Raw genomic sequence first — 223,126 nt, forward strand, 5'->3', positions numbered from 1 at the left:
TAGGCTTGCCTTAGCTTAGGCTTCCTGTTCGAGTCGATCCATCGCCGCTCGAAGGGAACCTGATCATGCCCCGCCCCCTGCGGGTAGCCATCGTCGGAGCCGGCCCCGCCGGGATCTACGCCGCCGACGCCCTGCTCAAGTCCGACGTCGCCGCCGAGCCCGGCGTCTCCATCGACCTCTTCGAGCGCATGCCGGCGCCGTTCGGACTGATCCGTTACGGCGTCGCCCCCGACCACCCCCGCATCAAGGGCATCATCACGGCCCTGCACCAGGTGCTCGACAAGCCGCAGATCCGGCTCTTCGGCAACGTCGACTACCCGACCGACATCAGCCTCGACGACCTGCGCGCCTTCTACGACGCCGTGATCTTCTCGACCGGCGCCACCGCCGACCGCGAACTGCCCATACCCGGCATCGACCTGGACGGCTCCTACGGCGCCGCCGACTTCGTGTCCTGGTACGACGGCCACCCGGACGTGCCGCGCACCTGGCCGCTGGAGGCGGAGAAGGTCGCCGTGCTGGGCGTCGGCAACGTCGCCCTGGACGTGGCGCGCATCCTCGCCAAGACGGCGGACGAGCTGCTGCCGACGGAGATCCCGCCGAACGTCTACGACGGCCTGAAGGCCAACAAGGCGCTGGAGGTCCACGTCTTCGGCCGCCGGGGCCCGGCACAGGCGAAGTTCTCCCCGATGGAGCTGCGCGAGCTGGACCACTCCCCCACCATCGAGGTCATCGTCGACCCCGAGGACATCGACTACGACGAGGGCTCGATCGAGACCCGGCGCGGCAACAAGCAGGCGGACATGGTCGCCAAGACCCTGGAGAACTGGGCGATCCGCGACGTCGGCGACCGGCCGCACAAGCTGTTTCTGCACTTCTTCGAGTCGCCCGCCGAGATCCTCGGCGAGGACGGCAAGGTCGTCGGCCTGCGCACCGAGCGCACCGCCCTGGACGGCACCGGCAACGTCAAGGGCACCGGCGCGTTCAAGGACTGGGACGTCACCGCCGTCTACCGCGCGGTCGGCTACCTCTCCGACAAGCTGCCCAAGCTGCCCTGGGACATCGAGACGGGCACGGTCCCGGACGAGGGCGGCCGGGTGATCCAGGAGACCGGCGAGCACCTGCAGTCGACGTACGTCACGGGCTGGATCCGGCGCGGTCCCGTCGGTCTGATCGGTCACACCAAGGGTGACGCCAACGAGACGGTCGCCAACCTGCTGGACGACTTCGCCAACGGCCGGCTGCACACGCCCGCCGCGCCCGAGCCGGAGTCCGTGGACGCCTTCCTGACCGATCGGAACGTCCGCTTCACCACCTGGGAGGGCTGGTACAAGCTGGACGCGGCCGAGAAGGCGCTGGGCGAGCCGCAGGGCCGTGAGCGCGTGAAGATCGTGGAGCGGGAGGACATGCTGCGGGAGAGCGGCGCGTAGGAACTCCCCCTGCGGCGGGCCCGGGAGCGGTGCTTCCGGGCCCGCCGTCGTTCAGCCGCCGTGCCGCCGCAGCAGGACGCGTCCGCTCGCACCCGCGAAGAGCAGACCGGCCACCATGCAGACCAGGCTCAGCGCGGGACCGGAGTCCCAGTCGACGCCGGTGGCGCGGAAGACCAGGACGACGGTGAGGGCGGCCCCGGTGGCGGGCAGCGAGAGCAGGGCCGGGCGGGTGCGGTGCAGGTCGTCCTCCGCGAGGGCGCCCAGGACGCCGACGCCGAGCGCGAGCGCCCACACGCCGAGGGCCTGGGCGTCGAGGCGGTTGAGCTCCCACGGCACCAGGTCGCCCCAGAAGCCGGGGCGGACCAGCAGTCCGGTGCCGATGCCGAGCCAGGAGGAGCCGAGCACGGCCAGTCCCGGTTTCGCCCAGCCGGGCAGCGGTGCTGTGCGCGGGGCGGGCGGTCCGGCGGGCGTCAGATGCTGGAAGGCGAGCAGGATCAGCGCGGCCACGGTCAGCAGGCCGAGGGTGAGCAGCCAGCCGAGGCTGAACAGGACGGCGACGATGGTGCCGCCCTTGGCGAGGCAGAGGTGGCCGGCATCCAGCAGGCTCACCGCGAACAGGCCGGTCAGGACGATCGCCATCGGGTGGACCAGCGTACGCACCTCGTGCCAGCGCTCCGCCGCGCTCACCTTGAACAGGGCCGGGGACGTGCCGAGCATGGCGGCACCGACCAGGCCCTGGCTGAGCGGCTCGGGCGAGGGCCAGGCGCCGAAGACGTGCCCGGTCAGGGCGACGGCGGTCAGCAGCCCGCCGGCGAGGAGGCTGATCAGGGCGACGACCGTGGCCAGCATCGCCACCCCGGCCGTCAGCGGACGGCCGTACCCCGTGGCAGGGGCGGGAGTCGAGGGGTTCGGCAGGGCGGTTTCCGGCCGCGCGTGGGCCGGCGGGTCGGTCTCGCTGTCCTCGTGGATCTGCATGGCGGCTTCCGTTCCTCGGGGGCCGGTACGGCGGTCAGGCGACGGGCGACGACACGCCGACCGGCGGGACGCGGTCGGCGGCCGAGGCCCGCTTGAGCAGTTCGCGGGCGTACAGGACGCGCAGGCTGACCACGGCCGTCGCGGCGAAGGCGAGCAGGCCGCAGCCGACCGCGGCGCCCGCCGACAACGCCGTGTACCGGGTGAGGCCGAGGCCCCGTTCCAGCACCGGCACCGCGCCCGCCGACACCGCCGGCGCCAGGCACAGGGCCGTCAGGTGCAGCCGCCACTCCTCGCGGGCCCAGCCGCGCCCCGCCCGCCCGGCGCGGTGGGCGCAGACGGCCATCACGGCGTACGCGGCGGCGTACGGCAGCAGGTAGGCGACCAGCAGACGGCGGCCCGCGGCGCCGAAGTGCAGGTAGGACACGGTGATCCAGGCCAGCCCGGCGGCGCCCGCGAGGTGCGCGGCGGCGGTGACCGGCAACGGCGTCCACGAGCCGCGCACCCCGGGGACCTGTGCCCGCCGGTCGAGCGCGCGGGAGGCGATCAGCGCGCCGAAGACGACCAGCGAGCCGAGATGCTGGATCGCCACGCGGTTGATCTCCGTCATGGGCAGCCCCGGCATGATCCAGGGCAGGGCGCCCCACTCCAGGCGCAGCAGCGGCGCGGTCATCAGGTAGCCGTAGCACAGCAGCATCCACCGCTGGTGCAGGTCGCGGTGGCCGCCGACGGCGGTGAGGACGCCGAAGGTCACGCTGAGCACCGTGCCGACGAGGATGGCGGCGAGCACGATCCAGAAGGCGGCTCCGCTGAAGGCGTCCTCGGGCGCGGTGCGGGCCAGGTAGACGGCGGCGCCCGCCATGGAGGCGTACACCGTCGCCGCGAACAGCACCCCCAGCAGGCGGTGCAGCCGGGTGCGCCGGCGTGCGGCGGTCAGCAGCTGCGCCGGCCCGAGCAGCATCAGGACGCCGCCGAGGACGGAGTGCAGGATCATCGGCGCGAGGCTGTGCCGGTAGGGCCCGATCCGGGTGGCCAGGGCGTCGGCGACGTAGCGCGGCGAGACGGTGCGGGCGAGCAGCCACTCGCCGAACGCGGGCGCGCCGGGGCGGGCGTAGGGCCACAGTTCCGTCATCGCCACCGGCGCGTACGCCACGCACACGGCCGTCACGGCGACGGCGGCGATCCGGCGCCAGGTGCCCCTCGTTGGACGACGCACGACGACTCCCTGCCCGTGGCCGCGACCCGGCCCCCGATAGTCTCGTCTGGACTATCGAGACGGTAGGGCGGGTCCGCCGCCGGGGTCAACGGTCTCGATAGTCTTTATTGGACTATCCGTCGACGGGGAGCGGCTCAGGCGTCCGGAGTGCGGTCGTCCCGGTGTTCCACCCAGCGCCAGAAGTCGACCATCATCCGCTCGTACCGGATCCCGAACTCCAGCGCCTCACGCTGGCCGGGGGTGAGCAACTCGCCCACGCCGTCGGCGAGTTCCTCGTACTCGCGCAGGGTGCGAAGATGCTCGCCGACCTGGGTCGGCGCGAGGACCTCGGGCCGGCCGCCGAACCAGAGCTTGAGGATGCCGCGCTCACGGGCCTCGACCGGCACGAACTCCGGGTCGGCGAGCCACCCTTGGAGGGCGGCCCGGCCGGTGTCGGTCAGCGCGAGCACCCTGCGGCCCCGGCCGCTCTCCCGGCGTACCTGCGTCAGCAGGCCCGCCTGGAGCAGACGGTCGCACTGCGCGTACACCTGCGCGTGGGGCACGGACCAGAAGGGCGCCACCGTGCGGGCCGCCTCCACCTTCACGTCGTACGCGCTCGCCTCGCCCAGCTTGTCGATGATGCCGAGCACGAGATACGAGGAGGTGGTCAACCGGGTGTCGGACATGGGGCGACCGTATCGTCCGGGCAGGTCGGCGTGCGCACGCGAACAGGACCCGCCCCGAAGCGGATGGTGGGCGGGTCCTGTTCGAGGCGCCATTGTGACGGCGGTGACCGGCCGGGAGGCACGAGTGAACCACCGTGACCGCAGGTGCCCTCCGCGCACCCCGAGTGCGCGGCGCACATCCTGTGCGCGCCACCCCGGGTGATCCACGGCCGCGGCGGACATCCATACTGGTGTACGCACGTGCCCCCGCCACCAGATGGACTCATGCTCTCCTCTCCGACCGTCCGTCCCCCGATTCCGCCCACGGTGTGGCTCGCCCGCGGCCGCCACGCCGGAGCCGACGCACCGGACGTCGTCCGGCGCACACTGCGGCGGCACAAACAGAACGCGGTCATCGACGACCACATGGAGCCGGACGTCCCGGACGACGCGCCGTACGTCTTCGAGGCGCGGTGGAAGGCCGCCGGGACGGTGACCGTGCGGGCCCGCCTCACGCTCGCCCGCGAGGGCGACGACGGCCGGGAGTGGCGGCTGATGGCGGAGGCGGAGCGCGCCTGGGACCAGGACTGGCCCTCGCCGGCCACCCTGTTCTGGCCCGACGACCCGGACGTCGAGTGGGACCACGAGCCGACGACGGGGCTGCGCCTGCGGGACGTCAACCGGCTGCCCACGGAGGACAAGGAGATACGGCGTCTGCTGCGCGCCTGCGTCGGCGACGGCTGGCGGCTCAACGTCGTCGTCCACGAGGCGATGACCCCCGACGAGCGCGGCCGGCGTCCGCTCGGCCCGCTGCTGCCGCCGAGCCTGCGGCACCGGGTGCTGGAGCACCGCGCCGCCCCCGACCAGCTGCGGGTGGTGAACTGGGCGCTGCGCGAGTTCGACGTGGAGGTGCCGCGCGGCGGTGCCGTCCTGCTGCCGCCGCCCGAGCTGCCGTCCGGCTTCGACGCGGGCGACTTCGCCGTCCGCACCGTCTTCCTGGACGGCTCACGGCCCGCCGAGCTCGTCGACGCCCTGACGCGTTTCGCCGCGCTGCCGCCGCCGCTGCCGGACGGCGCCGAGGAGGTCCTGACGGCGCTGCGGGAGGACTGGCACCTGACCACGCTGGAGGAGGAACTCGCCCGCCAGCGCAGCCTGGTGGCCATGTACGCCGAGGCGCTGGAGGCGATGACGAAGTCCCGGGACCTGTACCGGGAGGCCGCCGAGCGCGCGCACGAGGCGCTGGCCGTCTACCGCGAGTCCGCCGCCGAGCTGCCCGCCCCGCGCGAGGCGCCCGCGGCCGCCGAGCCCGCGCCCTCCCCGTTGCAGGCCCTGACCCGCACCTTCGAACGCCTCAGGCTCCCCGGGAAGGGCCGCCGCGACCACGAGGGATCCGGCGGGTAGCCACGGCGGGCGTGTCGGGCCGCGCAGGATGGATACGCGGGACGGACACGACGTCCCGTCCGGAAGGCATCGACGCCATGGACCACAAGAGCACACGGTGCGAGACGACGCTCAGGGTCAACGGCAAGCCCCACACGCTCACCGTCGACACCCGGCGCGTCCTGCTGGACCTGCTGCGCGAGGATCTCGGCCTGTGGGGCGCGAAGAAGGGGTGTGACCACGGCCAGTGCGGCGCCTGCACGGTCCTGGTGGACGGGCGGCGGATGAACAGCTGCCTGCTGCTGGCGGTGACGCTGGACGGCTGCGAGATCACCACCGTCGAGGGCCTGGGCGGCGACGGGGAGGGACCGCACCCGCTGCAGCGGGCCTTCCTGGAACGCGACGCCTTCCAGTGCGGCTACTGCACCCCCGGCCAGCTCTGCTCCGCGGTCGGCGCGCTCGCCGAGGCGGCGGCAGGGCACCCCTCGCACGTGACCGACCCGGCCACGCCGTCCGGCCGGCCGGTGCCGCTGGGCCGGGAGGAGATCCGCGAGCGGCTCAGCGGCAACCTGTGCCGCTGCGGCGCCTACCCGCGCATCGTCGACGCCGTCGAGGACGTGATCCGGTGAAGACCTTCGACTACGTACGCCCCGCGAGCGTCGAGGAGGCCGCCGAGGTCTGCGCCGCCCACCCCGGCGCCCGCTACCTGGGCGGCGGCACCAACCTCGTCGACCTGATGAAGCTCGGCGTCGAACGGCCCACGGTGCTCGTCGACGTCGGCCGGCTGCCCCTGGACGCGGTGCGGGAGCTGCCCGACGGCGGACTGCGCGTGGGCGCCATGGTCCGCAACAGCGACCTGGCCGCCCACCCGGCCGTCCGGGACCGGTACCCGGCCGTGTCCCAGGCCCTGCTGGCCGGCGCCTCGGGACAGCTGCGCAACGCCGCCACCACCGGCGGCAACCTGCTCCAGCGCACCCGCTGCCCGTACTTCCAGGACCTGTCCAAGCCGTGCAACAAGCGCGAGCCCGGCAGCGGCTGCGGCGCCCGCGACGGCGTGCACCGCGACCACGCCGTGCTCGGGCACTCCCCGCACTGCATCGCCACCCATCCCTCGGACCTGGCCGTGGCGCTGGCCGCCGTCGACGCGGCGGTCGAGCTGTACGGCACCGAGGGCGCCCGGAGCGTGCCGGCGGCCGACTTCCACCGGCTGCCCGGGGACCGTCCGGAGTTGGACACCGTGATCCGGCCGGGCGAGCTGATCACCGGCGTGCTGCTGCCCGCGCGCACGGCCGGGGCGCCCTCCGCCTACCGCAAGGCACGTGACCGGGCCTCGTACGCCTTCGCACTGGCATCCGTCGCCGTCGTCGTGCGGGTGCGGGACGGCGTCGTCGATCTCGCCGGGATCGCGTTCGGCGGGCTCGCGCACCGGCCCTGGCGGGCCCGGCGGGCCGAGGAGGCGCTCCTCGGGGCGGCCCCGACGCGCGCCGCGTTCGAGCACGCCGTCGACCTCGAACTCGCCGAGGCCCGCCCGCTGCGGGACAACGCCTACAAGGTGCCCCTCGCGCGGGGTCTCGCCCTCGACGTCCTGACCCGGCTCACCGCGTCCGAGAGGAGCTGACATGGCCGGCACCAGCACCTCCCTGGGCGCTCCCGCCGAGCGCCGCGAGGGACGCGAGAAGGTCACCGGCACCGCCCGCTACGCCGCCGAGCACCCCTTCTCCGGCCGCGTCCACGCCTGGCCGGTGCCCGCCGCGATCGCCCGCGGCCGGGTCACCGGTGTCGACACCGCCGCCGCCCTGGCGCTGCCCGGCGTGCTGACGGTGCTCACCCACGACAACGCGCCCCGCCTGGCCGAACCGGACGACGCCACCCTGGCGGTGCTGCAGAACCCGCGTGTGCCGCACCGCGGCTGGTTCGTCGCGCTGGTCGTGGCCGAGACCCTGGAGGACGCCCGCGCCGGGGCCGGAGCCGTCCGCGTGGGCTACGCGGCGGAGGAACCCGACGTGACCCTGACCGCCGCGCATCCGGGGGCGTACGTCCCCGAGACGGCCAACGGCGGCTACCCGGGCAGCACCGAGCACGGCGACCCCGAGGGCGCCTTCGGCTCGGCGGCCGTCCGCGTCGACGTCGCCTACCGGGTGCCCCCGCTGCACAACCACCCGATGGAGCCGCACACCAGCACGGCCCGCTGGGAGGGCGACCGGCTCATCGTGCACACCTCCAGTCAGGGCACCACCTTCGTCCGCGACACGCTGGCCGCGCTGTTCGGGCTGGAGCGGGAGCAGGTCACCGTGGCCGCCGAGCACGTGGGCGGCGGCTTCGGCTCCAAGGGGACGCCCCGTGCCGACGTGGTCCTCGCCGCGATGGCCGCCCGGCACACCGGGCGGCCGGTGACCGTGGCCCTGCCCCGGCGCCACCTGGCGGCCGTGGTCGGCCACCGCGCGCCCACCCTGCACCGGCTGCGGCTGGGCGCCGGCGCCGACGGCCGTCTGACGTCCCTGATCCACGAGGTCACCACCCACACCTCCCGCGTCAAGGAGTTCGTGGAGCAGGCCGCCGTGCCGGCCCGCATCATGTACGCGGCGCCGCACAGCCGTACCGTGCACCGCGTCGCGGCCCTGGACGTGCCCACCCCGTCCTGGATGCGCGCACCCGGCGAGGCACCGGGCATGTACGCGCTGGAGTCCGCCATGGACGAGCTGGCGGGCGAACTGGGCATGGACCCGGTCGAGTTGCGGATCGTCAACGAACCGGACGCCGAGCCCGACAGCGGCAAGCCCTTCAGCAGCCGGCACCTGGTGGAGTGCCTGCGCGAGGGCGCCCGCCGCTTCGAGTGGTCCCGCCGCGATCCGCGCCCCCGCTCCCGCACCGCCGGACCCCTGCTCCTCGGGACGGGCGTGGCCGCGGCCATGTACCCCGTGCTGGTCCGGCCGTCCACCGCTACGGCGCGGGCCCTGCCCGACGGCACGTTCGTGGTCCGGATCAACGCCGCCGACATCGGCACCGGTGCCCGTACGGTGCTCGCGCAGGTCGCCGCCGACGCGCTCGGCGTCCCCCTGGACCGGGTGCGCACCGAGGTCGGCTCCAGCGACCTGCCGGCGGCCTCGCTGGCGGGCGGCTCCTCCGGTACGGCGTCCTGGGGCTGGGCCGTCCACGAGGCGTGCGCCCGGCTGGCGGCACGGCTCGCCGAAGACACGGACCCGCTGCCCGGTGAGGGCGTCGAGGTGCGCGCCGACACGGCGGGGCGGGCCGACGCCGACAGCCCCTGGTCGCGCCAGGCCTACGGGGCGCACTTCGCCGAGGTGGGCGTCGACACGGTGACCGGCGAGACGCGGGTACGGCGTCTGCTGGGCGTCTTCGCCGCCGGGCACATCCTCAACGCCCGTACGGCGCGCTCCCAGTTCGTCGGCGGCATGACCATGGGGCTGGGCATGGCGCTGACCGAGGGCAGCACCATGGACGCGGCGTTCGGCGACTTCACCGAGTCGGACCTGGCGTCCTACCACGTGCCGGCCCACGCCGACGTGCCCGACATCGAGGCGCACTGGATCGACGAGGAGGACGGCGAGCTCAACCCGATGGGCAGCAAGGGCATCGGCGAGATCGGCATCGTGGGCACGGCGGCCGCGATCGGCAACGCCGTGCACCACGCCACCGGCGTCCGGCTGCGCGAACTGCCGCTCACCCCGGACCGGGTGCTGGCCGCGCTCACCGGGTCGTAGGCTCAGCCGCGGCCCCGGCGGGGCACCGCGAGCGGCCGGGCCGGCACCTGCGCCCGCGCCGCCCGGGTCAGCGGCGGCTGGGTGGCGAGGCGGACCAGCAGGGCCGTCAGCGCCGCCAGCGAGGCGCATACCGCGGCCAGGCCGGCGGCCCAGGCCGGGGCGAGCGTCAGGTCCAGGGCCTGCGACACCCGCGCCGAGTGGAACCGGCCCTCGTACAACTGGCCGGCCGCGAGCAGCGCCGGCACCACCACCGCGACGGCGAGCACCGGCAGGGCCGGCCGCCGGGTCAGCAGCACCGCCAGCACCGCGCACAGGACGGACACGCCGAGCAGGGCGCCGTAGGCCGCCGCCGGCGCGCCGTCGCGGCGCAGCGGGAACCAGAGCATCGCGCACAGCAGCAGCGCCCCGGCCGCGATCAGCGAGGGCCACGACAGGCGTCGGGGGGCGGGCCGCTCCGGCGGCCGGGCCAGGCGCCGCGGCGCGCGGCTGTCCTCGTCGACGGGGTCGACGTGCTCCGGCTCGGTGAAGGTGGTCATGGGATCGGCTTCCGGCGGGGGGAGGGGATCGTCGTGCACCTGAGCGTCCCGTTCCTCGCTCAGCCGTCCGATCAGTTCCACCAGTTCCTCGACGGGCCGTGCGGTGGCCGCCGCACGCGCCGCCTCCTGTCCGCAGTGGGGTTCCACCGACGACTGGTGCAGGAGCCCCATCAGCCGGGTCACCTCCTCCACGGGGCGGAACTCGGCCGCGGCGCGAATCGCCTCGTCCGCGCTGTCGGCATCCCGCGGCGGCCGGGTCAGCAGGGCCACCAGCCGGGTGACGTCCTCGACCGACCGGTCCACGCCGACCGCCCGCAGGGCGTCGACGGTGGCCCGCGCGTACTGCGGGGACTCCTCCAGCAACGTGATCAGACGGGCGACCTCCTCCAGAGGCCGGTCGGCCACGGCGGCGTGCACCAGGGCGCTGACCGGATCGCCTTGAACATCGGATATGGACGGTTCGTTCTCATACAGTGGCGAATCGGGTGATGAAGAGCGCATGCTCATCCTCGGCTCCATGGAAGAAGTGCGACAGCTCGCGCGGCCCCCGACGTCCTTACGCGACGTTACGTGGACCATTACTAAGCGCAGTCACCGCGCCCTGCCACTCGGCTTGGGCCACGCGTATGAAGTCCACGCACGGCCTCCTCACAGGTCCGCCGGGTACGTATGACAGCCGGATGCGGGCATCCGAGAAGGGGGCGGGCCGCTCGGCGCGCCGGACGGAGGTGGACCCGTGGATACGACCACAACGGTGATCGCCGTCGCCGCGGTGCTCGCCGCGGCCGTGCTGGCGGTCGCCGTCGTCGTGTGCGTACGCCTGGTGCGCACCCGGCGTCACCTGCTGCGGGCGGGACTTCCGGCCGGTCCGCGCTGGGTCTTCTGGGGTGCCGTCCTGTATTTCGTGCTGCCGACCGACCTGTTGCCCGACCCGGTCTACCTGGACGACATCGCCGTACTCCTTCTCGCGCTGCGCACCCTGCGCAGCAACGTCGTCAGCCCCAAAGGGGACGAATTCCCCCTTGATTACGGAGAGTAAGGAAACCAATCACTCGTTCGATTCGTATAAGTGACTGGAAGGGCAAGGCAGTCGGCGGACCGGGCGGCACACGAGGGTGAGCACCGCCTGGTCGGCGCAGCACCGACGAGGGAGAGACCATGCAACCGTTCGCGCTCAACTACGCACGTCCGGCGGTGGAGTTGGAAGCCACGACTCCATACGTCTACGACGCCGGGCGGCAGTTGAACGTGCTGCGGGACGGCCGGGTGGCCGCCTGCGACCTGGCTCTGCTCAGAGAACTGGGCACCACGACCTCCACGGCGGGTTCCAAGACGCACTTCGACGACTGAACGCGGAACCGCCGACGATGACCGTACTGATCCTGACCTCCGAAGAGGACGTCACCGCCGACATGGTGGTCGTACACCTGAACGCCACGGGCGTCCCCGTGGTCCGGCTCGACCCGGCCGACCTGACCGGCGGCGTCGCGCTGTCCGCGGAGTACGTGCACGGATCCTTCCGCGGCCATCTGCAGTCCGCCGGCCGCCTGGTGAGCATCTCGGGACTGCGCTCGGTGTGGGTGCGCAGGCCCGGCCGGGCGGCCGCACACGCTCCCGAGCCCTCCGCATGGCTGACGGAGGAGTCCTCGCAGGCGCTCTACGGCATGCTGCGCGGCTCGGACGCGCGCTGGATGAACCATCCCGACGCGGCCCGCCGGGCCCGTCACAAGCCCTGGCAGCTGCGCCACGCCCAGCGCTGCGGGCTGCCCGTGCCGGCCACCCTGATCACGACCTTCCCGCAGGCGGCGCGGGACTTCGCGGAGCGCTTCCCGGACCTGGTGGTCAAGCCGGTCTCCGGGGCGCATCCGCAGGATCCGCCGCGCGCGGTGCCGACCAGCAGGGTCGCGCCGGACACGGACTTCTCCGCCGTCGCCTTCGGCCCGACGCTGCTGCAGCGGCGCGTCGCCAAGCGCGCCGACGTCCGCCTGACCGTGGTGGGCGACACCCTGCTGGCGGCCCGCAAGGCGACGGCCGCGGACGAGGACGAGGTGGACGTGCGGTTCACCTCGTCCGACGTGCCCTGGCGGGCCGCCGACGTCCCGCCGCGGGTGGCCGACGCGGTCCGCGCCTACGTCCGGCAGGCCGAACTCTCCTACGGCGCCTTCGACTTCGCCGAGGACGCCGACGGCACGTGGTGGTTTCTGGAGTGCAACCAGTCGGGGCAGTTCGGTTTCGTGGAGGTGGAGACCGGTCAGCCGATCGCGCGGACCATCGCCGAGTGGCTGGCCCGTCCCGGCCCCGAACCGACGACGGAGGTCAGCGGCACGAGTGCGACGGTGGGGTGAGACCGGTCAGTGCGGAAGCGAGCCGGGCAGCAGGGCCGTACGCTGCCAGCCCGCGCCTGGGGAGGCGGGGCGGTCGGCGGGCGGCAGATGGCCGGGGGACTGCAGCGGTCGCATGACGTACTCCAGTTCCCGGCTCACGCGCTCGGCCTCCCTGCGGGTCTGAGCGGGGACGTCGCCGCGCTCGGCGACGAGTCGGTCGTAGATGGGGGAATCCTGGAACACCCGTCAACGCGCCTTTCGTGTCGCGGCCCCGTGCCAGGGCCCGGCTGACGAGTGTATGCGCCGCGGCAGACCCGGGTGTGGATTCCGCCAGAGGGCTTGACGTCCGTGCGGGGCCTGTGTCCGGCCTGTGCGCGGGGTGGTGCGGTGGGGTCAGGCTCCGGTGGTGGAGCCGGGACGGACGATCATCAGGATGGTGACCGTGGCCCACAGCAGATTGAACAGGCCGGTGAACATGGCGAGTTGGACGGTGTGGGCACGCTCGACGGCCTGGTGGGCGCCGAGTTGGTCCAGCAGCTCGTCCTGCCGGGGCAGTACGAAGGCGATCAGGATGCCGGCGGCGACGGCGGTCAGGGTGATGGAGGTCACCAGCCACGCGCTGCCCATGACGCCCATCGCCCCGGCGGTGGCGAAACCGAAGAGGGGCACGGCGAGGCCCACGGCGGAGTAGATCCGGCAGATGCGGTGCAGGAGGCCGACCGTGCTCAACGCGGTCGCGTCGCCGGCGGCGGCCCGGCGCGCGGCCGGCGGGAACATGCTCGCCGCGACGGTGACGGGGCCGACGGCCACGATGGCCGCGAGGACGTGCAGGGCGAGCAGGAACTTGGTCATCGGGCGCCTTTCCGCGGTGCGATCAGCCGTGCGCGGCTCACGCTAGGGATCTTCGAAGGGGCCGCACAGCGGCTGAAACGACAGGTTCCGACGGATTCCCGCCAGGCCCAATCCCTGCCTGCCCGGATGCCGGACCAGGTCAGGGGACTGGCGCGATCCCGCCTAGGGTGGCCTCATGCACACGGTGGCGATTCTGGTCCTCGACCATGTGGTGCCGTTCGACATGGCGACGCCGCTGGAGGTGTTCGGCCGCACACGGCTGCCCGACGGGCGGCGCCCCTACCGCGTCCGGGTGTGCGCCGAGACGCCCGAGGTCCGCACGGACGGTTTCACCCTGCGGGTGGATCACGGCCTCGACGCGCTGGAGCACGCCGACACCGTCATCGTCCCGGGCTGCTCGGAGCAGGCCGGCCCGCCCTCGGCCGCGGCCCTCGCGGCCCTGCGCCGGGCGGCCGCGTCCGGCACGCGCGTCGCGTCACTGTGCGCGGGCGCCTTCGTGCTGGCGGAGGCCGGACTGCTGGACGGGCTGCGCGCCACCACCCACTGGGTGGCAGCCGGCGAACTGGCCCGCCGCTACCCGCGCGTGCGCGTGGAGCCGGACGTGCTGTACGTCGACAACGGGCAGATCCTCAGCTCCGCCGGCGCCGCCGCGGCCCTCGACATGTGCCTGCACCTCGTCCGCCGGGACCTGGGCTCGGCGGTCGCCGCGGACACCGCGCGGCTGTCGGTGATGCCTCTGGAACGCGAGGGCGGGCAGGCGCAGTTCATCGTGTCCGAGCACCCGCCCGTGCCTCGCGGCTCCACGCTCGAACCGGTCCTGGAGTGGATCGAGGACAACCTCGCCGACGAGATCACTCTCGCGGCGATGGCGGCGCGTTCGGGGATGAGCGAGCGGACCTTCAGCCGCCGCTTCCGCGAACAGACCGGCACCACTCCCCTGCAGTGGCTGCTGCGGGCGCGGGTGCGGCGGGCGCAGTACCTGCTGGAACACGGCGACCACCCGATCGAGCGGATCGCCCGGCAGGCCGGCTTCGGCTCCCCCACGGCGTTTCGCGAACGCTTCCGCCGGGTGGTGGGCACCTCGCCGCAGGCGTACCGGACCGCGTTCCACGGCAAGGCCGTCGCGCCGGCGTCAGACCGCCAGTGACAGCCGTCCGCCCGGGCACGGTGTGCGTCGTGCACGGGCGGCGAGCAGGAGGGCGTCGGCCCTGGCGATGGCGTCCTCGATACCGGTGGCCCCCGTGATCGCGCACAGCCGCTCGCAGACGTCCGCCAACTCGCGCTCTGCCTCCGGGCGGTGCTTCTCCGCCTGGGCTATGCGCAGGGTGGCGTACCTGGTGAGCAGGATTCTGACGGCCTTCGGGTCGGGCACGAGCACGTGGGGCCCCTTTCTCGGGTTTGCGCCTCGCCTTCCCGGACAGACCCGACCCATGCGCCGCGTCCGCATGTCGTACCGCAATTGACGCGATATCACCGCCCGCCCGATTCCCTTGGGGCCGTGGAGCGTTGTACACAGAGCAACGATCCATGCACGAACGGTGACCGTATGAACCGCTCCTGCCGTCTCCTCGGCTCCCTGTATCTCGCCACCAGCGCCGGACTCGCCTGGACCACGATCGTCGAGTTCCGGCACGGCCCTGCGTGGGCCGGATTCCTGTTCGCGGCCGCCAGCGTCGTTCCGGTGATCGCCGTCGTGCGCGAGACGCTCATCGACGATCTGCTGCGGGCTGCGGCCGAACCGCCCCGGTCCGGCGGCAGGGCCGCCGACACGATCGTCCGCGAGCAGCTGGACGCCGCCTGCTGCGAACGCTGGTGGACCAGCCTGGGCACCGACCACGACACGACCTGCCGCCACCAGGCCCCCCGCAGCAGCGCCGCCTAGCGGGCGGACCGGGACTAGTAGGACTGCAGCTCGATCAGGCGCCCCTCGGGATCGCGGAGGTGGGCGCCGCGCAGGTTCGGACCCCACTCGGGCCGGTCGGCCGGCGCGGCGACACAGGCGCCGCCGCGCTCCCGGCACAGGGCGAAGCCCCGGTCCACGTCGTCGACGCGCAGGACCAGCATGCCGGTGTCCTGCGCGGGACCGGCGGGATGGCCCGGGAGGTCCGCGGTGCCGAGAGCGGCGGCCATGGCACCGCGGTCGAACAGGGACAGGACGGCCTCGTCGCCGCGGTCCCAGGTCGCGTACGGCCCCTCGGGCCCGCCCTTGACGAGGTGTGCGCCGGCCAGGGACGGCAGTACGGCGTCGTAGAAGCGGAAGCAGGCGGCGAAGTCGGCCACGAGCAGCCGGGGATACAGGGCGTCCACGAAGACCTCCGGAGCGTCGGCATGCACCTCCAAAAATAGTGGGTGCGCACCCACTATAGGCTCGCACCCTAGAATTCCGGCATGGATTCCGCCCCCGCCCCGGACCCCGGCCCCGCCGCGCATCCCGCGCCGCACGCCGCCCCGCCGAGCCTGCTGCGGCTCAGCACCTACCTCCTGTCCCGGGTCGGCAAGACCGCCCGCGGCCGGTTCGCCGAGCGACTGGCCCGGCATGACCTGCGGCTGTGGCACATGGCGGTGCTCGCCGCGCTCGCCGACTTCGGGCCGCACACCCAGCGCGACCTGGTGGCACGGCTCGGCGTCGACCCCAGCGACATGGCGAAGGTCGTCGAACAGCTCGCCGTGGCCGGATACGTGGAACGGGCGCGCGAGCCGCGGGACCGCCGCCGCGTCTCGGTGTCCCTCACCCCGGCCGGCCGGACCGCCCTGGCCGGACTGGACGCCGAGGCCCGCGCCCTCCAGGACGAGATCCTCGCCCCGCTCACCCCACAGGAGCGCGAGCAGCTCCACGACCTGCTGCTGCGCGTCCAGCGGGGACTGACGGACCGGCAGCCCTAGGAGCGCCGGCGGGCAGGGCCGTCAGGCGACCTGGCCGCTGTGCAGGGCGGTGTACGCCCCGTCGCGGCGCAGGAGTTCCTCGTGGGTGCCCGTCTCCAGGATCGCGCCGTCGCCCATGACCACGATCCGGTCGGCTCCGCGCACGGTGGACAGCCGGTGCGCGACGACGAACGTGGTCCGCCCGCGCAGCAGCCGGGCCAGCGCCTGCTGCACCAGGGCTTCGGAGCGCGTGTCCAGGGCGGAGGTCGCCTCGTCCAGGACCAGCACCTTCGGGTCGCGGATCAGCGCGCGGGCGATGGCCAGGCGCTGACGCTGCCCGCCGGACAGGCGTGCCCCGCGCTCGCCGACGAGGGTGTCCAGGCCCTGCGGGAGCCGGTCGACGAACTCCAGCGCGTTGGCGTCCCGCAGCGCCGCGCGCACCGTCTCCTCGTCGGCGTCGTCCATGCCGTAGGCGACGTTCTCCCGGACGGTGCCGTCGAAGAGGATCGACTCCTGCGGGACCACCGACACGAACCGCCGGTAGGTGCGCAGGTCGAGGGTGTTCATGTCGGTGCCGTCGAGCAGCAGCCGGCCCGAGGTCGGGCGGATGAAGCCGATGACGAGGTTGAGCACGGTGGACTTGCCCGCGCCGGACGCGCCGACCAGCGCGATGGTCTGCCCCGGGGCGACGGCGAGGCTGAAGTCCCGTACCGCGGGCCGCTCCTGATCGTCGTAGGCGTACCCCACCTGCTCGAAGGTGACCGCGCCGCGCAGGGCGGTGAGGTGCGTCTTGCCCTCGTTGTCCTCCAGTTCGGGTGCCTGCAGCACCTCGCCGACCGAACGGACCGACTCCAGCCCCTTGGTGATGACCGGCGCCAGCATCGCCAGCGTGGTGGTGGAGTTGGTGAGGGTGGTCAGGAACGCGCTGAGCATGACGACGTCGCCGGGGGTCACGCCCCAGACGCCGTAGTACGACACGAGCGCGGCGCCGGCCAGGACCAGCACGCCGACCACGTTCAGCACCACCCAGGCCAGCGACCCGAAGCGGCCGTTGACGAGGTCGAGGCGCATGCCCGAGGTCAGCAGCCGGCGCAGGGTGCCGTCCATGCGGCGCAGCGCCTTGCCCTCCAGGCCGTGGGCGCGGGTGACCGGGATCAGGCGGGTCATCTCCGTCACGCGCGAGGAGAGGGTCTCCACCTCGTGCCGGAAGTGTTCGTTGTGGGTGCGCAGCCGGGCCCGCAGCCGGGCCACGACGAGGGCCGCGGCGGGGACGACGACCAGGAAGACCGGCACGAACTCCGGGGTGCGCACGGCGATGATGACGAGGCCGCCGGTCAGTACGGTGAGCGCGCCCAGGCCGGTCTCGGCGGTCTGCTGCACCATCTGCTCGACCGTCTCGACGTCGCGGACCACCTTGGCCTGCAGCACACCGGCGCTCACGCGTGCGTGGTAGCCGATGGACAGCTGCTGCATGCGGGTGCACAGCGCGGAGCGCAGCGTCGTGCCCATGCGGCGCACACTGCCGTACAGCAGGCGGACGTAGAGCACGTGCAGCGGGTAGTTGACCAGCAGGATGAACAGGATGACGCCGGTGCTCAGCCAGAGCCGGGAGACCGGCGCGTGCTGCACGACGGTGTCGATGATGGACGCGGTGATCAGCGGCAGCAGCCAGACGGGGCTGTGCTTGACGGTGAAGACGCCGACCGCCGCGATCAGGCGGCGGCGGTCGGCGCGCAGCAGGTAGGCGAGGGTGCGTATCGGGTGTTCGTCCCGGTAGCGATGGTCGAGCGGTCTCTCCAACGACGACGCCATCGGCGGTGTCCTCCCAGTGACCAGGTGTCGAGCAAGCGCTTTCTCCCCAAGTCGGCGGGAAGTACACCCTCGTAGGGGGACGGTTTGCGTCAGACCGCGTCGAGCTGTGCGAGCTCCTCGGCGTCGAGTTCGAGGTCGGCCGCGGCCAGCGAGTCGAGGATCGTCTCGGGGCGGCTCGCGCCCGGAATGGGCACGACCACGGGCGACTTGGCGAGCATCCAGGCCAGGCACACGCGCTGCGGGCTCACCCCGTGGGCCGCCGCGACGCGGGCGAACGGGGCGTAGGCGGAGCCCAGTTCGCCGGCGCGGGAGATGCCGCCGAGCGGGCTCCAGGGCAGGAAGGCCAGGCCGAGTTCGTCGCACAGGTCGAGCTCGGGCTCGCTGGAACGGAAGGCCGGCGAGAACTGGTTCTGCACGGAGACCAGCCGGCCGCCGAGGATCTCGTTGGCCTCCCTGATCTGCTCGGGGTTCGCGTTGGAGATGCCCGCCATGCGGATCTTGCCCTCGTCGAGCAGGTCGCGCACCGCGCCGACGGACTCCGCGTAGGGCACCCTCGGGTCGGGGCGGTGGAACTGGTACAGCCCGATGGCCTCCACGCCGAGCCGGCGCAGGGACGCCTCGCAGGCCTCCTTGAGGTGGCGGGGGCTGCCGTCGAGGGTCCAACTGCCGTCGCCGGGACGCAGATGGCCGCCCTTGGTGGCCACCAGGACGTCCTTGCCGCGGTCGTGGGCGGCGAGCGCCTTGGCGATCAGCGTCTCGTTGTGGCCGACCTCGTGCGCGTCGCGGTGGTAGGCGTCCGCGGTGTCGATCAGCGTCACCCCGGCGTCGAGGGCGGCGTGGATCGTGGCCAGGGAGCGCGCCTCGTCCGGGCGTCCCTCGATCGACATGGGCATCGCGCCCAGGCCGATCGCGCTGACTTCGACGTCACCGATGCGGCGGGTGTGCATGGGGGTGTGACCTCTTTCGGCTGCGGGACCGGTGGCCTCCGGCACGGTCGCGGCGGGCCGCGGCGGCACGGATCGCGTTCCAGCCTGGACCGGCGGGGGGCCACAGGTCCAATAGAGGAAAGAGAACGCATTCAGCAGCCACGCAACTGAATGGACGGCACGCCGAAAGGGCTTGCGCGCACGGCGGGTCGGTGTGCGAGGCTCGGCCCCGACCGGACGTGGAGAGGTGGCGGCATGCGGACAGGACTGCTCGGTACCGGCCCGTGGGCGCGGATGGCGCACGCGCCCGCGCTCGCCGAACACGACGGGGTGGAGTTCGCCGGCGTGTGGGGGCGCCGCCCGGAGGCCGCGAAGGACCTCGCGGACCGGTACGGCGCCCGGGCCTACGACGATGTCGACGAGCTCCTCGCCGACGTGGACGCGGTCGCCGTCGCCCTGCCGCCGGCCGTGCAGGCGGAGCTCGCGGTGCGGGCCGCGCGGGCGGGCTGCCATCTGCTGCTGGACAAGCCCGTCGCGACGACGGTCGACCAGGCGCGGGCGGTGGCCGACGCCGCCGCCGAGGCAGACATCGCCTCGGTCGTCTTCTTCACCACCCGCTTCCTGGCCGAGACCGACGCCTGGATCACCCGGCAGGCCGACGCCGGGGGCTGGTTCACGGCGCGCGCCGAGTGGCTGGGGGCGGTCTTCACCTCCGACAGTCCGTTCGCCGACTCCCCGTGGCGGCGTGAGAAGGGCGCGCTGTGGGACGTCGGCCCGCACGCGCTGTCCGTGCTGCTGCCGGTGCTCGGCGACGCCCGGCGCGTGACGGCCGCGGCGCACGGGCCCGGGGACACCGCCCATCTGGTGCTCGACCACGCCGGCGGCGCGTCGAGCACCCTCACCCTGAGCCTGACGGCACCGCCCGCGGCGGCGGGGGCGACCGTCGAGCTCCGCGGCGAGTCGGGCGTGACGGTCCTGCCGGAGAGCTCCGACGGCGCGGTCACCGCCCTCGTCCGCGCCGCCGACGCCCTGCTCACCGCGGCCCGCACCGGACGCCCGCATCCGTGCGACGCGGCGTTCGGCGCGCGGGTGACGGAGATCCTGGCCGAGGGCGAGAGGCTGCTCGCCGGCGCGTGAAGCGGCGTGCGGGCCCCTTCTCGCGGAAGGCCGGGGTCAGCCGGCGGTGAAGTAGTGGCCCGCGTCGAGGTCGGCGAGCAGGCCCGGGTGGGTCGGCTCCCAGCCCAGCAGCTCCCGCGTCCCGGAGTCGGGCAGGGTGACGCCGAGGGTGATGAAGGGGAAGGACGCGAAGTGCCGCGCGGCCTCCTCGGCGGGAAGGCTCTTCGCCGGTAGGCCCAGGTGGCGGCCGATCGTCTCGGCGATCTCGCGGACCGCGATGCCCGGTTCGGCCGCGGCGTACAGCTGTGACCCGGCCGGAGCCTTCTCCAGGGCCAGCGCGAAGAGCCGGGCGAGGTCCAGGGTGTGCACGGCGGGCCAGCGGTTGGCGCCGTCGCCGACGTAGGCCGACACGCCCGTCTGGCGGGCGATGCGGATCAGCTGCGGGACGAAGCCGGACCGGTCGCGCGTGCTGTGGGTGACCGGCGGGACGGCCACCGGGACGGCGCGGATGCCGCGTTCGACGAGCCCGGCGATCTCGCGGGAGACCACGGAACGCGGGTTGGCGTTGATGACCGCGTCCCGCTCCGGGTCGCCGGTGGGGGTCTGGCCCGGCGCGAGGAAGGCCTTGCCGGTGCCGGCCAGCGCGTCCCCGAAGGCGCGTACGACGTCCAGGTCCGCGGCCGCCGCCTCGGCGAACCGTCCGGCGGGGATCGCGGCGTGGTCGAAGGCGAGGTGCACGACCGCGTCCGCGTCGGCCGCTGCCTCGCGCAGTCCGTCGAGGTCGGCCAGGTCGCCGCGGCGCACCTCGGCGCCGAGGTCCTTCACCACGGCGGCCGAGGCGTCGGAGCGGGCCAGGCCGACGACCTGGTGGCCGGCCTGGAGGAGTTCCGGAACGACGGCCGAGGCGATGTGGCCGCTGGCACCGGTGACGAAAACACGCATGTCGGCTCCTGCTGAGAAGGGGTCCGCTCGGGCGGAACCCAGTGATGTGACTCGGTAACATCACCGTAGCAGAGTGACGGTACCGAGTCACATCACTAAGCTGTACGGCATGGCCAGATGGGAACCCCACGCACGGGAGCGGCTGGTGCGCGCCGCGATCGACCTGTTCGCCGAACAGGGCTACGACAACACCGCGGTCGCCCAGATCGCCGACCGGGCGGGGCTGACCAAGACCACCTTCTTCCGGCACTTCCGCGACAAGCGCGAGGTGCTCTTCGCCGGCCAGGACGTCCACGGCCGCCTCCTCGCGGACGGGATCGCCGAGGCGCCGGAGGGTGCCACGCCGCTGGCCGCCGTCGCCGCCGGCCTCGACGCGCTGACCGCCTCCTTCACCCCCGAGCAGCGGGAGTTCGGGCCCCGCCTGCAGGAAGTGATCGCGGCCAACGCCGAGTTGCGGGAACGCGCGGTGTTCAAGCGGGCGAGCCTCGCGGAGGCGGCGAGCGAGGCGCTGCGCAAGCGCGCGGTGCCGGAGCCGGTGGCCGGCATCGCCGCCGAACTCGGCGTCCTCGCCTTCCACTTGGCCTTCACCCGCTGGTGCGAGCCGGCCTGTGAGCGCACCCTCACCGACCTCGCCCGCACGGAACTGGACCGGTTGCACGCGGCGACGGCCGCGCTCGACCGCTGACGTCCGGCTGTTCGTCGGACCTGTCACACTCGTCCGGTGATCGGCGCCGACGACATCGACCGCCGCGGACTGCTGCGCCGCGGCCTCATCCTGGAGTACGTCACCCTCGGCTGGAACGTGGCCGGGATCGTGGTCCTCGCCGGCGCGGCGGTCGCCGCGCGGTCGGTCGCGCTCGCCGGCTTCGGCCTGGACTCCCTGATCGAGATCGGCGCCTCCACGGTGGTGGTGTGGGAGCTGTCGGGCACCGGCGCAGACCGCCGCCGCACCGCTATGCGGCTGATCGGCATCGGTTTCGCACTGCTCGCCGGCTACCTGCTGGCGCAGTCCGTGTGGGTGCTCGTCACCGCCTTCCACGCCCGGCACTCGCCCCTGGGCATCGCCTGGACCGCGGTCACCGCGGCGGTGATGTTCGCCCTGGCCTACGGCAAGGCCCGCACCGGAGCGGCGCTGGGCAACCCGGTGCTGGTCACCGAGGGGCGGGTCACCCTGATCGACGGCCTGCTGGCGGCGGCCGTCCTGCTCGGGCTGGTCCTCGACTCCGCGCTCGGCTGGTGGTGGGCCGACCCCGCGGCAGGGTGCGTGCTCGTCTACTACGCCGTACGCGAGGCGAGGGAGATCCTCCTCGGCGGCCACTGAACGCGGCGCCCGGGACCGTCGGCGCGGCTCGCCCGCGCCCTCACGCCCGGGTGACCGGACGCGACGCGGTCCGCGCCCGCGCCGCCTGCTCGGCGTCCCCCTCGGCGTCGATGTGCGGCAGCAGCCGGTCGAGCAGCCGCGGCGTCCACCAGGCGTGCCGGCCCAGCAGCGTCATCACGGCGGGCACCATCAGCAGCCGTACGACGGTCGCGTCGATCAGCACGCTCACGGCGAGGCCCAGCCCGAGCATCTTGACCACGATGTTGTCGCTGACGATGAAGGCCGCGAAGACGCTCACCATGATCAGCGCGGCGCAGGTGATCACCCGCGCGGTGACCTCCAGGGCGTGGGCGACGGAGGCCCTGGCGTCGCCGGTGCGCACCCAGTTCTCGTGGACGCGCGAGAGCAGGAAGATCTCGTAGTCCATGCTCAGCCCGAAGATGATCGCGAACATCATCATCGGCACATAGCTCTCGATGGGCACGGTGCCGGAGACACCGAGCGCGGGCCCGCCCCAGCCCCACTGGAAGACGGCCACCACGACGCCGTACGACGCCGCGATCGACAGCACGTTGAGCACCGCCGCCTTCAGCGCGACGAGCAGGCCCCGGAAGACGGCGAGGATGATCAGGAAGGCCAGGGCGACGACGACGCCGATGATCAGGGGCAGCCGGCCGGCCACGATGTCGCGGAAGTCGACCTGCGCTGCGGTGGTGCCGGTGACGTAGCCCTTGGCCGGGGTGCCGGAGACCGCGGCCGGGAGCGTGTGGTCGACCAGGCGGTTGGTCAGGTCCGTGGTGGTCGCGCTCTGCGGGGACTGCTTCGAGTACACCGTGGCGATGAGCACGTCACCGTCCTGGGTGGGCGTCGGCGGTGTGACGGCCGCGGCCCCGGACACGCCGCTCAGGGTCTTCTGGGCCTGGGAGGCGAGGGCGGAGCGCTGCGCGGAGGGGACGGTGCTCTGGTCGATGACGACGGTCAGCGGGCCGTTGGAGCCGGGTCCGAAGGCGTCGGTCATCAGGTCGTACGCCCGTCGGTCGGTGAAGGAGGTGGGATCGGCGCCGTCTCCGATGTGACCGAGCTGGAGCGAGAAGACGGGGATGGCCAGCACGACGACGGTGACGACCCCCGCGGCCAGGAAGTGCCAGGGCCGGCGCTCCACGCGCTGGGCGTAGCGGTGCCAGGTGCCCTGGGGTGCGCTGCCCGGCGCGGCGTCGGTCTCGGCGACCGGGCGGCGCACCCGGTAGCGGTCGATGCGCGGGCCGAGCAGGCCCAGCAGGGCCGGCACCAGGGTCAGGGCGCCCGCCACCGCCGAGACCACGGTCACCGCGGCGGCGAGGCCGAGCTTGCCGATGAAGGACACGCCCGAGGCGGACAGCCCGGCCAGGGCGATGATCACCGTGCAGCCGGAGACCAGGACCGCCCGTCCGCTGGTCGCGGTGGCGTGGCCGGCGGCGGACACCGGATCGGCGCCGTTCATGAGGTTCTGGCGGTGGCGCGTGATGAGGAACAGGGCGTAGTCGATGCCCACACCCAGGCCGATCATCGTGGCCAGGGTGGGCGAGACGGTCGCGAAGGTGAACGCGGCGGCCAGCAGTCCGAGCAGGGCGAGGCCGCCGATCACACTGATCAGGGCGGTCAGCAGCGGGATCCCGGCGGCGATCACACTGCCGAAGCCGATCAGCAGGACGACGATCGCCACCCCGAAGCCGATCAGTTCGCTCACCCGGTCGTCGGGCGCGGGCCGTGCCAGTTCGCCGAGCGGGCCGCCGTACTCGACCTGTGCCCCGGCCGCCCGCAGCGGCTGCACGGCCTGGTCGACGCCGTGCAGGTAGCCGTCGCCGAGGGTCGAGGGCTGCTTGTCGAAGCGGACGGTGAGGTAGGCCGTGTGGCCGTCGGAGGAGAGCGGACCGACGTTCGGCTGCGACGAGGAGGGCGCCGGCGCGGTCAGCGGGTTCTGCACCGACAGGACGTGCGGCAGCTTCTGCAGGTCGCCCACCGCCCCGGACATCTGGGAGCTCAGCGAGGTCAGCGACCTGGTGCCGTCGTGCAGGACGATCTGGCTGCCGTAGCCGCCCGCGGCCGGATCGTGCCGCTTGAGGACGTCCAGGCCCTGCTGGGACTGCACGCCGGGCAGCGAGAAGTTGTCGGAGAAGTCCCCGCCGTAAAAGCGGTTCAGGGCCTGCAGGGCGACCAGGGCCACCAGCCAGGCGACGACGACGATCACGAAGTGACGGGCGCACCACTCCCCCAGCCGCCGCAGCATCCCCTTGGCGGCCGCCCGGCCTCCCCCTGGTGCCGTGCTGCGGGTGGGTGACATGGCCTTGGCCTTCTCTGCCGGCCGGAGTCCGATATCCCCATTAGACGCCTGCCCGGCCCCTCGGGCACCTCGGGTCACAGCCGCTCCGGATGCGGGGGGCGCGATGGCGTTCAATGGTGATAGCGGACCCGGTGACCGCGCCGGGCCCGAGGAAGCGATCCGGACCCGAGGAGCATCATCATGCCGACGTCACCGTCCGACGTGTCCGGGCCGTCCGAGGAGCGTGCCACCCCGGACGACCTGCTTCACACCCGTACCGGCACCGATGTGTCGGCAGAGGACCTCGTCCTTGCCTCCGGCAGGGACCTCACCCCGCGCAACCTCGAATGGGCCCGGCGCAAACTGGAGTCGGAGGGCCCGTCCGCCATGGAGAAGCTGCTGCCGTAACCGTCGGCCGGCCCGGTGCGGGGGCGTCGGGCCGGCCGTACGCGGCCGCGCGCTCAGACCGCGCCGTCGGACTCCACGCACAGCACCGGCACCCGCTGGATCAGGTTGTTGGCGAAGCCGCCCCGGTTCCAGGGCTGTTCGAGCGGCTGGGAGCGGCCGTCGGCGTCGGTGGCCCGCGCGCTCAGCACGTGCTCGCCGGGCGTGGCCGTCCAGGTGTGGCGCCAGCGGCGCCAGGCCCACGGGTGCCCCCGGTCGGGCTCCAGCTCGGCCTCCCGCCAGCCGCGTCCGTCATCCGTGCTCACCTCGACGCGCGCCACCGGCGCCCGCCCGGACCAGGCGCGCCCCTCCAGCGCCACCGTGCCCGGCCGCACCACGCGCGTGCGGGACATGAAGTCGGGGAACCCCGGCGGGATCAGCAGGGCGCGCGGGACGATCCGGTCGACCGGCTCGCCCTCCTCCCCCGCCTCCTGGCGCAGCCGGTAGGCCACCGCCTGCTGGAATCCCGTGAACGGCGTGTCGGCGACCGTGATCTCGCGCAGCCACTTCACGTGCGCCATCCCGTACCAGCCCGGCACCACCAGGCGCAGCGGACGGCCGTGCTGCGGGGGGCAGCGGGGAGCCGTTCATCGCGTACGCGACCAGCACCTCGGGCTCGGTGCCGGTGGCCACGTCGACGGGGAGGGAGCGCTGGTAGTCCTGCTCGACGCCGCGTTCGACGCCGTGGTCGGCGCCGGTGAAGACGACGTCGACGGCGTCGGCCGCGACGCCCGCCTCGGCCAGCAGCAGGCGCAGCGGTACGCCCGTCCACTCGGCGGTGCCGACGGCCTCGACGAGCCAGGGCTGGCTCACCGGGCGGGGCGTCAGCAGGGCGCGGCCGTTGCCCGCGCACTCCAGCGTGACCCGGGTGGTGACCTGGGGCAGGGCGCGCAGGTCGGCCGGCTCCAGCCGCAGCGGGCGGCGTACCCGGCCGCCGACGGACAGCGTCCAGGGCTCGTCGTCGGGGGCGTAGGGGATGTCGTAGTGCGTCAGGACGTAGTGCAGGCCCGGCGGGGTGACGTCGTAGCGCAGCGCCTCCAGCGGCAGGCCGTGGTTGCGGGTGGCGAGCGCGAGTTCGTCACGGCCGATGCCCTCGCCGGGGGCGGCCAGCCGGGCGGGTGCGCTCGCGTCACCGAGTCGATGGCCCATGCCCGCATTATCACGCCGTACGGCGCCGCGGCGCAGCCGGTGCGGAGATCGGCGGCAACTCGCGGGATCTTTCCGCCAGTTCGCGCGGGCGTTGCCTGTTCACCCTTCCGAAGGCCGCCTCCGGCCTGACACACTCCGGAGGGTGCGCGACTTCGACATGCTCGTCATCGGATCCGGCCCCGGTGGTCAGAAGGCCGCCATCGCCGCGGCCAAGCTCGGCCGCCGGGTGGCCGTCGTCGACCGCCCCGACATGGTCGGCGGGGTCTCCATCCACACCGGCACCATCCCCTCCAAGACCCTGCGGGAGGCGGTGCTGTACCTGACCGGCCTCACCCAGCGGGATCTGTACGGGCAGAGTTACCGGCTGAAAGAGGACATCACCGTCGCCGACCTGACCGCGCGCACCCAGCACGTGGTCAGCCGCGAGGTCGACGTCATCCGCAGCCAGCTCTCCCGCAACCACGTCGCCCTCTACTCCGGCACCGGCCGCTTCGTCGACCCGCACACCGTCGCGCTGCGCGAGGTGACCGGCGACGAGCGGCTGATCAGCGCCGATCACATCGTCATCGCCACCGGCACCCGCCCGGCGCGGCCGGACAGCGTCGAGTTCGACGGCCGTACGATCATGGACTCCGACAACGTCCTCACCCTGGAAGGCGTGCCGCGCTCCATGGTGATCGTCGGCGCCGGTGTCATCGGCATGGAGTACGCCTCCATGTTCGCCGCGCTCGGCAGCAAGGTGACGGTCGTCGAGAAGCGCGCCGGGATGCTCGACATGTGCGACGTCGAGGTCATCGAGTCGCTCAAGTACCACCTGCGGGACCTCGCCGTGACCTTCCGTTTCGGGGAGACGGTCGCCGCGGTCGAGCGGCACGCACGGGGCACGCTCACCGTCCTGGAGAGCGGCAAGAAGATCCCGGCCGACGCCGTGATGTACTCGGCCGGGCGGCAGGGCCTGACCGACGAACTCGACCTGGACAAGGCCGGGTTGACGGCCGACCCGCGCGGCCGGATCAAGGTCGACGAGCACTACCGCACCGAGGTCGAGCACATCTACGCCGTCGGCGACGTGATCGGCTTCCCGGCCCTGGCCGCGACCTCGATGGAGCAGGGCCGGGCGGCGGCCTACCACGCCTGCGGGGAGCCGACCGGGCAGATGCACAACCTGCAGCCCATCGGCATCTACACCATCCCCGAGATCAGCTTCGTGGGCCGCACCGAGGACCAGCTCACCGAGGACAGCGTGCCGTTCGAGGTCGGCATCTCCCGCTACCGCGAGCTGGCCCGCGGGCAGATCATCGGCGACTCCCACGGCATGCTGAAGCTGCTGGTCTCACCCGAGGACCGCCGGCTGCTGGGGGTGCACTGCTTCGGCTCGGGCGCCACCGAGCTGATCCACATCGGGCAGACCGTGATGGGCTGCGGCGGCACCGTCGACTACCTGGTGGACGCGGTGTTCAACTACCCGACGCTGGCAGAGTCGTACAAGGTCGCCGCCCTGGACGCCACCAACAAGCTGCGGCAGCTCGACCACATCGGGGACTGACCGGCCGCCCGTCAGCGCTCGGGCAGCTCGGTGTCGTCCTCGACGACGTGGACGGCGGCCTCCTCGGCTCCGGCGGCCCCGGCGTCGATGCCCACGTCGGAGGCCACCTCCTCCTTCGTGGTGTCCGGGTGGGCGCCCTCGTCCGGGGCGACCAGCCGCCCTGCGCGCTCGCCGCCCGCCTCGGGGTCGGTCGGCTCGCCCTCGCCGCCGGGCAGGTCGCCGATCTCGTCACCGGCCGGCGGTGCCGGGTCGGGGACCTCCTGGGCCAGCCGCTGGTCGAGGCTCTCGCCGTCGTGCTGCTCGGCGGCCGTGGTGCCGTGCTTGGTGACGCCGAGCGGCTTCTCCGGCGGCGAGTAGCCCTCGTCGAGGACGTCGTCGTAAGTGCGTTCGTCGAGGGCGTCCTGCAGGTCCAGCGGTGCCGCGTCCTCCTGCTCCTCGCTGGTTCCGGTCGGCTGGTAGGCGTCGTCGCCCATCACGCCGTCGTCCACGCCCGCGTCGCGGATGTCCTCGCCGCTCATGGTCGCCTCCTTGCGTGCGGTGCACCGGATCGCTCCGGTCTGTTTCCCGCTTCCGCGTTTCCCGCCTGGCGCGATCCAACCCCCGCCCCGTCCGTCCCGGGCGGCCCGCGAGGTTACCCCCTGGTCATCTTGAAAGCTCAAAAGGTGGGGCTATCATCACTCGCACACACGCAGTGACCGCCCGGCGACGCATCGGCCGGGCGGGGTCCACCACGCCTTCCCCCGCCCCCTGACACGAGGCCAACCCTCTGCTGCCCGGGGCCGGTTCACACCCCCCACCCCTCCTTTACGCCGTCGGGGCCCCCGGTCGACCTCGCGTCGTGCACAACGGAAAGCAGCGCAACCATGAGCAACAACAGGGGCAGAGGGCTGCAGGCCAACGCCCTCAGCACGTTCGACACCGTGGTCATGGCCGTCGCGGGCAGCGCTCCGGCGTACTCGATCGCCGCCACCACCGCCGTCCTCGTCGGCGCCGTGGGCCTGGCCAGCCCGGCGGCCCTGCTGTACTGCGCGATACCCATGCTGGGCATCGCCCTCGCCTTCAGCCAGCTCAGCCGCATCGACGTCAACGCCGGCGCCAGCTACTCCTGGGTGGGCCGCACGCTCCACCCCTTCCTCGGCTTCATCAGCGGCTGGGCCCTGGTGATCTCGGCGACCATCTTCATGGTGGCCGGTTCCCTGCCCGCCGGCTCGATGACCCTCGCCCTCTTCGACCAGGACCTGGCCGACGACACCGCGCTGTCCACGGGGATCGGCGCGGCCTGGTTCCTCGTCATGCTGCTGGTCGTGCTCGGCGGCGCCCGGCTCACGGCCCGCGCCCAACTCGTCATGTCCGGCGTGGAGCTGGCCATCCTGGCGCTGTTCGCGGTGCTGGCCCTCGCCCACACCGGCAACGCCCGCTCCTTCGAGTGGTCCTGGCTCGGCTTCGGCCACTTCGACGGCACGGCCGGCTTCGCCTCGGGCGCTCTCGTCGCCGCGTTCTACTACTGGGGCTGGGACGTCACCAGCAACCTCAGCGAGGAGACCCGCGACAGCCGCCGCACCACGGGCCTGGCCGGTCTGATCGGCGTCGGCGTCGTCTTCCTGCTCTTCGAGGTGTTCACCATCGCGGTGAACGTGGTGCTGACGTCCCGGCAGGTCGAGGACAACGGCGCCAACGTGCTGGCCGTGCTCGGCGAGGAGGTCTGGCCGGGCTGGGGCGGCAAGCTGCTGATCGTGGCGGTGATGCTGTCCACCATCGCCACCCTGGAGACCACGCTCATCCAGATCACGCGCTCCCTGTTCGCGATGGGCCGCGACCGCACGATGCCCTCCGCCCTGGGCCGGGTGCACCGCACCTGGAACACGCCGTGGGTGGCCGTCACGGTGGTCGGCGTGGTCGCCCTGACGATGATCATCGCCTCCAACGCGCTGGGCACCGTGGGCGACATCCTCTCCGACGCCATCTCGGCGATCGGCCTGCAGATCGCCGTGTACTACGGCCTCGCCGGTCTCGCCGCGGTCGTCGCCTACCGCAAGATGCTGCTGAAGTCGCCGGCCGGCTTCCTGCTGGGCGGCCTGTGGCCGCTGCTCGGCTCGGTGTTCATGTTCTGGATCTTCGTCGAGTCGCTCGGCGACCTGAGCACCGCGGCGATCTCGATCGGCGTCGGCGGCCTGGCCGTCGGCCTGGTGCCGATGCTGTGGTACTGGCGCCGGGGCAGCGACTACTACCGGCCCGCCCGGCTGGACGCCACCCGTACCGTCGAGGCGGACTACGTCGTCCCCGACCCGTACGCGGCCGCCGGATCCCGCTTCCACGAAGGTCTCCCCACCGACTTCTGAGGAGACCCGCGATGGCACGAGAGCGTTTCGCACCCGACTACGACCCCGACTGCGGGGACACGGCCCTCACCTCGGCCCGGCAGGACATCGTCATCGGCCGCTGGCAGGGCCTGCGGGACCTGCTGCGGGTCACCGGCCCGGACTGGCTGGCCCGGGGCCACCGGGTCCGGCTGCTGGCGCAGGCCTGCGCCGGGAGTTCCACGGTGGAGTCGTGGCTGGCCGCCGAACCGCACAGCGCCAACGCGCTGGTGCTGCGGGCGGCGACGGAGACGGCCCGGGCGTTCAACGTGGCCATCGCCGCGGGCCGGGGCGTGCCGATCGACCAGCACCGCGTGGACACCGCCGTGATGGCCTGCCTGCAGGCCGCGGAGGCCTACCTGGACGACCCGACGCCGTGGATCTCCCTGATCTCGGTGGCCCGGCTGTACCCGCAGGGCGTACGGCGGCGGGAGATGTCGCGCTGGTGGGACGAACTGCACCAGCGCGACCCCTACAGCGTGGAGGGCCATCTGCAGGTCCTGCACTACTACTCGGCGCGCTGGCACGGCTCGCACGGCCTCATGTACGACTTCGCCCGCGACGCGGCGGGCGTGGCCCCGGCGGGCTCGGCGCTGCCGGTGCTCGTGCAGTACGCGCGGGTCGAGGAGTACCGGCACGCCCTGGACGCGGACGGGCGCAGCGCCTCCTCGGTCGTGCTGGCACAGCACTGGAACAGCGACGGTGCCGTCAGCGACGTGCGCCGCACCTGGCAGCGCTGGTTCGCGGGCCGCCCCGGCGCCGGGGTGGCACCCGGGGAGCTGCGCGACCTCAACCACCTGGCGCACGCGGCCTGCCACGGGGGCGTGCGGGACGTGGCGGCCGAGGCGCTGCGCCTGATGGGCCGCCGGGCCACGCGCGCGCCGTGGTCGTACACGGGCGACCCGGACCAGCAACTGGCCAGGTACCGCAGGGAGATGAAGCTGCGCGCGTGAACCGGGACCCGGAGGACCTCGCGCACCGGCCGGGACAGGGGCGGCCCGGGCGCTACGGCGTGGCGTTCGGGCCGTCCGGTCGGGTGCGGCGCTGGGCCACCATCTCCCGGCTGAGCTCCTCCGTCTCGGACTCCGGCAGCCGCTCGAAGCCGTCCTCGGTGATGACCGACACCAGGGGGAAGATCCGCCGGCTGATGTCCGGGCCGCCGGTCGCGGAGTCGTCGTCGGCCGCGTCGTACAGCGCCTGAAGCGCGGCGAGCGCCGCCTCGCGCCGGTCCATGCCGGGCCTGAAGAGCTTCTTCAACGCGCCCCGGGCGTACGGCGATCCGGAGCCGTCGGCGTGGAAGTGCGACTTCTCGTACAGGCCGCCGGCGACGTCGAAGCCGAAGATGCGGCCCCGGCGCTCCCGCGGGGCGTCGGGGTCGTAGCCGGCCAGGAGCGGCACCACGGCGAGGCCCTGCATGGCCTGGCCGAGGTTCTGCCGGATCATGCCGGCCAGGCGGTTGGCCTTCGCGCCGAGGGTCATGGGGATGCCCTCGATCTTCTCGAAGTGCGCGAGCTCGACCTGGTACAGCTTGATCATGTCCAGCGCCAGGCCGACCGAGCCGGCGAAGGCGACCGCGGTGTGGTCGTCCGCCGGGTGCACCTTCTCCAGGTCGCGCTGGGCGATGAGGTTGCCGGCGGTGGCCCGGCGGTCACCGGCGATCAGGACGCCGTCGCGGTAGGCGAGGGCCAGCACGGTGGTGCCGTGCGGGAAGCGGCCTGCCTCGGCCCGCACGCCGTCCGGGAAGGGCCGCCGGGTGGGCAGCAGCTCCGGCCGGTGCGCCGCGAGGAACTCGGTGAAGGACGCGCTGCCGGGAGTGAAGAACTCCTCCCCCAGCCGGCCCGTGTCCCAGTCGTTCGCCGCCATGCCACTCCCCCTCCGACTCGCCCGGACACCCCACTCCTACCTGCCCGCGGCGCAACGGAAACACCGGCGTCGCGCGGCACGCCACGCCCGGCGCACGCCTCGGACGGCGTCCTGCCCGATGGCAGCGGCACCGGCGGCCGCCGGGCAGGGCGCTCAGCGGACGGTCGGTTCCCGGTGCGGGGGCTGGGCGGGGGCGGGGCGGTCGGGGGTGACCGGGAGGGAACGGACCGCGGGGCCGTCGCCGTTGAGGGCGACCGGCGAACCGTGGTGGCGGATCGTCAGGGGCGGACCGGACAGCAGCGCGTAGACGGCCTTGTCGGGGCCGATCTCGACCCGCAGCCGGCTGCCCAGGAACTGGACGTGGAAGGCGAGACGGCTCAGCCGCTCGGGCAGCCGGGGCGCGAAGCGCAGGGTGTCGCCGTCGTGCCGCAGTCCGCCGAAGCCGGCGACCAGCGCCGTCCAGGTGCCGGCGAGCGAGGCGATGTGCAGACCGTCGCGGGTGTTGTGCTCCAGGTCCTCCAGATCCATCAGCGCGGCCTCGCCCGTGTAGGAGAAGGCGAGGTCCAGATGGCCGGCCTGCGCGGCGATGACGGCCTGGACGCACGCCGACAGCGAGGAGTCCCGGACCGTGAGGGGTTCGTAGTAGGCGAAGTTGCGGGCGACCTGGTCGTCGTCGAAGTGGGCGGCGCAGGTGTACATCGCCAGCACCAGGTCCGCCTGTTTGACGACCTGCTTGCGGTAGAGGTCGAAGTAGGGGAAGTGCAGCATCAGCGGGTACTGCTCGGGGCTCGTGCCCGCGAAGTCCCAGTGCTGGTACCGGGTGAAGCCGGCGTGCTGCTCGTGCACCCCGAGGGCGTCGTTGTAGGGCAGGTGCACGGCGTCGGCGGCGTCCCGCCAGGCCGCGCTCTCCTCCTCGTCCACGCCGAGATCGGCGGCGATGTCGGGGTGGCGTTCGACGGCGTCGGCGGCGGCCAGCAGGTTCGCGCGGGCCATGAGGTTGGTGTACGTGTTGTCGTCGGCGACGGCGCTGTACTCGTCGGGGCCGGTGACGCCGTCGATGTGGAAGACGCCGTGCGCGTCGTGGTGGCCCAGCGAACGCCACAGCCGGGCCGTCTCCACCAGCAGCTCCACGCCCGCCTCCCGCTCGAACTCGCCGTCCCCGGTGGCCTGGACGTAGCGCACCACGGCGTCGGCGATGTCGGCGTTGACGTGGAAGGCGGCGGTGCCGGCCGGCCAGTACGCCGACCCTTCCGAGCCGTCGATCGTGCGCCAGGGGAACGCGGCGCCCTCCAGGCCCAGCTGGGCGGCGCGGTCCCGGGCGGCGGGCAGCGTGCTGTGCCGCCAGCGCAGCGCCTCCCCCACCGCCTCGGGCGCGGTGTAGGTCAGCAGGGGCAGCACGAAGGTCTCGGTGTCCCAGAAGGCGTGGCCGTCGTAGCCGGACCCGGTCAGCCCCTTGGCGGGTATGGCGCGCTGTTCGGCGCGGGCGCCGGCCTGCAGGACGTGGAAGAGGGCGAAGCGGACGGCCTGCTGGATCTCCTCGTCGCCCTCCACCTCCACGTCGGCGCGCGCCCAGAAGTCGTCGAGGAACGCCCGCTGTTCGGCCAGCAGACCGTCCCAGCCGCTGTGCGCCGCCGCCGCGAGGGCCGCCTCCACCTGGTCGCTCATCGCGGGCCGGGAGCGCACGGCGGACCAGCCGTGCGCCACGAGCTTCTCCACGCGCAGCCGCTCGCCGGGCTCCAGCACGGAGGTGACGGTCAGCCGGGCCACGTCCACGTTGCTCTCGCTGCGGGTCGTGGTCCGCTCCGGCCCGGTGACGGTGTGGTCGGCGGCCACGGCCACCCGCAGACCGCTGCGCCGGGTGCGGTGCACCAGCCGCAGCCGGTGGCCGACGGCGACGTCCTCCTCGGGCTCCAGCGGGGACTTCAGCGCCTTCGCCGCCCGCGGGTCGTCCTGCGTCTCGGGCAGGCTCTCGTTGGCCACGAGCTCGGACTGGATGACCACCCGGGAGCGGTCGCCGACCGCCTCCACCTCGTAGGCGACGGCGGCGATGGCCCGCTGGGCCAGCGAGACCAGGCGGGTCGAGCGCACCCGGACGGTGGAGCCGGCCGGCGAGGTCCACTCGCACGTCCGCTCCAGCACGCCCCGGCGCAGGTCCAGCACCCGCTCGTGGGAGACGAGGCGGCCGTAGCGCAGGTCGAAGGGCTCGTCGTCGACCAGGAGCCGGAGGACCTTGCCGTTGGTGACGTTGATGACGGTCTGGCCGGACTCGGGGTAGCCGTAGCCGGCCTCCGCGTACGGCAGCGGGTGCACCTCGTGGACGCCGCCCAGGTAGCTGCCGGGCAGGCCGTGCGGCTCGCCCTCGTCGAGGTTGCCGCGCCAGCCGACATGGCCGTTGGCCAGGGCGAACACCGACTCGCTCTGGGCGAGCACGTCGAGGTTGAGCTCGGTCTCGCGCACGCACCACGGATCGACGGCGTAGGAGCGATGGGTGATCACCGGGCGCCTCCGAGCTCGTCGAGGTCCCGCACGACGATGTCCGCGCCGTGCGCGTACAGCGCCTTCTCCTGCCCCACCCGGTCCACGCCCACGACGTATCCGAAGTGGCCGGAGCGGCCCGCGTCCATGCCGGCGAGGGCGTCCTCGAAGACCGCGGCCCGTTTCGGTTCGACGCCGAGGTCGCGGGCGGCGGCCAGGAAGGTGTCGGGGTGCGGTTTGCCCGGCAGGTGCCGTTCGGCGGCCACCACACCGTCGATGCGGACGTCGAAGAGGTGCTCGGCCTTGATCGAGCGCAGCACGTCGAGGGTGTTGGCGCTGGAGGAGACGATCGCGGTGGCCAGGCCCTGCGCGCGGGCGGCCTCGATGTAGCGCAGCGTGCCGTCGTAGGCCTCGACGCCCTGGGTGCGGATGCGTTCCAGCAGCAGGACGTTCTTGCGGTTGCCGACGCCGTGGACGGTGGGCGCGTCCGGCGGGTCGTCGGGGGAGCCTTCGGGCAGTTCGATGCCGCGGGAGGCGAGGAAGGTGCGCACCCCGTCCGCGCGGGGGCGGCCGTCCACGTACTCGTCGTAGTCGGCGGCCGCGTCGAAGGGCCGGAAGTTCTCGCCCTCGCGTTCGCGCAGGTAGGCGTCGAACGTCTCCTTCCAGGCGGCCGCGTGCACCACGGCCGTCCTGGTCACCACCCCGTCGAGGTCGAAGAGACAGGCCTGGATGTCTTGGGGAAGACCGAGCTGCGTCATACCCGTCCGGTTCCCCGTCCGCAGGGCATCCACTGCCCCTTTGTGGCGCACGCCACACCATAGGGAGGGTGACACACTCTGCACTGTGCCGCTGACTTTCGACGACCTGCTCCACCGTGCCCGCGCCCTGCCCCGGGACGGCCGGCGCGCGCTGCTCGGCATCGCCGGCAGCCCCGGCGCGGGCAAGACCACCCTCGCCGAGCACCTGGTGCGGGAGCTGAACGGCGACGGCGAGCCCTGGGTCGCGCACGTCCCGATGGACGGCTTCCACCTGGCCGACGTCGAGCTGGACCGGCTCGGGCGCCGCGACCGCAAGGGCGCGCCGGACACCTTCGACGCGGCCGGGTACGCGGCGCTGCTGCGGCGGCTGCGCGAGGAGGCGGACGACGACGTCGTGTACGCCCCCGGTTTCGAGCGGGTGCTGGAGCAGCCGCTCGCGGGCGCCATTCCGGTGCCGACGGCGGTCCGGCTCGTGGTCACCGAGGGCAACTACCTGCTGCTCCAGACGGGCGCCTGGGCGCGGGTGCGGGCGCAGCTGGACGAGGTGTGGTTCTGCGAACTGGACGAGCCCGAGCGGCTGGCGCGGCTGATCGCGCGGCACGAGGAGTTCGGCAAGGGGCACGAGGAGGCGGTGGCGTGGGTGATGCGCAGCGACCAGCCCAACGCCGAGCTGGTCGCCGCCACCCGGGACCGGGCCGACCTCGTCGTGCCCGCCGGCCTCACGCCGGGCGCAGGGTCAGCTCCGGCTCCCCGTGGGCGTCGCCCGCAGCAGGTCCGATCACCGCGGTGAAGGCCTCCGTGCGCACGGTCAGCGCCGGTCCGTCCCCTTCGAAGGCGGGCGTGAAGTCGCCCCGGGAGCCGTAGCGCACGGCGAAGACGTGCAGGTCCTCGGGCGCGCCGGGCGCGGGCTGCGCTTCCAGGGCGGTGGAGGCGACCAGGTGGCGCCAGCCCTCGTCGGGGTTGCCGTAGCCGCGGGGGTCGGCGGCCAGCGCGAAGGCCGCCTGCTCCTGTGTGGTCTCGGAGCGGGCGTCGAAGTGGTCGTCGGCCGTGGAGGCGGGATGCGTCAGCCGCAGTTCGCCGGCCGCCGACACCTGCGCCTCGGCGGTCCTGCGCACCCGGTCGCCGTCGTCGGCGGCGTACGGCATCCCGGCGAGCAGGTGCGGCGTGCCGGGCAGGCGTTCGACGGCGACCGTGGTCCACAGCAGGGTGCCGTCGGTGACGTACAGGGACCGGACGTGGCGCAGGACGTGGTCGCGGCCGACGACGGGCTTGGTGACGAGCTTGGCGGCGAGGCGGCCGGCCCGGAGGTCGTGGACGCGGACCTCCCCCATGGGCCGGCACAGCAGGAAGCCGTCGAGCACCGGGCCGAAGCCGTGCTGGCGGTTGACGGCGGCGGGCAGGTAGTAGGTGCCGGCGGCCTCGACCAGGGACGGTGTCATCCGGTCGTCGAAGGCCACCGAGACCGTGCCGGCGCGCAGTTGGTGGCGGGCGGGCGCGGTGGAGGGGGTGCGGTGCCAGGGCGTGGTGTCCTGGATCTGCCAGACCAGCATCCAGGCGAAGTGGCCGTCGACGCCGCCGTCCGCCTTGGCCGCGTGCCGGGCCCAGCGGCTGTCGCCGCGGTAGCGGCCGAGGTCGGCGCCGATCCGGGCGCCGAAGTAGCGCAGGCCCAGCACCGACTCGAACGCGGAGTGCTGCTCGCTGTAGCGGGGGCCGCCGGTGTCGAAGCCGCCGCCGGTGAGACGGGCGTCGATGTAGCGGGCGAGCGCCTCGCCGTCCTCGGCGAACACGGGCTCCCCGCTGACCCGGTGGGCCTGGGCGAGGAAGGACAGGGAGATCGGGCCGTAGTTGTTGTCGTACGCTCCCCCGTGTTCCGGCGGCAGCAGGGCGCCGCGGTCGCGGACCCGGTGGGCGCGGATCTCGTCGGTGTACAGCGCGAGGGCCCGTGCGCGCACCGCTTCCCCTTCGCCGGCGGGCAGCCGGCGGGCCAGCATCAGTCCGCCGACCACGCATCCGATGGCCTGGTTGCCGGCCTCCTGCGGGTTGAAGAAGGTCGCCTCGGTCAGCCAGCGCCAGTATCCGCGCGCCACGTCCAGCAGCCGCGCGCGCTGGTCGTCGGCGATCAGGCCGTCGGCGGTGTCGAGGACGTTGACCGCCTGGAGCAGCGCCCACACCGTGCTGGGCCAGTCACCGATCGGGTGCGCGCCCGCCTGGAGCACGTAACGGGCGTACGGCAGGCCGGAGTTGCGGATTCTCAGGTTCGGATATCCGGGGTTGTCCTCGACGAAGACCCGCTCGCGCAGGTGGAAGGCGAGGCTGCGGTGCACCGCCTCCGGCAGCCGCGGGTCCTTGGTGCGCTGCCAGGCCAGCGCCAGCAGGGAGGTGACGCCGAGGGAGGTGTCTCCGACGTCGTCGACGCAGTCGGGGTGTTCGAGGTTGCCGTCCGGGGTGATCCGGGCGAGGGCCTGCTCGACGACGTCGGCGAGGACCGCGTCGTACGCCTCGGGGGTGTCGGGGAGGTCGTGCAGCGGGCCGCGCTGGTGGAGGAGGTGCACGGGGAGGTCAGCCCTTCGTACCGGAGGTGTCGGGTGCGGGCCGGCGGGCGCGCAGGGCGACGGTCAGGGTGTGCGGGCCGTGTCCGCCGAGGTAGACGCGGTTCCCGGTCGTCGCGTCGGTGCCGCCGACCACGGTGTAGTCCTGCCCCGGGTCGTAGCGCAGTACGTCGCCCCGGTCCGGTCCGGCGAGCGGTTCGCCCGCCTCGACGCGGGCCTCGACCCGGATCGCGTCGGCACCGGCCCGGTAGGTCACCGGTCCGGCCGTCAGGCACCAGCGTCCGTCGCCGAGGGGTGCGGCGCCCTCCAGGACCCCGCCCGGCCGGAAGGTCAGTTCGAGGGCCCAGGGCACCCGCGGTCCGCTGATGTCGATGCGCAGGTCGGCGCCGTCCTCCGTCAGGTCCACCTCGACGCGGGTCGTGTGGGAGACGTCGTCCCGGGGCCGGTCCGCGAAGGCCATCGCGGCCGAGAAGCGGCCCTCGTCCGCGATCCGGTAGGCGCTGTCGTCGCGCCGCCGGTCCGCCGGGAGCGGCTGGTAGTAGGCGGCCGTGAGGGTTTCGGTGAGCCGGTAGCGGGTGGGGGCGAGCCGGTGCGTGTCGGCGGCGCGGAAGGGGCCCAGGTCGAAGAAGCCCCGCGACAGCCGGACCGCGTCGAGGACGGCGTCGCCGGCGAACAGGCGCAGGAAGGTGGGGTTGCAGGCGAGGCCGGAGCGGATGCGCCGGTGTCCGGGCACGTCGGAGCCGCCGTACACCACCGTGTGCGCGGTGCCCGAGACGCGGGCGGCGAGGCGTGCGCCGGCGAGGTAGCGGTCGCGCGGAAGCGGCGGCGAATCCGCGACCGGCGGGGTGCGGCACAGGTCCGGGGTGAGGAGGGTCTGGGCGAGCAGGTCGGGGTCGTCGATGCCGCCGGCGGCCGCCAGCCGCGCCGCCCGGCTGAAGTCGCCGCGGCCGGTGCGGATCGCCAGCAGCCGGTAGTGCGGCAGGTAGGGCGCCAGCGGGAACGGGTGGTGCTGGTCCTGGCGTCGCGAGTGGACGGTCTCCACCGTGCCGTCCGGTCTGATGAGGTCGAGGGTGGTGGTGAGGTTGCGTTCGACGGCGGCCAGCAGGTCGGCGCGGCCGAGCACGTCGGCGAGCAGCAGCAGCGACGGGTTGGAGACGTGGGCCGCGTAGAGGGCGCTGCGTTCCGAGTACAGGCCGTCCGCGTCGATGTCGACGCCCTCGGCGAGCCATTCCCGTACGCGGTCCAGCAGCCGGTCGTCCGGGAAGGAGCGGTGCAGCCGGGCCAGGGCCGCGGACAGCTCCCAGCGGTGGTTGGGGGTGTGCACCCCGCCGGTCAGCAGGCTGCCGGTGGCGGCGCCGGCGATGTCGGCGAGCGCGGCGGCGACGTCGCGCAGCTCCGGCCCGGCACCGGTGGCGAGGACGTGCGCGTCGCACACGTCGTTGACGGTGAACGCGGAGTCCGGCGGTGACTGCACGTTGTCGCCGCCGGCGAACAGGCCGGTGGCGGTCTGTGCGGCCTGGAGCGCGCGCAGGTGGGTGAGCGCGGCGGCGACGGCGCGCCCGCTGCCGTGCAGCGCCGAGTCGGCGCAGCGGTAGGCCGCGACCAGGGTCTTCACCCGGCGGGCCAGGGCGCGGTGGGTCACCCCGGCGGGGTGCTCGTCCGGGGCGGCCGCCAGGGGGGCGGCCAGCCGGTCGGCGGCGCGGGCCGCCGACCGGACGAACTCGTGGTCGAGCGCGGTGGGCACGGTCGGTCCTTCAGTCCTTCAGTCCGGCGTTGATGTCGGCGCCCATGACGTAGCGCTGGAAGACCAGGAAGATGACGATCAGCGGGATCATGGAGATGACCGACGCGCCCAGCAGGACCGACCAGTTGATGTTCTGCGCGCCGACGATGCTCTGGATGCCGATCTGCACGGTGAACTTGGTGGGATCGTTGAGCATCAGCAGCGGCCAGATGTAGTCGTTCCACCGCCACTGGAAGGACAGGATGGCCAGGGTCAGCATGATGGGCCGGGACAGCGGCACCATGATCCGCAGGAAGATCGACAGTTCGCGGGCGCCGTCGATGCGCGCGGCTTCCACCAGTTCGTCGGGGACCGTCAGGAAGAACTGGCGGAACATGAAGCAGCCGGTCGCGGTGAGCACGGCCGGCAGGATGATGCCCGCGAAGGAGTTGTAGAGGCCGAGGTTGCGCACGACCAGGAACTCCGGGGCGAGCATGACCTCGGAGGGCAGCATCGTGGTGGCCAGGATGCAGAGGAAGAACGCCTTGAGCCACTTGTTGTCGTACTTGGCCAGCGCGTAGCCGGTGCAGCAGCTGACGCCCACCGTCAGGATCGTCGTGATCACGCACACGATGGTCGTGTTGACGAAGTACTGGGAGAAGTTGGCGCTGCGCCAGGCGGTCAGGTAACCCGACAGGGTGGGGTGGTGCGGGACCAGCGTCAGCGGATACGAGAACAGGTCCGAGGCCGGTTTGAGGGAGCTGAGGATGAACCACAGCACCGGCAGCCCGTAGAGGCAGGCGAGGAGCCACAGCAGGGTCGTCGCGGACACCGCCCGCCTGAGCCCGCCGCTGCCGGCTCTGCGGGGTCGCTGCTTGGAGACGGCCCGTCCGGGACCGGCGTCGACCTTGCGAGGCATGTCTGTGGTTGTCATCGGTTCTCCACCCGCCGGTTGACGATCAGCTGGATGACCGCGACGGCCATCAGGATGAGCATGAGCACGAACGACGCGGCGCTCGCGTAGCCGATCTGCCCCCGTTTGAAGCCGGTTTCGTAGATGTACTGGACGAGCAGGTTGTTGGACGTGCCGGGTCCGCCGTTGTTGAGGGCGACGAACACCGGGTACTCCTTCATCGCGTTGATCGTGTTGAGCAGGATGACGATGAACGACGTCGGCGCGATGCTCGGCAGGGTGATGCTCACGAACTGCCGCCAGGGGCCCGCTCCGTCGAGAGCGGCCGCCTCGTAGTACGAGGTGGGCACGTTCTTGATCGCCGCTATGAACAGCAGCATCGAGAAACCGGTCCAGGCCCAGGAGGCGGCCATCACGACCACCAGCAGGGACAGGTCCGCGTTCGACTGCCAGGGCACGGCACTGCCGCCGAGCTTCTCGATGACGTAGTTGACCAGTCCGAAGTTCTCGCCGAACAGCCACCGCCACAGCACGCCCACGACGATGGGCGACAGCAGCCACGGGATGAAGAAGATGACGCGGGCGACCGACGTGCCCTTGGCGTGCTTGCTGACCACCAGGTTGGCGGCGGCCAGCGCGAGCGCGAAGTTCAGCGGCACGAACAGCACGGCGTACAGCAGCGTCCGCGTCAGCGCGTCGTAGAACGTGGAGTCCCCGAACAGGTTGTGGTAGTTGTCCAGTCCGATGAACCGGAACGCCCCCACGCCCGTGTAGTCGGTGAAGGAGTAGACGAGCCCGATCACCGCCGGCCAGACGAAGAACAGCGCGAAGAGCACGACATTGGCCGCGATGAGGACGAGCGGCGCGAGAACGTACTTGCTGCGTCTCCTGGGCGGGCTCGCGGACAGGGCCGAGGCGCGTTGTGTCATCTTCCTGACTCCGTGCTGGTGGAATGGTTGCTGTGGGCTCGGGCCGAGGGCCCGGCATCACGCGGGCGCCCGGGGGCCGGGCGGCGGGGTGTCGGCCCGCCGCCCGGCCCTGTGGCCTACGACGCGCCGCCGACCTGCTGGTTGTAGCCGGACACGATGTTCTCCAGGGCCTTGTCGGCCGACTGCTGGCCGTTGATCGCCTTGCCGAGCTCCGTCTTGGTCGGGTCCTCGGTGAGGCTCTTGCCCTTCAGCACCCAGTTCGTCTGCGCGCTGTTGAAGTAGCCGGAGATCGGGGCGTAGAGCGGGATCTCCTCGTTGTACAGCTTGAACGCCGCCTGCGCCGCGTCGGACGTGAAGGGGTACTTCGGGCTCAGGCCGCTCTCGACGGGCAGGAACCCGGAGGCCGCGCACAGCTGGGTGTAGTGGGCCGGCTCGTACAGCCAGGACATGAACTTCTTCGCGGCGGTGGCCGCGGCGCCGTTGTTGTTGAACCCGACCATCATGCCGCCGCTGTTGACGTCACTGGCCTGCACCGGCTCGGCGGGGGTCGGCACGCTCGCCCAGTCGAACTTCTTGATGCTCTCGGAGAAGGCGGCGACCTGCCACACGCCGGACCAGTAGGCGACCACGTCACCGCTCTGGAACATCGCCGACGGGTCGGCGCCGCTGGTCCACACCGACTTCGGCATGGTCTTGTCGTCGTTCCAGCCGACGAAGGTGTTCACGGCCTTCTTGGTCGCGGCGTCCACCGAGAACGTGCCGGAGGAGTCCGCGTGGACGTACTTGCCGCCCATCTCGTACACCATGGCGCGAAGGCGCGAGGGCGACTGGTCGAACGTCAGGGAGTACTTGGCGCCGGTCTTCTCGCGGACCTTGTTCGCCGCCTTGATGAACTCCGTCCAGGTCCAGGTCTTCTGCGGCGAGGTCGGGAAGGAGACCCCGGCCTTCTCGAACAGCGACTTGTTGATGAACAGACCGGAGGCGGTGATGTCCGAGGGGATCGACAGCACCTTCCCGGACGAGTCCTTGGCGAGGAAGTTGGCGTTGATGTTGTTGCTCTTGGTGTTGGCGATGGAGCTGAGGTCGATCAGCTTGCTCGACCAGATGGGGTCCAGCGCCGGCACGGCGGCCACGTCGGGCAGGGAGTTCGCCTGCGCGGCGTTGTGCAGCTTCGTCGTGTAGCCGTCGTAGGGGATGTTGACGAGCTTGACCTTGACGCCGGTCTCCTTCTTGTACTGCGCCACCATCTTCTTCCAGCCCGCGTCCTGCCCCGGAACCGTGGAGATCCAGAACGTCAGCGACTTGGAGGTCCCGCCCGCGCTGGACCCCGACCCGCAGGCGGTCAGCAGCAGGCCACCTGCCGTGGCAACGGCAGCGAGGGGAACAAGGCGACGTATGCCGCCGCGGCCGAGTCGGCGGGAGCGCCGCACACCCACACTGGTCATCTTCGATCCCTTTTCGTCAGAGGGGGTCATAGGGGACGGAGCACGGCGCCGACGAAGGCGGCACGGGTGCATTTTGCAGGAAATTTCGCTTTCCGGGGGTGGCGGCCTCGCCCGGCCGCATCGCTCCTCGACGGGTGGGATCCCCGGCCCTGAGGGCCGTCGTCGCACAAGCACGCCCTCGTGCGGCTGCCGTACGTCGCGTACGGCCGGGACGCCCACCCAAGCCGGCGTCCCGGCCGACTTAGAAAGCGCTTGTCCGGACATTGGCAGACCGAGTCGGAACCCGTCAATCCTTCGCCCGCGCGGCCTGGGTCACGGTTTGGACTCCACGGGCGACCGCGAGCCGCGCGGCGCCCACGACGGTGCCGAGATCCCCGACGGTGCTGCTGACGACCTCGGTGGGCCAGCTCAGCCGCCCTAGCTCGGCCCGCACACCGGGCAGGAGCTGCGGATCCGCGCCGGTGCTGCCGCCCAGCACGATCAGCCCGGGATCCAGTACGGCGGCCACGGCGGCGGCCAGCCGGCCCACGTCGGCGGCGTGCCGGCCGACGACCTCGCGGGCCGCGGCCCGGCCCTGCCCGGCGAGGGCGAAGAGCTGCTCCGCGGTGACCGGGCAGGGTCCGTCGGCCTCCCGCCAGGCCCGGGCGGCCCGGCGCAGCAGGGAGCGCGAGCCGACGTACTCCTCCAGCGCCTCCCGGCGCGGCTCGCGGCCCTCGTCCCACGGGTAGGGCAGCCGGGCGAGCTCACCGGCGGCGCCGTTCGCCCCGCGCAGCACGTGGCCGCCGATGACGACGCCCAGGCCGACGCCCACGCCGACGCGCAGGTAGGCGAAGGTGTCGCGGCCACGGGCGGCGCCCTCGTGCAGCTCGGCCAGGGCGGCGCAGTTGACGTTGTTCTCCAGGTGGACGGGCACGCCCGGGGGCAGTGCGACGGCCATCGCGTCGAAGACGGGCCCGCCCTTCGCGGTGGCCGGGCGCACCCCCGTGCCTTCCCTGGTGACGTCACCGACGGCCACCACGATGGTGCGCAGCGGCAGGCTCGCCGGCAGCGCGCGAAGGGCCTCCCGCACCACGTCCGCGGCCTGCGGACGCGAGCCGGTGGCCTCGGCGAGCAGTGTGCCGTCGAGGGCGCAGCCCCGCACCCGGGTGAGGGCGGGGCCGAGGTCGACGGCGAGCACGGCGCCGGCGGCCGGCCCGAGGCCGTAGACGGCGGCGGAGCGGCCCGTGCCGCTGGAGGCGGTGCCGGAGTGGGTGGCCAGCCGGGCGCTCTCCAGTTCCGCGACGGCGGAGGACACCGTCGGCTTGGACAGGCCCGCGAGGCTCGCGAGCTGGGGCCGGGTCGCGCTGCCGGCCCGCGCCAGCACGGCGAACACGGCGCTCGCGCTCTCCGTGAGGCGGGGGGCTTCCGCCACGTCGTATTCCACAGATTCCCCCATGGGTCAGAGGCTGCGCTTCCGCGCGGAGGTGCCTCGCGGAAGGCGGCGATGGGATGCCCTGGCGTCCTGCGCGCCCATCCGGTGCGCGCCGACTCTTGACGCACTGTACTTCGTTAGTTAACTTCCTAACGAAGTACACGGTACTCGCCTGCCGTGCTCCGCCCAGAGGTCCGTCCCGGGGCCTCCCGAGTCCCGCAACACACCCTTCCACCAGCCCGGTTCGCCCGCCGTCGCAGCCCTCGCGCAACGACGAAAGAGGATCCGTGCAGCACCCCGCGCCCCTTTGGGTCGGCATCGACGTGGGCGGCACCAAGACCCATCTGCGTGCCCTCGCGGGCGACACCCTGGTCGCCGACCACGTCCGCAGCAGTGCCGGCTGGCGGCCGCACGACCCCGTGGCCGCCGCCGGCTGGCTGGCCGCGCTGGTCGCCGAAGCCCTGCCCGCGAGCACGCGCCCGTCGGCCCTGGCCGTGGGCGGGCACGCGTGCGAGACCCCGCGCCAGTGCACGCAGATACGCACCGCCCTGCACCTCCACTTCGACGCGCCCGCGCTCGTGGTCGGCGACGCCGAACTCCTCGTGCCCGCCGCCGGGTTGGCCAAGGGCGTCGGGCTCGTCGCCGGCACCGGATCGGTCGCGGTGGGCCGGCTGCCCGACGGCTCCCCCCTCCAGGTCGGCGGCTGGGGCGCGGTCCTCGGCGACGAGGGCGGAGCGGCCGGTCTGGTCCGCGAGGCGGCGCGGGCCGCCTGGACTGCGCACGACCGCGGCGAGGCTCCCGACCAGCTGGCGCTGGGCCTGCTCGACTCCTTCGGCGTCTCCGAAGTACCCGCCCTGGGCGCCGCGTTGGAGGGCGCCACGGACGTCTCCGCCGAGTGGGGCCGGCACGCGCCCGTCGTCTTCGTCGCCGCCGAGGCCGGCTCCGCCCTCGCCCGCACGGTGATCGCCGAGGCCGGCCGCTCGCTGACCGCGCTCGTCGAACGGCTCGCCGCCCGCGGGGCCGCCGTGGACGACGTCGTCGTCGCCGGCGGCACGATCCTCGCCCAGCCCTCGCTGTACGAGGCGTTCACCTCCGCGCTCGCCGCCTCGCTGCCCGGCGCGCGGGCCCGGCCCCTGCGCGTGCCGCCGGTCAACGGCGCGGTGGCGCTGGCCCGTTCGATCCTGTGAACCGCCGGCTGCGCGTTCACCCGCGCGCCATGCGCGGGTCGCCGACCCCTCGCCGACGGGTCAGGCCCCGGCCGTAGATCTTCGCTCGAACACCACGGGACGCACCGGACACGCACCGTCCCGCACGCCCGTCGAACCCCCGCCACCCGCCGCCCGGCCACAGGGCCGCGCGAACCGAAGAGAGGCACACGCATGCCGTCAGCAGCGGACGCCCGTCCCGCCGTCAACCGACGCGGCTTCCTCAAGACCTCCCTGGGCGCCTCGGCCGGTGTGCTGGCCGCGCCGACCCTCGCCTCCTGGCTGGGCGCCGCGGACGCCAAGGCCGCCTCGGCGCCGGCCGCGTTCGTCGACGACTACAAGACCAACGTCACGGCGAACCTCACGCCCGAGACCAACGCGGTGGTGCGCGTCCTCGGCGGCTTCGCCGAGGTGTGGAAGACCGGCGGCGCCTGGAACACCGGCACACCGCTCAAGCCCGACGTACTGCGCGCCAACATGCGCTACTGCGCCCGGATCACCGCCGCGCGCACGGCCGCCCAGGCGAAGGAGGCGTTCCTCTACGACCGCCAGCACCAGAGCTACGCCATGATCGCGGGCCTCGGCCCGCTGGCCGGCCTCTACAAGGCGGGCGCCCAGGCGGTCACCTCCATCACCAGCGCCCCCGACGGCACGCCCGCCACCACCATCAGCGACGCCGTGCCCGCCGACGCCCCGGCCGGCTCCGCGCTCGGCGCCGGCTCCCACGACTCCGCGCTGGGCAAGGTCGCCGAGCTCGTCGACACCGTGCGCGGCCCGTACGCCTCCGGCAACCCGGCCAAGTACGCCTACCAGTACCCGCGCCCGTGGCGCATGAACGAGGACAGCCAGGTCGTCGACACCGGCCGCACGGACGCGCTCGGCTACCCCGTCTACGACTCCCAGGTGGTCGTCGCGCCCCAGCTGCTGCGTCAGCGCAGCACCTCCCCCACGGACGACGGCGGCTTCCCCAGCGGCCACACCAACGCCTTCCACCTGGCGTGCCTGGCGTTCGCCTACGCCGTGCCCGAGCGGTTCCAGGAGCTGGTGACCCGCGCCTTCGAGCTCAGCCACACCCGGATCGTGGCCGGCATGCACTCCACCGTCGACGTGATCGGCGGCCGGGTCATGGCCACCGCCCTGGCCGCCGCCACCCTCGCCGACCCGGCCAACGCCGGCCTCAAGGCCGCCGCCCGCGCCCAGGCACTGGCCTACTTCACGCAGCAGACCGGCACCACCGCCGACACCCTGTTCGGCTACGCCCACCCGGCCACCGGGGACGCCTACGCCGACCGGGACGCCAACGCCCGTCTGGTGGCGCCCAAGCTGACATACGTGCTCACCCGGCACGGCCGCAGCGTGCCGCTGACCGTGCCCAAGGGCGCCGAGGTGCTGCTGGAGACCCGGCAGCCGTACCTGAGCGCCGAGCAGCGGCGCGAGGTGCTGCGCACGACGGCGCTGCCCTCGGGATACGTGCTGCTGGACGGGTTCGAGCAGTGGGGCCGCCTCGACCTGTTCACCGCGGCGGACGGCTACGGCGCCTTCGACTCCGACGTGACCGTGACGCTGGACGCCGCGGCGGGCAGCTTCGGCGCGGCCGACAGCTGGCGCAACGACATCGACGGCGCCGGCGGCCTGACCAAGCGGGGCACCGGCACGCTGACCCTGACCGGCCACAACACGTACACGGGCGGCACCGTGGTGCAGGACGGCACGCTGGTCGCCGCCTCCTCGCACGCGCTGGGCCACGGCGCGGTGCGGGTCGCCGGCGGCACGCTGGCGGTGCGCCGCCCGGTGCAGGTGCACGGCGGGTACGCCCAGGAGTCGGCGACGCTGGCGGTGACGCTGCGCTCCGGCCACGAGCCCGCGATCGAGGTGACCCGGCAGGCGCTGCTGGGCATGGGCAGCGTGCTGACGCTGGATCTCGACGCCGAGAAGCCGCCGGCCGCGGGCAGCACGGTGCGGGTGCTGTCGGCCCGGGTGCTGCGGGGCCGGTTCGACCGGGTGGAGCTGAACTCCGACCGGCTGCGCGCCGTACCCGTCTACACGACGGAAGGTCTGTCGGTACGACTCGTGAAGCGGTGACACCCCCGGCGGCGGGAGCCGGTGCGACAGTGGGGCCATGAGGAGGCTCACGCTCGCTCCCGCCGCCGCGCGGCCGGCGTCACCGCGGGGCGGATGATGGCGCACGAACAGCACGCGGTCCTCGAACCGGCCGCACCCCGCGACCACGCCCGGGACCCGGCCGCCGGGCCGGTGCGCAGGCGATGGCTCGTGCCGCTCCTCGTCGTGCTGCTGCTCGGCCAGATGGCCGCGGCGATGGTCACCACCGCCGTGCAGCAGACACCGACGATCGACGAGCCGGTCTACGTCGCCACCGCCGCGGACTACCTGCACGAGCACCGCGTGCGCTACAACCCCGAGCACCCGCCGCTCGGCAAACTGGTCATCGCCGTCGGCGTGGCCGTCGCCCACCCGCACGTCGACACCTCCTTCCAGGGCGACCAGGGCGGGTTCGGCCGGCATCTGCTGTACGAGTCGGGCAACGACCCCTGGCGGGTGATGTTCTGGGCCCGGCTGCCGATGATCGTGCTGACGCTGCTGTTCGGGCTCGTGGTGTTCGCCTTCGCCCGCGAACTCGCCGGTGGCCCCGCCGCGTTCGTGGCCCTGGCTCTGTACGCCTTCTCCCCCGACGTGATCGCGCAGGGCTCGCTGGCCACCCTCGACGTGCCGTCCGCGGGGTTCGTGCTGACGTCGGCGTGGCTGCTGTGGCGGGCACGCCGGCGCCCTCGCCGCTATGTGCCGCCGGCCGGACTGGCGCTCGGGGCCGCGCTGGCCACCAAGATGAGCATGCTGGCGGGTGTGCCGGTGCTGGTGGCGCTGGCCGCGTGGTCGGTGTGGCGGGCCGACGCGGGCGGGAACGGGAGCCGGCGCAGGGCGCTGGTGCGGGCGGCCGGGGGTGCGGCCGTCCTGGCGGGCGTTGCCGTCGCCGTCGTATGGGCCTCGTATCTCGTGGTCGATCCGCGGCTGCGGTGGTCGCCCGGGCAGCAGGTGCCTGCGGTGCACGGGCTGAAGGGGCTGCTGGTGCGGCTGCTGCCGTTCCCCGCCTCCTACCGGGACGGGATGCGGGTGCAGTTCGGCCTGGAGAACTACCCGTGGCAGGGCTTCCTGTTCGGCCATCTCTACACCGGCTCGCGGTGGTACTACCTGCCGGCCGCGCTGCTGGTGAAGACCCCGCTCGGCATGCTCGCCCTGTGGGCGGCCGGCGCCGTCGCCGTGGTGGCGGTGCGGCGGCTGCGCCCGGCGGCGCCGTACGTGCTCCTGCCGCCGGCCGTCCTGCTGGCGGCGGCGATGACCGGCGCACGGGACTTCGGGACCCGTTACGTCGTCTTCGTGCCCATGTTCCTGGCGGTGGCCGCGGGTTGTGTGCTGGTGGCGCGGTGGCGGTGGGTGCCGTGGGCGACGGGCGCGCTGGCGCTGTTCGTCGCGGTCAGCTCGGTGCGGACGTTCCCCTACTATCTGCCGTACTCCAACGAGGCGTTCGGCGGCCCGGCCCGGACCCATCTGCGGCTGCACGACTCCAACGTGGACTGGGGGCAGGACCTCGGCCGCCTCGCCGGCCGGCTGCGCGAGCGGTATCCGGGCGAGCGGGTCTGGCTGGTGTACAAGGGCAGCGGCGTGCCGTCGTACTACGGCATCCACGCCGCCGACCCGCGCGAGGTGGCCCCCCGTCAGGTGCGCGGGCTGCTGGTGGTGTCGGACTCCTCGGTGGCCAAGGCGCGAGGACGGCTGGCCGCGCTGATCCGCGGCAGCCGCCCGATCGACGAGGTCGGCCACTCGATCACGATCTACCGCCGGTGACGCAAGGAGCCGGTGCTCAGGCCGTGTTTCCGTCGCCCGCCCGGGGCGGGCCGCCCTACAAGCCCTGGTCACGACAGTGCGTGAGCTATGTTGAAGCACTGTGGGAGACAAAGGAGGCGCACCCGCGCCATCGCCGCAGCAGGCACGCGCCCAGGCGTCCGCGATCACCTCGGGCAAGACCGATCCCCAGGCCGAGGCGGCGCCGGCCTCCCAGCTCCGCACCCTGTTCGACCGGCCCCGGCTCTCCCCGGGGCAGCGGCGCATCGCGCAGTACCTGATCGAGCACATCACCGAGGCGGCGTTCCTGTCCATCACCGACCTCGCCGAACGGGTCGGCGTGAGCCAGCCGTCGGTGACGCGGTTCGCCGCCGCGGTCGGCTTCAGCGGCTACCCGGCGCTGCGCGAGAAGCTCCAGTCGATCGCCCTGGGCACGCTGGCCGGCGGGCCGGGCGCCGCCGAGGAGAACGGCAGCAACGAACTCCAGGCGGCGGTCGACGCCGAGATCGAGAACCTGGAGAACCTGCGGCGCGACTTCGCCGACCCCGACCAGGTCATCGACGTCGGCCGCAAGCTGTCGGCGTCGACGCCGCTGACCATCCTGGGACTGCGCATCTCCGCCTCGCTGGCGGAGTACTTCGCCTACGCCGCACGCCGTATCCATCCGGACGTGCGGCTGGTGACGCGGGGCGGCAGCGTCGCCTACGACGCGCTGCTGCAGTCGCGCGAGGCGGGCGGCACCTGGGTGCTGGCGTTCTCGATGCCGCGGCACGCGCAGGAGACGCTCACGGCGGTGCGGGTCGCGCGCAGCGCGGGGCTCAAGGTCGCCCTCGTCACCGATCTGGCGCTCGGGCCGGTGGCCGACGAGGCCGACGTCACCTTCGCCACCGGCACCGGCTCCCGCCTGGTCTTCGACTCCTACGCCGCGCCCGGGGTGATGGCCGCGGCGCTGCTTCAGGCGATGACCGACGCCGACCCGGAGCGCACGCAGGCCCGGCTGGAGGAGTACGAGCAGATCTCCGACCAGCACCAGTTCTTTCTCCGGGACTAGTCACCCACTCCGCCAAACCTGTTCACAACCGGACCTTCCGCCCCAAATCGCGCATGAATGTTTTCATGCTTCTTGCAAACCAGACGGCATATATAAATACTTCTCACGGATCGCACCCGGCACCCCCGGGACACGGTCCGCACCCCCGTCCCTGCCCCGCATCCGCCCGCAGAAAGCCGACGGTCCGCCCATGCGCTCCCCGCACCACCCGCCGCACGGACGCCGCTCGCCTTCCCGGGCCCCTGCACGGACACCCGAAGCCGCCGTCACCTACCCGCGTCGGCGCCCAGGGTGTTCGCTCGGGTCTCGCCTCGGCGAGCGCCCGTGGCGGCCCCGGTCATCCCCTAGGCCGGGGCCGCCCGACCCCGTCGGACCACCCCTCACGACGCCGCACCCCCGGAAGCGATGATCATGCCCCTGACGACGACGCGCATCAGCCCGGACTGGCCGTGCCAGGTCAAGACGCCAGGCTCCTTCGACTGGGAGCGGTCCGCGGCCAAGTGGCTGCGCGAGCTGGTGCCGGCGCGCTACGCCAGCTACCCGGCCCTCATCCGCCACCCCGTGCTGCTCGCCCGCCACGCCCAGATCCAGGTCCAGCAGGAGATCCGGGTCGCCCGCACGGCCCTGCAGACCGCCCGCGCCGACCTGCCCCGGCTGGGACTGCCGGAGTCGGTCATCGAGCACACCATCAAGCTGTACGCGGCCGAGGTGCTCCAGCTCCAGCACATCGCGCGCAGCGTCCGCGCCGTCACCGACGCCCTGGTCGACTCCGCCCGCTGACCCGGCGCACCCCACGGCCCGCCGTCCGCGCGGCCGCATGATCCGTGCCTGGCGTGGGACCCGTGGTGACCATGAGCACCCCGCAGCTGCGCAAGGCCGAGCCGGTCACCACGGTCCTCACCTGGCAGGTGCGTCCCGGCCGGGAGCAGGAGTTCGAGGAGTGGACGCGCGGGATCACCCGCTGCGCCAGACGGTTCCCGGGCAACGAGGGCGTCTCCTGGCTGCGCCCCGAGGACGGCCACCGCTACCACGCGGTGCTGCGCTGGTCCGATCCGCACCGCCTCACCTCGTGGCTGGAGTCCGACGAGCGGGCCGCCTGGCACGACCGCATCGACGGCGTCGCCGCCGAGGTCGGCAGCGAACGGCAGTCCACGACCGGGATGGAGACCTGGTTCAGCCTCCCGGGCACCACGGTGCAGTCGCCGCCCCGGTGGAAGATGGCGCTCACCACCTTCCTCGGCGCCTATCCGTTCACCCTGCTCATCCAGTGGCTCGTCACCCCGCACACCACCGCCTGGCCACTGCCGCTGCGCGCGGCCGTCTTCCCGCTGGTGCTGCTGCCCGTCCTGACCTTCCTGGTCATGCCGCTGCTCAGCCGCCTGCTGCGGTTGTGGCTGTACCCCCCGCCCGACCGCTGACGGTCGCGCGGCACCGGACGCACGGCGCGTGACCCTCCCGTACCCCTTTCGGGTGGAAACCGTGCAGGCAACCGGGCGATCAAACCGCGATCCGTGTGCCATGCTCGTCGCGTGACGAGCGAGCCCGCCCGCCCAGCTCAGTCCCGTGCCCCCGACACGGCTGCGCTGGCCAAGGTCGTGGCCAGGCAACGCGCCGAACTGGACCGGCTGCGGGACCTGGCAGCGACATCGGCCGTGCTCGAACGGGCCAAGGGCGCCCTGATGGCCCTCACCGGCTGCTCCCCCGACGGCGCCGGCGAGCTGCTGCAACGACGGGCCGGGGCCGCCCACCGCACCGTGCTGGAGGAGTGCTGGATCACCCTCGCCGACCTGGCACCGCCCCTGCGGAGCGCACCGGCGCCCGGCCCCGGCGAGCCCGCCGACGCGGCGGCCTCCCCCTACCGCGACCCCGCCGACGGCGACGGCACCCCGGCTCTCGGACCGCTCGCCAAGGAACTGCTGCACGTCGCCACCCCGCAGGACCTCGCCCGGTGCCTGCTGGAGCAGCTCCCCGAGGAGCTGGACGCCGACGCGGTGATGATCTTCGCCTGGCTGCCCGCCGGGGGCCTGGAACTGGTCGGGCACGCCGGCATCGACGACACGCTGGCCGGACAGTGGCACCAGGTGCCCCCGCTCAGCGGCATCGCCGCGCTGGACGCGCTGCGCTCGGGCGACCCGCGCTGGCTGGAGGACACCGAGGCGGACCGGCGCCGGTTCCTGCTGATCGGTGACCCGCCCACGCGGTGGCGCTCCCGGGCCTGGCTGCCGGTGCCGCTCGGCGGTGCCGGTGACGTGTGCATCGGCATCCTGCGCGCCCGGGCCGAGCCGTTCGACGAGACCGCGCGGGCCCGGCTGCTGACCGTCGCCCGGATGTGCGGGGGCCGGCTGCGTGACGTGGCGGGCCGGCCGCGGCGCACCGGCACCGACCCCGTCCTGGACGCCGTACAGGCCGTGTTCCAGGCTCTGCCCGTGGCGTCGGTGCTGCTCACCCCGCTGCGCGCGGAGTCCGGTGAGGTCGAGGACTACCGGATCGACGCGGCGACCGCACAGGCCGTGGAGGTGATCGGCCGGGACGGCGCCGATCCGGTCGGCCGCTGGCTGCGCGAGTGCTGCCCGGCCCTGACGGGCGAGCCGCTGCGGCAGGGGTTCGAGCAGACGCTCGCCCACGGACAGCCGTACCGCAGCGAGCCGTTCGCGCACCAGGAGGTCGCGGACGGCGTCGCCGGGCTGTCCACCTACGTGGTGCGGGCGGCCCGGCTGGGCGACGGCCTGATCGTCACCTGGCTGCGGCAGAGCCCCTCCGACCTCCAGGAGCAGCGGCTGGCGGACGTCCAGCGGCTGGGCAATGTGGGCTGGGCGACCTGGAACCTCCGTACACACGAGGCCAGTTGGTCCTCCCACGTCTTCGCCCTGGTCGGCCGGGACCCCGAGGACGGCCCGGTGGATCTCGTACGGCTCCCCGACCTCGCCCTGCCCGAGGACATGCCCGCGCTGACCCGGGCCATCGGGCATCTGGTGGGCGAGGGCAAGCCGTTCGACGTCCCCTTCCGCGTGCGCACCCCGCGGGGAGTGCGGCATCTGCGGATCGTCGCCGAGACCGTGCCGGACTCCCACGGCATCGCCGTCGAGGTCCACGGGGTCGTCCAGGACCTGACCGCACAGCGCAGCGCCGAACTCGCCCTGGTCGAGAGCGAGCGGGCCGCCCTCACCCAGCACGACGTCCTGACCGCCGAACGCACCCTGGCCGGACGGCTGCAACACGCCCTGCTGCCCCTGCCGACCCGGCCCGTCACCCTCGCCGGACTGCGCGTCGAAGTCGCCTACCTGCCCGCCCAGTCGGGCATCCACGTCGGCGGCGACTGGTTCAGCGCCATCGAACTGCCCGACGGAGACGCCCTGTTCGTGGTCGGCGACGTCGCCGGGCACGGCATCGACGCCGTCGCCACGATGGCCCAGCTGCGCTTCACCGCCAAGGGCATGGTCATCACGGGCTCCTCCCTGACCGGCGCCCTCGCCCGGCTCAACGCCCTGCTGCTGCACTCCCGCGACCTGCACCGCACGGCGACCCTCGTCCTCGCCCGGTACAGCCCCGCCGAGCGGCGGCTGGTGTGGGCCCAGGCCGGGCATCCGCCGCCGCTGCTCCTGCGCGCCGGCGAGGTCCGCTACCTCGACCGCCCCGGCGGCATGCTCCTGGGGGCGAGCCCCACGCCCGTCTTCCAGGAGGCGGAGTGCCGTCTGGAGCCGGGCGACCGTCTCATGCTGTACACGGACGGCCTGGTCGAGCGGCCGACCGAGGGGGTCGACCGGGGGCTGACGCGCCTGGCCGAGGCGGTCGTCACCCACCACACCGACGGCCCCGGATCCCTGGGACGGCTGCTGTCCGCGGTGCTGGACGAGGAGAACCGCGACGACGTCTGCGTGGTGGACATCCGGGTGCCGCCCGCCGCCGGGTGAGCCGCCGTCCCTCGTCGCCGCGATGGCGCCGGCACCCAGGGTCGTCACGGGCGGAATCCGTCGTACGGCGGCCCCGATCCCACCTCAGCCGGTGCCGGACGTGGTGCGCGACTCCAGTGCCTGGCGCGTGTCGTTGCCGTAGACGCCGGTCTCGTCGCCGCGGATGCCGTACCAGAGCTGGAAGCGGGCCACCGCCTCCTTGAGGGTGGCGTCGTAATGGCCGTCGGTGGATCCGTTCTGATAGACGTCGGGGATCTGGAGCAGACGCTGCTGCATGGCGCTCACCTCGGGTCCGCTGTCGCCCTCGCGCAGGGTGCCGGCGCCGTCGGGGTCTGCGGGGCCGGCCGCCGCGGTGGTCGGGGCCGGCGCGGCGGAGGCGGTCGCGCTCGCGGCGGGAGTGCGGGCCGTCGTGCCGTCGTGCCGGGCGGCGATCAGGAGGGCGCAGACGAAACCGACCAGGGCCGCCGCGGCCACGGCGACGACCACCGCGGCACGGCGCAGTCCCGGGCCGAAGCCGAAGGCGCCCTGTGCGGGCGGCGGATTCGGGTCGTCGGCGCGCACGGGCGGGAGTTCCTGGGTCTCGCCCTCGTCCCAGGACCACGGGTCGGCGACGGCGACGGGCTCGAACTCGGCGGTGCCCTGCTCCATCTCCCGGAACAGCTCCGCCAGCGCGTCGGTGCGGCGCGGGCGCAGGACGCGGATGGGCTCCAGCGGCAGCCGGTCGTGCGGTGACCCGGAATCGGGCGGTGTGGGCACAGTGCTCTCCTTCCGCCCCGTGACGGGGCCGTCCGCCATCCCCCGGTGAGTGATACGGGCACCCGCGTCCGGGAGTTCAGCCGACCCGGCCCCCGGCGGACGATCGACGGGGAGGGAACCGAGTTCCCCGCAGGACCAGCACCGAGTGCCATCGACGCCCTCCGGATGCTACGTTCCGGTCCATGAAGACGGAGCCGGCGGCCGCGCGGCCTGCCATGCGCGACGCCCTGGTGGCGGCGGCCTTCCAGCTGTTCCTGGAGCGGGGCTACGAGCAGACGACGGTGGACGACATCGTGGCGCTCGCCGGCGTCGGACGGCGCTCGTTCTTCCGCTACTTCCCCTCCAAGGAGGACGTGGTCTTCCCCGACCACGAGCGGTGCCTGGCCGAGATGACGGCCTACCTCGCCGAGAGCACCGACGCGGACGAGCCGCTGCAGCGGGTGTGCGACGCGGTCCGGATCGTGCTGCGCATGTACACCGAGAACCCGACCTTCTCCGTCCAGCGCTACCGCCTGACCAAGAAGGTGCCGGGGCTGCGCGCCTACGAGCTGTCGGTGGTGTGGCGCTACGAGCGCGCCTTCGCCGAGTACCTGCGCGGCCGGCTCGCGGGCCGCCCCGACGGCACCCTGCACGCGGACGTGATCGCGGCGGCGGTGGCGGCGGCGCACAACAACGCCCTGCGCTCCTGGCTGCGCTCGGACGGACAGGGCGACGCGAGTGCCGCCCTGGACCACGCGCTGGGCTATGTCCAGTCGGCGTTCGGGACGTCCTCGGCGCCGCCCGCCGGCGAGGAGGAGGACGACGTGGTGGTGGTCGTCTCCCGGCGCGGGGCACCGCTGTGGCGGGTGGTCCAGCGGATCGAGAACGCCCTGGAGACGGACTGACCCGCGTCGGCCGAAATTGAGGGTACGCAGTGCCTTTACGCGTGACACTCAGTGCCATACATTGAGGGCGTGCACGGTGGCACGGCGCACCGCGCATGCGTGCCCGGTCCTCCGCGCACGCGGGATTCCGGCCGAGCGCAGGGAGTTGAGCAGCGTGTACCAGCACTCAGGAAACGTGGCCCGTCCGGCAGCCGGCTCGGCGACGGGCGTGCTCGATCCGGCGACCAGGGACTCGGAGGCCATCCTCTTCCAGCGCTGCACCTGGTGCGGCACGGCCATGTACCACCGGCTGCTGTGTCCGGTCTGCCAGGGCAGCGACCTGCGCACGGAGCGCAGCGAGGGCGTGGGCACGGTCCGCCACTCCACGGTGGTGCACCGCAACACCCCCGCCGCGCGCAACGTGTCGCTGGTGGAGATGGCCGAGGGGTTCGTCGTCCGCGGCCGGGTCATGGGCCCGCCGATCGGCATCCACAGCGGCGACCGCGTACGGCTGTCCACCGCCAAGGACCCGGTCCGCGGCGAGCCCGTCTTCCAGCTTATCGACGAGCCCTTCCGCGCCTGGACCTGATCCTCACTCCCCCGCACCCCGCCCGGTGCCGTCCGTGCGCAGGGTCCGGCTGCGTCCGCGGAACTCGGCGACGACCTCGCCGTCCCGCCGTACCGTCACGTCGTAGATCCCGCTTCGCCCGGCCAGGACCCGCTCCTCGGCCACGGCCGTCAGGACGTCCCCCTCGCGGGCGGGCGCCACGAAGTGGACGTCGGCGCCGGCCGCGACGGTCACCGGGCCGTGGCTGTTGCAGGCGCACGCGAACGCCGTGTCGGCGAGCAGGAACACGCATCCGCCGTGAGCGATGCCGTGCCCGTTGAGCATGTCGGCCCGCACCGTCATCCGCACCACGGCCCGGCCCGTGCCGTACTCCAGGAGTTCCACACCCAGGCGCGCCGCCGCCCGGTCGGCGTCGAACATCCGCCGCACGGCGTCCGGCGCCCCGCCGTCCTCGTGTGTCATGCCCTCCATGCTCCGGGCACCACCTCCCGCACGCCCACCGGCCGCCTGGTCTCGAAGCACCGGTTGGCCGCGAGCCCGACGGCCAGGGCGAGCGCGCCGTCGCGTTCGGTCGCCGTGGGATGCCCCGCCCCCTCGGCGGCCGCCGGCCGGCTGTCGTCGACGGGGCCGAACAGGGCGTCCAGCATGCGCGGGTCTCCCCCGCCGTGGGCTTCGTGGGCCGTGGCGAGCGGGATGTCCCGGGGCGGCTGCCACAGCGGGCGCAGCGTGAGCCGGGTGCCGCCCGCGTGCTCCGCGGCCGTGTCCCCGTGCACCGCGCCGCTGTCCGAGGCGGCCCGGGTGCGCGGCGGGGCCCAGGTGCTCTCCTCGACCTCCAGTTCCAGCCGGCCGGCGCTGCCGTTGAACGCGATCCGGTAGCCCTCCCACGGGGAGTAGGCGGTGAGGTGGTACGTCATCGTCGCCCCGCGCGCATACCGCACGAGGACCGCCATGTCGTCCTCGATGGTGATCGCGTCGCCGAAGACGTTGCGGTCGCGCTGGTACCCGTCGTCCGGCTCGGCGTCCAGGTAGAGGGCGCGCAGGGTGTCGTTGGCCGCGAGGTCGAGGGCGAAGGGGTCGTCGGCGGCCGCTCCGGCGCCGTGGGCGCGCTCGTACTCCCGGCGCAGCCCGTGGCGTTCGCCCGCCGCACGGCCGTAGAAGCCGAGCCGTCCGTAGCCGAACACCTCCTCGGGTTCGTCGGCGAGCCACCAGTTGACCAGGTCGAAGTGGTGGCTCGACTTGTGCACCATCAGGCCGCCGCTGTTGTGCTTCTCCCGGTGCCAGCGGCGGAAGTAGTCGGCGCCGTGCCGGGTGTCGAGCAGCCACTCGAAGTGGACGGAGAGGATCTCGCCGATCGCGCCGTCGGCCAGCAGCGCGCGCACCTTCTCGTGCACCGGGTTGAAGCGGTAGTTGAAGGCCACGGTCAGGGAGTTGCCGGTCTCGCGGACCGTGTCGAGGATGCGGGCGCAGCGGGCCGCGTCGACGGTCATCGGCTTCTCGGTGACGACCCGGCACCCGGCGTGCAGCGCCGGGACGATGTAGCGGTCGTGCTCGACGTCGACGGTGGTGACGACGACCTCGTCGATGTCCTCCTTGGCGAGCAGGTCGGCGAAGCGGTCGGGCTCCCACTGGCTCGCGGGTGGCTCACCGGCGGCGGCCAGCAGGCGGTTGTGGAAGGCCATCCGGGTCGGGCTCACGTCGCACAGGGCGGCGACGCGGTGGCCGGGGCGTTCGGCGAGGCCGCGGACGAAGGTCTGGGCGCGGTGGCCGGTGCCGACGACGGCGGCGCGCAACGGGGTTCGGCTCATTCGGGTGACCTTTCCCGCGCTGCGGGCGCCCATGCCGGACCCGGACGTGACCTGATCGCCACGCACCCGTCCACCGGCACAGGCAACCCACAGACTCCGCATTCCGTCCTGTGAGACGCGAGGGGCCCTGCTGACCAACGGGGCCCGAGTGTCCGGAACTTGAGGAGGGCAACCTTGAACCGTGCCCGGCGAATAGGGGTGACCGCCGCGGTGCTGCTCGCGGTGGCGGGGGGATCGCCAGGGCTGGCGCAGGCGGCACAGCCGCCCGGCGCCAGAGCGTCCGCGGCGGCCGACGGTCACGGCGGTCTGCCGCCGGGCTGGCGGATCGCCGGCGACGGCGACACCCGGCAGTTGGTGTGGCGCTCGACCGCACCGGTGCCGATGGGCGACGCGCGCGTGGACTTCTACGCGGGCGGCCGGCTGCTCGGCCACCCGCTCCCGGGGAAGGACGGCCGGACGTTCCGGCTGGAACTCCCGCAGAACGTACATCAGTTGACGGAGCTTCAGGTACGCGCCGGCGGGCGGCAGTTGGACGCCGCGGGCCGCCCGGAGATCTCGCGGTCCCGGGTGGGCGCGTCGGTGGCCCAGCCGCCCGCCCCGCTCCCGGCGAACTCCGTCGACCCGGGCACGCCCGGCCGCTACTCCACCACCACCGGCGAGTACGACCTCGACCCGGTGAAGCTGCCCGACTTCCCCGAACCGGTCGAGATGCGTGCCGTGGTCGTCGCCCCCAAGGGCGCCACCGGTCACCGCCCGCTCGCCCTGTTCCTGCACGGCCGTCACTCCACCTGCTACAAGGGCGACGACGTCACCGGCGACTGGCCCTGCCCGCCGGGCACGAAGCCGATCCCGAGCTACCGCGGCTACCTGCGCGACCAGCGGCTCCTGGCCTCCCAGGGCTATGTGACCGTGTCGATCTCCGCCAACGGCGTCAACGGCCAGGACTGGGCCGCCGAGGACGGCGGCGCGCAGGCCCGCTCCTCCCTCATCCGGCAGCACCTGGCCCACTGGGCCGACTGGGCCGCCCACCCCGCCTCGGCCCCCGCGGCCGTACGGAACGCGCCGCCGGCCGACCTCTCCCGCGTCCTGCTCGTCGGACACTCCCGCGGCGGCGAGGGCGTCAACCGGGCCGCGCTGGACAGTCTCTACCCGCCGCCCGCCGCCAGGGACGGCTACCACGGCGCGGTGCGCTGGCACATCCGCGGCACCGTCCTGATCGGCCCGACGATCTTCGGCCAGAACCCGGTCGCGGACGTGCCGTCGGCGACGATCCTGCCGGGCTGCGACGGCGACGTCTCCGACCTCCAGGGCGAGGTGTACGTCGACGGCACCCGCGCGGTCAGCCGCAGCGCCGCCCTGCACAGCGCCGTGTACGTCGTCGGTGCCGACCACAACTTCTTCAACACCGAGTGGACCCCGGGGCAGTCCCAGGCGCCGTCCGACGACGACTTCTACGACGACCCCGAGCAGCGCGACCCGGTCTGCTCCCCGGGCACGGCGACCCGGCTGACCGCGGACCAGCAGCACAAGGCCGGCAGCACCTACATCGCCGCCGCGGCCCGGCTGTTCGTCACCGGGGACGACCGGGTACGCCCGCTGCTCGACGGCTCGGGCCGGCGGGCACCCTCGGCCGACCCCGCGCGCGTGCTCACGCACGCCGTCGGCGCCCGGCGCACCGGCGGCTTCCTGCCGGACGGCAAGGTCACGGTGACCGGCGCGCGGCTGTGCGCGGCGGTGGACCCCGACCCGCACGCGGCCTGCCTGGACTCCGGCGCGAAGGGCGCCTCACCGCACTTCGCGCAGTGGGAGACCGACCGTGAGGTGGGCCGCCGCGCGGTGGCCCTGTCGTGGTCGTCGGCCGGACACGCCGCGACGCTGCGGCCCGCCGCGCCCGTCTCCCTCGGCACCTCCACCCACCTCGCGCTGCGCGTGTTCGTGCCGCCGAACTCGACCGGCACCCGGTTCGACGTGGCGCTGACCGACGCCCACGGGAAGCGGGCCGCACTCGGCCGGATCACCGTCGACGGGCTGCCGGGCACCGAACGGACGGCCTCGTACTGGGCGCGCGAGCTGCGCGTCCCGCTCACGGCCGCGGCCCGGGCCGGGGTGGATCTCAGGCATGTCGAGTCCCTTGAGCTGACCCCCCGTTCAGGCACCGGACAGGCCTGGCTGATGGATGCCTGGGGCTGGCGGGCCGGCACTCCGGCGGTCCGGGAGGCCGCGCTGCCGCGGGTCGACGTCGGCCGGATGACGGTCAAGGAGGGCGACTCGGGTGTACGCACCTACCACGTGCCGGTGACGGTGTCCGGGCACGGCAGCGGGCAGGTGCGGGTCTACGTGCTCGACCCGGACACCGGGAAGGCGACGGAACGCCTGGTCACGGTGCATCCGGGCGGCCATGACATCGACGTGGCGGTGGATGTGAAGGGCAACACGCGCTTCGCCTACGACGTGGACGACGCCGTCGTCGTCAAGGCCGTGCGCGGCGCCGTCGTCGGCTCCTACCGGGGCGGGATCACCGTGCAGAACGACGATCCGATGCCCGCGGTGACCGTGACGCCGGTCGCCGGGCGGGTCACCGAAGGACAGGCCCTGCAGTGGAAGGTGTCCCTGTCCGAGGCGGCGGACGTGGACCTCGGACTGATCTTCGCCGTCGTGCCGGTGACCGACGGGCCGGAGCTGTCCACCAAGGACGTCGACCCCGACTGGCTGGACTACTCCTCGGGCGGGAAGCCGGACCCCGAGCGCCCGTTGTCCCAGGTCAAGTACCTCACCCAGTGGGCGTATGTGCCCGTCGGGCAGCTGAGCGCGGAGGTGAGTCTGCCGACGGTCACCGACCAGGTGACGGAGCCGGCCGAGTCCGTGCGGTTCCAGCTGGCCGACGACTTCGGCACCCCGGTGCCGGGCGGGGCGGTGCTCGACGGCACGGTGCTGGACGCGTCCTAGGGCTGCCGGAGTACCAGGCGTGCGTCCGGCGGTGACGCTCCGGCTCATTCGGGCCGGAGCGTCACCCGGATGCCCACGGTGCCCTTCAGGCCCCGGCGCAGACGGCTGCCGAGGAGTGTGAGGCGGCCGAGAACGCCGTACTTGCGGGCGATCAGCCGGCGGTAGCGGGCGGCCGTCTCCTCGTCGGCGATCTCCGCGAGGGCGGGCACCTGGTGGCCGGTGGGGTTGCCGCGCAGGTCGCAGGGGCCGACCAGGACCTCGCCGCGGGCCCGGATCCGCTTCACCTTCCAGGAGTCGGCGGCGGTCCACACGCCGAGCGTGTCGCCGTCGCGGACCACCCACACCGGTGTGGCGACCGGAGTGCCGTTCTTTCGGTAGCTCGTGACCAGCAGGTACTTGCCCTCGCCGAGCCGCTCCAGCGACGTGTCGTCCATGCCGGAAGTCTAGGCACCCCCGGCGTCCCGCAGAAGATCAAGGAAGCGCCGGGCGAACAGGTACGCGTCGCCCGGCCAGCGCGCCGACACGTACCGGCCGTCCTGGACGACGAAGGCGTGCGTGTCGTCGGCGGCCGTGCCGCGCCGGGTGAGCACCCGGGGGCCGCGCTCGAACCGCGTGTCCGGGGCGGCCAGGGCGGCGCGCACCTCGTCCTCGACGTAGGCGGGGTAGGTGCGGTAGTAGCGGCCGAGGCGCCAGGCGGTGGCCAGGTAGGCCGTGCGTTCCATGTACTTGGGCAGACAGGTCGTACGGCGGTCCGCGAGGACGCTGCGGCCGGTGGCCGGGTCCCGGGCGCGGGCGAGGACCAGGACGCCGTGGCAGATGGCGCCGACCGGACGGTCCAGCGCCCAGAACCGCGCGACCTGCCGGTGCAGTGCGGCGGAGCCGAGGTACTGCCGCATGCCGGGCGCGTGCCCGCCGGGCAGCAGCAGGCCGTCGTACGCCGTCACGTCCACGTCGGCCCAGGCGACGGTGGCGGTGAACTCCGGCGCCGCCGTGAGCTCGGCGTAGAACCGCTTGGGCTCGTCCTCGGCACCGAGTCGTCCGAACAGGACGCCGGTCAGCAGCCGCGGGTCGGCGGCGGGCCGGGTGCCGGCGCGCTCGGTGGCGAACACGACCTCGTGACCGGCGTCGGTGAGCAGCCGCCAGGGCACGGCGACCTCGGTGACGTCGAAGTCGCGATCGGGGAGCGGCATCAGCACACGCATACCGCCATCCTGCCGGAGCACCACGCACCCACGACATCCCACCACCCACCCCACCCGACCCCGACACCCCTTGAGCCAGCCCACCTCGGCGCGCGTCATCCCCGGCCCACCCGCCCCGACCCCGCTAGCCCTGCCGCTCAACCACCTCACTCGCCTCACCCCAAGCCAAGCCACCTCGGCGCGCGTCGCCCCCACTCCACCCGCCAGCCCGTCTCGACTCACCTCGGCTCGGGTCGCCCAGTCCCGGCCCGTGCCGTCGCGGTCGACCCGCCTCGGCTCGTGGGGTCCCCTCATTCAAGCCGTCGCGGCTTGCGTCACCCCTCGGCTGACCCACCCCGCTCCCGTCACCGTCGGCCTGCTCACCACGGCTCACGGCACCCCCGCCCGTCAGCCCGCCGCGTGCTCGCCTCAGTCCAGTGCGGTTGCCATGCGTCGTACCGCCTCGGTGAGCACCTCGGGTGAGGTCGCGAGGTTCAGGCGGGTGTGGCCCGCCCCGCCGGTGCCGAAGGGGAGCCCGGAGTTCAGCGCCACCCGGCCGCGTTCCAGGAAGGCGTGCGCCGGATCGTCGCCGAGGCCGAGCGCGCGGCAGTCGAGCCAGGCGAGGTAGGTGGCCTCGCCGGGCCGGTGGCCGACGGCGGGGAGGTGCTCGGCGAGCAGGTCGCTCAGCAGGCGCCGGTTGTCGTCGAGACCGGCGAGCAGCGCGTCGAGCCAGGCGGTGCCGTCGCGCAGGGCGGCGGTGTGGGCGATCACGCCGACGTGGCTGGGCCCGTGCCCGACCTCCTCGGGCAGCCGGTCGAGGTCGGCCGCGGCCGCGGGGCCCGCGACGGCGACGGCGGCCTTGAGCCCCGCGAGGTTCCACGCCTTGGACGCGGACATCAGCGACAGACCGCTCTCGGCGCCGGGCACGCTGAGGTAGGGCACGAAGCCGACGCCGGGAGCGGTGAGCGGGGCGTGGATCTCGTCGGCCACCACACGCACGCCGTACCGGTCGGCAAGCGCGGCCACGGCGGCCAGCTCCGCCGCGGTGTGGACCGTACCGGTGGGGTTGTGCGGGCTGCACAGCAGGTAGGCCGCCCGGCGCCCGCCCGCCACGGCCCGCGCGAACGCGTCCTCCAGCGTGCCGAGGTCCAGGCGCAGGTCGGCGCCGAGCGGGGCCTCGACCACCTGCCGGTCCATGTGCTCGACGAACTGGAAGAACGGCGGATACACCGGCGGATTCACGATCACCGCCTCGCCGGGCCCGGTGACCAGTCTGATCATCTCGACCACGCCGAGCATCACGTCGGGCACGATCGCCGTGCGCTCCACCGCCAGGCCGTCCCAGCCCCAGCGTTTGTCGGCGAAGGCGGCGAGGGCCTCGGCGTAGGCGGTGCCGGCGGGGTAGCCGGTGTCCCCGAGCGCGAGGGCCTCGGTGACGGCGCGGACGACGGGTTCGGCGAGGGGGACGTCCATCTCCGCCACCCACAGCGGCAGTACGTCGGCCGGGTAGGTGCGCCATTTCATGCTCGTACGACATCGCAGGCGGTCCAGGGTCAGGACGCGCAGCGGGTTCGGTTCTCCGGACGGGTCGCGCGGGATGCTGGTCATGGGGCACAAGATAAGGGAGCGGCGGCGTGACCTGGAACGACGCGGACCCGCGGGGGCCGGCGGAGATCACTCGCGCCGGGCTCTCGGCAGAGGTCAACTCGGCCGTTTACATTGCCGGTTGTCGCCGTAACCAGTTACCTCTTCCTGGAGCCACCCCGTGACGGAGCACCCGGCAGCCACCGAAGATCCCGCCGCCACGCTGCGCAGACGCATCAACACGGTGCGGCCGCACACGGCCCGGATCTGGAACTACTGGCTGGGCGGCGGTGACTACTACGAGGTGGACCGGGTGGCCGGCGACCGCATCCGCGAACTCCACCCGGACATCGACGAGTACGCCCGGGCCGACCGCCGGTTCCTGTGCCGTGCCGTACGCCATCTCGTCACCGAGGCGGGCGTCCGGCAGTTCCTCGACATCGGCACCGGGCTGCCCACGGCCGACAACACGCACGAGGTCGCCCAGCGGCACGCGCCGGAGGCCCGCGTGGTCTACGTCGACAACGACCCGCTCGTCCTGGCCCACGCCCGCGCCCTGCTCACCAGCACCCCCGAGGGCCGTACCGACCATCTCGACGAGGACCTGCGCAACGTGGACGCGATCCTCGAACGGGCCGCGGCCACCCTGGACTTCACGCGCCCCGTCGCCCTGATGCTGCTCGGCGTGGTCATCTTCGTCGGCGACGACGAGGACCCCTACGGCATCGTGCGGCGGCTGATGGACGCGCTGCCGACCGGCAGTCACCTGGTGCTCTCGCACACGGTCACCGATCCGGAGATGCCGGAGGTGGACGCGGCGGTGCGGTTCTGGAACGAGCACGGCACACCGCGGCTGACCCAGCGCTCCCCCGCGGCCGTCGCCCGGTTCTTCGACGGTCTGGAGCTGCTGGAGCCGGGTGTGGTGTCCTGCTCGCGCTGGCGGGCCGAGCGCACGGGCGGGGCCGAGCCGCGGCCGGTGGCGATCCACGGCGGGGTGGGCCGCAAGCGGTGAGGCGATCACGCGTGCGGTGAACACGAGGGTGCCCGGCCACGTATGGACAGAGGGCGCTCGACGACCGGAGCGCTCCGCGGTGTCGACGCCACCGCGCTGCTCGGGGTTCGGGAGCCACGGATGAGGCACGCACGACGACGGATCGTCCGGCGAGTGACACGGCTGGCGGCCGTCGGCGGCCTTCTGCTGGGCGGCGGCATGGTCACGCAGGCCGCCATGGCCAGTGAGCCGGGCGGCACGTCCGCGGTGCCGTTCAGCACGGCGCGCTCGGCGTCCGAGACCGGCGCCGCGCTCGTCTCCGAACTCGGCACGTCCCGTACGGCGGGCACCTGGATCGGCGGTGACGGCCGCCCGGTGGTCGCGGTGACCGACCGGGCGGCGGCCGACCGGGTGGAGAGCGCCGGGGCCGAGGCGAAGATGGTGTCGCACAGCATGAACGAGCTGAAGTCGGCCACGGCGACGCTGCGTTCGGCGCCCCGGGTGGCGGGCACGGCGTGGGTCGTCGACTACAAGACCAACCAGGTCGTGGTGCAGGCCGACAGCACGGTGTCGGCCACCGACTGGTCCCGGATGACTCAAGTGGCCTCCGGCATCGGCGGTTTCGTGCACATGCAGCGCACCCAGGGCACCTTCACCACGCGCCTCAACGGCGCCCAGCCGATCCTGTCGACCGGCGGGCGCTGCTCGGCCGGGTTCAACGTCACCAACGGGCAGAGCGACTTCATCCTCACCGCCGGGCACTGCGGACCCGTGGGCTCGACCTGGTTCGCGGACAACCAGGGCCGGCAGCAGCTGGGGCAGACGGTCCAGCAGGACTTCCCCGGCAGCGACTTCTCGCTGGTGCAGTACGAGAGCGGCACGGCGGGCGACGGCGCGGACGTGGTCGCCATCGGCAACGGCAACGGGGTGCGGATCACCGGCGTGGGCGATCCGGCCGTCGGGGAGCGGGTGTTCCGCAGCGGCAGCACCAGCGGGCTGCACGACGGCGAGGTCAAGGGCCTCGACGCGACGGTCAACTACCCGGAGGGCACGGTCACCGGCCTGATCGAGACGAACGTGTGCGCCGAACCGGGCGACAGCGGCGGCCCGTTGTTCTCCGAGGGGATCGCGCTGGGGGTGACCTCGGGCGGCAGCGGCGACTGTACGACGGGGGGCACGACGTTCTTCCAGCCGGTGACCAAGGCCATGCAGGCGCTGGGCGTCCAGCTGATCGTGTCCAAGCAGGCGGCGGCCGCGCAGACCGCCTCCCCCTCGGCCACGCCGTCCGCCGCGGCGACGCACAGCGCGATCGCGCCCGGTTCCACCTCGCCCGGCTCCTCGGCGCCGGTGACGGGCATCGTCGACGGCACCTCGCTGCTGGCCCGGTTGACGGATCCGCGCAACATCGGGCCGGGGCTGCTGGTCATCGGGGGCAGTCTGATCGCGCTGGTGGCGACGCGGTACTTCCGCACGGAGCAGGACCGCAAGGCGTACCAGCGCTACTACTCGGCCACGTGGGGATAGGCCCTGGGCCGGCGGGCCGCTTGCCCGCTCGGCTCGGTCAGCCCACGGTCAGCAGGACGGTGGCCGTCGCCGCGCCGATCAGGCCCGCCGTCTGCCGTCCGCTGAGCCGCTCGTGCAGGAGCGCCACGCCGAGCAGGACCGGCAGGGCGGGGTAGAGCGAGGCGAGGACGACGGCGACCGCCAGCAACTGCCGTCGGGTGGCGAGGAGATACAGGATCAGGGCGAGGGCGGCACCGGCGCCGACGAGGACCACCTGGACGCCCGCCCGCGGCGGCAGCCGCAGGCCCCGGGCGTGCGGTACGGCACCGGGCAGCAGCGCGGCCACGGCGGCGGCACGTCCCGCGGCCACCGGCCACAGGCCGCTTTCCGCGCCGGCCTGGGCGAGGGCGAGGTACTGCGCGGCGACGCCGACGCTGGCCAGGAGTCCGTCCGCGACGCCGCGTCCCGTGTCGTCGCCCCCACCGCCGGAGACGTACCAGAGCGCGGGGACGGTGACCACGATGCCGATCCAGGCCAGGGGGCCGGGACGGTCGCCGAGGAGCAGCACTCCGCACAGCACGGACAGGGCGACGCCGGTCACGGCGCTGACGGGGACGACCACGCTCATCGCGCCGCGGCTCAGTCCGCGGTTGAGGCAGTGCATGGCGGTGCCGCTGCCGACGCCGGACAGCGCGCCCCACAGCAGGTCGGCGGGGTGCGCGGAAGGGGCCGGCACGAGGAGCGCGGCGGTGGCGGCGAGCAGCAGCCCGCCGAGCTGGCCGAGGAAGGTGACGGCGACGAAGTCGGCGCGCCGGGACAGCAGGCCGCCGGTGAAGTCGACGATGCCGTAGCAGACGGCCGAGGTCAGTGCGAGGAGGGCGCCCATCGGGACAGTAGTGCCCCGTCAGGGCGCTCCGATGCTCGGGGCTTCAGGCGGCCTTGACGGCGGCCCACTCCAGGACGAGCCGCTGGTACTCCTCGCGCTGCTCGACGCTCAGTGTCCCGCCCGACCGGAGCCACAGGGCCCGGATCTCCTCGTTGACCTCGTCCGCCGTGCGCTCGGTAACGGGTTCAACAGTGGTGGACATGGTGTGAAGCATACGGCCGCGGGAGTGAAGGCGGTGTGAGTAATCGCGAAGGAAACGGACAATTCGGACCGTGTTGCTGATCACGTCCGCGAATCCCCATGTCCTGGGACACGTGGCGGAGTTCACGTCTGCGCGCCGCCCAGCACCAGCACCTGGATCGCCAGCACGGCGGCGCCGCGCGCCCAGTCGTGGAAGTCGGACACCTTGGTCTCCAGGTCGACCGGGGCGGCGAGCGGATGCCGGTGGGCGCGGATCGTCCGGGCGACCACGTCCCCGGCCACGTCCATCAGCCCGACCCCCTCCCCCGCGAGCAGGATCTTCTGCGGCATCGCGAAGTTCGCGATCTGGGCGACCAGCATGCCGAGGGCGCGCGCCGCCTCCCCGACGACGCGGGCGGGCATGGGGGCGCCGGCCCGGGCGAGGGCGAGGATCTCCTCGTACGTGTGGTCGCGGCCGGTGGCGGCGCGGATCTGGTAGCGGATGCTGGGGATGGCGAGCAGAGACACGGCGCTGCCGCGCTCCCCCTCGGGTGTCAGCGGGCCGTGGGAGTCGAGGATCCAGTGCCGGCCGAAGCCGCGGTCCTCCTCGGCGCAGGGCACCCGCTTGCCGCCCAGGACCAGCCCGTAGCCGATGCCCGCCCCGATGGTCAGGACGACGAAGCGGTCCAGGCCCCGGCCCGCGCCGAACCAGGTCTCGGCCTCGACGAGTGCGGCGACGTCGTTCTCCACCACCACGGGCAGCCCCGTGCGCTCCTCGACGAGGGCGGCCAGCGCAACGTCGCGCCAGTCCAGGAACGGCGACTCCGCCACCACCGCGCGGTCCTCGACCAGCCCGCCGACGCCGATGCCGATGCCTGCCAGGCGCGGGTGGGCGGTCTTGAGCTCGTCGGTCATCCGGGCCAGCACGTCGGCGACCTCGGCGGGGTCGTGGCTGGTCAGGGGAGTGTCGTAGCGGGCGACGATGGCGCTGCGGAGGGTGGTGACGACGCCGTACACCATGTCCTCGGTGATCTTGAAGCCGATGAAGGAGCGGGACTCGGCGACGACGTCGAGCGGCTGCGAGGGGCGGCCCTGACGGACCTCCGCCGGGGTTCCGGCCTCGGCGACCTCGACCAGCAGTCCCGACTCGATGAGGGGTTTCGTCAGCCGGGTGAGGCTGCCGGCGGACAGGTCGAGGCGCCGGGCGAGCTCGGTGCGCGACAGCGGGCCGTTGACGAGCACCTCGATCGCCACGGAGCGTTCGCCCGGACTCAGCGGAAGCCAGCTGGCGGCGACTGCGGTCATGGAGCTCAGACTCCCCCTACATTTTTTCGCTGTGAAAACAACGAGGCCACTCTAGAGCGGACATCGATCGCCCGAAAAGGTGTGTGCAGGGCTCTTGACGGCTCAATTCTTTCACGACAAAAGTAAGTGACCGAGGACGAGCCGCCGAGGACGAGGGAGTCTCCCGATGACCATCGCCTCCAGCAGCCCACCCTCGCGTCTGCCGCTCGGCGGCGCGCGGGAGGACGGGACGAAGCAGAGCATCCGGCGGGCCCCGGCCAACCTGCTCACGCCCGCGCGGTGGGTGGGGCTGGCCAACTACGACCGGATGGTCCACGACCCGATCTTCCGGGACTCGCTCAAGGTCACCGTCTACGCCGGGTTCAAGGGCCGCGAGATGCGCACCGCGCTCATCCCCGGCGGCCCGACCGGCAAGCGGGCCACGATGATGAACGGCCTCGTGGGTGCGCTAGCTCGCGTCGGACGAGTGCCAGAAGACCGTCGGCCGGTACGGCGTGGTCTTCCCCGCCACGCCGGACGGGACGCGGGCGGCCGTCGCCGCCTACGACAAGAAGGGCATCGACGTCACCGCGTTCACGAAACCGGTCGCCGACAAGAAGGACTTCACCACCTTCTCCTACCCGATCACCCACTACGCGGCCGACGCGTACGCGTGATGCACCCGGCCATGCAGGACATCTACGGCAACGGCACGCCCGTGTCGGGCCTCGACCGGACCAACCGCCAGACCAACCTGATCCTCTCCCAGTGAAGGGCACGCCTTACATGACGTTCTCCCTCGGCATCGTCGGCGCCGGGCAGTTCTCGGGCCAGTTCGCCACCCTCTTCCAGGCCCACCCCGGCGTCCGCGACGTCTACGTCACCGACCTGCTGCCCGAGCGGGCCGAACAGCTCGCCTCCGCCCAGGGGTTGGCCGGCACCTTCCCCTCCTACGAGGCCATGCTGGAGTCCCCGGCGGTCGACGCGGTCGCGATCTTCACGCAGCGCTGGACGCACGGCCCGCTCGTCCTGCAGGGGCTGAACGCGGGCAAGCACGTCTACTCCGCGGTCCCGATGGCGGTCACCACCGAGGAGACAGCCGCGATCATCGACGCGGTCAAGGCCACCGGGCTGACGTACATGATGGGCGAGACCAGCCAGTACAACCCGGCCACCGTGCACGCCCGCAACCAGATTGCCGAGGGTGCCTTCGGACGGCTCTTCTACGCCGAGGGCGACTACGTCCACGACATGGACCTGGGGTTCTACGAGGCCTATCGGTACAGCGGCGGCGAGAACTGGAAGGCCACCGCCAGCTATCCCCCGCTGCTGTACCCGACGCACTCGGTGGGCGGGGTGCTGGGCGCCTGGCAGACGCACGCGGTGAGCGTGTCGGCGATCGGTGTGGTCGACGACCGCGGGGACGGCGTGTTCGACAAGGAGGTCAGCCAGTTCGGCAACGACTTCTCCAACGCCACCGCGCTGTTCGAGGTCGCGGGCGGCGGATCGTTCCGTACGAACGAGTTCCGGCGGGTGGGCTATCCCTCCCACATCCGGGAGTCCCGTTTCCGCTTCTTCGGCACCGAGGCGAGCATGGAGCAGCTCGCCACGGTGGCGCTGTGGCAGGACAAGAAGGGCGTGAAGGACATCAGCGAACTGCTGGAGCCCAAGCCCAGCCTGTCTCCTGACGACCCGTCACTCCAGCACATCGCCCCGGAGCTGCGGGCCGCCTTCACCTCCGGCTCGGCACCGGTGCACGACCGCTCCCGGCTGCCACGGGAGTTCGACCACCTGCACAACGGCCACGAGGGCAGCCACCACTTCCTCGTCGACGACTTCGTCACCGCCGTGAACACACGGTCACTGCCGTCGGTCAACGCCTGGGTGGCCGCCCGCTACACCCTGCCGGGCATCATCGCCCACGACTCGGCGCGGCAGGGCGGGGTACGCCTGGAGATCCCGGACTTCGGGGACGCCCCGCGGTGACCCGCGCGGTCCGCCGGGCCGGGTGCCCGCTCAGGTGCCCGGCTTGCGGCCGTACACGAAGACGTCGTCGCCCTTCTTCAGCAGCGACCAGTACTTCTTGGCGTCCTTCGTGGTCATGTTGACGCAGCCGTGCGAGCCGGGCGGGTTCCACATGCTGAGGTTGACCGAGTGGAAGGCCTGGCCGCCGTCGAAGAACTGGCTGTAGGGCATCGGCACGTTGTAGATGTTCGAGACGTGGTCGATGTCCCGCCAGTAGATCTTCTTCAGACCGGTGCGGGTGACGTACCCCTTGCGGCCGGTGCGCACGGGCACCGGCCCGTACACCAGCTTGTTGCCGTCCTGGATCCAGCTGAGCTGCAGGGTGAGGTTCACGCAGGCGATACGGCCCTTGTTCACCGGGCACTTGCCGTCCTTGTTGGGATTGTTCCCGACGGCCTTCTGCTTGTTCATCAGGTCCATCACGCCCCAGGTGACGGATCCGGCGTAGCCGATGTTGGGCGTGATTCCGTGCTTGGTCTGGAAGGCCTTGATGGCTTTGCAGTCGGTGGCGGACTGCTTGCCGTCGACGGGCAGACCGAGGAACTTCTCGACCTGCTTCTGGTAGGGCCCGGTCTTCGTGGTACAGCTCGTGGCCGCCTGCGCGGGCGCGCTGCCCAGCGTGAGCGCGAGCGGTGCCACCAGTCCGGTGATCCCGAGCGCGACGGCTCCCCGTCTGCGGATGTCCCCCATGGTTGCGATCCCTTCGCGTGTCCTGCGATCTCCCTGTGCTAGACCACCGCCCGGGGGTTTCGGTTGTGGGGCGGGGGACGTCGCGACGAAACGGTTACGAAGACTCCTCGGGCCCGGGTTCCGGCGACTGCGCGCCGCCGTCACCGGGCACTCACCCTCGGTCCGGGCGCCGTACATCCATATCGGCCCTTGAGATCGTGCGGCGGGTCGGGGGACCGGCTCAGGGGACGAGCGTGAAGCTCGCCCGGTAGACGTATCCCGGCATGACGGGGGTCCACACGAAGCCGTGGCCCATGGTGAGGGTGCCTGTCGCCCCGTCGGGGTGGTCGCGGTCGTTCATGACGTAGCTGATGGAGTAGTCGACCGTGGCCGGAGTCGATCCGGACCACTCGTAGCAGGTGAGGGTCACCGGGTGCTCGTCGAAGTCCTGGACGCCCGTGGGGTTGTCCGGACTGAGGTAGATGTGGCGGATGTGCTGCGGATCGTAGGACCAGTCCTGGCAGAGGACTTCGGTCGTCTGGGTGTCGGCCGAGGCGGTGGCGGCCGGTGCCGTGGTCAGGACGCCTAAGACGGCGGCGACGGCCAGCAGTACGGCGGGTCTGCGCATGGTCGGCTCCGTGGCTAGGTGGACGGGCCACTCATTGTGACAACGGCCGCCCTTTTGCACAGGGCGGATTCGAGCCCCCTGTCCGGACGATCCGTCAGTGCCGCGACGGCGGATCCTTCCGTACGGTCGCCTGGAACCCCGTGTGGACCGCGGTGACGCCGCCGTCCACCACCAGCGAGGTGCCGGTGATCCAGGCCGCGTCCCGGGAGGCGAGGAAGGCGACCGCGGCGGCGACGTCCTCCGGTTCGCCGACCCGGCCCAGGGGGTACAGCGGGCGCAGCGCCTCCAGTTCGTCCTCCCGGCCCTCCCAGGCGGAGGTGCGCACGGTGCCCGGTACGACGAGGTTGACGCGCACGCCGCGCGGTCCGGCGTGCCCGGCGAGGGTGCGGGTGAGGGAGGCGAGGCCGGCCTTGGCGGCGCTGTAGGCGTGGTTGCCGAAGTCCTGCAGGCCGTTGACGGAGCCGACGGAGACGATGGCGCCGCGGCCGGAAGCGGCCAGGTGCGGCAGGGCGGCGCGGCAGCAGCGGTAGGCACCGGTCAGGGTGATGTCGAGGTCCCGGTCCCACGCGTCGTCCGGGCCGTCCTCGGCGAGCGGGGTGTCGGGGGTGCACGAGGCCGCGCAGTTGACCAGCACGTCCAGCGATCCGAAGGCCGCGACGGCGTGCGAGACGGCTCCCTCAACGGCCTCGCGGTCGGCGACGTCACACGGCAACGCCTCGACGGCCAGGTCCAGTTCGCGCAGGGCGGCGGCGGTCTTCTCCACCTCGGCGGGGTCGGCGTCGGTGAGCAGGACACGCGCCCCCTCGTCGGCCAGCCGCCGGGCGACCGCGGCGCCGATGCCGCGCGCGGCGCCGGTGACGACCACCCCGTACCCCTCGAAGCGCTTGATGTCAGCCATGGGCCGAACCTACTCCCGAAACGATCAACGAGGCAGATACCGTGCGGACATGTCCGCGTTCATACAGCAACTGCCCGCCCTCATCGGTGTCGTCATCGGCGCGCTCGGTTCGTATCTGGCGGTGACGCACGGGGAGCGGGTCCGCTTCCGCCGCGAGCGGGCGGCCCGGTGGGAGGAGCGGCGGCTGGCCGTGTACGCCGACTACGCGCGGGTGCTGAAGCAGACGGTCACGCTGGCCTACCGGGTGGCCTCCCACCTCGGCAACGATCCGCACCCGCATCCGCTGTCGCCGCAGGAGGCCGCCGCGCAGTTCGCGGAGTCGGCGCTCGCCCGGGATCCGGCCGGGGAGAGCCTGCTCCTGCTGGGCAGCCCGGAGGTGGTGGAGAAGGCGCGGGTGTGGGTGACCGCCGTGATGGAGATGGAACGGTTCCTGCGCGAGGGCACGCGGGACCCCGAGGCGTGGCAGGGGCTGTTGGAGCGGCAGCGGGCCGGGCGCGCCGCCTACTACGCCTCCGTACGGGAAGATCTGGCGCTGCCGCCCGGCCACTCGGCGCAGTGGCCGGTGCCGCCCGCGCACCCGGCCGCCTGATCGGGACGGCGCCTGCGGCCACCGGCCACGGCGCGTTGCCGGGGCAGGCTCGGCGAGTGGCGGCGCGGGCTGCGCGGTCCTGCGGGAGATACCGCGGGCGTTCGGGCAGCAGCGGGACGACGGTGACGAAGACGTGCTGGGCTACCACGGCACTTCGGTCCGGGACATCGCGGGCCGGGTCGGTGTCACCGTGCCCGCGCTGTACTACCACTGCGAGAACGAGCAGGCGCTTCCGGCCACGCTCCTGGAGACGTCCCTGAACGAAGGACGTCCTGGACCGCTGCCGGGCGGCGGCCGCGGAGGCCGGCAGCGCGCAGGGCACGTTCGCCACGCCGATCCCGGCCGACGCGGTCCGCGCGGTGCTCATCATGTGCCGGGGCATCGCCAACCGGTACGGACGGGCCGCTCAGCGCCGGGGAGGTCGCCGAGCGGCCCGTGCTGCGGAGCCTCGGCACGGTCGGTCACCCGGGCGCGCTCTCCGCTGGGGCGGCCGTGCAGGTGCCGCGGCGGGGGACGCGCCGGGTCCGCCCGGCGTCCCGGTCGGTCGGCCCGTGACGTGCCGGGACGTGTCCTGCGCGGGTGCCGGCCCGGTTCAGTGACCGCGCGCGATCCACTCCTGCAGGTGCGGGGCCTCCGCGCCGATGGTGGTCGGGTCGCCGTGGCCGGTGAGGACCCTCGTCTCGGGCGGGAGGGTGAGCAGGCGGTCGCGGATGGAGTCGATGATGGTCGGGAAGTGGGAGTAGGAGCGGCCGGTCGCGCCCGGACCGCCCTGGAAGAGGGTGTCGCCGGTGAACACCGCGCCCAGGCCCGGGTCGTGCAGGCAGACCGCGCCCGGGGCGTGCCCGGGGGTGTGCAGGACGGTCAGGTCGGCGCCGGCGGCCTCGATGACCTGCCCGTCGCGCAGATGAGCGTCGGGGTCGCGGTCGGGGTGGGTCAGCTTCCACAGGGGCAGGTCGTCGGGGTGCAGCCAGATGGTGGCGCCGGTGCGGTCGGCGAGGGCGGGGGCCGCGTCGATGTGGTCGTTATGGGCGTGGGTGCACACGATGGCGGTCAGCCGGCGGTCGCCGACGGCCTCGGCGATGGCGTCGGCGTCGTGGGCGGCGTCGATCACGATCACCTCGTGGTCGTCGCCGACGATCCAGACGTTGTTGTCGACGTCCCAGGTGCCGCCGTCCAGGCTGAACGTCCCGGACGTGACGAGGCGTTCGATGCGGGCGGCCATCACAGCACCACCACCGAGCGCAGGACGTCACCGTGGTGCATCCGCTCGAAGGCCTTCTCGACGTCGGTGAGTTGGATGGTCTCGGTGACGAACTTGTCCAGGGGCAGGCGGCCTTGCAGGTGGAGGTCGACGAGCATCGGGAAGTCGCGGCTCGGCAGGCAGTCGCCGTACCAGGAGGACTTCAAAGCGCCGCCGCGGCCGAAGAAGTCCAGCAGCGGCAGTTCCAGCCTCATCTCCGGGGTGGGGACGCCGACCAGGACGACCGTGCCGGCCAGATCACGGGCGTAGAAGGCCTGCCGGTACGTCTCCGGGCGGCCGACCGCCTCGATGACGACGTCGGCACCGAACCCACCGGTCAGCTCCCGGATCGCCTCGACCGCGTCGGTCTCCTTGGAGTTGACCGTGTGCGTGGCGCCCATCGACCGGGCGGTGGCCAGCTTCCGGTCGTCGATGTCCACCGCGATGATCTTCGCCGCGCCCGCCAGGTTCGACCCGGCGATCGCGGCATCGCCCACGCCACCGCACCCGATGACGGCGACCGAGTCGCCGCGGCCGACGCCGCCCGTGTTGATGGCCGCACCGATGCCCGCCATGACCCCGCAGCCCAGCAGACCGGCCACCTGCGGGGACACCGCGGGGTCGACCTTGGTGCACTGCCCCGCGGCGACCAGCGTCTTCTCCGCGAACGCCCCGATCCCCAGGGCCGGCGACAGCTCCGTGCCGTCGGTCAGCGTCATCCTCTGCCCGGCGTTGTGGGTGTCGAAGCAGTACCAGGGCCGCCCGCGCAGACAGGCACGGCACTGCCCGCACACCGCACGCCAGTTGAGGATGACGAAGTCACCCGGCGCCACGTCGGCGACGCCGTCACCGACCGACTCCACGACCCCTGCGGCCTCGTGGCCGAGCAGGAAGGGGAAGTCGTCGTTGATGCCGCCCTGCTTGTAGTGCAGGTCCGTGTGGCACACCCCGCAGGCCTGTACCCGGACGACGGCCTCGCCCGGGCCGGGGTCCGGCACGACGATCGTCTCGATGCGCACCGGCTCGTTCTTTCCCGGTGCGATCACGCCGCGTACTTCCTGGGCCATCGCGTTGAACCTTTCGTCGGCCGTTGTCCGTCCCGACGACCCTACGCGCGACTGATCGGTAACGGCACTGCAGCGCGGGGGTCCGGGCCGGCTCCGGCCGTGACTTCCCGGAAACCGGCGTGTCGACGCTCCGCCGAATACCCCTGCGGAAATTCGGGTCTTTTCTTACCCGGCCTTTTCTTACTCAACCCATGTGCAAATCCGGTTCTTGATCATCGCGGCCGACCGTACGTTGACACGCGTACGCCTTGCTGTGCGCATCCCAGGGGAAGCCTCATGCCCGAAGTGCACCCGCACGTCCACCTCATCGCCGGACCCACCGGTGCCGCGACCGGCTCCGCAACGGATTCGAGGCCGTTCTCGAATGCCGCGCACAATATGGCCGCTCCGATCGCCGAACGGCATGCGGAGCACGGTATCGAAGTGCTGGAGCGTGCGGCATGAATGCCACCGACGTCACCCTGCCCGTCCAGGACGAGGACATGGCCCGCGCCTCGACGGATTTCGGCCACATCGTCTCCTCGCGGCCGCTGGGCGTCCTCAGGGCACGTTCGGTCGCCGCCGTCCGCGAGCTCGTCGCCTTCGCCGCGCCGCGGGGCCTGGCGGTGGCCGCGCGCGGCGGCGGACAGGCCGTGTACGGGCAGGGCCAGGCGGACGGCGGCTACGTGGTCGACATGGCCGAGCTGAACGAGGTGCGCTGCGTGCCCGGGGAGCGGACGCTGGTGGCGGGGGCGGGCGCGCTGTGGCGTGACGTCGTCCGGGCGGCGCTCGCCGAGGGGCTGGCGCCGCCGGTGCTGCCGGACCATCTGGGCGCCAGCGTGGGCGGGGTGCTGAGCACCGGGGGGTTCGGCGGGTCCAGTCATCGGTTCGGCCTGGTGGCGGACTGGGTGCGGGAGCTGGAGGTCGTCACCGGCGCCGGCGAGTGGCTGGTGTGCTCGCCGGAGCGCCATGCGGACCTGTTCCACTGCGTCCTCGCCGGCCTCGGCCAGTGCGCGCTGATCGTCCGCGCCACGCTCCGTCTGGTCCCCGCCCCGGAACGCGTGCGCCGTTACCGCCTCTACCATCACGCGCCCGCCACCTACTTCGCCGACCAGCGGCGGCTGGCCCGCGACGCCCGCTTCAGCCACGTCGCCGGCCAGGCACGGCCCGCGACCGGCGGCGGCTGGCTGTACATGATCGACGCGGTGGCCCCGCACACCGGGCAACTCGCCTGTGACGACCCGCTGTTCATCGGCGACCTGGACCACGACCCGGACACCGCGGAGATCGAGGACCTGTCCTACGCCGAGTACCTGCACCGCCTGGACCGCGACGAACGCCTGCTGCGCGCCACCGGCGAGTGGGAGCGGCCCCACCCGTGGCTCACGCTCCTGCTCCCCGAGGAGGCCGCGGTGTCCTTCGTGCCGTCGGTGCTCGCCGACCGTGCGCAGCAGGGCCTGCGGTGCTGCGGGACGGTCCAGCTGCGGCCGCTGACGAACAGCGCGCTGCACGCCCCGCTGCTGTGCCGCCCGTCCGGTGAACTCCTGTGCCTGCTCTCCCTGATGCGCACCGCGCCGCCCGATCGTCCCGACGCCGTAAGGGAGTCGGTGGCCGCCAACCGCGCGGTGTACGAACGGGCCCGGGCCGTCGGCGGGGTGCTCCACCCGCTGGGCGCCGTCCCCATGACGCCCGAGGACTGGCGGGCACACTTCGGCCCCGCCTGGGACGAACTCGTCCGCGTCAAGGCCGTCCACGACACGCACCGCGTCCTCACCAGGGGGTACGGGCTGTGGCCGTGACGACGGTGACGGTCCTGTGCGGGGCCTTCGCCGGCCGGCGCCCCGCTCATCTGCGCGCCGCGTCCGAACTGGGCCGCGCCCTCGCCGAGTCGGGACTGCGGGTCGTCTACGGCGGTGCCCGCACCGGTCTGACGGGCGCGGTCGCGGACGCCGCGCTGGCCGCCGGCGGCGCGGTGACCGGAGTGGTGCCGGAGTGCCTGCTGCCGTACGAGACCACGCACACCGCGCTCACCGAGCTCCAGGTCGTGCCCGACCTGCACGCGCGCAAGGCACGGATGGCCGAACTCGGCGACGCCTACGTGGTGTTGCCGGGCGGGCCGGGCACCGGCGAGGAGCTGCTGGAGGAGCTGGCCTGGGCGCGGCGGGACCTGCGTCGCAAGCCCTGCGTGCTGCTGGACCCGGACGGCTGCCACCGGCCGCTGCCGGCCTTCCCGCGGCACGTCCGCGACGAGGGGTTCCTCCGCCCCGGCGCCCTGGAGCGGATCGTGGTGTGCACCTCGGCCGAGGAGGTGACGGCACGGCTGACGGCCGCGCGGCCGGCCGCGCCCGTGCCGCGAGCGGGGGTGCCGGCCGGGCGTACCGCGTTCCTGTTCTCCGGCGGCGGTCCGCGACAGCCCGGCCGGGGCCGTGAACTCCACGCCCGTTTCCCGGTGTTCGCCGAGGCGCTGGACGAGGTGTGCGCGCGCCTCGATCCGTATCTCGGCCTGCCGCTGCGCGACGTGATGTTCGCGCCGGAGGGCACGCGCACGGCCGCCCTGCTCGGCCGGGCCGCCTTCGCCGACCCGGCGGTGTTCGCCCTGCAGGTGGCGCAGCTGCGGCTGCTGGAGAGCTGGGAGGTGCGGCCGGACGTGCTGTTCGGGTGCTCGGCGGGGCGGCCGGCCGCCGCCCACGCGGCGGGGGTGTTCTCGCTGCCGGAGGCCTGCCATGCCGTGGGCATGCTGTCCCGGCTCAGGGGCAGGCTGCCGGAGCCCGGCGGCTCGGCGGCGCTGGATGCGGTCGAGGGCGAACTGCCGCTGCCGGAGGGCATGTTGGTCGCCGTGGCCGACGGGCCGCGGTCCTTCATGGTGCCGGGCGAGCGGCGGTCGGTGCGGGACCTGGTCGCGCGCTCGTCCCCGCTGGACCCGCTGCTAAGCGCGTTCGGCGCGACCATGGCGCCCCTGGGCCCGCGCGATCCGGCGCGCCCCGCGGACGCCGTCGGCCTGCTGCATCAGGAGGGCATCACGGCCTGGCTCGAACTCGGTCCGTCGGACGACCTGGCGCGAAGGGTCCGGGAGTGTCTGCCGGACGCCTTCGCGCTGTCGGCCGTCCGGGACTGGCCGCTGCTGGGACCGGGACGGTGAGACGTCGGGGCCTGTCCTGAGCTACCGGTCCTCGTGCGCCCCGGTCCGTGCGGCGGCCTCGGCCCTGACCGTCTCGCTCAACTCGTCCGGAGTGAAGCCGAGATCGCGCAGTATCCGCGCGGCCAGGCCCTCCTCGACGCGCATCAGGGCCAGCAGCATGTGCTCCGTGCCGACCCAGTCGTGGCCGAGGTCGGCCGCCGCGCGGGACGCCTGCTCGATGGCCTCCTTGCTCTCCGGCCGGAACGCGATGTGACCGCGCAGCGCCTTCTGCCCGGCCGGCGGCATCGCCTCCTCGACCGCGTCGCGGACGTGCCGTTCCGATCCGGCTTTGGCCACCAGCACCTGGTACGCGAGGCCCCGCGGCTCGCCGAGCAGGCCGAGCAGGAGGTGCTCGGTGCCGATGAAGTCGTGCTTGTGGGTGCGGGCGGCCTCCTGGGCCAGCACGATCCCGTGCCGGTTGAGGTGGGTGAACCGCTCGAAGGCGGCGGGCCTGTGGCGTTGCTGGGCGGCCTGTTTGGACACCCCGATGGCGTCCCCGATCTCGGTCCACGAGGCGCCGGCCAGCTTGGCCTTGCCGACGTAGTGGTCGATGAGCTGGTCACCGAGGTCGGACAGGGTCTGGGCGCGCAGGTGCGCCTCACTGATGCGGGCCAGGTGGTCGGCGTCGGGGAGTTCCTCGTCGAGTCGGGCGATCAGGTCGGCGAGGCTGATGTTGAGTGGCGTCATGCGTCAACCGTAGATTGACGCCCCCTCAATCGTCAATCCCAGATTGACGATTGGCGCGGCCGGCGTGCCCTCCGAGAACCGCTCGCCGACGTAGCCTGAATGCTCCGTCCGCTCGTCGAAGGAGCGCCGTGAGCACCACTGAGACCCAGCCCGCCTGGCGGCTGCTCCTCGCCTACGTCCGGCCCCACCGCTGGTCCCTGCTGGCGGGCGCCCTCCTGTCACTGGTCACCGGGGCCACCGGGCTGTTGCTGCCGTTGGTGGCGAAGGGGCTCATCGACGACCTGGCGCACGACCGCGCCATCACCGGCGCGCTGCTCGCCATGTCGGGGCTGGTGGTCGCCAACGCGGCGCTGGGGGCGCTCGGTTCGTACGTGCTGCGGCGCACCGCGGAGTCGGTGGTGCTCGGCGCGCGGCGCGCCCTGTCGTCGTATCTGCTGCGACTGCGCATCCCGGCGGTCGACCGCAGCGAGCCGGGCGACCTCATGGCCCGTATCACCTCCGACACGACTCTGCTGCGCGAGGTCACCACCGACTCCCTGGTGGGTCTCGGCACCGGCGGGCTCACCCTGGTGGCGACCGTGGTGATGATGGGCCTGGTGGACCCGGTGCTGCTCGGGGTCACCCTGGCGGTCATCCTCGGGGCGGGCACGGTGCTCGGGGTGATCGTGCCGCGGATCAACAAGGCCAGCCGGCAGGCGCAGAACGCGGTGGGCGTGATGGGCGCCTCCCTGGAGCGCATCCTCGGCGCGCTGCGCACGGTGAAGGCTTCCGGCGCCGAGCACCGGGAGGAACGTACGCTGCACGCGGCCGCCGAGGAGTCCTGGCGGCAGAGCGTGCGCGCCGCCAAGTGGTCGGCCGCGGCGGGCAACACGGCCGGACTCGCCATGCAGATCGCCTTCATCACCGTGCTCGCGGTGGGCGGTGCGCGGGTGGCGACCGGGGCGATCGGCGTCGGCACGCTGGTGGCGTTCCTGCTGTACGTCTTCTACCTGATGTCGCCGATCCAGCAGGTGGTCGGCGCGATCACGCAGTACCAGACCGGCGCCGCGGCCCTCGCCCGGATCCAGGAGGCGCTCGCGCTGCCGTCCGAACCGCCGGCCCGGCCCGCGCCCTTGCCGGTCCCCGGCGCCGCACCCGCCGCCGTCGCCTTCACGGACGTCCGCTTCCGGTACGCCGACGACCTGCCCTACGTCCACCACGGGGTGTCGTTCGCCGTGCCGCCCCGGGGCATGACCGCGTTCGTCGGCCCGTCCGGCGCGGGCAAGACCACGGTGTTCTCGCTCATCGAGCGGTTCTACGACCCCGAGTCGGGCACGATCACCGTCGACGGCCGCGATCTGCCGGAGTGGGAGCTGCCCCGGCTGCGCTCGGCGATCGGCTATGTGGAGCAGGACGCGCCGGTGCTGTCGGGGTCGCTGCGGGACAACCTGCTGCTGGGCAACCCCGAGGCGGACGAGGACGCCGTCGCCCGCGTGCTGAAGACGACCCGCCTGGACGGTCTCGTCGCCCGCCTCCCCGACGGCCTGGAGACCCTGGTCGGGCACCGCGGTACCAAGCTCTCCGGCGGGGAGCGGCAACGCGTCGCCATCGCCCGCGCCCTGCTGCGCCGCCCGCGGCTGCTGCTCCTGGACGAGGCCACCTCGCAGCTGGACGCCGTGAACGAGGCGGCGCTGCGCGACACCGTCGCCGACGTCGCGCGCACCACGACCGTGCTGGTCGTCGCGCACCGGCTGTCCACGGTGACCATGGCCGACCGGATCGTGGTCATGGACGCGGGCCGGGTCCGCGCGGTCGGCACCCACCGCGAGCTCGTGGCCGCCGATCCGCTGTACGCCGAGCTCGCGGCGACGCAGTTCCTGGCGACGGCATGACGCGGGCCCGGCCGCCGTTCCCCGGTGGCCGGGCCCGCGTCGGCAGTGTGCCGTGACGCCTAGTGGATCGCGCCGAGCAGTCCGACGACCGGCGCCGCCATGTCCGTGACCTGGTGCAGCTGGTTGAGGTCGTTGAGGTGGTTCAGCTGCTGCAACTGGGCGGACGGCCGCAGGATCTCCGCCTGGTGCTCCTGGGGCAGCTCGCTCATGGCGAGCGAGTCCAGTGTGGCCATCGGGTTGAGTCCGCCGGCGCCCGGGACCGCCGTGCCGGCCGCGCTCGCCACCGGCGCGCCGAGGGCGGTGAGACCCGCGGCGAGACCGACGGCGGCGACGATACGTCGTGTTGAGATCATGCCTGGAGCAACGCCGCCGGCCGCTCTGCGGACACGGGTGGACGCGTCCCCTCACCCGTCAGGCGCAGCGCCCGCCTGCGCTTGCCGAGCCCGCCGGGGCGGAGGAGTCTCGAAGGTGAGGCCTTCGCGGCCCGCCCCTCGCCGGGTCGCGGCCCTCGAAGGAGGTCAACATGGGCACCACGGCCACCCCCGCCTTCAACGCCGACACGCTGCGCCGGGGCGTCGAAGGGCACACGGCGGCAGACCTTCTGTCGCTGTACGCGGACGATGCGGAAGTGCGCATCGTGGACCGCAACACGCAGCCCAGCAAACCGCGGGTGCTGCACGGGCGCGACGAGATCGGCGCGCTGTTCGAGGACATCTACAGCCGTGACATGACACACAGGGTCGACCACTGCGTCGTCGAGGGCGACCACGCCGCCTACAGCCAGTCCTGCCAGTACGCGGACGGCACGCGCGTCCTCGCCGAGTCGATGATCACGCTGCGCGACGGCAAGATCGCCGAGGAGATCCTGATCCAGGCCTGGGACGAGTAGCCGAGAGGAGAAGCGCCCGCGCGGCGCCGCAGCCCGCCCGGGGTCGCCACCACGGGCGGGCGCGCCACGCGGGGCTGGTTCAGCGTCCACTTCTGGTTGTTCCGGCCGTTGCAGTCCCAGACAACGACCTTGGTGCCGTTGGTCGTGCCGAGGCTGTGGGCGTCGAGGCAGGTGCCGTTTGCGCCCGGCAGCGGGCGGACCGGCGTGTTCGAGGAGCCCTTGGCCCGCCATGACGGAGACGGTGCCCTGGGCGGAGCCGGTGGGCGGGAAGGAGACGGCCGTCGAACCCTGGCCGTCCCCCACGGGCCGTTCCGCCGCCGCCCGCCCCGCACCGCCGGGTCCGCGGTGCGCCGCCACGCCCTTCCGGCGGATCCACGCGCCGAGCCGGAATCGTCACGCGAGGCGGCCCGCAGCGCGACGGGCGCGGCGCAGGCTCGTGCGGGTGGTGGCGCCGACGGGAGCGGGGGCCGGTCAGCAGGACGTCCGGCGCTGGAGGCGGCGCACCGGCACGTCCGCTCGGCTCAGGAGGCCGGTCCGTCCCAGCCCGGCGGGCGCAGGATGGCGAGCAGTTGCCGCACCAGTTCGTCCACGACCTCCTCCAGCGTCGCGTCCACCCACCCCGCGCTCCAGTCGTGCAGCAGACCGTTGACGCTGCCGATGAAGGCGGCCGCGGCGATCCGGTAGTCGCGCGGCGCCGCCTCGCCGCGGGCCGCCGCCGCTTCCGCCTCACGGCAGATGAGGTCCACCCAGCGGGCCCGGCGGGCCAGGCGCTGCTCCTCCAGCCGCGGACTGACCCCGATGATCTCGACGAAGGTGATCTTCACCCGGCGCGGATCCCCCGTCACGTGCGCCGCGTAGGCCTGGAACATCGCGGTGACCCGCGCGGCCAGCGGCAACTCCCGCGCGGCGGCGAACGCGGTCAGCACGGCCTCCTCGGCCCAGTCGTTGACCTGGAGGTGGAGCGCGGCCAGTACGTCCTCCAGGGTGTGGAACTCCTCGTAGAACTGCCGGGTCGACAGGCCCGCGGCCTCGCTCAGCGCGGCCACCGTCGTCGCCCGGTAGCCGGGGGCGGCGCCGAACAGTTCGAGGGCGGCGTCCAGGAATCTGCGGCGCCGCTCCGCCTGCCGCTCGGCGGCGGTCTTGCCGCCGTATCGCCCGGTCGGCGCCCTGAGCCTGCCCGCCACTGACCCTCCCTCGTCGCCTGCGGCCCAATTTTGTCGTGTCCGCGGTCTTGTAGAGAAGGCCGACCCTTCCTTACTTTCGAGTAAGAAAACTCTGAACGCCCTTGTTTTCAGATTCACTTCACGCCGATTTGGCATGCTCCGATCACATCCATCCAGTACGTCCATCCATACGTCCATCCAGAGGAGAGAGCAGTCATGCCTGCCTTCAGACCCAGGCACCTTTGCTCCGTGGCCGCCGCCCTCGCCCTGACCGTCTCCGCCCCCGTGACCGCCGCCGGCGCCGCCTCCGGCTCTGCCGCCGCGCTGCGCGAGGTGCTGTTCGTCGGCAACAACTGGGACGGCACCGCCACCGTCCTGAAGTCCTCCGGCGACTTCGCGAAGGTGGGTCAGATCAACGTCGTGCCCGACAAGGCCGAGCGGATCGCGGAGATCAACGCCGACCCGATCAAGTGGATCTACTACACGGCGATCCGCAACGAGGTCGGGCAGGGCCACGACCAGTACGTCGACGACATGTACTCCACCCCGGACGGCCGGTCCGTCGTCGTCTCCCGCCCGAGCTTCGCCGACGTCGTCTCCATTGACCTGGCCACCGACACCGTCAACTGGCGCTTCCCGGTGGCCGGTTACCGCGCCGACCACATGGCCGTCTCCCCCGACGGCACGAAGGTCGCCGTCTCGGCGTCCACCGCGAACAAGGTGCAGGTGCTGGACATCAACACCGGCAAGGAGCTGGGCGAGTTCGCCACCGGCGACAAGCCGCACGAGAACGTCTTCAGCCCCGACGGCAAGTACATCTGGAACATGGCGATCGGCGAGGTCACCACCTCGCTCGACGACCCCGCGTGGGACTGGACCAAGGGCGACCGCCACATCACCGTCGCCGACGCCACCACGTACAAGACCGTCAAGACCATCGACATGCGCGACCGGCTGGACGCGATCGGACTGAAGGACTACTCCGACGCGGTCCGGCCCGCCGCCTTCACGCCCGACTGGTCGAAGATGTACTTCCAGGTGTCGTTCTTCAACGGCTTCCTGGAGTACGACATCGCCGCCGACAAGATCACCCGCGTCAAGACCCTCCCGGCGAACCCGGCGACCAGCACCGACCGCACGACCTGGCTGCTGGACTCGCGCCACCACGGCATCTCGATGAGCCCCGACGGCGGCAAGCTGTGCGTCGCCGGGACGATGGACGACTACGCCACCGTCGTCGACCGCACCACCCTCCAGGAGGGCCCGCTGGTCACGGCGTCCACCCCGTACTGGGCGACCGTGAGCGGGGACGGCAAGGACTGCGTCATCTCCGAGAGCGGCGCCGACCAGGTCACGGCGATCGACTTCGCCACGGGCCGGAAGGTGACGTCCGTGCCGGTCGGCGATCACCCGCAGCGGGTGCGGCTGGGCCATGTGCAGGCCGACTGGACGGGCCCGACCGGCGGCTGATCCCTCGGCGCCGAGCGTCCGCCTCAGCGCTCGCCGGCCTCTTCCAGCCGGGCGGTGGGCGCGCTGGCCGTTCTCGCCGTCGTGCGCGCCTTTGGGCCGACGCCCCACCGGAGAAGCGCTCCGGTGGGGCGTCCGTCCTGGTCGGGCCGGTTCTCAGAAGTGCGCCGCCGCCCACGCGGCCAGTTCCGACCTGGCCGCGGCCAGCAGGCCCGCCGCGGGTGCGGTGGCTCCGTTGGTGACCAGCGCGTAGTGCAGCACGCCCGAGTCGGAGTCGGTGAGCAGCAGCCGGCGGCTGCCCGTGCCGCCCGGTTCGGGGGCCGCCGCGACGGGCGTCGACGCCGTGTAGGCGGGCGGACCGTACACGGTGGCGAGGTCGGAGACGACCGTGGTCGTGGCCGTCGGGAAGGACGCCGGAAGGTGCAGCTCGGTGGGCGCCGAGCCGCTGCCCGAGCGCCACACCAGCACCCCGTACTGGCCGGAGCCGACGAGCTGGGCCACGTTCGGCAGCGAGCTCGGCACCGGGTTCCAGGTCAGGGTCGTGGAGCCGTCACGGGAGCGGTCCTCGTAGGTGAAGGCGGCCGTCGTGCCGGAGGTGGCGCTCGGGTAGAGGCGGTCCAGGAGCCGGGCGTCCTGGCGCAGCGTCACGGTGCCGGAGTCGTCGAGCCTGACCGCGGAGAGGTCCTCGTCGTTCCAGGCGTCGCCGGAGGTCCGCACCTTGTCGGGGTTGTCGTTCATCAGTTCGTGGTGGCGTCCGTTGTAGATGTCCCACTGCCACTGTGTGCCGGAGAGCACCGGCCCCGAGCCGCTGGGGGCGGACCACCAACGCGCGCCCGGCACGCGGGAGTCGAGGGCCTGGTACATGGCCTTGAGCACGGTGGGCGCCTTGCCGGCGACCGTGCCGGACAGCGGGTGGCCGAACTCGCTGACGACGGCGGCCGTGCCCGCGGCCGAGGCGCGGTCGCGGACGGTGCCGAAGTCGCTCGCGTACTGCCCGTCGGAGGCGTTGCCCCACATCAGGATGCCGGAGATGGCCTTCTGGTCGTAGAAGTGGGTGTTGAAGACGTAACGGGGGCCGAGGGTGCCGGCGTCGAGCAGGCCGCCCTCCTGCTTCTGGGAGTCGATGTTGGCGTTCCAGAAGAGGTTCGGTTCGACGAAGGCGGGCTTGTCCTGCCAGCCGGCCGCGTCCATCCGGGCCCGGAACTTCTGGTAGAAGGGCCACAGCAGGCTCTGCTCCCAGGTGCGGCTGGTCTGCCCGGAGTCGTAGCCGCCCGCGTACGGCTCGTTGTAGGGGTCGAAGCCGACGACGCCCGCGAACTCGGCGTCGCTGAGGTGTTGTTCGACGTACGCCATGGTCTTCTGCGCGGTGTCGAGGAAGGAGTCCTGAAGGCCGTAGGTGTTGTGCCAGAAGTCGTACTGGGCTTTGGTCACGGCCTGGTTCTGGGTGATGTTCTGGCCCCAGAACAGGCAGATCCCGCAGGACTCGGTGGGGTAACTCCCGAGAGCCACGGCCCACTTCGGGGCGCCGTCGCCGGTGTACCAGCTGCCCGTGTTGAACAGGTGGCGGGAGTAGAGGTCCTGGTGGAAGTCGGGGTAGACGCGGATGCCGGCGTCCAGGAAGGCGCGCATCTGGTCGGTGGCGGCGGCCAGGTAGGCGGTGTCGACGGTGCCGCGGGTGGGTTCGGCGTGGGCCCAGGACAGCAGGAAGCGGACCGCGTTGCCGCCGCCGAGGGCGCGCAGCGCGGTGGCGGACTTCCTCGCGTCGGCGACCGAGGCGAAGGGCAGGCCGCCGTTCTCCTCCAGCTTGGTCTCGCCGGAGACGTTGTAGCCGCGCAGCACGACCTCGCGGCCGTTGCCGTCGACGAATCCGCCGTTGCGCACGGTGAGCGGCGAGTCGTCGAACGGGAGCGAGTCGGTCAGGGTCGTGGCGGTGGCGGAGGGCGCGCCCGCCACCGTCAGGGATCCGAAGAGGACAACCAGCACAAGGAGCAGACGTGTCCGGATATTCGGCATGTCCACTACAGTCCGGCGATGTCCGGACAGCGTCAATACTTCTGACTGTTGAGTAAGTTTCAGGATTTCCGCCGGCTCACCTCCCCACCCGGCGCGTGACGTTCAACAGGTACTCCTTGCGGTTGAGGGGGTTGTGGTCGGTGCGCGGACGTTCGGGAACCGTTCCGTGGGTGATCGGGGCGTAGTGGTCGAAGGCGCTCTCCAACTCGCCCTCGCCCCGCGTCAGTCCGGGCAGCCGCTGCTCCAGCTCGTGCACCCGGCCGGCCGGGACCGTGCCCGTCAGGACGCAGCCGGCGCCGCGCGTCTCGGTGGTGCTCGGCACCGCCCGCAGCGCGGACAGTACCGGCAGCAGGGCGCCCAGCGTGTCGGCCGGGACGTCGAGGCGGAAGCGGTGCAGGGGCTCGTACACCCGCGTGCCCGCCGCGCGCAGCGCCGCCATCAGGACCAGCGGGGTCAGGCCGCGGAAGTCGTGTCCCGTGCTCGACATGCTCTTGTCGAAGCCCTGGTGGGCGTGGCTCTGGCGGGGCGAGTAGCCGCAGTGGGTCATGGTGACCGTGCAGTCGGTGACCCGCCAGCCGTGCAGGCCCTGGGCGAGGGTCTCCCGGACGGTGTCCTCGACGGCCTTGAAGAAGGCGTACGGCATGGAGCCGAGCTCCACCTCCAGCCGGAAGGCGACCCCGGAGCCGGCCGGGGCGGGGTCGACCCGCAGGCCGACGGTGGCGAGGAAGGGGTTGGCGCCCTTCTTGTTGAACTCGACCGCGGCTCCGGTGCCAACCGGGCGTTCGACGCAGACGGTGGTCGTCTCGCGGAAGGTGACGTCGAGGCCGAACTCGTCGGCCAGCGTCGCCTGGATCACCTCCTTCTGCACCTCGCCGTAGAGCGACACCGAGATCTCCCGGCGCGCCTCGTCGTGGCGCAGGGCGATCAGCGGGTCCTGTTCGGCGAGTTGGGAGAGCGCGGCGTGCAGGCGCCCGCGGTCGGTGTCCGGTCCGGGGACGACGACCGTCTCCAGGGTGGGCGGTGCGAAGAGGTGCCCGCGCGTCTCGCGGGGCCGGCCGATCGCGTCGCCGATCCTGATGCCGGCCAGACCCCACAGCCGGGCGATGCGGCCCGCGCCCACGGCGTCCCGGACGACGTCCGTGCCGTGCTCGAAGACGCTGACGGCGGTCACCTTGCCCTCGGCGCCGTCCCGGCCGAAGGGCACGCGGTCACGGGTGCGCAGGCTCCCGGAGAACAGGCGGGCGTAGGCCACCTTCTCCCCCGCCGGGCCCCGCTCGACCTTGAAGACCGTCCCGGACAGCGGGCCGTCGGCGTCCGCGTCCGCCGGTGGCAGCAACTCCTTGATCCCCGCGACCAGTTCGGGCACCCCCGCGCCCGTGATGGCCGAGCCGAAGAAGACGGGGTGGACCAGGGCCCGGCGGCTCTGGGCGACCAGGGCGGCATGGCGCGCGCCGGGCGGCACGGCGACGCCCTCCACGTAGGCGGCGAGCAGCGCGTCGTCGTGCTCGGCGAGCACGTCGAGCCCGCCCGGCGCGGGCCGGAAGGCGGCGTCGGCCGTCCCCGGCCGCTCGACCGTCCCCATCGGCACGATCGCCGGAGTGAGCCGCTCGCGGATCGCGCGCAGCAGGTCCTCGTACCGGGCCCCGCGCCGGTCGATCTTGTTGACGAACAGCAGGGTCGGGATGCGCAGCCGGCGCAGCGTGCGCATCAGCACGCGGGTCTGCGCCTGGACGCCCTCGACGGCCGAGACGACCAGCACCGCGCCGTCGAGCACGCCGAGCACGCGCTCCACCTCGGCGATGAAGTCCGGGTGGCCGGGGGTGTCGATGAGGTTGACCGTCACGTCGTCCACCACGAAGGAGACGACGGCGGACTTGATCGTGATACCGCGCTGCCGCTCCAGCGCGAGGGTGTCGGTGCGGGTGTTGCCGGCGTCGACGCTGCCGATCTCGTCGGTCACTCCGACCGCGTGCAGCAGGCGCTCGGTGAGGCTGGTCTTACCGGCGTCGACGTGGGCGAGAATTCCGAGGTTGAGCAGATGAGGCACGGAGTGTCATGTCCTTCGGCACGGAGCGGGTTCCTTCCTGGGCGGACATGAACGCAGTGCGCACGACTGCTCCTCGCTGGGTGACGAAACGGGTGACGAAGGACCCGTGCAGTGCAGCAGAAGGGGCCCCGGCGCGGCAATGGATTAACGCTCAACGAAGCCCGTCGCACCACTCGCCCCCTCCCCCACGCGGTCTTAGAGTGACGTACATCACGTTCGGTGGCTGATTTCCCTCACTTCCGCCCGCTCGGTCTCTGGAGGGCACATGACCCGTATCTCGGTGAAGGTGGACGGCACGACGTACCAGGACGAGGTCGAACCCCGTCTGCTGCTGGTCCACTACCTGCGCGACCGCCTGGGGCTGACCGGCACGCCGATCGGCTGCGACACCTCGAACTGCGGCGCCTGCACGGTCGACCTGGACGGCGTCAGCGTCAAGAGCTGCTCCGTGCTCGCCGTCCAGGCGGACGGCGCCGAGGTGACCACCGTGCAGGGGCTGGCCCGCGACGGCGAGATGACCGCGCTGCAGCGGGCCTTCCACGAGAAGCACGCCCTGCAGTGCGGCTACTGCACCCCGGGCATGCTGATGGCCGCCCGCGACCTGCTGCGCGAGAACCCCCACCCGTCCGCGGGCGAGGTGCGCCAGGCCCTGGAGGGCAACCTGTGCCGCTGCACGGGCTACCAGAACATCGTGCGGGCCGTGCTGGCCGCCGCCGACGAGCCCGCGCCCTCCGCGCAGGGGGTGTCGGCATGAGCGAGACGGTGGAACGCGAGGTCGGCCGCGCCCGCCCGCGCAAGGAGGACGCCCGGCTGATCACGGGACAGACCAACTGGACCGACAACATCAGCGTGAACGGACTGCTGCACCTGGCGATCCTGCGCAGCCCCATGGCCCACGCCCGCATCGCACGGGTCGACGTCTCCCCCGCCCTCGAACGCCCCGGCGTCGTCGCCGCGTTCAGCGGCCGCGACCTCGCCGAGGGCCTGGGCTCGCTGCCCTGCGCCTGGCCGGTCACCGAGGACATCGTGCTGCCCGACCACCCGCCGATCGCCGTCGAGGAGGTGCGCCACGCGGGCGACCCGGTGGCGGTCGTGGTGGCCCGCGACCGGTACGCGGCCGCCGACGCGCTGGAGGCGATCGAGGTCGACTACGACCCGCTGCCCCCGGTGCTCGACCTGGAGGACGCGCTCGCCGAGGGCGCCCCGCTGGTCCACGCCGACAAGGGCACCAACCGCTGCTACGTCTGGCCGCTGAAGACCGGCGAGGACTTCGACTCCGTACGCCGGCGGGCCGAGGTGACACTCAAACGGCGCTACCACCACCAGCGGCTGATCCCCAACGCGATGGAGCCGCGCGCGGTGGTCGCCACGCCGCTCGCCGCCTCCGGCGAGTACACGCTCTACTCCTCCACCCAGGTCCCGCACATCGTCCGCGTCATGATGGCCCTGGTCACCGGCATCCCCGAGCACAAACTGCGGGTCATCGCCCCGGACGTGGGCGGCGGCTTCGGCTCCAAGCTCCAGGTGTACGGCGAGGAGGCCATCGCCCTCGCGGTCGCCCGCCGCACCGGCCGCCCGGTGAAGTGGACGGAGTCCCGCTCCGAGGGCTACCTCGCCACCCACCACGGCCGCGGCATGATCCAGGACGTCGAGATCGCCGCGAACCGCGACGGCACCCTGCTCGGCCTCAAGGTCGACCTGCTGGTCGACATGGGCGCCTACCTCATGCTCGTCACCCCGGGCATCCCGATCCTCGGTGCGTTCATGTACCCGGGGATCTACAAGATGGGCGCCTACGACTTCACCTGCACCGGCGTCTTCACGACCCGGACGCCCACCGACGCCTACCGGGGCGCCGGGCGCCCGGAGGCGACGTACGCCATCGAGCGGATCATGGACGAGCTCGCCGCCGAACTCGGCCTGGACCCCGTGGAGTTGCGGCGCCGCAACTGGATCCGGCACGAGGAGTTCCCGTACACCACGATCGCCGGACTGACCTACGACAGCGGCAACTACGAGGCCGCCACCGACAAGGCGCTCGCGCTGTTCGACTACGACAAGCTGCGCGCCGAGCAGGCGGACCGCAACCGCCGGGGCGACACCGTGCGCCTCGGCATCGGGGTGTCGACGTACACCGAGATGTGCGGGCTCGCGCCGAGCCGGGTGCTGCGCGACCTGCGCTACGCGGCCGGCGGCTGGGAGGCGGCGAGCATCCGGATGCTGCCGACCGGCAAGGTCGAGGTGGTCACCGGCACCAGCCCGCACGGGCAGGGCCACGTCACCTGCTGGAGCCAGATCGCCGCCGACGTGCTCGGGGTGCCCTTCGAGGACGTCGAAGTCGTCCACGGCGACACCAGGGCGGCCCCGCAGGGCATGGACACCTACGGCTCGCGCTCGCTCGTCGTGGGCGGCACGGCCGTGCACCACGCGGCCCTCAAGGTCGTCGAGAAGGCCCGGAAGGTGGCCGCGCACCTGCTCGAAGCCAGCGAGCAGGACCTGGAGTTCACCGACGGCGTGTTCTCCGTCAAGGGCTCCCCGGACGCCCGCAGGACGATCCAGGAGGTCGCCTTCGAGACGTTCACCGCGCACGACCTGCCCGACGGCCACGAGCACACCATCAACGCCGAGCACGTCCTCGACCCGGACAACTTCTCCTACCCGCACGGCACCCACCTGTGCGCCGTCGAGGTCGACACCGAGACGGGGCGGACGCGGATCAGGTCCTACGTCTGCGTCGACGACGTCGGCCGGGTCGTGAACCCGACCATCGTGGAGGGGCAGGTGCACGGCGGCCTCGCGCAGGGCATCGCGCAGGCGCTGTACGAGGAGGCCGTGTACGACGAGGAGGGCAACCTCGTCTCCGGCACCCTGGCCGACTACCTCGTGCCGGGCGCACCCGACCTGCCGGAGTTCACCACCGAGCGGACCGAGACGCCGGCCACCTCCAATCCCCTGGGTGTCAAGGGAGTCGGGGAGGCCGGCACCATCGCGTCCACGCCCGCGGTCGTCAACGCGATCGTGGACGCGCTGCGCCCCCTGGGCGTGCACGACATCAGGATGCCCTGCACACCGGAGCGCGTGTGGCGAGCGGTCCGGGCCGGGAAGGAGGCCTCGGCATGATTCCTCCGGCGTTCGAGTACGCCCGCCCCGCAAGCGTCGACGAGGCGGTACGCACCCTCGCCGACGCCGGCGAGGAGGCGAAGGTGCTGGCCGGCGGGCAGAGCCTGCTGCCGCTGCTGAGGCTGCGGCTGGCCTTCCCCGAACTGGTCGTCGACGTCGGCCGTGTCCCCGGCCTGCGCGGAGTGCGCGAGGACGGCGACGCCCTCGTCATCGGCGCGATGACCACCCACCACGACGTGGTCCACGACCCGCTGGTGCGCCGGCACGCGGGCCTGCTGGCCGCCGCCACCGCGACGGTCGCTGACCCCGCGGTACGCCACCGGGGCACCCTCGGCGGCTCGCTCGCGCACGCGGACCCGGCCGGGGACCTGCCCGCGGTGGTGCTGGCGCTGGACGCCGACCTGGTCGCGCAGGGCCCGGGCGGACGCCGGACGATCCCCGCCCGCGAGTTCTTCGTCGACTACCTCCAGACCGCCCTCGCCCCCGACGAACTGCTGGTGGAGGTGCGGCTGCCCGAGGCGGACGGCTGGGGCTTCCACTACGAGAAGTTCCACCGGGTCGCCCAGTCCTGGGCGATGGTCGGCGTGGCCGCGCTGGTGCGCCGCGACGACGGGCACATCGCCGAGGCACGCGTCGGGCTGACCAACATGGGCTCCACACCGCTGCGCGCCACCGCCGCCGAGGAGGCGCTGACCGGTGCCGGTGACGCCGAGGCCGTGGCCCGGGCCGCGCAGGCGGCCGCCGAGGGCACCCACCCCTCGCGGGACCCGTCCGCCTCGCCCGAGTACCGCGCGCATCTGGCCCGGGTGCTCACCCGGCGCGCGGTGCTGGCGGCCACCGGGATGGGGTGACCGGCGATCAGCGGCATGAGCGGCCCCGAGCAGGTGCGGGCCCGCCTGGAGGAGACGGGGTATCTCGTCGACGACGGGCTGGCCGTCGCCTGCTTCCTGGCGCTGCGGCTGCACCGGCCGCTGTTCTGCGAGGGCGACGCGGGCGTCGGCAAGACCGCGCTCGCGTCCGCCCTCGCCGAGGCGCTGGACGCGCCGCTGATCCGGTTGCAGTGCCACGAGGGCATCGACGCCTCGCAGGCCCTGTACGACTGGGACTTCCCGCGCCAGCTGCTGCACCTGCGGGCCTCTGAGGCGGCCGGGGTCACCGACGCGGACCGCCTGGAGAGCGAGCTGTACGACCGGCGCTTCCTGGTCGCCCGGCCGCTGCTGAAGGCCCTGGAGACCCAGCCGTCGGTGCTGCTGGTGGACGAGATCGACCGCGCCGACGACGAGTTCGAGGCGTTCCTGCTGGAGCTGCTGTCGGAGTTCTCGGTGACCATCCCGGAACTCGGCACGCTGCGGGCCGAGGTGCCGCCGGTGGTGGTGCTGACCTCCAACCGCACCCGCGAGGTGCACGACGCGCTCAAGCGGCGGTGCCTCTACCACTGGTTCGACCACCCCTCCTTCGCCCGTGAACTGGCCATCGTGCGGCGCCGGCTGCCGGGCGTCTCGGCGCGGCTCGCGGAGCAGGTGACGGCCCTGGTGCAGGCGCTGCGCGGGCAGGACCTGGTCAAACCGCCCGGGGTGGCCGAGACCATCGACTGGGCCGAGGCCCTGGACGCCCTGGGCGCGACCGAGGTCGACGCGGAACTGGCGGTGGCGACCCTGGGCTCGGCACTGAAGTACCGGGAGGACACGGAACGGGCGCGGGGTGTGGACCTGGCGGCGGTCCTCGCGGGCCGGGGGGCGTGAGCGACGTGGCCGGCGTGAGCGACCCGAGGGGTGCGGGCGGCACGGGAGGCGGCGGCGGGCGGCCGGGGGCCGATGCCGTGCTGCTCGGGTTCGCGCGGGCCCTGCGCGCGGCCGACGTCGACGCGAGTGCCGAGCGCGTGCACGCCTTCCTGTCCGCGGTGGACGTCCTGCGGCCGCGGATGCGGGCGGACGTGTACTGGGCGGGACGGCTGACGCTGTGCGGCGACCGGGACGACCTGGAGCGCTACGAGCGGGTGTTCGCGGCCTACTTCGATTCGCCGGGGCCCGCGCGGGGGGCGCCGGTGCCGTCGTCCGCGCCGCGCCTGCGACTGGTCGTACGAGACGGTCCCGCGCCGTCCTCGACGGGCCGCGACGCGCACGTCGACGCGCCGCCCGTGCCGGCCCTGGCCAGCTCCGCCGAGGTGCTGCGCCACCGCGACGTGGCCGCGCTCGACGCCCGCGAGCGCGAGCAACTGCACCGTCTGCTGGCCGCGTTCGCGCTGCGGGGCGAGGCACGGCGCAGCGCGCGGCGGCGCCCGGCGCGCCGGGGCGGGGTCGACCCGCACCGCACGGTACGGGAGTTGCTGCGCCGCGGCGGGGAACCGGCGCGGCTGCGGCGGCACGCGCGAGCCGAACGCCCGCGCCGGGTGGTGCTGCTGGTGGACGTCAGCGGCTCCATGTCCCCGTACGCCGACGCGCTGCTGCGCTTCGCGCACGCCGCCGCCCGTGGCACCCGCACGGAGGTGTTCACCATCGGCACCCGGCTGACCCGGGTCACTCGCGAACTCTCGCACCGCGACCCGGACCTGGCCATGGCCTCGCTCGCGGCGGCGGTGCCCGACTGGCGCGGGGGTACCCGGCTCGGGGAACTGCTGCGGGAGTTCCTCGACCGCTGGGGGCAGCGGGGCACGGCACGCGGCGCGGTCGTGGTGCTGCTGTCCGACGGCTGGGAGCGCGGCGATCCGGAGCTGCTGGCAGCCCAGATGCGCCGGCTGCACCGGCTGGCGCACCGGGTGATCTGGGCCAACCCCCGCAAGGGGCGCCCCGGTTACGCGCCCCTGGCCGCGGGGATGGCGGCGGCGCTGCCCAGCGTGGACGCGTTCGTCGAGGGGCACAGCCTGGCCGCGCTGGAGCGGCTGGCGGCGGTGGTGAGAGGAGCGGACGATGCGTGAGATCCTTCCGGTGCTCGGCGGCTGGTACGCGGCCGGCGCCCCGTTCGGTCTCGCCACGGTCGTCGCCGTGAGCCGCAGCGCGCCCCGGGGGCCCGGCGCGGCGATGGCGGTGGGACCGGACGACGAGGTCGTGGGCAGCGTCTCCGGCGGCTGCGTCGAGGGGGCGGTGTTCGAGCTCGCCCAGGAGGTGGTGGCGAGCGGCGAGGCACGTCTGGAGACCTTCGGCTACAGCGACGAGGACGCCTTCGCCGTCGGCCTGACCTGCGGCGGCGAGATCACCCTGCTGGTCCGGCCGGTGACCCGGCAGACCGATCCGGCCTTCGCGGCCGTCGCCGACTCGGTCGCCGCCGGACGCCCGGTGACCGTGGCCACCGTCACCGACGGTCCCGCCCCGCTCGGCGCCACGCTCGCCGTGTGGCCCGACGACATCGCCGGCACGCTGGGGTCGACGGGCCTGGACGTGGCCGTCACCGCCGACGCGCGCGGCGAACTCGCCCTCGGCGCCACGGGGTTGCGCCACTACGGCCCGCACGGCGAGCGCCGCGAGGACGCGGTCGCCGTCTTCCTGCACTCCTTCGCCCCACCCCCGCGGATGCTGGTCTTCGGCGCCATCGACTACGCGGCCGCGGTCGCCCGCATCGGCGACTTCCTCGGCTACCGGGTCACCGTGTGCGACGCGCGCCCCGTCTTCGCCACCCCGAAGCGCTTCCCGGCGGCCGTGGAGGTGGTCGTCGACTGGCCCCACCGCTACCTCCGGGGCACGGAGACCGACGAGCGCACGGTGATCTGCGTGCTGACCCACGACCCGAAGTTCGACGTGCCGCTGCTGGAGGAGGCACTGCGCCGGCCGGCCGCGTACATCGGGGCGATGGGCAGCCGCCGCACGCACGACGACCGGATGAAGCGGCTGGCCGAGTCCGGGCTCAGTGACGGCGAACTGTCCCGGCTGCGCTCACCGGTCGGGCTCGACCTCGGAGCCCGTACACCCGAGGAGGTCGCCGTGTCCGTCGCCGCCGAGATCGTCGCACTGCGCTGGGGCGGCAGCGGCGCCCCGCTGACGGCGACCGCCGGGGCGATCCATGCGCGCGGTGCGTGAGGGAGGAAGCGAGGAGACATGGAGCTGCACCACGAGTTCACCGTTCCCGTGCCGGTCGAGGAGGCATGGCGGGCGCTGCTCGACATCGAGCGGGTCGCGCCCTGTATGCCCGGGGCGACGGTGGAGGAGTTCGACGGCAAGACCGTCACCGGCTCGGTGAAGGTCAAGGTCGGCCCGATCACCGTGACGTACAAGGGCACCGCCGTCTTCGAGGAGCAGGACGAGGCGGCGCACCGCGTGGTGCTGATCGCCGGCGGTCGCGAGACGCGCGGTCAGGGCACCGCCCGCGCCACGGTGACCGGCACGCTCGCCGAACGGGACGGCGCCACGGCCGTGTCGGTGCGCACCGACCTGACGGTGACCGGGCGGCCGGCGCAGTTCGGGCGCGGGGTGATGGCGGAGGTGGGCGACCGGCTCGTCGGCCAGTTCGCCGACTGTCTCTCCGAGCGGCTGTCCACGCCGCAGCCCCCGGCCGTGGAGGAGCCGGCGGAGCGGCCCGAGGAGCGGCCCGCCCAGCGGCAGCAGCAGGAGACGGCGCCGCTGGACCTGGTCCGCACGGCCTGGCTGCCGGTGGCCAAGCGGGTGGCCGTGGCGGCTGCGGCGGCCGCGGCGGTCGTCCTGGTGGCGGGAGGCGTACGGCGGTGGCGGCGGAGGTGATCGCCCGAAGACGGAGTCTGCTGTCGTCGGGCGCCGCCTACGCCCTGTCCTGGCGGTAGTCGTCCAGGATCTGCTCCAGATGTCCCACCGCCGCCGTGATCCGCTCCGGATGGTCCCGGAAGAACGGGTCGTCCGGGACCGGGAGGGAACCGGCGAGGGCCCAGCCGCGGCCGCGGGCCCAGGTGGCGTCGTCGGCGCCGACCGCCTCCCGGAACACCTCCCGTGCGTGCGCGGGCAGGAACTTCCAGGCCGGCACGAGGTCCACCGCGGGGTCGGCCACGGCCAGCGTGCCGAAGTCGATGACGGCGCCGATCCTGCCGCCTCGGAGCAGGAAGTTGCCCGCGTCGAGGTCGCCGTGGATCCACACCGGCGGCCGGTCCCAGGCGGGCGCGGCGAGGGCCGCCTCCCCCACCTCGGTCAGCGCGTCGGCATCGACCAGGCCCGTCGTCCTGAGTGCCTCGATCTTGGGCCGCACCCGGCTCTCGACGGCGATGGAGTCGCGCGGATCGCCCAGGGGCACGCCCCGGAAGGCGTTGCTCTGCTCGGGACCGGGCCCGCCCGTGGCGTCGGCGGACTGGAGGGCGGTGAGGAAACCGGCGAGGTCACGGGCGGCGCCGACCGGGTCGTCCACGGCCTCGGGGGTCGCGCTCTCGCCGTCCAGCCACCGGTAGACGGACCAGGGACAGGGGTAGCCCTCGCCGGGTTCCCCCTTGGCCACCGGCTGGGAGACCGGCAGCGGCAGCCGCGGGGCCAGCACCGGCAGCCAGCGGTGTTCGCGCTCGACCTGGCCGGCCCAGTGGGCGTAGCGGGGCAGGCGTACGCAGAGGTCGTCGCCGAGCCGGAAGGTGGCGTTGTCCATGCCGGAACGCGCCACCGGGGCCAGGGGCAGGTGCGCCCACTGCGGGAACTGGGCCGTCAGCAGGCGACGTACGAGCGTGGCGTCGATCAGCACGCCGATCATCTCACCGGAGCGACGGGCGCGAAGCCACCGAATTTCGCGTGTGAGACCGGCCGATTTCCTGTGTGAGACCGGCCGGAAAGGGTAGGCGGCGCACAACGGAGGGCGTTACGCCTCCGGCACTGCACCTCTGTGGGAAGGAGGTCCGTGACAGCGCACACTCGCAGCGTCCGGGCCGCTCGCAGACGGCTGCGGCGGCCCGGCTCCGCAGGGTCACGCCGTTCCGGTCACCTCTCCCCGCCCCCGCCCGGCCGCAGCGTGCCCGGCAGCAGTGCCAGGGCCAGCAGCCCCGCCGCCGCGTACAGGCCGGCCGAGCCCAGCGCCACGGCGTGGAAGCCGCGGACGAACCGGTCCTGGTCGGCGGGCTGACCGGCGACCGCCCCCGCCACCGCGATACCGATGGCGCCGCCCGTCTGACGTGCGGTGTTGTTCACCGCGGAGGCCAGTCCCGAGCGCTCGCCCGGTACCGCGCCGATGGCCGCGGCGACGACGGCCGGGGTGAGCACGCCCATGCCGATGCCCCACAGCAGGAACGCCGGCAGCAGCGCGGCGAAGCCGGTGTGCGCTCCGGCCCGGCCGAGCAGGGCGAGCCCGGCCGCGGCGACGAGCAGTCCCGCGGCGGCCGGCAGGCGGGCCCCGACGCGGCTGGTGATGCGGCCGCCGAAGGGCGCGATGACCGCCAGCGGCGCGAACAGGGGGATCACGACCAGGCCGGCCGTGAGCGCCGATCGCTGCTGGACGGACTGCAGGAACAGCATCAGCACGAACAGCGTGCCCAGGGTGCACAGGTTCATGATCCCGGCGCAGATGTTCGCCGTGTCGAACACGGGCCGCTTCAGCAGCGCCGGCGGCAGCATGGCGTCGTCGCCGCGCCGCAGTTCGGCGACGGCCAGGCCGACCAGGGCGAGGGCGGCGAGGACCGCGGCGACGACCACGTGCGGGGAGCCGGCGCCGTGCCGGCCCGCCTCGATGAAGGCGTACGTCGTCGCGAGCAGCAGCACGCCGCCCGCGAGCATGCCGGGCACGTCCAGGCGCCGGGCCCGCTCCTCCCTGCTCTCCTGGACGACGGCCGCGGACCAGAACCCGGCGACGAGCACGATCGGCACGTTGAGCAGGAAGATCGCACGCCAGCCGAGGCCGTCGGTGAGCGCGCCGCCGAGCAGCGGGCCGGCGGGCAGGGCGAGGCTGCCGACGCCCGCCCACACGCCGATCGCGCGGGCTCGTGCGGCGCTGTCGGGGAAGGCGCGGCTGATGATGGCCAGCGTCCCGGGCAGCAGCAGCGCGGCGCCGACGCCCTGCACCACGCGGGCGGCGACCAGCACGCCCGTGCCGGGGGCCAGTCCGCAGGCCAGGGAGCCGGCGCCGAAGACGGCGAGACCGGTGAGGACGACGCGCTTGTGGCCGTAGAGGTCGCCGGCCGTTCCGCTGGTCAGCATCAGGGAGGCCAGGGCGAGCGCGTAGCCGTCGACGACCCACTGGAGGCCGCCGACGTCAGCGCCGAGTCCCGAACCGATGCGGGGCAGGGCGACGTTGACGATGGTGACGTCGAGCAGCACCAGGAAGTACCCGGCGCACATGACGAGCAGGACGGTGCGCGGTGAGCCCGGATGCCGGGCGGGCCGCACCGCGCGCCGCAACAGCGTTGTCGGTGTAGTGGCCATACTCCCTCGCTACCAGCCGGCACTGACAACGCCCCGGCCGCCGCCCCTCGTACATGTCCGACCATGTGCGGTCCCGGTCGTTCCGGGTGCCCCCGAGCCTGTGCTCCAATCGTCCGACGGCCCCGGGCCGGGCATCATGGTCAGGTGGCCGCCTTCGACTCCTCGCCGCTCGCGGTCGACGACCGGGGCAACGCGCTGGTTTCCTTCGCCCCGGGCCGGGAGGACAGACCGCCCGGCGACGCGCCCCTGCCCCTGGCGCTGGTGGCTCTGTGGCGCGGCGGTCGCGTGCTGATGGCCTTCAACCGGTTCCGGCGGGTTGGGAACTGCCGGGCGGACGGATCGACCCCGGCGAGACCGCTCGCCAGGCGGCCGCGCGCGAGCTGCTGGAGGAGACCGGCCACGTGGCCGAAGGGGAGCTTCGCTTCGTGGGCTTCGCGGGATTCGTCCTCGCGCCCGACCGACGTGCCGAATACGGCGCCCTGTTCACCGGGCGGGCCGGCGGGGGGCGCCCGCCCTTCACGCCCGACGACGAGATCGCCGCCATCCGGTGGTGGGACCTGCGGGAGCCTCTGCCGGGACGGGTCCAGCCGCTGGACGCCCACCTCGCGGACCGCGCCCGCCACAGCTGAGGACGTGCGCCGCAACCCGGCGGCTACCGCGGGGGCAGCCGGTGCAGTACGACGTCGGTGAGCCGGCCGTCGGCGGCCGTGGCCGTCATGTAGGTGCAGTGGGGCTGGCGCCGGCGGTCGGTCGGGGAGCCGGGGTTGAGCAGGCGCAGGCCGGTGGGGGCGGTGGTGTCCCAGGGGATGTGGCTGTGCCCGAACACCAGCACGTCGAGGTCGGGGAAGCGGTCGGCGCAGCGTGCCTCGCGGCCCTGTGCGGGGCCGGTCTCGTGCACGACGCCGAAGCGCAGGCCGCCGATCTCGGCGTACGCCACCTCCGGCAGCCGCGCGCGCAGTTCGGGCCCGTCGTTGTTGCCGTACACCGCGACGAGTCCGCGGCTGTGCTGCTCCAGCAGGTCGAGGGTGGCCGCGTCCACCCAGTCCCCGGCGTGGAACACGACGTCGGCGCGCGGGAGTTCGGCGAGGAGCGGCGCGGGCAGCGCCTTGGCGCGCTTGGGGAGATGGGTGTCGGAGGTCAGCAGCAGACGCACCCCAGCAGCCTAGGCGCTCGGACTCCGGCCGGCCTGCCGGGCACGAACGGCCGCCGGTGGTCTCACGGCTTGCGGCCCACCCCGCACCACATGGGCAGGCGGCCGGGGACGGCGGGGTCGCCGGGGTCGGGGTGCCAGTCGGGGAGTTCGACCACGCCCGGGTCGAGCAGGTGGGTGCCGTCGAAGAAGCGGGTGACGTCCGCGTGGGTGCGCGGGGTGGCGCCGGCGTGTGCGGCGGCCCGTTCGTTGTAGACGCGCATCGAGGCGGCGACCTCCGCGACGCCGATGTCCGCGGCCGGGTGCGACAGGACGAGGTGGCTGCCCGGGGCGAGGCCGTCGAGGAGGCGCCGGGTGACGGCGTGGGGATCGTCGGCATCGGGGACGTACTGCAGGACCGCGACGAGCATGAGGCCGACGGGCTGGGACAGGTCCAGCGTCCGCCGTGCCGCGGCGAGGATGCGGTCCACCTCGCGCAGGTCGGCCTCCAGGTAGTCCGTCGCCCCTTCCGGGGTGCTGACGAGCAGTGCCCGGGCGTGGGCCAGGACGATCGGGTCGTTGTCGACGTAGACCACCCGCGCCCCTGGGTCGACCCGCTGGGCGACCTCGTGCGTGTTGTCGGCGGTGGGGATGCCGGTGCCGATGTCGAGGAACTGGCGGATCCCGGCCCGGCCGGCGAGGTGGCGCACGGCGCGGCCGAGGAAGGCGCGGTTGGCGCGGACGGCGGGCACGATCCGGGGGTTGGCCGCGGCGGCCAGCTCGGCGGCCTCCTGGTCGGCGGGGTAGTGGTCGCGCCCGCCCAGCCAGGCGTTGTAGACGCGCGCGGGATGGGCTTCGGAGGAGTTGACCGGCGCCATGCCGCCCGTCGAGTGCTCGCCCATCCGTGTCCGCTCCCCTCGTCCCGGGCCGCCTGCCGACGCCCACGCTAGCCCAATTTCCTTGGCAGGGAGCACAGTTGGCGATCGACAGGAAAAGCTGTTCAGTTGAAACTGGACAGTTTCAACTGAAGGTTTTACGGTGGGGGCATGGACGCGAAGGTCAGTGCCGAGGGCATCTCCGACTCCGCGGCACGGGCCGCGCGCGATCTGCGGGTCGTGGTCAGCCGGCTGCGCCGGCGGATCCGGGAGGTCGCGGAGGACGACGAGCTCACGCCGTCGCAGGTCTCCGCCCTCACCCTGGTCGCCAAGCACGGCGCCGCCACGGCGAGCGCGCTGGCCACGGCCGAGGGCGTGCGCCCGCAGTCGATGGCCACCACGCTGGCCGCCCTGGACCGGCACGGCCTGATCCGGCGCAGTCCCGACCCCGACGACGGCCGCCGTCAGCTCGTCACCCTCACCGACGCCGGCCGGCAGCGCGTCCAGGGCGACCGCCAGGCCCGCCAGGAGTGGCTCGCCCAGGCTCTGCAGGACCGCTACACGGAGGCCGAACGGCGCACGCTCCTGGAGGGACTCGCGCTGCTGGAACGGCTCACCCGGCCGTGATACCGAAGCTCTCCGGCACCCGGCGCGGGCCCCTCCCCTCCGCCGGCGGATTCGACCGCCGGCTGATCGCGCCGATGCTCGTCGGGTCCGTGCTCAACCCCGTCAACTCCTCGATGATCGCCGTGACCCTGGTGCCGATCGGGACCGCCTTCGGCGCGCCGCCGGCCCGGACGGCGTGGCTGGTCTCGGCCCTGTACCTGGCCACCGCCGTGGGGCAGCCGGTGGTCGGCCGGCTCGTGGACATGTACGGCCCGCGTCGCCTGTACCTCCTCGGCACGGCCCTGGTGGGGGTCGCCGGGCTCCTCGGCGCCTGCGCCCCCTCCCTGGGCGCGCTGATCGGCGCGCGGGTGCTGCTCGGGTTCGGCACGTCGGCCGCGTATCCGGCCGCGATGCGGCTGACCCGCGCCGAGGCCGAGCGCACGGGCCAGGACAGCCCGGCCGGGGTGCTGACCGCGCTCGCCGTGGCCAACCAGACGGTGGCCGTCGTCGGCCCGGCCCTCGGCGGTCTGCTGATCGGGATCGGCGGCTGGCGGGCCGTGTTCACCGTCAACGTGCCGCTGTCCGCGGCCTGTCTGGTCCTGGGCATCCGGCGACTGCCCAGGACGGCCGCGCGCCCGGCGGACCGGGGCCACGGCGTCGACCTGCCCGGGATGACCCTGTTCGCCGTCACCCTGGTCTCGCTGATGCTGTTCCTGATGGACCCGCGCCCCGGGCTCTGGTACCTGCCACTGCTGTCCGCCGCCGGCGCGAGCGGGTTCGCGCTGCGGGAGCTGCGTGTGCCGGACCCCTTCGTCGACCTGCGCGTCCTCGGCGGCAACGTCCCGCTGATCGTCACCTACGCACGCCAGCTCCTCGGCTACACGACCGCGTACGCCTTCATGTACGGCTTCACCCAGTGGCTGGAGGAGGGCCGCGGACTGCACGCCGCGGCCGCCGGGCTGGTCCTGCTGCCGCTGTCGGCCTCCGCGCTCGCCGTCTCCGCCCTCACCGGGCGCCGCGAGGCCGTCCGCGGCAAGCTCGTCGTCGGCGCCCTGGTGCAGATGGCCGCCTGCGCCGCCCTGCTCCTGGCCGGTTCCGCGACCCCGCTGTGGGCGCTCCTCGCCCTGGCCGCGGTGATGGGCGTACCGCAGGGCCTGCTCGGCCTCGCCACCCAGAACGCGCTGTACCGGCAGGCCGACCCCGACCGGATCGCCTCGGCCGCCGGGCTGCTGCGCACCTTCGGCTACCTGGGCGCGCTCGCCGCCTCCGCCGCCACCGCGGCCTTCTTCCCGCACCGCGCCGACACGCCCGGGATGCACCACTTGGCCCTGTTCATGCTCGCCGGATCGACGCTGCTCCTGGCCTGCACCCTGCCCGACCGTTCGCTCGACACGCTCGTACCGTCCCGAAAGGCCCGTCCATGACCGTCACCGCCCTCGACCCGCGCACCGCCCTCGTGGCGATCGACCTCCAGGCCGGCATCGCCGCCCTGCCCACCCGGCCGCACACCGGCGCCGAGGTCGTCACCCGCACGGCCCGGCTCGCCGACGCCTTCCGCGCCCACGACCTGCCCGTGGTCCTGGTCCGGGTCTCCTTCGCCGCCGACCGGGCGGACGCCGTCCCCGGCCGCACCGAAACCGCCTCGGCCGGCGGCGCCTATCCCGAGGGCTGGGACGAGATCGCGGGCGAACTGGCCGGCCATCCCGGCGACATCGTCGTCACCAAGCACAACTGGGGCGCCTTCCACGGCACCGACCTCGACGTCCAGCTGCGCCGCCGCGGCGTCACGCAGATCGTGCTGACGGGCATCGCCACCAGCATCGGCGTGGAGTCCACCGCCCGCGCCGCCTACGAGCACGGCTACCACGTCACCCTCGCCACGGACGCCATGGCCGACCGCGACCCGGAAGCACATCAGGGCAGTATCGAGCGGATCTTCCCGCGACTGGGCGAACGGGGCACCACGTCCGAGATACTGGAGCTGCTGGCGAAGACGCACGGCTGACACGGCCCGCTCGGCGCTCTCACAGCCAGTCGGGAGTGGGCGAGGGGTCCGGCGGCGCTAGCATCGGGCCACTCGCATTCCCCCACACACACGGCGAGCGACCCGAGGGGGCTCGGAAGGCCGATGCCGGTCAAGGTCAGTGTCATCATCCCCGTCTACAACCCGGGGAACTACATCGAGGACTGCATCACCTCACTGCTGAGACAGTCCCTCCCCCCAGACGAGTACGAAGTCGTCTTCGTCGACGACGGCTCCACCGACGACACCCCGGCCCGGCTCGACGCGCTCGCCGCCGAGGAGCCCCGGGTCCGGGTGATCCACCAGGAGAACTCCGGCTGGTCGGGCAAACCGCGCAACGTCGGCATCGCCGCCGCCCGCGGCGAGTACGTCATGTTCGTCGACAACGACGACTACCTGGGCGACGAGGCCCTGGAGCGGATGTACGGCTACGGCGTGGCCAACGGCGCCGACGTCGTCGTGGGCAAGATGGCGGGCCGGGGCCGCGGCGTGCCGGTGGAGCTGTTCCGCCGCAACCGTCCGCGCGCCAGTGTCGCCGACGCCCCGCTGATCGACAGCCTCACCCCGCACAAGATGTTCCGCCGGGCGTTCCTGGACGAGATCGGCCTGCGCTTCCCCGAGGGCCGGCGGCGGCTGGAGGACCACGTCTTCGTGGTCGAGGCGTACCTGCGGGCCGCCAACGTCTCGGTGATCGGCGACTACGTCTGCTACTACCACGTACGCCGCGACGACTCCTCCAACGCCGGCTTCCAGCGCTTCGAGCCCGCCGGGTACTTCAAGAACCTGCGCGAGGCCCTGGACGTGGTGGAGCAGTACACCGAACCGGGCGAGGTCCGCGACAGCCTCTACCGCCGCTGGCTGCGGGTGGAGATGGTGGACCGGCTGCGCGGCCGGCGCTTTCTGCGGATGCCGGACGACTACCGGCGCAAGCTGTTCGAGGAGATCCACCACATCACGGTGGAGCGCTTCGGGCCCGGTGTCGCCGCCAAGGTCCACCCGGCGCAGCGGGTCGTCACCGCGTTCATCGCCGCGGACCGCTACGACGACGTGGTCGCCTTCGCCGAGTGGGAGGCCGGCCTGGGGCTCGCGGCCACGCCGGGGCGTCTGGAGTGGACGGACGGCGTGCTGCGCGCCGACTTCACCGCCGAGATCACCTCGGGCGGCAGACCGATGACGTTTCCCGGCGGTGCCGTGCGCACCCCGCTCGACGGTCCGCCGCCGAACGTCGCCGAGGCGATCGCCTGGGTGTGCGCGGACTCCGTCGCCCGGTTCGGCACCTGCGGCGGGGACCTGCTGCTGCGCGACCGCGCCAGCGGCGCCCAGTACTTCCAGCCGGTCGAGGTCACCCGCGAGATCGTGCCGGTCGAGGACAGCGGGCAGGTCCGGCTGCTGCTGCGGGTGGCGGCCACCGTCGACCCGGGCCGGGCGGCGGGGGGCGTGCCGTTGCACGCGAGCCTGTGGGACACGTACGCGCGGGTCCGGCTCGGCGGCTGGACCAAGGAGTGCCGGATCGGGCCGGGAGCGCGCAGGAGCGGCGCCGCCCTGGCCGCGGGGGTCGTGGCCGGCCGGGTGGTGCTGCCCTACTGGACCGACCGCAACGCCAACCTCTCCCTGGACGTCGACCGCGCCGGCAAGCGGCTGGGCCTGGCGTCGCTCACCCCGCGGGACGTCACCGTCACCGACGGCCTGCTGGTCGCGCCCCTGCCGCTGCACACGCCCGGGGAGACCGGCGTGGTGCTGCGGCTGACCTCGCCGACCGCCTCGGTGGACGCGCCCGGCGTGCTGTCCCCGGACAAGTCCTCCGGCAGCCAGGGGACGGCCCGGCTGGCGGTTTCCCTGCCCGTCGGCGACCTGCCCGGTGCGACCTGGCGGGCCGCGCTGTGCCTGGCTCCCGACGCCCGCACGCCACGCTTCCACCCGCTGCCCCTCGCCCTGCGCGGCGACACCCGGACGGTGCGGGCGGTACGGGCCCCACAGCCCGGCGCCGCACGCCGACTGGCCCGCAGAGCACGCCGCGTACTGGCCGCGGCACTGGCCAGGGCGCGCGGGCAGGCCCGGTAGGACCGGACAGGCGGCATCGAGAGCATGGGTGCGCGGGCCGGTCGGCCCGCGCATCCGCGTCTACCGGGTCTACCGGGTCTTCAGCGGCTGGGGGCGATCTGCTCCAGGGCGGAGCGCAGCGGCTCCCAGCCGCGGGAGCGCTTCAGGCCCCGGTTGCGGGCGCGTACGAGGGGACGCCAGAAGTCGGCTCCCACCAGCGCCTCCGGCTTGACCGCGCGCACCCGCTCCAGGATCGCCTCGGGCACCTTCTGCGGGTCGGGCACGTTGAACTCGGCCATGATCTCGTCGTACTTGTCGTCCAGCACGGTGTTCGAGGGGTCCGCGCCGAAGACGACCAGCTGGCCCGTGGGCTCGGTGTCGACGAGGACCGTCACCAGGTCGGGACGGTAGCGGTTGAGGATCTCGATGACCTTGTAGACGTCGCCCGTCCAGGCGTTGGTGTGGCGGTCGCGGGCCGCCTCGTCCACGCTGCGCGGCAGCATGTCGTCGAAGACGATCACGCTCGACCAGTCCGAGTGCTTCTCGACGTTCATGAAGTCCCGCAGCGCGTACTCGAACAGGTGCATGCCGTCGATGAACGACAGGTCGAGCGTGGTGCGCCGCCAGTGGCCCAGCGGGTCGCGGCCCCGGCGCAGGTTGCGCAGCGGGTGGCGGCCGCCCTTGAGGTGGGCCAGCGGATTCTCGCGGGCGAAGAAGTCGTCACTGGTGGCCTTGACCAGATGGACGTCGCACTTGATCTCCACCACCACCTTGAAGGCGGGGTCGATGGCGATGCTGGGCACACGCGACAGCCGGAGACTGCGGCCGTCGTTGACACCGATTTCCAGGTAGTTCCGGTTTGCGCTGACCTTGTGCAGTTCGCGCAGGAACTCATGGCGATTCACGAAGGGACTCCTTGCGGATGTGAGGCAGTGCTTCGTGCGAAGGCGCTGTAGGCATGCCGGGATCTCGCGGGCCAGGCGGTGGCATGGCAGGCGACGACGTCGACGGTGTCGCGAAGAGTTCGAGATCCGACATGGTGCCCAAGAACCTACGTGTGCGAACCCTGTGGAGCCAAGCGGTTCGCACGATCGTGCCTGTTTCCGTTCACTCTTCCCGCATCGCTCGTTCACCGGCCGGCAGGGACCTCATGCGTGGATCTGCGCCTTGCTGTGGTCGCCGAGGACGAACCGGTGGGCGCTCGGCACGCTCGGCGCCGGGGTCACCTCGACGTGCCGGCCGATCAGCGAGCTCTCGATCCGGCCCACCCCGCGGATGGAGGAGTCGCGCAGCACGATGGAGAACTCCACCTCGCTGTCGGTGATACGGCAGTTCTCCGCGACGGAGGTGAAGGGGCCGACGTAGGAGTCCTCGACGACGGTGCCCGCGCCGATCACCACGGGGCCGACGACGCGCGAGCGGACCACCCGGGCGCCCGCCTCGATCACCACCCGCCCGATCGTCTCGGACGCGTCGTCGACCTCGCCGTCGATGCGGCGCTCCACGCCCTCCAGGACCGTCCGGTTGACCTCCAGCATGTCGACGACGTTCCCGGTGTCCTTCCAGTAGCCCTCGACGCGGGTGCAGCGCACGTCGGCGCGGGTGTCGATGAGGTGCTGGATGGCGTGTGTGATCTCCAGTTCGCCGCGCCGGGACGGCCGGATGGCCCGCACCGCGTCGTGGACGAGGGGCGTGAACAGGTAGACGCCGACCAGGGCGAGGTCGCTCTTGGGGTGCTCCGGTTTCTCCTCCAGGCCCACCACCTGGCCGTCGGCGCCGAGTTCGGCGACACCGAAGGCGCGCGGGTCGGCCACCCGGGTCAACAGGATCTGCGCGTCGGGCCGGTTGGTGCGGAACTCCTCGACGAGGACGCTGATGCCGCCGACGATGAAGTTGTCGCCCAGGTACATCACGAAGTCGTCGTCCCCGAGCCAGTCCCGCGCCACGAGCACCGCGTGGGCCAGGCCCAGGGGCTTGTCCTGGGAGAGGTAGGTGACCTTCAGGCCGAACCGGGAGCCGTCGCCGACGGCCTGCCGGATCTCGTCGGCGGTGTCCCCGACGATCACGCCGACCTCGGTGATGCCCGCCTCGGCGAGGGATTCGAGCCCGTAGAAGAGAACGGGCTTGTTGGCGACGGGGACGAGCTGTTTGGCCGAGGTGTGCGTGATCGGCCTGAGTCGGGTGCCGGCGCCGCCGGAGAGCACGAGTGCCTTCATCCGGCCGACCCTAGTGCCGGTCGCTGTCGGGCGACCGGCCACCGGATGGCCCGGACGTTACGACTGTGCCGCGCCGGCGGTGGCGGAGCGGACAGTCAGTCCTCGCCTCGCACGATGTTGCCCTCCGGGCCCGGCTGGGCCGTCCGGGCGGCTGCCTCGTCGGCCACGGCCGGCAGGCAGGTCCGTACGCCGCCCTTGTCCCGCAGGCGCCGGGCCTTCGACCAACCGGTCTCCGGGCGACGGGTCATGAGCTTCTCACTGGTGTGCGACGTCACGGCGGTTCATCTTCTTCCTTCTGCCTCAGTGCTCGCACAGACGAGTCCCCGTCCGCACGGTCGCCAAACGCCACGCTGACGGCCCACACCAAGGCGTGGCGCCCCACCCGCCCGGTCATGCGGCGGTAGCGTCGCCGCGGCCCGTGGAGGAGGACGATGACACAGCCACCGCCCCTGACGGAGCGTGCCGCCCGGCAGGGCGGCTCCTCCGAGAGCGCGCTCGGCGCCGCGCTGCTGCGCTGGACCTCGACCACCGATCACAAGGTGATCGGCCGTCTGTACATGGTCACGGCGTTCTGCTTCTTCCTGTTCGCGGGGCTGCTGGCGCTCGCCATACGGGCCGAACTGGCGCGCCCGGGGCTTCAGTTCGTCAACGAGCACACCTACAACCAGTTCGTCACGATCCACGGCACGATCATGATGCTGCTGTTCGCGACGCCCATGTTCGCCGGGTTCGCGAACGCGGTGATGCCGTTGCAGATCGGCGCCCCGGACGTGGCGTTCCCGCGGCTGAACGCCCTGTCGTACTGGATGTACCTGTTCGGCGGCCTGATGGTGGTCTCCGGGTTCGTGGTGCCCGGCGGGGCGGCGGCCTTCGGGTGGTTCGCGTACGCGCCGCTCAACAGCGCCTACCACACGCCCGGGGCGGGCGGTGATCTGTGGGTGATGGGGCTGGTGGTGACGGGGGTGTCGACGACGCTGGGCGCCGTCAACTTCATCGCCACCATCATGTGTCTGCGCGCGCCCGGGATGACGATGTTCCGGATGCCGATGTTCACCTGGAACGTGCTGTTCACCTCGATCCTCGTGCTGCCGGCCTTCCCCGTGCTGACGGCGGCGCTGCTGGCGCTGGAGGCGGACCGCAAGTTCGGGGCGCGGGTCTTCGACGCGGCCGACGGCGGCGCGCTGCTGTGGCAGCACCTGTTCTGGTTCTTCGGCCATCCCGAGGTCTACATCGTGGCGTTGCCGTTCTTCGGGATCATCTCGGAGATCATCCCGGTGTTCTCCCGCAAGCCGCTGTGGGGCTATCTGCCGATGATCGGGGCGACGGTCACGATCACCATGCTGTCCGCGGTGGTGTGGGCGCACCACATGTTCGCCACCGGCGCGGTGCTGCTGCCGTTCTTCTCGCTGATGTCGTTCCTGATCGCGGTGCCCACGGGCATCAAGTTCTTCGCGTGGATCGGCACGATGGTGAACGGCTCGGTCTCGTTCGAGACGCCGATGCTGTGGTCGCTGGGCTTCCTGGTGTCGTTCCTGCTGGGCGGTCTGAGCGGGGTGCTGATCGCCTCGCCGCCGCTGGACTTCCATCTGACGGACTCGTACTTCATCGTGGCGCATCTGCACTACGTCCTGTTCGGCACCGTGGTGTTCGCGATGTTCGCCGGCTTCTACTTCTGGTGGCCGAAGTTCACGGGCCGGATGCTCGACGAGCGGCTCGGCAAGGTGCACTTCTGGCTGCTGTTCCCCGCCTTCCAGCTGACGTTCCTGGTGCAGCACTGGCTCGGTGAGGCGGGGATGCCGCGCCGGTACGCCGACTACCTGCCCGGCGACGGCTTCACCCTCCTCAACACCCTCTCGTCCGTGGGGGCGTTCCTGCTGGGCGTCTCCACGCTGCCGTTCCTGTACAACGTGTGGCGCACCGCCCGCCACGGTCGCCGCGTCAGCGTGGACGACCCCTGGGGCTGGGGCCGCGGCCTGGAGTGGGCGACCGCGTGCCCGCCGCCGCGGCACAACTTCACGGCGCTGCCGCGGGTGCGGTCCGAGTCGCCGGCGTTCGACCTGCACCATCCGCAGGCCGTACGGCAGGCGCACGAGGAGGGACTGCGGTGAGGGCCGAGGCGATGCTCTTCGGAGCGGTGGCGCTGTTCTTCGCGGGCGTGTCCGCGCTGTACGGCTGGTGGTCGGGGGAGCCGGCCGGCACGGCGGTGCTGGTGATCGCGTTCCTGATGGCGGCGCTGGTGTCGTTCTTCGCGGCCGTCCAGTACCGGCACCGGGGGCGGCGCCCGCAGGACCGCAAGGACGCCGAAGTGGCCGACGGGGCGGGCCCGGTGGAGTTCTTCCCGCCCGACAGCCGGTGGCCGGTGGTGACGGCGCTGGGGTTCGCCGTCACCGCGCTCGGCGTGGTCTACGGGCTGTGGCTGTTCCTCATCGGCTGCGCGGTGCTGGCTCGTGGGGTTCTGGGGATGGTGTTCCAGTACGCCGGACGGGAGGGCTGAGCGGGGTGCGCGGCGCCCCGGGCCGGAACTCGGTGACCGGGCGGTGGCCGTCGGTGTAGCCGCCGTCGACGCTCTGGCGGACCTCGCCCGTCTCCACGCCCTCGGCGAGCCGCTCCCGCTCCGCCGCCACCAGCGCGTGGCACAGCCGCCGGGTGAGCAGGAACGCGGCGACGGGCGCCAGCACGAGGGCGACGCGCAGCACCCAGGTGAGGGTGTTGACGGAGATGCGGAAGCTCTGCGCGACGACGTCGTTGCCGCCGGCCAGCAGCAGGACGCCGTAGAAGGTGACGCCCGCCGCGCCGAGGGCCGTGCGCACGGGGCGGTCGCGCGGCCGGTCGCACAGGTGCCGTTCCTCGTGCCACTCCCCCGTCAGCCGCTGTTCGGCGAACGGGTACAGGTACAGCCCGAGGAAGAGCAGCGCCGGCAGGACCACCGCGGGCAGCAGCACGTTCCACATCAGGGTGTGTCCGGCCAGGTTCGTCTCCCACGGCGGCACCAGGCGCAGCGCGCCTTCGAGGAAGCCGACGTACCAGTCGGGCTGGGAGCCGGTGGAGGCCTGGTCGGGACGGTAGGGGCCGTAGGTCCACACGGGGTTGATCTGGGCGAGGCCGCCGAGCAGCGCGAGCACGCCGGACACGGCCAGGGAGAGGCCGGCGGAGGAGGCCGCGAACTGGGGGATCATCGGTTTGCCGACGGCGTTGCCGTTGGTGCGGCCGGGTCCGCTCCACTGGGTGTGCTTGAGGTGGAAGACCAGGATCAGGTGGACGGTCACCAGGCCGATCAGCGCTCCGGGCAGCAGCAGGACGTGCAGGGAGTACAGGCGGCCGACGATGTCCTGGCCGGGGTACTGGCCGCCGAAGACGAACAGGGCGAGGTAGGTGCCGACGACGGGGATCGACAGCATGATGCCCTGGGCGATGCGCAGGCCGGTGCCGGAGAGCAGGTCGTCGGGGAGCGAGTAGCCGGCGAAGCCCTCGGCGAGGGCGAGCACGAACAGGGTGAGCCCGATGACCCAGTTGAGTTCGCGGGGCCGGCGGAAGGCGCCGGTGAGGAAGACGCGCAGCAGGTGCGCCCCGATCGCGGCGGCGAAGACGAGCGCGGCCCAGTGGTGCATCTGGCGCATCAGCAGGCCGCCGCGGATGTCGAAGCTGATGTGCAGGGTGGAGTCGAAGGCGGCCGACATGCGCACGCCCCGCAGGGGCACGTACCGGCCGGCGTAGACCACCTCGCGCAGGTCCGGGTGGAAGAAGAACGTCAGCCACACGCCGGTCAGGACCAGCACCAGCAGGCTGTAGAGGGCCAGCTCGCCCAGCAGGAACGACCAGTGGTCGGGGAAGGCCTTGCGCAGCAGTCCCCCGCCTCGTGGACGGGCAGCCGGGCGTCGGCCGCGTCCGCGAGCCGCTCGCCCGGACCCGGTGTCGATCGTCGCACTCCTGACCGCCTCCCTGCTCCGCACCGCCGTGCTGTCCATCCCACGCGCGGGCGGAGCCGAGTACTGGGGAGGCGGGAAACACCCGTTCGGGTGGTCAGGTGTTGGGCCGGGCCACGCTGATGTCGCCCAGGGCGGACTCCGGGTCGCGTTCCATGGCCGCGTCGCCGAGGGAGACGATGCCGACGGGCTGCCCGTGCTCGACGACCGGGATGCGGCGTACGGCGTGTTCACGCATCAGCCGCACCGCGTGGTCCAGGTCGTCCTCGGGGGTGACGGTGACCAGGTCGTCGCTGCAGGCGCCGGCCACGGTGGTCTGCTCGGGGTCGCCGCCCTCGGCGAGGGAGCGCACCACCAGGTCGCGGTCGGTGACCAGGCCGCGCAGCCGGTCGCCGTCGGTCACCAGGACGGCGCCGAGGTCCTGGTCGCGCATGATCCGGGCCACGGCGGTGACCGAGGTCTGCGGCTCGACGGTCACCGGGGCGGCGGTCATGATGTCGCTGACGTGCTGGGTCATGGCGTGCCTCTCTGTGGGTCCGGGCGGCGAGGGACCTCCCCGCCCGGACGCCGGGTACCCCGTCAGGCGGTGCCCAGGGCGGTGCGCAGGACGTCGACGGCCTGGGTGATGGCCGCCTGGGCGGCGTGGGTCTCGCGCAGGGCGTTGAGCATCACGAAGTCGTGGATGATGCCCTGGTAGCGGACGGCGGTGACCGGCACGCCGGCCTCGCGCAGCTTGTTGGCGTACGCCTCGCCCTCGTCGCGCAGCACGTCTGCCTCGCCGGTGACGACCAGGGCCGGCGGCAGGTCCCTGAGCTGCTCGACGGTGGCGCGCAGCGGGGAGGCGGTGATCTGGGCGCGTTCGGCCTCGTCGGTCGTGTACTGGTCCCAGAACCACTGCATGGCGTCCCGGCGCAGGAAGTAGCCCTCGGCGAACTGGTGGTAGGAGGCGGTGTCGAAGTTCGCGTCGGTGACCGGGTAGAAGAGCACCTGCTGCACGAGCGGGACGTCGCCGCGCTGCTTGGCCATGAGGGTCAGGGCGGCGGTCATGTTGCCGCCGACGGAGTCGCCGGCCACCGCGATGCGGGTGGCGTCCAGGCCCTTGCCGGCGCCCTGCTCGACGACCCAGCGGGCGACGGCGTAGTTCTGCTCGATGGCGACGGGGTAGCGGGCCTCGGGCGAGAGGTCGTACTCGGGGAAGACGACGGCGGCCCGGGCGCCGACGGCGAGTTCGCGCACCAGGCGGTCGTGGGTGTGGGCGTTGCCGAAGACCCAGCCGGCGCCGTGGATGTAGACGATCACCGGGAGGGTGCCGGTGGCGCCGGCGGGCCTGACGAGGCGGGCGCGCACGGAGCCGGTCGGGCCGCCGGCGACGGTGATCCACTCCTCGTCGACGGCGGGCTTGTCGATCGCGCCGGACTGCACCTCGTCGACGGCCTTGCGGCCTTCCACGGGGCCGAGGTCGAAGAGGTAGGGCGGGTTGGCGGTGGCCTCGGCGAAGGCCTGGGCGGCGGGTTCGAGGACGGGGCGGGGTGCGGTGGTTCCGGTCATGGCGGACTCCTCGGGATCGGATGCCGCGGGCGGGCTCCGGCGGGATGCCGGGGGCCGGTGGTGCGGCACACCACGGACAATAGCGCGCGACTAAGTCGTGCACAACCAAGTCTCGCTCGATAGAATCGGACAGACCGGAACGATAAGGTGGTGGACGCCGTGATCAGGACCGCACCCGGGAGCCGCACCGTGGGCCCAGCCGCACCCGAGCCGAGCGAGGGATCGCTGCTCCTCGACGACCAGCTCTGCTTCGCCCTGTACGCCGCCTCCCGCGCCGTCACCGCCCGCTACCGGCCGCTGCTGGACGAACTGGGCCTGACCTACCCGCAGTACCTGGTCATGCTCGTGCTGTGGGAGCAGGACTCCATCTCCGTGCGCGACCTGGGCACCGCGCTGCAACTGGAGTCCAGCACGCTGTCGCCGCTGCTCAAGCGCCTGGAGGCCGCGGGGCTGCTGCGCCGGGAGCGGCGCGTGGACGACGAGCGTTCCGTCGCCCTGCGCCTGACCGGGGAGGGCGCCCGCCTGCGCGAGCGGGCCGGCACCGTGCCGCTCGCCATCGGCGACGCCATGGGCCTCACCCCCGAGCAGGACGCGGCGGCCAAACACCTGCTGCGGCTGATCACCGCCAACGTCACGGCCCGCTGAGCGCGACCTCGGCCCACACCTGCTTGCCGCCGCTGACCGGCACGGTCCCCCAGGCCACCGACATGGCCTCCACCAGCAGGATGCCGCGCCCGCCGGTGGCCTCCCAGCCGATGCTGGTCGGCTTGGCCGGGGTGCGCGGCGAGGAGTCGGCGACCGAGACGCGCAGCCGGTGGTTGACGAGGGTCAGGTCGAGCCGGACCCGCCCGTCGGTGTGCACCAGGGCGTTGGTGACCAGCTCGGACACGATGAGCAGCACGGCGTCCAGGTCGTCCCGCGACACGCCCCACGTGCGCAGCACGCGCCGTGTGTAACGGCGGGCGTGGCCGACCGCCTCGGGCACCCGCCACACCGTCCAGCTCTCGCGCAGCGGACGCAGCGCCATGCCGTCGTAGCGCATCAGCAGCAGGGCGACGTCGTCGCCGCGGTGCGCGTTGCCCAGCAGCGCGTCGGCGACCAGGCCGAGGTGGGCCGGGTCGGAGACGGCGAGTTCGCGGGCCAGCCGGTCGATGCCGGTGTCGATGTCGTCCTCGGCGGACTCCACCAGCCCGTCGGTCGTCAGGGCGACGAGGGTGCCGGGCTGCAGCCGCAGCGGGCTCATCGGGAAGTCGGCCTGCGTCAGCACGCCCAGCGGCGGACCGCCGTCCGCCTCCGGCACCTCGGTGCTGCCGTCCGGGTGACGCAGCACCGGCGGCAGGTGCCCGGCGCGGACGTACCAGGCCGAGCCCTCCTCCATGTCGACGTCGACATAGCAGCAGGTGGCGAAGAGATCGGTCTCCATGTCGGTGAGCAGGCGGTTGGCGTGCGAGACGACGACGTCCGGCGGGTGCCCCTCCACGGCGTAGGCGCGCAGCGCGGTGCGCATCTGGCCCATCAGGGTGGCGGCGGCCGTGCTGTGGCCCTGGACGTCGCCGATGACCAGAGCCACGTGGTTGTCGGGCAGCGGGATCACGTCGTACCAGTCGCCGCCCACCTCCAGGCCGGCGGTGGCGGGCAGGTAGCGGGCGACGGCGACCGCGCCGGGCAGCTTGGGCAGCCGGCGCGGCAGCAGCTGGCGCTGGAGCATGCCGACCAGCTCGTGCTCGGCGTCGAAGGCGTGCGCGCGCATCAGGGCCTGCCCGGCCAGGCCCGCGGAGGCGGTGAGCAGGGCGCGTTCGTCGGGGCCGAAGTCGTGCGGGGTGTCCCAGCCGATCAGACAGGCGCCCGCCATGCGGTTGCCGGCGGACAGCGGCAGCACGGCGAGGCCGCCGGGACCGACGTCCGCGAGGGCGGGCTCCAGCGGGGTGCCGGCCGGCCAGATGTGGGCGCGGCCCTCACGCAGGGCGGCGGCGAGGGTCGGCATGGCGCGCACCGGCGCGTCGGGCCACTCCGAGCGCCACTCCAGACGCCACAGCTCCGGCCAGGACTCCGGCTGCGGCGGGTCGAGGACGGTGACGATGAGCCGCTCGCCCTCCAGCTCGGCCAGCGCGATCCGGTCGGCCCGCAGCGGCTTGCGCAGCGCGGCGACCACGGCCTGGCTGACGTCGCGCACGGTGCCGGCGGTGGCCAGGGCGGCCGCCAGCCGCTGCACCCGGGCGACGTCGGTGACGTCGGAGCGCAGCTTGGAGGCGTCGGCGACGGTGCCCACGAGCCGCACCGGCCGGCCCTCGACGCCCGTCAGCAGCCGCCCGCGCAGCCGCAGCCACTTGGGCGGGCCGGCGGGCTGCAGCACCCGGAACTCCAGCTCGCGGTCCCCGATGGACATGTGGTCGGCCTCGACCACCGACATCAGCGAGGGCAGGTCCTCCGGCACGGTCAGCCCGAGCAGCGTCTCGACCTTGCCGTCGAACTCCTCCCGGGTGAGGCCGAACAGCTCCAGGATCTCGTCGCCGACCTCGACCCGCCCGCTGTCCATGGCGAGGCTGAAGGCGCCCGCGGGCAGCTCCTCGCCCTCGGCGGCACGGGCCGGGGCGGGACAGGCGACGGCGTCGGCGACCAGCGCCAGGCACGCGCGGTCCTCGGCGCCGAAGCCGTCCGGCCGCTCGCTCACCGCCAGCAGCACGCCCCCGCCCTCCTGCCCGCGCGCGGGCAGGACCCCGAGCGAGAACCGCCCCGCGGGGGTACGCCGGGACCCCGCGCCCTCGGCGAGCTCCTCGGGACCGAGCCACACCGCGTCGGCGGCGCGGAAGGCGTCGGCCACCGGGGAACGGCCCACCACCGGGTAGCTGTCGCGCAGCCCGAACAGCGTGCGCGGCACGCCCGCCGACTCGCTCAGGCACAGCACCTCGCCGCCCTCGGCGGGCGTGTACACGGCCGCGAACGCCGCACCGGCGAAGACGAGGGCCTGCTCCAGCACACGACGGGTCCGTCCGGGTGCGTCCGGATCGGTCGTGAGCGCTTTCAGGGCATCTTCGGCACGCAGCGTTCTCGTTCTGCGTCCCGCAGCGCCCTCACTGACCACGTCCGTCATTACAGCGCGTATGCGCCGCCCGCGCAGCCCCTGTGAACGTTCCGTGGAGGGCGGACGGGCCGTGTCACTCGAAACGGTCCGAACATGTCTTTACGCATGCGTACCGCACAGGGATGTCGTGACAGCCGTGACTGGCCCGGCCCCCGGCCCGGCTGGAAGTCTCGTGGACGGACCACGGAGGGGAATCCATGGACAAGCGGTACGAGGTGTACGCGCTCGCGGACAGACACTTCTACGACACGCCCGATCGGCTGTCCGCGGCCGGCCAGGGGGCGACTCCCCTGTTCGACACGGCGCGCCGGGAGGTCCCCGCGGGCTGGGACGCGGCGCGGATCGGCGACTGGCTGACGCTGACGCCGCTGCGGGAGGACGGCAGCCCCGTGGCGGGCCCGGCGCAGGGCTGGAAGATCCACGCCTCGGCCACCCGTGAGAACGCCGACCGGATCGCCGCGATCGTGTGGGACTACTGCGTGCCGCGCCGCATCCCCTTCAAGTTCGTGCCGGGACCGCACCTGCTGCACCTGCGCAACACCAAGTACGCGGCGCGCGACGGCAGCGGCAAGTTCGTCACCGTCTACCCGGCCGACGAGGAGCAGCTGCACCGGGTGCTGTGCGAGCTGGGCGAGCTGCTGGCGGGCTTCGAGGGGCCGTACATCCTCACCGACCTGCGCTGGAACGACGGCCCGCTCTACGTCCGCTACGGCGCCTTCGCGCGCACCTTCGTGGTCGACGACCGCGGCTCGCTGGTGCCGGCGGTGCGCGACGGCGAGGGGACGCTGGTGCCGGACCGGCGGGCGCCGTCGTTCCAGGTGCCCGCATGGGTGACGCTGCCCCCGTTCCTCCAGCCGCATCTCGACGCCCGCAACACCACGACCGTGGGCGAGCTGCCCTACCGCATCGAGAAGGCGCTGCACTTCTCCAACGGCGGCGGGGTGTACGCCGGCACCGACACCCGCGACGGACGCAAGGTCGTGCTGAAGGAGGGCCGCCCGCACGCCGGGCTGGCCGCCGACGGGGCGGACGCGATCGCCCGGCTGGAGCGCGAGAAGCGGGCCCTGGAGCAGGTGGCGGGCACGGGGGTGGTGCCCGAGGTGCGGGACTGGTTCACCCTGGGCGACCACCGGTTCCTGGTCATGGACTTCCTCGAAGGACGCCCCCTCAACTCCTACTTCGCCCAGCGCCATCCCCTGCTGCGCCCGGACCCCGACCCGGACGACGTCGCCGCGTACACGGCGTGGGCGGTGCGCATCCACCGGGCGGTGGAGCGCGCGGTGGAGGCCGTGCACGCGCGCGGGATCGTCTTCAACGACCTGCACGTCTTCAACATCATGGTCGCCCCGGACGACGAGTCGGTCTTCCTGCTCGACTTCGAGGCGGCGGCGCCGGTGACGGAGAACGGCCGCCAGGTCGTCGCCCACCCCGGCTTCTTCGCCCCGCCCGACCGCACCGGCGTCGACGTGGACCGCTACGCGCTGGCCTGTCTCCGGCTCGCGCTGTTCCTGCCGGTCACCACCCTGTTCGTGGTCGACCGCAGCAAGGCCGCCCACCTGGCCGAGATCATCGCCGAGCAGTTCCCGGACGTGCCCGGGGACTTCCTGGCCGAGGCGGTCGCCGAGATCACCCGCTCCTCCGCGACCGGCGCCCCCGCCTACGTGCAGCCGCGCGACTGGCCGCACAGCCGGGACTCCATGGTCAAGGCACTCCTCGCCTCGGCCACCCCCGACCGCGAGGACCGGCTCTTCCCGGGCGACGTCGCCCAGTTCTCCGACGGCGGCGGCCTCGGCCTCGCGCACGGCGCGGCCGGAGTGCTCTACGCCCTGGACGCCGCCGGCGCCGAGCGGTACGAGGAGGGCGAGCGCTGGCTGCTGGCCCGCACCGACCCCGTTCCGGCGGGCACCATGCTCGGCCTCTACGACGGCCTCGCGGGCGTCGCCCACGTCCTCGCCCGGCTCGGCCACCGGCAGCGGGCCCTGGACCTGGTCGAGGGCATCCTCGCCGAACGCTGGCAGAACCTCTCCTCCGACCTGCACGGCGGCCTGGCCGGACTCGGCCTGGTCCTGGACGAACTCGCCCGCACCACCGGCGAGCCGGAGCTGGCGGAGCGGGCCGCCGAGGCCGCGGGAATCCTCGTACGACGCCTCGCCGAACCGGCACCCGGGCGACGGCGGGCCGGGCTGCTGCGCGGCGCGAGCGGTGTGGCGCTGTTCCTGCTGCGCCGGTACGAGCACACCGGCGACGCCGCACTGCTGGAGGCGGCCGGCGTGGCGCTGCGCCGCGATCTGGAGCGCTGCGTCGTGCAGAAGAACGGCGGCGGCCTGGAGGTCGACGAGGGCTGGCGGACCCTGCCCTACCTGGGCGACGGCAGCGTGGGCATCGGGATGGTCCTCGACGACTACCTGACGCACGCCGACGACGCCGGGTTCGAGAAGGCACGCGCCGGCATCCTGACCGCCGCCACCTCGCGCTTCTACGCCCAGCCCGGTCTCTTCCAGGGCCGCGCCGGGATGATCCTGCACCTCGGCCGCACCCCGCAGCCGGAGGCCACCGACCGCCGGATGACCGAGCAGATCGACGGTCTCGGCTGGTACGCGATGGCGTACGAGGGCCAACTGGCCTTCCCCGGCCACCAGATGATGCGGCTCTCCATGGACCTCGCCACCGGAACGGCAGGGTGCCTGCTCGCGCTCGCGGCGGCACTCGACGGCGAGTGTGCGGCCCACCTGCCGTTCCTGCCGCCCCTGCGGCGGCCCCCGCACGCGGCTCCGTGACCTGATGGAGTCGTGACACAACCCCGTCCCCAAGGGATGACAACGGAAGGACACGACATGGCACTGCTCGACCTGCAGACGATGGAATCCGACGAGCACACCGACGGCGGCGCGAGCACCGTGAGCCTGCTCTCCTGTGTGAGCGCGGCCAGCGTCATCCTCTGCGTCTGACGCTCCCCGTGTGTCCGCGGCTCCGGGCGGCCCGCTTCCCGCGAGGGAGGGGCCGCCCGGGGTCCGTTACCGAGCCCCAGCGATCCCGGAGCCGTATGAACTCCCGTGCCGACGCTCCCGAGGTGCTGCGCACCGCCACCCGCCACGGCGCGCCCCACGGTGTCGCCCTGTGCCTGGTGAGCGCCGTCGGCACCGGTGCCGGGCTGCTCCTGCCGGCCGCGCTCGGCCGGACCCTGGACCTGCTGCTGGCCCACGCGTCGGCGACCCGCTGGATCCTGTGCTGCGCCGGACTGGTGCTGCTGATCGCCCTCCTCGACGCCGGTCAGACCGTGCTCACCGGCACCCTCGACGCCCGCACCACGGCCTGGCTGCGCCGGCGGCTGACCGGGCATGTGCTGGCCGTGGGAGCGCGGGCCGCCGACCGCTTCGGCCCCGGTGACCTGGTGGCGCGATGCGTCGGCAACGCGGCGCAGGCCGGGACCGCGCCGGCCGCCCGCGCCGCCCTGCTGGCCGCGCTCGCCGGTCCCGTCGGGGGCATGGTCGCGCTCGGCCTCATCGACTTGTGGCTCGCTGCGGTCTTCCTCGCCGGGGCGCCCGTACTGGCCCTGCTGCTGCGCGCGTTCACCCGCGACACCACCCGCTGCGCGGCCGACTACCAGCAGGTGCAGGGACGGATCGCGGCCGCGCTCGCGGAGGCCGTCGCCGGCCACCGCACCGTCCGCGCCGCCGGCACCCAGGACAGGGAGACGGCGCGCATCCTGCGTCCGCTGCCCGAGCTCTCCCGCGCCGGGCACCGCATGTGGCGGGTGCAGGGGCGGGCCGCCGGCCAGGCCGTCGCCGTCGCGCCGCTGCTGCAGCTGGGGGTCCTCGCCGTGGCCGGGGTGCTGCTCGCCCGGCACCGGCTGACGGTCGGCGAGATGCTCGCCGCCTCCCGGTACGCCGTCCTCGCCACCGGCGTCGGCGTGCTGGTCGGCCAGTTCGCCACGCTGGCCCGGGCCCGGGCGGCCGCCGGACGCCTCGACGAGGTGCTGGCCGAGCCCGCCCCCACGCACGGCGCACGCCGGCTGCCGCCCGGCCCGGGCCGGCTGGAGCTGCGCGGCGTGACGGCACGGCGCGGCGGCCACACCGTCCTCGACGGCGTCGACCTCGTCGTCCCCGGCGGCACGGCGCTCGCCGTGGTCGGCCGCTCCGGCGCCGGCAAGTCCCTGCTGGCCGCGCTCGCCGGACGCCTCGCCGACCCGGAGGCGGGCGAGGTCCTCCTCGACGGCGTGCCGCTGCCCGAACTGACCCACGACGAACTGCGCCGCGCCGTCGGCTACGCCTTCGAACGCCCCGCCCTCCTCGGCACGACCGTGGAGGAGGCGATCGGCCTCGGCGTCTCCTCCCCCTCTCCGCAACGCGTGCGCGAGGCGGCCCGCAGCGCCTGCGCCGACGACTTCGTGCGCCGCCTGCCGCACGGCTACGCCACCGCCTGCGCCGACGCCCCGCGCTCCGGCGGCGAGTCCCAACGCCTCGGCCTGGCACGGGCGTTCGCACACGACGGGCGGCTGCTCGTCCTGGACGACGCGCTCTCCAGCCTCGACACGGTGACCGAGGAACAGATCACCCGCGCCCTGCTCGCCCACGACTCGCACCGCACCCGCCTCCTGGTCGCCCACCGCGCCGCGACCGCGGCCCGCGCGGACGCGGTGGCCTGGCTGGACGGAGGACGCGTCCGGGCGGTGGGCCCCCACGCGGAGCTGTGGCGGCTGCCCGGCTACCGGGCGGTCTTCGGAGCGGAGGAAGCGGCGTGAGCGGCACGGACGGACGGCGCGGTGGCCGCGACGGCGAGCGGTGCGCGCGGCCGGGACGCCCCGCGGTGCCACGGGTGCACACCACCGCCGGGGAGGAGGAAACCGGGCGCCGTGAGCTGCGCCGGAACGTGGTGGCGACGGTTGGCCGGGTGCCGCCCCGTGCGGTCCCCCTCAGCGCGCGTCGCTGCGAGGTGCGGCGATGAGGGAGACGCTGTACCGGCGCGGGCTGCGGTTCCTGGGGGACCGGTGGCGGGTCGTGGTGCGGCTCGCCGGCTGGTCGGTGCTGGAGACCGGGCAGACCTTCCTCACCGGGTACGCCCCGGCCCGCGCCCTCGACGAGGGGTTCCTGCGCGGGCGTACGGAGGCCGGGCTCGGGTGGCTCGCGGTCGCCGCCCTGGGTGTCGTCGTCGGCGCGTACGGGACCGCGCGGGTGTACGCGGCCGTCGCCGCCCTCGTCGAACCGCTGCGCGACCGGCTCGTGCACCGGGTCGTCGAGCGCGGCGTGCGCAGGGCCGACGGCGGCGCGCTGTCGGGGCTCACCCAGCAGGTGGAGATCGCCCGGGACACCTTCGCCGGACTGGTCATGGTCTCGCGGGCGTTCCTGTTCACGGCCGTCGGCGCGTTCGTCGGCCTGGTCTCGCTCGACCCGCTCCTGCTGCTGGTCGTCGGGCCCCCGCTGGCCGCCGGTGTGGCCCTGTTCGCGGCGACGCTGCGCCCGCTGGCCCGGCGGCAGGAGGCGTTCCTCGCGGCCGACGAGGCCCTGGCCGACCGGCTGGGCGAGGTCTGCCCGGGCCTCAGGGACATCACCGCGACCGGAGCGGAGGCGCACATCGCCGCCGGCACCGGCGAACGCGTCGACGCCGAACTGCGCGCCGCCCGCCGTCTGGCCCGCTTCTCCGTGCTGCGCGTGGCCTCCCTCGCCGCCGGCGGCCAGCTCCCGATCGTGCTCCTGCTCGCCACCGCCCCCTGGCTGCTGGCGCACGGCGTGAGCACCGGCGCCCTGGTCGGCGCGCTGTCCTACGTCACCCAGTCCCTCCTGCCCGCCCTGCGCAACCTGGTCCACGGCCTGGGCACCAGCGGCTCACGCCTGACGGTGGTCCTGCGCAGGCTGACGGCCGGCGATCTGCCCGAGGCCGGCGAGGGGGCCGACGGCGGCGGCAGCCCCACCGAGGAGAGCGGGCACACCGCCCTCTCCCTCACCTCCGTCACCTTCGCCTACGGCCCCCACGCCGCCCCCGTCATCGAGGACCTCGACCTGGCCCTGCCGGCCGGCGCCCATCTGGCCGTCGTCGGACCGAGCGGCATCGGCAAGTCCACGCTGACCGCGCTGGTCGCGGGGCTGCTGGAGCCCGGCCGGGGCACCATCCGGGTCTTCGGGCAGCCGGTCGGGTCGGCCGCGGCCACCGCCCGGCGCGTGCTCATCCCGCAGGAGGCGTACGTCTTCACCGGAACGCTGGCCGACAACCTCGGCTACCTCCGCCCGGACCCGGTGCCCGAACGGGAGCTGCTGGCGGCGGCCGAGGCGGTCGGGCTGGGTCCGCTGCTCGACACCCTCGGCGGTCCGCACGCCCCGCTCGACCCCGCGGCGCTCTCCGCGGGCGAGCGGCAGCTGATCGCGCTGACCCGGGCCTACCTGTCGCACGCCCCGCTCGCCCTGCTGGACGAGGCGACCTGCCATCTGGACCCGCCGGCCGAGGAGCGGGCGGAGCGCGCCTTCGCCGCGCGGCCCGGCGGCACGCTGGTGGTGGTCGCCCACCGGATCAGCTCGGCCCGCCGCGCGCACCGCGTCCTGGTGCTGGACGGACGGGGCACGGCTTACGGCACCCACGACGAGCTGCTCGTCTCCTCGCCCCTGTACCGCGATCTCGTCGGCAGCTGGACGCCCCGCGGCGCGGGCCGCTCAGAGCCAGCCCTCCCCCTGGGAGATGCGGATCGCGTCGATGCGGTTGCGGGCACCGGTCTTGCGGGTGATGGCCGCCATGTAGTTGCGCACGGTCCCGTTGGACAGGTGCAGGCTCCCGGCGATCTCCGCGACCGAGGCCCCCTTGGCGGCCAGTGACAGGACGCTGAGCTCACGCCGGGTCAGCGGCATCTCGGCGGCCTTGAGGAAGCCGAAGCCCAGCGAGTCGTTGACGAAACGTTCCCCCTGAGCGACCCTCCGGATCGCCCGCACCAGGTGCTCCGGCGAGCCCTCCTTGTCGACGTAGCCGAGCGCGCCCGCCTCGATCGCCCGTTTGAGCAGACCCGGTCTGTCGGCCCGGGCGAGCACCAGCAGCTGCGGCGGCGCCTGGTCCGGGCCCGCACGCAGTTCCCCCAGGGGCGGCAGACCGTGGGAGTCGGCACACTCCAGGTCCGCCGCGCAGACATCGGGCCGTAAGGACCGCACTCGCCCCGGCGCGTTGCGCCATGGCGTGTCCTCCACTCTCAGATCGGGCTCCCTTCGCAGCCACTCCGCCAGGACCGATCGCACCAGACACGCATCGTGCACCAGAAGTACCCGGATCACTGCCCGCCCCTCGGTTTCCCGTCCGCCGGTTCCATGGTGTTGAGCGCGTGCCCCATTGTTGACGTCCGTCACAGTCCCTGGGCGCGAAGAATTGGCCAACAGGGTGCGCGGGGGCGCGCGCCCGGCGCCCGTATGACTTGGCGCGCAACAACTCGGGGGGCATGGTCCGGGCCTTTCGGGGTATCCGTCCGTCCTCGCCACGGGGTGGGTGAGTGCTGCGCTCATCCGGCGCGGCCGGTGCCGCTCGCCGTGCGCGAGCGGCCGTCAGGGGGCAGATTTAGACCTTGGGGCTTGGTCCTTGGGCGCCGTGGCCCGGCGGTGGCGAGGAGGTGGTCGGCGTGTCCGACGCACAGGCGCCGACGGCCGCGCGGACGCGGGTGGGCCGGCCGCTGCTCTCACTGGCGCTGGCATCGATGATGGACGAGGTCCACGCCCACTCCGGCGCGGTCTACCTGCTGGCTGCGGACGCACCGGTGCTGGAGATGGCGGTGATGGCCGGGCTGCCCCGCGCCTTCGCCGCGCCGTGGGAGCGGGTGGGACTGAGCGCGCCGATCCCGGTGGCCGACGCGGCGCGCGAGCGACGGCTGGTGTGGGTGAGCGGCGAGGAGGAGATGGCGCGAAGCTATCCGCGCATCGCCGTGGTGCTGCCGTATCCCTTCGCGCTGGCGGCCATTCCCGTGGCGACGGAGTCGACGGTCTACGGGGCGGTCTTCGTGACGTGGCCCGGCTCCCATCCGCCGGAGCTGTCCGACCGGGAGCGGGACCATCTGACCGCCTCCTGCGAGCGGCTGGCGATCCGGCTGGCACGGGCGCTGGAGGAGAGCGGCCCGCTGCCGCCGGAGCCCGATCTGCTCGCCGCGACGCCGATGGCGGGGGCGGCCGGCACGCTGGGCACGGTGGAGGCGGCGCGGATGGTCGCCCGGCTGCCGTACGGGCTGTGCTCGCTCGATCTGCACGGGCGGGTCTGCTTCGCCAACGCGGCGGCGGCCGAGCTGATGGGCGTCCCCGTCAGCGCCCTGCTCGGCACCCAGCTGTGGGCGTCGGTGCCGTGGCTCAACGACCCGGTGTACGAGGACCGTTACCGGGCGGCGCTGCTCAGTCAGCAGACCACCTCGTTCGTGGCGCTGCGCCCGCCGGGCGACTGGCTGTCCTTCCGGCTGTACCCGAGCACGACCGGGCTCAGTGTCCGGGTCACCCGGGCCCGCGCGGTGGCCGAGATGAACCGGGCCGCGCCGCAGGCCGGGGACGCGCCGGCCCGGCTGGTCACCATCTCGCAGGTGCTGTCGCTGGCCGGCGCGCTCACCGAGGCCGCCGGTGTGCAGGACGTGGTGCAGCTCGTGGCGGACGAGATCGCGCCCGCCGTGGGCAGCCAGGCGCTGGTCGTCCTCGGGTCCCGGGCCGGGCGGCTGCACGTCCTGGGGCACCGCGGCTACCCCGACCCGCACGTCGTGGAACGCTTCGACGGGCTGCCGCTGGCCGAGCAGACACCCGGCACACACGCGCTCAACACCGGAGTGCCCGCCTTCTACGAGTCACGGCAGCAGCTGGAGCGCCTGTATCCGCAGCGGCACGCCACCCCCGACGGCTTCGCGGCCTGGGCGTATCTGCCGCTGATCGCCTCCGGGCGGCCGGTGGGCACCTGTGTGCTGGCCTACGCCGAGCCGCACCCCTTCCCCGCGGACGAGCGGGCGGTGCTCACCAGCCTGGGCGGGCTGATCGCGCAGGCCCTGGAGCGCGCGCAGCTGTACGACGCCAAGCACCAGCTGGCGCACGGTCTGCAGGCCGCGCTGCTGCCGCACTCGCTGCCGCCGCTGCCCGGCGTTCAGGCCGCGGCGCGCTATCTGCCGGCCACCCAGGGCATGGACATCGGCGGCGACTTCTACGACCTGGTGCCGATCGCCGGCGGGGCGGCGGCGGTCATCGGGGACGTGCAGGGGCACAACGTCACCGCGGCGGGGCTGATGGGGCAGATCCGCACCGCCGTGCGCGCGTACACGACCGTCGGGCAGAGTCCCGGGGAGGTCATGCGCAGCACCAACCGGCTGCTGACCGACCTCGGCGCCGACCTGTTCGCGAGCTGTCTGTATCTGCGGCTGGATCCGGCGCACGGCCGGGCCGTGATGGCGCGGGCCGGTCACCCGCCGCCCCTGCTGCTGCGGCCGGACGGCCGGGTGCGGGTGCTGGACCTGGCCGGGGGTCCGCTGCTCGGCATCGACGGCCCGGCCGGCTATCCGACCACGGAGGTCGCCCTCACCCCCGGCTCGGTGCTCGCCCTCTACACCGACGGGCTGATCGAGTCGCCCGGCGTCGACATCGAGGACGCGCTCGCGGACCTGGGAGAGCTGCTCGCCGCCGCCGGTGACCAGCCGCTGGAGCGGCTGGCCGACCATCTGGTGGGGCACAGCGCGGCGGCCCGGGAGCGGCTGGACGACGTGGCGCTGCTGCTGCTCAGGGCGGGCTGAAGCACGCGGTGCGGCCCGGCCCTCCCGCCGGAGGGCCGGGCCGTCCACTGCCGGCCGGAACCGCGGGTGAGGCCGGTCAGTGGGTCCGGGTGGAGGGCGATCAGTGGGTCCGGGTGAGGGACGAGCCGTCGTCCGCGCCGGTACCGGACTCGTCACCGGTGCCCGCGCCGGACTGGTCCTGGGCTCCCGACTGGTCGCCGGCGGCGTCGCTCGCCGTCGCGGACGGGTCGGCCGCGCCGCCGACGCCGTCGCCGCCCGCCTGGTCGCCGGTGCCGTCGCTCGCGGTCGCCGACGGGTCGGCCGTACCGGCCTGGTCGCCCGCGCCCGCCCCGGCACCGCCGTCGCCCAGCGTGGCGCCCGTGGCCTGCAGGGCCGTGGTCACCGGCTGGAAGAAGGTCTCGCCGCCGTTGGTGCAGTCGCCGCTGCCCCCGGAGGTCATGCCGATCGCGCTGCCGTCCTGCGTGAACAGCGAGCCGCCGCTGTCCCCGGCCTCCGCGCAGACGTCGGTCTGGATGAGGCCGGTGACGGTGTCGACGCCGCCCGGGTCGGTCTCGCTCTGGAAGTTGACGGTGGCGTCGAGACCGGTGACCGTGCCGTCGTGCAGGCCGGTCGTGCTGCCCATGCGGAAGACCTGCTCGCCGACGGTGGCCTCGGCGGCCTGGGTGATCTGGACCGTCTGGCCGCCGCCGACGTTGACCTCGCTGGGCGCCTGCGTGGTGGGGTCGTCGTACTTGACCAGGGAGAAGTCGCCGTCGCCAGGGAAGGTGGCCTGGTCGACGGTGGCGATGGGCTGGCCGTCCTGGGAGTCGGACCACTGCTGGGCGGCGACACCGCAGTGACCCGCCGTCAGGAAGGCCGGACTGCCGTCACTGGCGGTGACGTTGAAGCCGAGGGAGCAGCGGACGGTGCCGCCCTCCGCCTGGGCGAAGATGGCGTCGCCGCCGGAGACCAGCGTCTTGAAGGTGCCGGAGGACTTCTTCAACGTCGCCATGCCCGAACCGAGCTTCTGGACCGTCGACTCCAGCCGGTCCCACTGGGACCCGGTGACCGTGCTGTCCGCGGTCACCAGCAGCTTGTTGGTCTTGGGGTCCATCGCCCAGGCGGTGCCCGGGATGCTGGCGTCGGCCTTCAGGGTCTGCGCGCCGGCCTTCAGCGCGGCGAGGCTGTTGGCGACCTCGCGGACCTTCGCACCCGCCTTCTTCGCCTGCACGACCACGTTGTTGTCGCCGGATATGACGTTGACGACGAGCTGCCGGCTGCCGGAGTCGTAGTAGGAACCGGCGAAGGCGTCGCCGAGCTGGTCCTGCAGCTGCGAGGCGAGGTCCGAGGCGTCCGTCGCCTTCAGGGTCTTGGGCGCGGCGTTGTTCGAAGCACCGTCCTGGGACGCGTTGGCGTTGGGGAGCAGGATGGCGGCCGCGCCGAGCGCCACGACGCCGCCTGCCGCGATCGCGGCCTTGCGCTTCGGAATTCGCTTGTGACTCAAACTTCTCGACCTCCTGAGGGACCGGAGTCTCGTGCCGCCGGTCGGCAGCTGTTCGGGGCGCCTGGATGGCTGTAGGTACGCAGGGGTCGGGTGGGGCGTTCAATTCCGTTTGCGAACTCCCGCGCCGCAGCGCCGAATCGGCCATGACCGGCGTCGGGGGCAGCGGCGCCGGGAACAATCCGCCATATGACGATGAGCACCGCCGAAGCCGACAAGATCCTCGCCGACAACTTCGCCCCCTGGGTGCTCGACCTGGGACTGCGCGTCGAGGCGGTGGGAGCCGACCGGGCGACCTTGCGGCTGCCCTGGTCACCGCGGTTGTCCAGGGAGGGCGGCGGGCTGTCGGGGCAGGCGTTGATGGCCGCCGCGGACACGGCCACGGTGATCGCGGTGTCGGCGGCCCGCGGGTCCTACGGACCGATGACGACGGTGCAGCAGTCGACGTCGTTCCAGCGCGCGGTGACCGGTTCGGATGTCCTGATCGAGGCGGTGCTCACCAAGCTGGGCCGCCGCATGGCGTTCGCCGACATCACCATGACCGCCAAGACCTCGGGTGAACTCGCGGCACGCGCGAGCACGGTCTACGCACTTCTGGGCTGACACGGTCCGCGTCCGGTCGGTGACGGTCCGTTGTGAACACGGACCTGAATCACGGCTCCAGAGAATCTGCACACGGAATGCCCAACGGAGTCACCGTGCGCGGAGGTTCTGCACATGCCCGCGCACGCGCTCACGCCATTGAGGCGGGAGTGTCGGATTCGCCGAGCGACCGGCAAGCACGGGGAGGAGCCGATGCCGTGACGCTTGTGAAGAACTCGCCAGCGAGCCGTGCGCACACCTGCACCAAACGAGCCGTCCGGGACTCAAGTTGCCTGGTGAGGCAGGTGGTTGATTGGAAGCGTGCGCCCGCAGCGTGCTTTGATCCATCGCACCGCGGGAGCCGCCAGGGGCTTTCCGGAAACGGGCGTCCGGCGCCCGCGGTCGCGGCCGTCGCTCTGTCCCCAGAGGGGGCCGCTCCCCCCTTGTGAAATATCCATATGAAGGGAAGTTCCATCATGAACTCCACCCCCCAGGTTGAGACCGTCGAGATCTCCGACGCCGAGCTCGACAACGTCTCCGGCGGCCTCTCCGTGAACGCCCTCGGCACCGTCACCAACCTGGTGGACGGCGTCGCCCCGGTTTCCGGCCTGGTCGACACGGTCGTCGGCACCGTCGAGGGTGTCACCGGCCTGAACACCGCCCCGGTCACCAACCTGGTCGCCGGTCTCTGATCGCACCTTTGTGATCGTCGGGTCCCGGAGCCGTCTGCCGGCTCCGGGGTTTCCCGCTGCCTTGAACCAGCCGGCTCGCCCGAGCCGGTCCTCAGTCGTTTTCAGGTGAGACTCGTTTTCCCGTGAGTCTTGTTCTCAGGTGAGGGAAACGTCCGTGCAGTTCCGCCAACAGGCCCTCGCCAAGCTCCAGTCGCCCGAAGAGCTCGACCTTCCGGTGCGCTTCGCCCGTCCCCAGGGCTGGCTCGTGCTGTCCGTGTCGCTCATCGCCATGGCGGCGGCCTCGGTGTGGGCGGTGACCGGCTCGGTGGCCTCCACGGTCAGCGCGCCCGCCATCCTCACGCACGCGGAGGGCAGTTACATCCTGCAGAGCCCCGTCGCGGGCCAGGTCACCGCGGTCGTGGCGAAGGAGGGCGAGCGGCTGCCGGCCGGCTCCCCCGTCCTGAAGGTCCGCACCAGCCAGGGCGACACCGTCGTGCGCACGGTCGCCGCGGGCCGTGTCACCGCGCTGGCCGCGACGATCGGCCAGATCATCTCCACCGGCGCCAACGTGGCCGCCATGGAGAAGGTCGCCCACGCCTCCGACCCGCTGTACGCCACCGTGTACGTGCCCGCGGAGAACGCGGCCTCCATCCCCGCCGACGCGGCCGTCGACCTGACCGTCTCCTCGGTCCCCACCGAGCAGTACGGCGTGCTGCGCGGCCATGTGAAGTCGGTGGACCGCTCCGCGCAGTCGGCCCAGCAGATCGCCGCCTTCCTCGGGGACAGCCAGCTGGGCGAGCAGTTCACCAAGAAGGGCCGGCCGGTGGCCGTCCTGGTGAGGCTGGACAAGTCGGCCGCCACGAAGAGCGGTTACCGGTGGTCGTCCAAGGACGGGCCGCCGTTCGACCTCACCTCCATGACCCTGGCCTCGGGTTCCATCCGGCTGGCCGACCAGCGTCCCGTCGATTGGCTGCTGCCGTGAGCACCGCACAGGAGACCCGCAGCCGGCGCCGCTCCGCGCCGCCCAAGCGCCCCGTCCCCAAGGGCAGGGGGAAGACCGTCCGCACCCCCACCGTCCTGCAGATGGAGGCCGTGGAGTGCGGCGCCGCCTCCCTGGCGATGGTGCTCGGCCACTACGGCAGGCACGTGCCGCTGGAGGAGCTGCGCATCGCCTGCGGTGTCTCGCGCGACGGCTCCCGCGCCAGCAACCTGCTGAAGGCGGCACGCAGTTACGGCCTGACGGCCAAGGGCATGCAGATGGACACGGCCGCCCTCGCCGAGGTGAGGACGCCGGCCATCCTGTTCTGGGAGTTCAACCACTACGTCGTCTACGACGGCATGGGCCGCCGCTTCGGCCGGCGCGGGGTGTACATCAACGACCCCGGCAAGGGCCGCCGGTTCGTGCCCATGGAGGACTTCGACGGCAGCTTCACCGGCGTCGTGCTGGTCATGGAGCCCGGCGAGGGCTTCACCAGGGGCGGCCGCAAGCCCGGCGTCCTCGGTGCGATGCCGGCCCGGCTGCGCGGCACGGCGGGCACGATGCCGGCCGCGGTGCTGGCGAGCCTGCTGCTGGTCGTGGTGGGCGCGGCGGTGCCGGCGCTCAGCCGCACCTACATCGACATGTTCCTGATCGGCGGGCAGACGTCGCTGCTGGGCGTGCTGTTCACGTCGATGGGCGCGTGCGTGCTGTTCACCGTGGTGCTGACCTGGTTGCAGCAGGCGAACCTGCTGCACGGCCGCATCATCTCCTCCACCCTCTCCAGCGCCCGCTTCCTGCGCCATCTGCTCAGGCTGCCGGTGACGTTCTTCGCCCAGCGCAGCCCGGCCGACCTGGTGCAGCGCCTGCAGTCCAACGACCAGGTGGCCGAGACCCTGGCCCGCGACCTGGCGGCGGCCGGCGTGGACGCGGTGGTCGTGGTGCTGTACGCGGTGCTGCTCTACACCTACGACCCGCAGCTGACGTACGTCGGCATCGGGGTGGCGCTGCTGAACGTCGTCGCGATGCGCGTGGTGGTGAAACTGCGCGCGACGCGGACGGCGAAGCTGCGCGCGGACAGCGCCCGGCTGACCAACACCGCCTACACGGGCCTGCAGTTGATCGAGACGATGAAGGCGACCGGCGGCGAGGACGGCTACTTCCGCAAGTGGGCCGGGCAGCACGCCACCACGCTGGAGGAGCAGCAGCGCCTGGGCGTGCCCAGCGCCTGGCTGGGCGTGGTCGCGCCCACGTTGGCCTCGCTCAACAGCGCGGTGATCCTGTGGATCGGCGGTATGCGCGCGGTCGAGGGCGGCATCTCGGTGGGCCTGCTGGTCGCCTTCCAGTCGCTGGTCACCCGTTTCACCGCGCCGATCACCCGCCTCAACGGCGTCGCGGGCCGCATCCAGGACTTCGCCGCCGACGTGGCCCGTCTGAAGGACGTGGAGAACTTCCAGGCCGACCCGCTCTACGGCCGCCCCGGCGCCGGCGACTCCACGCGCCGCCTGCACGGCCACGTCGAACTGCAGAACATCACCTTCGGCTACAACCCGCTCGACAAGCCGCTGCTCACGGGCTTCGACCTCACGGTGGGCCCCGGTCAGCAGGTCGCCCTCGTCGGCGGCTCGGGCAGCGGCAAGTCCACCGTGTCCCGGCTCATCTCGGGCCTGTACGCCCCCTGGGAGGGCGTGATCCGCATCGACGGGCAGCGCCTGGACGACATCCCGCGCGGCGCGCTCGCGGCCTCCGTCTCCTTCGTCGACCAGGAGGTGTTCCTGTTCGAGGGGTCGGTGCGCGACAACGTGGCGCTGTGGGACCCGTCGATCCCGGACGACGCGGTGGTGGAGGCGCTGCGGGACGCGGCCCTGTACGACGTCGTGATGCGCCGGCCCGGCGGCATCCACAGCCGGGTCGAGCAGGACGGCCGCAACTTCTCCGGCGGGCAGCGCCAACGCCTGGAGATCGCGCGGGCGTTGGTGCGCCGGCCCAGCATCCTGGTGCTGGACGAGGTGACCAGCGCGCTGGACGCGGAGACCGAGCTGGTCGTGATGGACAACCTGCGCCGGCGCGGCTGCGCCTGCGTGGTGATCGCACACCGGCTCAGCACCGTGCGCGACAGCGACGAGATCGTCGTCCTCGAGCACGGGACGATCGTGGAACGCGGGCGGCACGAGGAGCTCGTCGCGCGCGGCGGCGCGTACGCGGCGCTGGTCAGGGAACGGTGAGATGACGACCCCCCAAGAAGGCGACCTCGTCCTCGGCGCGCTCGGCGCCCTGGGCACGCCGATCGACTGCTCCGGCCACAGCCGGCTGGACCTGGAGGGCCCGCAGGTGCTGTGGCTGGTCGCGGCCGGCAGCCTCGACCTGTTCGCGGTGGACGCCGCGGCGCAGGGCCACTGGCACCACCTCGGCCGGCTGGAGGCGGGCTCGCTGCTGCTCGGTCCCGTCGCGGGACCGCAACACACCCTCGTCGCCCGGCCGTTGCGCGACTGCGTGGTGCACCGCATCGGGCTGCGCGAGCTGCACCAGCCGGCGACCACGCAGACCTGGTCCTACGACGAGTACGGCAACCCGCAGTACGTGCCGCCCACGACGAGCCCGCTGGAGTACGCCCTCGCGCTGGGCGTGGGCCGCAGCCTGTCCATCCTCTTCCAGGCACCGATGGCGAGTGAGCGGGCCGCGGAGGTCACCGATGACGACGTGTTCTGGATGCAGGTGCCGCCCGGCAGCGTCCAGTACGGCTCGCTCTACGGCGCCGAGGCCGCGGCCGACCTGCTGATGGACCCGGCGGTGTGGCAGTCCATGGTCGACCAGCAGTACCGGCTGCTGACCACGCTGGACCGCTGGATCGAGCAGTTGGAGCGCACCCACGAGACCCGCACCGCCGCCGGCATCAGGGCCGGTGAGGCGGTGCGCGCCCAGGCCGACCGGACGCTGCTGGCGTCCATCGGCAAGGGCTCCGCCCAGCGCGCGACGGCGGCCGACGCGGACGCGAGCTACGCGGCCTGCAAGCTGGTCGCCGACGCGGCCGGGATCACGCTGGCGGACCCCGCGCAGGGCGGCGCCGAGAGCGACCGCCTGGACCCGGTGGAGCGGGTCGCGATCGCCTCGCGGGTGCGCACCAGGGCCGTACGCCTGGACGGGACCTGGTGGCGCGACAACGTCGGGCCGCTGGTGGGACACCGGGCGCTGTCCGGGGCGCCGGTCGCGTTGCTGTGGCGGCGCGGCGGCTATGTGGCGGTGCATCCGGCGACCGGTCGCGAGACGCCGATCGAGAAGGCCAACGCCGAGGAGTTCGAGCCGCGCGCGGTGATGTTCTACCGGCCGCTGCCGGAGCGGACGCTCAGCCCGCTGCGCCTGCTGCGGTTCAGCATGCGCGGCACCCGCGCCGACCTGACCAACCTCCTGGTCAGCGGTCTGGTGACGGTGGCGATCGGCGCGCTGGTGCCGATCGCCACCGGCAAGGTGCTCGGCGAGTTCGTGCCGAAGGCGCAGACGGGCCTGATCGCGCAGGTGTGCCTGGCGGTGATGCTCACCAGCGTGGTGGCCGCGGCCTTCATGCTGCTGGAGAACCTCACCATCCTGCGCCTGGAGGGCCGTATCGAGGCCACCCTCCAACCGGCCGTGTGGGACCGCCTGCTGAGGCTGCCGACGAAGTTCTTCAGCGAGCGCTCGACCGGTGAGCTGGCGAGCGCGGCCATGGGCATCAGCGCGATCCGCCGCATGATGGCGGGCATCGGCCCGGTCGTCGCCCAGTCGGTCACCGTCGGCGCGATGAACCTCGGCCTGCTGTTCTGGTACAGCCCCTCGATGGCGCTGGCCGCCATCGGCATGCTGGTCGTCATCGCCGGCGCGTTCCTCGGCCTCGGTCTGTGGCAGGTGCGCTGGCAGCGGCGGCTGGTCGTGCTCACCAACAAGCTCAACAACCAGGCGTTCCAGACCCTGCGCGGACTGCCGAAACTGCGGGTGGCGGCCGCCGAGAACTACGCGTACGCCGCCTGGGCCGCGCAGTTCGCGCGCAGTCGCGAGCTCCAGCAGAAGGTCGGCCGGATCAAGAACCTCACCACGGTGATGGGCGCCGTCTACCTGCCCGTGTGCACCCTGCTGATGTTCATGCTGCTGGCGGGCCCGGCGCGCGGGGCGATGTCCGCGGCGGCGTTCCTCACCTTCAACACCTCCGTGACGATGCTGCTCACCTCGGTCACCCAGCTGACCGGGGCGTTCGTGTCGATGGTGGCCGCGCTGCCGCTGTTCGAGGAGATCAAGCCGGTGCTGGAGGCGACCCCGGAGGTGCGCACGGCCAGCACCCGGCCGGGCCCGCTGTCGGGTGCCGTCGAGGCCCGCCGGCTGTCGTTCCGGTACTCCGACGACGGCCCGCTGGTCCTGGACGACGTGTCGTTCGAGGTGCGCCCGGGCGAGTTCGTGGCGATCGTCGGCCCGAGCGGCTGCGGCAAGTCGACGCTGCTGCGGCTGCTGATCGGCTTCGACCGGCCGGTCTCGGGCAGCGTGCTGTACGACGGCCAGGACCTGGCCGCCCTCGACCAGTCCGCCGTACGCCGTCAGTGCGGTGTGGTGCTCCAGCACGCACAGCCGTTCACCGGCTCCATCCTCGACGTCATCTGCGGCACCGAGCCCTACACACCCGAGGAGGCGATGGCGGCGGCCGAGATGGCGGGTCTGGCCGAGGACATCAAGCGGATGCCGATGGGCCTGCACACGATCGTCTCCGGCAGCGGGTCCGTCTCCGGCGGCCAGCGCCAGCGCCTCATGATCGCGCAGGCGTTGATCCGCCGGCCGAGGATCCTCTTCTTCGACGAGGCGACCAGCGCCCTCGACAACGAGACGCAGCGCACGGTGATCGAGTCGACCAAGGCCCTCAACGCCACCCGCATCGTCATCGCGCACCGCCTGTCGACGGTGCTGGACGCCGACCGGGTGATCGTGATGGAGGACGGCAAGGTCGCCCAGCAGGGGCCGCCCGCGCAGTTGCTCGCGGACACCGGCGGGCGGCTGCACGAGCTGGTGCGGCGGCAGCTGGCGTAGCGGTCAGTCCAGGCCGGGGACGGGGGCCCCGGAGGGCACGCCGGCCTCGATGTAGCCGGCGTAGAACTCCTTCCAGCCGGCGCTCGCCCCGGCCCGCGGGCCGGGCAGCCGCTCGCCGCGGGTCCAGGCGTCGAGGGCGGCCAGGCACACCTCCCAGCCGGCGCCGTTGCGGGCGGCGGTGTCGGCGGACCGCAGGACGTTGGTCAGGGTGAAGCGGGTGCGCCCGGCGTCCAGGGCCTCCAGGTCGAAGCGGAGTTCGTCGCCGCCCCACTCGAAGGACAGGTGGCGCGGCTCGTCCAGGGCGAGGACCCGGCCCGTGGACTCGGGCATGTTCGGGTCGCCGCCGAAGGTGATGGTGCCGCCGGGGCGCGGGTCGATCTCGGCGCGGGAGGGGAACCAGTGGGCCAGTTCCCCGGCGTCGGTGACGAACTGCCAGACACGCTCGATGGGGTGGTCGTAGACGCGGCTGAAGCGGACGGCCGGGCGGCCGTCGTCCAGGGTCAGATAGGTGCCGGTGAGGTCAGCGGCCATGGGGATCAGTCCTTCGGGGCGGGTTCCTCGGGCGCGTCCGGCGCCGTCTCGTCCAGGCGCCGGCCCAGGGCGTCCAGGCTGCGGTTCCACAGTGCGCGGTAGGGCGCGAGCCAGGCGTCCAGCTCGGCGATGGGGGCGGGGTCGAGGGCGTAGACACGGCGCTGGGCGTCCTGCCGGACCCGTACGAGGCCCGCCTCCCTGAGCACCTTCAGGTGCTTGGAGGTGCCGGGCTGGCTCAGGCCGCACGCCTCCACGATCTCGCCGACGGACCGCGGCCGCTCCAGGAGCAGCCCGATGATGGCCCGCCGGTGGGGATCGGCGAGCGCGGTCCAGAGGGCGGCGTCGGACATGGGGACCAATATGCCTCGCTGGTTATATTCCCGCCAAGGAATAAGAGAGGGACGCCACATCTAGCGAAACGTTGCCGTTTCGCTGAGCGGCGTCTAGGCTGCTGCTGTACGAAACCGTTTCGTTTACGGACTCGTCGTCCAGCTCGAACGACTTCCCTGGAGTGGTTCTCCATGTCCCAGAAGACCCTCGCCGAGGACGCCTCCGTCGGCGCGTCCGGCGGCACCGAACCCGCCGCGTCGCCGAAGCGGTGGTGGATCCTGGCGGTCATCGCCCTCGCGCAGCTGATGGTGGTGCTCGACGCGACCATCGTGAACATCGCGCTGCCCTCCGCCCAGCAGGACCTCGGCTTCTCCGACGGCAACCGGCAGTGGATCGTCACCGCGTACGCGCTGGCGTTCGCCTCGCTGCTGCTGCTCGGCGGCCGGATAGCCGACCTCTTCGGCCGCAAGACGGCCTTCCTCGTCGGCGTCGCCGGCTTCGCCGCCGTCTCCGCCCTGGGCGGCGCCGCCAACGGCTTCGGCATGCTGGTCACCGCCCGCGCCCTGCAGGGTGCCTTCGGCGCGCTGCTCGCACCGGCCGCGCTCTCGCTGCTGAACACCACCTTCACCGACGTCCGCGAACGCGCCCGCGCCTTCAGCGTGTACGGCGCCATCGCCGGCGCCGGCGGCGCGGTGGGCCTGCTGCTCGGCGGCGTGCTGACCGACGCCTTCGACTGGCGCTGGACGCTGTACGTGAACGTCGTCATCGCCGTGGTCGCCTTCGCCGGCGGCTGGATGCTGCTGGCCAACCACCGCGACGCCGCGAACGGCAAACTCGACGTGCCGGGCACGGTGCTGGTCGCCGCCGGCCTGTTCTCCCTCGTCTACGGCTTCTCCAACGCCGAGACGCACGACTGGGGTTCGCCGCTGACCTGGGGCTTCCTGATCGCCGGCGGACTGCTGCTGGCGGCCTTCGCCTGGTGGCAGACCCGGGCCGCACACCCGCTGCTGCCGCTGCGCATCCTGCTCGACCGCGACCGCGCGGCCTCCTTCCTCGCGGTGCTGATCTCCGCCGGCGGCATGTTCGGCGTGTTCCTCTTCCTCACCTACTACCTGCAGCTCAACCTCGGCTTCAGCCCGACCAAGACGGGTGTGGCGTTCCTGCCGATGGTGGGCGCCCTGATGGTGGCGGCCCAGCTGGGCACCACGGTCCTGCTGCCGCGCATCGGCCCCAAGGCGCTCGTCCCGTTGGGCTTCGCCGTCGCCGCGGCCGGCATGGCCTGGCTCACCGGGATCGGGGTCGGTTCGAGCTACGTCAGCGCGGTGCTGCCCCAGCTGATCGTGACCGGCGCGGGCCTCGGCCTGGTCATGCCGGTGACCATGCAGCTGGCGACCGGCGGGGTGACGGCCGAGGACGCGGGCGTGGCCTCCGCGACCGTCAACGCCATGCAGCAGGTGGGCGGTTCGATCGGCACCGCGCTGCTGAACACGCTCGCCGCGTCCGCCGCGACCGACTACCTGGCCGGGAGGGACGCCACCAGCAAGCTGGTTCAGGCCCAGGCGACGATCGAGAGCTACACCACCGCGTTCTGGTGGTCGGCGGGCATGTTCGCCGCCGGTGCCGTGATCGCCGGCCTGCTCTTCCGGCGCGGGGTGCCGCAGCAGACCACCGACACCGTCCAGGTCGTCCACATGTGACGACCATGAGCCGAGCCGCCCTGGTCCGAGGGGCCGCCGTCCGCAGGGAGACGGCGGCCCCTCCCCTGTGCCCGCGCTCCGCGCCGGCCGCGCCGCGAACGACCTGCGTGGGAACGGCGGTAAGTGGGTACCCACGGGCCCATGCGAATCAGCGTGGTGGATGTGGGGTCGAACACGGTCCGGCTGGTGGTGGCCGACGCGGAGGACGGAGTGCCGTTGCCGGTCCACACCGCCAAGTGGCGGCTGCGGCTGTCGGAGCAGGTCGAGCCCAGCGGCGAGATCCCGCCGGAGGCCGTGGAGCGGCTGGTCGTGGCGGTCGCCGAGGCGAGCCGGACCGCGGCCAAGTGGGGTGCGAGCGGCCCCCTCGCCTTCGCGACCGCCGTGGTGCGCGCCGCCCCCAACCGGGAGGAGGTGCTGCGCACCGTGCGCACCCGCACCGGCGTCGGGCTGTGCACCCTGCCGGGCGAGGTGGAGGCCGAGCTGACCTTCCTCGCCGCGCGCCGCTGGATGGGCTGGCGCTCGGGGCCGCTGGCGCTCATGGACATCGGGGGCGGTTCGCTGGAGGTGGCCTTCGGCCGCGGCCGGCTGCCGGACTTCGTCGCCTCGCTGCCGCTCGGCGCGGGACGGCTGACCAGGGAGTACTTCGCCGGCCAGGACCCGCCGACGCCGGAGCAGGTACGCGCCCTCAGACGCAAGGTCCGCCACCAGCTGCGTGACGTGGCCGCGCGGATCCGCTGGGAGGGACCCCGCACGGCGGTGGTCACCTCCCGCACGTTCCAGCAGCTGGGCCGGTTGTGCGGTGCCCCGCCCGGGCGGCACGGCCCCTTCGTGGAGCGCCGGCTGCACCGCACGGACCTGCGGGTGGCGATGCACCGGCTGGCGGAGCTGCCCGCGGCCGACCGCGCCCGGCTCCCCGGCATCTCGGCCCCGCGCGCGGTGCAGAGCCTGGCCGGCGCGGTGGTGGGGCACACGGCGATGAAGCTGACCGGGATCAGGACGGTCACCATCTGCCCCTGGGCCATCCGCGAGGGCGTCCTGCTGCGCCACATCGAGGACGGGGCGTCCTGGTGGGCGGAGGTCACCCGGCTCGGCGAGTCGCCCGCTCCCCCGGAGCCGGTACCGCTGCACATCGCGTCGACCCGCACCTGACACCCGCGCCGGTCGCCCGACACCGGACCACCGGCGCTTGATGACCGACACCCGACGACAGGCACCCGACCACTGACACCCGACCACCGACACCCGATGACCGACACACCCGGCCCTCGGCATCCGGCCCTCGGCATCCGGCCCTCGGCATCCGGCCCTCGGCACCCGGCCCTCGGCATCCGACCACCGACACCCGACCACCGGCGGCCTATAACCGGCACACCCGGCCCTCGGCACCCGAACAGCGGCGCCCTATGACCGGAACCCGTCCCTCGGCACCCGGCCATGGACACCGGCCCGTCCGTGTCCGGCCAGCGGCAGCCGACCGCCGGCGTCGCACCGCCGGCACCCCACCATCGAAGGAGGCAACCCGTGACCGACCACAGGAAACCGCCCGAGACGGCCCTCGCGGAGGTCCTGCGCGAGATCGAGGACGCGGAGAAGCGCACCGACCCCGCCGACGACGAGCGCCGTGGGCGTGAGCACGAGGGCGAGGCGGCCGACGCCATCACCCCCAACGCTCGCGCGCAGGAGGAGTCCGAAGGCGACTGAGCCCTACCCGGGAGGCGCGCCCAGGGGCCGCTCGGCCAGCGCCCGCGCCACCCCGTACAGGTTGGCGGCCATGGCCCGGCCCGTACTGCGCGCCCAGTCGTGGCCGCGCTCGTCGTCGAGGTAGTCCGGTCCCGGACCGGGACCCAGGTGCCAGTAGGTCCACGCCTGGCCCGGGATCGTGTAGCCGATGTCGGCGAGCGCGCCCTGGATCTCGCTGATCACATGGTGCGCGCCGTCCTCGTTGCCGGTGACGACCACGCCCGCGACCCGGTTGTAGGCGACGGGCCTGCCGTCGTCGTCGGTCTCGGAGAGCATCGCGTCCATGCGCTCCAGCACGCGCTGGGCGACGGAGGACGGCCGGCCCAGCCAGGTCGGCGAGGCGATGACGAGGATCTGCGAGCCGAGCAGCTTGTCGTGCACCGCCGGCCAGGCGTCGCCCTCCCGTACCGCCTCGCTGGTCACGCCGGGGGCGATGTCCAGGTCGACGGCCCGTACGGTGTCGACGTCCACGCCGTCCTTGCGCAGCTGCTCGACGACGACGCCGGCCAGGGCCTCGGTGTTGGAGGGGGCCGGTGAGCTCTTGAGCGTGCAGTTGATCACGAGTGCCTTCATGCCGCTCCGGGGTACCCCGTGCGGCCGGCTCCACGCGGACGGGTGGCCGGGGCCGGTCCGGGTACCCGGCGCGTATGACGCACGACGAACAAGGACCCCGGCTGCCCTCGGACCGCGGACCGGTCTCCGCCGGCGTGGCCCGGTACCTGATGGGCCGAGGACCGCTGCCGCGCCCCGAGGAGGTGGCGGGCGCACCGGCCTACGGTGACGACCTGCAGCTCGCCCTCTATCTCTGCTACGAACTGCACTACCGCGGCTTCGCGGGTGTCTCGCCGGAGCTCGAGTGGGACCCCGAACTGCTGCGCACGCGCGCGGCCCTGGAACACCGCTACCTGTCCGCCCTGCGCGCCGACGTCCCCGTCCACGAGAGTCTGGACGAGGCCCTGGCGGAGCTGCTGGTCGAGCCTGTCGAGGGCACGGGAGTCAGCCACTTCCTGCGCGACAAGGGCGAGTTGTGGCAACTGCGCGAGTACGCCGCCCACCGCTCCCTGTACCACCTCAAGGAGGCCGACCCGCACGCGTGGGTGCTGCCGCGGCTGTCCGGCAGGGCCAAGGCGGCGATGGCCGCGGTGGAGTTCGACGAGTTCGGCGGCGGCCGTGCCGACCGGGTGCACGCCCGCCTGTTCGCCGACCTGATGACGGATCTGGGCCTGGACACGACGTACGGCCACTACCTGGAGGCGGGTTCGGCCGAGGCGCTGGCCATCGTGAACCTCATGTCCCTGTTCGGGCTGCACCGGTCTCTGCGGGGCGCCCTCGTGGGCCACTTCGCGGCGGTGGAGATCACCTCCTCGCCGGGCTCGCGGCGGCTGGCGGAGGCCATGCGCCGGACCGGCGCCGGACCGGCGGCCGAGCACTTCTACGACGAGCACGTCGAGGCCGACGCCGTGCACGAACAGATCGTGCGGCACGACGTCATCGGCGGGCTGCTCGCCGACGAGCCGCACCTGGCGTCCGACATCGCGTTCGGCATCGACGCCACCGGACACGTCGAGGACCGGTTCGCGGAACGTCTGCTGGACGACTGGCGCGCGGGCCGGTCGTCCCTGCGTTCACACGAGTTTTCCGAAACCTCCTTTATGACCTGAATATGCGGGTACTTGGGCGACGTGAATCCTCTCCTGCTGCCCGGCGTCTACGCCCCCCGTGAAGACACGGCCCTGCTGGCCGACGCCCTGCTCGAAGAACCGCTTCCGCCGAGCGCGGAGGTACTGGACGTAGGGACCGGCAGCGGTGCCCTGGCCCTCCAGGCGGCCCGACTGGGCACGCGGGTGACCGCGGTGGACCTGTCGTGGCGGGCCGTGTGCACCGCGCGTGTGAACGCGTGGCTGGCCGGCCACTCGATACAGGTCCGGCGCGGCAACCTCTTCGCACCGGTGCGCGACCGGTCGTTCGACCTCATCCTCTCCAATCCCCCCTACGTGCCCGCGCCGACCGGCGAGACCGCTCCGCGCGGGCCCGCCCGGGCCTGGGACGCGGGGCGGGACGGCCGGCTCGTGCTGGACCGCATCTGCCGCGAGGCACCGGCCCAACTGCGGCCCGGTGGCGTGCTGCTGCTGGTCCACTCGGCACTCAGCGGCCCCGACACCACGCTCGCGCGCCTGCGGGCGGAGGGCCTGAAGGCGAGCGTGACGCGCCGGCAGCGGATCGCGCTGGGGCCGGTGCTGCGTTCCCGGGAGGGCTGGCTGCGCGAGCGCGGCCTGCTCTCCCCCGCCGACGACAAGGAAGAGCTGGTGGTCGTCCGTGCCGAACTCCCCCTCTGACAGCCCGCGCAGGATCACCATCCAGCGCCGCGGACCGCTGCTCGTCGAGGGCCCGGTCGAGGTGGAACTGGAGGACGGCAGCGTCGTCTCCTCCGACCGCTTCCGCGTCGCCCTGTGCACCTGCCGGCGCAGCCGCCGCTTCCCGTGGTGCGACACCAGTCATCGGCAGCGGTCGTGAACTGTCGTGCCCGCGAAGGAAGTCAAGCGAAACGCACCTAATTCACCAGGTCGAGTGAACCAGATCTTGCGGACGCCGCCGCAGGGATGGTGGGCGATCCACCGGGGTAACTACCGTGACCGAACGGGTCCCCGCCTGGGTGGAGCGGCCATGACGCCGGATGCGGACGACCGGGCGGGCGAACCGCCCACGGTGAACGCCCATGCCCGCACCCGCGTGAGCGGCCCGTTCACCGTGGTCGAGGCCGTCGGCGAGATCGATCTGGCCACCGCGGGACTCCTCGCCGACCAGCTGAACGCGGCGACGGCGGCACCGCGGCCGGACGTCCTGGTCGACCTGCGGGGCGTGGACTTCTTCGACTGTTCCGGCCTGCGCGTGCTGTGCCGGGCCGAGACGCGGGCCCGGGAGCGGGGCGGCCGGCTGCGCGTCGTCTGCGGGGAGTGGCCCGTGGGCCGGCTGCTGCGCGGCACCGGCCTGCTGGGGCGCTTTCCGCCGCTGTCCGCCGTTCCCGGGGAGTGACACCGGGAGAGGGGCACCGGCAGTGCCGCCGACAGCGATACCGGGGGTCGGCCGGGTGGCCCCACTCCGCCCGACCGCCCCCCGGTGCGAGACCTCCGAGCCCCCGCGGCAAGCGCACGCACTCCCCAACTGCGAGCCGCTTCAGGTGCGCGGGTCCTCGGGATCCCGGTCTCAGAACGCGAAGAGGGCACTCCCGTAGGAGTTCTTCACGCACTCGTTGCCGAAGGTGCGCTCATAGGCGACGCGCTTGCCCTGCCACACGCCGTCCGCGGTCACCACCACGGGGTCGTACTGCTTCGTGCACGGCACGTCGTCTCTGGGTGCCAGGCCCTCCAGGCCGCCCGCGGCGCGCAGTTCGGCGCAGGCCAGGGCGGCCGCCGGGTGGGTGCCGGAGGGCGTCGGGGCGCAGCTGAGGGTGACCGCCCGCTGCGGGGTCGTGGTGGCGGCGCTCTCGCCGTGGCCGACGGTGAGCACCAGGGCGGACGGGGCGTAGAGCGAGGCGGGAGCGGCGGCCGGTTCGGCGAGGGCGGAGCCGGTGAGGGGGCCGCAGACGGCGGTGGCCGTGAGGGCGAGGGTCGCCGCCCAGCGCGCGGGGTTCCGCATGGTGTGCATCCTTCCGCTGGAAACGAGGGTGGTGCCGGATGCGGGCTCGGTGGAGCCGGACCGGCGAGCGCGAGTCTGCCGAGTCCGCTGCGGAAACTCACCTCGACCCCATGCGTTTCAGTAACCTTGCGTGTTGAATCAGTGGCGCGAAGTCACGGAATTCGAACGTGTAACCAGCTCAACCGGGCGGCTCTTGATCGCCTGAAGCAGCCACTTGGCCGATTTCACCCGCCTGAGTAATCGGCCTGAAACATTCCGGTTGAGCCGACAGCGGACCCCCTGACGACCCCTTGCGTTCACGATCTGGCCGAGTAATGGTCATTACATGATTACGACAGAGCAGCGAGAGAAGCTGCGCGGCTGGTTCGCCGGCCGCCTGCCCGACGACCTCTTCGAGGAACTGGCCGAGATCACGGTCGACCGCGAGGAGATCACCGTGATCGGCCGCATCGCCGAACCGCGCCTCGCCGACGACGTCTCGGATGCCGAGCGGGACGCCGCCGTAAGGGGCCGCATCCAGGAGTTCCGGGAGCGCACCCGCGCGGCCCGCGTGGAGGTGGCCCGCGAGGCGGAGCACCGCTTCGGCCGCAAGGTCTCCTGGGGTGTCGAGTGCGGCGGCCGGCGTGCCCTGTACACCCACGTCGCCGCGCCGGTCATGACCCGCCTGCGCCAGCCGGAGCGCCAGGTCCTCGACACCCTGATCGCCGGCGGCGTCGCCCGCAGCCGCAGCGACGCCCTCGCCTGGTGCGTACGGCTGGTCCAGCGCCACACCGACGACTGGCTCACCGAGCTGCGGGAGTCCCTGGAGCACGTCCAGCGGGTACGGGCGCAGGGCCCGGACGCCGAGGAGGTGGCCGATTCCTCCACCGAAGACGCGGAAGATGGATGAAACGTCCTCTGGCCGGGGTCCCGGGCGCCGCCGTACCGTCGGCAGACCCCGCCAGGACGGCGCTCGCGCACGCCGCACACCCCGCGGCGCGCCGGGGCCGCCCTCCCCCGCCGCGCCACGACGCGCTCCACCGCCGATTCCCCGCTGGAGCCCCCTTGTCCCCGCAGCCCGCCGACTCCCCCGCCGCGCCGCCGCCCGCCCTGACCGAGGTCGAGACCCACGGCGTGGAGCGGATTCCCGACGCGGACCGCACCGCGACCCCGCTCGACCTGTTCCGCCTCGCCTTCGGCGGCGCCAACACCTTCTCCACCTGTGTCCTCGGCGCCTTCCCGATCCTGTTCGGCCTCTCCTTCTGGCAGGGCCTGGCGGCCACCGTGCTCGGCGTCGTCGTGGGCGCGCTGATCCTGTGCCCGATGGCCGTGTTCGGGCCGGTCAACGGCACCAACAACGCCGTCTCCTCCTCCGCGCACCTGGGCGTGCACGGCCGCGTGGTCGGCTCCTTCCTGTCCCTGCTGACCGCCGTCGCGTTCTTCTCCCTGTCGGTGTGGAGCTCCGGCGACGCCCTGGTGGGCGGCGCGCACCGGCTCTTCGGCCTGCCGCGCGGCACGCTGTCGTACGCCGTCGCCTACGCGCTGTTCGCGGCGCTGGTGCTCGCGGTGTGCGTGTACGGCTTCCGGTTCATGCTGTTCGTCAACAAGGTCGCCGTGGCCTCGGCGACGGTGCTCTTCCTGCTCGGCGCGATCGCCTTCGCCGGCGACTTCGACCCGTCCTACGCCGGTGTCTTCACCACCTCCGCGGACGCGGCGACCAGGTCGCTGTTCTGGCCGTCGTTCATCGGCGCGGCCCTGATCGTGCTGTCGAACCCGGTCTCCTTCGGGGCGTTCCTCGGCGACTGGTCGCGCTACATCCCGGCCGGCACCCCGCGCCGGCGGGTGATCGGCGCGGCCTTCCTCTCGCAGCTCGCCACGCTGCTGCCGTTCGTCTTCGGCCTGGCGACCGCCAGCATCATCGCCACCAAGGCACCGAAGTACGTCGACCCGGCCGCGCCCGACTTCGTGGGCGGGCTGCTGGCCGTCGCACCGGCCTGGTACTTCCTGCCGGTGTGTCTGCTCGCGCTGATCGGCGGCATGTCGACCGGCACGACCTCGCTGTACGGGACGGGCCTCGACTTCTCCTCGGTCTTCCCGCGGCTGTCGCGGGTGCAGGCGACGGTGCTGGTCGGCGTGGTGTCGATCGCGTTCATCTTCGTCGGCCGGTTCGCCCTCGACCTCGTCCAGTCCATCTCCACCTTCGCCACGGTGATCATCACCTGCACCACGCCGTGGATGGTGGTGATGATGCTCGGCTTCCTCACCCGGCGCGGCTGGTACGACCCGGACGCCCTGCAGGTCTTCAACCGCCGTCAGCGCGGCGGCCGTTACTGGTTCGCGCACGGCTGGAACTGGCGGGGCATGACCGCCTGGTGGGTGGCCGCCCTGACCGGGGTGCTCTTCACGAACATCCCCGGCCAGTTCGTGGGCCCGCTGGGCGACCTGGCGGGCGGCGTCGACATCAGCCTGCCCCTGTCGCTCGCCGTCGCCGCGGTGCTCTACCTGGCGCTGCTGCGGCTGTTCCCGGAACCCCGGGCGGCGTACGGCCCGCTGGGCGCGCGCCTGGCCCGTACCGTCGAGGTGCCGGTGCCGCCGATCACCGGGGCCGCCCCGGACCGTGCCCGCGTTCCGGCCGCGGACGGCAGTTGATCAAGCGGGCCCCCGTGGACGGAGCTGCGCCTACTCACCAGTATCGTCGGTGCAGCGCGTTCTCGACGAGGAGAGGCGGGACCTCGGGATGGCCAGGCACTGGGCGGACTTCCAGTACGAGATCTATCTGAACGGGATGAACGGCACCGTTCCGCGGCTGCCCACCGATCTGACCCGGCTGGAGGAGATGGCCGAGCGCCGGCTCGGCCCCGGCCCCGTCGGGTACGTGGCCGGCAGCGCCGGTGACGGCAGCACGGCGCGGGCCAACCGGGCCGCCCTGGGGCGGCGCCGGATCGTGCCGCGCATGCTGCGGGACGTCCACGAGCGGGACCTGGCGGTCGAGGTGCTGGGCCGCGCCCTGCCCGCGCCGCTGGCCCTGGCGCCGGTCGGGGTGCTGTCGATCATGCATCCGGACGCCGAGTCCGCCGCCGCCCGGGCCGCCGCCGCGCAGGGCCTGCCGTTCGTCCTGTCCTCGGCCTCCAGCACGCCCATGGAACAGGTCGCCGAGGCGATGGGGGATGCCGAGCGCTGGTTCCAGCTGTACTGGCCCAAGGACGTGGAGGTGGCGCGCAGCTTCCTGAACCGGGCGAAGGCGGCGGGGTTCACGGCGCTGGTCGTCACCCTCGACACCCCGCTGCTGTCCTGGCGTCCCCGCGACCTCGACCAGGCGTACCTGCCGTTCCTGCACGGCGTGGGGACCGCCAACTACTTCACCGACCCGGCCTTCCAGGCGGGTCTGGCCAAGCCGGTCGCGGAGGACCCGAACGCGGCCGTGCTGCACTTCGTCGGCATGTTCGCCGACCCCGCCAAGACCTGGCCGGACCTGGCGTTCCTGCGCGAGAACTGGGACGGCCCGATCGTTCTGAAGGGCATCCTGCACCCGGACGACGCCCGGCTCGCCGCCGACGCCGGGATGGACGGCGTCATCGTCTCCAACCACGGCGGCCGCCAGGTCGCCGGGGCCGTCGCGGCGGCGGACGCGCTGCCCCGGGTCGCCGAAGCGGTGGGCGAGCGGCTGACCGTGCTGTTCGACAGCGGGGTGCGCACCGGCGACGACGTGTTCAAGGCGCTCGCGCTGGGCGCGCGGGCGGTCCTCCTCGGGCGGCCGTACGTCTACGGGCTGGGCCTGGACGGGCAGGCGGGCGTCGAGCACGTGATCCGCTGCCTGCTCGCCGAGTTCGACCTCACCCTCGCCCTGTCCGGCCACGCCACCCCCGCCACGATCGGCCCCGCCGACCTGATCGAGGCCCCCGCGTGACCACCACCGCGAAGAAGGCCCTCGCCGTCATCGCCGCGTGTCGAGGGCGAGCGTGAGTGCGGGTCTGCTCGGCCGTGTTCCGCGCCTCGGCGCCGCCGGAGCCGCCGGCGCCCGCCGCGCTCGCCGGGGCAGCCCGGCCGCTGCCCCGACTGCAGCGCACGCTGACCGAGCTGGAGTCCCGGCCCCGGCAACTACGCCGTCCGCCCCGGCAGTTCGGCGGGCCGCGCCGCCGGGCTCCTCGTGCCGGTGATCGACAGCGACCCTGGGCTGGCCGACGACGTCGGGTCGGTCGTCCAGCGCTGGTCGTCGGAGTGGTCGCGGACCTTGACGACGATGTCGGCGCCCGGGTCCCCGGTGGTCGCGGCGAGGGCGAGCTGCTCGTCCCAGCGGGGCAGCAACTCGCCCTGCACGGTGAGGTCGTAGCGCACGTCGTCGCCCCGCCGGCCCTGCTGCGCGGCACACGTGCCGAGGACGACGACGCCGGCGTCCACGTGCGAGTCGAGGCACAGCCCGGGCTCGGCCGCGCTGCGCAGCAGTCCGTCCCCGGTGTACGACCACTGCTGCGTCGGCGCCGAGGAGCACGCCGCCAGTTCGGTGCCGGCGCCGGCCCTGGGCCTGCCCTTGATGTCGAGGCACAGGTCGGCGGCGACGTTGCGCAGCCGGGACTGCCCGGGCACGGCGGGCAGTCCGCCGCCGGAGGAGGACCGGGCGCCGGGGCCCGGGGTGGCGCCGACACCGGCGCTGGTGGAGGCGGCCGGGTCGACGCCGTCGTCGTGCGACCACAGACCGGCCGCGAACATCACCGCGATCAGTCCGGCCGACGCCACGCCCACCCCGGTCAGCAGCGCGCGCGAGGACACCGGCGTTCCCGGGACACGGCGGCCGGCGAGCGGGATGCGCGGCAGGACGCGGTGGCGGGCAGCGCCGTGCCGGGCGCCGGAGCGGCTCGGGGCCGGCTGCTCCCGCGCGCGGCCGGGACGCGAGTCGTGGTAGCGGCGGGCGCCCCAGCCGAGCACCGCCTCCGCGAGGAGCACGCCCAGTCCGCCCTCGAAATGGCTCAGTTGTTCGGCGGCGAATCGGCAGTGGCGGCACTCCGCGAGATGCTGCTGGACGTCCGGCAGCAGTGCGCCGCCGCGGCGAATGGGAACGTCCAGCAGACGGTTGTAGAAGCGGCAATCCTTGCTCGGCGCGAGTTCCCGGTGAGCATGTACACAACCCTCACGGAATTTTTCACGCGCCTGTTCGAGGGCGGCCGACGCGGTCTCGGCGTCCATGCCGAGCAGTCCCGCGGGAACGGTTAACGACTCGGCCTCCACCTCGGTGTGCCACAGCAGGCACCGGGCGAGTCCCGGAAGCGACTGGAATGACCGCTCGGCGAGCTTGCGGTTTTCCGGCGTCATGGACTTCGCCGCCCGCATGCCGCGGCCGCCGGTGGGTTTCTGCAGGTGCGGCAGAACGTCGGATATCTCGTCCTGGGCCGACCAGGCACGCACCGTCTCCCGCACGGCCAGCAGCAGCCGGGGGCGCAGCGCGGCGGCGGACTCGCCGAGCGCCAGCCGGTCCAGGACCTGGTGGAAGGCGGCGGTGGTCACCATGTCGACGGGCCCGTCCGGGGAGGCGAGGCAGATCTCCGCGTACTCCCGGGCCGGCCGCCAGTGGCGTGCCATGAGCAGCGCCACGCAATGGGCGTTCTCGCCGTCACCGCGGCCGCGGAGCCGGGCGGCGAGGTTCTCGTCGGATTCGCTGGGAACACCGCCGGGCGGCGGGTAAGGGGGGCGGGGTGGGTGGGGGGTGGGCACTGAGCGGATTCCTTCCCAGGCGCTCGGGACACACAGGCGTTGTCGCCGCCGAAAAGGCCCCCTGTTGGTGCATACCTTCCGGGCGACGGGCACGAGGGGCGTGAATTCGTGCACCCGTTTGCCTGTTCCCCACAGGGCGAACGGGACCCGGCCATTCCCCCCGCACGGACGCCTCACCCTTGCACAACACACCAATGACCAACAAGGCACTCGGGCAACATCCGTCACTGTGAAACGTAGTCGGATTCCTCCGGCAACTCGCTTCCCCCGCATCGCCTTTCGGCATTCCATGCGCCCCGTGTGAAACAGGCGCACGCGCCGGCGTGACGCGCACGCTCCCGGCGCGCACCACCCCGTAGTGCACTGGATGCGGCCCTTCTCGGAGGCCCAGCGCAGGACGGCGGCTCTCCTGCGCCCACCGGGCCGCCGGCCTTGATCCTCCCGCCCTCGGCCGGCGGCCCCGAGGGCGGGGCGCGAGCACCGCTCGGGCGCCTTCAGATCTGCCAGGAGCGCAGCCGGTCCGCGGCACCGTAGACGTCGGTCTTGCCGTCGATCAGATCCCGCACGAGGTCGACGAGAGCGCCGTAGGGCGGGTCGATGCCGACCCCGCTGACGAACATGTACGCCACCGCCGTCGCGCAGGCGAACCGGGCGTTGGCGGACGGCAGGGGCCTGAGCAGCGCGAGGGTGTGCAGCAGGGCGGCGGCCCGCCAGGCCGGGTCGGAGTCGACGCCGAGGCGGGGCGGGTCGACGCGGTGCCGGGCGACGGCGGCGACCAGCGCGGAGAAGTCGTTGATGGTGGGCTGGTCGGGCAGGACCTCTTCGTGCCGCTGCAGCAGCCAGGGCACGTCGATGTGCAGGACGGGTGCCATGGGTCAGGCGACCCGCCCCTCGCCGTTCGCGGGTGGTTCGTCGTCCGGGAAGGCGGCGGCGAACTCGTCGGCGTGCGAGGCGAAGAACCGGCGGAAGGCCTCGGCGCCCTCCTGCAACGCGCGGTGCCGGGCTATGTCGGCCGCGGCGGCCTCCCGGACGAGCGCCTTCATCGACGTACCGCGTTCCTTGGCGATCTGCCGGAGGTCCTCAAGCTCGCGGTCGCTGAACTCCACATTCAGGGCTGGCATGCCTTCACGGTACCGCCGGGGTACTGAAGCGTAAATATCCCCTGGTCAACGTGGGTTTTCCATGGTACCTAAGAGGGTTGGTCAAAGCCGAGGACCAGGTCCGATTCCCGCCGGTTCCCGGCCGCGCGGTCCAGCAGACTCAAGACATGACGACGTACACGACGATCGACAGCCCCCTGGGCGAACTGCTCGTGGTGGGCGGGGAGAACGGGCTGGTGTCGCTGTCCGTGCCCGGGCAGCGCAACGCGCCGGCCGTACGCCCGCACTGGCGGCGCGACGACGCGGCGTTCGCGGAGGCCGCACGGCGGCTGAACGCGTACTTCGCCGGCCGCCGCACCCGCTTCGACCTGCCCCTCGCCCCCGCCGGGACGGAGTTCCAGCAGCGCGTGTGGCGGGCGCTGGAGGAGATCCCGTACGGCACCACGACGACGTACGGCGAACTCGCCGCACGGCTCGGCGTGCCGCGCGCGGAGATCCGGGCCGTGGGCGCCGCCGTCGGCGCCAACCCGCTGCTGCTCATCCGCCCCTGTCACCGGGTGATCGGCGCCGACGGCTCGATGCGCGGCTACGCGGGCGGAGTCGACCGCAAGGTGTGGCTGCTGACGCACGAAGGCGCGCTGCAGCCGACGCTGGTGTGAGGGAACGGAGCCGTCATGACCCCCACGGCCGCGCAGGTCCTCCGCCGGGCCGCCACGACCGACTGGGCCGCGCTCGCCGCCGAGCTGGACGCCTGCGGCAGCGCGCCGACCGGGCCGCTGCTCACGCCGGCCGAGTGCCGCGACCTGGCCGCCCTGTACGACGAGCCGGAGCGGTTCCGGACCACGGTCGACATGGCGCGCCACCGGTTCGGCTCCGGCGCCTACCGCTACTTCACCCACGACCTGCCGGCCCCGGTGGCCGCCCTGCGCGCCGCCCTGTACCCGAGGCTGCTGCCGATCGCCCGGGACTGGGCGGCCCGGCTGGGCCGTCCGGCGCCGTGGCCGGACTCCCTGCCCGAGTGGATCGAGCGATGCCACGCGGCCGGACAGGACCGCTCGGCGCAGATCCTGCTGCACTACACGCAGGGCGACTGGAACGCCCTGCACCGGGACGTCTTCGGCGAGTTGGTCTTCCCGTTGCAGGTGGTCGTCGGCCTCGACGCCTACGGCACCGACTACACCGGCGGCGAGTTCCTGATGGTCGAGCAGCGGCCCAGGGCCCAGTCCCGGGGCACGGCGACGGCACTGCCGCAGGGTCACGGCCTGGTCTTCACCACCCGGGACCGGCCGGTGCGCACCCGGCGCGGCTGGTCGGCCGGGGCGATGCGGCACGGCGTGAGCACCGTGCGCTCCGGCCGCCGGCGCGCCCTGGGCATCGTCTTCCACGACGCGTCCTGAGCGCCTCCGGCGCGGTACCGCGCAGCGCTCAGCTTCCGCCGGCGGCCGCCGGGTCCCGGGTGACGGGCTGCCGCCCGGCCGGGGCGCCGGGCCGTGACAGCCACCGCGGCAGGTACCAGGTGCGCTCGCCGAGCAGCGCCAGCACCGAGGGCAGCAGGACACCCCGCACGACGGTGGCGTCGAGCAGGATGGCCACGCCGAGCCCGACGCCCATCTGCTTGAAGTCCTGCATCGACAAGGTGGCGAGCACCGCGAACACGGCCACCATGATGACCGCCGCGCTGGTCACCACCCCGGCGGTGCTGCGGATGCCGTGGGTGACGGCCTGGCGGGTCGGAAGGCCGGAGTCGTGCGCCTCCCGTATCCGCGAGACGACGAACACGTGGTAGTCCATGGACAGCCCGAACAGGATGACGAACGCGAACAGCGGCAGCCACGACTCGATGGCGCCCACCCCGTGCGTGCCGACCAGACCGGCGCCCCAGCCGTGCTGGAAGACCGCGACCATGACGCCGAAGGCGGCCGCCACCGACAGCAGGTTCAGCAGGATCGAGACCACGGCGATGGTCAGCGACCGGAAGGAGACCAGCATCACCAGGAAGGCGACCGCCATGACGAAGGCGACCACCGGCACGATGCTGTGGCCCAGTTGGTCGTTGAAGTCCATGGAGAACGCGAGGTCCCCGGCGACATGAGCGCGCGCTCCGGGCACCGTGCCCAGGGTCGCGGGCACCACGTCCTCGCGCAGGGTGCGTACGGCACGCCGTGAGGTGTCGTCCGTTCCGCTGCCCGCCAGCGGCACGCTGATCTCCACGACGTTCTGCCGCTGATGGGTGGTGACCTGGACGGGCCGGTTGACCAGCCCGGTGCCGAGGGCGGTGGCGGTGAAGTCGCTCAGCGCCCGGCGCAGGGCCGGGGACTGGACGTCGTCGGCCTGCACCACCACCCGGGCGGGGCCGGGCCCGCCGGGGAAGGCGGCGCTGATGTGCCGGTAGGTCTGGATGATGGAGGTGTCGGCGGGCAACTGCTTGTCCAGGCTGAGGCGTTCGGTGTGCAGGGTGAGGACGGGGGCGGCGAGCAGCAGCAGGAACGCTCCGGCCGTGGCCGCCGAGACGGCCGGCCGCGACAGCACCCGGCGCAGGATCGCGCCCCACACCCGGCTGCCGCCCCGGGGGCGGCGCAGTCGGCCGAGGCCGGGGATGCGGCCCAGGTCCACCCGGTCGCCGAGCAGGGACAGCAGGGCGGGCAGCACCGTTACCGAACCCAGCATGGCGACCAGGACCACCAGGATCGTCCCCACCGCGAACCCGTCGAACAGCAGCATGCCGGACAGGAACATGCCCGACATGGCCACCACCACGGTCAGGCCGGACACCAGGACCGAGCGTCCGGAGGTGGCGGCGGCGATCCGCAGGGCCGTCGCCGCATCCGCTCCCTTCGCCCGCTCCTCGCGTTCCCGGCGCAGGTAGAACATGCAGTAGTCCACGCCGACGGCCAGTCCCAGCAGCAGCACCACCGAACTGGTGGTGTCGTCGACGTGCATCCGGTGGCTGATCACCGCGAGCAGGCCGTCGGCGGCGAGGAAGGCGGTCACCGCCAGCACCACCGGCAGCGTGGCGGCGAGCAGCGCGCCGAAGGCCGCCAGCAGGATGCCCAGGGCCAGCGGGATGGCCGTCCACTCGGCGCGGTGGAAGTCCTTGAGGATGGTGTCCTGGAACCACTTGCCGCCGCTCGCCTCGCCGTACTGCTCCAGGCGCAGGTCCGGGTGGGCGGCGCGGACCCGGTCCACGGCGTCCAGCACCGGCTGCACCCGCTGGTAGGCGGTGCTCGCCTTGCCGGTGAGGGAGAACTCGACGAGCACGCTGTGCCGGTCGGCGGAGACCAGGCCGGCGGTGTACGGGTCGCGCAGGTCGCTCACCTCGCCGGTGGCCCGCAGCCCGGACATCAGCTGCCGCACGGTCGTCCGGAACGCGGTCGCGGTGGCGCGGCCGGTGTCGCTGTGCACCAGCACCATCTCGTCCGCGGGCGGCAGCAGGCCGTTGCGGTCCAGGATGTGCCACGCGCGGGCGGTCTCGCCGGTGGCGTACTCCTGGTCGTTCATGTGCTGCTGACCCGCCGCCGAGCCGGCCAGCGTGGCGGCGACCACGAAGACGAGCCAGCCCACGACGGCGAGGGCCCGGTGCCGGGCGCTCCAACCGCCCAGCCGCGCGGCGAGGTTGTGTGCGTGTGTCATGGACGCCCCCTGCACGCTCCCCACCACCCGGCGTCACTCCCCGGTGCGGCGCCGTGCGGTGGCCGTTGTCTCCAACCCTTGCGACGCCCGCGGCCCCCGCGCAGGGGGCCGAAGGTCCCGGGACAGGGGCCGGTCTCCGGCGCCGTCCCTTCACCGGCGCCCCCGGACGGCACGGCTCAACCGCGCGCCCACAGTCCCCGGCGCTGGTAACCCGCTTCCCAGAACAGCCGGTTGAGGGCGCGCACGGGCGGTGGCAGGGCGCCCAGGAAGCGGGCGCGGTCGGCGGGCGGGACGCCGTCGACGATCCACGGCACGAACAGGGCGGCACCGCGCAGACCCTGGGTCCGGCGGATGCGGCCGGTGAAGGCGGCCCAGTCCGCGTCCGTCAGGACGTCCTGCATCAGGGGCAGGGCGCTGTCCTCCTCGTGCTTGAGGTGGTCGTCGAGCGTGGCCGTCAACGCGCGGACGAGGTCCGGCAGTTCGGGTGCCCGCTCGGTGAGCGCGGTGTCGACGGCGGCGAGCAGGGGGTCGATGCGGGCGTGCTCGGCCTCCATGTCGTCGAGCAGGGCGAGGTCCCGGGAGCGTCCCGCCACGCGCTCGCGCACCCGCGGCCACAGGTCGCTGTCCTCGGCGGTGTGGTGGATGTGCAGCTGGTGGGTGAAGTTCTCCCAGCCGGCCCGCACGCCGGCCGTGCCCGCCCGGTGCTCGGCCACGGCCTGCGCCAGGCGTTCCAGGTCGCGCCGGAAGGCGTCGTGGGAGGCGTACATCGGGGTGAAGTCGATGCTCATCTGGTCGCTTCCTCCGGTCTGCGTCGGTCTCGCGTTCAAGAGGGCGCGACGGCCGGCGAGTGTGACACCGCCCGTCCTCGCTGAGACCTGCGTCACAACCGGGCCCGCCGATGTCACATTCGGACCCCTCCCGGCCCTCGAAGTAGTGAGCGCGGCACCGGGGAGGCCCTTCATGAACGAGAGCACCGTCACCGACGAGGCGACCGATGTCTTCATCGACCATCGGCAGCTGCTGTTCAGCCTCGTCTACAACATGCTGGGCAGCGTCGCGGACACCGAGGACGTGCTGCAGGAGACGTGGCTGTCGTGGTCGGCCAGGGGCGCCGACGGGATCGCCAACCCCCGCGCCTACCTGGTCCGCATCGCCGTGAACCACGCCATCCAGCGGCGCGCCGTCATCACCCGCCGCCGCGAGACGTACGTCGGCCCGTGGCTGCCGGAGCCGCTGGTGGCCGACGACGACGGCGCCGACGCGCCGGCCCTGCGCACCGAGTCCGTCTCCCTCGCGATGCTGGTGGTGCTGGAGTCACTGACCCCGCTGGAGCGCGCGGTGTTCGTGCTGGGCGAGGTGTTCGGGTACGCCCACACCGAGATCGCGGACATCATCGACCGCACTCCGGCGGCCGTACGCCAGCTCGCGCACCGGGCACGGGGCCATGTGCACGCCCGGCGGCCGCGGTACACGGCGCATCCGCGGGTGCGGCAGGAGGCGACCGAGCGGTTCGTGCGGGCCGCGCTCGGCGGGGACATCGCCGCGCTGATGGAGATCCTGGCGCCCGACGTGACGGTGTGGACGGACGCCGGCGGCAACCGCAAGGGCGCGGGGCTGCGTCCGGTGCACGGCCGCGACAAGGCGATCCGCCTGATCACCTCGCGTGCCGGCCGCCGCGGGGAAAGGGGGCTGGACCTCTGCTACCGGCGCGTCAACGGCGACGCCGCGGCCGTCCTGTTCGAGGGCGAGGAGCCCTACGCCGTGATGGTCATGGACCTCACCCCCGAGGGCGACCGGATCAACGGCGTCTACATCGTCTCCAACCCCGACAAGCTCACGCACGTGCACAAGGAGGAGGCATGAGAGCGACCGAGGCGCCCGGGCGGGGTGAGCGGGTCGCCGACTGGCTCGACGGCCGGCTCGGCACCCACACGCTCGGCCGGAAGTACCTGCGCAAGGTCTTCCCCGACCACTGGTCCTTCCTGCTGGGCGAGATCTGCCTGTACAGCTTCGTCGTGCTGATCCTGACCGGCGTCTACCTCACCCTGTTCTTCCACCCGTCGATGAACGAGGTGACGTACCACGGCGGTTACGTCCCCCTCAACGGCGTGCGCATGTCCGAGGCGTACGCCTCCACCCTGCACATCAGCTTCGACGTGCGCGGCGGCCTGCTGATCCGGCAGCTGCACCACTGGGCGGCGCTGGTCTTCGTCGCCGGGATGCTCACGCACATGATGCGGCACTTCTTCACGGGCTCCTTCCGCAAGCCCCGCGAGGTCAACTGGCTGTTCGGCTGGACGCTGCTGTTCCTGGGCCTGTTCGAGGGGCTGTTCGGCTACTCGCTGCCGGACGACCTGCTCTCGGGCACGGGCCTGCGCTTCGTCAACGGCGCGCTGCTGTCGGTGCCGGTCGTCGGGACCTACCTGTCGCTGTTCCTGTTCGGCGGGGAGTTCCCCGGTCACGACATCGTGGCCCGCTTCTACTCGCTGCACATCCTGTTGATCCCCGGCGTCATGGCCGCGCTCGTCGTGGCGCACCTCATCCTCGTCGTGTACCACAAGCACACCCAGTTCGCGGGCCCCGGGCGGACCGAACGCAACGTCGTCGGCACGCCGTTCATGCCGGTGTACCTGGCGAAGGCGGGCGGCTTCTTCTTCCTGGTCTTCGGCGCGCTGAGCCTGATCGCGGCGGTGGCGACGATCAACCCGGTCTGGGTGTACGGCCCCTTCCGCCCCGATCAGGTCTCCACCGGCGCCCAGCCCGACTGGTACCTGGGCTTCGCGGAGGGCCTGGTGCGGGTGATGCCCGGCTGGGAGATCACGCTGTGGGGCCACACGCTGGTCCTGGGCGTGCTGATCCCGGTCGTGGTCTTCCCGCTGCTGCTCGTCTTCATCGGGATCTACCCGTTCCTGGAGTCCCGGGTGACCGGGGACCGGCGCGAGCACCATCTGCTGGACCGCCCCCGCAACCGCCCGAACCGGACGGCGATCGGGGCGGCCTGGATCAGCCTCTATCTGGTCCTGCTGGCGGGCGGCGGCAACGACATCGTCGCCACCCGCCTGCATCTGTCGATCAACGCCGTCACCTGGACGGTCCGCGTCGCGGTCTTCGTCCTGCCCGCGGTCGTCTTCGCCGCCACCCGTCGCATCTGCCTCGGGCTGCAACTGCGCGACCGGGAGCTGGTGTTGCACGGCCGGGAGACCGGCGTGATCAAGCGGCTGCCGCACGGCGAGTACGTCGAGGTGCACCAGCCGCTCGATCAGGCCCGGCTCCACACGCTCACCGCCCACGAGCGCCCCGGGGAGCTCGTGGGCCATGAGGTCAGCCCTGGTCCGCGACGAACGACGCCATCCGCGCCAGGGCCGCGTTCCAGTTGATCGCCGTCTCGTTCGTCGACCAGGACTGGATGTCGTCGATGTAGCAGAACTGGCCGACGCAGCCGGTGAGTTTGCTCTGTGCGTAGGGGTCCTGGATGGAGGAGTTCGGCCCGCCCGCGAGCGTTCCCCTCGGCGGGTTGGGCAGGTTCGGGTCGAGTTCGTGGGCGTACCAGCGGCTGTGCTGGTTGTGCGCGTTGGCCTCGCCGTAACCGGTGACGTAGGACATGTTCAGCGCGTTGCGGCCGAGGATGTAGTCCATGCTCTGCACCGCGCCGTCACGGTACTTGGCCGCGCCGGTGATGTCGTAGGCGGTGGCGAGGACGACGGCGTTGTTCAGGATCTGGTGGTTGGAGCCCCAGTCGTAGACGTTGCCGTCGGGGGCGTACGGCATGCCGTACGGCTGCGCGGTGAGGGTGGCCAGGTAGCGGTCGGCGCCCTTGACCACCGAGGCGCGCACCTTGTCCCGGCCGGGCAGCGCGCTCGGCACCGTCGCCAGGTCCAGCCGGCCCGCGGCGGCCGTCCGGGACCAGTCGAAGCCGGTGGGGCCGAAGATGTCGGCGCTGTTCACCGGGGAGTTGACGACGTAGTCCGCGAACTGCTTCTCGCCGGTGGTGAGATACAGCTCCGCCGCCGCCCAGTAGAACTCGTCGGTGGCGTTGGTGTCGTCGTAGGTGCCGCCGCCGGTGCCGTCGGCGGCCGAGGCGTAGAGGTCGGGGTGGGCGAGGGCGGCCGTCCATGCCTTGCGGGCGGCGGTCAGGGCCTTCGCCGCGAAGGCGCGGTCGTAGGGGCGGTAGAGCCGGGCGGCCTGGGCCGCGGTCGCCGCCAGGTTGAGCGTCGCCTGCGTGGACGGCGGGTGCAGTTCACGCTTTTGCGGGTCCTCGCTCGGCAGCAGCGGCAGGCCGGTCCACTGCTCGTCGTGGATCTTGTGGTGGGCCATGCCGGCCAGCGGCTGCCCGTCCGGTACCTGCATCTTCAGCAGGAACTCCAGCTCCCAGCGGGCCTCGTCCAGGATGTCGGGCACCTTGTTGCCGCTCTCCGGGATGACGAGGGTGCCGTCGCGCAGCTTGCCCGACTCCCCTGTGCGGGCGAGCAGTTCACGCTCGTAGGTGCTCAGCAGCTCCCAGGTGGAGATGCCGCCGTTGACGACGTACTTGCCGTGGTCGCCCGCGTCGTACCAGCCGCCGGTGACGTCGAGGGTGTAGTCGCACACCCCGGGCTGGCAGGGAACGTGGGCGTCGCCCTGGTTGGGCGCCACGTCGACATGCCCGGCGGCACGGCCGTACCCGGGCCGCAGGGTGTCGGAGATCGCGATGCCGCTGCGCTGCGTGTAGTAGTACTTCAGCGAGTCCAGCCGCAGCTGCTCGTAGGCGGCGGTGCCGATGTCGAACGGGCGGCTCGTCTCCCCGTCGGCGACGAGCGTGAAGCCCTTGCCCGGCCTGCGGTAGGCGCCGAAGTCGATCGAGTGGACGTTCTGTCCGGAGGAGGCGTCGACGCCGCGCGGCACGGTCCAGCCGTGGGCCACGGTCGTTCCGCCGGCGTTCTTCAGCTGCCAGGGCAGCTTCGTCGTGGCGTCGGTGACGAGGGTGGCGTTCTTCGGGCCGGAGGGCAGGTAGGCGACCTGGTTGACGCGCACCCGCGGTCCGGTGTCCGGCTCGTACACCTCGGGCGGCACCCCGCCCAGCAGCGACACGTCGTCCATGCAGAACCGCCAGGCGTCCGCGCCGCCGCCGACCTGGAAGGCGACCTGGGCCTGGCTGGTGTCGACGGGCGAGGTGAAGGTGTAGGAGTACGTGTCCCCGGAGACGCTCAGCTGCGGGCTCACCTCGAACCAGGTGTCGTACGGCGAGACCTGTAGCCCCACGATCGCGCGCGCGACGTGTCCCTCCGGCGAACCGGAGGCCGTGAAGGAGAACTTGTACGACTCCCCCTTCACCAGGGTCACGTCGTTCTGCCCGACGGCCGCGTCCCAGCGGTTGGTGGTGCCGCCCGGCACGTCCGCGCACAGCCTGCCGTCGGACAGGCCCGCGGTGACGTTGGCGGTCGTCCACCAGGGGTCGGTGGTGGTGTCGAAGGTGCCGTTCTTCAGCTGCTCGACCTCGTCGGCGGCGGCCGGACCGGCGGGCAGGCCGGTGAGGGCGGTGCCCAGCAGGGCGGCCAGGGTGAGCAGGACGGTTCTGCGTCGTTTCACGTCTGGGCTCCTCATGGTGAGGTGCGGGTGACGCTCGCCATCGCCATGGGAGCGCTCCCAGATGCGGACGCAGCACATGTTTGTTCGCGCCATGACACCGCGTCAACGGTCCGGACGGGACGGATTTCCCGCCCGGACCGCCGCCGCGGTCAGCCCGCCGGCACCTCCAGCCTGCTGATCCGCACCGCACCCGCCGCCTCGCCCGGGCGGGCGCTGGTCAGGGTCAGCCGCAGCCGGGAGCCGCTCACCGCGTCGAAGGTGACGACGGTCGGCGCGTCCGAGGAGGTCGCCCAGTCGACGGACGCCCCCGTGACCGGCACGAACTTCGCACCGTTCCACACCGCCGCCTCGACGGAGGCCGGCAGGCTGTGCGTCGCGTCCACGGTGAAGGAGATCTCCGCCCGGCTCAGGGTGCGGCTGCGCCCGAAGTCCACCGAGACCCAGTCCTTCGGCCGGGCGCCGTTGAAGGCGGGCAGCAGCGCCGTGGCCGACTTGACGAAGGCGTTGGACCAGCCGGTGCTCGCGTCGCCGTCGAGCATCGCGGCGGGCAGCGTGTCCGGGCGCCCGGAGTAACTGGCGTCGGCGTGGGGGTGGTCCGGCGCGGCGGGCGGGTCGGGCCGGAACGCCGGGGCGGGGGTGGTCGCGGCCGAACGGGCGGGCGTGGTGCGTACGGTGGCCGTGCCCGCACGCAACCCCTGTGCCCGTGCCGTCACCTTCAGGCGGCCCGCCCGGGTGCCGGAACGCACGATGGCGAGGGCCTTGCCGTGGAAGGCGGTCCGGGTGCCGGCCTGGTAGCGCTCGGCGCTCTCCTGGCGGCCGTTGTCGAGCCCGGCGAGGGAGCCGCCCTCGACGTCGAAGGTGATCAGGTCCTCGGCGTCGGGCACCACCACCCCGTGCGCGTCGACGACTTCGGCGGTCACGAAGACCAGGGACCGGCCGTCCGCGGCGAGCGACGCGCGGTCGGCGGTGAGCCGTACGGCGTGGGCCGCGCCCGCGGTCCGCAGCACGTCGGTGGCGACCGCCCTGCCGTTCCTCCTGGCCACCGCCTTCAACTCGCCCGGCGCGAACGGCACCTTCCACACCAGGTGCAGCTTGCCCGCGCTGCCGTTCGGGCTGGTGTAACTGCCGGGATAGGGACCGCTGGTGAAGGTCTTGTCGTCGCCGGTCGCCTCGGTGGTCTCCAGGTAGACGCGCCCGTCGGTGGTCTTCTTCGTGTCGAAGGAACGCACGCCCAGCGACCGGCCGTTGAGGAACAGCTCCACGGTCTCGACGTTGGCGTACGCCCACACCTCGACCGTCTCGCCCTCCTCGTGGTTCCAGCTCATGGGCAGCAGGTGGACCATGGGCTCCTCGGTCCACTGGCTGCGGAAGAGGTGGTACATGTCCTTGGGGAATCCGGCCGTGTCGACCGCGCCGAAGAAGGACGCCTTGACCGGGAAGACGTTGTACGGGGTCGGCTCGCCGATGTAGTCGATGCCGGACCACAGGAACTGCCCGGCGAACCACTTGCGGTCCCGGTCCTTCTTGTGGCCGTACTCGCCGCTCATGGTCCACGAGGCGAGGTTGTTGTCGTACGAGGAGGTCGCGCGCTTGCCCGGGGTGTGGTTCTCACCGGTGTTGAGGTGTTCCGGCTCCTGGTAGGTGCCGCGCGTGGAGGTCTCGGACGACGACTCGGACTCGAACAGGAACAGGTGCGGGTAGGCCGCGTGCAGGGCGTCCACCGACTTGGCGGTGTTGTAGTTGAGACCGAGGCCGTCGAGCTTGGCGAGCATGAGGTCGGCCGCGGAGCCCTTGGCGGGCACGCTGCGGTACTTGTCGGAGCCGATGACCAGCGGGCGGGTGTCGTCGGCCGCCTTGATGGCGGCGATGATCCGGTCGGCCATGGCGAGGCCGGCGGTGGAGGTGGAGTCGGGGATCTCGTTGCCGATCGACCACAGCACCACGGCGGGCGAGTTGCGGGCCGCGAGGACCATCTCGGTGGCGTCCCTCTCGCACCACTCGTCGAAGAAGCGGCCGTAGTCGTACGTGGTCTTGCCGGTCCGCCAGCAGTCGAAGGCCTCCACCATCATCACGATGCCCAGCTCCTCGCAGACCTCGATCATCTGCGGAGAGGGCGGGTTGTGGGAGGTGCGGAAGGCGTTGACGCCCATCGACTTCATCAGGGTCATCTGCCTGCGCACCGCGTCGACGCTGATCGCGGCGCCGAGCGCGCCCTGGTCGTGGTGCAGGTCGACGCCCTTGATCTTGGTGTGGGTGCCGTTGAGGGAGAAGCCCTCGTCCGGGTCGAAGCGGTAGGTGCGGATGCCGAAGACCGTGCGGTAGGTGTCGACGATCGCGCCGCCGACGCGCAGTTCCGTCTCCAGGGTGTAGCGGTGCGGAGTGGCGAAGTCCCACACCTTCGGGTTCGCCACGGTCAGTTCGTGGGTCTCGGCGGCCTTGTCGGTGACGTCGGCCGTGCTGGTCGCGCGGGCCACCGTGCGGCCGTCGGGGTCCTTGACCGTGGAGCGGACCTCCACCCGGGCGGCGGCGCCGGACTCGTTCAGCACGCTGGTCCGCACCCGGACCAGCGCCCGCTCCTTCGTGATGTCGGGAGTGGTGACGTAGGTGCCCCAGCGCTCCACGTGCACGGGTTCGGTGATCACGAGGCGGGCCTCGCGGTAGATGCCGCTGCCGGAGTACCAGCGGCTGCTGGGCAGCCGGTTCTGCACCTTCACCGCGATCACGTTCTCGGTCGTGCCGTCGGTGTGCAGCAGGTCGGTGAGGTCGAAGGCGAAGCCGGTGTAGCCGTAGGGGTGGCGGCCGGCCTGGGTGCCGTTGCAGTAGACGTACGAGTCCATGTAGACCCCGTCGAACTCCACCGAGATCCGCTTGCCGGCGTAGGCGGGCGGCAGGGTGAAGGCGAGGCGGTACCAGCCGAGGCCGCCCGGGAAGAAGCCGGTGCCACTGGTGGTGCCGTTCTGTGTCGTCGGGGCCAGTTCGATGCTCCAGTCGTGCGGCACCGCCACCTCACGCCACGCCGAGTCGTCGTAGCCGGGGTCGGCGGCCTGCGCGTAGGCGCCGGTCGGATCGGTGATCCCGCCCGGGTCGACCAGCGCGAAGCGCCAGCCGTCGCGCAGGGCGACGGTACGGCGGCCCGGTGCGCCGGCGACGGCCTCGGCGGCACGCGCCACCGGACCGCCCAGGAAGACGCCGGCCGCCGGGGCGGCGGCGGAGGCGAGCAAAACCGATCTGCGAGTGACCGTCATGGCGGCTCTCCCTCATCAGGGCCCAGAAGTACTCACAACTGATCGCGAACACACAGATTCTGACGGCGCCCCACACACGGCCGTCAAGGGTCCGGAGCCGCCCTTCTGTCCCCCTCATGACAACGACCGAATATGCCTCTTGACTACTCGGCCGACAGGCACTCGGGGGTTCCCGTCCGTGCGCAAGCCCGACGCACTAGGCTGGAACTCAAGTGACGCGCTTGTTCACTGTGAGTGTGCGCAATGGAGTGGCGACGATGAGCCCGGTCTACCCGTTCGACGATGCCGCGACGGCACGGGCTGTCATCGACGACTTCGGCACGCTGGTGGAGTGGAACGCCGGCGCCGAGCGGCTGCTGGGCTGGCCGGCCGCCGACGTCCTCGGCAGACCGGCCGCGAACCTGCTGGTCACAGACGCCGACGACGGCGTGCTGCCGCCGGTCGGGCCACGCTGGGACGGCACCGTGACGCTGCGCCACCGCGGCGGCCGTCCGCTCTCCGTGTGGCTGCTCGCCCACCACCGGCCGCCCCGGGACGGAGCCCCGGGCCGGTGGCTCGTCGTCACCCCGCTGGACGGCGGCGGCCCCCGCTCCCCCGACGACCCGCTGGCCACGGCGGCGCTGATCCAGTCACCCTGTGCCGTCGCCGTCTACGACGACCGGCTGCGGCTGCGCCGGGTCAACGACGCCATGGCCGAGGTGATCGGCCTGCCGGAGGAGCGCATGCAGGGGCTGCGCCTGCCGGAGATCGGCGGCAAACCCCAGAGCGAGGACCTGGAGGCCGACATGGTGGAGGTCCTCACCAGCGGGCGGCCCCGGGACGTGCAGACGTACATGCGCACCGGCGGCGAGGACCGCGCGCACGCCTGGCTGGCCCGGATGGCCCCCATCAGGGACGCCGGCGGACGGGTGCGGGGCGTATGCCTGGCCGCGCACGACTTCACCGACAACTACCTCGCCCGCGAGCGCCTACAGCTGGTCAACGAGGCGAGCGTACGCATCGGCACCACCCTCGACGTCACCCGGACGGCCCAGGAGCTGGCCGACGTCTGCGTCCCCGCCCTCGCCGACTTCGTCAGCGTCGACCTGCTGGACCCGCAGGACGACGGCGAGCTGCCCGCGACGCTCCGCACGCCGATCGGCCTGCGCCGTGCCGCGCACCAGTCGGTGAGCCCCGGCAGCCCGGAGGCGGTCACCAAGCTCGGGCAGCTGGAACAGTACCCTCCGTCCTCGCCGCAGGCCGACTCCCTGACCGCGGGCCGCACGATCGTCGGCTCCGTGGCCTCCGGGGAACTCGACCACTGGCTCACCTGGGACAAGGCGCGCGGGGAACGCGTGAAGGAGATCGGCATCCACTCCGTGATGTCCGTGCCGGTCCAGGCCCGCGGGCTGACCCTCGGCGTCGCGGTCCTCAGCCGGTTCAAGCGGCTCGATCCGTTCACGGCGGACGACGTGCTGCTGGCCGAGGAGGTCACCGCCCGCGCCGCCGTCTGCATCGACAACGCCCGCCGCTTCTCCCGCGAGCGCGAGACCGCCCTCGCCCTCCAGCGCAGCCTGCTGCCCCGCTCGCTGCCGCGCACGGCCGCGGTGGCCGCCGCCTCCCGCTATCTGCCGGCCGCGCGCGCCGGCGTCGGCGGCGACTGGTTCGACGTGATCCCGCTGTCCGGCATGCGGGTCGCCATGGTCGTCGGCGACGTGGTCGGCCACGGCATCCAGGCCTCGGCCACCATGGGCCGGCTGCGCACCGCCGTGCGCACCCTCGCCGACATCGACCTGGCCCCCGACGAGCTGCTCACCCACCTCGACGACCTGGTGGTCCGGCTGTCCGCGGAGTCCGGCGGCGACGGCAGCCCCGGCGAGGTCGGCGCCACCTGCCTGTACGCGGTCTACGACCCGGTGTCCCGGCGCTGCACGATGGCCCGGGCCGGACATCCGCCACCGGTCGTGCTGCCGCCCGGCGGTCAGCCCCGCCAGGTCGAGCTGCCCGCCGGACCCCCGCTGGGGCTGGGCGGGCTGCCGTTCGAGTGCGCCGAGCTCGACCTCGCCGAGGGCAGCGTGCTGTCGCTCTACACGGACGGGCTGATCGAGAGCCGGGACCGGGACGTGGACGCCGGCCACCGGCTGCTGTGCGAGGCGCTGTCGACGTACGCCGACTCGCTGGACGAGACCTGCGACCGCATCCTGCACACGCTGCTGCCGGTCGGCGGCGCGCACGACGACGTGGCGCTGCTGCTGGCCCGCACCCGTGGCCTGCCCGCCTCCCAGGTCGCCACCTGGGACATCCCGGCCGACCCGTCGCTGGTCGCGCCCATCCGCAAGCAGGTGGTCGAGCAGCTGGACACCTGGGGGCTGCCGGAGGCGACGTTCACCGCCGAACTGGTGGTCAGCGAACTGGTCACCAACGCCATCCGCTACGGCGCCCACCCCATCCGGCTGCGGCTGATCCACGACGCGACCACGCTGATCTGCGAGGTGTCCGACACCAGCCACACGGCCCCGCACCTGCGCCGCGCCAAGACCTGGGACGAGGGCGGGCGCGGTCTGCTGCTGGTCGCCCAGCTCACCCAGCGCTGGGGCAGCCGGCACACGACGGACGGCAAGACGATCTGGGCGGAGATCGGCCTGCTCGGGGAGGACTGACCCCTCAGGGCGTCTCGGCCAGCCACGGCCTGACCTGCCGGCGGGCCTCGTGCAGGCGGGACTTGAAGGTGCCCAGCGGGATGCCCGCGCGCTCGGCGGCCTCCGCGTACTCCAGCCGGCAGATGTCCCGGTACACCAACGGCTCGACCAGCTGAGGGTGTTCGCGCTCCAGCCGGTCCAGCGCCTCCAGCAGGTCGACGCGGGAGCCGGCGATGACACTCGTGGTACGCGGGTCGGCGTGCCGCTCGACGTCGATCGGGGCGGGCTGTTCGGCCGCCCGCCGCTTCAGCTCGCGGTACTTCTGGCGGCAGCAGTTGGCGACGACGGTGTAGAGCCAGGTGCCGAAGCGGCTGCGCCCCTCGAAGGTGCCGATCTTGCGGGCCACCTGGAGCAGGACGTCCTGTGCCGCCTCCTCGGCGTCCTCCCGGCAGGGCAGGAACCGCCCGCAGCGCCGCAGCACCTCGGGCCCGATCACCGTCAGCAGGTCCTCCAGCGCCGCCTGATCGCCCGCCGCCGCGCCACGGGCGAGCTCTTCGGCCGGTGCCCACGGGTGCTCGGCTCGGGATCGGTCCACGGCCAGGCATGATAGTCGTATGCACTCCGTCGAGCGGATCGGGCGCTACCGCCTCGAACGGCTCCTGGGCACGGGCGCGTTCGGCACCGTCTGGCTGGCCCACGACGACGAGCTCGACGCGCCGGTGGCCGTCAAGGTGCTCGCCGACAACTGGAGCCGCCGGCTGGATGTGCGCGAACGCTTCCTGGCCGAGGCGCGGATGCTGCGCCAGGCCGGCTCCCGCCGGGTGGTGCAGGTCCACGACATCGGCGAACTGCCGGACGGCAGACCGTACTTCGTGATGGAGTACGCCGACGGCGGCACCCTCGCCGAGCTGCTCGCCGGCGGCCCGCTGCCGGTGCCCGAGGCGCTGCGGCTGACCGCGCTGGCCGCCCGCGGGGCGGCCGACCTGCACCGGGCGGGGATCGTGCACCGGGACATCAAACCGACCAACGTCCTGCTGTCCGGGGGCACTTCACGGGTGCTGATCGCCGACCTGGGACTGGCCAAGAGCCTCGCGCAGGCGTCGGGGCTGACGCTGGCCGCCGGTTCGGCCGGGTACCGGCCGCCCGAGCAGGCCGAGGCCGGGGCGGGGATCGACGCGCGGGCCGACGTGTACAGCCTGGGCGCGGTCGGCTACCACCTGGTCACGGGCGCGGTCCCGGGGGACCCCGGCCGGATCGTGCGGCCGGACCGGCTGCGCCCCGGGCTCGATCCGGCCGTCCAGCGGGCCCTGCTGCGCGCCCTCGAACCGGACCGGGAGCGGCGCTGGCCCACCGCCGAGGCCTTCGCGCAGGAGCTCGAACGCCTCGCCTCCCCGGCGCACCGGCCCCGGCCCGGCCGCGGGGTGCTCGCGCCGGCCGTCGCCGTCGCCGTGACCGCGGCTGCCGCGTTCGGGGTGACCTGGACGCTGACGGACCACTCCGCTCCGGCGCCCGAGGCGCGCATCACGGACGCGACCGGCCGCGTCTCGGCCCAGGTGCCCGCCGCGTGGAGCCGTCAGCTGCGCGACTCGGGCTGGGACCCGCACGCCATCGGCCTGCCCGCCGGGCACGAGCCGGGCTTCGCCGTCGCGGACGACCTGGCCCGCTGGCAGGACCTCGCCTCCCCCGTCAACGGCGTGTTCGTCGGCCTGAGCGCGCACGCGGACCCCGAGCAGCGGGTCGACGCCCTCACCCACCCCGGCTGCCACTACGACGGCGCCCGCGCCTTCACCGGCGGGGCCTGGCACGGCCGGGTGCGCACCTGGACCCGGTGCGCATCCGGCGGGTCGGTGACGGAGGCCGCGCTCGCCGGGTCCGGCGCCCGGGTGTACGTCCAGATCCGGCAGCGTTCCGACGCCGGCGCGGCCGACCGGATTCTGGCGTCCGTCCGGGTCGGCACCTGACGCGAAACAGACCCCGAGCGAGCGAACTTTTCGGCGCCGGTGCGCATCGGAGACTGATGACGGGGCACAAAGCGCCGTACGCACGCGCCAGGCCGCGTGCGAGGAGACACCGGGAGTGCTGAGGAAGATGACCGATACGTCCCTCTCCGTCCACCGGGCGGCCCTGCTCGTGAGCGCGGTCGCCGTGCTGGGTGTGCTGACCGCCTGCGGCGGCTCGGGCGACGGCGCCGCGGCGAGCAGCCCGACGACGCTGCCCGGAACCGCCGCACCCGCCACCGGCGACACCGCGACCGCCCCGGCGACGGCCACCGACTCCGCCACGGCGTCCGCGCCGGCCAGCGCCCCCGGCGAGACCACCGCGAGCGCCACCGCCACCAGGACCGCGACCGGCCGGACCAGCACCCGCTGCCACACCTCCGAGCTGCGGGCGAGTGTCGGACGCAACAACCCCGGGGCCGGGCAGGAGAACTTCCCGATCGTGCTGACCAACACGTCCTCCCGTACGTGCACCGTGCGCGGCTACCCGGGCGCCGCGTACGTCGACGCCTCGGGGCACCAGCTCGGCGCGGATCCGCAGCGGACGCCGGGGACGCCGACGACGGTGACGCTGGCGCCGGGCAGGAGCGCGTGGGCGGGGCTGTCGTTCTCCAACCCCGAGGTCAGCGGCGCCCGTCCGGCGACACCGGCCTCGCTGCTGGTGACCCCGCCGGACGAACGGGACCCGCTGACGGTGAAGTGGACGGGCGGGCCGGTGCCGGTCTCCGGCAACGAGTCCTCCTCGCATCTGACGGTGTTCAGCCCCGGCACCGGCGTCTGACACGGGCCGGGTCGGACCGGCCCTCTTACCGTGACCTGCTTTGATGGTGGCTCCCGCGTTGATCCCCTGCGAAGGACCCCACCCTGAACACGCCGCTCGCCGAGGCCCTGTCCATCGTCCTGCTCGTCGCCGTCCTCGGCTTCGCCGTACTGCGCCCGAAGGGACTCCCCGAGGCTCTGGTGGCCGTCCCCGCGGCCGGGGTGGTCATCGCCACCGGGGCGATCCCGCTGGCACACGCCCGCGCCGAGGCCGAACGGCTCGGACCCGTCGTCGGGTTCCTCGCGGCGGTGCTGGTGCTGGCCCACTTCTGCGATGTCGAGGGGCTCTTCCATGCCTGCGGGGCGTGGATGGCCCGGCACGCGGCGGGCTCCCCCGGACGTCTGCTGACCGCGGTGTTCGTGCTGGCCTCGGTGATCACGGCCGTGCTCAGCCTGGACGCCACGGTGGTGCTGCTGACGCCGGTGGTGTTCGCCACGGCCGCGCGGGCGGGCGTGCGGGCCAGACCGCACCTGTACGCGTGCGCGCACCTGTCGAACACGGCCTCGCTGCTGCTGCCCGTCTCCAATCTGACGAACCTGCTGGCGTTCGCGGCGAGCGGGCTGGGCTTCACCCGCTTCGCCGCGCTGATGACGCTGCCGTGGCTGGTGGCGATCGGCGCCGAGTACCTGGTCTTCCGGCGCTTCTTCGCCGACGACCTGAGCCGCTCCGGCTCCGCCCCCGAGCCCGGCGACACGCCCGAGCTGCCGGTGTTCGCCCTGGTCACCGTGGGCTGCACGCTGGCCGGGTTCGCCGTGGCCTCCGCGGCCGGGGTGGAGCCGGCGTGGGTGGCGGCGGCCGGCGCGCTGGTGCTGGCCGGCCGTGCCCTGGTCCGGCGCCAGGCCGGTCCGCTGTCGGTGGTGAGGGCAGCGGCGCCGGCGTTCCTGGCGTTCGTACTGGCCCTGGGAATCGTGGTCCGCGCGGTGGTCGACAACGGGCTGGCCGACGCGCTGGACCGGGTGCTGCCCTCGGGGTCGGGGCTGCCGGCGCTGCTCGGCATCGCGGCGCTGGCCGCCGTCCTGGCGAACCTGATCAACAACCTGCCCGCGGTGCTGGTGCTGCTGCCGCTGGCGGCGCCGGCCGGGTCCGGCGCGGTGCTCGCGGTGCTGCTCGGGGTGAACATCGGCCCGAACCTGACGTACGCGGGTTCGCTCGCGACGCTGCTGTGGCGCCGGATCGCGCACCGGCACGGCCAGGAGTCGGACCTGTGGGAGTTCACCCGGCTCGGGCTGTTCGCCGTGCCGGCCTCGCTCGTCGCGGCCGTGGCGGCACTGTGGCTGTCGTTGCAGGTGGTCGGGGTCTGAGCCGGCCGGTCAGCGGTGGCCGCCACCGCCGCCGTAGCCGCCGGAGCCCGAGCCGTAGCCGCCGGAGCCCCAGCCGCCCTGGCCGTAGCCCCAGCAGGAGGAGGGGTTGGAGGAGCAGTAGGACGACGGGTCCGGGCTCGTCGGCGTCGGCGTCGCGGTGGTGGGGGTCGCGGACGCCGTGGGTACGGGGGCCGGCGTGGTCGCGGCCTTGGGGGCGGGCGTGGCCGTGGCGGTCGGGACGGGGCTGCTGTCGGCGTCCCAGTTGACGACCTCCATCTGCAGGTCGGTCTTGGAGGTGTCGAAGACCCAGCGCTGGACCGGGCTGTCGTCGCGGGTCTTGACGACGAGGGCGCCCGATCCGTCGGTGGCGGCGGGGGTGAGGGCGAGGTCCTGGTCCCAGCGCGGCACCAGCGCGCCCTGCAGGGTGAAGTCGTAGCGGATGTTCTTGCCGTTCTCGGCGGCCTCGCCCGTGCACGTCGCGAGCTGCACCGAGTAGCCCAGGTGGGAGTCCAGGCACAGGCCGGGGTCCGCGGCGCTGCGCAGCAGCCCGTCGGCCGTGTACGACCACTGCTGGCCGTCCGCGGAGGAGCACTTGGCGAGTTCGGTCTCGGCGCCCTCGACGGCCTTGCCGCCGACGAGGCCGATGCACAGGCCCGAGTCGACGTTGTGCAGCCGCCCGTGCAGGGTGCCGTCGGAGCCCGCGCTCGCGCCGGTGTAGGACTGGTCGCCGGACGAGGCGTTCTTGTCACCGCCGGGGGTTTCGGAAGGGTGGGCGCCGTCGGCGGAGGAGGAGCCGTCGGAGGAGCCGAAGGAGGACCACAGCACCAGCGGCAGGACGACCAGTCCGCTCACCGTCAGGATCGCGGCGGTGACGTTGCGGCGGCGCGCGGCGGCGCGGCGGGCGGCCTTCTGCGCCGAACGGCCGGAGACAGCTCCGGGCGCGGTGGCGGGCGCGGTGCCGGACGCACCGGCTCGGGAGGCTGCTCGCGAGGTGGCCCGGGATCCGGCGCGGGGCGCGGTGCGGGCCGGACGGGGAGTGGCGGGCGGCGGGCCCGGTTGCGCGGGGCCGGAGAACGGCTCGCCGGCCAGCGGCGGGGCGGGGACCTCCGCGGGCAGGGCGCCCGGCTCGGGGGTCTGCTCGACGCGGCCGGGCCGGGAGGCCGCGTACGCCCGGGCGCCCCAGCCGAGGACCCCCTCGGCGAGCGCGACGCCGAGCTCGGTGTTGAACTGGTGCAGCTGGTCGGCGGTTTCACTGCAGTGCCGGCATCCGGCGAGGTGGGCGGCGAGGTCGGGGTCGAGGTCGACACCGCCGCGCCGGTAGGTCACGTCGAGCATCCGCAGGTAGCGGCGGCACTCCTGGTCGGGGGCGAGTTCGCGGTGGACCTGCAGGCACTCCTCGCGCAGTCGCTCGCGGGCGCGGCGCAGCTCGATGCCGGCGGCCTCGGCGTCCAGGCCCAGCAGCGCGCCGGGGGCCTCCAGCGGCTCGGCCTCCACCTCGACGTGCCACAGCAGACAGCGGGCCGACTGGGGCAGCCGCTGGAACGCCCCGGACAGCAGGCGCCGGTCCGCGGGGGGCAGCAGCCGGGCCGCGACGCGCTCGCCGCCGGCGCCGGAGCGCAGCTCGGGGTGGAGCATCTCGCGACGGCCGTCGCCGTCCCACTCGGCCGCGATCCGGCGCACGGTGACGAGGAGTTGGGGGCGCCAGGCGGAGGTCGGACCGTTCTGCCGCAGGGATTCACCGAAGAGTCTGGTGAATGCGGCGGTCGTGAGCATTCCCGCGGCCCGGGCGTTGTCGGTGCACAACCGGGCATAGGCGAAGGCCGCTTCCCAGTGCCGGTCGAGAAGTTCCCCCACGGGCTGAAGCGCCGGACTTGTCCCGGTCCACTTCTTCAGTTCGGCACTCAGTTGTTCGTCCGTCACCTCGAACCGGCGGGCAGACGTAGGGGAATTCGACAGGCCGGTGTCTTTCACGGCTGCATTCCTCTCGCGGCGTGCGCATCAAGTCCATACCAATTGGCATGGGGACCCGACGACGTGGCGACGGAGTCCGCTCGTACAGGATTCGGCGACTCGAACGCCCGCCCGGCACAGCTCTTTTGAAGCAGGAGGACGGACCTGAGCGGCCTCGTGCGCACAGGGGGAATAGTGGAACTCTGTGCGCCGACAGTGCACACCTTTGCACAGGTCATGAAGGCGTAACAAGAGATCTCGGGGTTTTGTGCATTGCGCGCCCGACGCGCGTCATTGACGGAACGTCAATTCGGCTCGCTAAGCGAAGGCGGCGCCCCCGCACGGTAATTGGACACGGGATTGAGCGGTTCCGGCCAGGGCATCGGCCGGAACCATTGCACGGGCGCCTGACCGGACCTCCGGCCGATCGGCGGGGGCGCCCGCCCTCACCCGCCAACCATTGAGCCGCCCGACCGGTACTCCCCCGGCGGTATGCCATAGCGCGCCCGGAAGACCCGGTTGAAGTGGAACGGGCTGGCGAATCCGGACGCGGCGGCCACCCGCTCCACGGACAGGTCGGTGTTCTCCAGCAGCCGTGCGGCATGCCCGAGCCGCGCCTCGCGCAGCGCGCGCATCGGGGACTGGCCAAGCTGTTCGGTGAACAGGTGGGCGAACCGGGAGGGCGAGAGGGCGACGCTCTCGGCCAGCGAGCGCACGGTGTGCGGGGCGCCCGGGTCGGCCGCGACGATCGCCTGCGCGCGCCGCACCCGTGGGTCGACGCCGGGCGGCGGCGCCGGCGGCCGCGCGCCGGCCGCCGCGAGCAGGACGGCCTCCTCCAGTGCGCACAGGGCCAGTTCCCGGGCGGCGGTGCCGTGCGCCACGGCGACGCGGCCGGCGGGCTCGGGATCCGCCCGGGGCACTCCGGCTCCCGTCCAGCGGGCGTCGGCGAGCATCCGGCGGAAGGCCGCCCCGACGCGGGCCCGCAGGGCGGGCGGGGTGGGCGTGACGACGTACAGGCCGTCGCCGGCGTGGTAGGGGCGCAGCCACGGCAGCCAGGCCGGCCGTGCCTGGCAGTGCGCCCACCAGAACCGCCAGTGCGGGGCGCCGGGACGGACGGCGTACTGGTGCGGAACGCCCGGGGCGAGCACCACCAGGTCGCCCTCGCCCGCGCGTGCCTCGGCGGCGCCCTGGCGCAGCCGGCCGCTCCCCGCCGTCGTCCAGGTGAACAGCCAACTGCCGGCGCCCCGCGTCCGGTTGACGCCGTAGCCGGGCGGCTCGTCGTAGCTGCCGACCACGACCAGCCCCGGCGGCGGCGCGGCAGTCTCGGGCAATCCGTCAGCGGTCACGGGCATCCTCCGGGAAGGTGCGGCGGCCTAGCGTAAGGCACCTGAGGCATCCGAGCGAGGAGTGGACGCATGACAGCCACGGACATCGGCGCCACCGGCGCCCCCCTGCTGCGGCAGTTCCTGGACGAGGGTTTCACCGTCGTGCGCGGGCTGTTGCGGTACGACGAGATCGAGCGGCTGTGCGCGGAGTTCGAGGCGCTGCGGCTGGCGGGGCCGGTGCCGGGGCACTTCGCGCCGTACGCCGGTTCGGCGGACCCGCTGCGGACCCACCCGCGGGTCATGCAGCCGCACGAGATCAGCGAGCCGGCGGCGCGGCTGCTGCTCGACCCGCGGCTGCGGAGCGTGCTGGAGGTCCTGCTCGGCGAGGAGGTGCTGGCGGCGCAGAGCATGTTCTACTTCAAGCCGCCGGGTGCGCGGGGCCAGGCGCTGCACCAGGACAACTTCTATCTGCGGGTCGAGCCGGGCACGTGCGTGGCGGCGTGGGTGGCCTGCGATGTGATCGACCGGGACAACGGCGGTCTGGAGGTCGTGCCGGGCACCCACCGGATGGAGCTGTTCTGCCCCGAGGAGGCGGACCCCGCCATGTCGTTCGCGCGGGAGTACGTTCCCCCGCCGCCGGGGCTCGCGGCCGTGCCGGTGGACATGGAGCCCGGCGACGTCCTGTTCTTCAACGGCAGTCTGGTGCACGGCTCGCAGCCCAACCGCACGGCCGACCGGTTCCGGCGGTCGTTCATCGGGCACTACGTGGGCCGGTCGGCCGAGCGGATCGGCGCCTACTACCGGACGATCGCGATGAGCGGTGAGCGGGTCGTGCTCGCAGAGAGCGCGGGGGCGGGTCCGTGCGGCACGGAGTTCGCGCCGCACGGACCCCACTAGTCAGCCGTGACCCACGATCGGGTGCGGGCTGTACGGCCGCTCCAGCTCCTCGATCTCCTTGTCGTCCAGGGCGAGTTCGACCGCGGCGACGGCGTCCTCGATGTGGCCGGGCTTGGCGGCGCCGACGATGGGGGCCGCCACCGTGTCCTGGTGCAGCAGCCAGGCGAGGGCGACCTGGGCGCGGGGCACGGCACGGTCGTTCGCGATGCGGGTGACGGCCTCGACGATGGTGCGGTCGCCGTCCTGGTAGAGGCGGCTGCCGAAGTCGTCGTTGGCGCTGCGCTCGGTGACGGTGCCCCAGTCGCGGGTGAGCCGGCCGCGGGCGAGCGGGCTCCAGGGCAGCACGCCGACGCCCTGGTCGGCACAGAGGGGCAGCATCTCGCGCTCCTCCTCGCGGTAGAGGAGGTTGTAGTGGTTCTGCATGGACACGAACTTCGTCCAGCCGTGCTTCTCGGCGGTGTACTGCATCTTGGAGAACTGCCAGGCGTACATCGAACTGGCGCCGAGGTAGCGGACCTTGCCGGCCTTCACCAGGTCGTGCAGCGCCTCCATCGTCTCCTCGACCGGGGTGCCGGGGTCGAAGCGGTGGATCTGGTACAGGTCGACGTAGTCGGTGCCGAGGCGGCTGAGGCTGTGGTCGATCTCGCTCATGATCGCCTTGCGGGACAGGCCGCCGCCGTTGGGCCCGGGCCGCATCCGGCCGTGCACCTTGGTCGCGAGCACGATCTCGTCGCGGCGGGCGAAGTCGCGCAGCGCCTTGCCCACGATCTCCTCGCTGGTGCCGTCGGAGTAGACGTTGGCGGTGTCGAAGAAGTTGATCCCGGCCTCGATCGCCTGGCGGATGAGCGGACGGGACGCCTCCTCGTCCAGGGTCCACTCGTGCACACCGCGGTCGGGCAGGCCGTAGGTCATGCAGCCCAGACAGATCCGCGACACGTCCAGGCCTGTCGAACCGAGCTTCACGTACTGCATCGTTGCTGCTCCCGCCTACGAGTTGGGTACGTAGGGGAGCGTACGACCTTCGATCAGCTCCAGCGCCCGCTCCCACCCGAACTCCGGCCGCCCGCCGTCCTCGTCCGCCTCTCCGGAGTACGGCTCGCCGAAGCGGACGCCCATCCCGCGCAGCCGGACCAGGCTGTCCTGGTAGGCGGGGTGGGCGGCCAGCGCGTCGGACACGCACGGCAGGACGGCGACCGGGACGCCCAGGCCGTGGGACTCGCAGAGGGTGGCCACGGCGAGGGTGTCGGCGAGGCCGGCGGCCCACTTGTTGACCGTGTTGAAGGTGGCGGGCGCGACCACGACCGCGTCCGGCGGCGGGAAGGGCCGCGGTTCGCCCGGGGTGCGCCAGGCGGAGCGTATGGGGCGTCCCGTCCGCTCCCGCACGGCCTCGGTGTCGAAGAAGCCGTTCATGGCGGCGGGGGTGGCGATGACGCCGACCTCCCAGTTCCGCTCCTGCGCGGCGGTGATCAGCCTGCCGACGTCCGCGGCGATCCCGGCGGCGCAGACGACGACGTAGAGGAAGGGTTTCCCGGCCTGTTCGGTCATCCGGGAACCCTACTGAAGCGGGAAGCCCTTCCCGCGCTCGGCCGCGGGGCGCGGTCCGTGGATGCGGCGCTCCCTCTCCTCGATCGGCACGTCGTTGATGCTGGCCTCGCGCCGGGTCATCAGGCCGTGCTCGTCGAACTCCCACAGTTCGTTGCCGTAGCTGCGCCACCACCGGCCGTCGGCGTCCCGGCACTCGTACTGGAAGCGGACGGCGATCCGGTCGCCGTCGTAGGCCCACAGGTCCTTGCGCAGGGCGTAGTCGCGCTCGCGTTCCCACTTGCGGGTCAGGAACTCCACGATCTCGGCCCGGCCGCGCACGAAGGTGTCGCGGTTGCGCCACACCGAGTCCTCCGAGTAGGCGAGGGCGACCTTGTGCGGATCGCGGGTGTTCCAGGCGTCCTCGGCGGCCTGGACCTTCTGTGCCGCGCTCTCGCGGGTGAACGGGGGCAGGGGCGGACGGTCGGCCATGGCTTCCTCCTCGGCACCGGCGGAGAACGTGCGTTCTCCGATCACGCTGCTACCGTAGGAGAACGATCGTTCTCGCGTCAAGGAGGGGTGGGGAGATGGCCGTCATGGACAGCGCAGCCGCACGGGAGCGGGCGCTCGACGCCGCCGAGGAGCTGTTCTACGGGCGGGGCGTCCAGGCGGTCGGCATGGACGACATACGCGGCGCCTCGGGGGTCTCCCTGAAGCGGCTCTATCAGCTCTTCCCGGCCAAGGAGCAGTTGGTCGAGGCGTACCTGGAGCGGCGCGACCTGCGCTGGCGCGGGGGGCTCGCCGCGTACGTGGAGCGGCACGAGGACCCCGGGGAGCGCGTCCTCGCGGTCTTCGACTGGCTTCAGGAGTGGTTCGGCGAGGACGGCTTCCGGGGGTGCGCCTGGATCAACTCCTACGGCGAGCTGGGCGCCACCTCGGAGCGGGTGGCGGCCCAGGTGCGGGCGCACAAGGCGGCGTTCCGGCACTACCTGGCCGGCCTGGTGGCGGACGCGGGGCTGCCCGGCGAGCTGGCCGGGCAGCTGTTCCTGCTGGCCGAGGGCGCCATGGTGACCGCCGGCATCACCCGCACCGCCGAGCCCGCGCGGCAGGCGCGCGAGGCGGCGCGGGTGTTGCTGCGGGCCCGTTGAGGCTCAGCCCTCGGAGAGGGCGATGGCGCCGACCGGGCAGGCCCGTGCCGCCTCCCGGACCATGGGGTCGCCGCCGCCGTCCTCGCGGCCCGGCAGCAGCTCGCTGAACCCGTCGTCGTCCTGGGTGAACACGCCCGGGGCGGCCAGGGCGCACTGGCCGGCGCCGATGCAGACGTCCTTGTCGATGTCGATGCGCATGACCGTCAGCCTCTTACCAGGTCACGGGGAGTTCCAGCATCCCCTGGATGGTGTCGCCGGGTTTGAAGGGGATCCGGTCGGCCGGGGCGGCGAGGCGGAGGGTGGGCAGCCGCTCGAAGAGGGTGCGCAGGGCGATCTCCAGCTCGGCGCGGGCCAGGTTCTGGCCGAGGCACTGGTGGATGCCGAAGCCGAACCCGACGTGGTGGCGGGCCGGGCGGTGGAAGTCGAGTGTGTCGGGGTCGGGGTACATCTCCTCGTCGCGGTTGATGACGGCTGTGGAGAAGAGCACGCCGTCGCCCGCCCGGATGGTCGTCCCCGCCACCTCGATGTCCTCGGTCGCCAGCCGCACCAGGCCGTCGGCGATCGACAGCATGCGCAGCAGCTCCTCGACCGCCGCGGGCAGCAGCTCCGGGTCGGCGCGCAACTCGGCCAGCCGCTCGGGGTGCTGGAGCAGGGTGAAGGTGCCGAGCGAGATCATGTTGGCGGTCGTCTCGTGGCCGGCGACCAGCAGGATGGTGGCCAGGGAGACGATCTCCGCGCGGTCCAGGCGCCCTTCGCGCAGCGCCTCGTGGACGAGGTCGTCGAGCACGCCCTCGCCCGGCACCGCCTGGGCCTGCTTGCGGTCGATCAACTCCTCGAAGTACGCCTCCAGTTGCTCGCGCGCATCCTGGGAGTCGGCGGGCTTCGGCCCGCGCAGCAGCCGCCGCGACTGCCCTTCGAAGAACTCGTGGTCGGCGTACGGCACGCCGAGCAGGGCACAGATGACGATCGAGGGCACGGGCAGCGCGAAGGCGCCCACGAGTTCGGCGGGCGGCCCCTGCGCGATCATCGCGTCCAGGCGTTCGTCGACGATCCGCTGGATCTGCGGCCGCAGGGAGGCCGCCCGCTTCAGGGTGAAGCTGGGGATCATCATCCGCCGGTGGGTGCGGTGTTCGGGGTCGTCGGCGCCGAGCATGGCGAGCGGCTTGCGGCGTACGGCCGCGAAGCGCTCACTGGGGGCCGGGAAGTCGGGGTGGGTGCGGTCGGAGGACAGGCGCCGGTCGGCGAGCAGTTCGCGGGCGAGGGCGTGGCCGGTGACCAGCCAGGTCTCACGGCCGTCGTAGAGGGTGACGCGGGCCAGCGGGCGCGCCGCGCGCAGGGGGTCGTAGCCGGCGGGCGGGTGGTAGGGGCAGGTCCGGTCCTGGGGGAAGGCGACGGGCTGCGTGTGCGTCATGGAAGACCTCGCAGACGTTGGGTGCGTCGTGCGGTCCCATTAGATGCCCGGGGCACGCATATGGCGACGCCAAGTTCGGCCATTTCCACGAACGGTGAATTATGGCCGGAAGGCGGTGCCCGCACGCCGGTCCGAGCCCGGTCAGGGGGCGAAGGCGCGGGCCACGGCGAGGCTGTCCTCGTAGACGTGATGGCGGACGACCTGCCCGTTGTCCACCGTGAGGTGCAGGGCGAACCCGGCCCGGTAGGGGCGGCCGGTGGACCGGGCGGTCTGCCGGATCTCGCCCAGCACCACGGCGTGTTCCTGATCGACCAGGACGCGCTCGACCACGGTGGCCGCCTCCCCGGGGACGTGGTGCGCGGCCAGGTCTCGGAAGTGGGCGGCTGCGTCCGTCCGGGTGGCGCGGTGCCGGATCCAGGGCGTGGCGGTGCGGCCGTGCTCCTCCTCCGGCCAGTCCAGCCGCCAGTCGACGTGCTCGGCGTACAACGCGGCGATGCGCTCCGGATCGCCGGCCGCGATACGGCGCAGCAGCTCTTCGACCACGGCGCGGGTCGTCGCACGGGCGGTCACCGTCATGGCGGGGCCTCTCCTTCGAGCGGGTGTCGTGCGGGCTACGCCGACCGTGCCCGAAGCACCCCGCTCCGCGCGATGACCGGCGAGGTAATGGCGTTTTCGCGGTAGGGATGACAAGCGTGGGTACCGGTGTTGAAGATCGGTGCCAGTCAGCCGTACGACATCACGATGGGACGGATGCCATGCCTCTTGAGGGCGAGTACGTACCGAGCCCCGAGCAGTGGGTGCGGGATCAGGTGGAGCTGTACGAGAGCTCCGGTGGCACGAAGGGGACGACGCTGCGGGACACGGGCCTGCCCGTCATCGTGCTCACCAGCCGCGGCGCCCGCAGCGGGAAGATCCGCAAGACGCCGCTGATGCGCGTCGAGCACGAGGGGCGTTACGCGGTCGTCGCCTCGCAGGGCGGCGCGCCGAAGCACCCGACCTGGTACCACAACCTCAAGAGCGACCCCCATGTGGAGCTCCAGGACGGGCCCGTGAAGAAGGACTTCGTCGCCCGCGAGGTCACCGGCGCGGAGAAGGACGAGTGGTGGCAGCGGGCGGTCGCGGCTTATCCGCCGTACGCCGACTACCAGAAGAAGACCGACCGGGAGATCCCCGTCTTCGTGCTGGAGCCGGCCGACGGCGGTGCCTGAGCCGGCGCCACGGCGCAGGTGAAACACCGTCGGAAAAAATTCCCGGCCCGGGACGCATGAACTCCGGCGCCCCGGGCACCCGAGCGTCAGGCCCCGCCGCGTTCCCCCGTCGCGGCGGGGCTTTCTCGTGCCTCGTTCGCCGGCCGGTCGGTGATGTCGAGGAAGATCTGGTCCGCCTCCTTCACGGCGTCCGCGATGGTCCGCTTGATCCGCACGGCCACCTCCTCGACGCGCTCGCTGTCCAGGCCGGGCATCAGGTCGACGCGGGCGGCCACCAGCGCCGTGTCGAGGCCCGTCTTCATGGTGAACAGCGCCTCCACACTGTCGATCTCGGGCTGCTCCTGCAGCAGGTCCCGGATGTGGTCGGCGGCCTCGGGGTCGGCGGCCTCCCCGATCAGCTGGCCGCGCGCCTCCTGGCCGAGCTGGAAGGCGACGAAGACCAGCAGCGCGCCGATCGCCAGTGAGGCCGACGCCTCCCACGCCACCTGCCCGGTGACCATGTGCAGCGCCATCCCGACGGCGGCCAGCGTCACGCCCAGCACCGCCGTGCCGTCCTCGGCGACGACCGTGCGCAGCGCCGGATCGCGCAGCCCGCTCCCCGTGCCGCCCTGCCGGCGCACCTGGTGCACGGCACGCAGCAGCGAGATCCCCTCCGCGACGAAGGCGACGCCGAGCACGATCAGCCCGGCCACATAGCCGCTGACCTTCTCCTCGGCTCCGTTGCGCAGGGCCTCGAAGCCCTGGAAGAAGGAGAAACAGCCGCCCATCACGAAGATCCCGACGGCCGCGAGGAGCGACCAGAAGAAGCGCTCCTTGCCGTAGCCGAAGGGATGGCGCCGGTCGGCCGGTCGGCGGCTGCGCCGCAGGGCGGCCAGCAGGAAGATCTCGTTGAAGCTGTCGGCCACCGAGTGCGCCGCCTCCGACAGCAGGGCCGGCGATCCGGCCACGAGTCCGCCGACGGCCTTGGCGGCCGCGATGACCAGGTTCGCCGCGAGCGCCACCAGCACGGTGACGCGTGTCCTGCGGTCGGCTTTCCGCTCCGTGTTCTTCTTTGACCGTGTCCCGCTCACCTTCGCCGACTGCCCAGGTCCGGCGGGCTCACACCGTGCGTACGGCGGATTTCGGGGAACGCGGTGGGTCGAAGGACGTACCCGGAAAGGAGGCAGCCCATGGGCGGCGGGGGCAACAGCGCGTACGGCCACAAGGCGTTCAAGCGGTCCAGGAGCCACTTCACCGACCGCGTCACCGCGGACGGCAGGGACGGCTGGCCGGTGGAGAAGGGCCGTTACCGGCTGGTGGTGAGCCGCGCCTGTCCGTGGGCGAGCCGGGCGGTGATCTCCCGGCGGCTGCTCGGCCTGGAGGACGCCCTGTCGATGGCGGTCGCCGACCCGATCCAGGACGACCGCAGCTGGCGCTTCACCCTGGACCCCGACGGCCGCGATCCGGTCCTCGGCATCCGCTACCTCCACGAGGCCTACGACCGGCGCGAGAGCGACTATCCCGGCGGGGTGAGCGTGCCCGCGCTCGTCGACATCCCCAGCGGCAGGCTGGTCACCAACGACTACCAGCAACTCACCCTGGACCTCGCCACCGAGTGGACGGCCCTGCACCGCGACGGCGCCCCCGACCTGTACCCGCACCACCTGCGCGACGAGATCGACACGGTGATGGCGGAGGTCTACGAGGACGTCAACAACGGTGTCTACCGGGCGGGTTTCGCCACCGGACAGCAGGAGTACGAGGCCGCGTGCGGCGGCGTCTTCCGGCGGCTGGAGCTGCTCGCGGACCGGCTCGCCGGGCAGCGCTACCTCGTCGGCGACACGATCACCGAGGCGGACATCCGGCTGTTCACCACGCTGGTGCGTTTCGACGCGGTCTATCACGGCCACTTCAAGTGCAACCGCTGGAAGCTGACGGAGAACCGGGTGCTGTGGGCCTACGCCCGCGACCTCTACCAGACGCCCGGCTTCGGCGACACCGTCGACTTCGACCACATCAAACGCCACTACTACCAGGTGCACTCCGGTATCAACCCGACCCGGATCGTGCCCCTGGGCCCGGACCTGACCGGCTGGCTGACGCCCCATCACCGCGAGGAACTGGGGGGCCGGCCGTTCGGCGACGGGACACCTCCGGGACCCGTGCCGGCCGGCGAACAGGTCGCGGCGGCCGGGCGCCCCTGACCACGAAGGAGACACACATGGCCAAGAAGAAGAAACTCCCCCTCGCCTACAAGCCGCTCGGCTTCGTCCTGGGCTGGGTGAGCGGCTCCCTCGCCGGTCTCGCGTTCCGCAAGACCTGGAAGGCGATACGCGACGAGGACGACGCGCCCGACGCGCTGGACCGGGACCGCGGCTGGGGGGAGATCCTGCTGGCCGCGGCGGTCCAGGGCGCCATCTTCGCCGTCGTGCGCAGTGCCGTGGACCGCGGCGGCGCCAAGGCCATCGAGCGCTCGACCGGCGTGTGGCCGACCGACGAGAAGGGCGGCCGGGACTGACGCGGGCTCGGCCCCGGGTGGGCGCCGGCGGCCTCAGCCCTGTTTGGGCGCCGTCGGCGCGATCAGGCGCAGGGTGAAGGAGTGGCCCGCGGGGTCGGCGTAGCCCCGTTCCTCGTACGGGCCCGCCGCGTCCTTCGTCTCCAGCGGACGGCCGCCCAGCTCCACCACCTTGCGCTCGGCCGCGTCCAGGTCCTCCACCACGAAGTCGACGTGGGCCTGGAGGGAGTTCTCGGGGCGCGGCCAGCTCGGCGGTGTGGCGTTCACGTCGCGGCGGAAGGCGATCCGGCAGCCGTCGGCCCCGCGGATCTCCACGCGGTTGGCGCTCGCCTCCGTCTCCTCTGCGCCGAGCAGTTCCTTGTAGAACACGGCGAGCTTCTCGGGTTCCGCGCAGTCCAGCACCACGACGCCCGCCTTTACCAGTGCCATGTCTCCTCCGAAGGGTCCGGGCGCGGGAGTTCGTGCCCCGCGCCCTCTTCCTTGCGGATATCCCGGCCGGGCCGATTCAGTCGGCGACCAGCCACGTCCCGTCCCGCATCAGCTCCCGCCCGACCAGTTCGTCCTCCTCGCGCCAGGCCTGGACGCGGACCGGGCGGACGCGGAAGTACAAGTAGGGCGTGCGCAGTCGGCGCGGATCGAAGCCGGTCCGGGCCGCGAAGACGTCTCCCTCCTCCTCGGTGAGTTCGGCGGGCGGCACGGTGTCGACGCTGCCCTCGATCATCACGACGTCCCGTGTGGGACCGAGGCCGATCCGCGCCCTGCCCGTCGCGCTCAGGTTGCGGCCCGTGGGACTGGCGGCGGGCGTGGCGAACAGCAGGGTCTCGCCGTCTCAGTGGAAGGACAGCGGCACGAGGTGGGGCACTCCCCCGGCCTCGTCCGCGGTGGCGACCCAGGCGTCGACGTCGTGGGCGAGGCGGTGGAGGGTGTCCTGCTTGCGCTGTTCGGGGGTGCGTGCGGTCATCGTGGGCCGGGCCTCCTGCCGGTGGAGTGGTCAACTGGCTTGTTCAGTGTGGCCGTTGGCCGGCCGGGGCGCGCCCGGATGTCCGCCGGCCGGGTCGCCGCCGCGCTCAGCAGCGGGTGGAGGGCGACCGGGTAGGCGCTGCGCCCCATGTCGGCCACCGGCTGGCGGGCCGAGGCGTGAATGTGCGGAGGGGTGCCGGCGGCCGGCCTCGCGCACGTCGCCCACCACACGGCCGCCTCCACCTCCCGCGCACTTTTCGGCAACGCCACGCTCGCCGAGCCGAGGGCGCCGAAGGCGAGGGTGCAGGGCGCGGAGTTGCCGGCCGGGCAACGCCGGACCCGGCGGACGGACGCATCGAGCGGCACGCGGCGGGCGAGAACGGCCTGCCGGCTCGCGGCGCCGCTGCACGCGCTCGGCATCACGGCCTGGCGGGACGCGCTGGTCGGCGACTTCCTCGGCGTGGACGGTCCCGCGCAGGCGTATGTGACGGCCGCACGGGAGGGTTTGCTGACCGCGCGGGTCGTCGGGGCGCTGTGGCGGGACCGGGAGCGAGGCGCCGAGTGGACTCCCGAACTCGTGGAGATGCGGGCTGTGTTGAGCCACGCGGTTCCGGGCCGGCAACGGGTGTGCGACCGCCAACCGCGGCAAGAGGCTCGCGATCTCGATCAACTGCCCACGAACGTCACCGAGTTGGACGCGCTCGGCTTCCAGGGCCACGTCCAAGTCGGCAGCGACTGGCCGGCCAGCAGTTCCGACCCGCTCCAGGGCGTCCACGTCGCCGTCAACGTACGCGGGAGGGGAGGCAGTGTACGCAGCTCACGAGGCGCAGGCAGTAACGGACATCACGGTGAGGTCACGCGTAGATCATTTACGCTCTGGGCAGCCTCCTACCGCTTCTCGGTTCAACTTTCGGCCATAGAAGCTGAGTTCGAACGCGCGGGTGGTCGTTCCGGCCACCCGTTCGCGGGTCGGGGGGACTCCGTACCGCCGTCTCCTGGAAGGAAGCGCATGCCTCAGGACGTCACATTCGACCTCTCCCCTTCGACACCCCCATCAGCGGACTTCCGGAGCACGCCCCAGCACGCCGTGTGAACGCCGCGAGTGCTTTCCGACCACCGCGGCCGAGGCGGCGGCGCCGAGGGCGCATCCGCCGTGGGCACGCACCTTTCTCGGCCACGAGCGGCCGAACCACCACGGTTGATCGATTCCGTTTCCAGGACCACAGCTTGATGGGAGACCCGTGTGAAATTCCGCGTCGAAGGTGCGGTTCCGGAAGCGTCCGCCGACAGCGTGCTCCCGGCCCGGCCCAGCGCCCTGCCCCAGCCCACGCAGGCCGGGGACGCCCTGGCCGGGCTCTTCCTGCAGCGCGTCAAGGGGACCAGCGACCAGTACCGAAGGTGCCAGGACGCCGCTCAGCAGCGGCTGGACGCCCTCGCCTCCCCCGGCGCCGGCACCGCACTGCGGGTGGAGGGGGCCCTCCATCTGGCGCGGCCCGCGTTCCTCCCGCCCGACGAGGAGGGACACGCCAGACTGCGGCACCTCGACGCCGGTCTGCGCGTGATCGAGGCGGCCTTCCCGCAGGTCGGCACCGACATCGAGGTCTGCCGCCTGACCAGCGCGATGCTGGAGGGGGCCTGGCGGAGCCGGGCGCTGACCGAGCCGCGCGCGGAGCAGCAGGCGACCGACTGCGCCTGCCCGCTGTGCCGCCGGCTGCCCACGCCCCCCGCGCGCACGCTGGAGGACTACGACTGGCGGCACAGCGCCGGCCGCCCCCTCACCGTCAAGCACTGGCCGCACCGCCGGGAGCTCGACAGCGTCCTGACCGGCGGATGGTCCTGGACCCGGCAGATGAACGACCTCGAACGGGACCTCGGCCACCGCCATCGCTTCGAGGACGACATCCTCGTCTTCCACGAGTACAGACGCGTGATCGACACCATCGACACGACGCACATCACCCGGCACGTCGAAGAACGCCTGGCCGAGCGGTTCAGCACCAACAGCGCCCGGGCCCTGGTCTCCGGCCTCTTCTCCGCCCACAAGCGGTCCGTCGACGAGTACTGGCTCCAGCAGCACCGCGCGGGCAACGTCACGCTTCCCCAGACCAACCCGCTCAGCCAGAGCACCTACTCGATCCTGCAGATGCTGGACTGTCTGTTCTGGCACGTGTCACCCGACACCGAGCTCTGGCAGGAGGAGCACCTCGCGTCCCTGCTGCTGTGCCGCGTCATCGACGACATGGCCGACGTCAGAGCCGACGCCCTCACCGGCGAGATCAGCAACTTCTGGCTCGCCGACATGCCCACCCACACCAAGGCCCTGTACGCCGCCTGTGCCATAGCCCTCGTCAAGTACGGCTGCACGCCCGAGGCGCACACGCCGATGTGGAACACCTGGCTGATGACCACCACCATCGTGTGGATGGGACTCACGGGCCGCCACGCCCTGTGGTTCGACGGCATCACCGACGGCCTGCCCCCGGCCGAGGACTGCCCGCTGTGCGACCTGCGGCCCAACCCGTGCACCGGCATCCTCACCCACGGCACCACCCTCACCATCGCCCCGCGGCCCACCGCACCCGCGCTGAGCCCCCGGACCGCCGAGCTGTCCGCCCACTGCCGGGCCCAGTTCCCCCGAACCTGGGCCCTGTTCGACGCCGAACTCCATGCCTTCGAGGCACTCCACGGCCCCTGGCACGGCGACGTCGACACCGCGTGGGAGATCCTGCGCCGCACCTACATAGCGGCCGTGGAGGCCTCGGGCGCCGGGGCCTCCAAGGACCGGGCCCGCCAGGTTCAGGAGGACGCCGGCGCGGTGGGTTCGGAACTGTTCCACGCCCTGCACGACCCCCGCACCGGGCGGGAGGACACCGCCCTGCTGGCCTACATGTTCGGCTGCGCGCACCCGCATTTCCTGTGGAACGCCACGGGACACCGCCCCGCGAGCGTCGCGGGCGACTGGCTCGACGGCTGACACGGCGCTGCCCGGCCGGGGTCCGGCCGGGCAGCGGTGGTGCGGACGGAGAACGGCGGTGTCAGACGGAGAACTCGACCGGCAGGCTGTCGAGCCGGGACTCCCAGGTGGAGGCGGTCGAGGAGAGCTCCTCCGGCGGCACGGCCAGGCGCAGCCCCGGCAGCCGGTGCAGCAGGACGTCCACGCCGATCTCGATGATGGACTGGCCGATGCTCTGCCCCGGGCACTCGTGCGGCCCCGAACTGAACGCCAGGTGCGACTGGTTGCCCTGCACGGCGGCGGCCGAGTCGGGCCGTACCTCCGGGTCGAGGTTGCCGGCGGCCAGGCCCAGGACGAGCAGTTCCCCCTCCTGGATGTGGTGGCCGCCGAGCTCCAGGTCGGTGGCCGCGAACCGGCCCGGCAGCACGGCCAGCGGCGGGGTGTCCCACATGATCTCCGCCACCACCGAGGCGATGTTGAGCTGCCCGCTGACCAGGTCGGACAGCCGGCCGGCGTCGGTGAGGACCCGCTGCAGGACCTGGGCCAGCAGGTTGCTGGTGGTGGTGTGCGCGGCGATCAGCACCAGGCGCAGGTGACTGACGACCTCGTCGTGGTCGAGGCCGGCCGGGTGCTCCAGCAGGGCGGTGGCGAAGTCGGAGCCCGGTTCGGCGCGCTTGCGTTCGGCGAGATCCGACAGGATCTGCATGATCCGGTCGTTGTGCTCCAGGGCACCCTCGCCGCCCTTGAAGACCTCGGCGCACGACTCGACCAGGCGCTGCCCGTCCCCCGAGGGGAGGCCCAGGATCCGGGTGAGCACGAGCATCGGCAGCAGATCGGCGTAGTCGGCCACCAGGTCGGCGCGGCCGGCGTCGGCGAACGCGTCGATCTGCTTGTTCGCGAAGTAGGTGGCGTGCCTGCGCACCCCGCGGCTGGAGGCGGCCAGCAGCCCGTCGGTGACCGCGCCGCGCAGCCGACGGTGCGGTTCGCCGTCCTGGGAGACGCAGTCGGGACGCCAGCCGACCATCGGGATCAGCGGGTGCGTCTCCGGGATGCGCCCCTCGCGCCAGTCCCGCCAGATCCGCGCGTCCCGGCTGAACTGGCGTGGGTTGTCGAGCACCCGCCGGTTGTCGCGGTAGCCGAGGACCAGCCAGGCGGGCACGTCACCCTCCAGCAGCACCGGCGCCACCGACCCGTGCTCCTTGCGCAGCCGCTCGTAGATGCCGTACGGGTCGGTCGACGCCTCCGGCCCGAACAGCCGGGTGAGCTCGCTCCCGTGGGCGACGGGGCAGCCGCGCGGGGCGTCGGGACCGTTTAAGGGCTGGGCGTTCATCGGGACTCCAGTGCGACGGCGGAGCGGTCCTTCAAGTGGCGTATCAGCGCGACGAGCACGTCACGGCTGGAGGCCCGGTCGCGGGCGTCGCAGGCCACGACCGGGATGTGTTCGGGGATGTCGAGGGCGTCCCGGATCTCCTCGACGGGGTACTCCTTGGAGTCCGGGAAGACGTTCAGCGCGACCACGAAGGGGACGTTCTGCCGCTCCATCTCCTCGATCGCCCGGAAGCTGGAGGCCAGCCGCCGGGTGTCGACCAGGACGATGGCGCCGAGCGCGCCCTTGAACAGGCCGTTCCACAGGAACCAGAAGCGCTCCTGGCCCGGGGTGCCGAAGAGGTACAGCATCAGGCTGTCGTTCAGGCTGATCTTGCCGAAGTCCAGGCTGACGGTGGTCTCCGTCTTGTCGGCGACGCCGATGAGGTGGTCGACGTCGGCACTGGCCTGGGTGAGGGTCTCCTCGGTGGTCAGCGGCTTGATGTCGCTGACCGAGCGCACCATGGTGGTCTTCCCGGTGCCGAAGCCGCCCGCGATCATCACCTTCACCGAGCGGGTGCCGCCGTCGGCGGGCCGACCGGGATGGTCAAAGCCGTTCAAGTCCACTGAGTACCTCCTCAAGGAGCGCGAGGTCGGGCCCGCGACCGGCGTCGTGCGCCGGGATGGGGTCACGGGCTTCGACGCGGCCTGCCTCAAGCAGATCCGCCAGCAGCACCGCGAGAATGTTGAAGGGCAATCCGAGGTGGGCGCCGAGTTCGGCCACCGACAGCGGATCGCGGCAGCGCCGGACTATCTCCTCGTGCTCGTGCTGCATGCCCGGTGCGGGGGCGGCGCGGGAGACGATGAGGGTCGCCACGTCCAGGCTCGACGCCGAACCGCCCGGTCCGCTACGCCCTCGGGTGAGGACGTAGTAGCGCTCGAGACCTTGGGGGTCCCCCCAAGTCGGGCGGGGCCGAGGACTTGGGGGCGGGTCCGTGGGCCGGCGGGGAGCACTCATCCAGAGTGCTCCTCCAGGCGCGGAGTGGTGCCGAGGAGCTCACCCATCCTGCGGGCCAGGTCTCGCATCTGGTGACCGAGCAGGCCCTGGTCCAGGCCCTCGCGGGCCAGGACGCCGAGATACGTCTCCACGCCGGCGCGGACGACGAAGAGGTGTCCGCCGTCGACCTCGATCATCGCCAGCCGCAGTTGCCCCGCGTACTTGGGGAACTGCTCGGCGACCGGCTGGGCCAGCGCCTGGAGGCCGGCGACGACGGCGGCGAACCGGTCGACGTCGTCGGGGTCCTCGGCGCCGAAGGAGGTGATGGCCTTGCCGTCGCTGGAGGCCACGAGGGCGAAGCGGATCTCCGGGATGGACTCCACCAGATCGCGGAGCGCCCAGCTCACGTCGGTTCCCTGTTGCGTCATGGGGACTAGTCGCTCTCTTCCGTACGGTGCTCGGTGGACTCGCGTCCGGCGATCGTCACGTCCTCGGCCTCGGCCGGCTCGCGCCCGGCGGTGGCGAAGGCGGCGAGGCCGGCGAAGGAGGCGTCCGGCGGCACTGCCGAGACCGCGCCCTCCTCGGTCCGTACGGCGCGCTCGGCCGGCCGCTCCCCCGCCGCCTCGTTGCGCTTGCTGCGGCGCCGGGGCAGTCCACCGGGCGTGGTGTCCACGGCCTCGTCCGTCTCGGCCGGCGGGACGGCGGTGACCGTGTCGCGGGTCGCGGGGGTCGAGGCCGCCGCGGTGACGGGCGTGGTCGGGCCGGCCGCCCCGGTCCCGCCGGCGGTGCCGGTCGCGGGCAGCGGGCTGAAGAACTTGTGCGGGACCACGACCACCACCGAGGTGCCGAGCCAGGGCGAGTCCGCGAAGGTGACGCGGATGCCGTAGCGCCGGGCGAGGATGCCGACCACGCGCAGACCGATGTTGGCGTCCTCGGAGATGCCGCCGAGGCCAGGTCCCTCGCCGGTGCCGGCCAGGGCGTGCTCCGCCTCGCGCTTCTTCTCCTCGCTCAGGCCCTTGCCGGAGTCCTGGATCTCGATGCCGACGCCGTTGGGCACCTCCTTGCCGGAGACCAGGACCGGCTCGGTGGGCGGCGAGTAGCGGGCCGCGTTGTCCAGCAGGTGGGCGAAGATCAGGGTGAGGTGGTCCACCAGGCCGCCGTCGACGCCCAGTTCGGGCAGATGGCGCACCTCGACGCGGTGGAAGTCCTTGATCCGGCCGATGCCGCCGCGGACCACGCTCAGCAGGCGTTGCGGCTCCTGCCACTGCCGGCCGGGCCGGTCCGAGCCGCCGAGCACGCCGATGCTGGCGGCCAGCGAGTCGGCGGGGCCGAGCTGCTGGTCGAGCTCCATCAGACCGCGGGCGACGGCCGGCAGCCGGCCGTGCTCGCCCTGCATCTCGTGCAGCCGGCCGCGCAGCTTGCTGGTCAGCACGTGGATGCGGTTGCCGATGCTGATCACGGCCTGTTCGGCGGAGGTGGAGCGGTTGAACTCCGTCTCCACGCCGATCAGGGCGGTCCTGAGGACCTTGCGCAGCTCCGCCTGGAGGTCGGCGCTGACCTTGGCGCACTGGTTGCCGACGGGCAGCAGGTCGTCGACGGCGTCGCCGGCCCGCAGCCGCTCCAGCGCCTCCGGCAGCTGTTCGTCGGCGAGCCGGGCGACGGCGGCCTGCTGGTGCGCGAGCTGCTCGCGCCAGGTCTCGGCCTGCTCGGCGAGCTGCGCCTCGTACGCCGTGGCCTGCTCGGCCAGCCGGGCCTCGTACGCCTGGGACTGCTCGGAGAGCCGGTCCTCGTAGGCGGTGGACTGCTCGCCGAGTCGGGCCTCCAGTGCGGCGCGCTCGGCGGCGAACTTCCGCTCCAGCCCAGCCACGTGCTGCTGCCACTGCTGCGAGTGCTCGGCCTGCGAGCTGCGGAAGGAACCCTCCGCGCGGCCGAGTTGCGTACGGGTGCGCAGGAGCAGCCGTACGCACACCGAGCTCGCCGCGGTGGCCGCGACGCCCGCGACGCCGGCGGCTATGCGCTCGGAGCTCATGAACGTGGCGGCAACCGTCCCGCCTCCTAAGGCCAGCGGCATGAGCCACCAGCTGTACCAGGCGACAGGGGCCCGCGCCGCCGGCGGCGGAGTGGCGAGTTCCATCTGCATCCTTCGAGACCACACGATCGAACAAGGGGGGCGTGCATGGGGGGACCGCACTCATGAGTACGCACCACGAGATGACCGAACGCGATCGCGTCAACTCGCAGCGCCGAACGGGAGCTTATCGGGTTTGAACCCGAAAGGATCAACCTCGACCACCCCACGGAAGTGAGGATTCCGTCACGGTCCGCCACCCACCCGAACGTCGACAAATCCCTTTGCGGACCTGGGGCTTGTCGAATCGGCGCCGGGAGGGACTCGGCGTCAGAGAGCCTGACGCAGAGTCAACAACATGGCCCCGAAGCCGTTGCGCTCATAGAACCGAACGGCATCGACGTTCGCCGCGTAGGCGGTCACCTCGGCGTGCTCGGCGCCCTGCCGCCGGGCCCAGTCGAGGAACTCGGCCACCAGCCGAGCCCCGGCGCGCGCCCGGCGGTGCTCGGGACGGACGTACATGCTGACCAAAGTCGCGGAGGTGACGGGCCGCCGCGCCGACGGTTCCGTGAGGGACCCCACCAGGTGCCCCACGACCTGCCCGCCGCAATCCACGGCGAGGACGAGCCTTGAGGGGTCCTCCAGCGCCGCGGCGAACGACGCGGCACCGTGCTCGCGCGGCCAGTCGACGTTCATGGTGCTGTCCCGGGTGCCGGCGTCCTCGGCGAACAGACCCGCGCTGGACTCGACGAGACCCGGTATGTCCTCGGTCCTGGCGCGGCGCACGATCACGTCTCGATCAGTCATGCGCGCACGCTATCGACCGGCACTGACAAGGAACTTCCTGGACACTCGTCCAGCTATAGTGGGCACCTGTCTATGAAACGGAGGCGTCGTAGTGGATGTGCTCGCTGAGGTGCTGGTGGGGCTTGTGGCCGCTCTGCACGGCTACATCCTGCTGCTGGAGATGTTCCTGTGGCAGCGCAGGCCCGGGCGGGCGCTGCACGGGTTCGACCGGGAGACGGCGCGGGCGACCGCACCGATGGCGGCCAATCAGGGGCTCTACAACGGCTTCCTCGTGGCCGGCCTGGTCTGGGGGCTGGTCGCCGCCGATCCGACCGGTTTCCGCGCCCAGGTGTTCTTCCTGACCTGCGTCGTCGTCGCGGGCGTCTTCGGCGCCGCCACCGCCAACCGCCGCATCCTGGTCGCCCAGGCCCTGCCCGGCGCGCTCGCCCTGACCGCCGTCCTGCTCGCCCGGTGACCCGCCCGGCCCCGCAGGACCCCCGCGCCGCCCGCACCCGCGCCCGGCTGCGTGCCGCCCTGCTCGCCGAGTGCGCCGAGCGCCCCCTCGCCGACGTGGGCGTGGCGGCCCTGGTGCGCCGGGCCGGCGTCGGCCGGGCCACGTTCTACGTCCACTACGACGGTCTGGAGGCGCTGGCCGTCGACGCCTGCGCGGACGTCGTACGCGAGGCCGTCGAGGCGCTGCACTCCTGGACGGGCCGCCCCGATCCGGTGCACGCACCCCCCGCGCTGGCCGAGTTCTTCGCCTCGCTCACCCCGCACGCCGGCCTGTACCGCGCGTTGCTGACACCGGGCGGCGGCGGACCGCTCGGCCGGGTCCTCCACCGCGACCTGCGGGCGTACAGCCTGCGTGAGCGCACGCGCGCGGGAGCCGCGGACGCCCCGCTCGTCGCCTCCGCCGTCGCCGCCACCTTCGCCGGCGTGCTGGCCGACTGGCTGCACGGGCTCCTGGAGGCCGAGCCGGACCGGATCGCCGACCAGGTCTGGCAGTTGCTGGTCATCCTGCACGCCAGCCGGTGACCGGCAACGGCCGGGCCGCGTTACCGCGCCGCCGTCTGGAACGTCCGCCGGTACGCCTGCGGTGACACCCCGACCGCCGCGTGCAGGTGCTGCCGCAGCGACGCGCCGGTGGCGAAGCCGACCCGGCCGGCGATCTGGTCGACGGTCAGGTCACTGGCCTCCAGCAGATGCCGGGCGCGGCCCACGCGCTGCTGGATCAGCCAGCGGCCGGGGCTCATGCCCACCTCGTCGTGGAAGCGGCGGGCGAAGGTGCGCAGGCTCATCCGGGCGTGCGCGGCGAGGTCGGCCAGGGTGAGCGGTTCGTCGAGGTGCTCCAGGGCCCACGCGCGCGTGGCGGCCGTGCTCGCCGCCCCGCTCTCCGGGACCGGCTGCTCGATGTACTGGGCCTGGCCGCCGTCGCGGAACGGGGGGACGACACAGCGGCGGGCCACCGCGTTGGCCAGTTCGCTGCCGTGGTCGGTGCGCACCACGTGCAGGCAGACGTCGACGCCCGAGGCGGCGCCGGCCGAGGTGAGGATGCGGCCGTCGTGCACGAACAGCACGTCCGGATCGAGGTCGATGTGCGGGTACCTGCGCCGGAAGGCGTCGGCGCACTGCCAGTGCGTGGTGGCCCTGCGGCCGTCCAGCAGACCCGCGGCGGCCAGGACGAAGGCGGCCGTGCAGATGGACACGATCCGCGCGTCCGGACGGATCAGCGCGAGCGCGTCGGCGAGTTCGGCGGACAGCTCGGCGGGGATGTGGGAGGTGGCCATGGAGGCGACGACCACGGTGTCGGCGGTGGCCAGGATCTCCGGGCCGTGCGCGACGCCGATGGTGAAGTCGGCGTTGCTGCGCACCGGTCGGCCGTCGACGCTGCACGTCAGCACCTCGTACCGGCCGTCCGCCGCGCCGAAGATGCGGCTGGGGATGCCCAGCTCGAAGGGGTACACACCATCGAGGGCCAGCACCACGACCCGTTCCACCCGCCGCCCGTCACTCATGGCACGATTCTATCGGATGATGGCAATCATGCCATTTCCTCGGCGGGCGGAGCCCGGCAGGCTGGTTCACCATGAGCGATGTGAACACGATGCGTGCCATCAGCCAGGACGTCCTCGGCGGTCCCGAGGTCCTGAGGGAAGTGCAGATCGAGCGGCCCGAGCCGCGTACCAACGAGGTGCTGGTGCGGGTGCGCGCGGCCGGCGTCAACCCGACCGACTGGAAGCACCGGGCGACCGGCGGCTTCCTGGGCGAGCCGCCCTTCGTCCTGGGCTGGGACGTCTCCGGCGTGGTCGAGGCGGTCGGCGTCGGCGTGGCCCGGTTCAAGCCCGGCGACGAGGTCTTCGGCATGCTGTCGTACCCCTTCGGCCACGGCTCGCACGCCGAGTACGTCACCGGCCCGGCCCGCTGGTTCGCGCACAAGCCGGCCTCCATCGACCACGTCCAGGCGGGCGCGCTGCCGCTGGTGTCGCTGACCGCCTGGCAGGCCCTGGTGGAGTACGCGGACGTGCGGCCGGGACAGCGGGTGCTGATCCACGCGGCGGCCGGCGGTGTCGGCCACGTGGCGACGCAGATCGCCAAGGCGCGTGGCGCGTACGTGATCGGCACGGCGAGCGCGGGCAAGCACGAGTTCCTGCGCGGGATCGGCGTGGACGAGGCGATCGACTACCGGGAGACGGACTTCGCCGAGGCGGTGAAGGACGTGGACGTCGTCCTGGACACGATCGGCGGCGAGACCTCCACGCGCTCGCTGCGGGTGCTGCGGCCGGGCGGTCTGGTGGTGTCGATCCTGCCGGTGGGCTCGAACGACTTCCCCGAGGAGGCCGAGCGGCTCGGGGTACGGGCGCTGCGGATGCTGGTGGACGCCTCCCACTCCGGCATGGAGGCGATCGCGGCGCTGGTGGAGGCGGGGAAGCTGCGCGCCACGATCGCCGGCACCTTCCCGCTGGCCGATGCCGCCGAGGCGCACAGGCTCGGTGACACCGGCCGGACCACGGGGAAGCTGGTGCTGACGGTCGACTGAGTCAGAACGTCAGCACGGGCTTGATCGCCTTGCCCGCGCTCATGTCCCGCACCGCCTGGTCGATGTCCGCGAAGGGATAGGTGCTGATCAGGCGGTGCAGGGGGAGCCGCCCGTCCTTGACCAGACGCACCAGGGACGGGATGAAGGACTGTGTCTCGGCGTCGCCGAGGGTCAGGCCGACGATCCGCTTGCCGCCCAGCAACCCGTTGACGTCCAGGGCGACTTCGCTGCCGAACGGCGGGGCGCCGACGACGACCAGGGTGCCGCGGGCGGCGAGCGCGTCGACGCCCTGGCGCAGCACGGCGACGCTGCCGGTGGTCTCGACGACGCCGTCGGCGCCCTGGCCGCCGGTGATGCGGGCGAGGGCCTCGCCGAGGTCGCTCTCGCCGGTGCTGACGGTGTGGGTGGCCCCCAACTCCCGTGCCAGCGAGAGGCGTTCGGTGACCCGGTCGACGGCGACGATCCGGGTGGCGGGGGTGAGGGCGGCGGCCATCACGGCGGACAGGCCGACGGCGCCGGCGCCGAGGACGACGACGGTGGCGCCCGTGGACGGCCGCAGCACGTTCCAGACGGCGCCGACGCCGGTCTGCACCCCGCAGCCGAGAGGCGCGATGGACTGCAGCGGTACGTCCGCGTCGACCCTGACCAGGCTGCGCTCGTCCGCCAACGCCCGCTCGGCGAAGGAGGACTGGCCGAAGAAGTGGCCGCCGAGCGGCTCGCCGTCCCGGCTGATCGTGCCGCTGCCGTCGGCGCGGCGGCCGCCGATGAGGTTCAGCGGCAGCCAGGTCGCGCAGTACGCCGGGTGGCCGCCGTGGCAGTTGTGGCACTCCCCGCAGGAGGTGAAGGACAGCACCACGTGGTCTCCGGGGGCCACGCCGGTGACGGCGGAGCCGACCGCCTCGACCACGCCGGCTCCTTCGTGGCCGAGGACTCCGGGCAGCGGGAAGGGCAGCCCGCCGCCGGCCACCGACAGGTCGGTGTGGCACAGGCCGGTGGCCACCATGCGGACGACCGCCTCGTGCGGTCCGGGCTCGTCGAGCTCGACGTCGGCGAGGGTGAAGGGCGCTCCGCCGGTCTCGACGACCGCGGCACGGGTGGTGCGGGACATCGTACGAACTCCCTTGTCTTTCAGGACCGTTGAGCCGGTTCAGTCGAGCGAGACGACGACGGACTTGACCTTGGTGTAGGCGGCGAGCGCCTCGGGACCGTACTCGCGGCCGAAACCGGAGTCCTTGACGCCGCCGAAGGGCACGGCGGGGTCGAGCATGGCCCAGTCGTTGATCCAGACGATGCCGGCCTGGAGCCGGCCGGCGACGCGGTGGGCGCGGGCGAGGTTCTGCGTCTGGATGCCCGAAGCCAGGCCGTACGGCGTAGAGTTGGCGAGCTCGACCGCCTCGTCCTCGGTGTCGAAGGGCTGCACGGTCAGCACCGGGCCGAAGATCTCCTCCTGGACGACGCGGGAGTCGTTGGAGAGGCCGGCGATGACGGTCGGGCGGTAGTAGTAGCCGCCGTCGAGGTCGAGGCGTTCGCCGCCGCAGACGATGCGGCCGCCCTCCTTGCGCGCGAGGTCGACGTACTCCTCGACCTTCTTCAGGTGCTTCTCCCCCGCCATCGGGCCGACGACGGTCTCCGGGTCGCGCGGGTCTCCGACCGGTACGCCGGGCACGGCCTCGGCGAGGATGCCGAGCAGGGTGTCGTGGACCGGGCGGGCGACGAGCAGGCGGGGGCCGCCCATGCAGAACTGGCCGGTGTTGAAGACGAACGCCTTGATGATCGCGCCGACGGCCTTCTCCAGGTCGGCGTCCTCGAAGACGAGGTGGGCCGCGTTGCCGCCGAGTTCCATGGTGACGGGCCGCAGGGCCTCGCCGGCCACGCTCGCCACATGGCGGCCGATGGCGGTGGAGCCGGTGAAGGCGACCTTGTCGATGCCGCGGTGACGCAGCAGCGCCTCGCCGGCCACCGGTCCGCTGCCGGTGACCACGTTGACCACGCCGTCCGGGACGCCCGCGCGCTGCAGCAGCCGGGCCATGTACAGGGCACTGAGCGGGGTCTCGTCGGCCGGCTTGTGGACCACGGTGTTGCCGGCCGCGAGCGCCGGGCCGATCTTCGAACCGGCCAGGATCAGGGGGAAGTTGAAGGGCGTGATGGCGGCGACCACACCGAGCGGTTCGCGTGTGGTGTAGGCGAGGGCGTTCATCGGGGTGTCGCGCACGGAGCCGTCCAGCGCGTAGGCGAGGGCGGCGAACTGCTCGTAGTCGTTGGCCGCGTTCGTCACGTCGACGGCGCGGCACAGGCTGATCGGCTTGCCGACGTCGAGGCTCTCCAGCCGGGCGAGTTCGTCGGCGTTCTCACGGATCAGCCGGGCGACGCGGTGCAGGATGCGCCCGCGTTCCCGGCCGCTCAGCCGGGACCAGGCGCCGTCGTCGAAGGCCTCCCGGGCGGCGCGCACGGCCGCGTCCACATCGGCGGCGCCCGCCTCGGCGACGGTGGTGACGACCGCGCCCCGGGACGGGTCGACCACCTCGGTGCGCGCTCCGTCGGCGGCCTCACGCCACTGACCCGCCACGAACAGCCGTCCGGGTTCGATCTCGAAGGTGGTCATCGCCACTCCCAGCATGGTCGCCAAGATTTCAACAAACAGGATTCCTGTTGGTCCGCAGTCTGATTACACCCAGGTTTCCTGTCAATGCCCTAGGCTGGACCCATGACCGGCACCCAGACAACCAAGGCACCCCCGTCGCTGCTCTACATGGTCAAACAGGTGGAGCTCGCGGTCCGCTCCCGGCTGGACGAGCTGGTCAGGGCCTCCGGCATCACCGCTCTCCAGTACACCGCGCTCACCGTGCTGGAGCGACACGACGGACTGTCGGCCGCCCAGCTCGCCCGGGACTCCTTCGTCACCGCCCAGTCCATCGCCGACCTCGTGCGGTCACTGGAGAGCCGGGGCCTGGTCCGCCGCGAGCGCAACCCGCACAGCCGCCGCGAGCTGCTGATCCTGCTCACCGACGAGGGCCGCGAGCTGCTGCGGCAGCACGCGCGGCCGGTGCGGGAGCTGGAGGAGCGCATGGTCCGCGACCTCACGGCGCGCCAGACCGAGCAGCTGCGCCAGTCGCTGTCCAAGGCCTGGCACGCGCTGTCGTAGCGCCGCCGCCCGCTCCACGGCGGAAGCTGGTCGCAATTCGGCGACATATGTCAATCGAACATGCTCACATTCACTCGATCGAGGGTAACTTGCAGGGCGGGGAACGGATTTACGCTCACTCGGAACCCGGCGGCTCGGCTGCTCTCGTACGATCACTGCACGATGTCACCCCAGCCCCCGGTGACCTGCAGCCCGCCGTGGACGGAGCAGGTTGGAGGCGATGTCGTCGTGCAGCAGGAGCCTGCGCCGCCGGCCCGTCATCTGCGCGTCCGGCACAAGCGGGGACACACCGTCGTGGAGTTGTGGGGCGACATCGACATCGCCGCCGCCCTGGAGATCGCCCCGTACCTGGACCGGCTCACCGCCCGCCCCGAGATCCGCCTGGTGATCGACCTGCGGCACATCGACTTCTTCGACTGCTCCGGACTGCGCCTGCTGTACCGGGCCCGCCGGCGCGTCCTCGACCGCAGCGGGGAGCTGCGGCTGGTGTGCACGCACCCGCTGACCCTGCGCGTCATGCGGGTCACCGGGCTCCACCGGCTGCTGCCCGCCCATCCGACCCTGGACGCGGCCCTGGGCCAGCCCGAGGCCACGTCCGGATCGCTGTGACGGCCCGCTGACGGCGGCTACTTGAGGATCTTGGTGACCTGGCCGGCGCCCACGGTCCGGCCGCCCTCGCGGATGGCGAACTTCAGGCCCTCCTCCATGGCGATGGGCTGGATCAGCTGGACGTGCATGCCCGTGTTGTCGCCCGGCATGACCATCTCGGTGCCCTTGGGCAGCGTCACCACGCCGGTGACGTCCGTGGTGCGGAAGTAGAACTGCGGGCGGTAGTTGTCGAAGAACGGCGTGTGCCGGCCGCCCTCGTCCTTGGACAGGATGTACGCCTGCCCCTCGAACTCCGTGTGCGGGGTGACCGTCCCCGGCTTGATCACGACCTGCCCGCGCTCGACGTCCTCGCGCTTGACGCCGCGCAGCAGCAGACCGACGTTCTCGCCGGCCCGGCCCTCGTCCAGCAGCTTGCGGAACATCTCGATGCCGGTGACGGTCGTCTTGGTCTTCTGCTCGTGGATGCCGATGATCTCGACCTCGTTGTTGACGTGCAGCACCCCGCGCTCGATCCGGCCGGTGACGACCGTGCCGCGGCCGGTGATGGTGAAGACGTCCTCGATCGGCATCAGGAAGGGCTTGTCCACGTCCCGCTGCGGCTCCGGGATCGCCGTGTCGACGGCGTCCAGCAGGTCGAGCACCGACTGCGTCCACTGCGGGTCGCCCTCCAGCGCCCTGAGCGCGGAGACCTTCACCACCGGCACGTCGTCACCGGGGAACTCGTACTCGGTGAGCAGTTCGCGCACCTCCAGCTCGACCAGCTCCAGGATCTCCTCGTCGTCGACCATGTCCGTCTTGTTCAGGGCGACGACGATGTACGGCACGCCCACCTGCCGGGCCAGCAGCACGTGCTCCTTGGTCTGCGGCATCGGCCCGTCGGTGGCCGCCACGACCAGGATCGCGCCGTCCATCTGCGCGGCGCCGGTGATCATGTTCTTGATGTAGTCGGCGTGCCCCGGGCAGTCCACGTGCGCGTAGTGCCGGCGCTCCGTCTGGTACTCGACGTGGGCGATGGAGATGGTGATGCCGCGCTGCCGCTCCTCCGGCGCCTTGTCGATCTGGTCGAACGGCGTGAACGGGTTCAGGTCGGGAAACCTGTCGTGCAGCACCTTCGTGATCGCCGCCGTGAGCGTGGTCTTCCCGTGGTCGATGTGCCCGATGGTGCCGATGTTCACATGCGGCTTGGTCCGCTCGAACTTCGCCTTCGCCATGGCAACCCCTCCCTGGGCATCCGTGTGATGCCGAGCGTCGCTCGCTACCTCCTGTCTATTCGGTCCGCGGCGCGTCGAACAGGGCGCTGACGGACTCGCCGTTGTGAATGCGGCGTACGGCCTCGGCGAGCGCGGGGGCGACGGTCAGGATCCGCAGCTTCTCGGTGCGCTCCTCCGCCGGAACCGGCACGGTGTTGGTGCACACGATCTCCAGTACGTCCGGCTGCTCGCCGATACGTTTCAGCGCCCCGGCCGCGAACAGCCCGTGCGTGCACGCCACACGGATCGAGCGCGGCCCCAGCTCCCTGAGCCGCTCCAGCAGTTCGAGCACCGTGCTGCCCTTGGCGATCTCGTCGTCCAGCACGATCACGTCCCGGCCTGTGACCTCGCCGATCACCGAGCTGATGGAGACCCGGTCGTCCGCGTACCGCTGCTTGGCGCCCGCGGCGACCTGGGCGCCGATCATCCGCGCGAACGCCGCCGCCTCCTTGGCGTTGCCCAGGTCGGGCGAGACGACGGTGGTGCGCGAGAGGTCGTGGCGCCGGAAGTGCGCGGCCAGCTCCCGCCGGGCGTGCAGGTGGTCCACGGGCACCGAGAAGAAGCCGTGCACCTGCGGGGCGTGCAGCGTCATGGTCAGCACACGGCTCGCGCCCGCCGCCACCAGCAGGTCGGCGACGAGCCGGCCGCCCAGCGAGATGCGGGGCGCGTCCTTCTTGTCGGAGCGCGCGTAGGAGTAGTGCGGCATGACCACGCTGATCCGGGCCGCCGAGGCGCCGCGCGCCGCGTCGCACATCAGCAGCAGCTCGACGAGGTGCTCCTGCACCGGCCTGACCAGCGGCTGGATGAGGAAGACGTCCCGCTCCCGGCAGTTGGCCTGCAGCTGCACCTCCAGACAGTCGTTGGCGAAGCGGCTGACCCGGGTGGGGCTGAGCGGCACGCCCAGATGGGCGCAGACCTCGGCGGCCAGGTCGGGATGGGCGCTGCCGCTGAACACGGAGATGTCTCGCACGATCCGCTCCTCGCATGATCATGTCCGGGACTTCATGCTACTGACCGCGGGAAAAACCGGTTGCGGCAGCCGTGGGCCCGCACGCCATCATGGCCCGGTCCGGGTTCCCTCACGGCAGGATTCCTCGCATGCGCCGACTCCTCGAAACCACCCAGTGCCCCTTCCGGCCCACGGTCTTCGAGGACTCCATCCCGCATGCACACCCTGAACATCGGCATTCTGGCCCACGTCGACGCCGGTAAGACCAGCCTCACCGAGCGGCTCCTGTTCGACCACGGGGCGATCGACCGGCTCGGCAGCGTCGACGCCGGGGACACCCGGACGGACGACGGAGCGATCGAGCGCCGGCGCGGCATCACCATCCGCTCCGCCGTCGCCGCCTTCACGGCCGGCGACACCCAGGTCAACCTCATCGACACCCCCGGCCACTCCGACTTCGTCGCCGAGGTCGAGCGCGCCCTGGAGGTCCTCGACGGCGCGGTGCTGCTGCTGTCCGCCGTGGAGGGCGTGCAGGCGCGGAGCAGGGTGCTGATGCGGACCCTGCGCCGCCTGCGGCTGCCCACGCTCGTCTTCGTCAACAAGATCGACCGCGTGGGTGCCCGCTCGGCGGACCTGCTCACCGACATCCACCGCAGACTCACCCCGTACGCCGCCCCGCTCACGGACGTCACGGACATCGGCACCCCGGACGCCCGCGTGAGCGCGCGCCCGCCGGGCGACCGGCGGCTGGCGGAGGCGCTCGCCGAGGTCGACCCGGACCTGCTGGCGGCGGTCGTGGACGGCCCCGAGCCCACCCCGGACGACGTCCGCGCGTCGCTCGCCGCGCACACCGCCGACGGCTCCTTCCACCCCGTCCTGTTCGGCTCGGCCCTGGGCGGCCAGGGCATCCCCGAACTCGTCGACGCCGTCCTGCGGTTGATCCCGCCGGCACCGACGGGCACCGGCGGCGACCCGCGCGGCACGGTGTTCGCGGTGCGCACGGCACCGGGCGGCGAACGCACGGCGTATCTACGCCTGTACGACGGTGAGGTGACACCCCGTCAGCGGCTGGCCTTCCTGCGGCGCGAGGCCGACGGGCGGGCCACCGAGGTGCCGGCGCGGGTCGGCGCACTCGACGTGATCGGCCGCGGCGGTCCGCTCACCGCGGGCAACATCGCGGCGCTCACCGGCCTGGGCGCCGTCCGCGTGGGCGACCGGCTGGGCGACGTGACCGACCGGGCGCCGCAGTTCGCCCCGCCCACGCTGGAGACGCTGGTCCGGGCCCGTCACCCGGGGCAGTCGGCCGCGCTGCGCTCCGCCCTGCTCACCCTGGCCGACCAGGACCCGCTGATCCACGCCCGGCCCGCCGCGTCCGGGGCCACCGCGCTGCTGCTGTACGGCGAGGTGCAGATGGAGGTGATCGCGGCGACCCTCGCGCAGGACTTCGGCGTCGAGGCCGAGTTCGAACCGGGCCGCGTCCGCTTCCTGGAGCGTCCCCGCGGCACGGGCGAGGCGGCGGCGGAGATGCCGTGGCACCTCGGCACCCGCTACTGGGCGACGATCGGGCTGCGCGTGGAGCCGGGACCGCGCGGCTCGGGCGGGGTGTTCACGTACGAGACGGAACTCGGCGCCCTCCCCCGGGCCTTCCACCAGGCCGTCGAGGACACCGTGCACGCCTCCCTGCTCACCGGGCTGTCCGGGGCGCCGGTCACGGACTACCGCGTGACGCTGACCCGTTCCGGCTACTCCGCACCCGTCAGCACCGCCGGTGACTTCCGGGGGCTGACCCCGGTCGTGCTGCGCCGGGCCCTGGAGCGGGCCGGGACCCGCCTCTACGAGCCCTGCCACAGCTTCGAGGCGGAGGTGCCGCTCGACGCGCTGTCCTCCGTCACCGCACAACTCGCCGCTTTCGGCGCCGAGTTCGCGGAGACCACGGGCGGGTCGACGGCATGGGTGATCACCGGGGAGCTGCCCGCCCGGCGGGTGCGCGAGATGGAGCTGCGGCTGCCGGGGCTCACGCACGGCGAGGGCGTGTGGTGGTCGCGGCTGTCGGGCGACCGCGAACTGCGGCCTCACTGACGGGCGTTCACCACGACACCGGCAGCCGGCCGGAGCCGTGGTCACGGCCGTCCGGCGACCCCGAACTGCGGCCCCACTGACGGGCGCTCACCACGACACCGGCAGCCGGCCGGAGCCGTGGTCACGGCCGTCCGGCGACCCCGAACTGCGGCCCCACTGACGGGCGTTCACCACGACACCGGCAGCCGGCGCGGGCCGCGGGTCAGTTGTCCCTCCCGCCACTCGATCGTCTCGGGGGTGAACTCGGCGCGCAGGGCCGGGAACCGGGCCGCGAGACGGTGCAGGGCGAGGCCGAGCTCCAGCCGGGCGAGCCAGGCGCCCAGGCAGTGGTGGGGGCCGGCGCCGAAGACCACGGTGGGTGCGTCGAGCGGTGCGAACGGGTCGGGCGGACCGGGCGGGAAGACGTCGGGGTCGCGGCTGGCGGAGTTGGTCTGCGCGGCCACCACGGCGCCCGCCGGGATGGTCACCCCGCCCACCTCCGCGTCCTCGACGGCGCGGCGGATCAGGCCGGGCAGCACCCGGCCCTCGCTGAGCGGGACGGCACGCAGCAGCTGTTCGGCCGCGCCGGCCGCCGTCTCCTCGTCCGCCGCCAGCCCGGGCCACACCTCCCGCCGGTCGGTGAGGAGGTAGACGACGAGGTTGCCGAGCGCCGTCATGGTCGTCTCGTGCCCGGCGACCACCAGCCCGCACACCAGGCGCACCAGGTGCCGTTCCTCGATCCCGAGGCCGTCACCGGCCGCCACCAGGCCGCTCACCAGGTCGTCGCCGGGCTTCGCCCGCCGCTCGGCGACCAGGTCGGCGCCGAAGGCCGCGAACTCCCGCATGGCGGCGGCGACTTCCTCCCGGGTGTGCGCGCCGCCCGACAGGGCGTGGTCGGCCCAGTGGCGGATGCGTTCGCGGTCGAGGTGGTCCAGGCCCATCAGCCGGCAGATCACCGACACCGGCAGCGGGCGGGTGAACCCCTCGACGAGGTCGGCGGGCCGCTCCCGGGCGGCGAAGTCGTCGAGGAGCGCGTCCACGACCGAGGCCACCCAGGGCCGCCAGCGGGCGATCGCCCGGGGCGTGAACGCCCGCTGCACGGTGCCGCGCAGCCGCCGGTGCGCCTCGCCGTCCATGTTGACCATGCCGTCCGGGTCGTCCAGCAGGTTCGGCACGAGGACCAGCGGCGGGGCGTCCGGGGCGCGTAGGGAACGCCGGTCGAAGCGGGGGTCCATGAGGACCTGACGCACGTCGGCGTACCGGGTCACCAGCCACACCGGCGTGCCGGTGGCGAGGGTGGCGGGGCGGGGCGGTCCGGGCTCGGGGAGGTCGATGCGGTGCATGGGACACAGGGGCCGGGAGGTGCTGTCCGTGGTCATGCGGGTCTCCAGACGCGCCGACGGGGCGGTTGCTCCACGCTAGTGCGCCCCGCCCGCCCCCGTCAGGGGGGCCAATCGGCCAACGCGCCGGTCTGCCACGGGGTTTGGCGGGCATCCGGAAGAAATGGAAAGGAGGACCGTCGCCATGACGACTCCCATCAGGCGCATGTCCAGGCGCATGCCCGGCTGGGCGAAGGCGGTGAGCGCCCTCGTGCTGGTGCTCGTGGTGTTCTTCGCCGGCATCCGGCTGGCCGTGCTGCCGGGCCTCAAGGACCTGTTCGGCACCGAAACGCACGACAACACGGGACCGGCACTGCTCCAGTCCATCCAGGACATGAGCCGTTACGACGCCGCCTCCGGCAACTTCCAGGTCGTCGTGGACCTGGAGAAGGACAGCAAGTACCTGCCCGACGCGATCCGCGGCTCCCGTGTCCTGTACGTGGGCGCGGGCACCGTCGACGCCTACGTCGACCTCGGCAAGGTCGGCGAGAAGGACGTGACGGTCAACGACGACCGCACCTCCGCGACCCTCCGGCTGCCGCACGCGGCACTGGGCAAGCCCGCCCTCGACCCGGACCGCTCCTACGCCGTCGCCAAGCAGCGCGGTCTCCTCGACCGTCTGGGCGACCTCTTCTCGGACAACCCCAACAGCGAACAGGCCGTGCAGAAGCTCGCGGTCAAGCACATCGGCGACGCGGCCAAGGACAGCGGGCTGACCACCCGGGCCGAGACCAACACCACCGACATGTTGCAGGGGCTGCTGCACTCCCTGGGCTTCAAGGAGGTGCACGTCAGCTACGGCGCCTGATCAGCCGCCGAGCACCCCGGGCAGGGCCAGGGCGCCGAGCAGCGCGGCGCCCGCCAGCATCCAGGCCACGTAGTCCCCGACATGCCCGGACTGCAGGTGCCGCAGCCACAGCACCCGGCCGCGCGCGGCGAGCAGCCGCGGCCGGGTGACGGCCAGGGCCGCCAGGCCCACGGCCAGCAGGGTCGAGACCAGGCCGAGCAGGACGCCGACGGCCGTCCAGTGCGGGGCCGAGACCACGAGTCCGCCCGATCCCGCCTCGCTGACGCCGTGCGCGACCACCTTGGCGAAGCCGGGGACGGCACCGACGGCGAGCGCCGCCGCGAGCAGCACCGCGGGGACCGCCGTCATGGTGTCGGGCACCCGGCTGAGCCGGTGCCCGGTCTCGGGTTCCTCGTCGGAGCCCTTGGTCTCGTACGCGGAGCCGTCCTCGGGCCGGGGGCCCAGACCCAGGAAGACCCGGGCGGCGACGCGCAGCACCGCACCGCCGGTCAGGGCGGTCGCCGCGACGTAGAGCACGGTGAGCGGCCCGCCCACCGCCTCCTCCGTGACGGCCTTGCCGAGCCCCGTGCCGAACGGCGGCAGTCCGGCGAGGGCCAGGGCGCCGACGGCGTACAGCACGGCCACCCCGCGCAGCCGCCGGCCCTTGCCGTGCAGGGCGTGTTCGTCCACGCTGCCGAGCCGGTCCAGGAGGATGCCGGTGCAGGCGAACAGGGCGGCCTTCACGCCGGCGTGGCCGATGACGTACAGCGCGACCCCGTCGTCCCCCTCCGGTGTGAGCACGCCGAGGCCGATCAGGAACATCCCGGTGTGGGAGATCGTCGAGTACGCCAGCAGGCGTTTGATGTGCCGCTGGTGCCAGCACATCACGGCGCCGGTCACCGCCGTCACCGCGCCCAGCACCAGCAGGGCGCGTTCCGTGTCCGCGACCGGGATGCCGCCGGGTCCGGAGAACACCGTGTCGTACACGCGCCAGACGCCGTAGGCGCCGAGTTCGACCATCACGCCGGACAGCAGCATGCACACCGGGGTGGGCGCGACGGCGTGCGCGTCGGGCAGCCAGAAGTGGAAGGGCACGGCGGCGGCCTTGACGAGCAGTCCGGTCAGGAGCAGCACGAAGGCGGCCAGGACGAGCGCGTCGGGCCCGCCGGTCCCGGCCGCGGCGTCCAGGCCGCGCCCGATCTGCCGCATGGCCAGCTCGCCGGTGCGGGCGTACAGCAGCGCGATGCCCATCAGCATCGCGTAGGCGCCGAGCGAGGTGACGATCGCGAAGGTCAGCGCGCCCTGCACGGCCTTGGCCTCCTCCACGCGGGTGCCGGTGAGGGCGTAGGCGACGACGCTCATCAGCTCGAACCACACGAAGGCGTTGAACAGGTCGCCCGCGATCGCGAAGCCGCACATGCCGCCCTGGAAGAGCAGCATGAGCGCGGGGAAGGAGCCGGCGTGGCGGCGCGGCGGCTCGTCGAAGTAGTGCCAGGAGTACACCAGCGCCGCCAGCGTCAGCAGCGAGGCGAGGGCGGCCATGCCCAGTCCGGGACCGTCCCCGACGAGGACGATGCCGACGCTCTCACCGTCGACGGGCTGCCAGCCGCCGACCCATTCGGTCATCGGCGGAGAGGAGTTCAGCAGCAGCACGATCGCCAGGGCCGCCGTGGCGGCCGAGACGGCGCAGCCGGCCGACTCGGCCAGAGCCCGGGGCATGCGGCGGCCGCCGGCCACCAGCAGGGCCGCCCCGAGCAGCGGGACGGCGACGAGGAGGGGCAGCAGGTCGTTCATCAGCCGCGCAGCTCGCTCAGTTCGTCGGGGTCGATGGTGCCGTGGCGTTTGGAGACCTGGACGACGAGGGCGAGCAGCAGGGCGGTGACGGTGGCGCCGACGACGACGTCGGTGAGGGCGAGCGCCTGGACGACCGGGTCGACGACCGGGCGGGAGCCGGGTTCGACATCGGAGAACACGGGGGCGGTGGCGCCGTCGCGGTAGCCGACGGCGAGCAGCAGGACGTAGGTGGCGGCCTGGCACACCGACAGGCAGCCGACAGCGTGGACGAGGTTGCGGCTGGTGGCCAGGCCGTAGCAGCCGGCCAGGAAGACCCACACGGCCACCAGGTACGGCAGGACGTGCGTCACGGCGCTCACAGGGGCCTCACTTCCCGTTCCCCTCCTCGATCTCGACGGCCTGGTCCAGGAAGCGGGCGAGCAGCACGACGACCGCGCAGGCGACCTCCATGCCGATGGCCGCGTTCAGCAGCGGGACGGTGCCGCCGGAGGAGAGCGTGTTGAACGTGCCGTAGGGCAGCAGGGTGTTGGCGAGGAAGGCGCCGGAGCCGATCACGCCGGCGAGGCCGGTGACCAGGTAGGCGGAGGCGCCGAGGGAGTCGCCGACCTCGTACAGGCCGACCGGCCGGATGCGTTCCAGGGCGCGGTAGTCGGCGCCCAGGTAGAGCAGGTGCAGGGCGGTCGCCGCGACGACGCCGCCCTGGAAGCCGCCGCCGGGGCTGAGCTGGCCGTGGGCGACGACGTACCCGCCGGTGAGCACGGCGACGGGCAGGACGAGCAGTGCGTAGCGGCGTACGGGCCGGGCCACGTCGGCGGGTTCGGGGCGGGCCCGGTGTTCGTCGCGGGTCTGCCGCAGCAGTACGACGCAGCCGAGGACCGCGGAGAAGAGGATGGTCATCTCGCCGAGGGTGTCGAAGGCGCGCTGGTCGAAGTTGACGGCGGAGACGGTGTTCGCGATGTGCCGGGAGAGGGAGGCGCGCACCGCCCGGTCGCCGTAGGGGTGCCGGTCGCCGCCGAAGCCGGGCAGGTCGAGGCAGGCGGCGACGAGCAGGGCGGCCAGGCCCGCTCCGGCGGCCAGCAGCAGCCACAGCCGGGCGCGTCGGGTCATCGCCGGCGCTCCCCTCTCGCCTGCCCGCGGCTCTCCTGCCCGCGCCGCCTGACCTTGCGGACGGTCAGCATCAGCAGCAGCGGGGTCACGGCGGAGCCGACGGCCAGCTGGGACAGGCCGACGTCCGGTGCCTGCAGGACGGTGAACAGCACCGCGAGCACGACTCCGAGGACGGCCAGGACGAGGGCCTGGCGCTGCGGGTCGCGGACCGCCACGGCCACGGTCGAGGCGGCGGCGACCAGCAGCAGCGCGACGACGATCACCGCGTCAGCCACGGCGCACCCCCTTGAAGCCGCCGGACAGGGCACGCGAGGCGACGATGTTCCCGCCGATCAGCAGCGCCCCGATCACCAGCAGTTTGACCATCGCCCGGCTCGGTCCGGTCGCCACGCACAGCGCGATCACGGCGACGGCGCCGAGGCCGGCGACCGTCCAGGTCACGCCCCACGCACGCGGCGGGTCGGCGGCCAGTTCGTCGGCCAGCAGCCGGGCGAAGACGAGCGTGCCGACGGGGCCGAGGAGGGCGAGCAGGAGGCCCAGATCGACGTAGGAGGGACGGTCGTAGGCCTGGGAGAGCAGCAGCAGGCTCGGACAGGCCAGGGCGGTGGACAGGTTCTGGGCGACCACCCGGCGGCGCAGCGGCCCGGTGGCCACGCCCCACAGCGCGCATCCCAGGCCCGCGCCGAGGCCGGCGGTCGCCGCGAGCGTCCAGCCGTTCACCGTCCGGTCACCGCCCGTCGCGCGGCCCCGGCCGCGAGCGCCCCCACGGCGGCGGCGCCTGCGCCGACCGCGAGTTCCAGCGTGTCCACGGTGCTGACGAGCACCAGCCACAGCGCGGCCAGCGCGGCCCACCACAGCAGGAACTCGCCCGCGGCGACGAGTGCCGTCCGGCGGTCCATGCGCCACCTCCTCACGCGGGCTCACTGGGGCTCACCGCTGGGCGGGATGTCCCTTACGTCCTGACGGGTCATCCAAACACCGCGCCGGGCGCCGGGGGCGGCGGCGCGCGCGGGTCACCGCCCGGAGTGCCCCGACAGCAGGAAGGGAAACCGCGGGCGCCGCCGAGGAGGTGCGGCCGCGGCGGGCATCGTCAGCCGTTCCCGGGGTAACCGGCTTACGACGCAGGGAAGTTGAAGACTGGAGGACCAATGGCCCGGGCAGCCTCACGCACGCACACCGCGTTACGCCTGCGTACCGCACGGACCGACAAGGCGGCCAAGGAGACGAAGGACACCACGGCCGCCAGGAACGGCAAAGCGGCCAAGACGGCGAAGACTCCGAAGACCGCCAAGACCCCCAAGAGCGACGCCGGCGGGAGGAGCGCCGCCAGGCACGTCATGCCGCTGCCGATCCGGCTGCTGGCCATGCTGTGCGCCTTCGGCTTCATGGTGGCCTTCGCGGTGGTGCTGGCCCGGCTGACGCTGGAGCCGTCGCCCGCCTCGGTGTCGATGGCGCACACCAACCTGCATCCGGGTCGCTCGCTCCATGCCTATCTGGACCAGCCGGCGCTGCGCGACGCGGTGAAGCAGATCGGCGGGAACGTGCTGCTGGGGGTGCCGTTCGGCGTCCTCGTGCCGGTGCTGGCGCCGCGCGCCCGCGGGCTGCTGCGGGTGCTGCTGCTGACCGCCGTGGTGATGCTGCTGGTGGAGTTCGCCCAGGGCGCCCTGATCACGGGCCGCGCCTTCGACATCGACGACGTCATCCTCAACACCTCCGGCGCGCTGATCGGTTACGTCCTGCTGGGCCGCCGGATGGGCCGCGCGGTCCACGCCCGCGAACGCCGGCCGCGCCGGGCGGAGGGACGGGCGAAGGGCGCCTAGGGGCGCCCGCGCGCCGGGGTCCTGGAGTGCGCCGGAGGCGGTGAGGAACGCGCCCCTCCGGCGCGAGACCGTGCGGCGCGTCACGCCGTCGACGCGCTCCCGCACCGGCAACCCGGACGGCACGTCTAGCGCGGCGCCCAGGTGAACTTGTCGCCGCCCACCCAGCGCACCACGTCCGGGTCGTCCAGGTCGTGCACGGTGATGCCGAACGCGGCGGCGGCCTCCAGGACGTCGACGACGGTCTTGGCCTCGCCGACCACTTCGCCGTCGATCTCCACGATCCGGAACGGCGGTGTGCCCGGCTGCACCCCGAGCACCATGATCCGCGGCTGGGCGATGTGCGGGCTGGCTTGTTCGGTCATAAGCCGAGGGTAGGCCGATTCCGGCCCCACGAGTCCGACATGTCACCCGCACAGCAGATCGAGCACCGCCGCCTCGACGGCCCCCTGCGTGGCCGGACGCCCGAAGTCCCCGTGTTCGCCCAGCCGGGTGAGGACGGGCGCGATCGTGGTGCCCTCCTCGAAGAGTTCGAAGACGCGCGGGTCGATGTAGGAGGCGCGGCACACGGCGGGCGTGTTGCCCAGGTAGTGGCTGACCTCGCGCACGGCCCGGCTGATCTGCCGGCGCCGGGCCGCCGGAGTGGCGCTGGCCACGGCGGTGGGGACGGCGAGCGCGACCGCGGCGAGCACGGTGGCGTGCCAGGTCCGGAAGTCCTTGGCGCTGATCTCCGTCCCGGACAGCCGGCGCAGCGCCTCGTTCAGGTCGTCGCCGCGCAGTTCGTGCCAGGCGCCCTTCTCCCAGAAGGCCAGCAGCCGCTCCCCCGCGTGCCGGCGGCGCACCAGGGCCCGGACGACGGCGTGCGCCTGCTCGTCGACCAGGGCCCGCACCATCTCGACGCCGCCCTTGGCCGGGTAGTTGAACTCGACCTCGTCGCGGCGGCACGTGACGTGCTCGCGCAGCATGGTGGTCAGGCCGTAGGTCTCGCTCTCCCGGGTGTGCCGGTCGCTGCCGATGCGGAAGAAGCCCAGATCGAGCAGACGCACGGCGCAGGCGGTGACCCGGGCCCGGCTCAGCCCGCGCCCGGCGAGGTCGACGGCGACCCTGGCCCGCAGTTCCGGCAGGGACCGGGCGACCTCCCGCACGTGCTCGTGCTTGGCCTGCTCCTGCCGGGCGCGGAACTCCTCGTGGTACAGGTACTGGCGGCGGCCGGCGTCGTCGGTGCCGACGGCCTGCAGATGGCCGTTGGGCCAGGGGCAGATCCACACGTCCCGCCACGCCGGCGGGATGGTCAGGGCGCGGATCCGGGCCAGTTGCGCGGGGTCCTTCAGCGGCGCGCCGGTCTCGTCCCGGTAGCGGAAGCCGCGGCCGCAGCGGATGCGCCGGAAACCGGGACGGTCGCAGGAGCTCGTACGCAGTCGCACGGCCACCGGCTCAGGGCCGACGCCAGTCGTCGCTGCCCAGGTGTGAGCCGGCCTGCGGGCCCATGCGCAGCATGCCGCCGTCCACGCTCCAGGACGCGCCGGTGACGTAGGACGCCTCGGGCCCGGCGAGGAAGGCGATCACGGCCGCCACCTCCCGCGCGTCACCCGGCCGGCCGAGCGGCACGCCCGGGCGGGACTCGGCGTGCACGTCGGTGTCCTCCTGGCCGGTCATGGGGGTGGCGATCTCGCCGGGGGCGACGGCGTTGACGGTGATGCCGTGCTCGGCGAGTTCCAGCGCCATCACCTGGGTGAGCAGGCCGAGACCGCCCTTGGCGGCGCAGTAGGGCGCGGCGCCCACCCGCGGCTGGTGTTCGTGCACCGAGGTGACGTTGACGATCCGGCCGCCCTCGCCCTGCCGGATCATGTGCCGGGCCGCCTTCTGCCCGCACAGGAACGGGCCGACGAGGTCGACCTCGATGACCTCGCGCACGTCGTCGAGTTCCAGGTCGAGGAACGGCGTCATGGTGCCCGTGCCGGCGTTGTTGACCAGGACGTCGAGGCGGCCGAGCCGGTCGCACAGTTCGTCGACCGTGCCGGCGGCGGTGGGCAGCCGGGTGAGGTCCATCTGGGCCACCGCGGCCCGCCGGCCGTGGGCGCGCACCTCCTCGGCGGTCTCCTCGGCGCCCTTGAGGTCGCTGTGCCAGGTGATGCCGACGTCCATCCCCGCGCGGGCCAGGCGTACGGCGGTGGCCCGGCCGATCCCGGAGTCGGCTCCGGTGATCACGGCGACCTTGCTGCGGGCGGGTTCGGACATCGCGGGCCTCCTCGGGATGTGCCAGGTGGCGAGGCATCGCAGTACCCGGCTGGACGGCGGGCAAACAGTGCGCCGACCGCGCCGCTGGGGAACCCTGGGGGTGGAGGTGGCCATGGATCCCGTCGAGGCCCTGGACCGGATCGCGTTCCTGCTGGAGCGGTCCCTCGCGCCGACGTACCGCGTGCGCGCCTTCCGTACGGCCTCCCGTGTGCTGGCGTCCCTGTCCGGGGACGAGGTCCGCGAGCGGGCGGCCGACGGGTCGCTGGAGTCGCTCAAGGGCATCGGCCCGAAGACGGCGCAGGTGGTGCGGGAGGCGCTGGCCGGAGGGGTGCCGGGCTACCTGGAGAAGCTGGAGGGCGAGGCCGGCCAGGGGCCGCCGGAGGGGGCGGGCGCGAAGCTGCGGGCGCTGCTGCGCGGGGACTGCCATCTGCACTCCGACTGGTCGGACGGCGGCAGCCCGATCGAGGAGATGGGCCGGGCCGCGGCGGCGCTGGGCCACGAGTGGGCGGTGCTCACCGACCACTCCCCCCGGCTGACCGTGGCCCGCGGTCTGTCACCCGACCGGCTGCGCGAGCAACTCGACGTGGTGGCGCGGCTGAACGAGACCTGGGCGCCGTTCCGGCTGCTGACCGGCATCGAGTGCGACATCCTCGACGACGGCTCGCTCGACCAGGAACCGGAGCTGCTGGCGCGGCTCGACGTCGTGGTGGTGTCGGTCCACTCCAAACTGCGGATGGACGCCCGCTCGATGACCCGCCGCATGGTGCGCGCCGTACGCGATCCGCACGCCGACGTCCTCGGGCACTGCACCGGACGGCTGGTGACCGGTCGGGGGCGGCCGGAGTCGCAGTTCGACGCCGACGAGGTCTTCGCCGCGTGCGCCGACAGCGGCACGGCCGTGGAGGTCAACAGCCGCCCCGAGCGGCTGGATCCGCCGCGGCGGCTGCTGCGCCGGGCGGTGGCGGCGGGCGTGCTGTTCTCGATCGACACCGACGCGCACGCGCCCGGCCAGCTGGACTGGCAGATCCTCGGCTGCGCGCGCGCCGAGGAGTGCGGGGTGCCCGCCGAACGGGTGGTCAACAGCTGGCCGCTCGAGGACCTGCTGGCCTGGACCCGCGAGGGCCGAGTGCCGGGTTCCTGACGTGGTACCCGTGCGCCGGACGAGGAAGGGAGCCAAATGGAACGGGCCGCCGTGTTCGACGTCGACGGAACGCTCGTCGACACCAACCACCTTCATGTGGCGACCTGGTGGGAGGCTTTCCGCCAGGCGGGCCACCAGGTGCCCATGCACGCCATCCACCGGGCCGTCGGGCTCGGTTCCGAGGACCTGGTCGCCCGGCTGCTGGGCGAGGACCGGGACAAGGACCAGGACGCCGAGCTCAGCGCGGCGCACAAGGCCCTGTACGGGCAGTACTTCGACCGGCTGCCGGCGCTGCGGGACGCCGGGCGGCTGCTGCGGCGCCTGCACCACGACGGCTGGACGGTGGTCCTCGCGACCTCGGCGAGCGGTCCGGAGCTGTCCGCGCTGCGCCGTGCCCTCTCCGCCGACGACGCGATCGCCGCCACCGCCAGCGCCGACGACGTCGAGGAGGGCAAACCGGCGCCCGAGCCGGTCGAACACGCCCTGGAGCTGGCCGGAGTGCCCGCCGAGCGGGCGGTGTTCGTCGGCGACACGGTCTGGGACATGAAGGCCGGCCGCCGCGCCGGGGTGCGCTGCGTGGCCGTCCTGTGCGGCGGCATCCCGCGCGCCGACCTGGAGGAGGCCGGCGCGGAGGCGGTCTACGCCGACCCGGCCCACCTGCTGGCGTCCCTCAAGGACAGCCCGCTGGCGTGAGGCGGGTGCCGTTCGCAACACACGCATGATCTCGCGCCGCGCGTGGATACCCGCCCCGGATGACCCATCTGACACACGCGGCCGACGCGGTACGACGACGCCGGCGCCCCCCGTCCCGGATCCGACCGTCTCAGGCCGTACGGAGGGAGGCGCGCGCCGTCGGCTCGGCCGCGCGGACGGCGTGGCGCGGGCCGGGGCGGGAGCGGGACCTGGTCGTGCAGTCGCTGAAGTCGGCGGCGGCCGCGCTGCTGGCCTGGTGCGTGGCGAGCGTCTGGCTGGGCGACCCGATGGCGCTGATGGCGCCGTGGGTGGCGCTGGTCCTCGTCCAGGCCACCGTCTACAGCTCACTGCTGCGGGCGGGACAGCAGTTCGCGGCGATCTGCACGGGCACGCTCCTGGCGTCGGCGGCGCAGGCCGTCACCGGTGACGCGACCTGGGCGCTGGCGCTGTCGGTGCCGCCGCTGACCCTGCTGGCGAACTGGCCCCGCTTCGGCGACCAGGGCGTGTACGCGGCCACCACGGCCGTGTTCACGCTCGCCTCCGGCACGGCGTCGGCGCCGGGAATCACGCACCGGGTGGCGCAGGCGGCGCTCGGCGCGGTGATCGGCGTCGCCGTGAACGCGCTCGTCCTGCCGCCGGTGCATCTGCGGGACGTCCGGGAGAACCTGGCGGCGCTGGCCGGGGAGGCGGGCGACGTGCTGCGCGCGGTCGCCGACGGTCTGGCGCGGGGCGACTGGGACGGCGACCGGGCCGCCGAGTGGTCCCGGGCCGCCGCCCGGCTGGAGCGCCGGCGCGAGGGGCTGCGCTCGGCGCGCTCCTGGAGCCAGGAGAGCCTGCGGCTGACGGCGGGCCCGCTGCGCGCCCTGCACCGGGTGCCGCTCGACGTGCCGCCCGAGAGCGAGGACGAGCGGTGGGGCCGGGTGACCGGGCACGTCACCGCGCTCACCCGCACCCTCGCCGTCGCGGCCGACTCCGGCCGCACGCCGGCCCCGCCCGACGGCCCCGCCCTGCGCACCTGCGGCGAGCTGCTGGGGCGGGTCGCCGACGGCTGCGCCCGGGAACGCGCCCGGCTGCTGGACCTCCCCCACGACCCGGAGGTGTCGCAGGCGGCGATGGAGGAGCTGCGCGGCCGGCTGCAGGACAGTCTCAGCGCCCACGCGGGCCAGGGCGCGGACGGTGCCGCGGTGCTGGGAACGCTGCTGCTGCAGACGGAGAACATCTGGGCGGACGTCGTACCGCCCCGCGACGAACGGACGTGACGCACATCACCGCGGCGGGCGGCAGACCAGGGAACACCCACCGGTAGTTACCCGTTGAACCACACGTGGGTGCGGATGGGACAGTGTCCCCGGGCCTCACCATCCGCCCACAGGGACGATCGTTCGGCTGAAGCCCTGTGGAGCCTTTCGCCGAGAGGCGACCGCCATCCGTGCCCACCACCAGTCGGCCCCGACCGTGATTCCCCCGTCCGGTCGGGGCCTTTCTCTGCCCGGCGGCCGTGCGCGGGCGTCGGCTTGACTTCGAGGGCACTCGAATTCGTAGCGTTCCCGGCATGAGCACTGCACAGCACAGGATCGGATCCGGCTTCGGCGCGACGAGCACCGCCGACGAGGTACTCAAGGGCATCGACCTGACCGGAAGGCTCGCGGTCGTCACCGGCGGCTACTCGGGCCTCGGCCTGGAGACCACCCGCGCCCTGACCAGGGCGGGCGCCCGCGTGGTCGTCCCCGCCCGGCGCCGGGCCACCGCCGAGGAGGCGCTGGCCGGCCTCGACGGTGCCGAGGTGGACGAGCTGGACCTCGGGGACCTGGAGAGCGTGCGCGGCTTCGCCGAGCGGTTCCTCGCCTCCGGACGCACCATCGACTTCATGATCGACAACGCCGGGATCATGGCCTGCCCGGAGACGCGGGTCGGGCCCGGCTGGGAGGCCCAGTTCGCCACCAACCACCTCGGTCACTTCGCCCTCGTCAACCGTCTGTGGCCGGCGATCGCGCCGGGCGGCGCCCGGGTCGTGTCCGTCTCCTCCCGCGCCCACCACTTCTCCGGCATCCGCTGGGACGACGTCCACTGGAGGCAGGGGTACGACAAGTGGCAGGCCTACGGCCAGGCCAAGACCGCGAACGTCCTGTTCGCCGTCCACCTCGACCGGCTCGCCCGCGACGCCGGCGTCCGCGCCTTCTCCCTCCACCCGGGCGGCATCCTCACGCCGCTGCAACGGCACATCCCCAAGGAGGAGATGATCGAGCGCGGCTGGATCGACGAGGCCGGCAACGTGCTCAACCCGTCCGGCTTCAAGACGCCGGAACAGGGCGCGGCGACCCAGGCGTGGGCGGCGACCTCGCCCCGGCTCGACGGCCTCGGCGGCCTCTACCTGGAGGACTGCGACGTCGCCGAACTCGCCGTGGACGACGCGCCCAACGGGGTCAAAAAGTGGGCGATCGACCCCGAGCAGGCCGCCCGGCTGTGGGAGTTGTCGGCGGAGCTGACGGGCGTGGACGCCTTCGCCAGCCAGAAGCCGCCTACGCGGCGGCCATGAACTCCCGCAGGTCCGACAGGAGTTGCCGGGCGTGGGTGACGAACAGGCCGTGCCCGCCGCCGTCGTAGACCTTCAGGGTCGCGTCGGGTGCGAGCCGGGCGGCGCGGCGGCCGGTGAGGTCCAGGGGTGCCGAGGTGTCGTGCGTGCCGTGCACGACGAGCAACGGCAGCTCCAGCTTGGGCAGTTCCGGCGCCACGTCCGTGGTGACGACCGTCTCCTGGACGGCGCTGGAGGCCCGGGCGGTCGCCACCAGGCACCGGTCGACGAGGTAGCGCTGGTAGGCGGGCGACACCTCGTTGCCGGGGCGGTCGAGCGCGAAGAAGTCCCGGACGGCGTCGGGGTCGTTGAAGAAGGCGGCCCGGTCGCGCAGGTAGCCGGCGTTGGCCTCGCGCAGGGCCGCCGGGTCCCAGCCGTCCGGGTTGTCCGCCGTGCGGGCCACGCCGGGCGCGATGCCGGCGACCAGCGCCACCCGGGCCACCCGCTCGGTGCCGTGCCGGGTCAGGCAGCGGACGATCTCGGCGCTGCCCAGCGAGTGCCCGATCAGGGTGGCCCCGCGCAGGTCCAGGTGGTCGAGGAGGCCGTGCAGGTCGTCGGCGAGGGTGTCGAGGTCGTAACCGCCCCACACGTCCTCGGAGCGGCCGTGCCCGCGGCGGTCGAGGCCGACGCAGCGGTAGCCCTCCTGCGCCAGCGGCAGCATCTGGTACTCCCACATCTCGGTGCCCAGGTAGGCGCTGCTGACGAAGACGGCCACGGGGCCGTCGGCCGGTCCGTAGTCGACGTGGTGCAGCTGCGTGCCGTCGGCGGGGCTGGCGAAGTACGGCATGGGACGTCCTCCCTGCGAGGGGTGCGGTGGGTACGTCCTTCATGGTTCCGGCGGCCGGCCCGAGGGTCGATTACCCCCGAGGTCATGCGGGCGGGTCAGGCGCCGGGCTCGTCATCGCCGACGGTGTAGACGTCCTTGACCTTCACCTCCGACACGCCCCGGCCCTCCGGGAAGACGGCGCGCCAGTCGCCGATGACGTGCAGCTCGTCGGTGCCCATCGCCCGGACGACCGTCAGGCCCTCGTCGTAGGCCTTGTACGCCTTCATCCAGAGGTTGGCGAACGCCTGGGAGCGAATGAGGTGCATCCAGTCGGGACGGTAGAGCTCACGGTTGTAGTTCGACTCCCCCATCGTGGAGACGAACTTGGAGTACATCGCCTTCACGTACTCCAGGGTCACCTCGTCGCCCTCGGCGATGGCGCGGTCGCGGGCGTCCTTGAGCGCGACGCGGAACTTCTCCAGCAGGCTCTCCGTCGCCCCCGAGGTGAACGACTCGTGGATCTCGGGGGGTTCGCACAGGCCGTACCTGGGGCCGGACAGGCGCAGCAGCAGGCGCAGGGTGGGCTCGGTGACCCACAGCGGGCCGGGCTCGTCACGGTTGCCGAGGGGGTTGGGCAGGTAGGCGTCGTGGTCCCAGGCGGGCGGGGTGATCAAGTGGACGCCGGCGCGGCGGCGGTCGTGCGCGGAGCCCGAGGAGTGCTCCAACTGGCCGATCGGCAGGTGGGTCTTGAGGGCGGACAGGTAGGCGCCGTTGACGTCGAGCGCGGTCACCTCGTGGGGGCCGGGCGGCAGTTCGCTCCGGGACCACTTGGGGCGGGCCTCCCAGATCTGGTCGGCGCCGCGTGCGGACTGCTTGCGCAGGACGTCCGGGATCCAGGGGTGCGCGACGACGTCGTAGCGGCCGCCCTTGCGGGTCTCGTCCAGCAGCGCCATGGCGTCGGGGATGGCCCGCTTGACCAGGGCCGCGGTCGCCGCCTCCACATCGCCCTCGTGCCGGGCGAGCGCGGCGGCCACGGCGTCGCCGATGAGGTCGGCGGTGTCGGAGGCGGGGCGCATACGGCGGCCGGCGGGGACGACCTTGACGGGCGGCCGGGGCGCGGGCTCCGACTTCGCCGCCGCCTTCGGTGCCGGGACGGGCCGAGAGGGCTGGGGCTGGGGCTGATGCTGCGGCTGGGGCCCGGGCTGGATTCCGCAGTCGGCCGGGTCCAGGTGCTGCGGGAAGCCGGCGACCTGGTGCCGGGCGGGGGCGCCGCACAGGACGCACGGCCGGGGAGCGGTGAGCGTCTCGTCGTCGTCGGCGGCGGGTACGGCGTCGCGGGGGCCGCTCTCCTCGACGGCGAAGTCCCCGGCCTCCTCCTGCTGAACCTGCTCCTCCCGGGCCTCCAGCTTGGTCCGCGCCCCTTCGAGGAAGTAGGCGTACTTCTCCCGGACCTCGCCGCCGGGGTCGCGTCCGCTCTCCCAGCCGCCGACGGTGGACGGGCTCACGCCGAGGGCCTGCGCCACCTGGGCGCGCGAGAGGCTCAGGGCCTCGCGCAGGCCGCGCCGCACCTCGACCGGCGGCAGCGGCACCTCCTGGCGGGCCGCCGCGAGCAGGGCGTCGATCGCCTCGAAGTCCGTCACCGGGCCAGCTCCCTCGGTCCGCCGCGGCGCCGCCGCCGTACGGGCAGGGTCTCGCACGCCCGGGTCGGTCCGGCCAGCAGGTCCAGTACGTCGATGCCGAAGTGCGCGGCCAGCGCGTCGCAGTCGGCGAGGCTCCAGGCGGCGCTGCCGGACTGACGGCGGCTCACCTGGGCCTGGCTCACGCCGAGGGCCAGGGCGACGTCGGCCTGCGACTCGCCGGTCGCGTGCATCAGGGCGGCGACGGACGAGCGCACGCGTTCTCCCAAGGACAGTCCCACGTGCCACACCCTACCCACGGTCATGCGTACGGCGCATGAGACATGCCGGCAGAGCATGCGGGGCCGCTCGCGTGCGGGCCCGGCCACCGGGTACTCGGTCACCCCGTCGGCGAGGTGCCGGGGCGAGCGGCCGGAAGGAGCCGAAGGTGAGCAGCACAGCGGGCAGCAGGATCGTGGTCACGGGTGCCACGGGCAACGTCGGCACCAGCGTGGTGCGCCTCCTCTCCGAGGACGCGGGCGTCGAGTCCGTACGGGGGCTGGCGCGGCGGCTTCCGGAGTGGTCGCCGCCGAGGACGGACTGGTCGGCCGTCGACCTGGCCTCCGAACAGGCGGATCTGGTGAAGGAGTTCGCGGGCGCGGACGCGGTGGTGCATCTGGCGTGGGCGTTCCAGCCGACGCACGACCCGGCGACGACCTGGCGTACCAACGTGCTCGGCAGCATCCGCGTCTTCGAGGCGGTGGCCGCGGCCGGGGTGCGGACGCTGGTGCACGCGTCGTCGGTGGGCGCGTACTCGCCGGGACCGAAGGACCACGCGGTGGACGAGTCGTGGCCGACGCACGGCTGGCCGGATGCCGCGTACTGCCGGGAGAAGGCGTATCTGGAGCGGGCGCTGGACACGTTCGAGCGGGAGCACCCCGAGGTGCGGGTGGTGCGGATGCGGCCGGCGTTCCTGTTCAAGCGGGAGTCGGCGAGCGAACAGCGCCGGATCTTCGGCGGCCGTTTCCTGCCGGGGCCGCTGGCGCGTCCGGAGATGCTGCCGTTCCTGCCCGACATCCCGGGCCTGCGGGTCCAGGCGCTGCACACGGACGACGCGGCGAAGGCGTACGCCCTGGCCGTCGCCTCCGAGGCCCGCGGCGCGTTCAACCTGGCGGCCGAACCCCCGGTCGACGCCGACCTGCTGGCCGAGATGCTGGGCACCCGCCCGGTCCGGCTCCCCCGCGCCGCGGCCCGCTCGGCGATCGCCGCCGCGTGGGGCCTGCACCTGCTCCCCGCCTCACCCCACCTCTTCGACGCGGTCCTGCGCCTCCCCCTCATGGACTGCACCCGCGCCCGCACCGAGCTGGGCTGGCGTCCCGAGCGCACGGCAACCGAGGTGCTGGAGGAGTTCCTCCAGGGCCTGCGCCAGGGCGAGGGAGCCCGGACCGAACCGATGCGGGGCCGGAAGGTCGGCTGAGGCGGCCCGACGCCGCCCCTCACCTCAAGACCTCAAGGCTTGCGACTGGCGGCGCGCTCCTCTTCTTCCCGTTCTTCCCGCTCCCGCCGTTCCCGCTGCGGCACCACCGTGTACTTCGGGTCCTTGGCCGAGGCGACGCCCGCCGCGAAGACGCCGAAGCGGGTGCAGGCCGAGCCGGTCAGGAGGGCCAGGCCCGAGGCGATGGCCGGGAGGCGGCGGGTGCCCAGCGCGGTGGCGCCCAGGGCGCCGGCCGCGGTGAGGACGCGGGCGGCGCGCAGCAGGGTGCCCGCCCGGCCCTCGCGCCAGGTCTCGGCGACCATGCCGAGGCGGCGTTCGGCGGCCTCGGACGCCGCCGTGTCGGCCACGGCGGCCAGGACGGCGGCGTAACGGGCGGGGGTGTTCTCGTGTGCGGGGCCGGTCACCAGCGCCATGCCCGCCGCGGCGGCCGTCGCGGAGGCGCCGAAGAGGTACGGCAGTTCGCGGTGGGCGCCGTGCCAGGCGGGTACGGCGGTGTCGGCGGCCAGCACGCCGGTGTACGTGGCGACCGCGGGCCCCAGCAGCGCGGCGGCGCCGGTGGCCGCGCCGCCGAGCCGCGGCAGCCTGCCGGTGACCGCGCTCGCGGCGGCCACCCCCGCCGCCGGCCCGTAGGCGGACAGCAGCCACGAGCCCATGCTCATGGGCGAGGTGGGCTTGAAGACGCGCAGCATGTTCGCGAAGCGGCCCGGGCGGCCCAGGTCGTGCACGAGCGCGGCGGCGGAGAGGGACACGGCCGTGAGGGAGGAGATCTTCAGCGCGGTCGCGGTGGTGGTACGACCGGTCAGGTGAGCCCCCGCCGCCAGGACGGACCCGGCGCCCGCGAGCCCGCCGAGGAAGAAGTAGCCGGCGATGTCGGGGGCGGCCCAGGAGGGCGCCTTGATGACCGGACGGCCGTAGTAGGAGCGGAACTCCGCCCGCGGGACCATCGCCCGCTCGCCGCCCCGGCGCCGCCTGCGCCCGGTGCGTTCCGTCACGCTCATCGCCGGCTCCTTCCCGCCAGGGCGAAACAGGCCGCCGCTCCGCCCAGCAGGGACAGGGCGGCCGCGCCCGCGTGCTTCCACATCGCCGGCAGGTCGCGTGTGGTGACCACCGGGTCCGGGGGCAGCCCGTACACCTCGGGTTCGTCCAGCAGCAGGAAGAACGCGCCGTCACCGCCGACGCCGTCGTCCGGGTCGTGGCCGTAGAGCCGGGCGTCGGTCACCCCCGCCTCGTGCAGCTGGTCCACGCGCAGGGCCGCGCGTTCACGCAGCTCCTCCAGCGGGCCGAACTGGATGGAGTCGGTGGGGCAGGCCTTGGCGCAGGCCGGTTCCTGACCCGCGCCAAGGCGGTCGTAGCACATCGTGCACTTGAACGCCCGTCCGTCGTGCGGGCGTTGCTCGATGACGCCGTACGGGCAGGCGGGTACGCAGTATCCGCAGCCGTTGCAGATGTCCTCCTGGACGACGACCGTGCCGAACTCGGTGCGGAAGAGCGAGCCGGTGGGGCAGACGTCGAGGCAGGCGGCGTGGGTGCAGTGCTTGCACACGTCGGAGGACATCAGCCAGCGCAGTTCGCCGCCGTCCACCGACGCCTCCTGCGCCGTCGCCCCGCCCTCCACCACGGGCAGTTCGGTCCGCCCGTCCGGCCTGGGCTGTTCGATGAAGGCGACGTGCCGCCAGGTGGACGCACCCAGCGCCTCCGTGTTGTCGTACGACATCGCGCTCAGCGACAGGCCGTCCTCGGGGATGGCGTTCCACTCCTTGCAGGCGACCTCGCAGGCCTTGCAGCCGATGCAGACGGAGGTGTCGGTGAAGAAGCCGACGCGTTCCTCGCTCACTTGCGCACCTCCGTTCCGGTGGCCTCGGTGATGCCGGCCCGCCGGCGGTACTCGGCGACCAGCCGGGGCAGGTCGGGCCCGCGGGGGCGGCGGCCCGGGCGGATGTCGGCCGACAGCGCCTTGACCTCCTGGATGTGGGCGTTGGGGTCGAGCACGATGGCGGACAGCTCGTTGGCCGCGTCGCCGGGCGCCACGCCGTTGGGCCCCCAGTGGAAGGGCACGCCGATCTGGTGGACGGTGCGGCCCTGCACCCTGAGCGGGCGGATGCGGTCGGTGACGAGCACGCGGGCCTCGACGGCGTTGCGGGCGGTGACGAGGGTGGCCCAGCCGCCGTTCTCCAGGCCCCGTTCGCGGGCCAGCGCCGGCGAGACCTCGCAGAAGAACTCCGGTTGCAGTTCGGAGAGGTACTCCGACCAGCGGCTCATCCCGCCCGCCGTGAAGTGCTCGGTGAGGCGGTGCGTGGTGACGACGTACGGGAAGACCTCGGCGCCCTTGTCGTCGCCGCTGGGGTGGTAGCGGTTGCCCTCGCGGGGCAGCAGCTCGCGTACCGGGTTGCGCGGGGTGGAGGGGTAGAGGGCGTTGGGCAGCGGGGAGTCCTGGGGCTCGTAGTGGGTGGGCAGCGGGCCGTCCTCCAGGCCGGCCGGGGTGTAGAGCCAGCCCTTGCCGTCGGCCTGCATGATGAACGGGTCGTCGCCGCGCAGCGCCGCCACGCCCTCGGCGTCCTCGTCGGGCACGTGGTCGGGCGCCAGGTCGGGCACGAAGTCGGGCACGTCCCGGCCGGTCCACTGCCCGGCGTCGGCGTCCCACCAGACGTACTTCTTGCGCTCGCTCCACGGACTGCCGTCGGGGGCGGCGGAGGCACGGTTGTAGAGGATGCGCCGGTTGGCGGGCCAGGCCCAGGCCCACTCGGCGGCCACCCAGTCCTGCTCCCACTCGGGCTTCTTGCGGGCGGCCTGGTTGACGCCGTCGGCGTAGACACCGCAGTAGATCCAGCAGCCGCAGCGGGTGGAGCCGTCGTCCTTGAGCTCGGTGTACGCGCTCAGCGGGCTCCCGTCGGGGCCGTGGCCGCTGATCTCGGCGAGCACGGCGTCGGCGACGGGCTCGTCGAGTGCGCCGGTGACCGGGTAGTCCCAGGCCAGGTCGAGGACGGGGCGGTCCATGGGGTCGGTGGAACCGGCCAGTTTCTCCTTGATGCGGCGGCCCAGGTGGTAGGTGAACCACAGGTCGCTGCGCGCGTCGCCGTCCGGTTCGACGGCGGCGTGGTGCCACTGCACCCAGCGGTTGGTGTTGGTGAAGGAGCCGGACTTCTCGGTGTGGGCGGCGGCCGGGAAGAAGAACACCTCGGTGCCGATGTCCTCGGTGCGCAGCTCACCGGTCTCGATCTCGGGGCCGTCCTTCCACCAGGTCGCCGACTCGATGAGGGAGAAGTCCCGCACCACCAGCCAGTCCAGCTTGGCCATGCCCAGGCGTTGCAGGCGGGTGTTGGCGGAGCCGACGGCCGGGTTCTCGCCGAGCAGGAAGTAGCCCTTGCACTCGCCGTCGAGCTGGGCCATGACCGTGTCGTAGGTGGAGTGGGAGCCGGTCAGGCGCGGCAGGTGGTCGAAGCAGAAGTCGTTGTCGGCGGTGGCGGCGTCGCCGTAGTAGGCCTTGAGCAGGCTGACCAGGTAGGCCCGCATGTTCGACCAGAAGCCCTTCACCGTGCGGGTCGCCTCGACGAAGGTGTCCAGGCTCAGGTCGGCGTGGGCGTGCGGCATCGGGATGTAGCCCGGCAGCAGGTTGAACAGGGTGGGGATGTCGCTGGAGCCCTGGATGGAGGCGTGGCCGCGCAGGGCCTGGATGCCGCCGCCGGGGCGGCCGATGTTGCCGAGCAGCAGTTGCAGGACGCTGGCGGCGCGGATGAACTGGCTGCCGGTGGAGTGCTGGGTCCAGCCGACGGCGTAGACGAAGGCGCTGGTGCGGTCGGGCCCGGAGTTGGCGGTCAGCTCCTCGCACACGCGCCGGAAGGTCTCCTGCGGGATGCCGCAGACGTTCTCGACCATCTCCGGGGTGTAGCGGGCGTAGTGGCGTTTGAGGATCTGGTAGACGCAGCGCGGGTGCCGCAGGGTCGGGTCGGTGGGGGCGCGGTGGCCGGTGCGGGCGCCGCCGGAGCCGTGCGCCTCGGAACCGGCGGCACCCCGGGTGCGCTCCTCGTACAGTTCTTCGGCCTCGCCGGCGGGCTGCTGCACCTCGACGCCCTCGTACTGCCAGCTGGTGACGTCGTAGTGGGCGCTGTCCTCGTCGAGGCCGGAGAAGACGCCGTCGAGGTCCTCGGTGTCGTGGAAGTCCTCCCGGACCAGGGTGGAGGCGTTGGTGTACTTCAGGACGTACTCGCGGAAGTCCTTCTCCTCGGTCAGGACGTGGTTGATGATCCCGCCGAGGAAGGCGATGTCGGAGCCCGCGCGGATCGGGACGTAGAGGTCGGCGAGGGCGCTGGTGCGGTTGAAGCGGGGGTCGACGTCGATGATGCGGGCGCCGCGCTTCTTGGCCTCCATCACCCACTGGAAGCCGACCGGGTGGCACTCGGCGAAGTTGGAGCCCTCGATGACGATGCAGTCGGCGTGCTGGAGGTCCTGCATGAAGGTGGTGGCGCCGCCGCGTCCGAAGGAGGTGCCGAGTCCGGAGACGGTCGAGCTGTGGCAGACCCGGGCCTGGTTCTCCACCTGGACCACGCCGAGGCCGGT

The 223,126-nt window shown here is 73.1% G+C and carries 204 protein-coding genes and 7 pseudogenes (1 of these 211 cut by a window edge); 104 read left to right on the plus strand and 107 right to left on the minus strand.

Features of this window, described 5'->3' with window-relative positions; translation table 11 throughout:
- Positions 1-65: 65 nt before the first annotated feature.
- A complete protein-coding gene (locus tag ACYF6T_RS00005; RefSeq protein WP_461692296.1) occupies positions 66-1,430 on the plus strand; it encodes an FAD-dependent oxidoreductase in 1,365 nt (454 codons plus the stop codon).
- Positions 1,431-1,481: 51 nt separating this feature from the next.
- Here ACYF6T_RS00005 and ACYF6T_RS00010 read toward each other — a convergent pair whose 3' ends face one another.
- From ACYF6T_RS00010 to ACYF6T_RS00020, 3 genes are all read right to left on the minus strand, one after another.
- Positions 1,482-2,405 (minus strand): hypothetical protein, encoded by a 924-nt coding sequence (locus ACYF6T_RS00010; RefSeq protein WP_461692297.1) that lies wholly within the window; start codon positions 2,403-2,405, stop codon positions 1,482-1,484.
- A gap of 34 nt (positions 2,406-2,439) precedes the next feature.
- Positions 2,440-3,618 carry a DUF2306 domain-containing protein gene (locus ACYF6T_RS00015; protein WP_461692298.1) on the minus strand — a complete coding sequence of 393 codons (1,179 nt, stop codon included), beginning with the start codon at positions 3,616-3,618 and terminating at the stop codon, positions 2,440-2,442.
- Between the two features lie 134 nt (positions 3,619-3,752).
- Positions 3,753-4,283, minus strand: coding sequence for a PadR family transcriptional regulator (locus ACYF6T_RS00020; protein WP_461692300.1), 531 nt, complete (start codon positions 4,281-4,283; stop codon positions 3,753-3,755).
- A 264-nt stretch (positions 4,284-4,547) separates the two neighbouring features.
- On the opposite strand from ACYF6T_RS00020, the gene ACYF6T_RS00025 reads away from it, so the two are divergent.
- The 4 genes from ACYF6T_RS00025 (at position 4,548) to ACYF6T_RS00040 (ending at position 9,364) form a co-directional block, all read left to right on the plus strand.
- A complete protein-coding gene (locus tag ACYF6T_RS00025) occupies positions 4,548-5,663 on the plus strand; it encodes a hypothetical protein (protein ID WP_461692301.1) in 1,116 nt (371 codons plus the stop codon).
- A 77-nt stretch (positions 5,664-5,740) separates the two neighbouring features.
- On the plus strand, positions 5,741-6,271 hold the full coding sequence (locus ACYF6T_RS00030; protein WP_461692303.1) for a (2Fe-2S)-binding protein: 531 nt from the start codon (positions 5,741-5,743) through the stop codon (positions 6,269-6,271).
- Positions 6,268-7,260, plus strand: coding sequence for an FAD binding domain-containing protein (locus ACYF6T_RS00035; protein ID WP_461692305.1), 993 nt, complete (start codon positions 6,268-6,270; stop codon positions 7,258-7,260). The genes ACYF6T_RS00030 and ACYF6T_RS00035 overlap by 4 nt, the downstream gene beginning before the upstream one ends.
- Position 7,261: 1 nt before the next feature.
- Positions 7,262-9,364, plus strand: coding sequence for a xanthine dehydrogenase family protein molybdopterin-binding subunit (locus tag ACYF6T_RS00040; protein WP_461692307.1), 2,103 nt, complete (start codon positions 7,262-7,264; stop codon positions 9,362-9,364).
- A 2-nt stretch (positions 9,365-9,366) separates the two neighbouring features.
- Here ACYF6T_RS00040 and ACYF6T_RS00045 read toward each other — a convergent pair whose 3' ends face one another.
- Complete coding sequence (locus ACYF6T_RS00045; protein WP_461692310.1) at positions 9,367-10,305, minus strand: hypothetical protein; 939 nt, start codon at positions 10,303-10,305, stop codon at positions 9,367-9,369.
- 331 nt (positions 10,306-10,636) lie between these two features.
- Here ACYF6T_RS00045 and ACYF6T_RS00050 point away from each other — a divergent pair, with 331 nt between their 5' ends.
- The 3 genes from ACYF6T_RS00050 (at position 10,637) to tgmB (ending at position 12,245) form a co-directional block, all read left to right on the plus strand.
- Complete coding sequence (locus ACYF6T_RS00050; protein ID WP_461692312.1) at positions 10,637-10,939, plus strand: YkvA family protein; 303 nt, start codon at positions 10,637-10,639, stop codon at positions 10,937-10,939.
- 119 nt (positions 10,940-11,058) lie between these two features.
- Positions 11,059-11,250 carry a putative ATP-grasp-modified RiPP gene (gene tgmA, locus ACYF6T_RS00055; RefSeq protein ID WP_461692314.1) on the plus strand — a complete coding sequence of 64 codons (192 nt, stop codon included), beginning with the start codon at positions 11,059-11,061 and terminating at the stop codon, positions 11,248-11,250.
- A gap of 17 nt (positions 11,251-11,267) precedes the next feature.
- Positions 11,268-12,245: an ATP-grasp ribosomal peptide maturase gene (tgmB, locus tag ACYF6T_RS00060; protein ID WP_461692315.1), complete on the plus strand. Its 978-nt coding sequence runs from the start codon at positions 11,268-11,270 to the stop codon at positions 12,243-12,245.
- A 6-nt stretch (positions 12,246-12,251) separates the two neighbouring features.
- Here the strand turns inward: tgmB and ACYF6T_RS00065 are convergent, their stop codons facing one another.
- Positions 12,252-12,467, minus strand: a complete 216-nt coding sequence (locus tag ACYF6T_RS00065; RefSeq protein ID WP_461692316.1) for a hypothetical protein — start codon at positions 12,465-12,467, stop codon at positions 12,252-12,254.
- A 150-nt stretch (positions 12,468-12,617) separates the two neighbouring features.
- Entirely contained in the window at positions 12,618-13,076 is a 459-nt protein-coding gene (locus tag ACYF6T_RS00070; RefSeq protein WP_461692317.1) for a hypothetical protein, read from the minus strand.
- Positions 13,077-13,251: 175 nt separating this feature from the next.
- Between ACYF6T_RS00070 and ACYF6T_RS00075 the strand changes: the two genes are divergently transcribed.
- Positions 13,252-14,223, plus strand: a complete 972-nt coding sequence (locus ACYF6T_RS00075; RefSeq protein ID WP_461692319.1) for a GlxA family transcriptional regulator — start codon at positions 13,252-13,254, stop codon at positions 14,221-14,223.
- On the opposite strand, the gene ACYF6T_RS00080 is transcribed toward ACYF6T_RS00075, so the two are convergent.
- Positions 14,209-14,454, minus strand: coding sequence for a DUF5133 domain-containing protein (locus ACYF6T_RS00080; protein ID WP_461692321.1), 246 nt, complete (start codon positions 14,452-14,454; stop codon positions 14,209-14,211). The genes ACYF6T_RS00075 and ACYF6T_RS00080 overlap by 15 nt on opposite strands.
- Positions 14,455-14,622: 168 nt before the next feature.
- On the opposite strand from ACYF6T_RS00080, the gene ACYF6T_RS00085 reads away from it, so the two are divergent.
- Entirely contained in the window at positions 14,623-14,958 is a 336-nt protein-coding gene (locus ACYF6T_RS00085) for a hypothetical protein (RefSeq protein WP_461692322.1), read from the plus strand.
- A 14-nt stretch (positions 14,959-14,972) separates the two neighbouring features.
- Here the strand turns inward: ACYF6T_RS00085 and ACYF6T_RS00090 are convergent, their stop codons facing one another.
- Positions 14,973-15,410 carry a VOC family protein gene (locus ACYF6T_RS00090; protein WP_461692323.1) on the minus strand — a complete coding sequence of 146 codons (438 nt, stop codon included), beginning with the start codon at positions 15,408-15,410 and terminating at the stop codon, positions 14,973-14,975.
- A gap of 54 nt (positions 15,411-15,464) precedes the next feature.
- On the opposite strand from ACYF6T_RS00090, the gene ACYF6T_RS00095 reads away from it, so the two are divergent.
- Positions 15,465-15,959: a MarR family winged helix-turn-helix transcriptional regulator gene (locus ACYF6T_RS00095; RefSeq protein ID WP_461692325.1), complete on the plus strand. Its 495-nt coding sequence runs from the start codon at positions 15,465-15,467 to the stop codon at positions 15,957-15,959.
- Between the two features lie 21 nt (positions 15,960-15,980).
- Here the strand turns inward: ACYF6T_RS00095 and ACYF6T_RS00100 are convergent, their stop codons facing one another.
- Positions 15,981-17,750, minus strand: a complete 1,770-nt coding sequence (locus tag ACYF6T_RS00100; protein WP_461692326.1) for an ABC transporter ATP-binding protein — start codon at positions 17,748-17,750, stop codon at positions 15,981-15,983.
- A gap of 89 nt (positions 17,751-17,839) precedes the next feature.
- Entirely contained in the window at positions 17,840-18,697 is an 858-nt protein-coding gene (locus ACYF6T_RS00105; protein WP_461692328.1) for an aldo/keto reductase, read from the minus strand.
- A gap of 234 nt (positions 18,698-18,931) precedes the next feature.
- Between ACYF6T_RS00105 and ACYF6T_RS00110 the strand changes: the two genes are divergently transcribed.
- Entirely contained in the window at positions 18,932-19,813 is an 882-nt protein-coding gene (locus ACYF6T_RS00110) for a Gfo/Idh/MocA family protein (RefSeq protein ID WP_461692329.1), read from the plus strand.
- Positions 19,814-19,849: 36 nt separating this feature from the next.
- Here ACYF6T_RS00110 and ACYF6T_RS00115 read toward each other — a convergent pair whose 3' ends face one another.
- Entirely contained in the window at positions 19,850-20,734 is an 885-nt protein-coding gene (locus tag ACYF6T_RS00115) for an SDR family oxidoreductase (protein ID WP_461692330.1), read from the minus strand.
- Between the two features lie 109 nt (positions 20,735-20,843).
- On the opposite strand from ACYF6T_RS00115, the gene ACYF6T_RS00120 reads away from it, so the two are divergent.
- Both ACYF6T_RS00120 and ACYF6T_RS00125 read left to right on the plus strand, forming a co-directional pair.
- Complete coding sequence (locus ACYF6T_RS00120) at positions 20,844-21,419, plus strand: TetR/AcrR family transcriptional regulator (protein ID WP_461692331.1); 576 nt, start codon at positions 20,844-20,846, stop codon at positions 21,417-21,419.
- 36 nt (positions 21,420-21,455) lie between these two features.
- Entirely contained in the window at positions 21,456-22,055 is a 600-nt protein-coding gene (locus ACYF6T_RS00125; RefSeq protein WP_461692333.1) for a cation diffusion facilitator family transporter, read from the plus strand.
- A 40-nt stretch (positions 22,056-22,095) separates the two neighbouring features.
- Here the strand turns inward: ACYF6T_RS00125 and ACYF6T_RS00130 are convergent, their stop codons facing one another.
- Positions 22,096-24,375, minus strand: coding sequence for an MMPL family transporter (locus tag ACYF6T_RS00130; protein WP_461692334.1), 2,280 nt, complete (start codon positions 24,373-24,375; stop codon positions 22,096-22,098).
- A gap of 180 nt (positions 24,376-24,555) precedes the next feature.
- Here ACYF6T_RS00130 and ACYF6T_RS00135 point away from each other — a divergent pair, with 180 nt between their 5' ends.
- Positions 24,556-24,762, plus strand: a complete 207-nt coding sequence (locus ACYF6T_RS00135) for a hypothetical protein (RefSeq protein ID WP_461692336.1) — start codon at positions 24,556-24,558, stop codon at positions 24,760-24,762.
- Between the two features lie 53 nt (positions 24,763-24,815).
- On the opposite strand, the pseudogene ACYF6T_RS00140 reads toward ACYF6T_RS00135, so the two are convergent.
- Positions 24,816-25,947, minus strand: a pseudogene (locus ACYF6T_RS00140) (sulfite oxidase).
- A 142-nt stretch (positions 25,948-26,089) separates the two neighbouring features.
- On the opposite strand from ACYF6T_RS00140, the gene sthA reads away from it, so the two are divergent.
- A complete protein-coding gene (sthA, locus tag ACYF6T_RS00145) occupies positions 26,090-27,493 on the plus strand; it encodes a Si-specific NAD(P)(+) transhydrogenase (protein ID WP_461692338.1) in 1,404 nt (467 codons plus the stop codon).
- An 11-nt stretch (positions 27,494-27,504) separates the two neighbouring features.
- Here the strand turns inward: sthA and ACYF6T_RS00150 are convergent, their stop codons facing one another.
- Positions 27,505-28,011, minus strand: coding sequence for a DUF5709 domain-containing protein (locus ACYF6T_RS00150; protein ID WP_461692339.1), 507 nt, complete (start codon positions 28,009-28,011; stop codon positions 27,505-27,507).
- 345 nt (positions 28,012-28,356) lie between these two features.
- Between ACYF6T_RS00150 and ACYF6T_RS00155 the strand changes: the two genes are divergently transcribed.
- Entirely contained in the window at positions 28,357-29,832 is a 1,476-nt protein-coding gene (locus ACYF6T_RS00155; protein ID WP_461692340.1) for an APC family permease, read from the plus strand.
- Positions 29,833-29,843: 11 nt separating this feature from the next.
- Positions 29,844-30,803 (plus strand): hypothetical protein, encoded by a 960-nt coding sequence (locus tag ACYF6T_RS00160; RefSeq protein WP_461692341.1) that lies wholly within the window; start codon positions 29,844-29,846, stop codon positions 30,801-30,803.
- Positions 30,804-30,855: 52 nt separating this feature from the next.
- Here ACYF6T_RS00160 and prcB read toward each other — a convergent pair whose 3' ends face one another.
- The 3 genes from prcB to ACYF6T_RS00175 form a co-directional block, all read right to left on the minus strand.
- Positions 30,856-31,713 carry a proteasome subunit beta gene (prcB, locus tag ACYF6T_RS00165; RefSeq protein WP_461692342.1) on the minus strand — a complete coding sequence of 286 codons (858 nt, stop codon included), beginning with the start codon at positions 31,711-31,713 and terminating at the stop codon, positions 30,856-30,858.
- Positions 31,714-31,866: 153 nt separating this feature from the next.
- Positions 31,867-34,209, minus strand: a complete 2,343-nt coding sequence (locus tag ACYF6T_RS00170) for a glycoside hydrolase family 65 protein (protein ID WP_461692343.1) — start codon at positions 34,207-34,209, stop codon at positions 31,867-31,869.
- Positions 34,206-34,946, minus strand: a complete 741-nt coding sequence (locus ACYF6T_RS00175) for a beta-phosphoglucomutase family hydrolase (protein WP_461692345.1) — start codon at positions 34,944-34,946, stop codon at positions 34,206-34,208. The genes ACYF6T_RS00170 and ACYF6T_RS00175 overlap by 4 nt, the downstream gene beginning before the upstream one ends.
- Positions 34,947-35,031: 85 nt before the next feature.
- On the opposite strand from ACYF6T_RS00175, the gene ACYF6T_RS00180 reads away from it, so the two are divergent.
- Entirely contained in the window at positions 35,032-35,736 is a 705-nt protein-coding gene (locus ACYF6T_RS00180) for a nucleoside/nucleotide kinase family protein (protein ID WP_461692347.1), read from the plus strand.
- Here the strand turns inward: ACYF6T_RS00180 and ACYF6T_RS00185 are convergent.
- The 6 genes from ACYF6T_RS00185 to ACYF6T_RS00210 form a co-directional block, all read right to left on the minus strand.
- Positions 35,666-37,498, minus strand: a complete 1,833-nt coding sequence (locus ACYF6T_RS00185; RefSeq protein WP_461692349.1) for a hypothetical protein — start codon at positions 37,496-37,498, stop codon at positions 35,666-35,668. The genes ACYF6T_RS00180 and ACYF6T_RS00185 overlap by 71 nt on opposite strands.
- Positions 37,499-37,505: 7 nt before the next feature.
- Positions 37,506-39,239: a hypothetical protein gene (locus tag ACYF6T_RS00190; RefSeq protein ID WP_461692350.1), complete on the minus strand. Its 1,734-nt coding sequence runs from the start codon at positions 39,237-39,239 to the stop codon at positions 37,506-37,508.
- 10 nt (positions 39,240-39,249) lie between these two features.
- Complete coding sequence (locus tag ACYF6T_RS00195) at positions 39,250-40,152, minus strand: carbohydrate ABC transporter permease (RefSeq protein WP_461692352.1); 903 nt, start codon at positions 40,150-40,152, stop codon at positions 39,250-39,252.
- Positions 40,149-41,060, minus strand: a complete 912-nt coding sequence (locus ACYF6T_RS00200) for a carbohydrate ABC transporter permease (RefSeq protein ID WP_461692353.1) — start codon at positions 41,058-41,060, stop codon at positions 40,149-40,151. Before ACYF6T_RS00200 ends, ACYF6T_RS00195 begins: the two co-directional genes overlap by 4 nt.
- 116 nt (positions 41,061-41,176) lie before the next feature.
- The gene (locus ACYF6T_RS00205) at positions 41,177-42,505 is read right to left on the minus strand and encodes an ABC transporter substrate-binding protein (RefSeq protein ID WP_461692355.1); all 1,329 of its coding nucleotides are present in this window, start codon (positions 42,503-42,505) and stop codon (positions 41,177-41,179) included.
- A 286-nt stretch (positions 42,506-42,791) separates the two neighbouring features.
- Positions 42,792-43,940 carry an ROK family transcriptional regulator gene (locus ACYF6T_RS00210; RefSeq protein ID WP_461692357.1) on the minus strand — a complete coding sequence of 383 codons (1,149 nt, stop codon included), beginning with the start codon at positions 43,938-43,940 and terminating at the stop codon, positions 42,792-42,794.
- Positions 43,941-44,203: 263 nt separating this feature from the next.
- Here ACYF6T_RS00210 and ACYF6T_RS00215 point away from each other — a divergent pair, with 263 nt between their 5' ends.
- The 7 genes from ACYF6T_RS00215 to ACYF6T_RS00245 all read left to right on the plus strand — a co-directional run bounded on the left by ACYF6T_RS00215 (position 44,204) and on the right by ACYF6T_RS00245 (position 53,938).
- Positions 44,204-45,103: an N-acetylglucosamine kinase gene (locus ACYF6T_RS00215; protein WP_461692358.1), complete on the plus strand. Its 900-nt coding sequence runs from the start codon at positions 44,204-44,206 to the stop codon at positions 45,101-45,103.
- Between the two features lie 192 nt (positions 45,104-45,295).
- Positions 45,296-47,203 (plus strand): phosphatase PAP2 family protein, encoded by a 1,908-nt coding sequence (locus ACYF6T_RS00220; RefSeq protein ID WP_461692360.1) that lies wholly within the window; start codon positions 45,296-45,298, stop codon positions 47,201-47,203.
- Between the two features lie 93 nt (positions 47,204-47,296).
- Complete coding sequence (locus ACYF6T_RS00225; protein WP_461692362.1) at positions 47,297-48,979, plus strand: ArnT family glycosyltransferase; 1,683 nt, start codon at positions 47,297-47,299, stop codon at positions 48,977-48,979.
- Between the two features lie 100 nt (positions 48,980-49,079).
- Positions 49,080-50,027 (plus strand): MurR/RpiR family transcriptional regulator, encoded by a 948-nt coding sequence (locus tag ACYF6T_RS00230; RefSeq protein ID WP_461692364.1) that lies wholly within the window; start codon positions 49,080-49,082, stop codon positions 50,025-50,027.
- 405 nt (positions 50,028-50,432) lie between these two features.
- The gene (locus ACYF6T_RS00235; RefSeq protein WP_461692366.1) at positions 50,433-50,807 is read left to right on the plus strand and encodes a hypothetical protein; all 375 of its coding nucleotides are present in this window, start codon (positions 50,433-50,435) and stop codon (positions 50,805-50,807) included.
- Positions 50,808-50,878: 71 nt separating this feature from the next.
- Positions 50,879-51,445, plus strand: coding sequence for an antibiotic biosynthesis monooxygenase (locus ACYF6T_RS00240; RefSeq protein WP_461692368.1), 567 nt, complete (start codon positions 50,879-50,881; stop codon positions 51,443-51,445).
- Positions 51,446-51,556: 111 nt separating this feature from the next.
- Positions 51,557-53,938 carry a SpoIIE family protein phosphatase gene (locus ACYF6T_RS00245; protein WP_461692369.1) on the plus strand — a complete coding sequence of 794 codons (2,382 nt, stop codon included), beginning with the start codon at positions 51,557-51,559 and terminating at the stop codon, positions 53,936-53,938.
- Between the two features lie 84 nt (positions 53,939-54,022).
- Here ACYF6T_RS00245 and ACYF6T_RS00250 read toward each other — a convergent pair whose 3' ends face one another.
- The gene (locus ACYF6T_RS00250; RefSeq protein WP_461692370.1) at positions 54,023-54,694 is read right to left on the minus strand and encodes a peptidoglycan-binding domain-containing protein; all 672 of its coding nucleotides are present in this window, start codon (positions 54,692-54,694) and stop codon (positions 54,023-54,025) included.
- 215 nt (positions 54,695-54,909) lie between these two features.
- On the opposite strand from ACYF6T_RS00250, the gene ACYF6T_RS00255 reads away from it, so the two are divergent.
- Positions 54,910-55,578 (plus strand): TetR family transcriptional regulator, encoded by a 669-nt coding sequence (locus ACYF6T_RS00255; RefSeq protein WP_461693214.1) that lies wholly within the window; start codon positions 54,910-54,912, stop codon positions 55,576-55,578.
- Positions 55,579-55,732: 154 nt separating this feature from the next.
- On the plus strand, positions 55,733-56,146 hold the full coding sequence (locus ACYF6T_RS00260; protein WP_461692372.1) for a Zn-ribbon domain-containing OB-fold protein: 414 nt from the start codon (positions 55,733-55,735) through the stop codon (positions 56,144-56,146).
- 3 nt (positions 56,147-56,149) lie between these two features.
- On the opposite strand, the gene paaI is transcribed toward ACYF6T_RS00260, so the two are convergent.
- On the minus strand, positions 56,150-56,587 hold the full coding sequence (gene paaI, locus ACYF6T_RS00265) for a hydroxyphenylacetyl-CoA thioesterase PaaI (RefSeq protein WP_461692373.1): 438 nt from the start codon (positions 56,585-56,587) through the stop codon (positions 56,150-56,152).
- Positions 56,584-57,930, minus strand: coding sequence for a Gfo/Idh/MocA family protein (locus ACYF6T_RS00270; RefSeq protein ID WP_461692375.1), 1,347 nt, complete (start codon positions 57,928-57,930; stop codon positions 56,584-56,586). The genes paaI and ACYF6T_RS00270 overlap by 4 nt, the downstream gene beginning before the upstream one ends.
- Before the next feature lie 174 nt (positions 57,931-58,104).
- Between ACYF6T_RS00270 and ACYF6T_RS00275 the strand changes: the two genes are divergently transcribed.
- Complete coding sequence (locus tag ACYF6T_RS00275) at positions 58,105-60,876, plus strand: alpha/beta hydrolase family protein (RefSeq protein WP_461692377.1); 2,772 nt, start codon at positions 58,105-58,107, stop codon at positions 60,874-60,876.
- Positions 60,877-60,920: 44 nt separating this feature from the next.
- On the opposite strand, the gene ACYF6T_RS00280 is transcribed toward ACYF6T_RS00275, so the two are convergent.
- From ACYF6T_RS00280 to ACYF6T_RS00290, 3 genes are all read right to left on the minus strand, one after another.
- Positions 60,921-61,310 (minus strand): PPOX class F420-dependent oxidoreductase, encoded by a 390-nt coding sequence (locus ACYF6T_RS00280; protein ID WP_461692378.1) that lies wholly within the window; start codon positions 61,308-61,310, stop codon positions 60,921-60,923.
- A gap of 9 nt (positions 61,311-61,319) precedes the next feature.
- On the minus strand, positions 61,320-62,078 hold the full coding sequence (locus ACYF6T_RS00285; protein ID WP_461692380.1) for a type 1 glutamine amidotransferase domain-containing protein: 759 nt from the start codon (positions 62,076-62,078) through the stop codon (positions 61,320-61,322).
- Positions 62,079-62,486: 408 nt separating this feature from the next.
- Positions 62,487-63,665: a MalY/PatB family protein gene (locus tag ACYF6T_RS00290; protein ID WP_461692382.1), complete on the minus strand. Its 1,179-nt coding sequence runs from the start codon at positions 63,663-63,665 to the stop codon at positions 62,487-62,489.
- A gap of 157 nt (positions 63,666-63,822) precedes the next feature.
- On the opposite strand from ACYF6T_RS00290, the gene ACYF6T_RS00295 reads away from it, so the two are divergent.
- Together ACYF6T_RS00295 and ACYF6T_RS00300 are read left to right on the plus strand one after the other, a co-directional pair.
- Positions 63,823-64,653 (plus strand): SAM-dependent methyltransferase, encoded by an 831-nt coding sequence (locus tag ACYF6T_RS00295; RefSeq protein WP_461692384.1) that lies wholly within the window; start codon positions 63,823-63,825, stop codon positions 64,651-64,653.
- 120 nt (positions 64,654-64,773) lie between these two features.
- The gene (locus ACYF6T_RS00300; protein ID WP_461692385.1) at positions 64,774-66,156 is read left to right on the plus strand and encodes a S1 family peptidase; all 1,383 of its coding nucleotides are present in this window, start codon (positions 64,774-64,776) and stop codon (positions 66,154-66,156) included.
- Between the two features lie 37 nt (positions 66,157-66,193).
- Here the strand turns inward: ACYF6T_RS00300 and ACYF6T_RS00305 are convergent, their stop codons facing one another.
- The 3 genes from ACYF6T_RS00305 to ACYF6T_RS00315 form a co-directional block, all read right to left on the minus strand.
- A complete protein-coding gene (locus tag ACYF6T_RS00305; protein WP_461692387.1) occupies positions 66,194-67,021 on the minus strand; it encodes an EamA family transporter in 828 nt (275 codons plus the stop codon).
- A gap of 43 nt (positions 67,022-67,064) precedes the next feature.
- Complete coding sequence (locus ACYF6T_RS00310; protein WP_461692388.1) at positions 67,065-67,223, minus strand: hypothetical protein; 159 nt, start codon at positions 67,221-67,223, stop codon at positions 67,065-67,067.
- A 122-nt stretch (positions 67,224-67,345) separates the two neighbouring features.
- The gene (locus tag ACYF6T_RS00315) at positions 67,346-68,506 is read right to left on the minus strand and encodes an ROK family protein (protein ID WP_461692389.1); all 1,161 of its coding nucleotides are present in this window, start codon (positions 68,504-68,506) and stop codon (positions 67,346-67,348) included.
- Positions 68,507-68,672: 166 nt separating this feature from the next.
- Between ACYF6T_RS00315 and ACYF6T_RS00320 the strand changes: the two are divergent.
- From ACYF6T_RS00320 to ACYF6T_RS00330, 3 genes and pseudogenes are all read left to right on the plus strand, one after another.
- Positions 68,673-68,858 (plus strand): annotated as a pseudogene (locus tag ACYF6T_RS00320) (sugar ABC transporter permease); the annotation flags it as partial.
- Positions 68,850-69,257: pseudogene (locus tag ACYF6T_RS00325) on the plus strand (sugar ABC transporter substrate-binding protein); the annotation flags it as partial. The pseudogenes ACYF6T_RS00320 and ACYF6T_RS00325, both read left to right, overlap by 9 nt.
- A 14-nt stretch (positions 69,258-69,271) precedes the next feature.
- The gene (locus tag ACYF6T_RS00330; protein WP_461693215.1) at positions 69,272-70,471 is read left to right on the plus strand and encodes a Gfo/Idh/MocA family protein; all 1,200 of its coding nucleotides are present in this window, start codon (positions 69,272-69,274) and stop codon (positions 70,469-70,471) included.
- Between the two features lie 30 nt (positions 70,472-70,501).
- Here ACYF6T_RS00330 and ACYF6T_RS00335 read toward each other — a convergent pair whose 3' ends face one another.
- The 3 genes from ACYF6T_RS00335 to ACYF6T_RS00345 form a co-directional block, all read right to left on the minus strand.
- The gene (locus ACYF6T_RS00335; RefSeq protein ID WP_461692391.1) at positions 70,502-71,200 is read right to left on the minus strand and encodes a L,D-transpeptidase family protein; all 699 of its coding nucleotides are present in this window, start codon (positions 71,198-71,200) and stop codon (positions 70,502-70,504) included.
- 220 nt (positions 71,201-71,420) lie between these two features.
- Positions 71,421-71,807 (minus strand): hypothetical protein, encoded by a 387-nt coding sequence (locus ACYF6T_RS00340; RefSeq protein WP_461692393.1) that lies wholly within the window; start codon positions 71,805-71,807, stop codon positions 71,421-71,423.
- Between the two features lie 94 nt (positions 71,808-71,901).
- Entirely contained in the window at positions 71,902-72,705 is an 804-nt protein-coding gene (locus ACYF6T_RS00345; protein ID WP_461692394.1) for an SDR family NAD(P)-dependent oxidoreductase, read from the minus strand.
- Between the two features lie 49 nt (positions 72,706-72,754).
- Here ACYF6T_RS00345 and ACYF6T_RS00350 point away from each other — a divergent pair, with 49 nt between their 5' ends.
- Complete coding sequence (locus tag ACYF6T_RS00350; RefSeq protein ID WP_461692396.1) at positions 72,755-73,294, plus strand: hypothetical protein; 540 nt, start codon at positions 72,755-72,757, stop codon at positions 73,292-73,294.
- A 133-nt stretch (positions 73,295-73,427) separates the two neighbouring features.
- Positions 73,428-73,472: pseudogene (locus ACYF6T_RS00355) on the plus strand (hypothetical protein); the annotation flags it as partial.
- A 414-nt stretch (positions 73,473-73,886) separates the two neighbouring features.
- Here ACYF6T_RS00355 and ACYF6T_RS00360 read toward each other — a convergent pair.
- Together ACYF6T_RS00360 and ACYF6T_RS00365 are read right to left on the minus strand one after the other, a co-directional pair.
- The gene (locus ACYF6T_RS00360; RefSeq protein ID WP_461692398.1) at positions 73,887-74,516 is read right to left on the minus strand and encodes an MBL fold metallo-hydrolase; all 630 of its coding nucleotides are present in this window, start codon (positions 74,514-74,516) and stop codon (positions 73,887-73,889) included.
- Positions 74,516-75,601 carry an S-(hydroxymethyl)mycothiol dehydrogenase gene (locus tag ACYF6T_RS00365; protein WP_461692400.1) on the minus strand — a complete coding sequence of 362 codons (1,086 nt, stop codon included), beginning with the start codon at positions 75,599-75,601 and terminating at the stop codon, positions 74,516-74,518. The genes ACYF6T_RS00360 and ACYF6T_RS00365 overlap by 1 nt, the downstream gene beginning before the upstream one ends.
- Positions 75,602-75,877: 276 nt before the next feature.
- Here ACYF6T_RS00365 and ACYF6T_RS00370 point away from each other — a divergent pair, with 276 nt between their 5' ends.
- The 3 genes from ACYF6T_RS00370 to ACYF6T_RS00380 are packed head-to-tail and all read left to right on the plus strand — an operon-like array spanning position 75,878 to position 78,719.
- A complete protein-coding gene (locus ACYF6T_RS00370) occupies positions 75,878-76,045 on the plus strand; it encodes a hypothetical protein (RefSeq protein WP_461692401.1) in 168 nt (55 codons plus the stop codon).
- Positions 76,042-77,379 carry an FAD-binding protein gene (locus tag ACYF6T_RS00375; protein ID WP_461692402.1) on the plus strand — a complete coding sequence of 446 codons (1,338 nt, stop codon included), beginning with the start codon at positions 76,042-76,044 and terminating at the stop codon, positions 77,377-77,379. Before ACYF6T_RS00370 ends, ACYF6T_RS00375 begins: the two co-directional genes overlap by 4 nt.
- On the plus strand, positions 77,376-78,719 hold the full coding sequence (locus ACYF6T_RS00380; protein ID WP_461692404.1) for an LOG family protein: 1,344 nt from the start codon (positions 77,376-77,378) through the stop codon (positions 78,717-78,719). The genes ACYF6T_RS00375 and ACYF6T_RS00380 overlap by 4 nt, the downstream gene beginning before the upstream one ends.
- A gap of 21 nt (positions 78,720-78,740) precedes the next feature.
- Here the strand turns inward: ACYF6T_RS00380 and ACYF6T_RS00385 are convergent, their stop codons facing one another.
- Positions 78,741-79,445, minus strand: coding sequence for a Clp protease N-terminal domain-containing protein (locus ACYF6T_RS00385; RefSeq protein ID WP_461692405.1), 705 nt, complete (start codon positions 79,443-79,445; stop codon positions 78,741-78,743).
- Positions 79,446-79,573: 128 nt separating this feature from the next.
- On the opposite strand from ACYF6T_RS00385, the gene ACYF6T_RS00390 reads away from it, so the two are divergent.
- Positions 79,574-81,316: an ABC transporter ATP-binding protein gene (locus ACYF6T_RS00390; protein ID WP_461692407.1), complete on the plus strand. Its 1,743-nt coding sequence runs from the start codon at positions 79,574-79,576 to the stop codon at positions 81,314-81,316.
- A gap of 59 nt (positions 81,317-81,375) precedes the next feature.
- On the opposite strand, the gene ACYF6T_RS00395 is transcribed toward ACYF6T_RS00390, so the two are convergent.
- A complete protein-coding gene (locus ACYF6T_RS00395) occupies positions 81,376-81,669 on the minus strand; it encodes a hypothetical protein (RefSeq protein WP_461692409.1) in 294 nt (97 codons plus the stop codon).
- A gap of 170 nt (positions 81,670-81,839) precedes the next feature.
- Here ACYF6T_RS00395 and ACYF6T_RS00400 point away from each other — a divergent pair, with 170 nt between their 5' ends.
- Positions 81,840-82,205, plus strand: coding sequence for a nuclear transport factor 2 family protein (locus tag ACYF6T_RS00400; RefSeq protein ID WP_461692410.1), 366 nt, complete (start codon positions 81,840-81,842; stop codon positions 82,203-82,205).
- A 77-nt stretch (positions 82,206-82,282) separates the two neighbouring features.
- Here ACYF6T_RS00400 and ACYF6T_RS00405 read toward each other — a convergent pair.
- Positions 82,283-82,502: pseudogene (locus tag ACYF6T_RS00405) on the minus strand (RICIN domain-containing protein); the annotation flags it as partial.
- Positions 82,503-82,726: 224 nt separating this feature from the next.
- The gene (locus ACYF6T_RS00410) at positions 82,727-83,389 is read right to left on the minus strand and encodes a TetR/AcrR family transcriptional regulator (RefSeq protein WP_461692411.1); all 663 of its coding nucleotides are present in this window, start codon (positions 83,387-83,389) and stop codon (positions 82,727-82,729) included.
- 195 nt (positions 83,390-83,584) lie between these two features.
- Between ACYF6T_RS00410 and ACYF6T_RS00415 the strand changes: the two genes are divergently transcribed.
- Entirely contained in the window at positions 83,585-84,838 is a 1,254-nt protein-coding gene (locus ACYF6T_RS00415) for a YncE family protein (protein ID WP_461692413.1), read from the plus strand.
- Positions 84,839-84,991: 153 nt separating this feature from the next.
- Here the strand turns inward: ACYF6T_RS00415 and ACYF6T_RS00420 are convergent, their stop codons facing one another.
- Together ACYF6T_RS00420 and ACYF6T_RS00425 are read right to left on the minus strand one after the other, a co-directional pair.
- The gene (locus tag ACYF6T_RS00420; RefSeq protein ID WP_461692415.1) at positions 84,992-86,848 is read right to left on the minus strand and encodes a glycoside hydrolase family 5 protein; all 1,857 of its coding nucleotides are present in this window, start codon (positions 86,846-86,848) and stop codon (positions 84,992-84,994) included.
- A 76-nt stretch (positions 86,849-86,924) separates the two neighbouring features.
- A complete protein-coding gene (locus tag ACYF6T_RS00425; RefSeq protein WP_461692416.1) occupies positions 86,925-88,895 on the minus strand; it encodes a GTP-binding protein in 1,971 nt (656 codons plus the stop codon).
- 265 nt (positions 88,896-89,160) lie between these two features.
- Between ACYF6T_RS00425 and ACYF6T_RS00430 the strand changes: the two genes are divergently transcribed.
- From ACYF6T_RS00430 to ACYF6T_RS00460, 7 genes are read left to right on the plus strand one after another with little or no spacing between them, the layout of a single operon-like run.
- Positions 89,161-89,649, plus strand: a complete 489-nt coding sequence (locus tag ACYF6T_RS00430) for a (2Fe-2S)-binding protein (protein ID WP_461692417.1) — start codon at positions 89,161-89,163, stop codon at positions 89,647-89,649.
- Entirely contained in the window at positions 89,646-92,015 is a 2,370-nt protein-coding gene (locus tag ACYF6T_RS00435) for a xanthine dehydrogenase family protein molybdopterin-binding subunit (RefSeq protein ID WP_461692419.1), read from the plus strand. The genes ACYF6T_RS00430 and ACYF6T_RS00435 overlap by 4 nt, the downstream gene beginning before the upstream one ends.
- Complete coding sequence (locus ACYF6T_RS00440) at positions 92,012-92,866, plus strand: FAD binding domain-containing protein (RefSeq protein ID WP_461692421.1); 855 nt, start codon at positions 92,012-92,014, stop codon at positions 92,864-92,866. The genes ACYF6T_RS00435 and ACYF6T_RS00440 overlap by 4 nt, the downstream gene beginning before the upstream one ends.
- A gap of 15 nt (positions 92,867-92,881) precedes the next feature.
- Positions 92,882-93,757, plus strand: a complete 876-nt coding sequence (locus ACYF6T_RS00445; RefSeq protein ID WP_461692422.1) for an AAA family ATPase — start codon at positions 92,882-92,884, stop codon at positions 93,755-93,757.
- Positions 93,758-93,771: 14 nt separating this feature from the next.
- Positions 93,772-94,929: a vWA domain-containing protein gene (locus ACYF6T_RS00450; protein WP_461692424.1), complete on the plus strand. Its 1,158-nt coding sequence runs from the start codon at positions 93,772-93,774 to the stop codon at positions 94,927-94,929.
- A complete protein-coding gene (locus tag ACYF6T_RS00455) occupies positions 94,922-96,025 on the plus strand; it encodes an XdhC family protein (RefSeq protein ID WP_461692426.1) in 1,104 nt (367 codons plus the stop codon). Before ACYF6T_RS00450 ends, ACYF6T_RS00455 begins: the two co-directional genes overlap by 8 nt.
- 18 nt (positions 96,026-96,043) lie before the next feature.
- Positions 96,044-96,682, plus strand: a complete 639-nt coding sequence (locus ACYF6T_RS00460; protein WP_461692427.1) for an SRPBCC family protein — start codon at positions 96,044-96,046, stop codon at positions 96,680-96,682.
- 37 nt (positions 96,683-96,719) lie between these two features.
- Here the strand turns inward: ACYF6T_RS00460 and ACYF6T_RS00465 are convergent, their stop codons facing one another.
- Both ACYF6T_RS00465 and ACYF6T_RS00470 read right to left on the minus strand, forming a co-directional pair.
- Positions 96,720-97,643 carry an aminoglycoside phosphotransferase family protein gene (locus ACYF6T_RS00465; RefSeq protein ID WP_461692429.1) on the minus strand — a complete coding sequence of 308 codons (924 nt, stop codon included), beginning with the start codon at positions 97,641-97,643 and terminating at the stop codon, positions 96,720-96,722.
- 224 nt (positions 97,644-97,867) lie between these two features.
- On the minus strand, positions 97,868-99,301 hold the full coding sequence (locus ACYF6T_RS00470) for an MFS transporter (RefSeq protein WP_461692430.1): 1,434 nt from the start codon (positions 99,299-99,301) through the stop codon (positions 97,868-97,870).
- A 53-nt stretch (positions 99,302-99,354) separates the two neighbouring features.
- Here ACYF6T_RS00470 and ACYF6T_RS00475 point away from each other — a divergent pair, with 53 nt between their 5' ends.
- Positions 99,355-99,930: an NUDIX hydrolase gene (locus ACYF6T_RS00475; protein WP_461692432.1), complete on the plus strand. Its 576-nt coding sequence runs from the start codon at positions 99,355-99,357 to the stop codon at positions 99,928-99,930.
- A gap of 23 nt (positions 99,931-99,953) precedes the next feature.
- Here ACYF6T_RS00475 and ACYF6T_RS00480 read toward each other — a convergent pair whose 3' ends face one another.
- Positions 99,954-100,454, minus strand: a complete 501-nt coding sequence (locus ACYF6T_RS00480; RefSeq protein ID WP_461692434.1) for a metallophosphoesterase family protein — start codon at positions 100,452-100,454, stop codon at positions 99,954-99,956.
- Between the two features lie 62 nt (positions 100,455-100,516).
- On the minus strand, positions 100,517-101,332 hold the full coding sequence (locus ACYF6T_RS00485) for an SAM-dependent methyltransferase (protein ID WP_461692435.1): 816 nt from the start codon (positions 101,330-101,332) through the stop codon (positions 100,517-100,519).
- Positions 101,333-101,476: 144 nt separating this feature from the next.
- On the opposite strand from ACYF6T_RS00485, the gene ACYF6T_RS00490 reads away from it, so the two are divergent.
- From ACYF6T_RS00490 to ACYF6T_RS00505, 4 genes are all read left to right on the plus strand, one after another.
- Positions 101,477-101,932: a MarR family transcriptional regulator gene (locus tag ACYF6T_RS00490; protein WP_461692437.1), complete on the plus strand. Its 456-nt coding sequence runs from the start codon at positions 101,477-101,479 to the stop codon at positions 101,930-101,932.
- Positions 101,929-103,335, plus strand: coding sequence for an MFS transporter (locus ACYF6T_RS00495; RefSeq protein WP_461692439.1), 1,407 nt, complete (start codon positions 101,929-101,931; stop codon positions 103,333-103,335). The genes ACYF6T_RS00490 and ACYF6T_RS00495 overlap by 4 nt, the downstream gene beginning before the upstream one ends.
- The gene (locus ACYF6T_RS00500) at positions 103,332-103,916 is read left to right on the plus strand and encodes a hydrolase (RefSeq protein WP_461692441.1); all 585 of its coding nucleotides are present in this window, start codon (positions 103,332-103,334) and stop codon (positions 103,914-103,916) included. The genes ACYF6T_RS00495 and ACYF6T_RS00500 overlap by 4 nt, the downstream gene beginning before the upstream one ends.
- A 123-nt stretch (positions 103,917-104,039) precedes the next feature.
- Positions 104,040-105,995, plus strand: coding sequence for a glycosyltransferase family 2 protein (locus ACYF6T_RS00505; RefSeq protein ID WP_461692443.1), 1,956 nt, complete (start codon positions 104,040-104,042; stop codon positions 105,993-105,995).
- An 80-nt stretch (positions 105,996-106,075) separates the two neighbouring features.
- Here the strand turns inward: ACYF6T_RS00505 and ACYF6T_RS00510 are convergent, their stop codons facing one another.
- The 3 genes from ACYF6T_RS00510 to ACYF6T_RS00520 all read right to left on the minus strand — a co-directional run bounded on the left by ACYF6T_RS00510 (position 106,076) and on the right by ACYF6T_RS00520 (position 108,465).
- Positions 106,076-106,879 carry a class I SAM-dependent methyltransferase gene (locus tag ACYF6T_RS00510; RefSeq protein WP_461692444.1) on the minus strand — a complete coding sequence of 268 codons (804 nt, stop codon included), beginning with the start codon at positions 106,877-106,879 and terminating at the stop codon, positions 106,076-106,078.
- 243 nt (positions 106,880-107,122) lie between these two features.
- Positions 107,123-108,190, minus strand: a complete 1,068-nt coding sequence (locus ACYF6T_RS00515) for a glucose-1-phosphate thymidylyltransferase (RefSeq protein WP_461692445.1) — start codon at positions 108,188-108,190, stop codon at positions 107,123-107,125.
- A gap of 95 nt (positions 108,191-108,285) precedes the next feature.
- A complete protein-coding gene (locus ACYF6T_RS00520; RefSeq protein WP_461692447.1) occupies positions 108,286-108,465 on the minus strand; it encodes a hypothetical protein in 180 nt (59 codons plus the stop codon).
- Between the two features lie 156 nt (positions 108,466-108,621).
- Between ACYF6T_RS00520 and ctaD the strand changes: the two genes are divergently transcribed.
- Both ctaD and ctaF read left to right on the plus strand, forming a co-directional pair.
- Entirely contained in the window at positions 108,622-110,298 is a 1,677-nt protein-coding gene (gene ctaD / locus ACYF6T_RS00525; RefSeq protein ID WP_461692448.1) for an aa3-type cytochrome oxidase subunit I, read from the plus strand.
- Positions 110,295-110,684: an aa3-type cytochrome oxidase subunit IV gene (gene ctaF / locus ACYF6T_RS00530; RefSeq protein ID WP_461692449.1), complete on the plus strand. Its 390-nt coding sequence runs from the start codon at positions 110,295-110,297 to the stop codon at positions 110,682-110,684. The genes ctaD and ctaF overlap by 4 nt, the downstream gene beginning before the upstream one ends.
- Here ctaF and qcrB (ACYF6T_RS00535) read toward each other — a convergent pair.
- The 3 genes from qcrB (ACYF6T_RS00535) to ACYF6T_RS00545 all read right to left on the minus strand — a co-directional run bounded on the left by qcrB (ACYF6T_RS00535) (position 110,614) and on the right by ACYF6T_RS00545 (position 113,661).
- The gene (gene qcrB, locus ACYF6T_RS00535) at positions 110,614-112,140 is read right to left on the minus strand and encodes a cytochrome bc1 complex cytochrome b subunit (protein WP_461692451.1); all 1,527 of its coding nucleotides are present in this window, start codon (positions 112,138-112,140) and stop codon (positions 110,614-110,616) included. The two genes, ctaF and qcrB (ACYF6T_RS00535), sit on opposite strands and share 71 nt — an antisense overlap.
- Before the next feature lie 70 nt (positions 112,141-112,210).
- Entirely contained in the window at positions 112,211-112,630 is a 420-nt protein-coding gene (locus ACYF6T_RS00540; protein WP_461692452.1) for a CBS domain-containing protein, read from the minus strand.
- Between the two features lie 62 nt (positions 112,631-112,692).
- On the minus strand, positions 112,693-113,661 hold the full coding sequence (locus ACYF6T_RS00545) for an alpha/beta hydrolase (protein ID WP_461692454.1): 969 nt from the start codon (positions 113,659-113,661) through the stop codon (positions 112,693-112,695).
- 189 nt (positions 113,662-113,850) lie between these two features.
- Here ACYF6T_RS00545 and ACYF6T_RS00550 point away from each other — a divergent pair, with 189 nt between their 5' ends.
- Positions 113,851-114,306 (plus strand): MarR family winged helix-turn-helix transcriptional regulator, encoded by a 456-nt coding sequence (locus tag ACYF6T_RS00550; RefSeq protein ID WP_461692456.1) that lies wholly within the window; start codon positions 113,851-113,853, stop codon positions 114,304-114,306.
- On the opposite strand, the gene ACYF6T_RS00555 is transcribed toward ACYF6T_RS00550, so the two are convergent.
- On the minus strand, positions 114,293-116,752 hold the full coding sequence (locus ACYF6T_RS00555) for a SpoIIE family protein phosphatase (RefSeq protein ID WP_461692457.1): 2,460 nt from the start codon (positions 116,750-116,752) through the stop codon (positions 114,293-114,295). The genes ACYF6T_RS00550 and ACYF6T_RS00555 overlap by 14 nt on opposite strands.
- A gap of 188 nt (positions 116,753-116,940) precedes the next feature.
- Between ACYF6T_RS00555 and lanKC the strand changes: the two genes are divergently transcribed.
- The 4 genes from lanKC (at position 116,941) to ACYF6T_RS00575 (ending at position 123,543) form a co-directional block, all read left to right on the plus strand.
- Positions 116,941-119,520, plus strand: coding sequence for a class III lanthionine synthetase LanKC (gene lanKC / locus ACYF6T_RS00560; protein ID WP_461692459.1), 2,580 nt, complete (start codon positions 116,941-116,943; stop codon positions 119,518-119,520).
- Positions 119,521-119,577: 57 nt separating this feature from the next.
- The gene (locus ACYF6T_RS00565; protein ID WP_461692461.1) at positions 119,578-119,691 is read left to right on the plus strand and encodes a SapB/AmfS family lanthipeptide; all 114 of its coding nucleotides are present in this window, start codon (positions 119,578-119,580) and stop codon (positions 119,689-119,691) included.
- 95 nt (positions 119,692-119,786) lie between these two features.
- A complete protein-coding gene (locus tag ACYF6T_RS00570) occupies positions 119,787-121,484 on the plus strand; it encodes an ABC transporter ATP-binding protein (RefSeq protein WP_461692463.1) in 1,698 nt (565 codons plus the stop codon).
- A 199-nt stretch (positions 121,485-121,683) separates the two neighbouring features.
- A complete protein-coding gene (locus tag ACYF6T_RS00575) occupies positions 121,684-123,543 on the plus strand; it encodes an ATP-binding cassette domain-containing protein (protein WP_461692465.1) in 1,860 nt (619 codons plus the stop codon).
- Here the strand turns inward: ACYF6T_RS00575 and ACYF6T_RS00580 are convergent.
- Positions 123,469-124,215, minus strand: a pseudogene (locus tag ACYF6T_RS00580) (LuxR C-terminal-related transcriptional regulator); the annotation flags it as partial. The gene ACYF6T_RS00575 and the pseudogene ACYF6T_RS00580 sit on opposite strands and share 75 nt — an antisense overlap.
- Before the next feature lie 104 nt (positions 124,216-124,319).
- Between ACYF6T_RS00580 and ACYF6T_RS00585 the strand changes: the two are divergent.
- The gene (locus ACYF6T_RS00585) at positions 124,320-126,452 is read left to right on the plus strand and encodes a SpoIIE family protein phosphatase (RefSeq protein WP_461693217.1); all 2,133 of its coding nucleotides are present in this window, start codon (positions 124,320-124,322) and stop codon (positions 126,450-126,452) included.
- 100 nt (positions 126,453-126,552) lie between these two features.
- On the opposite strand, the gene ACYF6T_RS00590 is transcribed toward ACYF6T_RS00585, so the two are convergent.
- Positions 126,553-127,935, minus strand: a complete 1,383-nt coding sequence (locus tag ACYF6T_RS00590) for a S1 family peptidase (RefSeq protein ID WP_461692466.1) — start codon at positions 127,933-127,935, stop codon at positions 126,553-126,555.
- Between the two features lie 186 nt (positions 127,936-128,121).
- Here ACYF6T_RS00590 and ACYF6T_RS00595 point away from each other — a divergent pair, with 186 nt between their 5' ends.
- The 5 genes from ACYF6T_RS00595 (at position 128,122) to ACYF6T_RS00615 (ending at position 135,204) form a co-directional block, all read left to right on the plus strand.
- Positions 128,122-128,535 carry a PaaI family thioesterase gene (locus ACYF6T_RS00595; protein WP_461692468.1) on the plus strand — a complete coding sequence of 138 codons (414 nt, stop codon included), beginning with the start codon at positions 128,122-128,124 and terminating at the stop codon, positions 128,533-128,535.
- Between the two features lie 455 nt (positions 128,536-128,990).
- Positions 128,991-129,206: a type A2 lantipeptide gene (locus ACYF6T_RS00600; RefSeq protein WP_461692469.1), complete on the plus strand. Its 216-nt coding sequence runs from the start codon at positions 128,991-128,993 to the stop codon at positions 129,204-129,206.
- Between the two features lie 154 nt (positions 129,207-129,360).
- A complete protein-coding gene (locus tag ACYF6T_RS00605) occupies positions 129,361-130,167 on the plus strand; it encodes an HlyD family efflux transporter periplasmic adaptor subunit (RefSeq protein ID WP_461692470.1) in 807 nt (268 codons plus the stop codon).
- Positions 130,164-132,386 carry an NHLP family bacteriocin export ABC transporter peptidase/permease/ATPase subunit gene (locus tag ACYF6T_RS00610; protein ID WP_461692471.1) on the plus strand — a complete coding sequence of 741 codons (2,223 nt, stop codon included), beginning with the start codon at positions 130,164-130,166 and terminating at the stop codon, positions 132,384-132,386. The genes ACYF6T_RS00605 and ACYF6T_RS00610 overlap by 4 nt, the downstream gene beginning before the upstream one ends.
- 1 nt (position 132,387) lies before the next feature.
- Positions 132,388-135,204 (plus strand): NHLP bacteriocin export ABC transporter permease/ATPase subunit, encoded by a 2,817-nt coding sequence (locus ACYF6T_RS00615; RefSeq protein WP_461692472.1) that lies wholly within the window; start codon positions 132,388-132,390, stop codon positions 135,202-135,204.
- A 3-nt stretch (positions 135,205-135,207) separates the two neighbouring features.
- Here ACYF6T_RS00615 and ACYF6T_RS00620 read toward each other — a convergent pair whose 3' ends face one another.
- Both ACYF6T_RS00620 and ACYF6T_RS00625 read right to left on the minus strand, forming a co-directional pair.
- Positions 135,208-135,735 carry an SRPBCC family protein gene (locus ACYF6T_RS00620; RefSeq protein WP_461692473.1) on the minus strand — a complete coding sequence of 176 codons (528 nt, stop codon included), beginning with the start codon at positions 135,733-135,735 and terminating at the stop codon, positions 135,208-135,210.
- Between the two features lie 5 nt (positions 135,736-135,740).
- Positions 135,741-136,085: an ArsR/SmtB family transcription factor gene (locus ACYF6T_RS00625; protein WP_461692474.1), complete on the minus strand. Its 345-nt coding sequence runs from the start codon at positions 136,083-136,085 to the stop codon at positions 135,741-135,743.
- 171 nt (positions 136,086-136,256) lie between these two features.
- Here ACYF6T_RS00625 and ACYF6T_RS00630 point away from each other — a divergent pair, with 171 nt between their 5' ends.
- The 3 genes from ACYF6T_RS00630 to ACYF6T_RS00640 all read left to right on the plus strand — a co-directional run bounded on the left by ACYF6T_RS00630 (position 136,257) and on the right by ACYF6T_RS00640 (position 139,463).
- Positions 136,257-137,762: an MFS transporter gene (locus tag ACYF6T_RS00630; RefSeq protein WP_461692475.1), complete on the plus strand. Its 1,506-nt coding sequence runs from the start codon at positions 136,257-136,259 to the stop codon at positions 137,760-137,762.
- A gap of 141 nt (positions 137,763-137,903) precedes the next feature.
- Positions 137,904-138,911 (plus strand): Ppx/GppA family phosphatase, encoded by a 1,008-nt coding sequence (locus tag ACYF6T_RS00635; RefSeq protein WP_461692477.1) that lies wholly within the window; start codon positions 137,904-137,906, stop codon positions 138,909-138,911.
- A gap of 372 nt (positions 138,912-139,283) precedes the next feature.
- Positions 139,284-139,463 (plus strand): hypothetical protein, encoded by a 180-nt coding sequence (locus ACYF6T_RS00640; RefSeq protein WP_461692478.1) that lies wholly within the window; start codon positions 139,284-139,286, stop codon positions 139,461-139,463.
- A gap of 3 nt (positions 139,464-139,466) precedes the next feature.
- Here ACYF6T_RS00640 and ACYF6T_RS00645 read toward each other — a convergent pair whose 3' ends face one another.
- Positions 139,467-140,075 carry a flavodoxin family protein gene (locus tag ACYF6T_RS00645; protein WP_461692479.1) on the minus strand — a complete coding sequence of 203 codons (609 nt, stop codon included), beginning with the start codon at positions 140,073-140,075 and terminating at the stop codon, positions 139,467-139,469.
- A 74-nt stretch (positions 140,076-140,149) separates the two neighbouring features.
- On the opposite strand from ACYF6T_RS00645, the gene ACYF6T_RS00650 reads away from it, so the two are divergent.
- The 4 genes from ACYF6T_RS00650 (at position 140,150) to ACYF6T_RS00665 (ending at position 142,535) form a co-directional block, all read left to right on the plus strand.
- Positions 140,150-141,163: an iron-containing redox enzyme family protein gene (locus ACYF6T_RS00650; RefSeq protein WP_461692480.1), complete on the plus strand. Its 1,014-nt coding sequence runs from the start codon at positions 140,150-140,152 to the stop codon at positions 141,161-141,163.
- Positions 141,164-141,184: 21 nt separating this feature from the next.
- Positions 141,185-141,838 carry a HemK2/MTQ2 family protein methyltransferase gene (locus ACYF6T_RS00655; RefSeq protein WP_461692481.1) on the plus strand — a complete coding sequence of 218 codons (654 nt, stop codon included), beginning with the start codon at positions 141,185-141,187 and terminating at the stop codon, positions 141,836-141,838.
- Positions 141,819-142,016, plus strand: coding sequence for a CDGSH iron-sulfur domain-containing protein (locus ACYF6T_RS00660; protein WP_461692482.1), 198 nt, complete (start codon positions 141,819-141,821; stop codon positions 142,014-142,016). The genes ACYF6T_RS00655 and ACYF6T_RS00660 overlap by 20 nt, the downstream gene beginning before the upstream one ends.
- Before the next feature lie 150 nt (positions 142,017-142,166).
- Positions 142,167-142,535: an STAS domain-containing protein gene (locus tag ACYF6T_RS00665; RefSeq protein WP_461692483.1), complete on the plus strand. Its 369-nt coding sequence runs from the start codon at positions 142,167-142,169 to the stop codon at positions 142,533-142,535.
- 171 nt (positions 142,536-142,706) lie between these two features.
- On the opposite strand, the gene ACYF6T_RS00670 is transcribed toward ACYF6T_RS00665, so the two are convergent.
- Positions 142,707-143,138, minus strand: a complete 432-nt coding sequence (locus tag ACYF6T_RS00670) for a protease inhibitor (protein WP_461692484.1) — start codon at positions 143,136-143,138, stop codon at positions 142,707-142,709.
- 325 nt (positions 143,139-143,463) lie between these two features.
- Here ACYF6T_RS00670 and ACYF6T_RS00675 point away from each other — a divergent pair, with 325 nt between their 5' ends.
- The 3 genes from ACYF6T_RS00675 to ACYF6T_RS00685 all read left to right on the plus strand — a co-directional run bounded on the left by ACYF6T_RS00675 (position 143,464) and on the right by ACYF6T_RS00685 (position 147,024).
- A complete protein-coding gene (locus tag ACYF6T_RS00675) occupies positions 143,464-144,027 on the plus strand; it encodes a hypothetical protein (protein ID WP_461692486.1) in 564 nt (187 codons plus the stop codon).
- A 155-nt stretch (positions 144,028-144,182) separates the two neighbouring features.
- Positions 144,183-145,766 carry a purine-cytosine permease family protein gene (locus tag ACYF6T_RS00680; RefSeq protein WP_461692488.1) on the plus strand — a complete coding sequence of 528 codons (1,584 nt, stop codon included), beginning with the start codon at positions 144,183-144,185 and terminating at the stop codon, positions 145,764-145,766.
- 88 nt (positions 145,767-145,854) lie between these two features.
- Positions 145,855-147,024 carry a lactate 2-monooxygenase gene (locus ACYF6T_RS00685; protein ID WP_461692490.1) on the plus strand — a complete coding sequence of 390 codons (1,170 nt, stop codon included), beginning with the start codon at positions 145,855-145,857 and terminating at the stop codon, positions 147,022-147,024.
- 191 nt (positions 147,025-147,215) lie between these two features.
- On the opposite strand, the gene ACYF6T_RS00690 is transcribed toward ACYF6T_RS00685, so the two are convergent.
- The 3 genes from ACYF6T_RS00690 to ACYF6T_RS00700 all read right to left on the minus strand — a co-directional run bounded on the left by ACYF6T_RS00690 (position 147,216) and on the right by ACYF6T_RS00700 (position 149,944).
- Entirely contained in the window at positions 147,216-148,823 is a 1,608-nt protein-coding gene (locus tag ACYF6T_RS00690) for an RICIN domain-containing protein (RefSeq protein WP_461692492.1), read from the minus strand.
- Between the two features lie 494 nt (positions 148,824-149,317).
- The gene (locus ACYF6T_RS00695) at positions 149,318-149,695 is read right to left on the minus strand and encodes a toxin Doc (RefSeq protein WP_461692493.1); all 378 of its coding nucleotides are present in this window, start codon (positions 149,693-149,695) and stop codon (positions 149,318-149,320) included.
- A 3-nt stretch (positions 149,696-149,698) separates the two neighbouring features.
- Positions 149,699-149,944, minus strand: a complete 246-nt coding sequence (locus ACYF6T_RS00700; protein WP_461692494.1) for a hypothetical protein — start codon at positions 149,942-149,944, stop codon at positions 149,699-149,701.
- A gap of 146 nt (positions 149,945-150,090) precedes the next feature.
- Here ACYF6T_RS00700 and ACYF6T_RS00705 point away from each other — a divergent pair, with 146 nt between their 5' ends.
- A complete protein-coding gene (locus tag ACYF6T_RS00705) occupies positions 150,091-150,582 on the plus strand; it encodes a methylated-DNA--[protein]-cysteine S-methyltransferase (RefSeq protein ID WP_461692495.1) in 492 nt (163 codons plus the stop codon).
- A gap of 15 nt (positions 150,583-150,597) precedes the next feature.
- Positions 150,598-151,320 (plus strand): 2OG-Fe(II) oxygenase, encoded by a 723-nt coding sequence (locus tag ACYF6T_RS00710; protein ID WP_461692496.1) that lies wholly within the window; start codon positions 150,598-150,600, stop codon positions 151,318-151,320.
- Positions 151,321-151,348: 28 nt separating this feature from the next.
- Here ACYF6T_RS00710 and ACYF6T_RS00715 read toward each other — a convergent pair whose 3' ends face one another.
- Both ACYF6T_RS00715 and ACYF6T_RS00720 read right to left on the minus strand, forming a co-directional pair.
- Positions 151,349-153,553, minus strand: coding sequence for an MMPL family transporter (locus ACYF6T_RS00715; protein ID WP_461692498.1), 2,205 nt, complete (start codon positions 153,551-153,553; stop codon positions 151,349-151,351).
- Positions 153,554-153,729: 176 nt separating this feature from the next.
- A complete protein-coding gene (locus tag ACYF6T_RS00720) occupies positions 153,730-154,341 on the minus strand; it encodes a hemerythrin domain-containing protein (protein WP_461692499.1) in 612 nt (203 codons plus the stop codon).
- Positions 154,342-154,513: 172 nt separating this feature from the next.
- Between ACYF6T_RS00720 and sigJ the strand changes: the two genes are divergently transcribed.
- Positions 154,514-155,416 (plus strand): RNA polymerase sigma factor SigJ, encoded by a 903-nt coding sequence (sigJ, locus tag ACYF6T_RS00725; RefSeq protein WP_461692500.1) that lies wholly within the window; start codon positions 154,514-154,516, stop codon positions 155,414-155,416.
- Positions 155,413-156,930 carry a cytochrome bc1 complex cytochrome b subunit gene (gene qcrB / locus ACYF6T_RS00730; RefSeq protein WP_461692502.1) on the plus strand — a complete coding sequence of 506 codons (1,518 nt, stop codon included), beginning with the start codon at positions 155,413-155,415 and terminating at the stop codon, positions 156,928-156,930. Before sigJ ends, qcrB (ACYF6T_RS00730) begins: the two co-directional genes overlap by 4 nt.
- On the opposite strand, the gene ACYF6T_RS00735 is transcribed toward qcrB (ACYF6T_RS00730), so the two are convergent.
- Entirely contained in the window at positions 156,875-159,118 is a 2,244-nt protein-coding gene (locus tag ACYF6T_RS00735; RefSeq protein WP_461692504.1) for a glycoside hydrolase family 9 protein, read from the minus strand. The two genes, qcrB (ACYF6T_RS00730) and ACYF6T_RS00735, sit on opposite strands and share 56 nt — an antisense overlap.
- 149 nt (positions 159,119-159,267) lie before the next feature.
- Complete coding sequence (locus ACYF6T_RS00740) at positions 159,268-162,363, minus strand: glycoside hydrolase family 2 TIM barrel-domain containing protein (protein ID WP_461692506.1); 3,096 nt, start codon at positions 162,361-162,363, stop codon at positions 159,268-159,270.
- Between the two features lie 257 nt (positions 162,364-162,620).
- Between ACYF6T_RS00740 and ACYF6T_RS00745 the strand changes: the two genes are divergently transcribed.
- On the plus strand, positions 162,621-165,002 hold the full coding sequence (locus tag ACYF6T_RS00745) for a SpoIIE family protein phosphatase (RefSeq protein WP_461692508.1): 2,382 nt from the start codon (positions 162,621-162,623) through the stop codon (positions 165,000-165,002).
- A gap of 4 nt (positions 165,003-165,006) precedes the next feature.
- On the opposite strand, the gene ACYF6T_RS00750 is transcribed toward ACYF6T_RS00745, so the two are convergent.
- A complete protein-coding gene (locus ACYF6T_RS00750; RefSeq protein ID WP_461692510.1) occupies positions 165,007-165,576 on the minus strand; it encodes an RNA polymerase sigma factor in 570 nt (189 codons plus the stop codon).
- A gap of 19 nt (positions 165,577-165,595) precedes the next feature.
- On the opposite strand from ACYF6T_RS00750, the gene ACYF6T_RS00755 reads away from it, so the two are divergent.
- The 3 genes from ACYF6T_RS00755 to ACYF6T_RS00765 all read left to right on the plus strand — a co-directional run bounded on the left by ACYF6T_RS00755 (position 165,596) and on the right by ACYF6T_RS00765 (position 169,099).
- The gene (locus ACYF6T_RS00755) at positions 165,596-166,942 is read left to right on the plus strand and encodes a serine/threonine-protein kinase (RefSeq protein WP_461692512.1); all 1,347 of its coding nucleotides are present in this window, start codon (positions 165,596-165,598) and stop codon (positions 166,940-166,942) included.
- A 127-nt stretch (positions 166,943-167,069) separates the two neighbouring features.
- On the plus strand, positions 167,070-167,759 hold the full coding sequence (locus ACYF6T_RS00760; protein WP_461692514.1) for a DUF4232 domain-containing protein: 690 nt from the start codon (positions 167,070-167,072) through the stop codon (positions 167,757-167,759).
- Between the two features lie 83 nt (positions 167,760-167,842).
- Entirely contained in the window at positions 167,843-169,099 is a 1,257-nt protein-coding gene (locus ACYF6T_RS00765) for an SLC13 family permease (RefSeq protein WP_461693218.1), read from the plus strand.
- Positions 169,100-169,108: 9 nt separating this feature from the next.
- On the opposite strand, the gene ACYF6T_RS00770 is transcribed toward ACYF6T_RS00765, so the two are convergent.
- Together ACYF6T_RS00770 and ACYF6T_RS00775 are read right to left on the minus strand one after the other, a co-directional pair.
- Positions 169,109-171,070, minus strand: a complete 1,962-nt coding sequence (locus ACYF6T_RS00770; RefSeq protein ID WP_461692516.1) for an RICIN domain-containing protein — start codon at positions 171,068-171,070, stop codon at positions 169,109-169,111.
- 425 nt (positions 171,071-171,495) lie between these two features.
- Positions 171,496-172,401 (minus strand): helix-turn-helix domain-containing protein, encoded by a 906-nt coding sequence (locus ACYF6T_RS00775; protein WP_461692517.1) that lies wholly within the window; start codon positions 172,399-172,401, stop codon positions 171,496-171,498.
- A gap of 63 nt (positions 172,402-172,464) precedes the next feature.
- Between ACYF6T_RS00775 and ACYF6T_RS00780 the strand changes: the two genes are divergently transcribed.
- On the plus strand, positions 172,465-173,271 hold the full coding sequence (locus ACYF6T_RS00780) for a phytanoyl-CoA dioxygenase family protein (RefSeq protein WP_461692519.1): 807 nt from the start codon (positions 172,465-172,467) through the stop codon (positions 173,269-173,271).
- Here ACYF6T_RS00780 and ACYF6T_RS00785 read toward each other — a convergent pair whose 3' ends face one another.
- From ACYF6T_RS00785 to ACYF6T_RS00795, 3 genes are read right to left on the minus strand one after another with little or no spacing between them, the layout of a single operon-like run.
- The gene (locus tag ACYF6T_RS00785; protein ID WP_461692520.1) at positions 173,272-174,243 is read right to left on the minus strand and encodes an aldo/keto reductase; all 972 of its coding nucleotides are present in this window, start codon (positions 174,241-174,243) and stop codon (positions 173,272-173,274) included.
- Positions 174,244-174,258: 15 nt separating this feature from the next.
- Positions 174,259-174,816: a flavoprotein gene (locus ACYF6T_RS00790; protein WP_461692522.1), complete on the minus strand. Its 558-nt coding sequence runs from the start codon at positions 174,814-174,816 to the stop codon at positions 174,259-174,261.
- Positions 174,817-174,825: 9 nt separating this feature from the next.
- Positions 174,826-175,284, minus strand: a complete 459-nt coding sequence (locus tag ACYF6T_RS00795) for a nuclear transport factor 2 family protein (protein ID WP_461693219.1) — start codon at positions 175,282-175,284, stop codon at positions 174,826-174,828.
- A 104-nt stretch (positions 175,285-175,388) separates the two neighbouring features.
- Between ACYF6T_RS00795 and ACYF6T_RS00800 the strand changes: the two genes are divergently transcribed.
- Positions 175,389-175,940 carry a TetR/AcrR family transcriptional regulator gene (locus ACYF6T_RS00800; protein ID WP_461692524.1) on the plus strand — a complete coding sequence of 184 codons (552 nt, stop codon included), beginning with the start codon at positions 175,389-175,391 and terminating at the stop codon, positions 175,938-175,940.
- 3 nt (positions 175,941-175,943) lie between these two features.
- On the opposite strand, the gene ACYF6T_RS00805 is transcribed toward ACYF6T_RS00800, so the two are convergent.
- From ACYF6T_RS00805 to ACYF6T_RS00815, 3 genes are all read right to left on the minus strand, one after another.
- Positions 175,944-176,138: a ferredoxin gene (locus ACYF6T_RS00805; protein ID WP_461692526.1), complete on the minus strand. Its 195-nt coding sequence runs from the start codon at positions 176,136-176,138 to the stop codon at positions 175,944-175,946.
- Between the two features lie 13 nt (positions 176,139-176,151).
- Positions 176,152-177,351: a cytochrome P450 gene (locus ACYF6T_RS00810; protein ID WP_461692527.1), complete on the minus strand. Its 1,200-nt coding sequence runs from the start codon at positions 177,349-177,351 to the stop codon at positions 176,152-176,154.
- A 141-nt stretch (positions 177,352-177,492) separates the two neighbouring features.
- Positions 177,493-177,927: a nuclear transport factor 2 family protein gene (locus ACYF6T_RS00815; protein ID WP_461692528.1), complete on the minus strand. Its 435-nt coding sequence runs from the start codon at positions 177,925-177,927 to the stop codon at positions 177,493-177,495.
- A gap of 179 nt (positions 177,928-178,106) precedes the next feature.
- Here ACYF6T_RS00815 and ACYF6T_RS00820 point away from each other — a divergent pair, with 179 nt between their 5' ends.
- Entirely contained in the window at positions 178,107-178,559 is a 453-nt protein-coding gene (locus ACYF6T_RS00820; RefSeq protein ID WP_461692530.1) for a nitroreductase family deazaflavin-dependent oxidoreductase, read from the plus strand.
- 86 nt (positions 178,560-178,645) lie between these two features.
- Here ACYF6T_RS00820 and ACYF6T_RS00825 read toward each other — a convergent pair whose 3' ends face one another.
- Positions 178,646-179,566: a cation diffusion facilitator family transporter gene (locus tag ACYF6T_RS00825; protein ID WP_461693220.1), complete on the minus strand. Its 921-nt coding sequence runs from the start codon at positions 179,564-179,566 to the stop codon at positions 178,646-178,648.
- 162 nt (positions 179,567-179,728) lie between these two features.
- Between ACYF6T_RS00825 and ACYF6T_RS00830 the strand changes: the two genes are divergently transcribed.
- Together ACYF6T_RS00830 and ACYF6T_RS00835 are read left to right on the plus strand one after the other, a co-directional pair.
- Positions 179,729-180,742: a glutathione S-transferase family protein gene (locus tag ACYF6T_RS00830; RefSeq protein ID WP_461692531.1), complete on the plus strand. Its 1,014-nt coding sequence runs from the start codon at positions 179,729-179,731 to the stop codon at positions 180,740-180,742.
- Positions 180,743-180,759: 17 nt separating this feature from the next.
- Entirely contained in the window at positions 180,760-181,056 is a 297-nt protein-coding gene (locus tag ACYF6T_RS00835; protein ID WP_461692533.1) for a DUF4235 domain-containing protein, read from the plus strand.
- A gap of 33 nt (positions 181,057-181,089) precedes the next feature.
- Here ACYF6T_RS00835 and ACYF6T_RS00840 read toward each other — a convergent pair whose 3' ends face one another.
- The 3 genes and pseudogenes from ACYF6T_RS00840 to ACYF6T_RS00850 form a co-directional block, all read right to left on the minus strand.
- Positions 181,090-181,482 carry a VOC family protein gene (locus ACYF6T_RS00840; protein ID WP_461692534.1) on the minus strand — a complete coding sequence of 131 codons (393 nt, stop codon included), beginning with the start codon at positions 181,480-181,482 and terminating at the stop codon, positions 181,090-181,092.
- A 76-nt stretch (positions 181,483-181,558) separates the two neighbouring features.
- Positions 181,559-182,014: pseudogene (locus ACYF6T_RS00845) on the minus strand (pyridoxamine 5'-phosphate oxidase family protein).
- Positions 182,011-182,436: a hypothetical protein gene (locus ACYF6T_RS00850; RefSeq protein ID WP_461692535.1), complete on the minus strand. Its 426-nt coding sequence runs from the start codon at positions 182,434-182,436 to the stop codon at positions 182,011-182,013. The pseudogene ACYF6T_RS00845 and the gene ACYF6T_RS00850 overlap by 4 nt, the downstream one beginning before the upstream one ends.
- A gap of 820 nt (positions 182,437-183,256) precedes the next feature.
- Here ACYF6T_RS00850 and ACYF6T_RS00855 point away from each other — a divergent pair.
- Complete coding sequence (locus ACYF6T_RS00855) at positions 183,257-184,987, plus strand: hypothetical protein (RefSeq protein ID WP_461692537.1); 1,731 nt, start codon at positions 183,257-183,259, stop codon at positions 184,985-184,987.
- Positions 184,988-185,048: 61 nt separating this feature from the next.
- On the opposite strand, the gene ACYF6T_RS00860 is transcribed toward ACYF6T_RS00855, so the two are convergent.
- The 6 genes from ACYF6T_RS00860 to ACYF6T_RS00885 form a co-directional block, all read right to left on the minus strand.
- Complete coding sequence (locus tag ACYF6T_RS00860; protein WP_461692538.1) at positions 185,049-186,296, minus strand: cytochrome P450; 1,248 nt, start codon at positions 186,294-186,296, stop codon at positions 185,049-185,051.
- On the minus strand, positions 186,293-186,898 hold the full coding sequence (locus tag ACYF6T_RS00865) for a GTP-binding protein (protein WP_461692540.1): 606 nt from the start codon (positions 186,896-186,898) through the stop codon (positions 186,293-186,295). Before ACYF6T_RS00865 ends, ACYF6T_RS00860 begins: the two co-directional genes overlap by 4 nt.
- The gene (locus tag ACYF6T_RS00870) at positions 186,879-187,289 is read right to left on the minus strand and encodes a DUF742 domain-containing protein (RefSeq protein ID WP_461692542.1); all 411 of its coding nucleotides are present in this window, start codon (positions 187,287-187,289) and stop codon (positions 186,879-186,881) included. Before ACYF6T_RS00870 ends, ACYF6T_RS00865 begins: the two co-directional genes overlap by 20 nt.
- Positions 187,286-187,696 (minus strand): roadblock/LC7 domain-containing protein, encoded by a 411-nt coding sequence (locus tag ACYF6T_RS00875; protein WP_030043913.1) that lies wholly within the window; start codon positions 187,694-187,696, stop codon positions 187,286-187,288. The genes ACYF6T_RS00870 and ACYF6T_RS00875 overlap by 4 nt, the downstream gene beginning before the upstream one ends.
- A gap of 5 nt (positions 187,697-187,701) precedes the next feature.
- A complete protein-coding gene (locus ACYF6T_RS00880; protein ID WP_461692548.1) occupies positions 187,702-189,402 on the minus strand; it encodes an ATP-binding protein in 1,701 nt (566 codons plus the stop codon).
- Between the two features lie 264 nt (positions 189,403-189,666).
- The gene (locus ACYF6T_RS00885) at positions 189,667-190,143 is read right to left on the minus strand and encodes a GNAT family N-acetyltransferase (RefSeq protein WP_461692549.1); all 477 of its coding nucleotides are present in this window, start codon (positions 190,141-190,143) and stop codon (positions 189,667-189,669) included.
- A 91-nt stretch (positions 190,144-190,234) separates the two neighbouring features.
- On the opposite strand from ACYF6T_RS00885, the gene ACYF6T_RS00890 reads away from it, so the two are divergent.
- Both ACYF6T_RS00890 and ACYF6T_RS00895 read left to right on the plus strand, forming a co-directional pair.
- The gene (locus ACYF6T_RS00890; RefSeq protein WP_461692551.1) at positions 190,235-190,597 is read left to right on the plus strand and encodes a DUF1304 domain-containing protein; all 363 of its coding nucleotides are present in this window, start codon (positions 190,235-190,237) and stop codon (positions 190,595-190,597) included.
- Positions 190,594-191,157, plus strand: a complete 564-nt coding sequence (locus ACYF6T_RS00895) for a TetR/AcrR family transcriptional regulator (RefSeq protein ID WP_461692553.1) — start codon at positions 190,594-190,596, stop codon at positions 191,155-191,157. The genes ACYF6T_RS00890 and ACYF6T_RS00895 overlap by 4 nt, the downstream gene beginning before the upstream one ends.
- A gap of 20 nt (positions 191,158-191,177) precedes the next feature.
- On the opposite strand, the gene ACYF6T_RS00900 is transcribed toward ACYF6T_RS00895, so the two are convergent.
- The gene (locus tag ACYF6T_RS00900; RefSeq protein WP_461692554.1) at positions 191,178-192,137 is read right to left on the minus strand and encodes a GlxA family transcriptional regulator; all 960 of its coding nucleotides are present in this window, start codon (positions 192,135-192,137) and stop codon (positions 191,178-191,180) included.
- A 71-nt stretch (positions 192,138-192,208) separates the two neighbouring features.
- Here ACYF6T_RS00900 and ACYF6T_RS00905 point away from each other — a divergent pair, with 71 nt between their 5' ends.
- The gene (locus ACYF6T_RS00905; RefSeq protein WP_461692555.1) at positions 192,209-193,159 is read left to right on the plus strand and encodes an NADP-dependent oxidoreductase; all 951 of its coding nucleotides are present in this window, start codon (positions 192,209-192,211) and stop codon (positions 193,157-193,159) included.
- A gap of 1 nt (position 193,160) precedes the next feature.
- Here ACYF6T_RS00905 and ACYF6T_RS00910 read toward each other — a convergent pair whose 3' ends face one another.
- Both ACYF6T_RS00910 and ACYF6T_RS00915 read right to left on the minus strand, forming a co-directional pair.
- Complete coding sequence (locus ACYF6T_RS00910) at positions 193,161-194,267, minus strand: NAD(P)-dependent alcohol dehydrogenase (RefSeq protein WP_461692556.1); 1,107 nt, start codon at positions 194,265-194,267, stop codon at positions 193,161-193,163.
- Positions 194,268-194,306: 39 nt separating this feature from the next.
- Positions 194,307-195,761, minus strand: coding sequence for an aldehyde dehydrogenase family protein (locus ACYF6T_RS00915; protein WP_461692557.1), 1,455 nt, complete (start codon positions 195,759-195,761; stop codon positions 194,307-194,309).
- Positions 195,762-195,863: 102 nt separating this feature from the next.
- On the opposite strand from ACYF6T_RS00915, the gene ACYF6T_RS00920 reads away from it, so the two are divergent.
- Positions 195,864-196,301 carry a MarR family winged helix-turn-helix transcriptional regulator gene (locus ACYF6T_RS00920; protein WP_461692558.1) on the plus strand — a complete coding sequence of 146 codons (438 nt, stop codon included), beginning with the start codon at positions 195,864-195,866 and terminating at the stop codon, positions 196,299-196,301.
- A gap of 228 nt (positions 196,302-196,529) precedes the next feature.
- Complete coding sequence (locus ACYF6T_RS00925; RefSeq protein WP_461692559.1) at positions 196,530-196,910, plus strand: anti-sigma factor antagonist; 381 nt, start codon at positions 196,530-196,532, stop codon at positions 196,908-196,910.
- Between the two features lie 17 nt (positions 196,911-196,927).
- Here ACYF6T_RS00925 and tuf read toward each other — a convergent pair whose 3' ends face one another.
- The gene (tuf, locus tag ACYF6T_RS00930) at positions 196,928-198,121 is read right to left on the minus strand and encodes an elongation factor Tu (RefSeq protein ID WP_461692560.1); all 1,194 of its coding nucleotides are present in this window, start codon (positions 198,119-198,121) and stop codon (positions 196,928-196,930) included.
- A 55-nt stretch (positions 198,122-198,176) separates the two neighbouring features.
- Positions 198,177-199,130, minus strand: a complete 954-nt coding sequence (locus ACYF6T_RS00935) for a ribose-phosphate diphosphokinase (RefSeq protein WP_461692561.1) — start codon at positions 199,128-199,130, stop codon at positions 198,177-198,179.
- Positions 199,131-199,325: 195 nt separating this feature from the next.
- On the opposite strand from ACYF6T_RS00935, the gene otr(A) reads away from it, so the two are divergent.
- Positions 199,326-201,188 carry a tetracycline resistance ribosomal protection protein Otr(A) gene (gene otr(A) / locus ACYF6T_RS00940; protein ID WP_461692563.1) on the plus strand — a complete coding sequence of 621 codons (1,863 nt, stop codon included), beginning with the start codon at positions 199,326-199,328 and terminating at the stop codon, positions 201,186-201,188.
- A 167-nt stretch (positions 201,189-201,355) separates the two neighbouring features.
- Here otr(A) and ACYF6T_RS00945 read toward each other — a convergent pair whose 3' ends face one another.
- Entirely contained in the window at positions 201,356-202,546 is a 1,191-nt protein-coding gene (locus ACYF6T_RS00945) for a cytochrome P450 (RefSeq protein ID WP_461692564.1), read from the minus strand.
- A 145-nt stretch (positions 202,547-202,691) separates the two neighbouring features.
- Between ACYF6T_RS00945 and ACYF6T_RS00950 the strand changes: the two genes are divergently transcribed.
- The gene (locus ACYF6T_RS00950; protein ID WP_461692565.1) at positions 202,692-203,354 is read left to right on the plus strand and encodes a DUF4230 domain-containing protein; all 663 of its coding nucleotides are present in this window, start codon (positions 202,692-202,694) and stop codon (positions 203,352-203,354) included.
- On the opposite strand, the gene ACYF6T_RS00955 is transcribed toward ACYF6T_RS00950, so the two are convergent.
- The 6 genes from ACYF6T_RS00955 to ACYF6T_RS00980 are packed head-to-tail and all read right to left on the minus strand — an operon-like array spanning position 203,355 to position 207,133.
- Positions 203,355-205,127: a complex I subunit 5 family protein gene (locus ACYF6T_RS00955; RefSeq protein WP_461692567.1), complete on the minus strand. Its 1,773-nt coding sequence runs from the start codon at positions 205,125-205,127 to the stop codon at positions 203,355-203,357.
- Positions 205,127-205,477: a sodium:proton antiporter gene (locus ACYF6T_RS00960; protein ID WP_461693221.1), complete on the minus strand. Its 351-nt coding sequence runs from the start codon at positions 205,475-205,477 to the stop codon at positions 205,127-205,129. The genes ACYF6T_RS00955 and ACYF6T_RS00960 overlap by 1 nt, the downstream gene beginning before the upstream one ends.
- Before the next feature lie 16 nt (positions 205,478-205,493).
- Complete coding sequence (locus ACYF6T_RS00965) at positions 205,494-206,234, minus strand: MnhB domain-containing protein (protein WP_461692569.1); 741 nt, start codon at positions 206,232-206,234, stop codon at positions 205,494-205,496.
- Complete coding sequence (locus tag ACYF6T_RS00970) at positions 206,231-206,509, minus strand: Na(+)/H(+) antiporter subunit B (protein WP_461692570.1); 279 nt, start codon at positions 206,507-206,509, stop codon at positions 206,231-206,233. Before ACYF6T_RS00970 ends, ACYF6T_RS00965 begins: the two co-directional genes overlap by 4 nt.
- Positions 206,502-206,954, minus strand: coding sequence for a monovalent cation/H+ antiporter complex subunit F (locus ACYF6T_RS00975; protein WP_461692572.1), 453 nt, complete (start codon positions 206,952-206,954; stop codon positions 206,502-206,504). Before ACYF6T_RS00975 ends, ACYF6T_RS00970 begins: the two co-directional genes overlap by 8 nt.
- Positions 206,951-207,133 carry a hypothetical protein gene (locus ACYF6T_RS00980; RefSeq protein WP_461692573.1) on the minus strand — a complete coding sequence of 61 codons (183 nt, stop codon included), beginning with the start codon at positions 207,131-207,133 and terminating at the stop codon, positions 206,951-206,953. The genes ACYF6T_RS00975 and ACYF6T_RS00980 overlap by 4 nt, the downstream gene beginning before the upstream one ends.
- Positions 207,134-207,571: 438 nt before the next feature.
- On the opposite strand from ACYF6T_RS00980, the gene ACYF6T_RS00985 reads away from it, so the two are divergent.
- Positions 207,572-208,054 (plus strand): VanZ family protein, encoded by a 483-nt coding sequence (locus ACYF6T_RS00985; protein ID WP_461693222.1) that lies wholly within the window; start codon positions 207,572-207,574, stop codon positions 208,052-208,054.
- A gap of 125 nt (positions 208,055-208,179) precedes the next feature.
- Here the strand turns inward: ACYF6T_RS00985 and ACYF6T_RS00990 are convergent, their stop codons facing one another.
- The 3 genes from ACYF6T_RS00990 to ACYF6T_RS01000 are packed head-to-tail and all read right to left on the minus strand — an operon-like array spanning position 208,180 to position 210,289.
- Positions 208,180-208,416, minus strand: coding sequence for a hypothetical protein (locus ACYF6T_RS00990; RefSeq protein WP_461692574.1), 237 nt, complete (start codon positions 208,414-208,416; stop codon positions 208,180-208,182).
- 42 nt (positions 208,417-208,458) lie between these two features.
- Positions 208,459-209,475, minus strand: a complete 1,017-nt coding sequence (locus tag ACYF6T_RS00995; protein ID WP_461692575.1) for a DNA topoisomerase IB — start codon at positions 209,473-209,475, stop codon at positions 208,459-208,461.
- Positions 209,476-209,485: 10 nt separating this feature from the next.
- Complete coding sequence (locus ACYF6T_RS01000; RefSeq protein ID WP_461692576.1) at positions 209,486-210,289, minus strand: SDR family oxidoreductase; 804 nt, start codon at positions 210,287-210,289, stop codon at positions 209,486-209,488.
- 112 nt (positions 210,290-210,401) lie between these two features.
- Between ACYF6T_RS01000 and ACYF6T_RS01005 the strand changes: the two genes are divergently transcribed.
- The 4 genes from ACYF6T_RS01005 to ACYF6T_RS01020 all read left to right on the plus strand — a co-directional run bounded on the left by ACYF6T_RS01005 (position 210,402) and on the right by ACYF6T_RS01020 (position 214,659).
- The gene (locus ACYF6T_RS01005) at positions 210,402-211,430 is read left to right on the plus strand and encodes a PHP domain-containing protein (protein WP_461692577.1); all 1,029 of its coding nucleotides are present in this window, start codon (positions 210,402-210,404) and stop codon (positions 211,428-211,430) included.
- Positions 211,431-211,466: 36 nt separating this feature from the next.
- Complete coding sequence (locus tag ACYF6T_RS01010; protein ID WP_461692579.1) at positions 211,467-212,123, plus strand: HAD family hydrolase; 657 nt, start codon at positions 211,467-211,469, stop codon at positions 212,121-212,123.
- Between the two features lie 59 nt (positions 212,124-212,182).
- Positions 212,183-213,382: an FUSC family protein gene (locus ACYF6T_RS01015; RefSeq protein ID WP_461692580.1), complete on the plus strand. Its 1,200-nt coding sequence runs from the start codon at positions 212,183-212,185 to the stop codon at positions 213,380-213,382.
- A 293-nt stretch (positions 213,383-213,675) separates the two neighbouring features.
- Complete coding sequence (locus ACYF6T_RS01020; protein ID WP_461692581.1) at positions 213,676-214,659, plus strand: SDR family NAD(P)-dependent oxidoreductase; 984 nt, start codon at positions 213,676-213,678, stop codon at positions 214,657-214,659.
- On the opposite strand, the gene ACYF6T_RS01025 is transcribed toward ACYF6T_RS01020, so the two are convergent.
- From ACYF6T_RS01025 to ACYF6T_RS01035, 3 genes are all read right to left on the minus strand, one after another.
- Positions 214,643-215,482, minus strand: coding sequence for an alpha/beta fold hydrolase (locus ACYF6T_RS01025; RefSeq protein WP_461692583.1), 840 nt, complete (start codon positions 215,480-215,482; stop codon positions 214,643-214,645). The two genes, ACYF6T_RS01020 and ACYF6T_RS01025, sit on opposite strands and share 17 nt — an antisense overlap.
- A 95-nt stretch (positions 215,483-215,577) precedes the next feature.
- Complete coding sequence (locus ACYF6T_RS01030; RefSeq protein ID WP_461692584.1) at positions 215,578-217,101, minus strand: helix-turn-helix domain-containing protein; 1,524 nt, start codon at positions 217,099-217,101, stop codon at positions 215,578-215,580.
- Entirely contained in the window at positions 217,098-217,379 is a 282-nt protein-coding gene (locus tag ACYF6T_RS01035; protein ID WP_461692585.1) for a helix-turn-helix domain-containing protein, read from the minus strand. Before ACYF6T_RS01035 ends, ACYF6T_RS01030 begins: the two co-directional genes overlap by 4 nt.
- A 146-nt stretch (positions 217,380-217,525) precedes the next feature.
- On the opposite strand from ACYF6T_RS01035, the gene ACYF6T_RS01040 reads away from it, so the two are divergent.
- Positions 217,526-218,554: an SDR family oxidoreductase gene (locus ACYF6T_RS01040; protein WP_461692587.1), complete on the plus strand. Its 1,029-nt coding sequence runs from the start codon at positions 217,526-217,528 to the stop codon at positions 218,552-218,554.
- Between the two features lie 32 nt (positions 218,555-218,586).
- Here ACYF6T_RS01040 and nrfD read toward each other — a convergent pair whose 3' ends face one another.
- The 3 genes in view from nrfD to fdh are tightly spaced (each overlapping or abutting the next) and all read right to left on the minus strand, a layout consistent with a single transcriptional unit that may run on beyond the window.
- Positions 218,587-219,570: an NrfD/PsrC family molybdoenzyme membrane anchor subunit gene (nrfD, locus tag ACYF6T_RS01045; protein ID WP_461692588.1), complete on the minus strand. Its 984-nt coding sequence runs from the start codon at positions 219,568-219,570 to the stop codon at positions 218,587-218,589.
- Positions 219,567-220,406 (minus strand): 4Fe-4S dicluster domain-containing protein, encoded by an 840-nt coding sequence (locus ACYF6T_RS01050; RefSeq protein ID WP_461692589.1) that lies wholly within the window; start codon positions 220,404-220,406, stop codon positions 219,567-219,569. Before ACYF6T_RS01050 ends, nrfD begins: the two co-directional genes overlap by 4 nt.
- Positions 220,403-223,126, minus strand: the 3' portion of a protein-coding gene (gene fdh, locus ACYF6T_RS01055) for a formate dehydrogenase (protein WP_461692590.1). The gene runs 522 nt beyond the window's last position; only the last 2,724 of its 3,246 coding nucleotides appear in the window; the start codon falls outside the window, past its right edge — the gene reads right to left on this strand; its stop codon occupies positions 220,403-220,405. Before fdh ends, ACYF6T_RS01050 begins: the two co-directional genes overlap by 4 nt.

This window comes from Streptomyces sp. 7R007 (assembly GCF_054850255.1).

Bases quoted from the DNA above. Each gene is read 5' to 3' on its own strand.
- ACYF6T_RS00005 (WP_461692296.1), top strand. From the start codon at position 66: ATGCCCCGCCCCCTGCGGGTAGCCATCGTCGGAGCCGGCCCCGCCGGG.
- ACYF6T_RS00010 (WP_461692297.1), bottom strand. From the start codon at position 2,405: ATGCAGATCCACGAGGACAGCGAGACCGACCCGCCGGCCCACGCGCGG.
- ACYF6T_RS00020 (WP_461692300.1), bottom strand. From the start codon at position 4,283: ATGTCCGACACCCGGTTGACCACCTCCTCGTATCTCGTGCTCGGCATC.
- ACYF6T_RS00025 (WP_461692301.1), top strand. From the start codon at position 4,548: ATGCTCTCCTCTCCGACCGTCCGTCCCCCGATTCCGCCCACGGTGTGG.
- ACYF6T_RS00030 (WP_461692303.1), top strand. From the start codon at position 5,741: ATGGACCACAAGAGCACACGGTGCGAGACGACGCTCAGGGTCAACGGC.
- ACYF6T_RS00040 (WP_461692307.1), top strand. From the start codon at position 7,262: ATGGCCGGCACCAGCACCTCCCTGGGCGCTCCCGCCGAGCGCCGCGAG.
- tgmA (WP_461692314.1), top strand. From the start codon at position 11,059: ATGCAACCGTTCGCGCTCAACTACGCACGTCCGGCGGTGGAGTTGGAA.
- tgmB (WP_461692315.1), top strand. From the start codon at position 11,268: ATGACCGTACTGATCCTGACCTCCGAAGAGGACGTCACCGCCGACATG.
- ACYF6T_RS00070 (WP_461692317.1), bottom strand. From the start codon at position 13,076: ATGACCAAGTTCCTGCTCGCCCTGCACGTCCTCGCGGCCATCGTGGCC.
- ACYF6T_RS00075 (WP_461692319.1), top strand. From the start codon at position 13,252: ATGCACACGGTGGCGATTCTGGTCCTCGACCATGTGGTGCCGTTCGAC.
- ACYF6T_RS00085 (WP_461692322.1), top strand. From the start codon at position 14,623: ATGAACCGCTCCTGCCGTCTCCTCGGCTCCCTGTATCTCGCCACCAGC.
- ACYF6T_RS00095 (WP_461692325.1), top strand. From the start codon at position 15,465: ATGGATTCCGCCCCCGCCCCGGACCCCGGCCCCGCCGCGCATCCCGCG.
- ACYF6T_RS00100 (WP_461692326.1), bottom strand. From the start codon at position 17,750: ATGGCGTCGTCGTTGGAGAGACCGCTCGACCATCGCTACCGGGACGAA.
- ACYF6T_RS00105 (WP_461692328.1), bottom strand. From the start codon at position 18,697: ATGCACACCCGCCGCATCGGTGACGTCGAAGTCAGCGCGATCGGCCTG.
- ACYF6T_RS00110 (WP_461692329.1), top strand. From the start codon at position 18,932: ATGCGGACAGGACTGCTCGGTACCGGCCCGTGGGCGCGGATGGCGCAC.
- ACYF6T_RS00115 (WP_461692330.1), bottom strand. From the start codon at position 20,734: ATGCGTGTTTTCGTCACCGGTGCCAGCGGCCACATCGCCTCGGCCGTC.
- ACYF6T_RS00120 (WP_461692331.1), top strand. From the start codon at position 20,844: ATGGCCAGATGGGAACCCCACGCACGGGAGCGGCTGGTGCGCGCCGCG.
- ACYF6T_RS00130 (WP_461692334.1), bottom strand. From the start codon at position 24,375: ATGTCACCCACCCGCAGCACGGCACCAGGGGGAGGCCGGGCGGCCGCC.
- ACYF6T_RS00135 (WP_461692336.1), top strand. From the start codon at position 24,556: ATGCCGACGTCACCGTCCGACGTGTCCGGGCCGTCCGAGGAGCGTGCC.
- ACYF6T_RS00150 (WP_461692339.1), bottom strand. From the start codon at position 28,011: ATGAGCGGCGAGGACATCCGCGACGCGGGCGTGGACGACGGCGTGATG.
- ACYF6T_RS00155 (WP_461692340.1), top strand. From the start codon at position 28,357: ATGAGCAACAACAGGGGCAGAGGGCTGCAGGCCAACGCCCTCAGCACG.
- ACYF6T_RS00160 (WP_461692341.1), top strand. From the start codon at position 29,844: ATGGCACGAGAGCGTTTCGCACCCGACTACGACCCCGACTGCGGGGAC.
- prcB (WP_461692342.1), bottom strand. From the start codon at position 31,713: ATGGCGGCGAACGACTGGGACACGGGCCGGCTGGGGGAGGAGTTCTTC.
- ACYF6T_RS00175 (WP_461692345.1), bottom strand. From the start codon at position 34,946: ATGACGCAGCTCGGTCTTCCCCAAGACATCCAGGCCTGTCTCTTCGAC.
- ACYF6T_RS00195 (WP_461692352.1), bottom strand. From the start codon at position 40,152: ATGACAACCACAGACATGCCTCGCAAGGTCGACGCCGGTCCCGGACGG.
- ACYF6T_RS00200 (WP_461692353.1), bottom strand. From the start codon at position 41,060: ATGACACAACGCGCCTCGGCCCTGTCCGCGAGCCCGCCCAGGAGACGC.
- ACYF6T_RS00205 (WP_461692355.1), bottom strand. From the start codon at position 42,505: ATGACCAGTGTGGGTGTGCGGCGCTCCCGCCGACTCGGCCGCGGCGGC.
- ACYF6T_RS00210 (WP_461692357.1), bottom strand. From the start codon at position 43,940: ATGGGGGAATCTGTGGAATACGACGTGGCGGAAGCCCCCCGCCTCACG.
- ACYF6T_RS00220 (WP_461692360.1), top strand. From the start codon at position 45,296: ATGCCGTCAGCAGCGGACGCCCGTCCCGCCGTCAACCGACGCGGCTTC.
- ACYF6T_RS00225 (WP_461692362.1), top strand. From the start codon at position 47,297: ATGATGGCGCACGAACAGCACGCGGTCCTCGAACCGGCCGCACCCCGC.
- ACYF6T_RS00235 (WP_461692366.1), top strand. From the start codon at position 50,433: ATGATCATGCCCCTGACGACGACGCGCATCAGCCCGGACTGGCCGTGC.
- ACYF6T_RS00240 (WP_461692368.1), top strand. From the start codon at position 50,879: ATGAGCACCCCGCAGCTGCGCAAGGCCGAGCCGGTCACCACGGTCCTC.
- ACYF6T_RS00255 (WP_461693214.1), top strand. From the start codon at position 54,910: ATGCGCGACGCCCTGGTGGCGGCGGCCTTCCAGCTGTTCCTGGAGCGG.
- paaI (WP_461692373.1), bottom strand. From the start codon at position 56,587: ATGACACACGAGGACGGCGGGGCGCCGGACGCCGTGCGGCGGATGTTC.
- ACYF6T_RS00270 (WP_461692375.1), bottom strand. From the start codon at position 57,930: ATGAGCCGAACCCCGTTGCGCGCCGCCGTCGTCGGCACCGGCCACCGC.
- ACYF6T_RS00280 (WP_461692378.1), bottom strand. From the start codon at position 61,310: ATGGACGACACGTCGCTGGAGCGGCTCGGCGAGGGCAAGTACCTGCTG.
- ACYF6T_RS00285 (WP_461692380.1), bottom strand. From the start codon at position 62,078: ATGCGTGTGCTGATGCCGCTCCCCGATCGCGACTTCGACGTCACCGAG.
- ACYF6T_RS00290 (WP_461692382.1), bottom strand. From the start codon at position 63,665: ATGACCAGCATCCCGCGCGACCCGTCCGGAGAACCGAACCCGCTGCGC.
- ACYF6T_RS00300 (WP_461692385.1), top strand. From the start codon at position 64,774: ATGAGGCACGCACGACGACGGATCGTCCGGCGAGTGACACGGCTGGCG.
- ACYF6T_RS00305 (WP_461692387.1), bottom strand. From the start codon at position 67,021: ATGGGCGCCCTCCTCGCACTGACCTCGGCCGTCTGCTACGGCATCGTC.
- ACYF6T_RS00310 (WP_461692388.1), bottom strand. From the start codon at position 67,223: ATGTCCACCACTGTTGAACCCGTTACCGAGCGCACGGCGGACGAGGTC.
- ACYF6T_RS00315 (WP_461692389.1), bottom strand. From the start codon at position 68,506: ATGACCGCAGTCGCCGCCAGCTGGCTTCCGCTGAGTCCGGGCGAACGC.
- ACYF6T_RS00330 (WP_461693215.1), top strand. From the start codon at position 69,272: ATGACGTTCTCCCTCGGCATCGTCGGCGCCGGGCAGTTCTCGGGCCAG.
- ACYF6T_RS00335 (WP_461692391.1), bottom strand. From the start codon at position 71,200: ATGGGGGACATCCGCAGACGGGGAGCCGTCGCGCTCGGGATCACCGGA.
- ACYF6T_RS00340 (WP_461692393.1), bottom strand. From the start codon at position 71,807: ATGCGCAGACCCGCCGTACTGCTGGCCGTCGCCGCCGTCTTAGGCGTC.
- ACYF6T_RS00345 (WP_461692394.1), bottom strand. From the start codon at position 72,705: ATGGCTGACATCAAGCGCTTCGAGGGGTACGGGGTGGTCGTCACCGGC.
- ACYF6T_RS00350 (WP_461692396.1), top strand. From the start codon at position 72,755: ATGTCCGCGTTCATACAGCAACTGCCCGCCCTCATCGGTGTCGTCATC.
- ACYF6T_RS00360 (WP_461692398.1), bottom strand. From the start codon at position 74,516: ATGGCCGCCCGCATCGAACGCCTCGTCACGTCCGGGACGTTCAGCCTG.
- ACYF6T_RS00365 (WP_461692400.1), bottom strand. From the start codon at position 75,601: ATGGCCCAGGAAGTACGCGGCGTGATCGCACCGGGAAAGAACGAGCCG.
- ACYF6T_RS00370 (WP_461692401.1), top strand. From the start codon at position 75,878: ATGCCCGAAGTGCACCCGCACGTCCACCTCATCGCCGGACCCACCGGT.
- ACYF6T_RS00375 (WP_461692402.1), top strand. From the start codon at position 76,042: ATGAATGCCACCGACGTCACCCTGCCCGTCCAGGACGAGGACATGGCC.
- ACYF6T_RS00385 (WP_461692405.1), bottom strand. From the start codon at position 79,445: ATGACGCCACTCAACATCAGCCTCGCCGACCTGATCGCCCGACTCGAC.
- ACYF6T_RS00395 (WP_461692409.1), bottom strand. From the start codon at position 81,669: ATGATCTCAACACGACGTATCGTCGCCGCCGTCGGTCTCGCCGCGGGT.
- ACYF6T_RS00400 (WP_461692410.1), top strand. From the start codon at position 81,840: ATGGGCACCACGGCCACCCCCGCCTTCAACGCCGACACGCTGCGCCGG.
- ACYF6T_RS00415 (WP_461692413.1), top strand. From the start codon at position 83,585: ATGCCTGCCTTCAGACCCAGGCACCTTTGCTCCGTGGCCGCCGCCCTC.
- ACYF6T_RS00420 (WP_461692415.1), bottom strand. From the start codon at position 86,848: ATGCCGAATATCCGGACACGTCTGCTCCTTGTGCTGGTTGTCCTCTTC.
- ACYF6T_RS00430 (WP_461692417.1), top strand. From the start codon at position 89,161: ATGACCCGTATCTCGGTGAAGGTGGACGGCACGACGTACCAGGACGAG.
- ACYF6T_RS00435 (WP_461692419.1), top strand. From the start codon at position 89,646: ATGAGCGAGACGGTGGAACGCGAGGTCGGCCGCGCCCGCCCGCGCAAG.
- ACYF6T_RS00440 (WP_461692421.1), top strand. From the start codon at position 92,012: ATGATTCCTCCGGCGTTCGAGTACGCCCGCCCCGCAAGCGTCGACGAG.
- ACYF6T_RS00445 (WP_461692422.1), top strand. From the start codon at position 92,882: ATGAGCGGCCCCGAGCAGGTGCGGGCCCGCCTGGAGGAGACGGGGTAT.
- ACYF6T_RS00455 (WP_461692426.1), top strand. From the start codon at position 94,922: ATGCGTGAGATCCTTCCGGTGCTCGGCGGCTGGTACGCGGCCGGCGCC.
- ACYF6T_RS00460 (WP_461692427.1), top strand. From the start codon at position 96,044: ATGGAGCTGCACCACGAGTTCACCGTTCCCGTGCCGGTCGAGGAGGCA.
- ACYF6T_RS00465 (WP_461692429.1), bottom strand. From the start codon at position 97,643: ATGATCGGCGTGCTGATCGACGCCACGCTCGTACGTCGCCTGCTGACG.
- ACYF6T_RS00470 (WP_461692430.1), bottom strand. From the start codon at position 99,301: ATGGCCACTACACCGACAACGCTGTTGCGGCGCGCGGTGCGGCCCGCC.
- ACYF6T_RS00475 (WP_461692432.1), top strand. From the start codon at position 99,355: ATGTCCGACCATGTGCGGTCCCGGTCGTTCCGGGTGCCCCCGAGCCTG.
- ACYF6T_RS00485 (WP_461692435.1), bottom strand. From the start codon at position 101,332: ATGGGCGAGCACTCGACGGGCGGCATGGCGCCGGTCAACTCCTCCGAA.
- ACYF6T_RS00490 (WP_461692437.1), top strand. From the start codon at position 101,477: ATGGACGCGAAGGTCAGTGCCGAGGGCATCTCCGACTCCGCGGCACGG.
- ACYF6T_RS00500 (WP_461692441.1), top strand. From the start codon at position 103,332: ATGACCGTCACCGCCCTCGACCCGCGCACCGCCCTCGTGGCGATCGAC.
- ACYF6T_RS00505 (WP_461692443.1), top strand. From the start codon at position 104,040: ATGCCGGTCAAGGTCAGTGTCATCATCCCCGTCTACAACCCGGGGAAC.
- ACYF6T_RS00515 (WP_461692445.1), bottom strand. From the start codon at position 108,190: ATGAAGGCACTCGTGCTCTCCGGCGGCGCCGGCACCCGACTCAGGCCG.
- ctaD (WP_461692448.1), top strand. From the start codon at position 108,622: ATGACACAGCCACCGCCCCTGACGGAGCGTGCCGCCCGGCAGGGCGGC.
- ACYF6T_RS00540 (WP_461692452.1), bottom strand. From the start codon at position 112,630: ATGACCCAGCACGTCAGCGACATCATGACCGCCGCCCCGGTGACCGTC.
- ACYF6T_RS00545 (WP_461692454.1), bottom strand. From the start codon at position 113,661: ATGACCGGAACCACCGCACCCCGCCCCGTCCTCGAACCCGCCGCCCAG.
- ACYF6T_RS00555 (WP_461692457.1), bottom strand. From the start codon at position 116,752: ATGACGGACGTGGTCAGTGAGGGCGCTGCGGGACGCAGAACGAGAACG.
- lanKC (WP_461692459.1), top strand. From the start codon at position 116,941: ATGGACAAGCGGTACGAGGTGTACGCGCTCGCGGACAGACACTTCTAC.
- ACYF6T_RS00565 (WP_461692461.1), top strand. From the start codon at position 119,578: ATGGCACTGCTCGACCTGCAGACGATGGAATCCGACGAGCACACCGAC.
- ACYF6T_RS00570 (WP_461692463.1), top strand. From the start codon at position 119,787: ATGAACTCCCGTGCCGACGCTCCCGAGGTGCTGCGCACCGCCACCCGC.
- ACYF6T_RS00575 (WP_461692465.1), top strand. From the start codon at position 121,684: ATGAGGGAGACGCTGTACCGGCGCGGGCTGCGGTTCCTGGGGGACCGG.
- ACYF6T_RS00595 (WP_461692468.1), top strand. From the start codon at position 128,122: ATGACGATGAGCACCGCCGAAGCCGACAAGATCCTCGCCGACAACTTC.
- ACYF6T_RS00600 (WP_461692469.1), top strand. From the start codon at position 128,991: ATGAACTCCACCCCCCAGGTTGAGACCGTCGAGATCTCCGACGCCGAG.
- ACYF6T_RS00615 (WP_461692472.1), top strand. From the start codon at position 132,388: ATGACGACCCCCCAAGAAGGCGACCTCGTCCTCGGCGCGCTCGGCGCC.
- ACYF6T_RS00620 (WP_461692473.1), bottom strand. From the start codon at position 135,735: ATGGCCGCTGACCTCACCGGCACCTATCTGACCCTGGACGACGGCCGC.
- ACYF6T_RS00625 (WP_461692474.1), bottom strand. From the start codon at position 136,085: ATGTCCGACGCCGCCCTCTGGACCGCGCTCGCCGATCCCCACCGGCGG.
- ACYF6T_RS00630 (WP_461692475.1), top strand. From the start codon at position 136,257: ATGTCCCAGAAGACCCTCGCCGAGGACGCCTCCGTCGGCGCGTCCGGC.
- ACYF6T_RS00635 (WP_461692477.1), top strand. From the start codon at position 137,904: ATGCGAATCAGCGTGGTGGATGTGGGGTCGAACACGGTCCGGCTGGTG.
- ACYF6T_RS00645 (WP_461692479.1), bottom strand. From the start codon at position 140,075: ATGAAGGCACTCGTGATCAACTGCACGCTCAAGAGCTCACCGGCCCCC.
- ACYF6T_RS00650 (WP_461692480.1), top strand. From the start codon at position 140,150: ATGACGCACGACGAACAAGGACCCCGGCTGCCCTCGGACCGCGGACCG.
- ACYF6T_RS00665 (WP_461692483.1), top strand. From the start codon at position 142,167: ATGACGCCGGATGCGGACGACCGGGCGGGCGAACCGCCCACGGTGAAC.
- ACYF6T_RS00670 (WP_461692484.1), bottom strand. From the start codon at position 143,138: ATGCGGAACCCCGCGCGCTGGGCGGCGACCCTCGCCCTCACGGCCACC.
- ACYF6T_RS00675 (WP_461692486.1), top strand. From the start codon at position 143,464: ATGATTACGACAGAGCAGCGAGAGAAGCTGCGCGGCTGGTTCGCCGGC.
- ACYF6T_RS00685 (WP_461692490.1), top strand. From the start codon at position 145,855: ATGGCCAGGCACTGGGCGGACTTCCAGTACGAGATCTATCTGAACGGG.
- ACYF6T_RS00695 (WP_461692493.1), bottom strand. From the start codon at position 149,695: ATGGCACCCGTCCTGCACATCGACGTGCCCTGGCTGCTGCAGCGGCAC.
- ACYF6T_RS00700 (WP_461692494.1), bottom strand. From the start codon at position 149,944: ATGCCAGCCCTGAATGTGGAGTTCAGCGACCGCGAGCTTGAGGACCTC.
- ACYF6T_RS00705 (WP_461692495.1), top strand. From the start codon at position 150,091: ATGACGACGTACACGACGATCGACAGCCCCCTGGGCGAACTGCTCGTG.
- ACYF6T_RS00710 (WP_461692496.1), top strand. From the start codon at position 150,598: ATGACCCCCACGGCCGCGCAGGTCCTCCGCCGGGCCGCCACGACCGAC.
- ACYF6T_RS00715 (WP_461692498.1), bottom strand. From the start codon at position 153,553: ATGACACACGCACACAACCTCGCCGCGCGGCTGGGCGGTTGGAGCGCC.
- ACYF6T_RS00720 (WP_461692499.1), bottom strand. From the start codon at position 154,341: ATGAGCATCGACTTCACCCCGATGTACGCCTCCCACGACGCCTTCCGG.
- sigJ (WP_461692500.1), top strand. From the start codon at position 154,514: ATGAACGAGAGCACCGTCACCGACGAGGCGACCGATGTCTTCATCGAC.
- qcrB (WP_461692502.1), top strand. From the start codon at position 155,413: ATGAGAGCGACCGAGGCGCCCGGGCGGGGTGAGCGGGTCGCCGACTGG.
- ACYF6T_RS00740 (WP_461692506.1), bottom strand. From the start codon at position 162,363: ATGACGGTCACTCGCAGATCGGTTTTGCTCGCCTCCGCCGCCGCCCCG.
- ACYF6T_RS00745 (WP_461692508.1), top strand. From the start codon at position 162,621: ATGAGCCCGGTCTACCCGTTCGACGATGCCGCGACGGCACGGGCTGTC.
- ACYF6T_RS00755 (WP_461692512.1), top strand. From the start codon at position 165,596: ATGCACTCCGTCGAGCGGATCGGGCGCTACCGCCTCGAACGGCTCCTG.
- ACYF6T_RS00760 (WP_461692514.1), top strand. From the start codon at position 167,070: ATGACCGATACGTCCCTCTCCGTCCACCGGGCGGCCCTGCTCGTGAGC.
- ACYF6T_RS00775 (WP_461692517.1), bottom strand. From the start codon at position 172,401: ATGCCCGTGACCGCTGACGGATTGCCCGAGACTGCCGCGCCGCCGCCG.
- ACYF6T_RS00780 (WP_461692519.1), top strand. From the start codon at position 172,465: ATGACAGCCACGGACATCGGCGCCACCGGCGCCCCCCTGCTGCGGCAG.
- ACYF6T_RS00785 (WP_461692520.1), bottom strand. From the start codon at position 174,243: ATGCAGTACGTGAAGCTCGGTTCGACAGGCCTGGACGTGTCGCGGATC.
- ACYF6T_RS00790 (WP_461692522.1), bottom strand. From the start codon at position 174,816: ATGACCGAACAGGCCGGGAAACCCTTCCTCTACGTCGTCGTCTGCGCC.
- ACYF6T_RS00795 (WP_461693219.1), bottom strand. From the start codon at position 175,284: ATGGCCGACCGTCCGCCCCTGCCCCCGTTCACCCGCGAGAGCGCGGCA.
- ACYF6T_RS00800 (WP_461692524.1), top strand. From the start codon at position 175,389: ATGGACAGCGCAGCCGCACGGGAGCGGGCGCTCGACGCCGCCGAGGAG.
- ACYF6T_RS00805 (WP_461692526.1), bottom strand. From the start codon at position 176,138: ATGCGCATCGACATCGACAAGGACGTCTGCATCGGCGCCGGCCAGTGC.
- ACYF6T_RS00810 (WP_461692527.1), bottom strand. From the start codon at position 177,351: ATGACGCACACGCAGCCCGTCGCCTTCCCCCAGGACCGGACCTGCCCC.
- ACYF6T_RS00815 (WP_461692528.1), bottom strand. From the start codon at position 177,927: ATGACGGTGACCGCCCGTGCGACGACCCGCGCCGTGGTCGAAGAGCTG.
- ACYF6T_RS00820 (WP_461692530.1), top strand. From the start codon at position 178,107: ATGCCTCTTGAGGGCGAGTACGTACCGAGCCCCGAGCAGTGGGTGCGG.
- ACYF6T_RS00830 (WP_461692531.1), top strand. From the start codon at position 179,729: ATGGGCGGCGGGGGCAACAGCGCGTACGGCCACAAGGCGTTCAAGCGG.
- ACYF6T_RS00835 (WP_461692533.1), top strand. From the start codon at position 180,760: ATGGCCAAGAAGAAGAAACTCCCCCTCGCCTACAAGCCGCTCGGCTTC.
- ACYF6T_RS00840 (WP_461692534.1), bottom strand. From the start codon at position 181,482: ATGGCACTGGTAAAGGCGGGCGTCGTGGTGCTGGACTGCGCGGAACCC.
- ACYF6T_RS00860 (WP_461692538.1), bottom strand. From the start codon at position 186,296: ATGAACGCCCAGCCCTTAAACGGTCCCGACGCCCCGCGCGGCTGCCCC.
- ACYF6T_RS00870 (WP_461692542.1), bottom strand. From the start codon at position 187,289: ATGAGTGCTCCCCGCCGGCCCACGGACCCGCCCCCAAGTCCTCGGCCC.
- ACYF6T_RS00875 (WP_030043913.1), bottom strand. From the start codon at position 187,696: ATGACGCAACAGGGAACCGACGTGAGCTGGGCGCTCCGCGATCTGGTG.
- ACYF6T_RS00880 (WP_461692548.1), bottom strand. From the start codon at position 189,402: ATGGAACTCGCCACTCCGCCGCCGGCGGCGCGGGCCCCTGTCGCCTGG.
- ACYF6T_RS00885 (WP_461692549.1), bottom strand. From the start codon at position 190,143: ATGACTGATCGAGACGTGATCGTGCGCCGCGCCAGGACCGAGGACATA.
- ACYF6T_RS00900 (WP_461692554.1), bottom strand. From the start codon at position 192,137: ATGAGTGACGGGCGGCGGGTGGAACGGGTCGTGGTGCTGGCCCTCGAT.
- ACYF6T_RS00905 (WP_461692555.1), top strand. From the start codon at position 192,209: ATGAGCGATGTGAACACGATGCGTGCCATCAGCCAGGACGTCCTCGGC.
- ACYF6T_RS00910 (WP_461692556.1), bottom strand. From the start codon at position 194,267: ATGTCCCGCACCACCCGTGCCGCGGTCGTCGAGACCGGCGGAGCGCCC.
- ACYF6T_RS00915 (WP_461692557.1), bottom strand. From the start codon at position 195,761: ATGACCACCTTCGAGATCGAACCCGGACGGCTGTTCGTGGCGGGTCAG.
- ACYF6T_RS00920 (WP_461692558.1), top strand. From the start codon at position 195,864: ATGACCGGCACCCAGACAACCAAGGCACCCCCGTCGCTGCTCTACATG.
- tuf (WP_461692560.1), bottom strand. From the start codon at position 198,121: ATGGCGAAGGCGAAGTTCGAGCGGACCAAGCCGCATGTGAACATCGGC.
- ACYF6T_RS00945 (WP_461692564.1), bottom strand. From the start codon at position 202,546: ATGACCACGGACAGCACCTCCCGGCCCCTGTGTCCCATGCACCGCATC.
- ACYF6T_RS00950 (WP_461692565.1), top strand. From the start codon at position 202,692: ATGACGACTCCCATCAGGCGCATGTCCAGGCGCATGCCCGGCTGGGCG.
- ACYF6T_RS00955 (WP_461692567.1), bottom strand. From the start codon at position 205,127: ATGAACGACCTGCTGCCCCTCCTCGTCGCCGTCCCGCTGCTCGGGGCG.
- ACYF6T_RS00965 (WP_461692569.1), bottom strand. From the start codon at position 206,234: ATGACCCGACGCGCCCGGCTGTGGCTGCTGCTGGCCGCCGGAGCGGGC.
- ACYF6T_RS00980 (WP_461692573.1), bottom strand. From the start codon at position 207,133: ATGGACCGCCGGACGGCACTCGTCGCCGCGGGCGAGTTCCTGCTGTGG.
- ACYF6T_RS00985 (WP_461693222.1), top strand. From the start codon at position 207,572: ATGCCGCTGCCGATCCGGCTGCTGGCCATGCTGTGCGCCTTCGGCTTC.
- ACYF6T_RS00990 (WP_461692574.1), bottom strand. From the start codon at position 208,416: ATGACCGAACAAGCCAGCCCGCACATCGCCCAGCCGCGGATCATGGTG.
- ACYF6T_RS01000 (WP_461692576.1), bottom strand. From the start codon at position 210,289: ATGTCCGAACCCGCCCGCAGCAAGGTCGCCGTGATCACCGGAGCCGAC.
- ACYF6T_RS01005 (WP_461692577.1), top strand. From the start codon at position 210,402: ATGGATCCCGTCGAGGCCCTGGACCGGATCGCGTTCCTGCTGGAGCGG.
- ACYF6T_RS01010 (WP_461692579.1), top strand. From the start codon at position 211,467: ATGGAACGGGCCGCCGTGTTCGACGTCGACGGAACGCTCGTCGACACC.
- ACYF6T_RS01015 (WP_461692580.1), top strand. From the start codon at position 212,183: ATGACCCATCTGACACACGCGGCCGACGCGGTACGACGACGCCGGCGC.
- ACYF6T_RS01020 (WP_461692581.1), top strand. From the start codon at position 213,676: ATGAGCACTGCACAGCACAGGATCGGATCCGGCTTCGGCGCGACGAGC.
- ACYF6T_RS01025 (WP_461692583.1), bottom strand. From the start codon at position 215,482: ATGCCGTACTTCGCCAGCCCCGCCGACGGCACGCAGCTGCACCACGTC.
- nrfD (WP_461692588.1), bottom strand. From the start codon at position 219,570: ATGAGCGTGACGGAACGCACCGGGCGCAGGCGGCGCCGGGGCGGCGAG.